Source organism: Paraburkholderia phytofirmans, assembly GCF_046028095.1.
Classification (GTDB): domain Bacteria; phylum Pseudomonadota; class Gammaproteobacteria; order Burkholderiales; family Burkholderiaceae; genus Paraburkholderia; species Paraburkholderia phytofirmans_A.
The window spans coordinates 228814-458203 of record NZ_JAQQDJ010000005.1 but is presented as its reverse complement, the minus strand read 5'-3'; the positions used below and the strand labels follow the sequence as shown (position 1 = coordinate 458203).

The window sequence follows — 229390 nt, the reverse complement described above, 5'->3', positions numbered from 1 at the left end:
GCGCTCACTTTCATCACCGGTTTGCTCACCTTTATTTTCCATTCGACGGCGCAGCAGTTTCCCGTCGCGCTCGTCACCGTGCTTGACGCGGCCGGCCTTGCGCTGTTTGCCGTGGCGGGCGTGGAAAAAGCGCTGCTGTTCGGCATCCGTCCGTTTATCGCGATGTTGATGGGCACCGTCACGGGCGTGGGCGGCGGCGTGATCCGCGATGTGCTGCTGGCTCGCGTGCCGCTCGTGCTGCATGCCGACATCTATGCAACGGCCGCGTTCGCGGGGGCGTTCATCGTGGTGGTGGCGCGTCGTGCCGGCTTGCCGCCTGGCGCGGCAGCGTTGGTAGGCGGTTCGGCGTGCTTCGTCTTGCGCGTGCTCGCCGTGACTTACGGCTGGCATCTGCCGAAGGTGTCGCCGGTTTGAGCGATGCGCGATCAGCGTCGAGCGCAAGCACGCGCTCCTGCGCGGCGCGCTTCGAAGCCGCTTCGCGCTACCGCAACAACCCCGCCGAATGATGCAAAGCCGGGTACACGCCGATGATGAACGCCGCATAGATCGCAGCCATCGTCACGCCGGCAGCGGTGCCCCAGATATCGCGCGATGCGGCGCCCTGGCGGAAATGCACAGGCAGTCCGACGACGAAGTAGCCGATCAGGAAGAAGAGAATCACCGCCCTCACGGGCGAGAGGTCGTGGCCGATAAATTCGAGCAGCGCGGACAAGCTGAATTCAGACATGGACAGACAGGCGAGATGACATGCGGACGATGGCGCGAATCATGGAGTTCGCACGAAGACCTACGTGGATTAAAGTCCATTCAGCGGCCAAGGTACAAGCAAAAGACTGTATAAATTTGTACAGCCTGACATTGCTTGCACAATGCCTACAGGGCAACTTTCATCCATGCTTCACGGCGCTTCACACTGCTTTCACCGCGAAGCGATCAGCGCTTGCGCAAAGGCTCGAGCAGCGACTTCAAACCGTTGTGATCGATCTCGTGCATTAGCGCCAGCAGCCGGCCGATTTCGCCGGGCGGAAAGCCCTGGCTAGCAAACCAGTTTAGATAATGACCGGGCAGGTCCGCAATCACGCGGCCTTTATATTTCCCGTAAGGCATGATGCGCGTGACCAGCAGTTCGAGGTGTTCGGGATTCATGGCAGACAGGTCGGCGCAGGGAAGCCGCAGCGAAATATTTCGCGCGGAAGAAGACAGGGGACGCGTGCTGGAACCGTATTTTAGCGCGCCAAGCAGAGGTCGAGCGGACATGGTAACGTCAGCGCTTTTCGTTCAACCAATCCGTTCAACCAATCAACAGGACAAGTTCAATGGAATACCGCAGACTCGGCGACTCCGATGTGCAGGTTAGCCTGATCGGTCTCGGCACCATGACGTGGGGCGAGCAGAACACGGAACAGGAAGCGCACGCGCAGATCGACTACGCACTCGATCATGGTGTCAATCTGATCGACACCGCTGAAATGTACCCGGTGCCGCCGCGTGCCGAGACGCAAGGTTCGACGGAGCGCTACATCGGCACATGGCTCGCGCAGCATCGCAGCGCGCGCGAGAAAATCGTGCTTGCCACCAAGATTGCCGGCCCGGCGCGTCAACCGCACAACCCGACTCATATTCGTGGCAAAGGCAACCAGTTCGACCGCAAGAATCTGACCGAAGCGCTCGACGACAGCCTGAAGCGCCTGCAAACGGACTACGTCGATCTGTATCAGTTGCACTGGCCGGATCGCAGCACGATGACGTTCGGGCGCCCGGCGTACCCGTGGGTCGACGACGCCTATACGGTACCGATCCAAGAAACGCTGTCGGTGCTCGCTGAATTCGTCAAGGCGGGGAAGGTGCGTCACATCGGCGTGTCGAATGAAACGCCGTGGGGCGTCGCGCAGTTTCTGCGCGCGGCCGAAAAGCTTGGCTTGCCGCGCATCGTCAGCATTCAGAATCCGTACAGCCTCGTGAATCGCACTTACGAGGCGGGGCTGTCCGAATACGCGCATCGTGACAACATCGGCTTGCTGGCTTATTCGCCGCTGGCCTTCGGCTGGCTGACGGGCAAGTATGAAGGCGGCGCGCGTCCGGCCGGCGCCCGCATTTCGCTGTTCGAGCGTTTTCAGCGTTACAGCAAGCCGCAAGCCGTGCAGGCGATTACGCGTTACGTCGAATTGGCGAAGCGTCACGGCTTGTCGCCGGCGCAATTCGCGCTCGCGTTCGTCAATAGCCGGCCGTTCGTGACCAGCAATCTGATCGGCGCGACTTCGCTCGATCAGTTGAAGGAAAACATCGCCAGCGTCGAGGTGAAACTCTCGCCGGAGGTGCTCGCGGAAATCGATAAGCTGCACGAGTTGCAGCCGAATCCGGCGCCTTGATGCGTGAGTGTTGAATGCATGGCTCGAGTGCGGCTCGAGTCATGCGGCAATTCGATTTCCCCGGCTGCGTGGCCGGGCGTTCGCGAGGTGGTGAGGGTTCGCCTCGGCAACTCTTCCGCCTCGAGTATCTGTCAGCGAATTTTCAACTTCCCGCGCACGGCATAAAGCGCGAGCAAACTCGCCACCGCGCAGAACATCAGATAAAAACCCGGCGCGAGCTTATTACCGCTTGCATCGATCAGCCACGTGATCACGAACGGCGCAAAACCGCCGAACACCGTCACGCCGATGTTGTAGCTCACCGCTAATCCGGTCGCACGCGTCTGCGTCGGGAAAATCTCCGACATCAACGCGGGCAGCGCGCCGAAATACGTCGCCTTCAATACGCCGATCCAGATCAGCGCGAGCAGCATCGTCACGAACGAGGGATGCGCGTTCATATACACAAAAGCCGGATACACCGTCACCAGCATCAGCACGGCGGCCGTCGCCATGATGCGGATGCGTCCGAGGCTGTCGGACAGATGACCCGCGAACGGCGTCAGCACCGTGAGCACCACGCCGGTGGCGAGCGTCGCCGCGAAGCCGGTCGACGCGGGCAGGTGCAGTTGCTTGATCGCGTAAGTCGGCATGTACAGGATCATGTAATTGGCCGCCGTCGAAATGATCAGCGAGCCGACCGCCAGCAGCATGCGGACCTTCTGCGTGCCGAACAGATCGCGCAGCGGCGTGCGGGCTTTCGGCTCGGCGTTGAACTCGGCGCCTTCATCCACGTAACGGCGGATGTAGAAACCCACCGGGCCGATCGCGAGGCCGAACAGAAACGGCACGCGCCATCCCCATGATTCGAGTTGCGCGCTCGTGAGCTGGCTCGTCAGCAGCGCGCCGAAACCGGAGGCGAGCAGCGTCGCCATGCCTTGGCTCGCGAACTGCCAGCTACCCATGAAGCCACGGCGCTCGGGCGCATGTTCGACCAGAAACGCAGTGGACGCACCGAACTCTCCGCCCGCCGAAAAACCTTGTACGAGACGCGACAGCATGATGCCAGCCGGCGCCCACAGGCCGATCGCCGCATACGGCGGCATCACGGCGATCGTCAGGGTCCCGATCATCATCAGCGCGATCGAGAGAAGCAGCGACGCCTTGCGTCCGGCGCGGTCCGCGAGTGAACCGAGCACGAGTCCGCCGAGCGGCCGGATCATGTACGAGATGCCGAAGGTGCCGAGCGTGAGCATCAGCGAAATCGCTTCGGTGCGCGCCGGAAAGAACAGCTTCGCGATGGTCACCGCGAAGAAACCGTAGACGACGAGGTCGAACCATTCGAGCGCGTTGCCGATCGACGCCGCGAGAATGATGCGATGGACCTTCGCGGCGGACGGCCGCGCGGCGCTGGCTTGCAGAGTGGACGTGCTCATCGTGGACGTGCCTCGTGACGGATGCGGATAACGGCGTGCTGCGCCCGATTCGTTCGGGCGTCGCTTGGATTGCGTTCAGGCTGCGCTGACGGTTGCCGCGCGCGGCGAGTTCTCGCCGAGATCCCAGAAGAGTCCCGCCATGATCTGCAGACCTTCGCGCACGACCGGTCCGAGCAGATGCTCATTTGGCGCGTGCTGCGAACAGGCCGGATACGAGTGCGGCACCCAGATGGTCGGCAGGCCGAGCGTGTCGGCGAACACTTCGTTGGGCAGCGTGCCGCCCAGATTCGGCAGCACGGCGGTCTTCTTGCCGGTGGTCTGTTCGAGCGAGGCGATGGCCCAGGTGACCCACGGATCGTCCGGGTTCAAACGCGTGGCCGGCGCGCCGCGCTCGACGTCGATCTGCACCTGCGAGAAGCCGTGCGCATCCAGATGCGTGCGCAGATGCCGTTCGAGGTTGTCCCAATCGGTGCCGACCACGAAGCGCAACTGGCAATGCGCGAACGCCGACGACGGAATCGCATTCACCGGGTTCTCCGGATTGCCGGCCTTGAACGCGAGTATTTCGAAGCTGTTCCAGCCGAACACGCGCTCGGGTGCGGTGAGGCCCGGCTCGCCCCAGTTTTCGTCGACGGCCGGATCGCCCGGGCCGCCGCCTACCGTGATATCGGCGAGCGCACGGCGCACCGCCTCGGGAATCGGCGGCGGGCGCAAACCGTCGACGGCGATCACACCGCGCGCATCGACGAGGCTCGCCAACGCGTTCGCCAGCACCGTGGCCGGGTTGCGCAGCAGGCCGCCCCAATTGCCCGAATGATGCGCGCCGTCGCGCAGATTCAACGACAGCTTGAAGTTGACCGACCCGCGCGAGCCGAGGAACACGGTGGGGCGGCGCGCGGCGAGACGCGGACCGTCGGAGGCGATCAGCACGTCGGCGGCCAGTTCTTCACGGTGCGCGCGGCAGATTTCGTCGAGTCCGGGCGAGCCGGTTTCCTCGCCCATCTCGATCAGCAGTTTCGCGTTGAAGCCGAGCTTGCCGTCGCGCGCGGCCAGCACGCTCGCCAATGCCGCGAGGTTGATGCTGTGCTGGCCTTTGTTGTCGGCGGTGCCGCGGCCGAACCAGCGCTCGCCTTCGATGGTCACGGCCCACGGCGTCAGCGGCGCGCGCCACTGGCTGTCGTAGCCGCGCACCACGTCGCCATGGCCGTAGATCAGCACGGTCGGCAGACGGTCGCCCTCGTGGCGCTCCGCGATCAGGAACGGCCCGAAACCATCCACCGGGTTGGCGACGATGCGCGTAGTGAAGCCGAGGCTTTTAACCTCAGGCGTGATTTCGTCCGTCAGATACGACAGCAGCGTGGCTGCGCGATCGTCCTCCTGACTCTCGGTGCGAAAACCGACGCGTCGATTGAGGGTCTCCAGAAAGGCGCCGGATTCGAAATGGTGGGTGGCGTGGTCGATGGCCTGAGTGCGGCTCATGCGTGTCTCCAATGCGGGCGAATGTGGGGGCGGGCAGCGCGTGATCGTCTGTCTGATGACGTTCGGACGCGGCCTGCATGCTTCGAACCGATTCTAGGAGGCCGTTTTTTTTGTCACAATGATCGTCTTTCGAAGCTTGCGTTGCCGAAAAGGCAAAGCTCACCGCGTGCTCAGAAGGCGCTTGCGGATATCGGCGCGCCGGCGCTGACCGTTGAATGGAATGGGACATCACACATGGCACTTTCGCTGCATGGCATCGCGCTGCGCTATTTCGTCGAAGTCGCGCGCACCGGTTCGCTCAGCGACGCGTCCGCGCGGCTGCATGTCGCCGTGTCGGCGATCAGCCGGCAGGTGGCGCGGCTCGAAAGCGATCTCGGCGTCGCGCTATTCGAGCGGCGTCCGCGCGGCATGGCGCTTTCCGAAGCGGGCGAGCGCCTGCTGGCCTACGCGCAGCGCAGCCTGCTGGAGGCGGAGCATGTGATGAAGGAGATCGGCGGCCTTGAGACTTTGCACGGCAGCATGATCAAGGTGACGAGTTCCGAGGGTTTCGCCGCCGACTTCCTGCCCACCGCGATGGCGAGCTTCCGGGTTCAGTATCCGGGCATCGACTTCACGCTCTCGGTCATGTCGCCGGGCGAGGCGACCCGCCAGGTGCGCGACGGCGACGCCGACCTCGCGTTGACCTTCAGCCTCGCGCCGGAGAAGGGCGTGAAAGTCGAGCACACGGAGCGCGCGCCGGTGCTGGCGCTGCTGCGCGCCGATCATCCGCTGGCCGCGCGCGCGAAGGTCTCGCTCGCCGACTTGCAGCGCTATCCGCTCGTGCTGCCCGAGCCCGGCACGACGATTCGTCAGTTGATCGACATTACCTGCGCGCTCGAAGGCGTCCTGCTCGAACCGGAGCTCACCTGCAACAACAGCGGCGCCATGTATCGCTACGCGCAGAAGTCCGGCGCGATCATGTTCACGGGTCTGCTGTCGGTGCGTGACCGTTACGCCGGCGATGGTTTCGTCGTGATGCCGCTGACGCATCCGCAGATGCGCCAGCGCAGCATCCAGGTGCAGACCATGGCGGGGCGCGAACTGCCGCAGTCGGTGAGGGCGTTCCGGGATCATCTGATCGCGGAAATCGCGGGTGCGAAACCGGCGGATGCGACTGCCTCGAAGGCCGCTCGAAAGCGCGGCAGAAGTGGGCGCTGATAAAGGCAACGCATGCGAAATCCATCCGGCATCCAGGCGGCAAGACAATGTTTGCGGTCGGCCATGCACCGCGAGACAACCGGGCGGCACACGTGCGTTAGCGATCCATTCGCTACGAAATGAAAGGCAAATGTCCCAGCCGGATCGCGAATCACGACCTAAACTGTGGTGGACGGGGCGGGCTGAGGGCGCGGACTGCACGGCTGCAATGCTGCAGTGCACGCGCCGATGGAAGTCCTTCTGAGGACACCAATGGTAGGATTCAGCCCGAAAAATGGAGAGCGGCGCGCACTCGAATTCGCGCGCCATCCACAACAGAGCGATAGGACTCAGGACATCGAATGGCGCAACAAAAAACAAACCCAAAACTCGAGCAGGCGCTGACGCGCGGGGATCTGGCCATCCGTCAGGCGAATTCGGCGCGGGCCACCGCATTGCTGCGCGCGTTGGGCAAGATGATCGTGGACGCGTCGGCGACGATCGGCGTGGAAGCCTTCACCCTGATTCCCGACGGCGACAAGATCTACGATCCGGCCGATGGACTGTGGCCGCAGGAACTGCAGGTCTCGCTCGATGGTCCCGTCGAAGAAGCCGATCCGGACGAGGTGCGCACGGTCCGCCTGATCTCCGACGATCCGGGCACGGTGTTCCGGGTCGAGTGGCAGCGCGCCGACGGCAAGATCGGGCGTCAGGACGGCGGCCCGTTCGCCACGGTGGCGTTTATCTCCGACGTGGACATCCCCTGGACGGATGACGAAGACTGAGCGAGCCCGGCTCGCGGCAGGCGCTGATGTTTTGTCGAGCGTGGCGATCAGCGCCTGTGGTCCGTTATGGTTGACGGCTGGAAAACCTACTTCATCATCCGGCGGCGAAACAGGATCGCCGACACGATAAACCCGCCGAGCGCATACGCGGCCAGCACGGCCACATGCAACAGCGCGTTATCGACGGGCCGACCCAGCATGGCCGGCCGCATCAAGTCGACGGCATGCGCCAGCGGCAGCAACTGGGTGGCGCCTCGCGCCACTGCAGGCAACTGCGAGACCGGAAAGAACACGCCGGATAGCAACAGCATCGGCGTCAAGACCAGCGTCTGGTAAAACATGAAGAAGTCGTACGAAGGCGCGAGCGCCGTTACGACCATCGCGATGCTCGCGAACGCGAGCCCGGTCAGCACGATGACCGGCAACGCCAGTAGCATCGACGGAAAATTCGCGTAGCCCAGAGCGCCTGCCACCAGCATGATCGCCGCGCCTGAGAGCACTGATTTGCTGGCTGCCCAGATCACCTCGCCGAGCACGATGTCGCCGAGCGTGAGCGGCGTATGCATGATCGCTTCCCAGGTGCGTTGCACGTGCATGCGCGAGAAGCCCGAATACATCGACTCGAAACTCGCCGACATCATCACGCTCGAAGCCACCGTGCCGGCCGCGAGAAACGCGATATACGACACGCCGTCGACATGGCCGACCATCAGCCCAAGCCCGAAGCCGAGGCCGAACAGATAGATCATCGGATCGGCCAGGTTGCCGAACATCGAGGCGATCGCGAGTTTCTTCCACACCAGATAGTTGCGGCGCCACACGGCGATCCAGTTGCTGGCGTTCGCGGGAAAGGCGGCGAAGGCTTCCTGTTTCGATGGCGTATCGCCCGGGGTTTCGTAAGTGCGTGCGTCCATTGCGTGTCTCGTGCATGCCCCTGCATGGTTTCTGTCAGGGCGTCGTTGTAGTTACAGCGCGTTGCGCGCGATGCCGGTGTCGAACGATGCGCTTTAATCCTGCATCTCGCGGCCCGTGAGCCGCAGGAACACATCCTCCAGATTCGCCGGTCGATGCAGATAGCGCAGATCCGCGCGCTGCTTGAGGCGAGCATGCACCGGCTGCGCGTCGTTGACATAGCAGAACAGCGTCTCGCCGCTGATCTCGGTGCGCTCGACGAGGGGCGCCAGTTCATCGCGCAACGCGACCGGATCGGATCCGAAGATCTCGATCACATCGCAACCGATCTCGGAAGCGATCAACTCGCTCGGCGCGCCTTCGGCGATCTTGCGTCCTTCTTCGATCACGCACAGCCGGTGGCAGAGGCGTTCGGCTTCTTCCATGAAGTGCGTGGTCAGCAAAATGGTCTTGCCGCGCGCGAGCAGCGAGCGCAGCCGCTCCCAGATCAGATGCCGCGCCTGCGGATCGAGGCCGGTGGTCGGTTCGTCCATGATCAGCACATCGGGATCGTTGACGAGCGCGCGCGCCAGCGTGAGGCGCCGCTTCATGCCGCCGGACAACTCACTCACGCGCGCGTCCGCCTTGCTTTCGAGTCGTGCGAACTCGAGCAGCGACGGCACCATGGCGCGGCATTGCGCGGCGCTCAAACCGAAGTAGCGGCCGAACACCAGCAGGTTTTCACGCACCGTGAAGTCGGGATCGAGATTGTCGAACTGCGGCACCACGCCGACGCGCGCCCGCGCCACGCGCGCGCGGCCGGGGATCGGCTCGCCGCACAGACGGATCGTGCCCGCATCCGGCGCCGCGATGCCGAGCAGCATGCGCAAGGTGGTGGTCTTGCCCGCGCCGTTCGGGCCGAGCAGGCCGAAGCATTCGCCGGCGTTGACATGAAACGACAGTCCATCGACGACCGTTTTTTCGCCGTAGCTTTTTTTAACCTGATGAAATTCGATGGCGGCTTCGGGCATGGATCGAACGAGTCTCCGGGGAAAGACGTGAATGACCTGAGTGGTCGGGGAGGCGGCCTATTCTAGGGCATCGGCGGGACGCTGTTGGTTTGCCCCGACAATCCGACGTCGGTTTCTTGCACTGCGGCATCGGCACGCGGAGACCCTGCGGGCGGCTCGCGCACCTGTTTAGGGCGTGGTTAGAGGGCGGTCAGCGCACAGTTAGCGTTTTCCATCCCTTGCAACCTGAATTGCGGCGCACCATGATTAATTGCGAATCGCGCGTCCCGCGCGAAGGGAGAAAAAATCATGGCGAGCTACCAGAAAATCCTGCTGTGCTACGACGGCTCGCGCGAAGGCCGCAAAGCACTGCGTTGCGGCGCCGACCTGGCGTTGGATCTGAAAGCGGAAACGCATTTGCTGTCGGTGGTCGATATGCGTTCGAGCATTGCGCAAAGCGCGGGCCTGCTGACCGATGTGGCCTGTGGCAGTTTCGAAAAGACCGCTCGCGATATTCTGCAGGAAGGCGTGGACTGGCTCACGGAACGAGGCGTGACCGCACAAGGGCATTTCGCATTCGGACATCCGATCGATGAGATCGCCAACCTCGCCAACGAGCTGCATGTCGACCTGGTCGTGGTCGGCCACCGCTGCCGCACGGGCTTGTCACGATGGTGGATGGGCGCGGGCAATACGCCGCTGCTCGACCGTGTTTCGTGCAGCATTCTGGTAGCGTGTTCTTCGGCGCAGGAGCAGCAGCAGGCGGCGGCTTGAGGCGCGTGTCGGTCACTGAGCGGGGCGGTTGACTGGAGGCCGGGTACTCCGGCCTCACCTACCTGGTGGCCTCGACGTCATGACGAAGTCGCTGCACGACTGGCTGAACAATTGGCGCGACCCAAAGATCCGCGCCAAACAAAGCCGACCTGTCGCGATCACTCGTTCAGATTGACCGCGGCCAGCTTCCACGTGAATACACCCTCGCGCTGAAAGATCGCCGAGTAACGCGCGTCGCCTGCGCCATGCTGGTACGTGACGACGAATTCGTTGAAGCCGCGATAGCCCGCCGTGGTTTGTGGCGGCTGCGGGGGCGTGGCGTTGGCATTCCCATTCGCCGCGTTACCGGCGGGGGGCGCAGCAGGTGCAGGCGGAGTCGCGGCGGCGTCCGGCGGATTGTTCGCGGCCGGCGGCGCAGGCGGCCGCTCACCCGGATCGCCGCGCGGCGGCATGCCGTTGAGCAAGGCCGCCACGCCGTCCGGTGTCGCATACGCGTCCACGAGCGGACCGATCAACGCGACGCCGATCATCGCGCCAATGGCGGCCAATGGATTGCCGTTGCTATGCGCGCCAAGCCGGCGTGTCAGCAGGCCGGCGACTTGTTCCTTCAGGCTTTCACGCAACGCAGGGAAGTCGACGTACTGGTTGACCGTTTGCGCGTCGCGCGCATCGGCCGCGCGTTTGAGATTGTTCAGCGCGATGTACGGTGACGCATAAGCAAACCCCAGTGCGGCGATCACCGCGATCACGACTAGCGTGACGATCAGCGGCTTGGTGGCGCCGCCTCTGCTGCCGTGTTGGGTACGTTTCGGAACTGCCATCGAGTGGGACTCTCCATCAGGTGTGATCTAACGTGGACCGCGGCCACGCGAAAACGATCCCACGCAATGCAATCTCTCGCCATCCCGTTCAAGACAGGGTCATCAAGACTCGAACACCGCGCCGTGCACGTTGGCTTCATCGGCGATGCAGCGGTCGATCATGCGGCAAACCGCGTCCATCGTGCCGACCATGATGAGACGCGATGGCCCGTGATAAACCCGCACCGGTGCGCGACGCGCCGGTTCGGCCGTATTCAAACCCGAATTCAACGACACGCGGGCAAACGCCGGCAACGACGACGGCAAGCTCGACGCAGCCGCGGGCGAATCGAACAGCGACGGCGTGCTGAGCGTGGCCGCCTCGATCAGTGAGCAGGGCACCAGCTTGCGAAGGTGACGCAGACGACCGAACTGGCGAAAGGGCAGCAGGCGGGCAAGACGTTCCATGAGACTCTCCAGACGATGCGACGTTGATGCAGCGTTGATGCGACATTGACGCGGCTTTTTATTCTGTCGAACGGGTAAGCGGGTTCAAGCGGGTTCAAGCGGGTTAGAACTCGCCGGGGCGAATCAGCCCCACGGCGATACCCTCCAGCGCGAACTCCGCACTGCCGGTTTCAACGAAGATGTTTTCGTAATCGGGGTTCTCGGCGATCAGTTCGAGCCCGTTCGGCCGGCGCTTCAGGCGCTTGACCGTGACATCGTCGCCCAGCCGGGCAATGATGATCTGGCCGTCTTTCGCTTCGCTGCGCTTTTGCACCGCGAGCAGGTCGCCGTCGAAGATGCCCGCGTCGCGCATGGACAGCCCGCGCACCTTCAGCAGGTAATCCGGCTTGCTCGAGAACAGCGCCGGGTCGCAGGCGTAGTGCTGCGAGATATGTTCCTGGGCGAGGATCGGGCTGCCGGCGGCGACGCGCCCGATCAGTGGCAGCGACAATTGCATGATGCTGGCGTGCGGCAGCGTGAACTGGTGCGGCGAGTCTTCCGGACCGGCCAGCAGGCGAATGCCGCGCGATGCGCCGGCCGCGAGTTCGATCACGCCCTTGCGAGCGAGCGCGCGCAGATGTTCTTCTGCCGAGTTCGCCGAGCTGAAACCCAGTTCGGCGGCGATCTCCGCGCGGGTGGGCGGAAAGCCGGTGCGTTCGATAGCCCTGCGGATCAGATCGAAAACCTGCTGCTGTCGTGCGGTGAGTTTGGTCATGGCGCCACTGTATGTATGAACAGGTGACTGTATTTTTATACAGTATTCGGCGCAATTCAAGCTTTACTTTAAGTTCGGGGTGAAGGGTGGCGTTCCAGCGCCGTCAAGCGATGCTCCAACACCCGTTTTCGCGCCGCAACGCCTTATCCAGCTGTCATTACCACTTTTGAGTATTAAAGAATGAAGAAACATTATTTTTAATGATGAAAGCCCTTCGATAGACTGGCCTCCAGTTGGCGTTCATGTGCACGTGACCGCGACGCAAAAAAGACACCACACGCTGTTTCAGCGGACAACGCGGAGAAAGTTGACATGAATCACCAAGGTACGGGGCTGGCAGGCAGGACGAAGAAACTGATCGCGGCGCTCGCATTGGGCGCGGCCGGCGCGCTCGGCGTGATGGCGCAGGCGCACGCCGCCGACACGACGCTGCTCAACGTGTCCTACGACCCGACGCGCGAGCTGTACCAGGACGTCAATCAGGCGTTCGGCAAGGAGTGGAAGGCGAAGACGGGCGAGACGATCACCTTCAAGCAGTCGCACGGCGGCTCCGGCGCGCAGGCGCGCTCGGTGCTCGACGGTCTGCAGGCCGACGTGGTGACGCTGGCGCTCGCTTACGACATCGACGCACTGGCCAACAAGGGTTTGCTGGACAAGGGCTGGCAGAAGCGTTTGCCGGATAACGCGTCGCCGTACACGTCGACGATCGTGTTTCTGGTGCGCAAGGGCAATCCGAAGCACATCAAGGACTGGGACGATCTGACCAAGCCGGGCGTGTCGATCGTCACGCCGAATCCGAAGACCTCGGGCGGCGCGCGCTGGAACTACCTCGCGGCCTGGGCGTATGCCGAGCATCAACCGGGCGGCAATGATCAGAAGGCCAAGGAATTCGTCGGCAAGCTGTACAAGAATGCCGGCGTGCTGGATTCGGGCGCGCGCGGCGCGACCACCAGCTTCGTGCAACGCGGTATCGGCGACGTGCTGATCGCATGGGAAAACGAAGCGTTCCTGTCGCTGAAGGAATTCGGTCCGGAGAAGTTCGAGATCGTGGTGCCGTCGGTGAGCATTCTGGCTGAGCCGCCGGTCGCGGTGGTGGACAAGGTCGTCGACAAGCACGGCACGCGCAAGGTCGCCGAAGCGTATCTGAACTTCCTGTACAGCGAGCAAGGCCAGGAGATCGCGGCGAAGAACTTCTACCGTCCGCGTTCGAACAAGGTGCCGGCCGAGCTGACCGCCAAGTTTCCGAAGCTGAAGCTCTACACGATCGACGATTCGTTCGGCGGCTGGACCAACGCGCAGAAGACGCACTTTGCCGACGGCGGCGTGTTCGATTCGATCTATCAGCCGCAGTAACACGCCCGCTGCCTGAATCGGCAAAGGCATAGGCAAAACGACGCGGCAGCGCGTCACTCCCGAGCGCGCCCCATGGGGCGCGCTTTTGGCCGCCAGGGCCCGGCGGCCGGCAACACGAGCATCAACCTGAACGAGTAACGAGCATGACGACGTTGACCTTCCGAAAACCGAGCGCGCTGCCCGGTTTTGGCCTGACACTCGGCATCACGGTGGCTTATCTGAGCCTCGTGGTGCTGATTCCGCTTGCGGCGACCTTTCTTAAGACCGCTACGCTCGACTGGAGCCAGTTCGTGCGCGCGGTGAGCTCGCCGCGCGTGCTCGCGTCGTATCGGCTGACCTTCTTTTCCGCGCTCGGCGGCGCGCTGATCAACGCGGTGTTCGGCTTTCTGGTGGCGTGGGTGCTGGTGCGCTATACGTTTCCGTTCAAGCGCATTGTCGATGCCGTGGTCGATCTGCCGTTCGCGCTGCCCACCTCGGTGGCCGGCATTTCGCTCGCGGCCGTGTACGCGGGCAACGGCTGGATCGGGCAGTTTCTCGAACCGCTCGGCCTGAAGATCGCGTTTACGCCGGCGGGCGTGCTGGTCGCGCTGACGTTCATCGGCTTGCCGTTCGTCGTGCGTACGGTGCAGCCGGTGCTCGAAGAGTTCGAACGTGAGCAGGAAGAAGCGGCGGCGTGCCTCGGTGCGTCGCGTTGGCTGACGTTTCGCCGTGTGGTGTTGCCGGCGGTGTTTCCGGCTTTGCTGACGGGCTTCGCGCTGGCGTTCGCGCGCGCGCTCGGCGAATACGGTTCGGTGATTTTCATCGCCGGCAACGTGCCGATGAAGTCGGAAATCACGTCGCTCCTCATCATCACCAAGCTCGAGCAATACGACTACGCGGGCGCGACGGCCATCGCGGTCGTGATGCTGGTCGTGTCGTTCCTGATGCTGTTGTTGATCAATACATTGCAGTGGTTTTTACAGCGCCGCACGAGCCGTGGCGGCGCCGGCCCGGCGCCCGCCGTTGCGAGTGTCGCGGCGATCGGTGTCGGCGGAGGTGCGCAATGAGCCGCGATTCCGTGAAGAACGCAGGTACAGCCGCGACGGTGGCCGTGGCGCCGCGCGCGCCGCTGAACGTTGCGCGCCGGCCCGATCCGGTCACCGAGCCGCCTGTCGTGCGCTGGATTCTGACCGGCGTCGCGCTGCTGTTTCTCGCGCTGTTTCTCGTCGTGCCGCTCGCCGCCGTGTTCTATCAGGCGTTGAACAAAGGGCTTGGCTTCTATCTGGAATCGCTCGCCGATCCGGACGCGCTTTCGGCGATCAAGCTCACCGTGATCACCGCCGCGATCGCGGTGCCGCTGAACCTCGTGTTCGGTCTTGTGGCTTCGTGGTGTATCGCCAAGTTTGAGTTCCGCGGCAAAGCGCTGCTGACCACGCTGATCGATCTGCCGTTCTCGGTGTCGCCGGTGATCTCGGGCTTGATCTATGTGCTGATGTTCGGCGCGCAGGGCTGGTTCGGCCCGTGGCTGCAGGATCACAACGTGCAGATCATTTTCGCGGTGCCGGGCATCGTGATGGCGACGATCTTCGTCACGTTCCCGTTCGTCGCGCGTGAACTGATTCCATTGATGCAGGCACAAGGCAACGACGAAGAAGAAGCCGCGCACGTGCTCGGCGCGTCGGGCTGGCAGATCTTCCGCCGCGTGACGCTGCCCAACGTCAAATGGGGCCTGCTGTACGGCGTGATTCTGTGCAACGCGCGGGCGATGGGCGAGTTCGGCGCGGTGTCGGTGGTGTCGGGCCATATTCGCGGCCAGACCGACACGATGCCGCTGCACGTCGAAATTCTCTACAACGAATACAACTTCTCGGCGGCGTTCGCCGTGGCGTCGGTGCTGGCGCTGCTCGCACTCGTGACGCTCGGCCTGAAGCTGCTCGCCGAGCGCCATATGTCGGCGGAACTGTCGGCCGCGCGCGACGTGCCCGCATACGCTGGTCCCGTCACGCCGCCGGGGGACGCAAAACCCGCAACCCGCGCAACACACACAACGCAAGCATCGCAGCAACACCCGCTCAAGCAAGGAGAGCTGTAATGGGTATCACCGTTCGTAACCTGCAGAAGCGCTTCGGCGATTTCGTCGCGCTCGATAACGTCTCGCTCGACTTTCCGCCGGGTGAACTGGTTGCGCTGCTCGGGCCATCGGGTTGTGGCAAGACGACCTTACTGCGCGTGATCGCGGGACTCGAATACGCCGACGGCGGCCAGGTCGTGCTGCAAGGCCAGGACGTGGCGACGGTCGGCGCGCGCGAGCGGGAAGTGGGCTTCGTGTTCCAGCATTACGCGCTGTTCCGCCATATGACGGTGTTCGAGAACGTGGCGTTCGGCTTGCGCGTGAAGCCGCGCAAGGAGCGTCCTTCGGAAGCGGTGATCCGCGAGAAGGTGCATGAGCTGCTCAAGCTGGTGCAGCTCGACTGGCTCGCGCAACGCTATCCGTCGGAACTGTCGGGCGGCCAGCGGCAACGTATCGCTCTCGCGCGCGCGTTGGCCGTGGAACCGAAAGTGCTGCTGCTCGACGAACCGTTCGGCGCGCTGGATGCGAAGGTGCGCAAGGAACTGCGCAGCTGGTTGCGGCGCCTGCACGACGATCTGCATATCTCGACGATCTTCGTCACGCACGATCAGGAAGAAGCGCTCGAAGTGGCCGACCGTATCGTCGTGCTCAATCGCGGGCACGTGGAGCAGGTGGGCAGTCCGCAGGACGTGTACGACCATCCGCAGACCTCGTTCGTCTACGAGTTTCTCGGCGCGGCGAACCGCCTGCACGGCAACGTCGACGCGAGCGGCTTCGTGGTGGACGGCGCGGCGCTGCCGGTTTCCATCAAGGCCGATTTCAGCGGCCCGGCGTTCGCGTATGTGCGTCCGCACGATCTGCAGTTGTACCCGCAGGCGTCGGGCCATCGCGAAGGCATTGTCGTCGACGTGCGGCGCGTGGTGACGCTGGGCGGCTCGGTGCGGGTCGAACTCGCGGGCCGCGAGGGCAACCTGCTCGAAGCCGAACTCGACCGTGAAGCGTGGCGCGATCTGCAGCTCTCGATCGGTGACGGCGTGACGGCGGTGCCGCGTGCATTGCGCGTGTTTCCCGCGCAGTGAGCGCGGTTAGGCGCGCACCAACAGCAACACGACTCGGCGTTTCGATCGAACTCAAATAACTTAACTCTGGCAAAACCGGAGACATCAAGATGAATTTTCAGCAATTGCGCTTTGTGCGCGAAGCCGTGCGTCAGAACATGAATCTGACCGAGGTGGCGAACGTGCTGTACACGTCGCAGTCGGGCGTATCGAAACAGATCAAGGATCTGGAGGACGAACTCGGCGTCGACATTTTCATTCGACGCGGCAAGCGCCTCACGGGCCTCACCGAGCCGGGCAAGGCGGTGCATCAACTGATCGAGCGGATGCTGCTCGACGCCGAGAATCTGCGCCGCGTGGCGCGCCAGTACGCCGATCAGGATAGCGGCCACCTCGTCGTGGCGACCACCCACACGCAGGCGCGCTATGCGTTGCCGAAGGTGATCCGTCAATTCACCGAGGTGTTCCCGAAAGTGCATCTGGCGCTGCGCCAGGGCAGTCCGCAACAGATCGCGCAGATGATCATCAACGGCGAAGCGGATATCGGCATCTCCACCGAAGCGCTCGACCGTTTCCCGGATATCGTCACGTTCCCGTGCTATTCGTGGCATCACGTGGTGGTCGTGCCGAAGGATCATCCGCTGGTGGGCCGGCCGAATCTGACGCTCGACGAGATCGCCGAATTCCCGATCGTCACTTACGACCAGGATTTCACGGGCCGCTCGCATATCGACCAGGCCTTCGCGAAAGCGGGCGCGTTGCCCGACGTCGTGCTGACCGCGATCGACGCCGACGTGATCAAGACCTACGTCGAACTCGGCATGGGCATCGGCGTGGTCGCGGCGATGGCCTACGACCCGAAGCGCGACACGGAACTGGTCGCGCTCGACACGCAGCATCTGTTCGAGGCGAGCACGACGCGGGTCGGCTTGCGCAAGGGCGCGTTCCTGCGCGCGTACGCTTACCGGTTGATCGAGATGTTCGCGCCGCAATTGAACGAAGCGGATATCGCCGCGCAGTTGCGCGAAGCGGTTTGACGGATGCGCCGGATCGTCGCGGTCCGGCGCAACGCGTGAACGGCGCCGTGCGAATTCATCGCGGCGTTGGGCAGTGCGGACTTCATGCGGTTTGTGGCTGGCCCTGATGCAAACGCCACGCAAACGTGTGGTGCACAGAGCGCCGGCTTCACGCAACCCCGAAACGAACGGACATCCGTTTTTTCACGCATGGCGGCGTGCGGCGCATCGCTTACAATCGCCGCCATGAATACTTCGACTTCTTCTTCCGCTATACCTTCAGACGAAGGCGCCACGCCACTGCTGCCGCGCATCGTCGTCCTGGCGACCGGCGGCACGATTGCCGGCGCGGCCGCGAGCGCCACCAATACCTCGGGTTATCAGGCCGGGGTGATCGGCGTCGAGCAACTGCTGGCCGTAGTGCCGGCCTTGTCCACGGTGGCGCGCATGGAGAGCGAGCAGATTGCCAGCGTCGACAGCAAGGACATGGCGATGCCGCTGTGGACCACGCTCGCGCAACGCATCAACACGCTGCTCGCCGACGATGAGATCGACGGCGTGGTGGTCACGCACGGCACCGACACGCTCGAAGAAACCGCCTATCTGCTGCATCTGACCGTCAAGTCGGACAAGCCGGTCGTGCTGACGGCGGCCATGCGCCCGGCCTCGGCGCTATCCGCCGATGGCCCGCTGAATCTGCTGAACGCCGTGACGGTCGCGGCGCAGGCGAGTTCGCGCGGGCAGGGCGTGCTGGTGGCCTTCAACAACAAGATCCACAGCGCGCGCGACGTGGTCAAGACGAGCACCTATGCGGTCGATGCGTTTCATTCGCCCGAAATCGGCGCGCTCGGCTGGGTGCAGGACGGCCGCGTCGAATTCCAGCGCGACGTGGTGCGTCCGCATACGCTTACTACCGAGTTCGTGATCGGCGCGAAGTGGCCGCATGTGGAGATCGTGGTGAGCTACGCGGGCGTGTCGCGCATTGCCGTGGATGCGCTGGTTGCCGCCGGCGTGCGCGGAATCGTCGTGGCGGGCACGGGCAACGGCTCGATTCACGCCTCGGTGCAGCAGGCGCTCGCCGATGCCGCCTCGCAAGGCGTCGCGGTGGTGCGTGCGTCGCGCGTGGGTTCGGGGCACGTAATGCGCAACGGCGCGGCCGCCGACGATGCACTCGGTTTCGTCAGCGCGGGTTCGCTGAATCCGTACAAGGCGCGCGTGCTGCTGATGCTGGCATTGGCTGCGGGCGCTACCGGGCCGGTGGCGTTGCAGAAGTTATTTGATACGTACTGATCGATTCAGCGCGGACAGGCCGGCTTCAAAGTCAGAACCGTGTCCCGCACATGAAGCTTGAATGACAACGCGGCGCCCTGGTCATCGACCCGAGCGCCGCGTCGTCGTTTCAGCTTGAGGCTTATTGCTTGCGCCGCAACGAGGCGGCGTCGGCAAGCAGTCAGTTCGCCAGATCCGGCGGTAACTTGCCGCCGTTAGCTGCCAATGCCACCATCACCTGTTTGTGCAGCCAGATGTTCATGCTTGCCGAATCATTCGTGTCGCCGGTGTACTTCAGTTCCTTGGCGAGTTCCTTGCGATGATCGAGGCTGCTGTCCACGCCGAGCGCTTTCAACGTGTCGACGATCGACGTGCGCCAGTTCAACGTTTGGCCGCTCTCGCTCACGAACTGGTCCATGACGACAGCGACGTCGACGTCGGCCAGCGGCGCGGGCGCCGGGGTAGCCGCCGGTGCGGCAGCTTGCGCGGCTGCCGGATCAGGTGTCGGCTCGACAGTGGGCGCAGGCTGGTCCGGTTTCGCTTTGCCAAAGAGCTTATGTACGATGTCACCGAAGATGCTCATTCTGAATCCTTTGCAGAGAGGTTACTGGCGCAAGCACATGCCGCTTACGGGTTGAACACTGGTTGGAACACTGGTTAAAAACCGGGCGAATGAAGCAGAGGACACGCGTTGCCATGATCGGCAAGCCGCACTTGAACGCTGACACGCCCGCAACCAGACTCAACGAGTGTAGGAGAAAAGCGCGGACCGATGTGTCAAAAAAGGTCGAGCAAAGGGGACGGAGTTGAAAGCAAATGCAAGCGGACTTGCGGGCCTGCGTAGAAGGGACGCTGCTAAGAGAGGTGCCGGCGAGCGGCGTGCGTGATGCACCCGCTGCGAGAGTTTGGCCGAAAAAGCATAAGCATCGTTAAACATGAAATCCGACAGCCGGACACCCGACGACGACGTCTGACCGACCAAGGCTTCCCCGGCGCCGCCGGGTGCCGCTGCGGACCCCACTTGCCGCTCTCAGCCCAGAGCGGCACGATTTGCCCGTTCCGCCGTGCATGTCGCACGACGAACCGGGCGCCCCACCTGCGACTGCCATGACGTTGCTCACGCAACGATCACGGCAGTCCGTATTGCTTCCTTATGCTGCCTTGGCTTCGCTGCCCGGCGCTTGCGCGACTTCGAAATTCGCCATGATTTCGAGTGCGCGCACCATCGCCGAGTGATCCCACGCCTTGCCACCGTTCGCCGCGCACACGCTGAACAGTTGCTGCGCGCTTGCCGTATGCGGCAGGGCGATGCCGAGCTTGCGTGCACCGTCCAGTGCGAGGTTCAGATCCTTCTGGTGCAGTTCGATGCGGAAGCCCGGATCGAAAGTGCGTTTGGTCATGCGCTCGCCGTGCACTTCGAGAATTCGCGACGAGGCGAAGCCGCCCATCAAAGCCTTGCGCACACGTTCCGGATCGGCGCCCGAGCGCGACGCGAACAGCAGCGCTTCGGCCACGGCTTCGATATTCAGCGCCACGATGATCTGGTTCGCGACCTTGCACGTCTGACCCGCGCCGTTGTCGCCGATCAGCGAGATGTTCTTGCCCATCAGTTCGAACAGCGGCTTGGCCGTGGCGAACGCTTTTTCCGGGCCGCCCACCATGATCGTCAACGTCGCTTCGCGCGCGCCGACTTCGCCGCCGGAGACCGGCGCATCCAGATAATCGACGCCGAGCGCGTTGATCTTCTTCGCGAACGCTTGCGTGTCGAGCGGCGAGATCGAGCTCATGTCGATCACGAGCTTGCCCTTCGAGAGGCCGGCGGCGACGCCGTCGTCGGCGAACAGCACGTTGGCGACATCCGGCGTGTCCGGCACCATGATGATGACGATATCGGCGGCCTGCGCGACGGCGGTCGAATTCGCGACCACGCTCGTCGTTTTGCTCAGATCTTCCGGCACCGGGTACGCGCCATTCACGAACAGCGAGTGACCGCCCTTGATGAGGTTGCGCGCCATGTGCGCGCCCATGATGCCGAGGCCGATAAAACCGATCTTTGCCATGTGTCTAAATCTCCAGTGTTGTTTGGGGTCCCGCGAGGGACTTGCTTCGGGGCGTCGAGCGCCTGATCCCGCCCGGCAATCAGGCGATGCGGCGCTCAGGCGGCGGCGTGCGCCGCGCCGCGCTTTTGCCCGGCCACGCTCTGCACCCAGCCGAGGCCGGCGGTGGTCGTCGTGCGCGGTTTGTATTCGCAGCCGACGTAGCCGTCGTAGCCGAGCGAGTCGAGCAGATCGAACAGGAACGGGTAGTTGATTTCGCCGGTGCCCGGTTCGTTGCGGCCCGGGTTGTCGGCGAGCTGGATGTGCGCGATCTGCGGCAGGTTCTTCTTGATGGTCGCCGCGAGTTCGCCTTCCATCCGTTGCATGTGATAGATGTCGTATTGCAGGAACAGATTGTCGGAACCGACTGCGCGGATCACGTCGAGGCCTTCGCCCGAACGATTCAATGCGAAACCCGGAATGTCATAGGAATTGCACGGCTCGACCAGCAGCTTGATGCCGGCCTTCTTCAGTTCGCCCGCGGCGAAGCGCAGATTGTCGACGATGGTCGAGCGCGCCTTGTCCGCATCCACGCCCGCTGTCGGAATGCCGACGAGGCAGTTCAGTTGCGGCACCTTCAGTGCTTTCGCGTATTCGATCGCGCGGCCCACGCCTTCCTGGAATTCGCTCACGCGATCCGGCAGGCACGCAATGCCGCGTTCGCCGGCTTCCCAGTTGCCCGCAGGCAGGTTGTGCAGCACCAGCTTCAGGCGGTTCTGCTGCAGACGCTCGCTCAATTCAGCGATCTGAAACGGATACGGAAACAGAAATTCGACGGCGTGAAAGCCCGCGTCCGCCGCGGCCGCAAAGCGGTCGAGGAACGGGACTTCGTTGAACAGCATGGTGAGATTCGCTGCAAATTTCGGCATGGTGCGTCTGTCTCTCTGGTCGGTCAGTGGAATGGCTGCGTGAGGCGGTGCGGTGTTGCTGAACCGCGCTCACGTGATGCTCGATTTTTTTAATGCATCAGTCGACTTGCTCAGTCGAGCATGCTGATCGCGGTCGGTGCGTCTTCGCGCTTGGCGGCCAGTTCCTCGAACTCGTTGATCGCGTCGATCTCGGTGCCCATCGAAATGTTGGTCACACGTTCGAGAATCACTTCGACGATCACCGGCACGTTGAACTCGGAGAGCATCGATTGCGCCTTCAACAGCGCGGGCTTCAGTTCTTCGGGCTTGAACACGCGGATCGCCTTGCAACCCAGACCTTCGGCGACGGCGACGTGATCCACGCCGTAGCCGTTCATCTCCGGTGCGTTGATGTTCTCGAAGCCGAGCTGCACGCAGAAGTCCATGTCGAACGCGCGCTGTGCCTGGCGGATCAGGCCGAGGTACGAGTTGTTCACCACCACATGCACGTACGGCAGCTTGAATTGCGCGCCGGCTGCCAGCTCTTCGATCATGAACTGGAAGTCGTAGTCGCCCGAGAGCGCGACGATCGGACGTTGCGGGTCAGCCGCACGCACGCCGAGCGCTGCCGGAATCGTCCAGCCGAGCGGGCCGGCCTGGCCGCAGTTGATCCAGTTGCGCGCCTTGTAGACGTGCAGGAACTGCGCGCCGGCGATCTGCGAGAGACCGATCGTGCTCACGTAGCACGTGTCGCGGCCGAACACCTGGTTCATCTCTTCGTAGACGCGCTGCGGCTTCATCGGCACGTTGTCGAAGTGCGTCTTGCGATGCATCGTGCGCTTGCGTTCCTGGCAGTCGGCGACCCATGCGCTGCGATCCTTCAGCTTGCCCGCGGCTTTCCATTCCTTTGCCACTTCGACAAACAGTTCGAGCGCGGCCTTCGCGTCCGACACGATGCCCAGATCCGGGCCGAATACGCGGCCGATCTGCGTCGGTTCGATGTCGACGTGCACGAACTTGCGGCCCTTGGTGTACACCTCGACGCTGCCCGTGTGACGGTTCGCCCAACGGTTGCCGATGCCGAGCACGAAATCCGAGGCGAGCATCGTCGCGTTGCCGTAGCGGTGCGAGGTTTGCAGGCCGACCATACCGGCCATCAGCGGATGGTCGTCGGGAATCGCGCCCCACGACATCAGCGTCGGAATCACCGGCACGCCGATGGTTTCGGCGAACGTGACGAGCAGGTCTTCAGCGGCTGCGTTCAGCACGCCGCCACCCGAGACGATCAGCGGCTTGTCCGAGTTATTCAGCAAGGTGAGCGCGGCTTCGATCTGTTTGCGCGATGCTTTTGGCTTGTAGACCGGCAGCGGTTCGTACGTGTCGATGTCGAATTCGATTTCGGCGAGCTGCACGTCGATCGGCAGGTCGACCAGCACCGGACCCGGACGGCCCGAGCGCATCAGGTGGAATGCCTGCTGGAACACGCGCGGCACCAGCGCCGGTTCACGCACGGTGACGGCCCACTTGGTGACGGGCTTGGCGATCGATTCGATATCGACGGCCTGGAAATCTTCCTTGTACAGACGCGCGCGCGGCGCCTGGCCCGTGATGGCGAGAATAGGAATGGAGTCGGCCTGAGCCGAGTACAAACCGGTGATCATGTCGGTGCCGGCGGGGCCCGACGTGCCGATACACACGCCGATGTTGCCCGGCTGAGCGCGAGTATAGCCTTCGGCCATATGCGACGCGCCTTCGACGTGGCGCGCCAGCACGTGGCTGATGTTGCCTGCCTTGCGCATGGCCGAGTAGAACGGGTTGATCGCTGCGCCCGGAACGCCGAATGCGGTGTCGATGCCTTCTTTTTCGAGCACCAGCACGGCTGCGTCGACGGCTCTCATCTTGGCCATGAATGTCTCCTGAATGTCTTGGGGATGGGCGAATTAAAAGTGTTGAATGCACTTTAGGCCTGACGGAAAGGTTTGATAAGATCAGTCCGGGTCGCTTATTTCGAAACAAAAAGTATGGAATGACCCGCAGACTGGCATCGGGACCCGCAGAAGGGAGGCAAAAATGGACCGCTTCAAACAGATCGAAACTTTCGTGCGTGTCGCGGATGCGGGCAGCCTGGCGGCGGCCGCGTTGGAAGAGGGCGTGTCGCCGGTGATTCTCGGCCGCCGTATCGACGCGCTGGAAAAGCGGCTCGGCGTGAAGCTCATGTACCGCTCGACGCGACGCCTCGTGGTCAGCGAAGACGGCGCCGCGTTTCTCGAGCGCTGCCGGGGTCTGCTCACCGAATGGGATCAGGCGGAAAACGAACTGAGCGCCGGGCGGCGCGCCGTGAACGGCCATCTGATCGTGTCGGCGCCGGCCGCGTTCGGGCGCAAGCACGTCGCGCCGCTTGCGCCGGTGTTTCTCGCCGACAAGCCGGAATTACAGGTGTCGTTCAATCTGACCGACCGGGTGGTGGATCTGGTGCGCGAGGGTTACGACCTGTCGATCCGCATCGGCGGCTCGGTCGATCCGAACTTCGTGGCGGTCAAGCTGGCGTCGAACCGGCGCGTGGTGTGCGGCACGCCGGAGTATTTTCGCCAGCACGGCAGGCCGAAAACGCTCGAAGACCTGCCACAGCACAACTGTCTCGCGTTCAATCTGCAAGGCGGCCAGAACCGCGGCTGGTATTTCCGCCGCAACGGCAAGCTGGCGACGGTGCGGGTGGGCGGCACGCTCGACTGCAACGACGGTGAATTGCTGCACCGCTGGGTATCCGAAGGTCTCGGGCTCGGCTGGCGCTCCACATGGGAGATTCAGCAGCAACTGGCGCGCGGCGAGCTGGAGACCGTGCTCGACGAGTTCGCTCTGCCCGACTACGACATTCTCGCCGTCTACCCGCAGCAGCGGTATGTGCCGGCCAAGGTTCGGTACTTCATCGATTATCTGAAAGAGGTCTACGCCAGCGAGGATTACTGGAACCGCCCGGCTTACTAGCGGTAGCCGCGCCGGCGGTTCGGTCAGATTTTTTGCGGATTCCGCGCGGCGGCGGGAATAAACTCGGCAAATGGCCGGTTATCCGTTGCATAGAGTGTCCCGACGAGCTACATCGCATAGCCCGCAATGCCCTGGAGGGCCGAGGTGGTCCAGACCGATTCAGAACCTGTCCGCGCGCACGGCGAGTCCGAAGCAGCGAGAAGCCAGCGCTTTCAGCAGATGGCGCTGCCGCACCTCGACGCCGCGTATAACCTTGCGCGCTGGTTGTGCGGTAACGCAAGCGATGCCGACGATGTCGTGCAGGAAGCGTTCATGCGCGCATTCCGCTTCTTCGACACGTTTCGCGGCGATTCGGCGCGGCCGTGGCTGCTGGCGATCGTCCGGCGCACCTGGTACACGGAATGGCGACGACGTTCGTCGTCGCACGAAACGGTGGAGTTCGACGACACCATGGACGACGCCTCGTTCGACGGCTGGAGCGTCGGCGGCACCGATCCGCAGGCGCTCCTGATCCGCGACGAGGACACGAAGCGCGTGCACGAGGCGCTTGCACAGTTGCCGGTCGAATATCGGGAAGTGCTGATGCTGCGGGAGCTGGAGGAAATGGGTTACAAGGAGATCGCGGCGGTGGCCGACGTGCCGATCGGCACGGTTATGTCCCGGCTCGCGCGGGGGCGTCGCAAGCTTGCCGCGTTGCTTATGGAGAAGCAGGGGGGTGGAGCTGCTTCGCACAGATCGTCGGCGTGCGCGGCGTCCGGCCCAGGCAGATCGGCCACGGCGAGCGTGACCCCATTGCGGGCGTCCGCCAACGGCCGGCCACTCAACACGCCAGGCGGCACCGCCGCCGGCAGCGCTCAGGAGACGCCAGATGGACTGTAATGAAGCGCGGCCGCTCCTCGACGCGAACGCCGATCACGAATTGCCCGCGCCGGATGCCCTGCGTGTCCAGCAGCACATCGAGAGCTGCGACGCCTGCCGGCGCGAAAGCGAGAACCTGCGGGCCTTGAGCGGCGCGGTGCGCGCGGCGCCTTATCATCGTGCGCCGCAGTCGCTGCGCGAGCGGATCATCGCCGGATTGCCGTCCGTCGACGAGCCGGTCGCGGCGGCCGAGGCGCCGGTTGCCGACGTCAAGGCGCCGCCGCGCGAACGTGCGCGGCGCGGCTGGCTCGATCGTTTGCTGGACGGTATGCGTGCGCCGCAAGGCGGCTTCGGCTTGCCAACCGGTGCCGGCGGCTCAGGCGGCTCAGGCGGCTCAGGCGGCTCAGGCGGCGGAGCGGTGGGCTCCGGCGGCGTGTTCGGCCGCGGCTGGCTGACAGTGCTGGTGCTCGCGCTGTGCGCGGCGGCGGCGGGCGTGGCGCTGAACCTGCACCGGCCGGCGGATTTCGGACCATTCGCCGACGAGCTGATAGAAAGCCACGTGCGCGCGCAGGTCTCGGGGCGCGACATCGACGTGATTTCGACGGATCGGCATACGGTCAAGCCGTGGTTCAACGGCCGGCTCGACTATTCGCCGCCGGTCGAGGATCTCGCGGCGAACGGCTTCGCGCTGGAGGGCGGCCGCCTCGATTACCTCGCGCATCAGCGGGTGGCCGTGCTGGTGTACCGCTATCAAAAGCACGTGATCGACGTGTACGTCTTTCCGCAGACCGCCTCCAGCGGCCCGGTGCCGGCGACGCTCGGCCGCGAAGGCTATTCGATCGCACACTGGAATGCGGAAGGCATGACCTGGTGGGCGATCTCGGACGCCGCGCCGGATGCGCTGAAGGGGCTGGAAGTGGCGCTGAAGGCGCGTCTGCAAAGCGGCAGCGAGCGCACGGAAACCGGTTCATAGACCGCAAACGGCCGCTGGGCGGCCCTTGCGGCCCGCAGGCCGCCGGGGCGAGTGGGTTTCGCTGCTCAGGCTTCACTGATTGTTTCAGGCCGCCCGGCGCGAGAGGCTGCGTCGGTCCACGTTGCGGCGCCGCCGCCTAAACCCTTGAAAACACACCCGATTCGCGCCTTGCAATAACGGGATATCTTGCAACCCGGCCCTAATCGGGTTACACTCTTTGGCTTCTCACTTGCCACACCGGTTCGACGCCCGGGTGGCTTTAATCCATAAGTCAGCACAAGGAGTGAATATGCGTCATTACGAAATCGTATTTATCGTGCACCCGGATCAAAGCGAGCAGGTGCCCGCAATGATCGAGCGTTACAAGTCCACGATCACCTCGCACGGTGGCCAGATCCACCGTATCGAAGACTGGGGCCGTCGCCAACTGGCCTACATGATCGAGAAACTCGCCAAGGCTCACTACGTCTGCATGAATATCGAATGCGACCAAACCACGCTCGACGAGCTGGAACACGCATTCAAGTTCAACGACGCTGTTCTGCGTCACCTGATCGTCAAGATGAAGAAGGCCGAAACCGGCCCGTCGCCGATGATGAAGGAAGTGCAGCGCGAAGAAGCCAAGAAGTCGGCTGCTACGCAACCGTCCGAAGCGCAGGCTTAAGACACACTATTTAAGCTACCAGATCAAAGCGTCGTTCTCGTCGAAGGCTACATGAACCGGCTGCAACTTACGGCCAGCGTCGTCGAACGCGAACCGGTGCGGTATACCCCCGCCGGCGTTCCGATTGCAGGCTGCACGTTGCACCACCGCACGGAAGTCGTCGAAGCCGGCATTGCCCGGCAAGTCGAACTGACCATGCAGGCGGTAGCCGCAGGCGAGGCGAGCGGTAAGCTCGAAAGTTGTCAGATGGGCGTGGAAACGCTCTTCACAGGCTTTCTGGCAAAAAAGCACCGCAACGCGAGAACTCTGGTATTTCACATCACAGCATTGCAGGACATTGGAAAGGACTGAACATGCCCCGCCCGACTGGTAAGAAATTCGACAAGCGTCGTCAGCAACAAAATCCGCTCTTCAAGCGCAAGAAGTTCTGCCGTTTCACGGCCGCTGGCGTCGATCACATCGACTACAAAGACCTCGAAACGCTGAAGGACTTCATCGGCGAAAACGGCAAGATCACGCCGGCGCGTCTCACGGGTACGAAGTCGCACTATCAACGCCAGCTGGACACGGCAATCAAGCGCGCACGTTTCCTCGCGCTGGTGCCGTACACCGACCAGCACAAGGCCTAACCCGACGACGCGATAAGGAGTCTCCGAATGCAAATTATTCTTCTGGAAAAAGTCGTCAATCTGGGCAACCTGGGCGATATCGTGAAGGTCAAGGACGGTTACGCTCGTAACTTCCTGATCCCGAACAAGCAAGCTCGCCGTGCAACGAAAGAAGCTTTGGCTGAATTCGAAGTGCGTCGCGCAGAACTGGAAAAAGTCGCCGCTGAAAAGCTGGCTGCAGCTACCGCTCAAGGCGAAAAGCTGGGTGGCTCGACCGTTCAGATCAATCAGAAGGCTGGCGTCGACGGCCGTCTGTTCGGTTCGGTGACGAACGCGGACATCGCTGAAGCCCTGGTCAAGCAAGGCTTCGCAGTGGAGAAGGCGCAAGTGCGTCTGCCGGAAGGCCCGCTGAAGCTGGTTGGCGAGCACGCAGTTCAGATCTCGCTGCACACCGACGTCGTGGTCGATGTGACGGTGGCTGTGATCGGCGAACACGTCTAAGCATCAAGTAGTATTTGCCAGGACGTTGCTGGCGAAGGGCAGGGGCCGGGTAACCGGCCCCTGCCTTTTTTGTGCCTGTTTTTTTTGTTTTTCCCGCTCGCCGCGGCCGCCCGCGCGCCCCCGATTTGCCCGATAATCCCTCTCCATGAACGCACCGTCCAAAGATCCCCAACTCGAGTCGCTGAAAGTCCCGCCGCATTCGATCGAGGCCGAGCAATCGGTGCTGGGCGGCCTGCTGCTCGACAATGCCGCGTGGGACCGCATCGCCGATTTCCTGTCGCAGAGCGATTTTTACCGCTACGACCACCGCATCATCTTCGAGCACATCGGCAAGCTGATCGCGGCCACGCGTCCGGCCGACGTGATTACCGTGTACGAAGCGCTCGGCACCTCGGGCAAGGCGGAAGAGGTCGGCGGTCTGGCGTATCTGAACGCGTTGGCGCAGAACACGCCGAGCGCCGCCAATATCCGCCGCTACGCGGAAATCGTGCGCGATCGCGCGGTGTTGCGCCGGCTGGTGTCGGTCGCCGATGAAATTTCAGCCGACGCCTTCAACCCGCAGGGTAAAGAAGTGCGTCAGTTGCTCGACGAGGCAGAGTCGAAGGTGTTTTCGATCGCCGAAGACGGTGCGCGCGGCACGCAAGGCTTCCTCGAAATCGGGCCGCTGCTCACGCAAGTGGTCGAGCGGATCGACACGCTGTATCACACGGCCAATCCGAGCGATGTGACCGGCACGCCGACGGGCTTTGTCGATCTGGACCGCATGACTTCGGGCATGCACGGTGGCGAGTTGATCATCGTCGCTGGCCGTCCGTCGATGGGTAAAACGGCGTTTTCGATGAACATCGGCGAATACGTGGCGGTCGAGTACGGCCTGCCGGTCGCGGTGTTCTCGATGGAAATGCCGGGTTCGCAACTCACCATGCGTATGCTCGGCTCGGTCGGGCGGCTGGATCAGCACCGTATGCGAACCGGGCGTCTGACCGACGAGGATTGGCCAAAGCTCACGCATGCCGTGCAGAAAATGAGCGAGGCGCAGATTTTCATCGACGAAACCGGCGGTCTGAACCCGATGGAATTGCGCTCGCGCGCGCGCCGGTTGTCGCGCCAGTGCGGCAAGCTGGGCCTGATCATCATCGACTATTTGCAGCTGATGAGCGGGTCGTCGTCAGGTGAAAACCGCGCCACCGAAATCTCGGAAATCTCGCGGTCGCTGAAGAGTCTCGCCAAGGAACTCGACGTACCGGTGATCGCCTTGTCGCAGCTCAACCGTGGTCTTGAACAGCGCCCGAACAAGCGGCCGATCATGTCCGACTTGCGCGAATCCGGTGCTATCGAACAGGATGCCGACGTGATCCTGTTCATCTACCGCGACGAAGTGTACAACCCGGACAGTCCGGACAAGGGCACAGCCGAAATTATTATCGGCAAACAGCGCAATGGTCCGATCGGCCCTGTTCGGCTCACGTTCCATGGTCAATTCACGAAGTTCGACAACTTTGCGGGCGCGCAGAATTTCTACAGCGACTAAAAACGCAAATTCGCGCAGAAGTGAAGCGATAACTGGAGCGTCGTTGTAACGACGCTTTCGCGAGTGCGGCCCGGGTCTCGCGACGGTACAATGTGGCGGTTTTATGTCAGCCATAATGTGACCAATTTTCGGGATCCCAATGTTCGGTCGATTCATGCCCACCGAGGGCAAGTTCTTTGAAATTTTTAATGCACACGCAACGTGCATCGTCTCGGCAAGCCGCGAACTCGAGCTGCTGATCGACAACCTGCAGGACGCCGAGACTCATAAGCAGAACGTGCAGAAAGCCGAGAAGGCCGCTGACAAGCTCACGCACGAAACCATCGACCTGCTGCACAAGACGTTCATCACGCCGCTCGACCGCGACGAGATCCACAAGCTGATCACCACGATGGACGACATCCTCGACCTGATGGAAGACGTCGCCACCGCCATTTCGCTTTATGACGTGCAGGCCGTGACCTCCGAGGCGAGCCAATTGGCGCACATCTGCACTGCAACCTCCGAGCGCGTGCAGTTCGCGGTGAGCCTGCTGTCCGACATGAAGCAGGCAAGCCAGATCCTGAAGGCCTGCGAGGACATCGACCGTCTGGAATCGGAAGCCGACCGCGTGCTGCGCTCGGCCATGTCGAAACTGTTCCGCGAAGAAGACAACGTCAAGACCCTGATCAAGCTCAAAGCGATCTACGAATTGCTCGAAACGATCACGGACAAGTGTGAAGATGTAGCGAACATCATCGAAGGCATCGTGCTGGAAAACGCATAATGCAATCGATACAACTCGCAATCTGGGTCGTCGTCGGCCTGGTCGCCGTCGCACTGGTTTTCGACTTCATGAACGGCTTTCACGACGCGGCGAATTCGATCGCCACGGTCGTCTCGACCGGCGTGCTGAAGCCGCAGCAGGCGGTGGCGTTCGCGGCGGCCTTCAACGTCATCGCGTATTTCGTGTTCCACCTGAAAGTGGCCGCGACCGTCGGCAAGGGCACGATCGACCCGAACATCGTCGATCATTACGTGATTTTCGGGGCGCTGGTCGGCGCGATCGGTTGGAACATCATCACCTGGCATTACGGCATTCCGTCGAGCTCCTCGCATGCGCTGATCGGAGGCCTGGTGGGCGCGGCGCTCGCCAAGTCGGGCTGGGGCTCGCTCAACTTCGACGGCCTGATGAAGACGGTGGCCTTCATCTTCATTTCGCCGCTGCTCGGCTTCGTGCTCGGCTCGTTCTTCATGCTGGCGGTGTCGTGGATCTACTTCCGCACGCCGCCGAGCAAGGTCGACCGCCGTTTCCGGCGGCTGCAACTGGTGTCGGCGGGCTTGTACAGCCTCGGTCACGGCGGCAACGACGCGCAGAAAACCATCGGCATTATCTGGATGCTGCTGATCGCGACCGGTTATGCGTCGTCTTTCGCCGATGCGCCGCCGCTGTGGGTGATCGGCGGCTGCTATCTTTCGATGGGCGTCGGCACGCTGTTCGGCGGCTGGCGCATTGTCCGCACCATGGGTCAGAAGATCACCAAGCTCAAGCCGGTCGGCGGTTTTTGCGCGGAGTCGGGCGGGGCGATCACGCTGTTCACTGCCTCGTGGCTCGGCATTCCGGTGTCCACCACGCACACGATTACCGGCGCGATCGTCGGGGTCGGCGCGACGCAGAAGCTGAGCGCGGTGCGTTGGGGCGTGGCCGGCAACATCGTGTGGGCGTGGATTCTGACGATCCCGGCTTCCGCGGCGCTCTCCGGCGCCGCATGGTGGCTCGGCCACCGTTTCCTGTAAGCCGCGCGGCGGCGCTGCCCGCCGCCGCTATCAACCTGTCTGGGTTCGAAGCGCGCCGTCTAGATCAGCGGCGCGCTGGCTCCATCCATCGGGACGATCGCGCCCGTCACATAGCTCGCGCGGCGGCTCGCCAGAAACAGCGCGACGTCGGCAATTTCCTCCGGTTTGGCAAAGCGTCCGAGCGGCACTTTGGCCTGCCCGCGCGCGAGCGCTTCCGCGCTCTCGATGCCTTGCTGCGTGGCTTCCAGCTTGACCGCTTCCTCGATACGCTCGGTCAGCGTCGCGCCGGGATTGATCGCGTTGATGCGGATGCCGTAACGCGCGTAATAGTGGGCGAGGCCGACGGTGGCGAGCATCAGCGCGGCGTTCGCGGCGCCGCCGGCAATATGGATATCGCTCGCGATCTTGCCGCCCATACCGATGATGTTGACGATTGTGCCGGGCTCGCCGCCGTTGCCGGACTTGGCGCGTTCGGCCATGCGGCGCAGTACTTCCTGCTGGGGATAGATGTAGGGGAAGTATTTCGCTTCCATGGTGGCGCGGAACGCTTCGGCGTCGAGCGTTTCCGGGTCGTAGCGGCGCGCGGCGCCGGCGCTGTTGATCAGTATGTCGATCGGGCCGACCGCGGTGCTGACTTCCTCGACGATATCGGCGGCGCTGTGCGGTTCGTGCAGATCGGCGCGGGTTCGATGCACGTGCAGGCCTTCCTGTTTCAACTGCTCGTAAGCGCGCGCGAGATTGGCGGGATCGCGCGACACGATCGCGACTTTCGCGCCCTCGAGCGCGAACGCGCGGGCGCACGCGAACCCGATTCCCTTGCTGCCGCCCGTGATCAACACCACCTTGTCTTTGAGCCCGAGATCCATCGTCGCCACCCGCTGTCGGAAGAATATCGATGACGATAGCAGATCAGCGGGGGCGGTGTCGTGTGTGGGGTCGTGGTGAGGTGGAGGATCGTGATCGACTTTCCCAGCGTCAGAAATTGCCGTTGGCGAAGCGGGCGATCGGGTCGTCGTTGGTTTGCGTGGGCGCGGGCATGCCGCGCGCGCCCGTCGAAGCCCGCATGATCTGCACGCTGCCGTTTTCATCGGCTTGCTGCGCCTGGCGAGCCTGGCGCGCGGCGACGGAAGCGGGCGGCGGCGGGTCGAACGCGTCGGCGGCGGCGTCGATTGGATCGGGCGCACGGGAGGTCGCCATCTGCGGCGCCGTGCGTGAAGTGGCCGCCTGTTGTTGAGCGGGTGCGCCGGCGTTGGTGTCGAAGGCGCTGGCTTGAGCGGCCGGAATCGGCGTCGGCGACACCGCGCCTGCCGCACGCGCCTGCATCTGCGCTGCGCTCAGTCCCGGCGGTGGCGGTTCGAACGGATCGGCTTGCGGCGCGGCCGCGGTCGTTGTCGATTGCGCCTCGATCGTAGACGGCGCTCGCGGCGTCGCCGCTACGCGGGCCGTCGGCTGCGATTGGGGTTGCAGCGCGCCGGCGGCATAAACCGGCGGCGCCTGTGTAGCAGTCTTTGCCGACGTCGGCGCCACGGTTGCAGCCTTACCTGCATACGCTGGCGCACCCGCAGCCGCAGTACCGGTCACACCAGCTCCACCCGCATACGCTGGCGCCGTCTGCGCCCCCGGCGAAACGACGCGTTCAGGCTGCGGCGCCGCCGCCTGATAACTCGGCGTATCGAACGGCGCCGGTGTCGCGGCCGGCCCGGCCACGCGGCGGATCCCGTCGAAACGCTTGGCCCAATAAGGATTGGTCAGATAGTCGAGCCGCACCGTGCCGCCGGTCGACGGCGCGTTGACGAAGCGCAGCTTGCCCACATAAATGCCGACGTGCGAATGCGCGCGCCCCGTCGTATTGAAGAAAATCAGATCGCCCGGCGCGATCCCGTCCGGTTCGATCGATTCGCCGCGCCCGCTCATGTCGGCCGTCGTACGCGGCAGATTCACGGAGGCCGCACGCAAGACGACATAGCGAACTAATCCGCTGCAATCGAAGCCACTATCCGGCGTATTCCCGCCCCAACGGTATGGAATCCCGACGAGACTCATCGCCTGAATCGAGATTTCCTCGCGGCCGATGCTGTGATCGACGAAGTTCGGGAAGCCGGGCGGCGGAGCATGATAAGCGCCGTTCGCCACCACGACCGAGCCTCCCGAGCGCGACGACGTTTTCTGCGGCGCGCCGGCACAGGCGGCGAGCAGAAGAACGATCAGCAGCGAAAAGGCGAGTCGGCGCATGAAGACGAAGAGAGCGGTAAAAGCCCATTTAACGGCGAACGATTTCCGGATGGTAGCCCTTGGGCGCTTCCTCCGGCAAGAATTCTTGACAAATTACTTGAAGTTCATGCGCTAAGTGTTGCCCGACGGGAACGCGCGGCCAAGAAAAAAGCCGCGTCCGGAGTACTCCGGACGCGGCTTCTGCTCAGAGCTAACTAACTGAAACTTAAAGAATTTCCGACGCGTAATCCGCAAGGCGCGAACGCTCGCCACGCGCCAGCGTCACATGCCCGCTGTGCGCCCAACCCTTGAAACGATCGACCACGTACGTCAGGCCCGAACTGCCTTCCGTCAGATAAGGCGTATCGATCTGCGCAATGTTGCCGAGACAAATGATCTTCGTGCCCGGACCCGCGCGCGTGACCAGCGTCTTCATCTGCTTCGGCGTCAGGTTTTGCGCCTCGTCGATGATCAGATACTTGTCCACGAACGTGCGGCCACGCATGAAGTTCATGCTCTTGACCTTCAGGCGTGAGCGGATCAGTTCCTGCGTCGCTGCACGGCCCCATTCGCCGGCTGCGTCGTCGGTTTTCTGCAGGACTTCGAGGTTGTCGTCGAATGCACCCATCCACGGCTGCATTTTTTCCTCTTCCGTGCCCGGCAGGAAGCCGATGTCTTCGCCGACCGGCACCGTTGCGCGCGTCACGATGATCTCGTTGTAGCGCTTGTCGTCCAGCACCTGCGCGAGACCGGCGGCGAGCGCGACCAGCGTCTTGCCGGTGCCGGCCTGACCCAGCAGCGTGACGAAGTCGATCTCCGGATTCATCAACAGGTTCAGCGCGAAGTTCTGCTCGCGGTTGCGCGCCGTGATGCCCCACACGTTGTTCTTGTGGTGGCCGTAGTCGCGCAAGGTCTGCAGCAGCGCCGTCTTGCCGTTCAGCTCGCGCACCAGCGCGTGAAACGCCGGCTCGCCGTTCTGCGGCTCCAGATAGACGAACTCGTTGACCAGCATCGAGGCGCACAGCGGACCCGTGACACGGTAGTAAGTCGTACCGGTCTTGGTGTCCTGCCAGCTTTCCATGCCCTTTGCGTGCTTGGTCCAGAAATCCTGCGGCAGCGCGCGGATGCCGGAATACAGCAGATCGCTGTCTTCGAGCACCTGGTCGTTGAAGTAGTCTTCAGCCGGCAGGCCGAGTGCATGCGCCTTGATGCGCATGTTGATGTCTTTCGACACCAGCACGACCTGGCGATCCGCCCGGTCGCGCTGCAACGCGCGGACCACGCCGAGGATCTGGTTGTCGGCCTTGCCTTCCGGCAGACCTTCCACCGGCTCGATGGCGTTGAGCTTGGTCTGGAAGTACAGACGTCCGGAAGCCTCACGGCTGCCCAGACGGGCTAGCGAAATGCCGTCGGATATATTGCCGGCGTTCGCCACCAGCGCGTCGAGCGTGCGGCTCACCTGGCGAGCGTTGCGCGCGACTTCCGACATGCCCTTCTTGTGGTTGTCGAGTTCCTCCAACGTCATCATCGGCAGATAGACGTCGTGTTCCTCGAAACGGAACAGGCAGCTCGGATCATGCATCAGCACGTTCGTGTCGAGCACGAAAAGCTTCTGCATTTCCACCGGCTCGGTGCCGGCGCCGCGTTTCTTGATGGTGCCGCGCGTGCTCGGCGCGGCAGCCGTGGGCGTGCTCGCCTCAGCCTGCTTCGCGCTCGGCGCGCGGGCGACGACCGGCTGCGCAGCCGGCTCGGCTTGCGGACGGCTGGCCGGAACCGGTTGCAGCAGCGCGGCGGTCTGCTTCGATTTGCGACCACGCGCCGGAGCAGCCTGTTCAGCGGATGCGGACGCAACAGCGGTAGTCGACGATGCCGGCACGGGCCGCAAGGTGGTCGCGGCATTGGCGGCGTGCGCCATCGGCGTGGCGACGTTCGCGCGGCCGTAATCGGCCGACTCTGCGGATTCCCCAACGACCGCCTGTTTCTTCGCGGCGGAGCGCGCCGGGCTGGCGGCTTTGGCCTTGTATTCGTCAGGCGGCAGGAGATTGCCGAGCTTGCTGGGGGGGGTAGGCAAAGGCATGGTTTCCCTCGAATTAATCGGGTCACATATCGTGCGCCGCCTGTCGCATTCTGCCGGTGCCAGTGAGTGCGCACGCAGATTGCGCCCGGAGGCGCGCATTCGGTCTAGAGATGCCGGTTCGCCTGGTCTTCGATCGGCTCCTTAACGGATGCGCGTGGCCGAGTGAACGAACGGCTCACGCGCAATTAAAAAAGCCGCCGCCCCGGCGTACGGGGCAAGCGGCTCGCCTACAGTGCTCGCGTTGCACCTCGCGACTCCGACGGAACCCATGAAACGGGAAGCGGCCGTCAAGTCTGGCGCAGCGGCAAAAATTTGGGGTGTACAGGCACTCATTGCAACCCAATATAACGCGCCTCAAAGCGCTTGTACAGCCTCCAGAATATCGTCGACGTGGCCCGGCACTTTCACGCCACGCCACTCCTGGCGCAGCACGCCTTCCGCGTCGATGAGGAACGTGGAGCGTTCAATTCCCCGTACTTCTTTGCCATACATTTTCTTCATTTTGATGACGTTGAAGAGCGCGCACAGCGATTCTTCAGGATCCGAGATCAGCGGGAAGGGCAATTCGAGCTTTGCCTTGAAGTTGTCATGCGAGCGCAGGCTGTCGCGCGACACGCCGAGGATTTCCGCGCCGGCTTTCTTGAACTTCGGATACAGATCGCGGAACTGCAGACCTTCGGTCGTGCAGCCCGGCGTGTTGTCCTTCGGATAAAAATACAGCACCACCTTCTTGCCCCGCAGCTTGGACAGCGTGATCTCGCCACCGGTAGCGGGGGCGGTGAAGTCGGGGATGGGTTGGTCGACTGCAATGGGCACGAGGTTCTCCGGTTGTGATGGCCTGCGCCGGATGAGTGCGGCGACGGCGGCCTGGCATCGAGACTTGGGGGATGGGGCGGCCGGCGCGCGGCAGGTTCTCGCGCGGCGGTCGGGTCGTCAGGGCCGGCTGCGGGATGACCAGTCAGGGCTGGACAATCAGCTCGCCGGAGCGCCCTGGAATTTCGCCCCATGTAACAGGGTACGATGGCAGCGTGCTGCGGTCTAGCGTCGCGTAGTAATCACCCATCGTCGCGAAGGTGTGGCCTTGCGCGCGCCAGCCTTCCAGAAGCTGCTCGAAGATCGGCGCGAGCTTTTGCCCTTCGAGTTCCGCATGCAGCGTGAACACCTGGTCGTGTGGATTGTTTTCGGTGTGCTTCAACATCCATGCGGCGACGTTGTGCGTTTCGACACCGTCCACGCCGAGCACTTCGTCGAGCGTGGGCAGCGTGGTGGGCATCTGCACATGCGTGAGCGTGCGCCCGCCGACCACCGGCAGATACGGCGAGTGGCCGCGTCCGTCGGACGCGTAGCGCATGCCCCACGCGTCGATCTGTTCGAATGCGTGGCCGTTCATCTGCCAGCCGGCCGCGCCGTGCGTGACCGGCGGCGCGCCGAACACCTCGACGAAGCGGTCGTGGCTTTGCTGCATCTGCGCCGCGGTCCATGCGCGATCTTTCGTGCGCACGTTGTCCTGCCAGTACACGTGATCCCACGTATGAATGCCGCATTCGAAGCCGGCTTCATGGATCGCGCGCATCTCCGCCGAGGCCTTGGCGCCGATGTCCGGACCGGGCAGCAGCACACCGTACATCAGCTGCTTGACGCCGTAGTGTTCGACCACCGAGGTACGTGACACCTTCTTCAGAAAGCCCGGTCGCAGCACGCGCCGCATTGCCCAACCGGTATGGTCGGGCCCGAGGCTGAAGAGGAAAGTGGCGCGCGCCTTGAAACGGTCGAAAATGCGTGCGAGATTCGGCACGCCTTCGCGGGTGCCGCGCAGCGTGTCGACGTCGATCTTCAGGACGATGCGAGCCAAGGATCAGCCCTTATTGCTGTTCGACGAGCGCGCGCGCTTCGCCGACGTGGCCGCGATACGCTTCGAAAATCTTGCGCAGCGCTTCGTCGAAGGTCGACTTCGGCGCCCAGTCGAGTTCCTGCATGGTGTTGTCGATCTTCGGTACGCGGTTCTGCACGTCCTGATAGCCCGCGCCGTAGTACGCGCCCGACGAGGTTTCGACCAGTTGCACCTGCTTGGCCGTGTCCGCGTATTCTGGGAATTCGGCGGCGAGCGTCAGCATCTTGTGCGCGAGTTCACGCACCGAGAAATTGTTGGTCGGGTTGCCGATGTTGTAGATCTTGCCCGTGGCGATGCCGTCTTTATTCTCGATGATCTTCATCAGCGCGCCGATGCCGTCGTCGATATCCGTGAACGCGCGCTTTTGCGCGCCGCCGTCCACCAGGCTGATGTTCTCGCCGCGCACGATATGGCCGAGAAACTGCGTGACCACGCGCGAGCTGCCTTCCTTCGGCGTGTAGATCGAGTCGAGGCCCGGGCCGATCCAGTTGAACGGACGGAACAGCGTGAAGTTCAGGCCTTCCATGCCGTAACCCCAGATCACGCGGTCCATCAACTGCTTGGAGCAGGCGTAGATCCAACGCGGCTTGTTGATCGGGCCGTACGACAATTGCGACTCTTCCGGATCGAACTGCTCGTCCGTACACATGCCGTAGACCTCGGACGTGGACGGAAACACCAGGTGCTTGCCGTACTTGACGGCCGAACGCACGATCGGCAGGTTCGCCTCGAAATCCAGTTCGAACACGCGCAGCGGCTGCTTCACGTAAGTAGCGGGCGTGGCGATCGCGACCAGCGGCAGAATCACATCGCACTTCTTGACGTGATACTCGACCCACTCCTTGTTGATCGTGATGTCGCCTTCGAAGAAGTGCATCCGTTCATGATTGATGAGGTCGCCCAGACGTTCGGTCTGCATGTCCATCCCGAACACTTCCCAATCGGTCGTTTCGAGAATGCGCTTGGACAGGTGATGGCCGATGAAGCCGTTCACACCCAGAATCAGGACTTTTTTCATTGATGATGGGGAGTTTGGATGAGCTGGGCAAATTCGGCCGGAGTGACGACAGCCTCGCTGCCGTCGTGCTGGTGCCGCAATTCGTGGATGGCGATCGCGCGGCCGTCGCCGCATATCGCGAAAACGGCATTATCGCTTACGTGCAGGCCCGGGGGCAAATCCGAGCGAAGCGCGCCGGGCGCGGCGAGGCGCGCGCGCGCGACGATGAAACGCCGCTCGCCGATGTCCGTAAAAGCGCCGGGATACGGCGGCGCGACCGCGCGGATCAGGTTGTAGACCTGCTGCGCCGTTTGCGTCCAGTCGATGCGGCCGTCTTCCGGCTTGCGTCCGCCGTAGTAGCTGCCGTGCGCGATATCGTTCGGCAGGTGCGGCGCCTCGCCCGCCAGCAACGAGGGCAGCACGCGCCACAGCGTCTGTTCGGCGGCCACCGTGACCTTGTCGAACACTTGCGCGGCGGTGTCGTCGGGCAGGATCGGCACCGGCGTTTGCGCGAGGATCGCGCCCGCGTCCGGCCTGGCGGCCATTTCGTGCAGCGTCGCGCCGGCTTCCGTTTCGCCGTGAATCACCGCCCAGTTGGTCGGCACGCGGCCGCGGTATTTCGGCAGCAGCGAGCCGTGCATGTTGTAAGCGCCCCGTGCGGCGAGCGCCAGCACGTCGACCGGCAACATGTGACGGTAGTAGAACGAGAAGATGAAGTCCGGGCGCGCGGCGCTTACGGCCTCGCGCAGTTCGGCGCTCTTCGGATCCGCGGGCGTGATGACCTTGATGCCGTGCTCGGCGGCGACCGAGGCGACGCTGCCGAACCAGATGTTTTCGCTGGGACTGTCTTCGTGCGTGACGACGAGCGCTACGTCCACGCCGCGCGCGAGCAGCACCTGCAGGCAGCGCACGCCGACGTTGTGATACGCGAATACGACGGCGCGTGGCTTCATGGATTCGGGCCCTGATCGAGGAGCGGCGCGGCCTGCACGGCTTGCACGACGGTCTGGCGCGGCGCTTCGGTCACGGTGGTGCCGTCGCGCTGTTCGAGAATGGTCTGCACGAGGTAGCGCGGACGCGCGCGCACCTGCTGATAGATCCGGCCGATATATTCGCCTAGCAGGCCGAGCGCGAAGATGATCACGCCGAGCAGGAAGAAGGTGATAGCGAACAGCGTGAACACACCTTGCACTTCCGCGCCGATGATGAAGCGCCGAATCAGCAGCAGCACGAACAGCGCCGCGGAGCCGAGCGACAGGATCACGCCGATGAACGACAGCCATTGCAGCGGCACGACCGAAAAGCCGGTCACGAGGTCGAAGTTCAGGCGGATCAGCGAGTACAGCGAGTACTTCGATTCACCGGCAAAACGCTCTTCGTGCGCGACTTCGATTTCCACCGGATTCTGCGCGAAGGTGTAGGCGAGCGCCGGAATGAACGTGTTGATTTCGCCGCAGCGATTGATCGTGTCGATGATGTGCCGGCTATACGCGCGCAGCATGCAGCCCTGGTCGGTCATCTTGATGCGGGTGATGCGCTCGCGCAGCCGGTTCATCGCACGCGAAGCCTTGCGGCGCCACAGGCTGTCCTGGCGTTGCAGGCGAATCGTGCCGACGTAGTCGTAGCCTTCGCGCATCTTGTTGACCAGCTTGCCGATTTCTTCCGGCGGATTCTGCAGGTCGGCGTCGAGCGTGATGACGATCTCGCCGCGCGATTGCTCGAAGCCCGCCAGAATCGCCATATGCTGGCCGTAGTTGCCGTTGAGCAGAATCACGCGCGTCGTGTCGGGACGCGCGCGGAACTGTTCGGCGAGCAGGGCGGCGGATTTGTCGCGGCTGCCGTCGTTGATGAAGATCACCTCATAACCGGTGCCGAGCGCGTCGAGCGCCGGATACAGGCGCGCGAACAGCGCGGCCAGACCGGCTTCCTCGTTGTACACCGGGATGATGACCGACACTTCCGGTGCGGCAGCGCGATGTTCCGAATAAATCATTTCCGCTTATTTTCCGTATTGTTCGCAAATTTCATTGACCGCGCGGCACACGCGCTCCACGTCGCCTTCGTTCATCAACGTGAAGAGCGGCAGCGTGACGTTGGTCGCGCCGAACTTCTCCGCATGCGGGAACATGCCTTCCTTGAAGCCGCGCGCGCGATACAGCGAGAACAGGTGGATCGCCGGGTAGTGCACGCCCGAACCGATGCCACGTTCCTTCAACTGACCCATGAAGCCGGCGCGGTCGATCGAGAGTTTCTCGAGCGGCAGCGTGATCTGGAACATGTGCCAGTTGCTGTTTTCATAGTCAGCAAACGGCAGGCCGACCCCGAGTTTTGCCGCCGCGCCGCCTTCGAAACCGGCGAAATACGCGCGCACCAGTTTCCGGCGCTGCGCGAGAAAGCGCTCCAGATGCGGCAGCTGGCCGAGGCCGACGCGCGCGGCGACGTCCGTCAGGTTGTACTTGCCGCCCAGCACGTCGCAATCCATGCCGTCGAAGCCGGTGCGCGTGATGCCTTGCAGGCGGAACTTCTGGGCAAGGATGGCTTCCTCTTCGTTGTTCAGCACCAGCGCGCCGCCTTCGATCGAGGTCAGGTTCTTGTTCGCGTGGAAGCTGAACGAGACCATGTCGCCCAGCTTGCCGATGCGCTCGCCGTTCCACGTCGAGCCGAACGCTTGCGCGGCGTCTTCGATCACGCGCAGCTTGTGGGCGCGGGCGATTGCGTATAGACGGTCCATGTCGACCGGCAGGCCCGACAGATAGACCGGAATCAGCGCCTTGGTGCGCGGCGTGATGGCTTTTTCGAGCAGATCGAGGTCGATATTGCGGGTGACCGGATCGATGTCGGCGAACACCGGCGTTGCGCCGACTTCGTAGATCACGTTGCTGGTGGACACCCACGAGGCCGGCGTCGTGATGACTTCGTCGCCTTCGCCCACGCCGGCGATACGCAGGCCGATTTCCAGCGTCGCCGTGCCGGAATTGAAGGTGCGCACCGGACGCCCGCCGCAGAAGTCGGAAAGCGCCGCTTCGAACTTCTGGTTTTGCGGACCGGTGGTGATCCAGCCGGAGCGCAGCACGTCGGCGACGCCCTGAATCGTTTCCTCATCGATCTCGGGTTTGACAAAGGGCAAAAACGGGACTGTTGACTGGGTCATGAATGCTTCGCTCGATTGAAAGAGGCGCAACCCGCAGGGCGCGCAGGACACCACACACTATGCGCAAACCCGGGGCCGCGGCGAAAAAGGGCGCAACCGCACAGCATACCGTGGTCAACCTTACGGATTCCTTAGCCGGCCGGGCTGTCCGCTTACGGTATCTTTTGCCGTCTGCATCTTTCCAGTCGGCGCTGGCGAGAAACAGTAATAAATTGTGTCCGGGACATCGTTGCCCCGGACCGCGGCGCCTAGCTGCGCGCCAGCACCACCACGCCGACCAGGATGATGCCGATGCCGATCAGCTTCTGTACCGACAGCACTTCGCCGAACAGGTACCACGCCGCGAACGCATTGACGATGTAGCCGAGCGACAGCATCGGATAGGCGATCGACACGTCCACCCGCGACAGCCCGATGACCCACACTGCCACGCTGATCACATAACAGGCCAGGCCGCCGATGATCGGCGGCTGGGTTGCCAGGCGAAAGGCGATGGGCAGGATGTTCGCACGGGTGAATTCGAAGTGTCCAACGGCATTCGTACCGGCTTTGAGCAGCAACTGCGCACCGGCGTTCAACGTGACGCCTGCAAGAATGCAAAAGAGGGAAATCGGGTTCATCGAACGGTCAGATCCTGATATGGGGTCATTGTTGTGCTTTTTCTACCGGCGCCGACGCTGGCGTCGGTGCCGGCGCTTCGGCGGCTGGCGCGCCGGCCGCCGAGGGCGTGGCCGGCGGCTTTTCCACCACCACGCGGCGCGAGTCGCGGGCGATCATCTGCATCGGCAGGCCTTCCTTGAGGAGGCGGTCGTAGGTCTCTGGCGGGATCAGAGCAAGCGCATATCGGTCGGCCTTCCAGCGCTCGACCCAGGCATCGATGGAGGGAATCCATTTCTGCGGCTCGACGGACACGCCGAAGGCCAGTTCGTCAGGATGCTCGACCATGATCATGGTGTGGTCGACATAGAACGGCATCGTGTGGTCGAGCACGCCGACCGAGTAGAACGGCGTATCCGCGGGCAACTTCGCGATCTCGGTCTTGATGGCCGGCGCGAGCGGCGCGCCGGAGCTCAGGCGGCCGAACACGTCGTGACCCGTGCCGGCGATGGTGCCGAGCAGCAGCCACGCCGCGCCGAAGGTGGCGACGGCGCCCAGGCTGCCGGCCCGGCTGCGGCGGTTCAACCACAGCGCGGCGAGCGTCAGCGCGAAGGCGACGGCGAGCGCCGCGAGCACCCACGTGCGGTACTCGGCATACAGTTCGGCCGGATTGCGGGCGCTGCCGAAGCGCGACATGAACAGCGCGGCGAACGCGGCGGCTACGAGAAAAAGTGCATAACCGGCGAGGTGGCGGCGCAATTGATCACGCGTGACGAGCGGCAGATACATGCCGATCAGGAGCGCGATCGGCGGCGCGATCGGCAGCGTGTAGGACAGCAGCTTCGAGTGCGACGCGCTGAAGAACAGGAAGATGAAGACAGTCCACGTCAGCATCAGCGTGACCGGCGCGAAGCCGTTCGGCTGGCGCGGCAGACGCCACGCGTGGCGCACGCTCTGCAGCGTGACCGAAAGCCACGGCAGAAAGCCCACGATCAACACCGGCACGAAGTAATAGAACGGCCCCGGACGGTTCTGCTCAGGCGTCAGATAGCGCTTGAACTGCTGAACGATGAAAAAGAAGTTCAGGAATTCCGGGTTGCGCTGCTGCACCAGCACGAACCACGGCGTGACGATCGCGAAAAACACGATCAGCCCGCCGATCAGATGCAGGCGCTTCCACACGGCCCTGTCGCGCGCGACCACCGTGTACAGCACGAGCACCGCGCCCGGCAGGATCACGCCGACGAGTCCCTTGGACAGCACGGCGAGCGCCATCGAACCCCAGCAGACCCACATCCAGCCGCGCACGCTGCCGGTCGGCAGGTTGGGGCGCTGCGCGAGCATCAGCGCGCACAGCGTCAGCTCCATCCAGAACGACAGGCCCATGTCGAGCGTGTTGAAGTGGCCCATCAGATTCCAGTACGGCGAAGTCGCCAGCACGATCGCCGCGAACACGCCGGTCGCCGTGTTGAACACGCGCGCGCCGGTAAAGCCGATCAGCAGCACGCCGGCAAAGCCCGTCAGCGCCGTGTAGAGCCGCGCCTGCCATTCGCCGATGCCGAACCACGCGAACGTGAGCGCGTTCGCCCAGGTTTGCAGCGGTGGTTTCTCGAAATACTTGTAGCCGTTGTAGCGCGGCGTGATCCAGTCGCCGGTGACGAACATCTCGCGCGCCATTTCGGCGTAGCGGCCTTCGTCGCTAGGCAGCAGATGGCGCCAGCCGAGCGGCACGAACCAGATCACGGCAAGGGCCAGCACCAGCAGCAGAATCGTGGTGCGGTTGAGCGGTAGCCGGGACGGCGTATCGTTCATGAATTTCAACCTTTATGGCGACGCCGCGCAGGCGGCGAAGCGGTGTTGTTCGGAAATGGCGACCGGTCGGCTGTCCGTGAGGCGGCCGGCGGCTTGCCGAGCAGTCGGCCTCGGGGCACACGCGTATCAGACTGTCCGCGCCGCGTTGTGGTTGCCTTGCCTCGCGCCGTCGGCTTCGACGGTGGCGCTGCGGCACCTTCCGTCGACAGATCCTCTCGGCTCGCGCGGGCGTGCTCAGGCTGCCGGTCCAGCAATCAATGGCGCGCAGTGTACGTTATCGGCCGTGACGCGGCCAGGGCGCGCAGTTCAGCCCGGCGGCGCGAACGCTTCAGATACGAACGCGCAGCGGCCTCGCACGCGCATCGCAAACCGCGTGCACGATGCCGCGGCCGCCCCCAGCTTTAGGCCTCGATCAGCAGCGCGGCGGCGACCTTGCGGCCCTCGGCCATCAGAATGTTGTACGTGCGGCAGGCGGCTTTGAAGTCCATCGTCTCGACGCCGATGCGCTTCGCGGTGAGCGCGGCGGTCAGCCGCGGATGCGGAAAGCGCAGCCGTTCGCCGCTGCCGAACACCACCACTTCGGGCGCGGCGTCGATCAGCATGGCGAAGTGCTCGGCGCTCAACTGCTCGAAAGAGGAGACGGGCCAGGCAATGACCGGCGCGTCCGGCAGCACGAGAATGCTGCCCGAGTGGCGCACCAGATTGATTTCGACATAGTCGGCGCCGTAGCCGGTAACGGTGTTGAGGGCGCCGCTCGAATCCTGATGTAGTTTCAAATTGGTTTTCCGAAGTCGTCGTGAGACATCATGCGTGTGGGCGGCCTGACCGATGCAGCCGGGGCAGGGCGATTCGACGCGAATGGGACACGCGCATGAGGCACTAGCGGGACAGAAGCGGCCGAAAAGGCTTGCCGTTGCGGTTGGTGCATTGCGGAAGTCGGCCAAAATCCGCTAAATTATAACTTTTTAGCCGCCTCGCGGCGCCCCTCGCTCATGTGCCGCCATAAGCCGCGCTGAGTTCACGGGTGCGGCCCACCGGCTACCCGCCTGGTTTTGCCCGCTTTCGGCCGCTTTCGTCTGCATTTGTCTGTGTCGTTCTTCTCGCCGCTGTACCGGTGCAATTGACCGCTGGTGCGCCGGCGGAACGCACGCCTGTTCGCCCCCCATCAAGGATGAAGTGCCCGCCGTGAAACCGATTCTCAAATCCAACAAGTTGTTGAATGTCTGCTACGACATTCGCGGGCCCGTCCTCGAACATGCGAAGCGGCTCGAAGAAGAGGGCCACCGCATCATCAAGCTGAACATCGGCAATCTCGCGCCGTTCGGCTTCGACGCGCCGGACGAAATCATTCAGGACATGATCCTGAACCTGCCGGGTTCGTCGGGTTACTCCGATTCCAAAGGTGTGTTCGCCGCGCGCAAGGCGATCATGCATTACACGCAGCAAAAAGGCGTGCACGGCGTCGAGCTGGACGACATCTACATCGGCAACGGCGCCTCCGAATTGATCGTGATGGCGCTGCAAGGCCTGCTGAACGACGGCGACGAAGTGCTGCTGCCCGCGCCCGATTACCCGCTGTGGACCGCCGGCGTGAGCCTGTCGGGCGGCACGCCGGTGCACTATATCTGTGACGAATCGAATAGCTGGATGCCCGACCTCGACGACATTCGCGCGAAAATCACGCCGAACACGCGCGCGCTCGTGGTCATCAACCCGAACAATCCGACCGGCGCGCTGTATTCGGACGAACTGCTGCTCGGCCTGATCGAGATTGCCCGCCAGCACGGCCTCGTGATCTTCGCCGACGAGGTCTACGACAAGATCATCTACGACGGCAAGAAGCACACGTCGATGGCGGCGCTCTCCGAAGACGTGCTGACCGTCACGTTCAACAGCCTGTCGAAAAGCTACCGTTCGTGCGGCTATCGCGCCGGCTGGATGTTCATCTCCGGCCTGACCGCCGGCGAGAACCGCCGTCACGCCAAAGACTACTTCGAAGGGCTCGGCATTCTGGCGTCCATGCGCCTGTGCCCGAACGTGCCCGGCCAGTACGCGATCCAGACCGCGCTCGGCGGCTATCAGAGCATCAACGATTTGATCGTGCCGACCGGGCGCCTGTACAAACAGCGCGAACTCGCGTATGAAATGCTGACGGCCATCCCCGGCGTGAGCTGCGTGAAGCCCGAAGCGGCGCTGTACATGTTCCCGCGTCTGGACCCGAAGATCTATCCGATCCAGGACGACCAGCAGTTCATCCTCGACCTTCTGCTGGAAGAGCGCGTGCTGCTCGTGCAGGGCACCGGCTTCAACTGGCCGAAGCCGGATCACTTCCGCGTCGTGTTCCTGCCGAACGTGGATGATCTCGCGGATTCCATCAACCGGATCGCGCGCTTCCTCGACGGTTACCGCAAGCGTCACTCTGGCTAGCGCACAATAGAGCGTACGACGCGGCTCCCGCCGCGTCGCGCCGTCCGCTGGGCGCCCCCGTTTCCTTTTAATCATCTACTCGAAAACACACGCTGCATGGAACCGATCAAAGTTGGACTGCTGGGCTTCGGCACGGTAGGCAGCGGCACCTTCACGGTACTGCGCCGCAATCAGGAAGAAATCAAACGCCGCGCGGGCCGCGGCATCGAGATCGCGCGCATTGCCGTGCGCAATCCCGCCAAGGCGACCGCGGCGCTCGGCAGTGAAGCCAGCACCGTGGCGCTGACCGATGACTTCAACGCGGTGGTCGACGATCCGTCGATCGATATCGTGGCCGAAATGATCGGCGGCACGGGCGTGGCGCGCGACCTCGTTGTGCGCGCGATCAAGAACCGCAAGCACGTGGTCACGGCCAACAAGGCGCTGCTCGCGGTGCACGGCACGGAGATCTTCGAAGCGGCGCGCGCCAACGGCGTGATGGTGTCGTTCGAGGCGGCGGTGGCGGGCGGCATCCCGATCATCAAGGCGCTGCGCGAGGGGCTGACGGCCAATCGCATCCAGTACATCGCGGGCATCATCAACGGCACCACGAACTACATTCTCTCGGAAATGCGTGACCGCGGGCTCGACTTCGCGACCGCGCTCAAAGCCGCGCAGGAACTGGGTTACGCCGAAGCCGATCCGACCTTCGACATCGAAGGCGTGGACGCCGCGCACAAGGCGACCATCATGAGCGCGATCGCGTTCGGCGTGCCGGTGCAGTTCGACAAGGCTTACGTCGAAGGCATCAGCAAACTCGCGGCGATCGACATCAAATACGCCGAGGAACTCGGCTACCGTATCAAGCTGCTCGGCATCGCGCGCCGTACCGACAAGGGCATCGAATTGCGCGTGCATCCCACGCTGATTCCGGAGAAGCGTCTGCTGGCGAACGTGGAAGGCGCGATGAACGCGGTCGTCGTGCACGGCGACGCGGTCGGCACCACGCTCTATTACGGCAAGGGCGCGGGCGCCGAGCCCACCGCTTCGGCCGTGGTGGCCGATCTGGTCGACGTAACGCGTCTGCACACGGCGGACCCGGAGCATCGCGTGCCGCATCTGGCGTTCCAGCCGGACAGCCTGTCGAGCACCCCGATCCTGCCGATCGACGAAGTCACGAGCGGCTATTACCTGCGCCTGCGAGTGGCGGACGTGACGGGCGTGCTAGCCGACATCACGCGCATTCTGGCCGACACCGGCATTTCGATCGACGCGCTGTTGCAGAAGGAATCGGAGCAGGTCGACGCGAACGGCAAGGGCGAGACCGACATCATCCTGATTACGCACGAAACGGTCGAGAAGAACGTCAACGCCGCGATCAAAACGATCGAGGCGCTGAAGACCGTCGTCTCGCAAGTCACGAAGCTGCGCATGGAAGCGCTGAACTAGGCCGAACTTATGAACTATCTCTCCACGCGCGGCGCCGGAGCCGGCGAGCGCCACACCTTTTCCGACATCCTGCTCGGCGGTCTCGCGAAAGACGGCGGCCTGTATTTGCCGGCCGAGTATCCGCGTGTCAGCGCCGACGAACTGACGCGCTGGCGCACACTGCCGTACGCGGACCTCGCCTTCGAGATCCTGTCGAAATTCAGCGACGACATTCCCGCCGAAGACCTGCGCGCGCTCACGCGCAAGACGTACACGGCGGCCACGTACTGCAACGTGCGCGACGACGAAAGCGCCGCGCAGATCACGCCGCTGAAGACGCTGGGCGTCGAGAACGGCGCGCCGCTGTCGCTGCTGGAACTGTCGAACGGTCCGACGCTCGCGTTCAAGGACATGGCGATGCAGTTGATCGGCAACCTGTTCGAATACGCGCTCGCCAAGCACGGCGAAACGTTGAACATTCTCGGCGCGACCTCGGGCGACACCGGTAGCGCCGCGGAATACGCGATGCGCGGCAAGCAGGGCATCAGCGTGTTCATGCTGTCGCCGCACAAGAAGATGAGCGCGTTCCAGACCGCACAGATGTACAGCCTGCAAGACCCGAACATCTTCAACATCGCAGTTGAAGGCGTATTCGACGACGCGCAGGACATCGTCAAGGCCGTCTCGAACGATCACGCGTTCAAGGCGAAGTACAAGATCGGCACGGTCAACTCGATCAACTGGGCGCGCGTGGTGGCGCAGGTCGTGTACTACTTCAAGGGCTATTTCGCGGCCACGAAGTCGAACGACGAGCGCGTGTCGTTCACGGTGCCGTCGGGCAACTTCGGCAACGTGTGCGCGGGTCACATCGCGCGCATGATGGGCTTGCCGATCGAGAAGCTGGTCGTCGCGACAAACGAAAACGACGTGCTCGACGAGTTCTTCCGCACGGGCATTTACCGCGTGCGCAAGGCGGCCGAGACGTATCACACCAGCAGCCCGAGCATGGATATTTCGAAGGCGTCGAACTTCGAGCGTTTCGTGTTCGATCTGCTCGGCCGCGATCCGGCGCGCGTGCTGCAACTGTTCCGCGACGTCGAAGAGAAGGGCGGCTTCGATCTTGTGGCGAGCGGCGATTTCGCGCGCGTGCGGGAGTTCGGTTTTGTGTCCGGCAGCAGCAGCCATGACAGCCGCGTGGACACGATCCGCGACGTGTTCGAGCGTTACGACACGATGATCGACACGCATACGGCCGACGGTCTGAAGGTGGCGCGCGAACATCTGCAGCCGGGCATTCCGATGATCGTGCTGGAGACGGCGCAACCCATCAAGTTCGGCGAAACGATCCGCGAAGCGCTGTTGCGCGAGCCGGAGCGGCCCGCGGCGTTCTCGGGTCTGGAGGCGCTGCCGCAGCGTTTCGAAGTGCTGCCGGCGGACGTGCAGCGCGTGAAGGACTTCATTGTGGCGAACGCGGGCGCGTAAGCCGCGGCTGTCGTTCAGCGTGAGCGGTTCCGCGGCTCACGCCGACTGTTTGATGCGCCGCACGCTGTCCACGTGCGGCACCCGCTTTGCGAGCGGCACGCGATGTACATGCGTTCGCTGTTTCACATGCTCTGCACAAACAGACGCGCACCATGCGCACCCGCAAAACGACGCTTGCCGCGGAACCTCGCGGCAAGCGCTCTAATCCCCAGCAAAATGCCCGCATAACCGCCGACCCGCCCAGGCTATCTGCTTCGACCGCTACAATATTCTTTTAACCTGCGGCTTCGAGACCTGAGATGTCCACACCCACGCCCCGCGCGCCGATGCTCGCCACCGCCGAAGCCTTGGCGACTCTCCTCAGCGCAGCGAGCCCGATTGCCGGCACCGAGTCGATCCCCACGCTGGAAGCGCTGAACCGCGTGCTCGCGGCCGACGTCACGTCGCCGCTCGACGTCCCGCCGATGAACACCAGTTCAATGGACGGCTACGCGATCCGCACGGCGGATCTGACGGCGCAGGGCAACAACCGTTTGCCGGTCTCGCAGCGCATTCCGGCAGGTCACGCGCCGCAGCCGCTGAAGCCCGGCACGGCGGCGCGCATCTTCACCGGCGCCACGGTGCCGCCCGGCGCGGACGCAATCGTGATGCAGGAGCAAACCGAAGTCGCCGGCGCGGACGTCGCGATCCTGCACAGTCCGCAACCGGGCGAATGGATTACGGCGCAGGGCGCGGATATCCGCAGCGGTTCGGTCATTCTCCCGGCGGGCACGCGGCTCACGCCGCAGGCGCTGGGACTGGCCGCGTCGGTCGGCTGCGCCGAACTCGTGGTGCGGCGGCGCGTCAAGGTGGCCGTGTTCTTCACGGGCGACGAACTCACCATGCCCGGCGAGCCGCTGAAGCCGGGCGCGATCTACAACTCGAACCGTTTCACGCTGCGCGGCCTGCTGGAGAAGCTCGGCTGCGAGGTCACCGACTACGGCATCGTCGCGGACAAGCTCGACGCGACCCGCGCGACGCTGCGCGAAGCCGCCGTGGCGCATGACCTGATCCTGACCTGCGGCGGTGTATCGGTGGGTGAGGAGGATCACGTCAAGCCGGCGGTGGAGGCGGAAGGGCGGCTGGCGATGTGGCAGATCGCGATGAAGCCGGGTAAGCCGCTCGCGTTCGGTGCAGTGCGGCGCGCGGCGCAGCGCGGTGAAACGGCGACGGAGCAGTCGGCTTCGGCTTCAGCCCCAGCAGAAACCTTCTTTATCGGCCTGCCGGGCAATCCCGTGTCCAGCTTTGCCACTTTCCTGCTGTTCGTGCGGCCGTTCATTCTGAGCCTGGCCGGCGTGCAGACGGTCGCGCCGCGCGCGCTGTCGCTGCGGGCGGATTTCACGCAGAGCAAGGCCGACCGCCGCAACGAATTCCTGCGCGCGCGGATCAATCCGGCCGGCGGCCTCGATCTGTTTCCGAATCAGAGTTCGGCCGTGTTGACGTCGACGGTGTGGGGCGACGGCCTGATCGACAATCCGCCGAATCACGCGATCAGCGCCGGCGAGACCGTGCGCTTCATTCCTTTTTCCGAACTGCTGAACTAAGCGAGGCCGGCAACGGCCGGCGGCAACCCGATGAAGATTCAACTCCGATATTTTGCGAGCGTGCGAGAAGCGCTCGACCTGGCCGACGAAACCGTCGAACTGCCCGACGGCATCGCGACCGTCGGCGATGTGCGCGCGTGGTTGCGCGTGCGCGGCGGCATCTGGGCCGACACGCTGGCGGAAGGCCGCGCGCTGCGCATGGCCTGCAACCACGTGATGACCGGCGCCGGCACTCGCGTCACCGAAGGCTGCGAAGTCGCGTTTTTCCCGCCCGTCACCGGCGGCTGAGCCGCCGCGCCACCACGCCCAAGCGCCACAACGCCGCTTAACCGCATAGGAGCCCCAGATGCCCGTTCGCGTCCAGACGGAAGACTTCGACCTCACCGCCGAGGTCGCCGCGTTGCGCGCGCGCAACCCGAAGATCGGCGCGGTGGCCTGCTTCGTCGGCACCGTGCGCGATCTGAACGACGGCAACACGGTCGAGACGATGGAGCTCGAGCACTATCCCGGCATGACGGAGAAGTCGCTGGAGGCGATCATCGTGAGCGCGCGCGAGCGTTGGCCGGGCATCGAGGTGTCGATCGTGCATCGGGTCGGCAAGCTCTATCCGCTCGACCAGATCGTGCTGGTGGCGACCGCGGCCGCGCATCGCGGGGAAGCCTTCGCATCGTGCGAATTCGTGATGGATTATCTGAAGACCCAGGCGCCGTTCTGGAAGAAAGAAAAGACCGAGGCCGGCGAGCGCTGGGTCGACGCCCGCGTCACCGACGACGCGGCGCTCGCCCGTTGGGGCATCGAGTCAGGCAATCGGACGGTGGAATAGGGCGCGGGTTTGGGAGTGGGGATCTTGCGGGTCAGGAAGCGTCTTGGCGCGTCTCACACGCCGATCTGAAACGCTTCAAAGGCAGTGGATGCTCGCTACGGTTCACGCCGTGCCGTCGTATCCGTTCAAAGCGGCCCATCAGCCTGAACCGGCCTGTCTCACTCGTCCCGCGCCCGGCCGACGATTCGCGTCGGAAACGGCTCGCCAGGCGGCCGCGCCGCGTGGGCATCCTCACCGTCGCGCGGACGCCGTTTCGGCGCGACGCGCTCCAACAGCGCCTGCTGTTCCTCCGGGATCTTGTAGTCCCAGCCGAAACGGCTCAATTGCAGACTCTGCGCGATACGCAGCGCCGGTTCCATGAAGCGCACCGCCGCAGCCGGCTGATAACGCGATTCGACCGTATCCAGAAACAGATACAGCCAGCGGCTGAAGTGCTGCGGCTCGATGCCCTCGAGCGGCTGGTGCGCCTGCTGCACGTTGCCGCGATATTGCTTCGCGCCAAGCACGAGGCTGCCCCAGAAGGTGCACATCTTGGGCAGGTGATCGTCCCAGCGACCCGCCAGCGTCGCCTCGAAGACCGGGCCAAGCAGCGTATCGGCACGCACGCGGTCGTAGAAGCCGTAGACGAGGTCGCGGATATTCGCCTCAGTGGGCTCGGCGGCGCGCTCGACCGCCGGCGCGGCAGGGAAAGACGGGTTCATGCGGATTCCAAAAGGTGCAGCGGCTCGTGCGTATTCGTGCGTATCGCCGCATGGCGCCACGCAGCGTCACGAATGGCCTCAAATTGAGGCCGAACGGACGGAAGTAGGATACGAACACCCCGCTTTTCGTAAGAATGCCCCAGGCAGGAAACGTTACCATTACTGCCGAATCACGCACTCCGCCTGTCTGCGCAAAACTGGAAAATATGCGTAGCGCCTGCATCTTAGGGCGAAGCGACGGCCCACGGCAACCCTTGCATCGACGCGGTTATCTCCCGGATCGCGGCTTGCGCTCATTGCAATACCTGCACTCATGAGACTGACCGACTATACGGATTACTCACTACGCGTCCTGCTCTACCTTGCCGTTCGTGGCGAAGGGTTGTCGACGATCCAGGACATTTCGGACGCGTACGGCATTTCCAAGAACCACTTGATGAAGGTCGTGCAGCAGCTCGGCGAACTCGGCTGGGTCGAGACCGTGCGCGGCCGCAACGGCGGCCTGCGGCTCGCCGAGCACACGAATGCGCTGACGGTCGGCGAAATCGTGCGCGCGACGGAAAGCGACTTTGCGCTGGTGGGTTGCTTTCCGGACCAGCACGGCGAGCGCCGAGGCTGCGTCATTACGGCGCAATGCCGTTTGCGAGGCGCGCTCGAGGCGGCGCGCAATGCCTTCCTCACCGAGCTCGACCGCCATACCATTGGCGAGGTGGCGCAGCCGCACGGCCCGCTCGCCGCGCTGCTCGGTTTGAGCAACGTGATTCCAATCACGCCGGTCGCGCACGCTGGCGACGAGTCGGCGTCGGCAGCATGAATGCGCCGGGCATTTCTCGCGCGTCAAATGTTAAATAGTTGTTGCTTGAGGCAAAAAAACGCTTGAAACCTGGATAAAACGCCTCATTTTGGTGGTAATCGAAAATTGGAGGTCTCTTGATGAGAATCGACAAACTCACCACTAAATTCCAGGAAGCACTGGCGGACGCCCAGAGTCTGGCCGTCGGCAACGACAATCAATATATCGAACCGGTTCACGTCCTGTCGGCGCTCGTCGCCCAGCACGACGGCTCGGCGCGCTCGCTGCTCTCGCGTGCCGGCGTGCATGTGCAGGCGCTGCAAACGGCGCTCGGCGACGCCATGACGCGTCTGCCGCAAGTGCAGGGCACGGACGGCAACGTGCAGATCGGCCGCGAGCTGACCGGTCTGCTGAACCAGGCCGACAAGGAAGCACAAAAGCTCAACGACACGTTCATCGCGAGCGAGATGTTCCTGCTCGCGGTCGCGGACGACAAAGGCGAGGCCGGGCGTCTAGCGCGGCAGCACGGCTTGTCGCGCAAGTCGCTGGAAAGCGCGATTGTCGCGGTGCGCGGCGGCGCGCAAGTGCACAGCCAGGACGCCGAAAGCCAGCGTGAAGCGCTGAAGAAATACACCGTGGATCTGACCGAGCGCGCGCGTGCCGGCAAGCTCGATCCGGTGATCGGCCGCGACGACGAAATCCGTCGTTCGATCCAGATCCTGCAACGCCGCACCAAGAACAATCCGGTGCTGATCGGCGAACCCGGCGTGGGCAAGACCGCGATCGTGGAAGGCCTGGCGCAGCGCATCGTCAACGGCGAAGTGCCGGAAACGCTCAAGGGCAAGCGCGTGCTGTCGCTCGATATGGCGGCCTTGCTGGCCGGCGCCAAGTATCGCGGCGAGTTCGAAGAGCGTCTGAAGGCCGTGCTGAGCGACATCGCGAAAGACGAAGGGCAGACCATCGTCTTCATCGACGAAATTCACACCATGGTCGGCGCGGGCAAGGCCGAAGGCGCGATGGACGCGGGCAACATGCTCAAGCCGGCGCTCTCGCGCGGCGAACTGCATTGCGTCGGCGCGACCACGCTCGATGAATATCGCAAGTACATCGAAAAGGATGCCGCGCTCGAGCGGCGCTTCCAGAAGGTGCTGGTCGATGAGCCGACGGTGGAAGCGACCATCGCGATTCTGCGCGGCTTGCAGGAAAAGTACGAACTGCATCACGGCGTGGATATCACCGACCCGGCGATCGTCGCGGCGGCTGAACTGTCGCATCGCTACATCACGGACCGCTTCCTGCCGGACAAAGCCATCGACCTGATCGACGAAGCCGCTTCGAAGATCAAGATGGAAATCGACTCGAAGCCGGAAGAGATGGATCGGCTCGACCGTCGTTTGATCCAGTTGAAGATCGAGCGCGAAGCCGTCAAGAAGGAAAAAGACGAAGCGTCGCAGAAGCGTCTGCAACTCATCGAGGAAGAAATCGAGCGGCTGAATCGCGAATATTCGGACCTCGAAGAAATCTGGACGGCGGAAAAAGCCGCGGTGCAGGGCAGCGCGCAACTGAAGGAAGAGATCGAAAAAACGCGTGCGGAAATCACGCGCCTGCAACGTGAAGGCAAGCTGGAGAAGGTCGCCGAGTTGCAGTACGGCAAGCTGCCGGGTCTCGAAGCGCAGTTGAAGGAAGTGACCAAGGCCGAGGCGAGCGAGCAGAACAATCCGACGCGGCCGCGCCTGTTGCGCACGCAGGTCGGTGCGGAAGAAATCGCTGAAGTCGTGTCGCGTTCCACCGGCATACCGGTCTCGCGCATGATGCAGGGCGAGCGTGAAAAGCTGCTGCAGATCGAAGAGAAACTGCATGCGCGCGTGGTCGGCCAGGACGAGGCGATCAGCGCGGTGGCCGATGCGATCCGCCGTTCGCGCGCCGGTCTGTCGGATCCGAACCGGCCGTATGGTTCGTTTCTGTTCCTCGGCCCGACCGGGGTGGGCAAGACCGAGTTGTGCAAGGCTCTGGCGTCGTTCCTGTTCGATTCGGAAGATCATCTGATCCGGATCGACATGAGCGAATTCATGGAGAAGCACAGCGTCGCGCGTCTGATCGGTGCGCCGCCGGGATACGTCGGCTATGAAGAAGGCGGTTATCTGACGGAAGCCGTGCGTCGCAAGCCGTATAGCGTGATCCTGCTCGACGAAATCGAGAAGGCGCACCCGGACGTGTTCAACGTGCTGCTGCAAGTGCTCGACGACGGCCGCATGACCGATGGGCAGGGCCGTACCGTGGACTTCAAGAACACGGTGATCGTGATGACGTCGAACCTTGGTTCGCAAGTGATCCAGTCGATGGTCGGCGAGCCGCAGGAAGCGGTGAAGGACGCGGTCTGGGAAGAAGTGAAGCTGCACTTCAGGCCCGAGTTCCTGAACCGGATCGACGACGTCGTGGTGTTCCATGCACTCGACCGCTCGAACATCCAGTCGATCGCGCGGATCCAGTTGCAGCGTCTGCACGAGCGCCTCGCCAAGCTCGACATGCAACTGGTGGTGTCGGACTCGGCGCTCGAGCATGTGGGCAAGGTCGGCTACGACCCGCTGTTCGGCGCGCGGCCCTTGAAGCGCGCGATCCAGCAGGAGATCGAGAACCCGGTCGCCAAGCTGATTCTGGCGGGCAAGTTCGGTCCGAAGGATGTGATTCCGGTCGAACTGGAAGACGGCAAACTGGTGTTCGAACGCGTCGTGCATTAAGCGGATCGCGTTCTTCTTCGAAGGCGGGAACGGCGGCTGGCGAGCCGTTCCTGACGACGTTAAAAAACGGCAACGAAGGTGACTTCGTTGCCGTCTTTTTTTTGCTCGCTCGCCGATCATGCAAACGGACGGGCAAGCGCGGCCGCGTCGTTACGCGTTGCCCTTGCCGAACAGTGCCGACAAACCGCCGAGCGCGCCGAGCACGGTGGTGGCGTTCAGCTTGCCCTCAGCCGGCACTTCGCCTTCCGGCGTGGCCGCGTTGACGACGTGCGGCAGAATCTGCGAGAGCAGGCCGGTGACCTGGTCCGGCTGCACGCCGGCTTTCGCCGCGAGGTTGGTCACGGTTTCCGAGCCGAGAACGCTGTGCAGCGCGTCGGCCGCGATCGGCTGATTCTCGCCGTTGCTGACCCACGAGGTCACGACGTCGCCGAGGCCTTTTTCCTTGAAGCGTTCGATCAGGCCGTTCAGGCCGCCCGGCTGGCTATTGACGAATTCGAGTGCGGCCGAAACCAGGGCCTGCTGGCCACCGCCTTCGGGGGATTTGCCAACCAGGGAACCGAGTGTGTCGAGTAGGCTCATGACGGTCTCTCTTGAATGCCGACACGTGCTTGACGGGTCAGCGGGTGAAAACGCCGCGCGGTTGCGCGGCGCCGTGGAAGGATGGCGGGCGGCGGCGCGACGGCGCCGATGGGTGCATTCGCGTGGGCATCACGCGCGTATCCCTTGGGCCGTCGCGCTGCCGGCGCTCAATCCTGTTTCGTACTCCGTTTCATTCTGTCCGGTCCTGGTTTCGTACTGTCAGGCACCGCCCGAGGCCGCCGCAGCCGATGCGGCCTTGCTCTTCTTCGCTTTCTTCTTCGAAGCCTTGCTGTCGGAGGCGCTAGCCGGCGCCGCCGCAGTCGTGGCGGCCGGAGCGGAAGCCGCCGCCGCGTCGGACGCCGCAGCTTTGCTCTTCTTCTTCGACTTCGACGCCTTCGCGCCGGAAGCATCCGCCGGCGCGGCCGGCGTCGTGTTCGCGGCCGTGGTTGGCGCCGCCGTAGGCGCGGTGGCCGCAGCCGCTGCCTTGCTGCTTGCCGTGCTGCTCGGCTTCGCCGCCGGTTTGGCGCCGCTCGGCGGCGTGGACGAGCCGTTGATCGTCAGGCCGGCCGCTTCGAGATTAGTCACCGATTTGGCGCCGATGCCCTTGACGCGCGTGGCGAGATCGTCGGCGTCCTTGAACGGGCCATTCTTGGCGCGTTCGTCGATGATCGCTTTCGCATGCACCGGGCCGATACCCTTGACCGATTCGAGCGCCGCCTGGTCGGCGGAATTCACTTCGACGGCCGCCGCAAATCCGGCCGACAGCGACAAAGCCAAAGCAACGCAAAGCATTAAAAGCTTCTTCAGCATGGCAAGCACTCCATTGTGGGCAAAAAAGTTAGCCGCGAAGGGACGACCCCGTACAAAACCCGGACGACAGCATCCTGTCAGCTTTACTGCGCTTAAGCATAGAACAAATTGCGCGCCCTTATTTGCCGACGCGGACGATTTATACCGATCGATTCATGACAAGTAAATCAGTGTGGACAAGATTTAAACCTTTTGCCTCGTTATTAGGCTGTTATGAGTTTATCGATCAAATCCATGCGCCATAAAAAATGACAACGCAGACAAATGACAGCAAGACGCGCTTGACTTAGAGTGCACTCGAAGTCCTAACCTGAGTTCCGTCATGTCGAATATCTCGAAAGCACTCACCATCGGGCAGGTCGCTGAAACGATCGGCGTCTCGACGCATACGCTGCGCTATTACGAGCAGGCCGGGCTGATTCGCGAGGTCGGCCGCACGCAGGCGGGGCATCGGCTGTATTCGCCGGCCGATCTCGACTGGCTGCGGTTCGTGATGCGGCTGAAGGCGACCGGCATGCCGATCGCCGGCATGCAGGCGTTCGCGGCGCTGCGCGCACAAGGCCAGCCGACCATGAGTGCGCGCCGCGACTTGCTGGTGGCGCATCGGGATGCGGTTTTGGCGCGGATCGCGGAGTTGCAGAGCAACCTCGGCGCGATCGTCGACAAGATCGCGTACTACGAGGCGGCCGGGCGCGCACCCGCGGCGGAGCACTCGACACGACAAATCGACGAAACCCACGCGCATTCACATTCGGAAGAGGACTCACCATGGATCACGCACACAACGACCGCTACACCCGAGGCTGGGAAAAACTGAAGCAGATCGACGGCTCGACCGGCGAACAGGTGATCGCCGCGCTCGCACCGATCGCGCCGGATTTCGGACGTCTGCTGATCGAATTCGGCTTCGGCGATATTTACAGCCGGCCGCAGCTCGATCTGCGCGCGCGTGAGATTGCCACGATCGCGTCGCTGGCCACGCTCGGTTGCGCGCAGCCGCAGTTGAAGGTGCATATCGAGGCGGCGTTGAACGTCGGCTGCACGCGCGAGGAGATCGTCGAGGTGTTCATGCAGATGGCGCTCTACGCGGGCTTTCCGGCGGCGCTGAATGCGTTGTTTGCCGCGCGCGAGATTTTTGAGCGCCGTGATCAGGCGGTGAATGACGTGCAAGCGGCGAGTGCGGCTCGGGTGGTGGAGGAGGGCGCCCCCTGACCGCGAGTTGATATCGCGAGGCACGGCGACGACAAGGGTAGAGCAAGCGGCTGCTTTGCGCGGCCGTTTTTTGTTGAAGTCTTTAACGCAACTAACGGTCTGTTTTGAGCAACCACTGAGAAAGCGCGTCAGTGGTGGGGTACCAACTACGGCTTACCAGCGCAAAGCCGGCAATTTTCCATCCAAGGATCAAACCGAGGCTCACTAGCGCAAAGCCGGCAATTTTCCGACCCAGGATCAAACTGCGGCTTACCAGTGCGAAAGCCGGAATTTTTGCCGCCTGCACACCCCCCATCAAGCCGCCGAATCCACCCGAAGCGCCGCCTCGGCACGCAAATACCGCTTGCTCACCACGCGCCAGTACATCAGCAAGCCAATACCCGCAATCGCCAGACTCGCGGTATTCGCCACCCAGAAACCACGCGCGCCGGTCAGCCATTCGGGCGTGCCACCGGTCACGTCGAAGCCGAGCACATAGCCGCCGCCGAGCCCCACGCCCCACAGCGCCACCGCGTAGATCACGGTCGGCACGACCGCCACCTTGTAGGCGCGCAGCACGAACGCGGTGGTGATCTGCAAGGCATCGAACAGGTGATAGCACACGACGATCAACACCAGCGGCATCGCCGCCGTCACGACCTGCGCATTCGGCGTATAGCCTTCGATGATGTACGGCCGCAGCACCAGCACGATCGCGCCGTAACAGCAGGCGATCGCCATCGCCATCATGATGCCGTGACGCGACAGCGTGCGCGCCGCCGCCGGACGATGCGCGCCGAGCGCCTGCGCGACCAGCGTCGACGAAGCGATGCCGATCGACAGCGGCGTCATGTACAGCACCGCGCCGATATTGCCGGCGATCTGGTGGCCGGCGAGCGTCGTCGTACCGAAGCGCGCAATGAAAAGCGCCATGAATGTGTAGGAGGTGACTTCGATCAGATACGACAGGCCCATCGGAATGCCCAGCCGCAGTTGCGCCGCCTGGCGCCGCCAGACCGGCCAGCAGAACTGCGCGAAGATCGCAAACGGCCTGAAGACGTCGACGCGCGTCAGCAGCAGCATGCCGAGCGCGGCCAGCGCCCAGTTGATCGTGGTGCTGGCGAGCGCGCAACCCGGCCCGCCGAGCGCCGGCACGCCGAATCCGCCGAAGATGAACCATGTATTGAGCGGCACCTTGAGCAGCAGCGCGCCGATCTGCAGGATCATCACGAGCCGCGGTTTGCCGACTGCATTGGTGACCGAACTGTAGACGCGAAAAGCGAGCCCGGCCGGCAAGCCGAAAGCCAGAATCCGCAGGTACGCGACGGTGCGGTCGTGCAGCGCCTCGGGCACGCGCGCAACCTGCAACACGGAGCCCGGGAAGAACAGAATCAGAAAGCCGATCACCGTCAGCGCCAGCGCGAGCCACAAGGCCTGGCGAACTTCCTCGCCGATCTCGACGTAGCGCCGCGCGCCGTAGAGTTGCGCGGTAATCGGTTGCAGCGCGGTCAGGATGCCGGTCAGGCCGATATACACGGAGATATAGATCGACGAGCCGAGGCCGAGCGCGGCCAGATCCACAGCGGAGTAGCGGCCGACCATCGCCGTGTCGATCACGCCGAACGCGATGATCGCCAGTTGGCCGATCAGCACCGGCCAGGCGAGGCCGGCGATTTTCCGTACGTCGGCGAACATGCTCAGTTGGACTTCTTGTGCCAGTTGCGGCGTTTGACGACCGGCGGCTTCGGACGGTCGATGCGCACGTACAGACGGAAGCGTTCGTCGCGGTCGGCCACGCGGCGGCCTTCCCACACCAGCTTCCAGACGAAGTCGGACATCGCGCTCGGTTCGCCGTAGTCCTGCGTATCCTGCCGCAGGATCACGTCGCAGTCCTGGTCGAAGGAGAAGTGCATGTCGCCGAAATAGGCGAAGGTCGCGATCTGCGCATTGCCGAGGCGCACCGGCGAGATGCAGGTGTAGTCGTCCGGCAGATGGGCGGCGATCTGTTCGGCGACATCCTTATAGGTCCGGCTGTAGTTGACGACCGGCAGCCACAGCGTCATGAGTAGTACCCACATCAAGGTCGTGCCGGCGCTCGAGAGCACCACGCTGCGCCAAAGCACTTTCGGATGGCGCGCGAGCCGCCACCGCACCAGCACGAACCAGCAGACCGTCACGGCGACCGCGCACACGAACGACAGGATCTTGAACTGCGGCGCGAAACCCGGCGCGAGACGCGCGAGGTTGCGCGCGAGCGGATGCGGGAAACCGGTCAACCCCGCGATATAGACCAGCCAGACGAAGCTGCCAAGAATCGTGAAGCTCAGGAGCGCGAACCAGTCGATTGCGTTGATCGCGCCGCGCTTGAGCGTGGGCAGCGCGAACGCGGCCAGCACGGCGAGCGGCGGCAGCAGCAGCATGTAAAGCCGGTTCGACTGATGGCTCTGCAGCACGACCAGCACGAACAGCGGTCCGATCACCGAAAGTGGAATCGCCACGTGCGGCGCGCGCCGCAGCCCCGACCAGCTGAACCACGCCCAGAGTGCCAACGGCCACGCCGGCCACGTGAAAAGCGGCAGGTTTTTCAGCGCATAGCCGGCGACCGAGCCGGGCGGCCCGGCGAACGAACTCAAGCTGACGTGCACCCATTGATTGAGGTACCAGACGGCGTCGTCGGGGAAGGCGGCGAGCGCGGCGATCGGCCACGCCACGGACAACACGAGCGCCACCGGCAGACCCGCCAGCAGCAGCCAGCGCGAGCGCGTTTCGCGCACGATCAGGGTCATCGCCAGCGTGCCGAGCAGCAGCGCGCCGACCAGCACCGGGCTGCTGGCCAGCATGACGAGGGCGATGGCGAGACCCCAGATCAACGCGCCCTGAATCGGCTTGTCGATCATCCGCACGAGCCCGTAGACGAGCATCGCGATGCCGAAGAACTGCGCGAGTTGCGGCGTGGTTTCGTGGCCGCGCTCGGCGAGGCCGAAGCAGGCGAGCAGGATCAGCAGCGCGCCGTCGGCGAGTGTGCGGCCGTAGTCGCGCGGTTCCGGCTCGCCGCCGAATGCGTATTTGAACGGCTGGACTTCGGCGCGCCGGCCGAGCAGGTAAGCCGCATACCAGACGAACGCGCAGCCCGCGCAGAACATCAGGCCCGTGAAGACGCGTGAGGCGTTGCTCGCGTCGACCCACGGCGCGAGCAGGCGGATCGCGCTCGCGCCGAACCAGTAGCCGAGCGGGCCGTCTTCGGTGAGGTATTTGCCGACCAGATTCGGCAGCAGCCAGTCGTGCGCGCCGCCGTTCGCCATGGTCCACATGACGCCGAAGCCGGCTGCATCCTCGTTCTTCCACGGATCGCGGCCGAATAGTCCGAACGATGCGTAGACGATACAGATAGTCAGCAGCAGCCAGCGCGGCAACGCACTGGTCGCTGAGGCAGTGAGGCGAACGGCAGGTCTCATGCGGTGTGTGGATATCGGATAAGCGGGGCAGCCGGGACCGGACGGCATGTCCGGCTCGAATGGCCAATTTGGAGCATCCGGCATTGTAGTCGTGCCGTGCGATGCGCGTCACGGCCGGTAACGGCTCGCAACTTGGTTGGGAAAGCTGTAACACGGTTTGGGTGGCGCGCCGTGCTCGTGCGCTTTTCGCCGCCGCCCGCGCTATGGATGATCAGCCAGGCGACAAAAAAGGGCAGCTCGCGCTGCCCTTTTTGCTCCTGCTTCGCTGCCGGCCAGAGCCGGCGACGAGCCAGGTATTACTTCGCTGCTGCCTTGCCGGTAGCGCGCGAGCCGAACTTGTTGCGGAACTTCTCGACGCGGCCTGCCGTGTCCATGATCTTTTGCTGGCCGGTGTAGAACGGATGCGATTCCGACGACACTTCGATCTTGGCGAGCGGGTAGGTCTTGCCTTCGAATTCGGCGGTTTCACGCGTCTGGATGGTCGAGCGCGTTACGAACTTGAAGTCGTTCGACACGTCGATGAACAGAACTTCGCGGTAATCCGGGTGAATGCCTTCTTTCATGATCTTTCCTTTAATCTGGCGGTAGCCAACCCGCGTGCGGCCGTATTTAACCGAACCGCATCTAGGCGCGAGCCACTTGCCTATGGTCGAAAAACGGCGATTATGCCAGAAAATCAGTCGCTTGACGACTTTTGCTGCGGCTTTTTGCTAGCGGCACGCGCCGTTTTCACGGCTGTCCGGCTCGCTCAGCCGCCGTGGTACATGCGGGGCGCCAGCCCTTGCCAGGCGGGCGTTGCGCATCAGGCGGGCGTGAACGTCACACCGACACGCGCCGGATCCTGCCGGTAATACTGCGCGAGCAGCCGGTAAAGCTGCGGATACTCGGCTTCGAACGCCTGCGGCTGGACGAACAGCGCCTCGCTGCAAACGGCAAAAAATTCCGACGGATGATCCGCCGCGTACGGATCGATCAGCGAGTCACGCTCGAAGCGTGCCCAGCGACGCTCCGGCACCGCGTCGACTTTGGCGCAGAAGTGGTCGTAAGCATGGTCGAACACGTCGGCCCAAGCCTGCGAATCGAGCGGCGCGTGCCAGCGGCGCACGAGCGGCGGGTGGCCGTCCGCTTCGCCGTTCAGCATGTCGATCTTGTGCGCGAATTCGTGAATCACGACGTTGTAGGCGTCCGTGCCGTCCGTCATCTGCGCGTCTTCCCACGACAGCACCACCGGCCCGCCTTCCCATGCTTCGCCGCTCGCGTCCTGTTCGACTTCGTGCACCACGCCGTCCTGGTCCTCGACCGTCTTGCGGATCACGAACTCGCCCGGATAGACGATCACGCCGACCCAGCCGCGATACAGATCGAGGCTCAGGTTCAGCACCGGCAAGCAAGCCTGGGCGGCGATCGCCACGGTCATCGCGTCGGTCAGTTCGAGCTCGTGTGCGGTCGAAAATTCTTTTTGCGCGAGGAACAGGCTCGTCAGTTCGCGCAAACGTACGAGGTCCGGCGCAGCGAGGTGCGCGAGGAACGGCAGGCCGTCGAGCGTGGCTTGCCAGAGCGAATCGTCGATCGCGTAGTCGCGTAGCGCGCGCTCGCGTCGGCGTGTGCCGAACCATTGAGTCAGTTTCGAGAGCATGGCCTGAAGCAACCTTTAGTCGATCTGTTTTTGCCACGCGGCAAACAGGCCGCCGCATATCGCCACGCCGATCAGGAAGTAGAAGCCGTCCAGCGAGGCCAGAAAGCTGGCTTGTTGCGCCACCGTGCGGCTGATTTCCACGAGCGCCAGCGAGTGCGCTTCGGTGGGCGAACGGCCGGCGGCGCCAAAGCCTTTCGTCAGCGCGGCGAGCGAGTTCTGGAACACAGGATTGTACGGATTCACGAACTCCGCGAGGCGAGTTTCATGCAGTGCCTGGCGATGTTGCTCGACGATGATCACGGAGGCCGTCGCGAACGACATGGTCAGTTGCCGCACGATGTTTTTCAGCCGGTAGCCGTGGGTGAATTCTTCGATGGCGAAAATTCTGAATGTCAGATTGGCGACCGGCAGCACGATGAATAGCAGCAGCAAGCCGCGCAACAATAACGGCAGCATCAACGTCGCTTCGCCGACGCCGGGCGACATGCGCGTCATCAATGCCGCGGCGAACGCGGCGACCGCGAAGCCGGGCACGATGATCCACTTCTTGCGCGGCAGCAGCTTCGCGTAACGCAAATAAACGAACAGGGCGCTCGCCGAAATCAGCGACGTCACGCCGACCAGCTGCCCGGTGTTTTCGACCGGATAGCCGAGACCGCTCTCGAGAAAGCGCGAGATCAGATAGCTGAACACAGTCGAGATGTAGTAGTAGAACATGTACAGCACGAGCCCGACCTGGAAGACCTTCTCGCGCAACGCATGCAGGCGCACGAGCGGCGCGGGATGATGCCACTGGTGATAGGCGAACCAGCCTAGCGCGACGATCCCGGTGACGGTCAGCAGAATCAGTCCGGGCGACGCGCTGAACAGCTGGAAGCGCACCTGCTGCATCACGATCTGCAGCGCGCCTTGTGCGAACGCGAAGATGATGTATGGCCAGAAATGCGCCGAGCCGCGTTCGTCCGGCAGACGGTTGCCGGAGTCAGGCAGCGCGAGCAAGGCCAGCACGGCGAACAGCACGCCCACGGGCGCCGTGCATGCGAAGAGGGCGCGCCAGTCGAAATGCCCGACCAGCTGGCCGCCGATCAGCGGCGCCAGCGCACTGCTCAGGACGATCAGTATGAGAAACGCGCGGGTGGCCGCGGGCCGCTGCTGCGGCTTGAAACTCATCTGGATCAGGATGCGGCAGGTGCCCATCATCGGGCCGATAAAGTAGCCTTGAAAGCCACGCGCGAACGCCAGTTCGATCGACGATTCGCACAGCGCCGCGGCCACTGCGCCGGCGGCATAGAGCAGCATGCAGCCGGCCACGTAGCGCCGGTAGCCGAAGCGTTCAACCCACCATTGCTGCTGCAGGATGCCCAGCACTGCCGCGACCGCATACGCGCTCGACGCCCACACCAGTTCATCGGGCGACGCGTTGATGCCGCCGGCGATATAGCTGGTGAAAAACGAGAAGATCGAATTGTCGAAATAATCGAGGCCGGTGACGACGGCCAGCACCCATGGGAAAAAATCGCCGCGCAGTTTTTCGACGCTGAACAACGACACGCGGGGCGAAGTGGTGCTCATGAGGATTCGCCCGGCGTGGGTTTGTCCGGCATAGGGTCGCCCCGTTCTTTCGCCTGTTTTGAAGGCGTCGCGTTGCCTGCCTTGGCGCGCGCGTTGCGGCGCTGCTCGAGCAACGCCTCCGCATTCTCGCCGGCGAGGCGCCGCTTCAGGTAGTCGAGATCGGGGGTCAGTTCGGCGCGCAGCTTCTGCGCTTCCTTCAGTTCGCGGCGCACGCTTTCGATGCGCGCGTCGAGTGCTGCGACCTGTTGTTCGATGGCGTCGTGAATCTGCTGCAGCGATTCGGTCGAGTAGCGGTGGCCGCCGTCGACGGGTTCCAGCGGACGCTTGAGCATTTCGGTGACGCTGTGCAGCGAGAAACCGAGCGAGCGCAAACGCAGGATGCGGCCAAAGCGCTTCAGATCGTCCTCGTCGTAAAGCCGGTAGCGGCCTTCGCTGCGCGTGGGCGATACGAGGCCGCGTTCCTCGTAGTACTTCAGCGTGCGCGGTGTGACGCCGAGACGTTCGGCGGCGTCGCGCACCGTCAGCAGAGTGGGTGAGTCCTTGGGCATAGGTGTGTGGCTGACATGACGGACTGATGGCATTGTACTTCAACGTGTACGTTCACGTATGGGTTTAAGCGACGAGCGACTTCTCGTTGGCAGCCGGACGTGGTCTGTGTGCCGTGCGCGGGTGGCAAATCAAAGGACGAAAAAAAGCCGCTCGTTTGCGACGAGCGGCTTTTCTATGCGGTGCGTATGCTGCGGTTGCTGCGGCTATATCAGCCCAACTACTTAGCTGCCGCCGCCACGACGCATCATGTCGAAGAACTCGGAGTTGCTCTTCGTCTGACGGATCTTGTCGAGCAGGAATTCCATCGACTCGACTTCGTCCATGTCGTGAATGAACTTGCGCAGCACCCAGATCTTTTGCAGCACTTCGGGCTTGATCAGCAGTTCTTCGCGGCGCGTGCCGGACTTGTTCAGGTTGATCGACGGATAGACGCGCTTTTCAGCAAGACGGCGCTCCAGGTGCACTTCCATGTTGCCGGTGCCCTTGAACTCTTCGTAGATCACGTCGTCCATGCGGCTGCCGGTTTCGATCAGCGCCGTGCCGATGATGGTCAGCGAACCGCCTTCCTCGATATTGCGCGCCGCGCCGAAAAAGCGCTTCGGACGTTGCAGCGCGTTGGCGTCGACACCACCCGTCAGCACCTTGCCCGAAGCCGGCACGACCGTGTTGTACGCCCGCGCGAGACGCGTGATCGAGTCGAGCAGAATCACCACGTCGTTCTTCATTTCGACGAGGCGCTTGGCCTTCTCGATCACCATTTCGGCGACTTGAACGTGACGCGCGGCCGGTTCGTCGAACGTGGAGGCGATCACTTCGCCCGCCACCGAGCGCTGCATTTCGGTCACTTCTTCCGGGCGTTCGTCGATCAGCAGCACGAACAGCACGACATCCGGATGGTTCTGCTTGATCGCGTGGGCGATGTGCTGAAGCATCACGGTCTTGCCGGACTTCGGCGACGCCACCAGCAAACCGCGCTGGCCTTTGCCGATCGGCGCGATCATGTCGATGATGCGGCCCGTGACGTTTTCCTCGCCACGCATTTCACGTTCGAGCAACAGCACCTTGTTCGGGTGCAGCGGCGTCAGGTTTTCGAACATGATCTTGTGCTTCGAGGCTTCCGGCGGCTGGCCGTTGACCTTGTCCACCTTCACCAGCGCGAAATAACGTTCGCCGTCTTTCGGCGTACGCACTTCGCCTTCGATCGTGTCGCCCGTATGCAGGTTGAAGCGGCGAATTTGCGACGGGCTGATGTAAATATCGTCCGTGCTGGCGAGGTACGAAGTTTCCGGCGAACGCAGGAAGCCGAAGCCGTCCGGCAGCACTTCAAGCGTGCCGTCGCCGAAGATCGTGTCGCCCGTTTTGGCTCGTTTTTTTAGAATGGCGAACATCAATTCCTGCTTGCGCAGGCGGTTCGCACTTTCGATCTCGAGGCCATTGGCCATCTCGATCAATTCGGACACGTGCAGAGTCTTAAGCTCGGATAAATGCATACGGAGAACCCGCAGGAGAAGGTGCGACGAAATGAAATCTGGGAGGAGAGTGAGCGGAACCGCTCAAGGACTTATACGTCTTTTCGACGTTTTGCGGATTCTAGCATAGCACAAGCCAATTTCCGCCGGTGCGACGGCATGGCATCTTTCTTGTTGAGCGTGTTGTCGTCCGACAACACGCTCAACAAGGCGCGCCCGCAGGCCTTAGAAGCCAGGAGTGCGCCGATGCGACCGCTCTTACAGGTTGCCGTCGAGGAACGCGGTGAGTTGCGACTTCGACAGTGCGCCGACTTTCTGTGCGGCGACAGCGCCGTTCTTGAACAGGATCAGCGTGGGGATGCCGCGCACGCCGAACTTGACCGGCGTCGATTGATGTTCGTCGACGTTGATCTTGGCGATTTGCAGGCGATCGGCGTAATCCTTCGCGACTTCGTCGAGGATTGGCGCGATCATCTTGCACGGACCGCACCATTCGGCCCAGAAATCGAGCAGCACGGGTTTATCGGATTTCACGACGTCCTGTTCGAACGATGCGTCGCTAATATGCTTGATTTGTTCGCTCATTGTATGAATACCTCTATCGGTTCGAGGCCCGCCTGAATTGCTCGCCACGATACGTCAAAACCTAAGGAAACTTCCGTTCGCTTTGCCGCAACCGGAGGCTTGCCGACACACGCCGGAAAATATGAAAACCTGTTCCGGAATATGCGGAAGGCTCGCGTTTGCGGGTCAACCGTACGGCAGTTTAGCTTAATTCGCTATGCGTTGCCGGGGCCGATAGTACTCATCAGGGCAGTGGGGCCAATGGCTGCCGACGAAGTGCCACCGTGATTCATCAAACCATGACGCAACGTATCTGGTGGCTTGTCGGCCAAACTCAAGTGGCTTCAACGCGACTCGCCGCGAGTTCGTCTATATGGTGCGGAAGTAGCGATTCGGCGCGTCGTTGGCGCTTTGCTCGTATTAACAGTCGCACGACGGCTCAAGCGGTGATAGAATGTTTCGTGACGGGCCTCCTCGCATGGAGGGATGGTCAACCTGGTCAGGTCGGGAACGAAGCAGCCACAGCCGTTTTCCACCAGTGCCGAGGGTCGGGCTCGTCACCTTCCTCTTTTGATTCTTTCTGTCGGTTCTTGTTGTTCTCCGCGGGTTCTTCCGCAAATGCATTCCATCTCCTGTTTTACCCTGAGCGCGGCAGCATGCAGCCATCTCTGTTGACGTTTCTCGCGCGCTTCATCTATTTTTTTCTATCGGTCCGTTAGTCACTTCCAATGAAGTGACAGCATGCGTTCGCGCGCCGTCGCGAATCGGTTTTGCGTGGCATCGTTACTGATACAATTTCCGGATGACCTATCAAGTTCTCGCACGCAAATGGCGGCCGAAGGATTTCGCTTCGCTCGTCGGACAGGAGCACGTGGTGCGCGCGCTCACGCACGCGCTCGACGGCGGCCGTCTGCACCATGCCTATCTGTTTACCGGCACACGCGGCGTCGGCAAAACCACGCTGTCGCGCATCTTCGCCAAGGCGCTGAATTGCGAAACCGGCGTGACCTCCACGCCGTGCGGCGTGTGCCGCGCGTGCCGTGAGATCGACGAAGGGCGCTTCGTCGATTATGTCGAGATGGACGCGGCGAGTAATCGCGGCGTCGACGAAATGGCGGCGCTGCTGGAGCGCGCAGTTTACGCGCCGGTGGATGCGCGCTTCAAGGTCTATATGATCGACGAAGTGCACATGCTCACCAACCACGCCTTCAACGCCATGCTGAAGACGCTGGAAGAACCGCCCTCGCACGTCAAGTTCATTCTCGCCACGACGGATCCGCAAAAGATTCCGGTCACGGTGCTGTCGCGCTGTCTGCAGTTCAATCTGAAGCAGATGCCGGCCGGCCATATTGTCTCGCATCTCGAACATATTCTCGGCGAGGAGAAGGTGCCGTACGACGCCCAGGCGCTGCGTCTGCTCGCGCGCGCGGCCGACGGCTCGATGCGCGACGCGCTTTCGCTGACCGATCAGGCGATCGCCTATTCGGCCAATCAGGTCAATAAAGAAGCCGTGCGCGGCATGCTCGGCGCGCTCGACCAGAGCTATCTGATTCGTCTGCTCGACGCGCTCGCGGACGGCGACGGCGCCGCGGTGCTATCGGTCGCCGACGAGATGGCGTTGCGCAGCCTGTCGTTTTCGACGGCGCTGCAGGATCTGGCGAGTTTGCTGCATCGGATCGCGTGGGCGCAGTTCGCGCCGTCGTCGGTACTGGACGAGTGGCCCGAGGCGGCCGACCTGCGTCGCTTCGCTGAAGCGCTGAGCGCCGAACAGGTGCAATTGTTCTATCAGATCGCGACGATCGGTCGAAGCGAACTGGGTCTTGCGCCGGACGAATATGCGGGCTTCACCATGACGCTGCTGCGCATGCTGGCGTTCGAACCGGCGCCTACGGGCGGCGGCGGTGGCGCCGTGGGTTCGGCGCGTGCGCCTCGCCAGGCGGGGGCGAACGGAGCGAAACGTGCCGGCGCGCCGGTCGTGGCCGCGCAACAGGGCGCTTCGGGTTTGCCGGCGACGGCAGCCGCGGCGCCTGCATCGGGGAGTTTGCGTGAAGCGAGCATGAACGCTGCCGCAGCCGTTCGTGAACTACAGTCTGGCAATGTTGCCGCGCTGGTTCGTGAACCACAGCCAGGCGAAGCTGCCGCGGTGGGCAAGGGCGGTGCGATTGGCGCATCGGCCCAGCCTGCTCAGCAAGCCAACAGCGCAATTGAAGTGCAGGCCCCTGTTAACAGTATTGAGAGTATTCAAGCTACGCCGCCGGAATCCGCCCAAGGCGTGGCGACGGAGCAATCGCCAGGTGCGGAGCCGACAATCACAACTGAGTCGACGTCGGTTGCTCGCGAGGTGAATCCAACGCCGGTGCTGCCAGTGGACGATGCTGCCGCAGCATCCGCATCGCCTGCCGTCTCAACAGCCGTCGCCTTGGCGCCGTGGGATGACGCGCCCGCCGACTCGGCCGCGAACGAAGCTTCCGTAACGGCTGTCCCCAATGGGTCGGAGGCGAACGAAGCCCCCGCACCCGCGTCCCTCGCTGACTCCGCGCCCGCGCCCGCGTCCGCGTTGAGCGCACCGGCAGCCGCCGCGCTCGCACGCACCGAGCAGGCCGCCGCAGCAGCGCCGTCGCAAGAGTCGCAGGAACCGCCGCCCGCTGCCGATAGCGCACCGCGTCGCGCAGGTGGCGCAAGCGCCGCGCTCGACGTCTTGCGCAGCGCTGGTTTGAAAGTATCGTCGGACCGTGGCCGCGCGACTGCGGCAGCGACCGCGAAGCCCGCTACGCCCGCTGCGCCGAAACCGGCCGCGCCGCGCGTTGTCGTGCCCTTGCCGACGCCGGGCGCACCGCGCCGTGCGCCGCAGCAGGATGCCGCACCGGCAGCACCCGCGGCTCGCGCGTCGGCATCTTCAGCGCCCGCGCAGCGCAACGGCGCCGAGCAGAACGGGGCGTCGGCGCCGCCGTGGGACGACATGCCGCCCGACGAATACATGCCGCTGACGGCCGCGGACGAAGGCTATTACGGCCTGCCGGACGACGGTTACATGCCTGTGTTCGACAGCGGCCCGGATGACGTCCGCGTGAATACCTCTGCAACGTCCACGCCGGCGCCGGTGGTCGATCAACGTCCACTGCCGCCCGCCGTGCCGCTCGATCCGCTGGGTTTCAAGGGTGACTGGCCGGCCTTGGCCGTCGATCTGCCGCTCAAGGGCATTTCGTATCAGCTCGCGTTCAACAGCGAACTGATGGCGCTCGAAGGCAGCACGCTCAAACTGAACGTGCCGGTGCCGCAGTACGCGGAAGCCTCGCAAGTCGCTAAACTGAAAGCCGCGCTCGCCGACAGGCTCGGTCAGGTTGTCGAGGTGCTGGTCGAAGTCGGTCCGGCGCGCCGCACGGCCGCCGCGCACGACGCCGCCTTGCGCGCGCAGCGTCAGCAGGAAGCGGAGCGCGAGATCGGCGCCGATCCGTTCGTGCAGTCGCTGATCCGCGAGTTCGGCGCGAGCATCGTGCCGGGCTCGATTCGCCCGATTACTCCGGACGCCGGCGCGAACGGCGCGCCGCCGGTCCACTGATTCGCCGCGCGACACACCATAGCGCGCCCGTTTTCCGAATTTCACGCTATCAAGAAGGAGCATGTCCATGATGAAAGGCCAACTCGCCGGGCTGATGAAGCAAGCCCAGCAGATGCAGGAAAACATGAAGAAGATGCAGGAGCAACTCGCGCTGATCGAAGTCGAGGGGCAGTCGGGCGCCGGTCTCGTGAAGGTGACGATGACCTGCAAGAACGACGTGCGCCGCGTATCGATCGACCCGAGCTTGCTCGCTGACGACAAGGACATGCTGGAAGACCTCGTCGCCGCCGCGTTCAACGACGCCGTGCGCAAGGCGGAAGCCACCGCCCAGGAAAAGATGGGCGGCATGACTTCGGGTCTGCCGCTGCCGCCGGGCTTCAAACTGCCGTTCTGAACGACACCGCCGCAAGGCTGCGGGTCAGGCGCCGCGCCAGTTGTCGCCGCGGCGTGTACGGAACGCGTGAGTTGCGCACGCAGCACGTGCCGCCAGTGCCGCACTCACTGAGCGCGTGTTCCGGCTTGACCCAACTGGCTGTGGTTCGGCCGAGGCGTGCATCGTGCGCCCTCGAGCCGGCCGTCGCCGGAATGATGGAAACCGATCGAATCAACCGCATCGCCACCCGAATAGCCGGGCACTACCCACTTCGACGCCGATCCGCATGAAACAACCTTCCGCCTTGTCGGCGCTCGTCGAAGCGCTGCGCGCGCTGCCAGGCGTCGGGCCGAAGTCCGCGCAACGCATGGCGTACCACCTGATGCAGCACGATCGCGATGGCGCCGAAAAACTCGGCCGCTCGTTGCTGTTCGCCACTGAGCATCTGCAGCACTGCGAGAAGTGCAATACCTTCACCGAAGCGCAGATCTGCGAGGTCTGCCTCGATGAGGAGCGCGATCCCGCTTTGCTGTGCGTCGTCGAAACGCCTGCCGACCAGATCATGCTCGAGCAGACCATGACCTATCGCGGACTCTACTTCGTGCTGATGGGGCGGCTGAGTCCGCTCGACGGCATTGGTCCGAAGGAGATTCATTTCGACCGGCTGGTCAAACGCGCATCGGATGGCGTGGTCAAGGAAGTCGTGCTGGCCACGAATTTCACCAACGAAGGCGAGGCGACCGCGCATTACCTCGGGCAGACGCTCAAGGCGCGCGGCCTCGCTGTCACACGCCTTGCGCGTGGCGTGCCGGTGGGCGGCGAACTCGAATACGTGGACGCCGGCACGATCGCCCGCGCCATGCTCGACCGTCGTTCGATGTAGCGCAAGGGAACAACTACAACGCGGGGCGATGCGCGTCGGGATCGGAACAGTAAACTGCTTGCATGAGACCAAGGCGCGCTGTGGGTCCGGAGAGGGCGATAAAGCGCTAGCTCAGGATCGACATAAGTGATTTGCATGGGACCAGGGCGCGCTGCGTGGGATCGACATAAGCGCTAAAGCGCTAACTCTGGTCGACAGCTTTGCATGGGGCGGGAGTAAGCGCTAAAGCGCCAACTCCCGCCGACAAAAGGAGACACATGAGCGCCACCCCCGAATCAGGCGCGAGCACCGCGCCGCAAAATAAAACCGGCCCGCTCGCCGGAGTCAAAGTGCTGGAACTCGGCACGCTGATCGCCGGCCCGTTCGCCGCGCGCTTTCTCGGCGAGTTCGGCGCCGACGTCATCAAGATCGAAGATCCCAAGGGCGGCGACCCGCTGCGCAAGTGGCGCAAGCTCTATCCGGAAGTCGGCGGCACGTCGCTCTGGTGGGCCGTGCAGGCGCGCAACAAGAAATCCGTCACGATCAATCTGAAGGCCGAAGAGGGCAAGGAGATCGTGCGGCGCCTCGCGAAAGAAGCGGATATCGTCGTCGAAAATTTCCGGCCGGGTTTGCTGGAGAAACTCGGGCTCGGTTATGACGTGCTGTCGGCGGAAAATCCCGGGCTCGTGATGGTGCGCCTGTCCGGTTACGGCCAGACCGGTCCGTATCGCGACCGGCCTGGATTCGGCGCGATCGCCGAATCCATGGGCGGCTTGCGTCATATCACCGGCTACCCGGATTTGCCGCCGCCGCGCATCGGCATTTCGATCGGCGATTCGATTGCCGCGCTGCACGGCGTGATCGGCGCGCTGATGGCGCTGCATCACAAGCAGGTGAACGGCGGCAAGGGGCAGGTCGTCGACGTCGCGCTGTACGAGGCCGTCTTCAACATGATGGAGAGCGTGGTGCCCGAATACGGCGTGTATGGCATGGTGCGCGAGCGCACCGGCGCGTCGCTGCCGGGTATCGTGCCGTCCAACACGTATCCGTGCCGCGACGGCAGCATCGTGATCGGCGGCAATAGCGATCCGATCTTCAAGCGCCTGATGATCGCGATCGAGCGCGAGGATCTCGCGAACGATCCGGCGCTCGCGCACAACGACGGCCGGGTGCCGCGCACCCAGGAAATCGACGGCGCGATCGCCGCCTGGCTCGCCACGCGTACCATCGACGAAGCGCTCGCCGTGCTGAATGCCGCCGACGTGCCGGTGGGCCGCATCTACAGCGTGGCGGACATGTTCACCGATCCGCAGTTCATGGCGCGCCAGATGATCCAGCGTTTCAAGTGGCAGGACGGCAAGGAAATCACGCTGCCGTCGGTCACGCCGAAGCTCTCGGCCACGCCGGGCGAGACACGCTGGCTGGGTCCGGAACTGGGTGAACATACCGATGAAGTCCTGCAATCGCTAGGTTATGATGCAGACCACATTGCAAGGTTGCACGCGCAACAGATCGTTTGAGTGAGCGGGCCGCGCGGTATGCCTGCCGCGCGTGCTTCACGGATGCCGCGCATGCAAGGTCGCGCAAGCCGTGAGTCGAACGCGGATGCAAACGCGGCGCTCACGAGCGCAGCGGCAGCAAAAAAAGCCGGCAAAAAAGCCGGACAGAAAACCGGACCACGAAAGTTTGGAGACTCGAGACCATGCAACGGAGAAGTTTTCTCGCCGGCACTGCCGCACTCGCGGGCGCCACGCTCGCCGCCACGCCGCTCGCCTTCGCGCAGGGCAAACCTGAAACCAGCAAGGTGGCGATCGCCGTCGGCGGCAAGAACCTGTTCTACTACCTGCCGCTCACCATCGCCGAGCGTCGCAATTACTTCAAGGACGAAGGGCTCGACGTCGAAATCTCCGACTTCGCCGGCGGCTCGCAGGCGTTGAAAGCGGCGGTCGGCGGCAGCGCGGACGTGGTGTCCGGCGCGTTCGAGCATACCTTGCTGCTGCAGGCGCAAAAGCAGATGTTCCGCGAGTTCGTCCTGCAAGGCCGCGCGCCGCAGATCGTGCTCGCGGTCTCGAAGAAGACCATGCCGAACTACAAGTCGATTGCCGATCTCAAGGGCAAGAAAATCGGCGTGACCGCGCCGGGTTCGTCGACTTCGATCATGGCGAGCTTCGTGCTGGCGAAAGCGGGGCTGAGCGCGAAAGACGTCGCGTTTATCGGCGTCGGCGCGGGCGCCGGCGCGATCGCCGCGTTGCAGTCGGGACAGATCGACGCCATCGCCAATCTCGACCCGGTCATGACCAAGCTCGAGCGCACCGGCGAGATTCGCGTGGTGTCCGACACGCGTACGCTCGCCGACACACGCAGCGTCTTCGGTGGCGATATGCCGGCGGGGTGTCTGTACGCATCGCAAACGTTCATCACGAAGAATCCCAACACCACGCAGGCGCTGACCAACGCGATGGTGCGCGCGCTCAAGTGGCTGCAAACGGCGACCGGCAGTGAACTGATCAACACGGTGCCGGAAGGCTACCTGCTGGGCGACCGCGCGGTCTATCTGGACGCGTGGCAGCACGTGAAGGAAGCAATGTCGCCCGATGGCCTGATGCCGGCGGACGGCCCGGCGACGTCGCTGAAGACCTTGCAGGCGTTCGATCCGAACGTGCAGGGCAAGCCGATCGATCTGTCGAAGACGTGGACCAACGACTTCGTCAAGAAAGCGCTGACTACCGTCAAGGCTTGAGTCGAGCACAGGCATTCGGGCTGTGGGGCGACGCAACGCGCGTCGCAACCACTCTATCCCGGCGCCGCGTGCCATGACGTGACCTGATCACACACCAATCCGATCTTTCGAAGCGAGCTGAACGATGACCGTTGCCGCACTGGCGCTCGACAACATCACCTGCACGTTCGCCGCGCGTGACAACCGCGCGCAGCGCTACACGGCGGTGAAGGAAACCACGCTGCGCATCGCGCCGGGCGAGTTCGTCTCGGTGGTCGGCCCGACCGGTTGCGGTAAATCCACGCTGTTGAATGTCGGCGCGGGTTTGCTGGGGCCGTCGTCGGGCACGGTCAGCGTGTTCGGTGAGCCGCTCAAGGGCATCAACCGGCGCGCCGGCTATATGTTCCAGGCCGACGCGCTGATGCCGTGGCGCTCGGCCATCGATAACGTCATGGCCGGCCTCGCGTTTCACGGCGTGCCGCCCGCCGAAGCCCGCATCAAGGCCGACGAGTGGTTGAAGCGCGTCGGCCTCGGCGGCTTCGGCGATCGCTATCCGCATCAGCTGTCGGGCGGCATGCGCAAGCGCGTCGCGATGGCGCAGACGCTGATTCTCGATCCGGACATCATTCTGATGGACGAGCCGTTTTCCGCGCTCGACATCCAGACGCGTCAGTTGATGGAAAACGAGTTGCTCGACCTGTGGGCCGCCAAACGCAAAGCGGTGTTGTTCATCACGCACGATCTCGACGAAGCGATCGCGATGTCGGATCGCGTGGTGGTGCTTTCGGCCGGGCCGGGCACGCACCCGATCGGCGAATTCACGATCGACCTGCCGCGTCCGCGAGACGTTGCCGAAATCCGTTCGCATCCGCGTTTCGTCGAATTGCATGCGCAGATCTGGAGCGTGCTGCGCGACGAAGTACTCAAAGGCTATCAGCAGCAACTCACCGCCGTATAAACGTAAACGCGTCACGTATCGCGTCAATCAATCGTCCAAGGCAAACCGAGTCATGTGGAAGACGTTGCGCCCGAACCGGGCGAATCTGGTGATCTGGCAATGGCTGCTGCTGGTGCTGTGCTTCGTGCTCTGGTACGTGCTGACCAGCCCGACGCTGCTGCCGGCGTTCTATTTCGACGACCCGAACAAAGCCGCGTTCTTCTTCGGCGAGCCGCAGAAAGTGCTGCAGCGGATCTGGGAATGGTTCGTGGGCGGCGAGATCTATCTGCACCTCTGGATCACGCTGGTCGAAACCGTGCTCGCATTCGCGCTCGGCACGGCGCTCGGGCTCGGCGTGGGCTTGTGGCTCGCGCTCTCGCCGCTGGCGAGCGCGCTGTTCGATCCGTACATCAAAGCCGCCAATTCGATGCCGCGCGTGATTCTCGCGCCGATCTTCGGCGTGTGGTTCGGGCTGGGCATCTGGTCGAAGGTGGCGCTCGGTGTCACGCTGGTGTTCTTTATCGTGTTCTTCAACGTCTATCAGGGCGTGAAGGAAGTCAGTCCGGTCGTGCTCGCCAACGCGCGCATGCTCGGCGCGAACGGCAAGCATTTGCTGCGCTTCGTCTACTTGCCTAGCGCGATGAGTTGGGTGTTTTCGAGCTTGCATACGTCGGTGGGACTGGCGTTTGTCGGCTCGGTGGTGGGCGAATATCTCGGCTCGGCGCGTGGCGTCGGCTATCTGATTCTGCAGGCCGAAGGCACCTTCGATATCAATACCGTGTTTGCCGGGATTCTGGTGTTGACCGCGTTCGCGCTGATTCTGGATGCGATCGTCGGCATCGGCGAGCGGCGCTTGATGAAGTGGCAGCCCAAGACGGGCGACACGGAAAAGCTGTAGGGCAGAACGGCGCGCGTTCGATACGCGCGAACCTCGATGCGCAACACGCAACACGCAACGCACATCGCTTAGCGAAAAAGAAACGACGCGCCGGTTGGAAAACCGCGCGTCGTTTCTTTTGGTTGCTACCAGAACGAATCGGTTACGCAAGGACTAAGGCGTCACCACCACCTTCCCGATCACGCGACGCTCCGCCATATCCCGCAACGCGCGCCCAGTGTCCTCGAGCGAATAGCGCGCCGACACATACGGCTTGAGCTTGCCTTCGCCGATCCACCGCGTCATTTGTTGAAACGCCGCGTGATTGTGCTGCGGTTCGCGCTTCGCAAAGTCACCCCAGAACACGCCGACCAGACTCGCGCCTTTGAGCAGCGTCAGGTTGAGCGGCAGCTTCGGAATCTCGCCGTTGGCGAAGCCCACCACCAGATAACGGCCGCGCCAGCCGATGCTGCGAAACGCCGGCTCCGCATACACGCCGCCGACCGGATCGTAGATCACGTCCGGGCCTTTACCGTCGGTGAGCGCCTTGATGCGCTCGCGCAGATCTTCGGTGCTGTAGTTGATGGTCGCATCCGCGCCGTGCTTGACGCAGGTCGCGAGTTTCTCGTCGCTCGACGCGGCCGCGATCACGCGCGCGCCGAGCGCTTTGCCGATTTCGACGGCTGCCAGCCCGACGCCGCCGGCCGCGCCGAGCACCAGCATCGTCTCGCCCGCTTGCAACGCGCCACGATCGACAACGGCGTGATGCGATGTGCCGTAGGCCAGCGTGAAGGCGGCGGCCAGCTCGAAGTCGACATCGTCCGCTAACGGTACGCACGCCGCAGCCGGCGCGAGCGCCTGCTCCGCGAAACCACCCTGACCGGTGAAGGCCACCACGCGTGAGCCGGGCTTAAACTGCGTGACGTCGGCGCCGACCGCGCGCACCACGCCCGCGACTTCCGAGCCGGGCGTGAAGGGCAGCGGCGGTTTGAACTGGTATTTGTTCTCGATGATCAGCACGTCGGGAAAGTTGACGGCGGCGGCTTTCACGTCGATCACGACATGGCCTGGCGGCGCTTCGAGGTCCGGCAGGTTTTCGACGACCAGGCTCTCCGGCGGCCCATATTGTCTACAGCGAATCGCGCGCATCGTGTCTCCATTTCGATCAGGGGTTCGCAAGCATTCTGAGTGTAAAACAATCAGCACGACCGTGCGTTTTTATTGGCTCGTATGTGATCGGCAAGTGCGCGATGCATGTCCGGCCGTCGACTCGCGCCGGCCTTTCACGATCCCGACGCGTGCGCGTTGCATACGTCGTGCGCATGGCCCGCCGTGTCGTTCGCGCGCCTTCTTTCCTCGGTTACAATCGCCGCATGCGAATCCTACTCAGCAACGACGACGGTTATCTGGCGCCCGGCCTTGCTGCGCTTTACGAAGCGCTCAAGCCGATCGCGGACGTCACCGTGATGGCACCCGAACAGAATTGCAGTGGCGCGTCGAATTCCCTGACGCTGTCGCGGCCGCTCTCGGTCCTGCGCTCGGCCAATGGTTTCTACTACGTGAACGGCACGCCCACCGACTCGGTGCACATCGCGTTGACAGGCATGCTCGACCATACGCCGGACCTCGTGGTCTCGGGCATCAACAACGGTCAGAACATGGGCGAAGACACGCTCTATTCGGGCACCGTCGCGGCCGCCACCGAGGGCATCATGTTCGGCGTGCCGGCCATCGCGTTCTCGCTGGTCGACAAGGACTGGGTGCATCTCGACGACGCCGTGCGGGTTGCCGCTGAAATCGTCGCGCACTATCTCGAGCAGCCGTTGCCCGGGCATCCGCTTCTGAACGTCAACATTCCGAATCTGCCGTATGAGCAACTCGGCGACTGGCAGATCACGCGTCTCGGCAAACGGCACCCGTCGCAGCCGGTGATCCGCCAGACCAACCCTCGCGGCGAACCGATCTACTGGATCGGTCCGGCGGGCAGCGCACGCGACGCGAGCGAAGGCACCGACTTTCACGCCGTCGCCAACGGCCACGTGTCGGTCACGCCGTTGCAGCTCGACCTGACCCACACGCAAATGCTGCCCGCAGCGCGCGACTGGGCGCGCGCCGGCGGCGGCGCTTCATGACCAGCGAGCGCGGCAAGCGCTTTCCGCTCGGCCTCGAGGACCTGGTGCGCGAACCGCGCCGGCCCGAAGGACGTCCAGGCGAAATCCGCGCGGCGGCGCTCGCCGCAAGCGCGGCGCTGAACGCGCGTCAGCAGCCCGCGAAGAATGCGCCGCCCGGTTCCGCGGGTAAATCCCAATCCGGGCAGACAAGGGCGCAGCCTGCGGTGCAGATGAAACCGCAAGCCAAACCCTCGGCGACGACGCCGCCGAAGCCGGTGGCCGCGCCTTCCGTTAAAACGCCGGCCAAGCCGGTCGTTCAAAGTTCGACGGCACGCACCGCTCCGCAGTCGGCGGCGTCGGCCAAACCCGCTGCACGATCCAGCGAGCGCAGCGCCGCACCGAACGTCGCTCTGAACGGCGCGATGGCACTGACGTCGGAACGGGTTCGCGAACGCATGGTCGAACGCCTGCGTGCGAACGGCGTGACCGATCAGCGCGTGTTGAACGCGATGTCGGTGGTGCCGCGCCACATGTTCGTCGACCCGGGTCTCGCGGTTCAGGCCTACGAAGACGCGGCGTTGCCGATCGGCCATCACCAGACGATCTCCAAGCCGTCGGTGGTCGCTCGGATGATCGAGCTGGCCGCTGCCGGCCGCGCGCTGAACAACGTGCTCGAAATCGGTACCGGCTGCGGTTACCAGGCGGCCGTGCTGAGCCAGGTCGCGCGCGAGGTTTACTCGATCGAGCGCATCAAGCCGTTGTCCGAACGCGCGAAGACGAACTTGCGTCCGCTGCGCATTCCGAACATTCGCCTGCATTACGGCGATGGGCGCCTGGGGCTGCCGGCGGCGGCGCCGTTCGACGCGATCGTGATCGCCGCGGCGGGGCTCGACGTACCGCAAGCATTACTTGAACAACTCGCGATCGGCGGCCGTCTGGTCGCGCCGGTCGGCTCGCAGGACGGCCAGAACCAGGTGCTGACTCTGGTCGAGCGCCTCGGACCCGCGCAGTGGCGCGAGTCGCGGCTTGATCGCGTTTTCTTTGTACCCTTAAAATCCGGAGTGATTTGACACCGATGAGTATGTTGCGCGCGATGCGAAGAACCAGCCTGAATGTCCCCATGACCGTAACCCAGCGCAGCGTGTGCGTGCTCGCCTTGTCCCTGTTGATGACGGCCTGCGCATCCCGGCTCGATCAGGCGCCGGTCGTCGACCGCTCCGGCGGCGGTGTGCTCACCACGCAAGGTGCGCAGCCGGCGGTGCCGCTCGGACCGCCGCCGCCGGGCTACTATCGCGTGAAGCCGGGCGACACGCTGTATCGGATCGCGTTGGAGAACGGTCAGAACTACCGCGACATTTCGGCGTGGAACAATCTCACCAACCCGAATCAGATCGAAGTCGATCAGTTGCTGCGCGTCGTGCCGCCGGGTGCGAACACCGCGGCGTTGACGCCGGGCGTCTCGACCGCACCGATCGGCAGCGGTGGTGCGGTGCAGAGCGCACCGCTCGGCAGCACGCCGTCGGCGGCCGGGACTGCTGGCGCAGCCGGTGTGGCGGCGCCGCCCATCTACGGTTCGACGACGAACAATGCGTCGCTGACGCCGCCTGCCACCCCTGGCGCGGCCAGTGATTCGAACGCCGGCGCGTCCGGCAACGTGGCCTTCGCGTGGCCGGTGCGCGGACCGCTGCTCGGCACGTTCAACGACTCGACCAACAAGGGCGTCAATATCGGCGGCGCTGCGGGAGATCCGGTGAAAGCGTCGGCGGACGGCCGCGTGGTTTATGCCGGAAATGGGCTGCGTGGTTACGGCAATCTCATTATCATCAAGCATGATGCAACTTATCTCACGGCGTATGCACATAACCGCTCTTTGATGGTAAAAGAGGGGGACGCGGTGACGAAGGGGCAGAAGATCGCCGAGATGGGCAATAGCGATTCCGACCGTGTGATGTTGCATTTCGAAGTTCGCCGGCAGGGTAAACCTGTCGACCCACTGAAGTATTTGCCGCCGCAATAAGCGATACGACCATGCCGAAATCGAAGCGCCGCCCGCCGCAAGCCGAGTCTGAGAAGACCAGCCACGCTATGTCCGCTTCGGTCGACGAAAGCGGCGCTTCGGAAGTGGAAGAGGAGATCGCCGAGGAGCGCGATCTCGACGAACGCCAGGGCGGCGCTGACGAAGCCGGCGAGACCCGTGAAGGCGCGGCTGAAGCCGCGCCGGACGCGGACGATTTCCGCGCGCTGCTGCAAGCCGAGCTGACGGCCGACACGATTCAGCACTACCTGAATCGAATCAGCGTCAAGCCGCTTCTGACCGTCGAGGAAGAGCAGAAGTATTCGCGTCTTGCCAAGGCGGGCGAGTTCGAAGCGCGCCAGGTCATGATCGAGCGCAATCTGCGGCTCGTCGTCAGTATCGCGAAGGGCTATCTGAATCGCGGCGTGCCGCTGCTCGATCTGATCGAGGAAGGCAACCTCGGCCTGATGCACGCCATCGAAAAATTCGATCCGACGCGCGGCTTCAGGTTTTCTACTTACGCCACGTGGTGGATCCGCCAGAGTATCGAGCGCGCCATCATGAACCAGGCGCGCACCGTCCGTTTGCCGGTGCACGTGATTCGCGAGCTCAATCAGGTGCTGCGCGCCAAGCGCCATCTGGAAAAAAATTCGATGAATTCTGGCGAGGCCGCCGAGCGCCGCGACGCCAGCATCGACGACATCGCCTATCTGACTGGCAAGACCACCGACGAAGTCACCGACATCCTCGCGCTGAACGAACACACTGCGTCGCTCGACGCGCCGCTCGATCTCGATCCGGCGAGCAGCCTGCTCGATCTGCTGTCCGACGACCAGAGCCAGTCGCCGGATGCGGAAGTGCAGCACCGCGAACTGGAAACGCTGACACGCGCGTGGCTGGCTCGCCTGTCGGACAAGCATCGTCATGTGATCGAGCGCCGCTTCGGCCTGAATCATATCGAGCCCGCCACGCTCGAAGAGCTGGCCGACGAAATGGGCCTCACGCGCGAGCGTGTGCGCCAGATCCAACAGGAAGCGCTCGTGCGGTTGAAGCGCTTCTTCGCCTCCAACGGTGTTCGGAAGGACGCCGTTCTATAACCTGATGACACCGATTCTTGTTTTCGACATCGAGACGATTCCCGATGTCGCCGGCATTCGCCGCCTCGAAGATTTGCCCGCCGACCTGAGCGACGCCGAAGTCGCCGAGCATGCGTTCGCCGCACGCCGGGAAAAGACCGGCAGCGATTTCCTGCCGCATCATCTGCAACGGATTGCGGCGATTTCCTGCGTGTTCCGCGACAACAACGGCTTCCGGGTGCGCTCGCTCGGCACGCTGGAAGACGGCGAGGCGGCGCTGGTGCAGTCGTTTTATCGCGTGATCGAGAAGTACACGCCGCAGCTCGTGTCGTGGAACGGCGGCGGCTTCGACCTGCCGGTGCTGAACTACCGCGCGCTCGTCAACGGCATTCCCGCCTACAAGTTCTGGGATCTCGGTGAGGACGACCGCGAGTTCAAGTGGAACAACTACATCAGCCGCTATCACGCGCGTCACACGGATCTGATGGACGTGCTCGCCATGTACCAGGCGCGCGCCAACGCGCCGCTCGACGCGCTCGCCAAGATGTGCGGCTTTCCCGGCAAGATGGGCATGGACGGCAGCCAGGTGTGGCACGCGTATCAGGAAGGGCGCATCGAAGAAATTCGCAATTATTGCGAGACCGATGTCGTCAATACGTACTTGCTCTATTGCCGCTTCCAACTGATTCGCGGCGCGTTTTCGCCCGCGGAGTATGCTGACGAGATCAACCTGGTCAAGAACGCGCTGGCGCTGGAAACGGCGCCGCAATGGGCGGAGTATCTGGCGGCGTTCGACCAGTAAGCTGCTTGCGGTCGGGGCGTGACGGGTTTGCCCTGCGGCGGATTGCAGGGCCGCTGCGGCCCTTTCGTTCATGATGCAAGGCGCTCATCTGCGGACTCACGCTGCATCCGGCCTCGACCTGCGTGGGGCCGTTCCCGCCGCGCCGAATGATAGCCAGGCGCGGCGCTTCGTCTACAATCTCGCCTTTCCCCAAGTTTGTCAGGAAGTCGCAGGTGTCCCGAACTGCCCCCCATCGCCGCGCGCCGAAGCGCTCCAAGACGCCTCCGCCCGCGCCGGCACACGTCGTCACCGGCAACGAACCGGTCATCGAAATCGTTTCGCTCGATATGGAAGCGCGCGGCGTCGGCCGCACCGAAACCGAAGACGGCACGTCCGGCAAGGTCATTTTTGTCGAAGGCGCGTTGCCCGGCGAGCGCGTCAGCTATTCGACGCATCGCAGCAAGCCCAAATTCGAGCAGGCCGAAGTGGTCCAGGTGTTTCGCGAAAGCGTGATGCGCACCAAGCCGAAATGCACGTACTTCGATATCTGCGGCGGCTGTTCGATGCAACATCTCGACGTTCGTGCGCAGGTGGCCGTCAAGCAGCGCGTGCTCGAAGACAACCTGCAGCATCTGGCGAAGCTGCGCCCGGAAACGGTGTTCCGGCCGATTCACGGACCTTCCTGGGGTTATCGCTACCGAGCGCGTCTGGCCGTGCGTTTCCTGCCGGAAAAGGGCGGCATGCGCATCGGCTTCCATGAGAAGAAGAGCAGCTACATCGCCGACATGAAAACGTGCGAAGTGCTGCCGCCGCACGTGTCGGCCATGCTGATGCCGTTGCGTTTCATGGTGCGCAAGCTGTCGATCTACGACCGTATGCCGCAGCTCGAACTGGCGGTGGGCTCGTCGGTGACGGCGCTGGTGGTGCGCAATCTCGAGCCCATCACGGCCGCGGACGAGCAGGTGCTGCGTGATTTCGCCGACCAGCACAACGTGCAGTTCTGGTTGCAGCCGGGCGGCCCGGATACGGTCACGCCGTTCTATCCGCTCGACGTGCAGCTCGACTACACGCTGCCGGAATACGACATCCGCATGCCGTTCAAGCCGACCGATTTCACCCAGGTGAATCACGCCATCAACCGCGTGCTGGTGAGCCGCGCGCTGCGCTTGCTGGCGCCGGCGCGCACGGATCGCGTGCTCGATCTGTTCTGCGGGATCGGTAACTTCACGCTGCCGCTCGCGCGGATTTCAAGGGAAGTCGTGGGCATCGAAGGCAGCGAGGTTTTGACCTCGCGCGCGCTGGCCAATGCCGGGCTGAACGGCGTGGCGGGGCATACGTCGTTCGCGTGCCGCAACCTGTTCGAAGTCACCGCCGACGACATGCGCGCGCTCGGCCACTTCGACAAGTTCCTGATCGATCCGCCGCGCGAAGGGGCGCTTGCCGTCGCCAAGGCGCTAGTAGAGATCGCGCAGAGCGGCAATGGACCACTGCCTAAGCGCATCGTCTACGTCTCGTGCGCGCCGGCGACCCTCGCGCGCGATGCCGGTCTGCTCGTGCATGAGGCGGGCTATCGGTTGGTGGGGGCGGGCGTGGTCAATATGTTCCCGCACACGTCGCATGTGGAGTCGATTGCGTTGTTCGAGCGGGATTGAGGCGCGCCGGCGCGCGGCGTCTTGGCGAAGTAAGGCAAGGTAACGCAACGCACAAACAAAAACGCCACGACCGAAGTCGTGGCGTTTTTTCTTCCCGCTGATTCTCAGTACGTGGTGAAGCTTAGAACTGCCACCACGACTTTTCCGTACCCGGCCGTGCATGACCCGTGATGTACGGGCTGTCGGGGAAGGTGCCGGCCAGCACGCGCTTCGTGTCGTCGGCCAGTTGCGGCTGGTTCAGCCTCTCATACGACAGCATCATGATGTGCAGTGCGTCTTCGATAGCCGGTGCGTTCTTGTATTGCGTGAGCGCCAGTTGCGCGCGGTTGATCGCGGCGACATAGGCGCCACGACGGTAGTAGTAATCCGCCGCATGGACTTCGTGCGACGCCAGCGCGTTCACGATATAGCGCATGCGTTGCGCGGCGTCCGGCGCATACTTGCTGTTCGGATACTTGTCCACCACGACCTTGAACGCGTCGTACGACTCGCGCAGCGACTTCGGATCGCGTTCGCTCATGTCCTGGCCGGAGAAGCGGCCGAACAGACCGAGGTCGTCGTTGAAGTGGATCATGCCTTTCAGGTAGTACGCGTAAGCGATGTCCGGATGATCCGGGTGCAGCTGGATGAAGCGGTCGATAGCCTGGTCGGCGGCGGCGTTTTCGTTGTCTTTCCAGTTGCAGTACGCGACGTTGATCTGCGCCTGCTGGGCGAAGTGGCCGAACGGATCGCGACCCTCGAGCATTTCGAAGTACTTGGCGCACTTGCCGAAGTCACCACCGCTCAGGGCGTCGTTCGCCTCCGTATATAATTTGTTGTTGTTCCACGTTGCCGTCTCGTCGGTCTTTTCCGGCAGGCCGTGGCAAGCCGCAACAACGGCGACGGCTGCGGCGCACGCAATGTATCCGGCCACTTTCCGGGCCGCCTTCTTGATGGCCGCCAAATTGATCGCCGCTTTAGTGATGGTGTTCAAGGCTCGCATTTTCCAGTCTAGCTTTACGTCCAGGTGACCCAGACTCAATGACCCGCTCAAATACTCCAGGCGCCGCAACCGGTGCCGGGAATAGCAACAAAGATTATAGCGTAAGCGCTGACCCCTCCGACGCGTTGGGCGTCGATTCCCTCGACGACGATCTCGGCAGCGACGCGCTCGTCGCCGCCGCTCTGCCCAGCCATGTGCCGACCGTGGCGAGCCGCGTGGCGGACGAAACGCCGCGCAGCGTCGTCGTGCCCGACGAGTTGGCCGGCGAGCGCCTCGACAAGGTGCTCGCGCGGGTTTTTCCCGAGTTCTCGCGCAATCGCCTGCAAAGCTGGATCGAGGCCGAGCGCGTGCGGATCGACGGCAAGCCCGCGAAAATCCGCCAGCCGGTGCCGCTCGGCGCGACCATCGAGCTCGTGCCGGATCTGCTGCCCGAACAGCTCGCGTTCACGCCGGAGCCGGTGCCGCTCGAAATCGTCTACGAAGACGACACGCTGGTGGTCATCAACAAGCCGGCCGGCATGGTCGTGCATCCGGCGGCCGGCAACTGGAGCGGCACGGTGCTCAATGGCCTGCTGTACCGCTACGGCGACGCCGCCGCGGGCCTGCCGCGCGCGGGCATCGTGCACCGGCTCGACAAGGAAACCTCCGGCCTGATGGTGGTGGCGCGCACGCTCGAGGCGCAGACCGACCTCGTGCGCCAGTTGCAGGCGCGCACGGTGAAGCGCCGCTATCTCGCGCTGGTATGGGGCAACATGCCCGAAGAAGGCACGATCGACGCGCCGATCGGCCGCGATCCGCGCGAACGCACGCGCATGGCCGTGGTCACGAGCGCGTCGGGCAAGCCCGCGCGCACGCATTTCCGGCGAGTGGATTCGGCGATCTGGCAGCGTCAGCCGGTCACCGCGATTCATTGCGATCTGGAAACCGGGCGCACCCATCAGATTCGCGTGCATTGCGCGCACATCGGTCATCCGCTGCTCGGCGATCCGGTGTATGGGCGCGCGCGCGGCAAGCGTTCGGTCACGCCGCTGCCCGACGGTTTCGCGCGCCAGGCGCTGCATGCATGGCGGCTCGGCCTGATTCATCCGCAGACCGGCCGCACGATGCAATGGCGTGCCGATGCGCCGGCCGACATGGAGGCGCTGTCGGCGGCGCTCGGACTCGGCCGCGACGACGCGGGCGAGTTCGACGAGACGTACTATGAGGAAGACGACTACGACGCGTCGCCCGACGAGGACGCCGATGAAGACGGCGCCCTGGATCACGACGACGCCGACGATGAATCGCACGACCACGCCGATCACAACGATCACGACGAGGACGACCACGCATGACTGTGCCCGAACTGAGCTTTGCCGATGTCGTGCAACCCGCATGGAATGTCTCGCCGCGCGTGCGCGCGCTCGTCACCACGCGTGACGGCGGCGTGAGCGAAGCGCCGTTCGGCCGCTGGCAAAACGGCGTGGATTTGCCCGGCGGCCTGAATCTGGGCATGAAATCCGGCGACGATCTGGCAGCGGTCGCGGCCAACCGTGAGCGTCTATTGAAGCTGGCCGGCGTGAGCGAGGCCGCGTGGCTCGAACAGATTCACGGCGCCGGCATCGTGCGAGCGGAAGACGTGCTCGCGCAAGCGCACGCGAACGGCACACTCACGCGCGCCGATGCCAGCGTCACCGATTGTCCCGGCACCGTGTGCGTTGTGATGGTGGCCGATTGCATGCCGGTGCTGTTCTGCGACGAAGCGGGCCGCGCGGTCGGCGCGGCGCACGCTGGGTGGCGCGGACTGGCGGCGGGCATCGTCGAACAGACAGCAGAGCGCGTCGCCGAACTCGCCGGTGTGGAGGCGGGGGCATTGCACGCTTATCTCGGTCCGTCGATCGGTCCTGACGCCTTCGAAGTCGGCGCAGACGTGCGTGACGCCTTCATGAACGGCGTGGGCAACGCACAACGCGATGCGACGGCCAACGCCTTTGTCGAGCACCCGCACAATCCCGGCAAATATCTCGCCGATCTCCCGGCGCTAGCGCGTTTGCGTCTGCAGCGGCTGGGCGTGACGCGCATTGTCGGCGGCGATCTCTGCACGGTCACGCAACGTGAGCGTTTCTATTCCTATCGCCGCGATCGCGAGACCGGCCGCATGGCCGCGTTGATCTGGCTCGACGATCAGGCGCAGTCGATCGCGGACTAACTCGCGCCGCGCACAATGCGCGGCGATTTTTTCGCGATACTCAACACACCCATGCCCGCATGCATGACGTCGACACGGCGCGACGCCATGCATGCGGGCATGCTTGTCTGAGCATTGTCACGTCTCGCATGACCCTTGCCCGCGAACGCCGTATGAGGGTTTGTTCGGAGATGGCATAGGCGTTTTTGCTGCACTGCCGGAATTCGGCACGCTGGCGTGAATCTGCCGCCAAAACTGTCCGCGCGCGAACGGATAAATGCACATAAGCCTATGCAATTTGGGAGCTTTTTTCGTTCTCGTGTGCGTCGAACCAGGCATGTTCCAAAAGCGCGATCTTCTACACAGGGAAAACGATAATTAAAAAACTATCGCACTGCGGCAAAATCGGGAACAAGCATTGACATGCCTTGCGATGGGGAGCAAGAATGTTCCTCACGGCTCCTCGTACAAGGGACAGGGCGTGACGAGGTCGCGAGCAATTTGCTCTCGTGCGCACGAACCTGCCTCTCAACCCGTCCGCAAGGACTTACCGGTCAAAAGCAGGTATGGCAGCTTCACATCCCTCAGCTTCCCCCAGCACGGACTCCTCGACGGAGCACACGCAGCAGGCCGGTACGAGCGGTGCAACACCGGCCGCAGGCATGCAGCAGTTTGTCGACGCCTGGATGAACGCATGGCGTTCGCTCGGCACATCGCCCGGCGGCAGCGGCATGCCTTTCGCCATGCCGCAGATGCCAATGCCTCAAATGAGCTTGCCGCAAGGTTTCCCTCAGATACCGTCGTTTCCCGGCATGCCGGACTTCAGCAAGCTGGCGGCGGGATCGATGCCTGGCATGCCGTCCTTCGCCGGCCTGAATATTCCGACCGCAGCCATTCCTTCCGAGCGTCTGCAGAAGTTGCAGGCTGATTATTCGCGCGAGGCAATGGAGCTGATCCAGCAAGCCACCACGTCAGCCACTCAGGCGCCCCAACTCAAGGACCGCCGCTTCAGTTCCGACGCATGGAGTTCGGCGCCGGCCTACGCGTTCACCGCGGCGTGGTATCTGTTGAACGCGCGCTATCTGCAGGAAATGGTCGACGCGCTCGACACCGAACCCAAGGTGCGCGAGCGCATCCGTTTCGCTGTTCAGCAATGGACCGCGGCAGCCTCGCCGAGCAACTTCTTCGCCTTGAATCCGGAAGCGCAAAAGACCTTGCTGGAAAGCAAGGGCGAGAGCCTGCGCCAGGGCGTGATGAACCTGCTCGGCGACTTGCAGCGCGGCAAGATCTCGCAGACCGACGAATCGGGCTTCGTGGTCGGTGAAAATCTCGCGAACACCGAAGGCTCGGTCGTGTTCGAAAACGACCTGATGCAGGTGATCCAGTACAAGCCGCGCACGGCGACCGTGCGCGAGCGGCCGCTTCTCATCGTGCCGCCTTGCATCAACAAGTTCTACATTCTCGATCTGCAGCCGGAGAATTCGCTGGTCGCTCACGGGCTCGATTCGGGACACCAGGTGTTCCTGATTTCGTGGCGCAACGCCGATCAATCGATCGCGCATAAAACGTGGGACGACTACATCGCTGAGGGCGTGCTGACCGCTATCGATACGGTCAGCAAGATCAGCGGCCGCGAGCAGATCAATACGCTCGGTTTCTGCGTCGGCGGCACGATGCTCGCCGCGGCGCTGGCGGTGGCCGCGGCGCGCGGCGAACATCCGGCCGCGTCCATGACGCTGCTCACCGCCATGCTCGATTTCTCGGACACGGGCGTGCTCGACGTGTTCGTCGACGAACAGCATGTGCAGATGCGCGAACAGACCATCGGCGGCAAGAACGGTTCGCCGCCGGGGCTGATGCGCGGCATCGAGTTCGCCAACACGTTCTCGTTCCTGCGCCCGAACGATCTGGTGTGGAACTACGTCGTCGACAATTACCTCAAAGGTCGCACGCCGGTGCCGTTCGACCTGCTGTACTGGAACAGCGATTCGACCAGCCTGCCGGGTCCGATGTATGTCTGGTATCTGCGCAATACCTATCTCGAGAATCGTCTGCGCGAGCCGGGTGCGTTGACCACATGCGGCCAGCCGATCGATCTGTCGAAGATCGACGTGCCCACCTTCATCTACGGTTCACGCGAAGACCATATCGTGCCGTGGCAAACGGCGTATGCGTCGGTGCCGCTCCTCAGCGGGCCGTTGAAGTTCGTGCTTGGCGCGTCGGGTCACATCGCGGGTGTGATCAATCCGCCCGCGAAGAAAAAACGCAACTTCTGGATGCTGGAAGGCGACGTCAAGACGCTGCCGGAGAACCCGGAAGAATGGCTCGATCAGGCGACCGAAGTCCCCGGCAGCTGGTGGCCCGAATGGACCACATGGCTCGACCAGTACGGTGGCAAGAAGGTGAAGCCGCGTGCCACGGCAGGCTCGGCTGACTTTCCTGTGATCGAGCCGGCGCCGGGACGTTACGTGCGCCAACGGGAGTAGGTTCGAACGCGCTTCATGGCGCGGTTGTTTGCGGTGTGAATGAGCGTCTGATTGAGTTGGCGCGTGACTAAGAGCAACGAGATTTTTAACTTGACGGGCAGCGGCGCATGCGGCCGACCGCCCGGAGGATATGGAAATGACTGATGTTGTGATCGTATCGGCCGCCCGTACGGCAGTGGGCAAATTCGGTGGGTCGCTGGCGAAGATCGCCGCACCCGACCTCGGCGCCACGGTGATTCGCGCGGTCCTCGAGCGGGCCGGTCTGAAACCGGAGCAGGTGAGCGAGGTGATCCTGGGTCAGGTGCTCACCGCTGGCTCGGGCCAGAATCCGGCGCGTCAGGCTGTGATCAAGGCCGGCTTGCCCACGGCTGTGCCCGGCATGACGATCAACGTGGTGTGCGGCTCCGGCCTGAAGGCCGTGATGCTCGCAGCCAATGCCATCATCGCGGGTGACGCGGATATCGTGGTGGCCGGCGGTCAGGAAAACATGAGCGCGGCGCCGCACGTGCTGCCGGGTTCGCGCGACGGTTTCCGCATGGGCGACGCGAAGCTGGTCGACTCGATGATCGTCGACGGCCTGTGGGACGTCTACAACCAGTACCACATGGGCGTGACGGCTGAGAACGTCGCCAAGGAATACGGCATCACGCGCGAGCAGCAGGACGCGTTCGCGGCGCTGTCGCAGAACAAGGCGGAAGCCGCGCAGAAAGCGGGCCGTTTCGACGACGAAATCGTGCCGGTCGAAATTCCGCAACGCAAGGGCGAGCCGCTGCGTTTCGCCACTGACGAATTCGTGCGCCATGGCGTGACGGCTGAGTCGCTGGCCGGCCTGAAGCCGGCGTTCTCGAAGGAAGGCTCGGTGACGGCGGCTAACGCGTCGGGTCTGAACGACGGCGCGGCGGCGGTGCTGGTGATGTCGGCGAAGAAGGCCGAAGCGCTCGGCCTCAAGCCGCTCGCGCGCATCAAGGCATACGCCACCTCGGGTCTGGATCCGAAGGTGATGGGCATGGGCCCGGTGCCGGCCTCGCGCCGCTGTCTCGAACGTGCTGGCTGGACGCCGGCCGATCTGGACCTGATGGAAATCAACGAAGCGTTTGCCGCGCAGGCGTGCGCCGTGAATCAGCAAATGGGCTGGGACACGTCGAAGATCAACGTGAACGGCGGCGCGATTGCGATCGGCCATCCGATCGGCGCGTCCGGTTGCCGGATTCTCGTCACGCTGCTGCACGAAATGCAGAAGCGCGATGCGAAGAAGGGTCTGGCGTCGCTGTGTATCGGCGGCGGCATGGGTGTGGCGCTGGCGCTCGAGCGCGCCTGAGCAAGGGCGCGTGGCGGGCGCCGCGGGCGTCGGCCATGCGTCGAACGGAACGTTGCCGCGCGCTGTGGCGCGCGGTCAGCGGAGGCCTCGTCAGCCGGTCGCCCGGCGGCAGCGGAGATGAAGCACAGGCGAGGAATGAGGCAGCCACTTGGCGCCTCGAAAACGATAACGGAGTGTAGGTTATGACACAGCGAATTGCGTACGTAACGGGCGGGATGGGTGGCATCGGCACGAGCATTTGCCAGCGGCTGCACAAAGAGGGCTACAAGGTCGTCGCGGGCTGCGGCCCGAACTCGCCGCGCCGCGTGAAGTGGCTCGAAGAGCAGAAGGCCCTGGGCTTCGATTTTGTCGCGTCCGAAGGCAATGTCGGCGATTGGGAGTCGACCAAGAGCGCGTTCGACAAGGTCAAGGCCGAAGTGGGCGAGATCGACATTCTGGTGAACAACGCCGGCATTACGCGCGACGTCGTGTTCCGCAAGATGACGCACGAAGACTGGACGGCGGTGATCGACACCAACCTGACCAGCCTCTTCAACGTCACCAAGCAGGTGATCGACGGCATGGTCGAGCGCGGCTTTGGCCGCATCATCAACATTTCGTCGGTGAACGGCCAGAAGGGCCAGTTCGGCCAGACCAATTACTCGACCGCGAAGGCCGGCATTCACGGCTTCACGATGTCGCTGGCGCAGGAAGTGGCCACCAAGGGCGTGACGGTCAACACCGTGTCGCCGGGCTACATCGGCACGGATATGGTCAAGTCGATCCGCCCCGACGTGCTGGAAAAGATCGTCGCGACGATTCCGGTGCGCCGTCTCGGCCAGCCGGACGAAATCGGCTCGATCGTGGCATGGCTGGCATCGGATGAATCGGGTTTCTCCACGGGCGCTGATTTTTCGCTGAACGGCGGTTTGCATATGGGCTGAGTCAGCGGCGCGCCGCTCACAAGGCAGCGCGCTTCGGCTCAGATGGTTCGGCGGCGTCTCGACTGCGCAAAGGCCCGATTGCGCAGCCGCTGACGCCGTTTCCGCGCTCAACTTGCGCTCAAAGGCGTTACATGACCACTACTACAAAGAAAACAGCCGAACGACTGATCAAGAAATATCCGAATCGTCGGCTCTACGATACCGAGACAAGCACGTACATCACGCTGACGGACGTCAAACAGCTCGTGTTGGATCAGGAGGATTTCAAGGTCATCGATGCGAAGAGCAACGAGGATCTGACGCGCGCCATCCTGTTGCAGATCATTCTCGAAGAGGAGAGCGGCGGCTTGCCGATGTTCTCGTCGTCGATGTTGTCGCAGATCATCCGCTTCTACGGTCATGCGATGCAGGGCATGATGGGCACGTATCTGGAAAAGAACATTCAGGCCTTCATCGACATTCAGGCGAAACTCGCCGACCAGTCGAAGAACCTGTACGAAGGCAAGGCGATGAACCCCGAAGTCTGGTCGCAGTTCATGAACATGCAGGCGCCGATGATGCAGGGCATGATGACCAGCTACATCGAGCAGTCGAAGAACATGTTCGTGCAGATGCAGGAGCAGATGCAGAACCAGGCGAAATCGATGTTCGCCACGTTCCCGTTTACGCCGGGCGGCGCGGTCAATGCCGGCAATCCTGGAAATGCGCCGGCCAATCCGCAAGGCAGCGCGGAGGTTGATCCGGAGGCGGAGAAGAAGTAGGGCGATCAGGCGAGCGGGGCGTTCCGCCGTTGGGGCGTCGTCGGGAAGCGCCCCGGAGTTTTAACGCGTCGCAAGCGCGGCCTTCGCCAGGACTGGGCGGCCGGCTGCGGCCGATCCGTTGCCGGCGCGGTACAATCGCGGGCTGCGTGTGTGGGGCATTTCCTCGGAGAGGGCGCTCTGGCCGCCAACCTCATCCCCATTCCGACCGTCGATCTCATGTTTTACGGATGCCCCGTTTATCCTCAGGAAATGCGCCACTTCCCGGCGCCCATTTCCGCATGAGCCGCCTCTATCTCGCCCCCATGGAAGGTCTCGCGGACTACGTCTTGCGGGACGTGTTGACCGGCATCGGCGGATTCGACAGATGCGTGTCCGAGTTCATTCGCGTGACGGGCTCGGTGCTTCCTACCCGCGTCTACGAGCGGGAAGCCCCCGAGGTGCTCGACGGAGGCCACACGCCGAACGGCACGCCGATGGTTGTCCAACTGCTCGGCAGCGACCCCGAATGGATGGCCCTGAACGCGGCCCACGCGGCCACCTTGTCGCCGCATGGAGTCGATCTGAACTTCGGATGTCCCGCCAAGGTCGTGAATCAGCACGGTGGCGGAGCCATGCTGCTGGCCGACCCTGAACAACTGAACCGGATCGTGTCGGCGGTACGCGCCGCGGTGCCGGCCGGCATCGCCGTGACGGCAAAAATGCGCCTCGGCGTGTCCGACACGTCGCTTGCAATCGACTGCGCCACGGCGCTCGCGGAAGGCGGCGCGGCCTCGCTCGTCGTCCACGCCAGGACGCGCGATCACGGCTACCGGCCGCCCGCCCACTGGGAGTGGATCGCGCGTATCGACGCCGCCGTGGACGTGCCGGTCATCGCGAACGGAGAAGTCTGGACGGTGGCCGACTGGGAGCGCTGCCGCGCGGTCAGCGGTTGTGACGACGTGATGATCGGACGCGGCGCCGTCTCGGACCCTTTTCTGGCGCTGAGAATCCGCGGACTGATGGACCGCTCCCCGTCCGACGGGGACTGGCGGGACGTGCTGGGTCACATCGCCGGTTATCTGCGGAAATTGCAGGCTCGTGTCGCCTCCCGGCACGAGCATGGGCGCGTCAAAAAGTGGCTCAGCTATCTGCAGCGGACCTGGCCGCAGGCCGCCGAATTGCATGCGGCGATCCGCCGGGTGCAGGATTCGCAGGAAATTCTGGAAGTGATCGAGCGTGCTTCGGGCGTCGGTCAATTAACGGCGACACATCGATCCGGGCGCCTTTCACAGCGCGATCCAGCGGACCTCGCGGTCGTTTGAGGGCGAATATTCAAAGACTTACGAGCGGCAGCCTTGGCGAACCGCTACAATTCAAGGTTTAACGTCTTCAAGCGGTCCCCCATGTCTGCCACACCCACGATTGTCCCGACTGCCACGCCGAAGGTCGGATTCGTTAGCCTCGGCTGCCCGAAAGCCCTGGTCGATTCCGAGCAGATCATCACTCAACTGCGCGCCGAAGGTTACGAGATTTCCGGCACGTACGACGGCGCGGACCTCGTGGTCGTCAATACATGCGGCTTCATCGACGAAGCGGTGCAGGAAAGTCTCGACGCGATCGGCGAAGCGCTCAACGAAAATGGCAAGGTGATCGTGACCGGCTGTCTCGGCGCGAAGAAAAGCGCGAGCGGCTCGGGGCTGATCGAAGAAGTGCATCCGAAGGTGCTGGCCGTGACCGGCCCGCACGCACTCGGCGAAGTGATGCAGCACGTGCACACCCATCTGCCGAAGCCGCACGATCCGTTCGTCGACCTGGTGCCGGCCGCCGGCGTGAAGCTCACGCCGCGCCATTACGCGTACCTGAAAATTTCCGAAGGCTGTAACCACCGCTGCACGTTCTGCATCATCCCGTCCATGCGCGGCGACCTCGTGTCGCGCCCCGTCGCGGACGTGATGCTCGAAGCGGAAAACCTTTTCAAGTCGGGCGTGAAGGAACTGCTGGTGATTTCGCAGGACACGAGCGCCTATGGCGTCGACGTCAAATACCGCACCGGTTTCTGGAACGGCAAGCCGATCAAGACGCGCATGACCGATCTGGTCGGCGCGCTCGGCGAACTCGCCGCGCAATATGGCGCGTGGGTGCGTCTGCATTACGTGTATCCGTATCCGAGCGTCGACGAAGTGATTCCCATGATGGCCGAAGGTCCGTTCAAGGGCCACGTGCTGCCTTACCTCGATGTGCCGTTCCAGCACGCGCATCCGGAAGTCTTGAAGCGCATGAAGCGCCCGGCTAACGCCGAGAAGGTGATGGAGCGCGTGAAGAAATGGCGCGAGATGTGCCCGGATCTGACTATCCGCAGCACGTTCATCGCGGGCTTCCCCGGTGAGACCGAAGAGCAGTTCCAGACGCTGCTCGATTTCATCCGCGAGGCGGAACTGGATCGCGTCGGCTGCTTCGCCTATTCGCCGGTCGAAGGCGCGACGGCCAACGAACTCGACGGCGCGTTGCCGGACGAAGTGCGCGAAGAGCGCCGCGCGCGTTTCATGGAAGTCGCCGAAGAAGTGTCGGCGAAACGCATCGCGAAGAAGGTCGGCAAGACGCTGAAGGTGCTGGTCGACGAGATCAACGCTGACGGCGGCATCGGCCGCACCGCGGCTGACGCGCCGGAGATCGACGGCGTCGTGTATATCGCGCCGGCTGTGAAGGCGTCGAAGCGCTACAAGGTCGGCGATTTCGTGTCGGTGAAAATCACCGGCGCCGACGGTCACGATTTGTGGGGCGAGGTGTAATCGATGACGGTCAGCACGACTGCAGCGCCGCAAACGGGGCGTCCCGAGATCCTCGCGCTCGGCGAGGCGATGATCGAATTCAATCAGTCGGCGAAAGACCAGCCGAACTATCTGCAAGGCTTTGGCGGCGATACGTCGAACTTCTGTATCGCGGCCGCGCGGCAAGGCGCGCGAACCGGGTTCGTCTCGGCGGTCGGCGCGGATCATTTCGGGCGTCTGCTGGTCGATCTGTGGGAACGGGAGCAGGTGGACACGTCGCTGGTGCGCGTCGATCCGCAGGCGTCCACCGGTGTGTATTTCGTGTCGCACGGCCCGAACGGCCACGCGTTCGACTATCTGCGCGCCGGCTCGGCCGCGAGCCGCTACGCGCCGCACGATCTGCCGCTCGACGCGATCGCCGCGGCCAAGGTGATCCATCTGTCCGGCATCAGCCTCGCGATCAGCCTGAGCGCCTGCGACGCGGCGCTCGAAGCGATCGCGCATGCGCGCGCCAACGGCGTGCGCGTGAGCTTCGACACCAATCTGCGGCTGAAGCTGTGGCCGCTCGCGCGGGCGCGCGCGGTGATGCTCGAAGCCATCCGTCAGACCGATATCTGCCTGCCGAGCTGGGACGACGTCACCGACCTCACCGGCCTGACCGGTCGTGACGAGATCGTCGATTTCCTGCTGTCGCACGGTCCGAGCGTGGTTGCGCTGAAGCTCGGCAAAGAGGGCTCGTATATCGCGACGCCGAACGAGCGGCGCGTCGTGCCGGGCCACGTCGTCAATGCCGTCGATGCAACCGGTGCGGGCGACTGCTTCGGCGGCGCGTTCATCGCGCGCATAGTCGCGGGTGACGATCCATTTACCGCGGCGCGTTATGCGAACGTCGCCGCGGCGCTGTCCACGCAAGGTTACGGCGCGGTGGCGCCGATTCCTTCGCGCGCGACGGTCGAACAACTTCTGGCGGGCTGAACACACGCGCTACAGAGCGCGGCCCGCCGAGGCAAGATCATCTTGAGAGACTAGAAGAGGAGCGAGCGATGCAACGGGACGTAGTGGTGGTAAGCGGTGTGCGTACGGCAATCGGGGGTTTCGGCGGCAGTCTGAAAGACTTTTCGCCGACCGATCTCGGTGCGCGCGTGGTGCGTGAAGTGCTGGCGCGCGCCAATGTGTCGGGCGACGAAGTCGGTCACGTGGTGTTCGGCAACGTCGTGCATACCGAACCGAAAGACATGTACCTGGCGCGTGTGGCCGCGATCAACGGTGGCGTCGCGCAACATGCGCCGGCGTTGACCGTGAACCGCCTGTGCGGCTCCGGCCTGCAGGCCATCGTTTCAGCCGCGCAAAGCGTGCTGCTCGGCGACGCCGACATCGCGATCGGCGGCGGCGCGGAAAACATGAGCCGCGCGCCTTACTCCATGCCGGCCGCGCGCTTCGGTCAGCGCATGGGCGACGCGCGCCTTGTCGACATGATGGTCGGCGCGCTGAACGACCCGTTCCAGTCGATCCATATGGGCGTGACCGCCGAGAACGTCGCGCGCAAATACGACATCTCTCGCGAAGCACAGGACGCGCTTGCCCTCGAATCGCATCGCCGCGCGGCCAACGCGATCACGAGCGGCTACTTCAAACAACAGATCCTGCCGATCACAATTCCGTCGAAGAAAGGCGACGTCGTGTTCGACACGGACGAACACGCGCGCATGAACGCATCGGCGGAGGATTTCTCCAAGCTGAAGCCGGTGTTCGCGAAAGAAAACGGCACGGTGACGGCGGGCAATGCGTCCGGCATCAACGACGCCGCCGCGGCTGTTGTGCTGATGGAGCGCAGCCTTGCCGAACAGCGCGGCATCAAGCCGCTGGCGCGGCTGGTGTCGTACGCGCATGCCGGCGTCGATCCGGCGTACATGGGCATCGGCCCGGTGCCGGCCACGCGCCGCGCGCTCGAACGCGCCGGGCTGACGGTTGCCGACCTCGACGTGATCGAGGCCAACGAAGCGTTCGCTGCTCAGGCCTGTGCGGTCAGCAAGGAACTGGGCTTCGATCCGGCCAAGGTCAATCCGAACGGCTCGGGCATTTCGCTCGGCCACCCGATCGGCGCGACCGGTGCGCTTATCACCGTCAAGGCGCTGTACGAGTTGCAGCGGATCGGCGGGCGTTATGCGCTGGTCACGATGTGTATCGGCGGCGGGCAAGGCATCGCGGCGATCTTCGAACGGATCTGAAGCGCGGCATGTCGGCAGTAAGCGGTATCGAGCAATGAGGAAGGAAGGGATGCGGGAACTGAAAGCGATGAAGGGTGCGGTGCGCCGGCGCGGTTGGTTGGTGACGAGCGCTGCCGTGTTGCTGTGTGCCGGCGTAGCGGCGATGCTGCCTGCGCAGGCCTGGGCGGAAAGCGACGCGGTGAAGGAGTTGGCGGCGCCCCCGCCGATCCAGTTGCCGCTCAAGCCGAGCCCCGAATTCGCGAAGTTCCCGCGCTACGCCGGCATGCTGGGCTCGCGCCAGATCGTGCTGAAGCTCGGGCCGAAAAGCGACGACCCATCCGGCGTGCACGGCGAGTATCAGTTCACGGACACCGGCGCGGTGATCCTGATCGCGGGCGACCGCGACGGCGATACGCTTGAAGTCGAGGAATCGAACGACGGCACCCATATCACCGGCAACTGGGTCGGCAAGTTCGCGGCGGACGGCTCAGTGGCGGGTGACCGCATGAACGTCGACGATTCCGACCCGCAGCCCTTCGACCTGAAGCCACTGGCGGCAGGGCAGGCGGTCCCGCCGCCCGGCGCACCGGCGACCGCGAGTGCGGCTAATAAGGCTACGGCACAGCCTTCAGCGGGCGCTGCCACTACGCCGGCTGCGAGCGCCGCCGCCACTGGCGGCCACGCCGTGGGCGGCGTCAGCAATCTGCAAACCGGCGAATGAACCCGCAGCCGCGCGGCGCCCAACCGCTCGCACGCTGTGTCGCGAGCGAAACCCCGCCGGCTCGTCTACTCTTGCGGGTGCGGCGCGTGCCCTGAAACTGCGCCCTCCGTTCCCGTCTGCTTCTCACCAGAACTCACCATGACCCAATCCAAACACCAACGCGATCTGCAAACCCGCATCGTGCGTGCCGAGGACCAGCTCACGCCGGGCTTCGAGTCGTTCTCGATGCCGGTCACGCGGGCGTCGACGGTCGTGTTCCCCGATCTCGCCACCATGCGCGCGCTCGACTGGAAAAACGACGCGCAATGGCGCTACGGCCTGCATGCCACGCCGACTTCGCTCGCGCTGGCGCAACGCCTTGCCACCATCGAGGGCGGCAATCACGCGTTGCTGCAGCCGTCGGGGTTGTCGTCGATTTCGAACGTGTATTTCGGCCTCGTCAAAGCGGGCGACGACGTGCTGATTCCAGATAACGTCTATTCGCCGAACCGCGACCACGGCGACTGGCTGGCGCGCGATTTCGGCATCACCGTGCGCTACTACGATCCGATGATCGGCGCGGGCATCGCCGATCTGATCCAGCCGAATACCCGCCTGATCTGGCTCGAGGCGCCTGGCTCGGTGACGATGGAAGTGGCCGACGTGCCCGCCATCACTGCGGCCGCGCGCGCGCGCAACGTCGTCACGGCGATCGACAATACGTGGTCGGCGGGGCTCGGTTTCCGGCCGTTCGATCACGGCGTCGACATCTCGGTGCAGGCGCTCACCAAGTATCAATCGGGCGGCGGCGACGTGCTGATGGGCGCGACGATTACCGTCGATCGCGAACTGCATCTGAAGCTGAAGGCGGCGCGCATGCGCATGGGCATCGGCGTCTCGTCGGACGACTGCTCGCTGATTCTGCGCAGCCTGCCGACCATGCAACTGCGCTTCGAGCAGCATGACCGCGCGGCGCTCGGCCTGGCGAAATGGCTGAAGACGCGGCCGGAAATTTCAGCGGTGTTGCACCCGGCGCTCTCCGACTGTCCGGGGCATGAGTTTTACAAGCGCGACTTCACGGGCGCGGGCGGGCTTTTCTCCGTCGTGTTCGACGGCCGCTACAGCCCGGCGCAAATCGATACGTTCTGCGAGTCGCTCGAACTGTTCTCGCTCGGCTGGAGCTGGGGCGGTGCGCACAGTCTCGTGATGCCGTACGACGTCGCGTCGATGCGAACGGCAGGGCAGTGGCCGCATAGCGGAACCTTGGTGCGGTTCTATATCGGCCTCGAAGCGGAGGCGGATTTGCGTGCGGATATGGAGCAGTCTCTGGCCACGCTGGGTTAAACGTCCGACGACGTTTTTCCGTAGGAAGAGTGAGCCCATCGGGACATGTTCCCGGTGGGCTTTTTTCTTGTCAAGATAGCCAGTAAGCCTAACCATTCGGCCGAATGTTCGGCATTCGGTCTCGACGCTACGATGGTGCGCATCTCAACTTACGGTTGCCGCACTATGGTGAGCTTCGATGAATTTTTTCTTCTGGGCGTTGCTGAATCTCGGCGTGCCGATCATCGGCCCGATCTTCACGCTAGTGCTCGTCGCGCCCGCGCACGGCTGGCGTGTCGCAAAGGCGTTGATCGCCGGCTCGGTCAAAGACGGCCAACTGTTCTGGTGTGCGATCGGGATGTTTGCGTCGGCGGTTTATGAAGCAGTGACGGCGCTCGCGCGCGGAAGTGATGAGGCGCCGATTCCGGCGTACTACGTAGTCGGACTGTGCGTGGGGGCATTCACCTGTTCCAGCCTCGTGATGTCGGGTCTGGTCAATACGCATTACGAACGGACAAAGGCGAAGGCGCCGCCGCGAAACAAACCGTTTGCCGATGGGGCTTTCTCGCGCATTGAGATAGGTATGTCGATCCTCTTCGCATGCGGTGCCGCGTTTATCTTGGCATTCCTACATGTGCATCTGAATTAGCTTTTTTCAGATAGTGCAGCACATATACTTGTCTTCTCAAAGGAGGCACCCGTGAAGAAAATGACAATGTGGCTGACAGTAGAGGAAAACCACGCGCGCTTTCTGAAGTGGTGTGGGATCATCGGTCTCGTCGATTTCGCCAGCATGCTGGCGTTAATCACAGTGGACGTTCTGAAAAAATAACGTCACTGTCGGCGCTGGCCGCCATTGCATTGGCCAGCCCATCCAACCATCATCAGAACAGCCGCAGCAACCCGTCCAACCCGACATGGTTGAACGCCACGCTGGCCGCTTCACGCACCACCGGCTTCGCACGGAACGCAACGGAGAGCCCGGCTTCGGCCATCATCTTCAGATCGTTCGAGCCGTCGCCCATGGCAATAGCGCGGCTCGGTTCAATGCCCAATTGCGCGCACGTTTCACGCAGCGTGCGTGCTTTGACATCGGCATTGACGATCTCGCCGATAACCTTGCCAGTCAGTTTGCCGTCTACAATTTCAAGCGTGTTGGCGCAAGTGAAATCAAGGCCGAGACGTGCCTTCAGTTTCTCGGTGAAGAAGTTGAATCCGCCCGACACGAGCAGCGTTTTCAGCCCGGCCGCCTTCGCGCCAGCCAGCATCCGCTCGGCGCCGGGCGAGAGTTGCAGCCGCTCTTCGTACACACGTTGCAGCGCGCTCGCGTCGAGGCCTTCGAGCAGCGCCACGCGGCGCGTCAGGCTTTCGTTGAAGTCCTTGATTTCGCCGCGCATCGAGGCCTCGGTGATCGCGGCCACTTCCGCTTTCAGGCCGCAGAAGTCCGCAATCTCATCGATACACTCGATCGTGATCAGCGTCGAATCCATGTCCATCGCGACCAGTCCGAAGTCGCGCAACTGGCGGCCGGCTTCGACAAACGCGTAGTCCAGTTGATGGGTGCCGCAATAGACGTCGAGGTCGGCGCGCTGGGCGACGTTGGCGTCGGCAATGCGAATCGCGTTCGCGTCGACGACGCTGGCGTGCGAACCGCGCGCGAGCGCGACGAGCGTTTTGTGATGGTCGGCGGAAAGGGGCGCGGAGCTTTGAATGACGAGGTTCATGGACGACGACGCAGTAACGCGGAAAAGGACGGCGCGCGGCGCGCGCGGAAAATCCCGCTATTGTAACGGTTCGCCGGTGGGCCTTGCCGCTCGCGATCTGCTCGGAGGGGCACAGCATGCGCCGTTGGCAACCGGCAGGGAATGCTACACCGCCCCTCGCGGTGCACCTCGCCTTTGGCAACCAGCAGAGAACACCGCCCCACACCTCGCATCGCACCGTGCAATCCTGCGGCGCCCAGTTCATACTGGCGCATCGAACGACGCCCCGCAGCCGCTGCGTGCGCCGACCGTCGCATCCGCCTCTGCGCGGCGTGCAACGTCCGGCACGTGAACGCACCGGCATCCATGACGAGGCGCACCACTACGGAGACAACGCATGCCCCCGGCGACCGCCAGCCACGCATCCACTCTTGCGCGCGACTTCGATCTGCGCCACCTCGCTCCCGCTTTCCATGCCGATCCCTATCCGGTCTATCACGCATTGCGCGCTTACGAGCCGGTCAAGCGCATGCCGGACGGCTCACTCTTTCTGACACGGTTTCGCGACGTGCAGGCGGTGTATCGCGACGCGAAAACCTTCAGTTCCGACAAGACCGTCGAATTCAAGCCGAAGTACGGCGACTCGCCGCTCTACGCGCATCACACCACGAGTCTCGTCTTCAACGACCCGCCGCGCCACACGCGCGTGCGCAAGCTGATCGCCGGGGCGCTGACGGCGCGCGCCATCGCGGCAATGGAGCCGGGGCTGGTACGCCTCGTCGACGGCTTGCTCGATGCCGCCGCCGAGCGTGGCCGGATCGATCTGATCGGCGAGTTCGCGTCGGCGATTCCGGTCGAGATCATCGGTAATCTGCTGGATGTGCCGCACGCGGAGCGCGAGCCGTTGCGTGACTGGTCGCTCGCGATTCTCGGCGCGCTCGAACCGTCGCTGACCGAAGCGCAGTTCGAACGCGGCAATCGCGCGGTGGACGAATTCGTCGGCTATCTGCGCGATCTGGTCGCACGGCGCCGGCGCGAACCGGGCGACCCGCAGCATGACGTGCTGACGCGTCTGATTCAGGGCGAGGAGGGTGGCGAGCAATTGTCCGAAGCGGAGTTGCTGCAGAACTGCATTTTCATTCTGAACGCCGGCCATGAGACGACCACCAATCTGATCGGCAACGGCCTCGTCACGTTGACGCAATGGCCCGAGCAGCGCGCGGCGTTGCTGCACGAGCCGTCGCTGATCGAATCGGCGGTGGAAGAATGTCTGCGCTTCGAGAGTTCGAACCAGCTCGGCAACCGCATGGCGACCGTCGATACGGAGATCGGCGGCGTCGCGGTGGCGCGCGGCACGCCGGTTACGCTGTGCATCGGCGCGGCCAATCGCGACCCGGAACAGTTCGCGGATCCGGACCGCTTCGACATTCGCCGCGATCCGAACCGGCATCTTGCGTTCGGCTTCGGCATCCATCAGTGCGCCGGCTTGTCGCTTGCGCGGCTCGAGGCGCGCATCGCGATTGGTCGGTTCGTGCAGCGCTTTCCCGGTTATCGCCTCGACGGCGAGCCGACGCGCGGCGGACGCGTCCGCTTTCGCGGCTTTGCCGAGGTGCCACTAGAACTCGGACCGGCGGCCGGCCGCACGGCGTAGCTTTTGCCGTGCTGACGCAAGTCTTACAGCCCGTGCCGGCGCCCGTCGTCCCGCGACGCGCGCCGGCTCTGTCCGCAAAGCCGTGGCACGCTTGCTGCTTCATGTCAGGTCTTAGGCCCAGGGGAGCGCACGATGCCACACATGATCTGGAAAGGCGCAATCAGCTTCGGCCTCGTCCACGTGCCGGTTCAGTTGTATCCGGCGACGCAGTCCGAAAAAGTCGGCTTCAATCTGCTGGATAAGCGCACGATCGATCCGGTCGGCTACAAGCAGATCAACAAGCGCACCGGCAAGGATGTGACGCGCGATAACATCGTGCGCGGCTTCGAGTACGAGAAAGACAAGTACGTCGTGCTCTCCGACGACGAGATCCGCTCGGCGAACCCCGAGTCGACGCAGACAGTGGATATTCTGGCGTTCGTCGACGCCCCGGATATCTCGTTTCTTTACCTCGACACACCGTATTTCCTCACGCCCGACCGCAAGGGCGAAAAGGTCTACGCGCTGCTGCGCGAAGCCATGAAGGCGTCCGGCAAGATCGGCGTGGCGAGCGTGGTGCTGCACAACAAGCAGCATCTGGCGGCGCTGATTCCGGTGGGTCCGGTGTTGGCGTTGAACACGCTGCGCTGGGGTACGGAGGTGCGCGATTTCGACGAATTCAAGCTGCCGGCCGACGGTGTGAAGGCCGCGGGCGTGTCCGCGCGCGAACTCGACATGGCGAAGAAGCTGATCGACGACATGAGCGACAAGTGGGATCCGTCGCAGTATCACGACACCTTCCGCGACGACATCATGGCGCTGGTCGATCGCAAGATTCGCGCGGGCAAGACCGAGGAAATCACCGAAGTCGAAGCGCCGCACGAGTCGCGTCAATCCGCCGACATCCTCGATCTATCCGATCTGCTCAAACGCAGTCTTGGACGCGGCAAGGGCAAACCGGCGGCAGGCGGCCGCAAGCGCGCCGCGGACGACGACAGCGATGAGGCCGACGCGGATGCCGAGGCTGAGGCACCGGCCCGAAAGAAACCGCGCACGACTCGCACAGCGAGTAAGACGACAACGCGCGCCGGCGGCACCAGCGGCCGCGCCAGCACCAAGTCCGCATCCGCGCCGGCCGCCCGCAAACGTCGCGCGGCGGCCTGATCGTCGGCATCGCGCCTGAGCCCCTCCGACGACGTCATCGCCATGAACGACAGACTCGATCTCTACAACCGCAAGCGCCGCTTCGACGACACGCCGGAGCCAGCGGGCACGCGCGCCAAGCGCAAACCAGGCGGCCGGAAAACGACCCGCCAGGCCGTCCACGAGACGCTCTCATACGTGATTCAGGAGCACGACGCACGGCGCTTGCACTACGACTTCCGGCTGGAACTGAACGGCACATTGCTGTCGTGGGCGGTGCCCAAAGGGCCGAGCCTCGATCCATCGGTGAAGAGGCTGGCAGTGCATGTCGAGGATCATCCAGTCGAATACGGTTCGTTCGAAGGGGAAATCCCGCCGGGCAACTACGGCGCGGGCAGCGTAATTGTGTGGGATCGCGGCACGTGGGAACCGGTTGGCGGCGCGGCGGAAGCGGCGCGTTCCTACGCGGCCGGCAAACTCAAGTTCCATTTGCACGGCGAAAAACTGCAAGGCGGCTGGACACTGGTGCGCAGCCATATGCGCGGCAGCGGCGACAAGGAGCAGTGGTTGCTGATCAAGGAACGCGACGACGAAGCGCGCGATGAGAGCGACTACGACATCCTGAAGAAGCGCCCGGGCAGCGTGCTCAGCGGCAGCGCCTCGGTGGACAAAGGAAAAAAAACGACGACAGCGGACACTAAGGCCACACGCAAAACTGCGGCCTCTGATGCGAAGTCCACCGCAAAACGAGTCGGCAAAGGCGGCGCGAAATCCGCTTCATCCACCCGCGCCGATCCCACGCGACCGGACATCGTGGCGACGCGCAACACGCAGTCGCTACGTGAACTCGCGGCGACACCGTCGATCGAGGGCGCGGTGAAAGCCCGCTTGCCCGCGACCTTCAAACCGCAACTGGCGACGCTCGTCGATGCCGCGCCGCCCGGCGTTGAGTGGTCGTACGAAATCAAGTTCGACGGTTACCGCGTGCTGGCCCGAATCGATAGGACGGCCAAGGGAAGCGACGTCCAGGTATTCACCCGCGCCGGCAACGACTGGACCGCGAAGTTCAGCAAACAGGTCAAGGCGTTTGAACAACTCGGGATCGAAAGCGCGTGGCTCGACGGCGAAGCCGTGGTGCTGGACCAGAACGGCGTGCCGAATTTTCAGGCGCTGCAGAACGCCTTCGATGCGAATCGGCCGCAAGACATCATCGTCTACCTGTTCGATATACCGTTCCTGAACGGCTACGACTTGCGCGGCGTGCCGCTCGAACAGCGTCGCGCGATTCTGCGCGCCTTGATGGAAGACGTCGACGACAGCGTGCTGCGCTTCTCGAACAATTTCGACTTCAGCGCGGAAGACCTGCTCAGAAGCGCGTGCGACATGGCGCTGGAGGGCATCATCGGCAAGCGGCGCGACAGCGGCTATCTGTCGGGACGTTCGTCGACGTGGATCAAGTTGAAATGCCGCCGGCGCCAGGAGTTCGTGATCGGCGGCTATTCGGAACCGTCCGGCAGTCGAGCGGCATTCGGCGCGCTGCTGCTCGGCGTCTACGACAGCAAAGGCAAATTGAATTACGCGGGGCGCGTCGGCACCGGCTTCGACGCGGCGTTGCTGCGTTCGGTCAAAAAAGAACTCGATGCGCACGCGACCCAGCGCATGCCGTTTGCGGCCGCGCCGCGCGAGCGCAGTCGCACGCCGGTGCATTGGGTCGAACCGGTGCTCGTAGCCGAATGCAATTTCGCGGAATGGACGGGCGACGGCATCGTGCGTCAGGCGTCGTTCGTGAGTTTGCGCAATGACAAGCCGGCGCGCCAGATTGTCAAGGAAACACCTCGCCAGGGAGCCGACGTGCAACAGCAAAGCGATTCCATCTCCGACGACGCGCCGAAGCAACGTGCGGCGCGGAAAACTTCCGGTAGTACTGTGGCCGCATCCGGAGAAGAGAAAGCTGGCGCGGCAAAATCGAAGGCCAAGGCGAAGACGGCGGACGTGACAGAGGGCGGCGTAGGGAAACCCGGCGCAGAGCCGGACGACGGCGCTAAGGTCGGCGCAACGAAAACCGCAGCAACGAAAACCGCAGCAACGAAAACCACTGCCGGAAAAACCACCGCCACCAAACCCAAAACCGCCAAACCCACACCCGCAAAATCAACCACCGCTGCGCCGCCCGCCGAAGTCGCCGGCGTCCGCATCTCGCATCCCGATCGCGTCATCGACAAAAGCAGCGGCGCGCGCAAGATCGATCTCGTGCAGTACTACGAGTCGGTTGCCGAATGGATGCTGCCGCATCTGAAAGACCGTCCGGTGTCGCTGGTGCGTGCGCCCGAGGACATCGGCGGCGAGCTGTTTTTTCAGAAGCACAGCCAGAAGCTGTCGATTCCCAATGTCACGCAGCATCCGGGCCTCGACCCCGGCCATCCGCCGCTGATCACCGTCGATACCATCAAAGCGCTGGTCGGCGCGGCACAGATGGGCACCGTCGAATTTCACACGTGGAATGCCGTCGCATCGAATATCGAAAAACCGGACCGCGTCGTCTTCGACCTGGATCCCGATGCAGCGCTAGGTTGGGAACGCATGATCGAAGCCGCGCAACTGACGCGTTCGCTGCTTGAGGAACTCGGCCTCAAATCGTTCTGCAAGACGAGCGGCGGCAAGGGCTTTCATGTGGTCGTGCCGCTCGCGAAACAGGCCGGCTGGGACGAGGTAAAAGACTTCTCGCAAGCCGTCGCGCAGCACATGGCGGCAACGCTGCCCAAGTACTTCAGCGCGAAGATGGGCGCGCAGAACCGCAAGCAGAAAATCTTCGTCGACTACCTGCGCAATAACCGCGGCTCCAGCACGGTTGCCGCATTCTCAGCGCGGGCGCGTCCGGGGCTGGGCGTATCGGTGCCGCTTGCATGGGACGAAGTTGCCAGCACCACGGGCGGCGATCAGTGGACCATCGAAAACCTGCATGAGCGCCTCGCCGACCTCAAAAGCGACCCATGGGCCGACTACGCGAAGACGCGCCAGCGCATTACCGCGGCCATGAAAAAACGTCTGGACGATGCGAAGTAGGCGCCTCGACAGATTTTATTCAAACGACAAGGAGCAGATCATGAAGACCTCACCGCAATCATCCGATGGCGACAAGCAGGCGGACCCGCACGGCAAAAAGAATCCTGAATCGTTGCAGGAAGCCGCCGCGCCCTTGCCGCACGAAAACGACCAGAGTCCTGAGTCGCAGCACGAGGAGGATCCGCGCCGTGTCGGCAAGCAGGCGCATAGCGACATTGAACGCGGGCTGCAGGATACCGACCGTCGCGGCGGCGGCGAGTACCAGGAAAAGACGCAGAACGATGCGCACACCGACGTCAACTCCGATGACAAAGGAGCCGGCGGCGCACGCGGCAACAAGCATTGACAATGCGTCGGTTCGAGCGCCGTCGCCGGCGCATCGGTCTCAAACCGGCTCTCTGTCCCAGTAAGGCGGATCGCCGAAATGGGCCGCCAAGAATTCGATGAAGGCGAGCGTCTTCGGCGGCACGAACGAACGGCTCGGATACACGGCCCAGATCGCCACGTTCTCGGCGAGCGGATAGCTGTCCAGCACGCTGACCAGTTCGCCGCTGCGCAAGTAAGGCGCGACGTCCCACGTCGATTTGAGCGCGATGCCGAAACCGGCCAGCAGGGCGTCGCGGATCACTTCACCGTTGTCCGTGACGAGGCGCCCGCTCACGCGCACCGCGAGCGGTCCGGCAGGCGTCACGAAGGCCCAGTCGCGCTGGTCCGACAGAATCATGCACTCGTGTTCCGCGAGGTCCGAAGGATGATGCGGCGTACCGCGCGCGGCAAGGTAAGCGGGCGCCGCGCACAGCACCCGCCGGTTCACCGCGAGGCGCCGCGCCACCAGCGACGAATCCTTCAGCACGCCGACGCGGATCGCCACGTCGATACCCGCATCGACGAGATCGACCAACTGATCGGTGAGCCGCAAATCGACGCTCACGCCCGGATAGCGGCGCAGAAATTCGCTGATCACCGGCGACACGTGCTGCCGTCCGAACGAAGACGGCATCGAGACCCGCAAACGGCCCTGCGGCTCGGCCTGCGCCCGGCCCACCGAAGCGCGCGCGGCGGCGGCCGCATCGAGCAAGGCTTCGGCGCGCGTCATGAAGACTTCACCGTCCTGCGTGAGGCTGATGCGGCGGGTGGTTCGGTGCAGCAGACGCGCGCCGAGCAGCTTTTCCAGTTGCGCGATGCGAGAACTGGCCACCGCCGCGGACAAACCGAATTCGCGCCCGGCCGCCGACACGTTGGCGAGCAGCGCGGCGCGCACGAACAGGGCGACGTCGAGCAGATCGAGCCGCTCCCGTTCGCCGGGCGACGTGCGCTCGGGCGAAATAATAGGCAAGTTCATTCTTCTGAAATTCAAAAAGATGTTTCAGCCATTATGACGGTTTTAAAAGAATAAGAACCGTACTAGGATGACACCCATGAATCGCTGATACGCAACCGGCACCGCAGGCCGGCCGCAAAATTGCGATCTTTTCAATCTGATTCGAACCAACAGGAGCATGTATGAAAGCCGTCGGTCTCTACCGCTATTTGCCGATCGATCAAGCGGAAGCCCTGGTCGATGTCGAGATCCCGAAACCGGAAGCCACCGGTCGCGATCTGCTGGTCAAAGTCGAGGCGATTTCCGTCAATCCGGTCGACGCCAAAGTGCGTGCGCCGAAAGACAAGCTCGAGGAAACGCCGCGTGTGCTCGGCTGGGACGCTGCCGGCACGGTAGCCGCGATCGGGCCGGACGTCACGCTGTTCAAGGTCGGCGATCCGGTGTTCTATGCGGGCAGCATCACACGGCCGGGCGCCAACAGCGAGTTCCATCTGGTCGATGAGCGGATTGTCGGGCGCAAGCCGGCGTCGCTCGATTTCACACACGCGGCCGCGCTGCCGCTGACCGCGATCACCGCCTGGGAAGCGTTGTTCGACCGTCTCGGCGTGTCGCCGCAAGGCGCTGACGAAGGCCGCAGCGTGCTGATTTTCGGCGGCGCGGGCGGGGTCGGCTCGGTCGGCATCCAACTGGCGAAGCAGCTCGCGAAGCTGAAGGTGATCGCAACCGCGTCACGGCCCGAATCGGCGAAATGGGCCACGGAACTGGGCGCGGATCACATCGTCGATCACTTCGGCGACGTGCCCGCGCAATTGAAAAAGCTCGGCATCGACCAGGTCGATTATGTGCTGATGTTCAACGACACCGACAAGAACTTCCCGGCCGCGGCCGAGGTCGTCAAGCCGCAAGGCAGCATCTGCACGATCGTGGAAAACAGCGAGCCGGTGCCGGTCGAACTGCTGAAGGCGAAGAGCGCCGCGTTTCATTGGGAGTTCATGTTCACGCGCTCGATGTTCGGCACGCCGGACATGATCGAGCAGCACAAGCTGTTGACGGAAGTCGCGCGTCTCGTCGATGCGGGCACGCTGTGCACGACCGTCGGCCAGAACCTCGGCGCGATCAACGCCGCTAATCTGCGCCGCGCGCATCAACTGCTCGAAGAAGGGCGCGCGATCGGCAAACTGGTGCTGACGGGTTTCGAGGCGTAAATAGCGTTTCACCTGAAACGGGTTGCAACGGAAAACGGCCGGCATCGCAGCAATGCGCGCCGGCCGTGTTCATTTGCTGCACATCAAACTGTGCTATCCGGTGCGTCGAAATGCAGCAGGGCGGCGCGACGCGCGCTTTCGTCCACCAAGGCGCGACACGCGCAGAAAACGCGTCGCCGCAAGCGGGTTAACACCCGATTCGCAGGCAGCGCGCGCAGCGTCGCTTGGCGTTAGACTGGCAGGGCATCATGCTAAAACAGTTGCGTGTCTCGCGGCCCGGCATCATTGAGCCAGGCGGTGCGCGGGCAGTAGCGCTGAAGCGGGCGCGCAGCGGCACAACAACGAGGTGACAGTATGAGCTTCAGACTCTCCGCCGTTTCAGTTGTCGCTTCTCTCGCCTGCGCGCTCGCGCCCGGCATGCTCGTGCCGGTGGCTCACGCGGCCACGCCGATCACGGTCACGTCCCAGTCCGCCCTCGACGGCCCAATCCGCTACACGGTGCGTGTCACGTCGAAACAGTTCGGCAACTCGCAGGAAACCCGCACGATCCGCTCCGGCGAATCGGACGACTTCACGTGGAAGACGGTGCCGCCGGGCGGCCCGGTTCCCGCGACCGATGCGTGCCCGAACTACGCGTCGCTGCCGACCGACACCAACGGCGCGATGATCCGGCAGACGCAGATCCGTTTCGCGCCAGTGGTCGGCGGCGACGGCACGGCAACTGTGCAATTGAGCTTCCAGGCGCAGACGCCGAAGGGCGTGAAAACCGTTACGAGCGGCGGCAAAACGCTCAAGTGTCCGAACGACGTGAGCGTCAGTCAGATCGTGCGCTTCACGATGCCGGTCAACGGCAGCACGAAAACGCTCACGCTCAGCGACGGCACGGAAGTCGCGATCAGCGCGAAGCGTTGAGTCCGGCGCGTGACGGGAGCACAGCGGCGGACCGCGGCGCGGCTCAGCGCCGTGCCGCGGTCCGCTCCACGAGCCGCGCCGACAGAAACCGGTGCTCGGCGGAAAAGAGCCGCCGGTACGTGAGCAGCACCGCGCCCACGGTCCCCAGCGTCGACGACGCGGCGATCAGGAACATGATCACGATCTGATAACGCACCGCCTGCAACGGCGATTGCCCGGCCAGCACCTGGCCGGTCATCATGCCGGGCAGACTCACCACGCCGACCACGGCCATCTGATTGAGCGTCGGCATCATGCCCGCCCGCACCGCCTGGCGCGCCGGCGCCTGTGCCGCCTCCCAACGCGTCGCGCCGAGTGCGAGCGCCATGTCGACGCGGTCGCGCCGCGCGGTCAATTCCTCGGTCATCCGTTCGATGCCGAGCGACACGCCGGTCAGCGTATTGCCGAGGATCATGCCGAGAATCGGAATCGCATATTGCGGCTCGTACCACGGGTGAATGCGGATCACGACGAACAGCCCGACCGCGGCCACCAGCCACGAACTGACCCAGATCGACAGCACGCTGTCCGCGCGTTGTCCGCGATACGTGCGGTTGCCGCGCTGCGCGCCAGCGAAGCCGGCGATCAGTGTCATCACGATCATCAACGGCAACACCACGTACCAGCGGTCGTAACGGAACACCCAGCCGAGCACGTAACCGATCGCCAGCAACTGCACGATGGTGCGCACGGCGGCCCACGCGAGCTTGCGTTCGAGATCGAGCTTGAGCGCTACCGACACGGCACCGTTGACGACGATCAGCAACGCGGCGATTGCGACATCCCACAGACTCAGGTTTTGCAGTGTCATTGGCCGGACTCCTGGTGATCCTGATGCGCGGGCGGTAGCTCGGACCGTGCGGTTTCGTCGAGTACGCCGGCGCGCATGGTCAGATGCCGCGCGCTCATGCGCGTGGCTTGCGCCGGATCGTGAGACACCCAGACCGACGCATGACGTCCGGGGTCGGCGTCGAACCAGGCGTGCACCAGACCTTCGATCGCATGCGACGACTCCGGGTCGAGCGAGGCAGTCGGCTCGTCGAGCAACAGCACCTCGGGCGCGAGTTGTAGCACGCGAATCAGCGCGGCGATCTGCGCCTCGCCGCCGGACAGTTCACTTGCGCGCTTGTCGAGAAAGTCGTCGCCACGGCCGGCCTGAGCGGCGAGGCTCGCCGCGCGCGCGCGATCGAAATGTACGTCGCGGTACGTGCGCAACTCGAACGGGTAGCGCAGATTGTCTTCGACGCTGCCGTCGAGCAACGCGGGCCGCTGCCGGATATACGCGACGTTGCGCCGGTAGCGCGGAATGGCGGCGCGTTCCACCGGCGCGCCATGCCACATGATGCGTCCCGCATCGAGCGGATCGAGCAGCGCGAGGGCGCGCAGGAACACGCTCTTGCCCGAGCCGGACGGCCCGGTGATCGCGACGCGGTCGCCCGCCTTTAAAGCGAAGGTGGTCGGCTGCAGCAGCGTCTGCCCGCGCACGGCATCGCGCCGGACGATGCCGTCGGCGAGGACTAATGGAACATCGGTCATGTGTGAATTTGTAATGGGGGATGCGTAAGGTCGAAGCGCGCTGCGACGTGTGCGTGCAACCCGCGTGCAACATGATAAAGCGGCAACGGCACGGCGCCGGCCGTCCATGGATCGGGCATGCAACGTGCTGCACGGTGCTCAACGTAGAAAAATTAGCGGAGCCTCTCAATGGCAGTGTCGAGCACGACTGGACGGCGGATCGGAAAAATCATCGCGTGGCTGCTGGCGATTATCGTCATTCTGATTGTCGCGCTGACTATTTTCATTCTGACCTTCGACTGGAACCGGGCAAGGCCCTATATCAACGACAAGGTCACGCAAGCCATCGGCAGGCCGTTCGCCATCAACGGCGATCTGAAGGTCGGCTGGCGGCATCCGGTCGGCGAAACCGGCTGGCGCGGCTGGGTGCCGTGGCCGCGTTTCTCGGCGGCCAATATCACCGTGGGCAATCCGGACTGGACGAAGCAGCCGCACTTCGCCACGCTCGACGAGATCGACTTCCAGGTCAAGGTGCTGCCGCTGCTCGCGCACGACATCGTGATTCCCACGATCAACCTCGTGAATCCTTCGGTCGACCTCGAGCGCGTGCTCGACGGGCGCAACAACTGGACGTTCAAACTGGCGTCGTCGAGCGGGCCTTCGGAATGGAAGCTCGATCTGCACGATATCGCCTTTGCCAAGGGCAACATTGCGTTGTCCGATCAGCAGAAGAAGGTCGATCTGCAGATGGCGATCGACACGCTCGGCCAGCCGATTCCGATCGGCGAAGCAATGAAACAGCAGGAAGCGGCGTCGCGCAGTTCGTCGGCGCAAACCATCGGCAAGTCGGGCGCGAACAAGCTGACGCAGCAGGCGAATGCGCAAGCGGCGTCGGAGGCTGCGGCGGCGTCCGCGGCGGCGGCTTCGGGCGCGTCGTCGACGGATATCAGCGCGTCGGGTACGACGGCGGCCACGGGCGCCTCGGGCGGCCTGGTCGCGGGCGGCTCGAAGGGTGCGAGCGAGGCGGTCGCTGCAGGCGCGAGCGGGGCGGTCGTGGCCTCCGCGCCGGGTTCGGTTTCGAACGCTTCGACCGCGAGCGAAGCGCAAGCCGGCGCGAAGCAGGAGATTCCGCCGTACGCGATCGGCTGGACGGTCAAAGGGACTTACAACAAGACGCCGGTGTCGGGCAGCGGTAAGGTCGGCGGTGTACTCGCGTTGCAGGACGCGAACCGGCCGTTCCCGGTCCAGGCCGATGTAAAGGCCGGCGATCTGCATGTCGGACTCGTCGGTACGATCACCGATCCGGCGCATCTCGCCGCGGTCGATCTGCGCCTCTGGCTGCAAGGCAACAGCATGGCGCGCCTGTATTCGCTGACGGGCGTGACCTTGCCCGACACGCCGCCGTATGCGACCGAAGGGCGGCTCGTCGGCCAGTTCAAGTCCACCGGCAACGTCTTCAAGTATGAAAACTTTACAGGCCGGGTCGGCGGCAGCGATATCAACGGCTCGCTGACCTACACGGCACGTGAACCGCGTCCGCTGCTGCAGGGCGAACTCGTCTCTCATCTGCTGCAGTTTTCCGATCTGGCGCCCGTGATCGGCGCGGATTCGAACGCCAGCAAGGCCAAGCGCGGCGACGCGACGGCGCAGCCGTCCAACAAGGTGCTGCCCGTCGAGGAATTCCGCACCGACCGCTGGAAGGCGATCGACGCCGACGTGAAGTTCACCGGCCGGCGCATCGTCAAGGACGTGAATCTGCCGATCACCGATCTGTACACACACATCGTGATGACCGCCGGCGTGCTTTCGCTGGAACCGTTGAAGTTCGGCGTGGCCGGCGGCACGCTCGCTTCCGACATTCATCTGGACGGCGGCGCGACGCCGCTCAAGGGCCGCTTCGCGACGTCGGCGCGGCATTTGAAGCTCAAGCAGTTGTTCCCGAACTTCAAGACGATGCAGAACGCGCTCGGCGAAATCAACGGCGACGCCGCACTGACCGCGACGGGCAATTCGCCGGCGGCGCTTGCGGCCACATCGAACGGCGAGGTGAAGGCATTGATCACGGACGGCACGGTGAGCCGTCTGCTGATGGAAGCGGCGGGGCTGAACGTGGCGAACGTCGTCTATGAAAAACTGTTCGGCAATCGCGACGTCAAGATCAACTGCGCGGCCGCCGATTTTGTAGCGACTAACGGCGTACTCGAATCGCGCGTCTTCGCGCTCGATACGGACGACGCCGTGATCAATATCGACGGCAACGTGAATCTGCGTGACGAGTCGATGGACCTCGGCGTGCATCCGCATACCAAGGGATTCCGTGTCTTCTCGCTGCGCTCGCCGCTTTACGTGAAAGGCACCTTCAAGGACCCGCACGTGGGCGTGAATGCGGCCGCGCTGGCGTTGCGCGGCGGCGCGGCGGTCGGCCTCGGCTTGATCAATCCGTTCGCGGCGCTGATTCCGTTACTCGCGCCGAGCAACAACAAGCCGTTGCCCTGCACGCAGATGCTCGAACAGATCCGTCAGGCGCCGACAGCGCCGCCGCCGGGCGTGAAGCAGCAGCCCAAGTCGGCGATTTCTCTGGATGGCGCGCCGGTCAACAAGTCTTCGGGCGGAGCTTCGTCGCCGGCTACGGCGGATAAGAAGAAGCCGGCGGTGATGTCGCCCGCCAGCGCGGCTACTTACAAGGGAAGCTGATGCCTTTCATCCTGCCTTCGGATTGGCTGAGCTGGAGTTTTGGCGGCGGCCTGTCCTTGATCCTTTTGTGGCTGATCAGTGTGCCGCCCGGGCGCGGCCACTTCGACGACGTCATGATGAAAGAAGACAAGGCGAGTGCCGCACGCGCGCGCAGACAGATCACCTGAGATGACAAGTCGAATCAAGGAAAGGTGGTGACGCAACGCCGTCCGACGAACTGTGCGAACAGACGGTGTTGCGAATCTGAAGGTCTACCGTAAAGCCAAAGGTCTACCTGAGCGAGCGCGGCGCGGCGTCTCCGGCAGCATCCTGCCGACGCACCCCGCGACGTGCGCCGCCGACGCGTGTCGCGCCGAATTCCGTCAGGATCTTGCCGCGAGCGCGGCTGGCAAACACCAGAAAGCCGAAGCCGTCTGCCTCATACCAGTAGCCGCCGTTCTCAAGACCATCGAGCGGCTGCTCCAGCGCATTCGTAATGGATTCGATACAGCGACGCCGCAATTCCGCGGGTGCCGGATAGGGCGGTTGCGCGCCACGCACACTGCACAGGAGGACATCGAGCCCCGGCAGCACGTGCGCATAAAGGATCGGCTCGTCTTGCGCGCGAGCACGCGCAATCTTGGTGTCGAGCTGACCGAACGGCTTGAAATGCCGTAGTACCGCGAGGAACGACTCATCGCCGTCCACCTTCGCGCGTCTACGCTTTTTCGGGAAGGACATAAAAATTCGCCTGAAAAAGAATTGCAAGAAACGCAGCGTCCTCATGCGACCACTCCCGGCTTCGCGCGCCGCACGTCGATCTTTTATAGCATACGACAAGGTCGGATTCACGGTGATTCGACAACAACGCCGCCCCACCGCCTCCCGCACGAATCATGCCGAACCGCCTCGCCGCGCGCTTTCGCTTCCCATCCCATCTGGTTCCATCATAGACGCACGAAGCGTCGAAAAATCATCTCATACCAATAAAAAAGTCATTTTTATGTGGGCGGGCGCATCTTGCCGATACGTTGAAATATCTCGAATTCACGTCGATAATGGCCCGTCCGGCTGCACTGCGCCGAGCTCGCCGATGCCACACCGCAAAGTCCCGCCGGCGCGGCGTTGCGTCGCTGGTCATGAGCCGCCGCGGCTTGAGCGACCCTTTGCGACCCTTCGGGCGAACATGAAACTATTCACCAAGGGTCTGCTGCTGATTGCAGTGCCGAGCGCGGTCGAGCTGGCGCTTCTTGGCGTCGTCTTCGATACCCAGGAGCAGACAGCGCAGGCCGCCCAGCAGGTCACCAACAGCAAGCAGATTCTCTATCAGTCGTCGGCCATCATCGATCCGCTGCTGCGCCAGGCGGCGCGCGTCCGCACGGGCATGGTCATCGGCGATGCGTCGCTGCTCGACCGCCATACGGTGTGGGTCGATCTCGGCGACCGGCTGTCGAATCTCGAGGGGCTGGTCGCCGGCACGCCGCATCAGGTCGAGCGCGTGCACAAGATGCAGCGGGCGATCGACGCGTATCGCACGCAGACTGTCGCGAGCTCGCAGGCGCTGCGCGAAGGGCGTCGTCCGACTTCGTTTGCGGCGCTGGAGACTGGCACTTTGCCGCAGCAGATCGCCGTGTTTCGCGATGAGCTCGCGGCGTTCGGCGACGAGGCGTCGCGGCTCGACGCCGAGCGCTCGGCCGCGCTCGCGCAGCGGCGTGACCGTCAGCAGTACGCGCTGATCGGCGCTGTGCTGGGCTCGATGCTGATCTGGGCCGCCACCGCGGTGGTCTTTGCGCGCAGCATCGGCCGACGGTTGGAAGTGCTGACCGAGAACGCCGAGCGTTTGGGCAGCGGGCGCACGCTGGCGCCGGCGCTGTCGGGTAAGGACGAAATTGCCGCGCTCGACGCCGTGCTGCATCAGACTGGTGCGCGCCTGCGTCAGGCGGAAGCCGAGCAGGCCATGCTGAAAACGCGGCTCGAAGCGCGCGCGCGGGAACTGGCGGGCGTCAACGAGGAACTGCGTCAGGAGACGCAGGATAATGAAATGTTCATCTACAGCGTGTCGCACGATCTGCGTTCGCCGCTGGTGAATCTGCAAGGTTTCTCGAAGGAACTGCAGGTCTCGTGCGACGAACTGGACAGCGTCGTCGAGGCGGCAAAATTGCCGGAGGCCGAGCATCGACGCATGACGCATATTCTCAACGGCGAAGTGCGCGAGTCCTTGCAGTATTTGCGCACGGCAGTGACGCGGGCCGCCGCGATTATCGACGCGCTGCTGCGCATCTCACGCGCCGGCCGGCTCGAGTACCAGTGGCAGCGCGTGAGCGTCGGGCGCGTGGTGGGCCGGGTGGTCGATGCGCTGCAGGGCGCGATCGGCCAGCATGCCGCCGTGGTGACCGTGCGCGACTTGCCGCCCGCATGGGGCGACCCCGGCGCGATCGAACAGATTTTCAGCAACCTGATCGGCAACGCGCTGAATTATCTCGACCCGGCACGCAACGGGCGGATCGAAGTCGGCGCACTGGAACCCGAACCGGTCGAGCCGGCCGAGGCGGGCGAGCCGCGCGCGGTCCGCATGCGCACGTATTATGTGCGCGACAACGGCCTCGGCATTCCGGCCGCGTATATGTCGAAAGTGTTCCGGGCGTTTCAGCGCCTGCACGGCGACGTCGCGAACGGCGACGGCATCGGTCTCGCGGTAGTGCGCCGCACGGTGGAGCGGCATGGGGGCCGCGTGTGGGTCGAGTCGGCGGAGGGCGCGGGGTCGACGTTTTTCGTGGTGTTGCCGGAACAGCCCGCGCGTCTTTGAGCTTCGGCAGGCAAACAGGGCGGCGGCGCGGATAATCACAAGCGGCGAGCATCAACCAATCGTTGAGCACGGAGAGCATATGAATCACGGGGAAACGGTCAGCATCGTACTGATCGAAGACGACGACGGCCACGCCACGCTCGTCGAGCGCAATCTGCGCCGTGCCGGCATTTCGAACGGTTTCGTGCGTTTTCGCGACGGCCAGCAGGCACTCGATTATTTCTTCGGCCCGGCGCCGTCACCAGCCGACGCCGACGCGAGTTCCGCAGCCGACCCCGCTCACAGCGCTGTACCCGCACGCGAAGATTTGCTGAATTTCGTCGTGCTGCTCGATCTGAAAATGCCGCGGGTGGACGGCTTCGAAGTCTTGCGGCGCCTGAAAGAATCGCCGCAGACGGCCGCCGTGCCGGTGATCGTCCTGACCACGACCGACGACCCACGCGAAATCGCGCGTTGCTACGAACTCGGCTGCAACGTCTACATCACCAAGCCGGTCGAATACGATGCGTTTATCGAAGCCGTGCGCCGCCTCGGGTTTTTCCTGCAGGTGGTCAAGCTGCCTTCCGGGCATCGTCTCGCGGCGCCTTGATGGAAGGTTCGCATGAAGCCGGCCGAAAGCCGCTCATGACAAGATAGACCACTTGTTGACTTTAGCCAGAGAAGACTCCGCATGACCGAAGAAGTGTCCCCGCAGCCCGCCGCCTACGTGCTGGTCGTCGATGACGACGAAGGCATCCTGCGGCTCGCGCGCAAGTCGCTCGAGCGCGCCGGCTGCCGGGTCGCGATCTGCGCCGGCGTCGAAGCGGCCCGTGACCGGCTCGCGGGCGGCGGTCCCGACCTGCTGGTGCTCGACTATCAGCTCAGCGGGCCCGAGACGGGCCTGGACTTCTTCCGCCGTCTGCGCGCGGAAGGCGTGCGGATTCCCGCCATCCTCGTGACCGGCTTTACCGACGAATCGCGTGTCATCGAGGCGCTGCGCGCGGGCGTGTCCGACGTCGTGCCGAAATCCGGCGATTACCTCGATTACCTGCCCGAAGCCGTCGAACGGGTGCTCTCGCAAGTGCGCCTGCAGCGCGCGTCGGACGAAGCCTTGCTGCTGCGCGATCGCGAGCAGCATTACCGCACCTTGTCGGAGGCGCTGCCGCACCTCGTCATGACCTGCAACGCCACGGGCGACTGCGATTTTCTGTCGAAGCAGTGGTACGACTACACGGGCCTTGCTGAAAGCTGTTCGTACGGTCTTGCCTGGCTCGACGCCGTGCATCCTGACGACCGCGAAGAGATTCGCCGAAGCTGGCTCAAAACAGTGTCAGGCAACGCCGGCGATTACCGGCACGAGTTGCGGATTCGCCGTCACGATGACGAATATCGCTGGTTCGAGTTGCGCGTGGTGGCGATGCGCGACGCCGACGGCAACGTCAGCAAATGGTTCGGCAGTTGCACGGACATTCATTCGCAGCGCGAGGCGGCCGAGGAGCGCGAACGGCTGCTGGCGTCGGAGCAGGCCGCCCGCCAGACCGCCGAAGAAGCCAATCGCGCCAAAGACCGCTTTCTGGCCATGCTGTCGCATGAATTGCGCACGCCGCTCACGCCGGTGCTCGCCGGCGCCAGCGTGCTGGAAATGATTCCGGGTCTGCCCGATCAGGCGCGAGCGAGCGTGCGCATGATCCGCCGCAACGTCGAACTCGAAGCGCGGCTGATCGACGACCTGCTCGATCTCACGCGCGTGGCGAACGGCAAGCTGCGGCTGTCGCTGGAAACCGTCGACGTGCACGACGTGATCGACAGCGTGCTCGAACTGTTTCGCAGCGAGATTCAGGTCAAGCAGCAGGACGTGCACGTTCATAAGGACGCGCAGCATCATTATGTGCTGGCCGATCGCGCGCGGCTGCAGCAAATGCTGTGGAACCTGATTCGCAACGCCGCCAAGTTCACGCCGGACGGCGGCCATATTTATGTACGCACACGCGACGAACGCATGCACGTGCAGATCTCGGTCGAAGATACGGGGATCGGCATCGAGCCGGACCAGATCGGCAAACTCTTCAACGCGTTCGAGCAGGGCAACCAGAACATGACGCGGCAGTTTGGCGGCCTCGGCCTCGGACTCGCGATCACGAAGGCGTTGACCGACGTGCATGGCGGAACGGTGACCGCGCAGAGCCCAGGCGCGCATTGCGGCGCGACCTTCGCGATCACCTTGCCGACCGCTGCGGCGCCGGAGGTGACTTCACCGGTCGTGGTGCCTGACGAAGTGCATTCGGCCGGTCTGCTCAACATCCTGCTGATCGAAGATCATGTGGACACCGCCGAGGTCATGGAGCAGCTGATTCGCAGCCTCGGCCATGAAGTCACGACCGTGGGCCGGGTCGACGACGCGTTGGCCGCGACACAATCGCAGACCTTCGATCTGGTCGTCAGCGACGTAGGGTTGCCAGACGGTACCGGTCTCGACTTTATCAAAGCGTTCCGCGAGCACTCGGACGCACCCGCGGTCGCGCTAACCGGCTTCGGCACCGACGAAGACGTGCGCCGCTGCCTGAGCGCCGGCTTCACTTCGCATCTGACCAAGCCGGTCAACTTTAGCCAGCTCGAGACGATGATCGAAGGCGCGGTGACTCTGAAGGAGCAGCGGGACGCGTGAGCGTGTGGTCCATTGGCGTTGACGCCAGGTAAGCAAAAGGCCTGTTGCGACTTTAATCGCAACAGGCCTTTTATTTATGACCAACTCCGGCTGATACGCCGGACTATTTAACGCGGTGAGTTCTTCAACGAATCGCGGATTTCACGCAGCAGCAGAACATCTTCCGGCGTCGGCGGCGGTTCTGCCGGCGCGGCTTCGGCCGGCTTGCGCAAGTTGTTGATGAACTTGACCATCAGGAAAATGATGAACGCGAGAATCAGGAAGTTGATCAGCACGGTAATGAACGAGCCGTAACCGAACACGGCAACGCCCGCCGTTTGCAAGTCTTTATACGACTCGGGGCTGCCCTTGAAGCTGGGCGGAATAGCGCCGAGGCGAACGAATTTATTGGAGAAATCGAGGCCGCCGGTGGCGAGCCCGACAACCGGCATGATCAGGTCTTTAACAATTGAATTGACGATGGTGGAGAACGCGCCGCCGATAATCACACCGACTGCAAGATCCATCACGTTGCCCTTGAGGGCAAATTCCTTGAATTCCTTGACCATGCTCATAGAGGTTCCTCCCAGAAGTCGATGTTCGAATGATACCAACCTGAGAAGGATAGGCTAGTCTTTTGGCCGGCAACGCGCGGTTTGTTTCTTTATTGAGGAAACTGTGACTCGCTATGCCGCGCGTGTTCGATATGCGCGGCAAATGTGACCGGGTCGGTATTGGTGCCGCACAGCAGAACGCCGACGCGCTTGCCTTGCAACTGTTCGCGCAGCGGGCCGAGCAAACCCGCGGTAGCCGCGGCGCAGGCCGGTTCGACAGCGAGCTTCAGTTGTCCGAACAAGGTCAGCATGGCCGCGCGCAACTGGTCGTCGGATACCGTGACGAGCTGATCGATATGACGGCGGCACAATTCGTAGCTGTATTCTTCGGTGTGCGGCGACATGAGCGAGTCGGCAATGCCGTGCATCTGGCGCATCTTGACCGTGTGATTGGCGGCGAAACTCTTGCCCATCACGTCCGCGCCTTCGGGTTCCACGCCATACACATGCACGTTCGGATTCGCGAGCCGCATGGCGGTCGCGACACCCGCAGCGAGGCCGCCGCCGCCGATCGGCACGATCACCGCTTCGAGATCCGGCGTTTGCGTGGCCCATTCGTAGCCGAGCGTGGCTGAACCCAGCACCGTGCGATAGCCGTTGAACGGATGCACGAAATAGCGGCCTTCTTCGGCCTCGATCCGGCGCACCAGTTCGAATGCTTCGGCAATGTCCTGCGCGAACGCGATCTCGGCGCGATATTGCCGGCACAGCGCCACGCGCGCCGGATTGGCCGCGCGAAACAGCACGACCTTGGCGCTGATGCCCAGACGCATGGCCGCATACGCGACCGCCACCGCATGATTGCCGCCCGACACGCAAGTGACGCCCGCGCTGCGCTGCGCTTCGTCGAGTGCGAGCAGGTTGGTGAACGCGCCGCGCGCCTTGAAGCTGCCACCCGCCTGCAACAGCTCGAACTTGAAGTTCACCACCGTGCCTTCCAGCGACGGAAAGTCCACCCGGTCGAACACCGGCGTTCGCGCCACCCACGGCGTCAACGCAAAGTGCTGTGCGGCGATGTCGTCGAGCGTGGGGATCGGCTCGCCGTCGATCGTATGGTCGGTGTGTTGCGGCGTGGCGGTGGACATGGCGTGGGCGTGCTTGGGTCGGTATGGGTAAGACTCTTTCTACATCTGCCAGTTTCAGTGCGCGTGCGCGTCGACCGACATGCTGTGAATGAATTTCTGCAGGAAGCGCTCGCACGCCACCAGTTGATCCAGCTCGACGAATTCGTTGGGCTTGTGCGCCTGCTGAATGTCGCCGGGGCCGCAGACGATGCTCGGAATGCCCGCCAGCGAGAACAGGCCGGCTTCCGTGCCGTAGGCAACCTTGCGCTTGTCCTGGTCGGCGGTCAACGCGCGCACCAGTTGCGTGATGGCAGCTTGTTCAGACGAATCCAGTCCGGGTGCCGCGGCGATCTTGGTGATCTCGATGGCCGCCGATGGATGCTCGCGCAACATTTTTGGCAGCAGCGTTTCACGCGCGTATTGATCGATACGCGCGAAGATCGGTTCGGGATCGAGCGTGGGCAGGTTGCGGAATTCGAACTGGAACTTGCATTCGGCCGGCACGGTATTGATTGCGTTGCCGCCGATGATCGTGCTGGTCTGCGCGGTAGTGAAGGGCACGTCGTACAGTTCGTCGAAAGGACCCTGCTCGCGGAATTGATCGGCCATATCGCGGATGTAGCAGATCAGACGCGCGGCGTATTCGATCGCGTTCAAACCCTTCGGCGTCAGCGACGAATGCGCCGCCTGACCGCGCACGCAGCACTGGTAGGCATTGATGCCTTTGTGCGCCACGATAGGCCGCATGCTGGTCGGTTCGCCGACGATGCAGCCGTCCGGTTTCACGCCGCGCTTCATCAGGTCGGCGATCAGGAGCGGCGCGCCGGCGCAGCCCACTTCCTCGTCGAAGGAGAGTGCAAAGTGAATCGGCTTGGCGAGTTTGGTGCGTTGCATCTCCGGCACGAGCGTCAGCGCCGCGCCGATGAAGCCTTTCATGTCGCAGGTGCCGCGGCCGTACAGCTTGTCGCCGCGAATCTCCGGCTTGAACGGATCGCTGTCCCATTGCTGGCCATCCACGGGCACGACGTCGGTGTGGCCCGACAGCACCACGCCGCCGTTCGTTTCGCCGTTGTGCGCGGGAATCGTCGCGAACAGGTTGGCCCATTTGCCGCTTTCGTCGTGCGTGAGCGTGGCCTCGACGCCGACCGCACGCAATTCGTCGCGCACGGTTTCGATCAGGCCGAGATTCGGATTGCGGCTGACCGTGTCCATCGACACGAGACGGGTGACCCACGGGAGCGAAGCGGGAGAAGACGAGGTGGACTGCGGCGTGGACTGCGCTGTTTCAGCGACATGAGACATGACAAGACTCCGGCATTTGAGTCTTTCGATCATACCCAAAAAAAAGACGCCCGTATGCTGCGGTGCGCGTTTGCGCACCGCAGCATGAACGGAAAAAACGCTGGACGTACCCCGGTTTTCGACGCTGCGCCAGCGCAGCCGCGCATGCCGCGAACTTATCGCGCGGCTGCGCTAGCCGCCGTGCCGCGACTCGGCGTGCCGAGCGCGCGTAAGGTTTCCTTGACCGTCGCGACACGCACCGCCAGATCGGGGCTGCGCGTTTCGATGCGCAGCTTGTCCTGGCCCGCGAGCTTGATGTGCTTGTGTTTCTGCACCATCTCGATGATCCGCATCGCGTCGATCGGCGGGTTGGGGATGAACTGCAAGCCGATCACCGCTTCGCCTGCGTCGATCTTCGAAATGCCCAGCGGCTTCGCCGCCAGCCGCAGACGATGCGTCTCCACCAGCGCCTGCGCCTGCGGCGGCAACTTGCCGAAGCGGTCGATCAGTTCTTCCTGAATGCTGTCGATCGAATCGTTGTGTTCGCAATTAGCCAGCCGTTTGTAGAGCGACAGACGCTCCTGCACATCGCCGCAATAGTCGGCGGGGAGAATCGCCGGCGCGTGCAGGTTGATCTCGGTGGTCGCGGCGAGCGGCGCGGTGAGGTCCGGCTCCTTGCCCTCCTTGAGCGCCTTCACCGCGTCGTTCAGCATGTCGGTGTAGAGCTGGAAGCCGATTTCGTGAATCTCGCCGGATTGTTTATCGCCGAGCACTTCGCCCGTGCCGCGAATCTCGAGGTCGTGCATGGCCAGATAGAAGCCCGAGCCGAGTTCTTCCATCTGCTGGATCGCTTCGAGGCGGCGTTGCGCCTGTTTGGTCAGCCCTTGCGGATCGTGCACCAGCAGATACGAATACGCCTGGTGATGCGAGCGGCCCACACGGCCACGCAACTGATGCAATTGCGCGAGGCCGAACTTGTCGGCGCGATGAATCAGGATCGTATTGGCGCTCGGCACGTCGATGCCGGTTTCGATAATCGTCGTGCACAACAACACGTTGGCGCGTTGCGCGACGAAGTCGCGCATCACGCGTTCGAGTTCGCGTTCATGCATCTGTCCGTGCGCGACCGCGATGCGCGCTTCGGGCACCAACGCTTCGAGCATTTGCCGGCGATTTTCGATCGTCTCGACCTCGTTGTGCAGGAAGTAGACCTGGCCGCCGCGCTTCAACTCGCGCAGCATGGCTTCGCGAATCACGCTGTCTTCCTCGCGGCGCACGAAGGTCTTGATCGCGAGGCGCTTTTGCGGCGCGGTGGCGATCACCGAGAAATCGCGCAGCCCTTCGAGCGCCATGCCGAGCGTACGCGGGATCGGCGTGGCGGTCAGCGTGAGCACGTCCACTTCGGCGCGCAAGGCCTTCAGAGCCTCTTTCTGACGCACGCCGAAACGGTGTTCCTCGTCGATGATTACGAGGCCCAGCCGCTTGAACTGCACATCTGACGAGAGCAGTTTGTGCGTGCCGATCACGATATCGACCGTGCCTTCGTTGATCTGCTGGATCGCCGCGCTCACCTCTTTGGTGGATTTGAAGCGCGACAGTTCGGCGATCCGCACCGGCCAGTCGGAGAAGCGGTCGCTGAAGGTTTGCGTGTGCTGCTCGGCGAGCAGCGTGGTGGGCGAGAGCAGGGCGACCTGTTTGCCGCCCATCACCGCGATGAACGCCGCACGCAGTGCGACTTCCGTTTTGCCGAAGCCGACGTCGCCGCACACGAGGCGATCCATCGGTTTGCCGCTCGTCATGTCGCCGATCACGGCCGCGATCGCCGCGGCCTGGTCCGGCGTTTCCTCGAAACCGAAGCTCTCCGCGAACTTCACGTAATCCTTCGGTTCGAGCGCGAACGCGTGACCTTGGCGCAGCGCGCGGCGAGCATACAGGTTCAGCAACTCGGCGGCGGTATCGCGAATCTGTTGCGCGGCCTTGCGCTTGGCTTTTTCCCACTGGCCGGAGCCGAGCGAGTGCAGCGGCGCGCTTTCCGGATCGGCACCGCTATAGCGCGAGATCACGTGCAGTTGCGCGACGGGCACATAGAGCTTGCTGTCGCCCGCGTATTCGAGGTGCAGGAACTCGGTCTCGCCCTCGCCGAGATCCATGGTGACGAGTCCCATGTAGCGGCCGATGCCATGCTGCGAATGCACGACCGGATCGCCCACCTTGAGCTCGGACAGATCGCGCACCATCGAATCGACGTTGCTCGCCTGTTCCTGGCGGCGGCGCCCCGCGCGACGCGCGAGCGGACCATACAGCTCGGTCTCGGTGATGATCGCGATGCCGTCGACCGGCACGGCGAAACCGTTGGCGAGCGGCGAGACGCCCAATGAAAAGCGCTCGTTGCTCGTGAGCCAGTCCTGGAAGCTGTCGGTCGAGACCGGTCGCAGATGATTGTCGGCGAGCAGTTGCAACAGCGTTTCGCGGCGGCCTGCTGACTCCGTGGCGAACAGCACGCGGTTCGGCGTGGTCTCGAGATACGCGCGCAAGGCCGCGACGGGATCTTCCGCATGACGGTCGATCGCGAGATTCGGCAACGGCGTCGACCAGCCGCCGCCGGCGTTCGCAGGCAGCGAGAGCCGCGCGAAGGGCTTCGCGAGCGTGAAGAAATCCTCGTCCGACAGGAACAGACGCTGCGGCTCCAGAATCGGCCGGTCGCGGTCGTGCGAGAGGAAGTTGTAGCGCTGCTTCGTGTCGTTGGTGAAGCGCCGGATCGCCGCGTCGAGATCGCCGACGAACGCCAGTTGCGCACCTTCGGGCAGATAGTGGAACAGCGTGGCCGTGTCTTCGAAGAACAGCGGCAGATAGTATTCGATCCCCGCCGACGGCACGCCGTTGCCGATGTCCTTGTAGATCGACGCGCGGCTCGGATCGCCCTCGAAGGTCTCGCGCCAGCGGCTGCGGAAGGCGGTGCGGGCGGCTTCGTCGAACGGAAATTCGCGGCCGGGCAGCAGGCGCACGTCTTTCACCGGATAGAGACTGCGCTGCGTGTCCGGGTCGAACGCGCGGATCGAGTCGACCTGATCGTCGAACAGGTCGATCCGGTACGGCAAGGGCGAGCCCATCGGATAGAGATCGAGCAGCGAGCCGCGCACGCAGTATTCGCCCGGACGCACCACCTGACTCACGTGTTCGTAGCCGGCCAGCGTCAACTGGGCCTTGATTCGAGCCTCGTCGAGCCGCTCGCCTTGTGAGAACGAGAACGTGTAGGCCGCAAGGAACGAGGCCGGCGGCATGCGGTACAGCGCCGTGGTGGCGGGCACCAGCAGAATGTCGCAGCGGCCTTCGCCGAGATCGTGCAGCGTGGCGAGCCGTTCCGAGACCAGATCCTGATGCGGCGAAAAGGTATCGTAAGGAAGCGTTTCCCAATCCGGCAGCAGACGCACGCGCGCCTCGGGCGCGAAAAAGCCGATTTCCTGCGCCAGACGCTGCGCATCGACGGCGCTTTCGCACACGACCGCGAGCAGCGGCACCTTCTCGCGATAAGCGAGATGGTAGCGGGCGATCAGCAGCGCGTCGGACGAGCCGTGCGTGCCGTCGAAGGCGAAACGCTGGCCGGCCTTGACGAGCGCGACGGGCGGGGAGTACTGCGATGATGCGGCGATGTCTGGCATAGAAGAGAAAAAGCGGCCTCAGGCTCACACGTGAGCGGCAAGTTTACGCGTGTCGGGGCGTGGATGCGAAGGACCTATTATAAAATCCGTCCTTTACTTTGACTTCGCGGCATCCGCACTCGTGACTTCCCGTCTATTTGCCCTGATTCCGTGCGCTGGCACCGGCAGCCGTTCCGGCGCCGCGATGCCCAAACAATATCGCACTGTCGCCGGCCGCGACATGTTGCATTACTCGCTGGCGGCGTTCGACGCCTGCAGCGAGTTTGCGCAAACCCTTGTCGTGATTGCTCCGGACGACGCTCACTTCGACGGCCGCCGCTTCGGCGGCTTGCGTTTCGCCGTGCGCCGCAGCGGCGGGGGCTCGCGCCAGGCCTCCGTGCTCAACGGCCTGCACGCGCTCGTCGAGTTCGGCGCGCATGACGACGACTGGGTGCTGGTGCACGACGCGGCGCGCCCCGGCATCACGCCCGCGCTGATCCGCACGCTGATCGGCGCGCTGAAGGACGACCCGGTGGGCGGCATCATGGCCTTGCCCGTGGCGGACACGCTGAAGCGGATCGATGCGAATTCGTCCGATGGCCGGATCGCCCGCACCGAGGCGCGCGACGGCTTGTGGCAGGCGCAGACGCCGCAGATGTTCCGCATCGGCATGCTGCGCGAGGCGATCCTGCGCGCGCAGGCCGACGGTCACGACCTGACGGACGAAGCGAGCGCGATCGAGTGGCTGGGTCATGCGCCGAAGCTGGTGCAGGGCAGCTTGCGCAACTTCAAGGTGACGTATCCGGAAGACTTCGATCTGGCCGAGGCGATTCTGAGCCGGCCGGCGGCTGCGTCCTGACTGGACGATTTCAATTTTAATTAGCGGGCTTGAGGACTTGACGCATATGGATTTCAGAATTGGGCAAGGGTATGACGTGCATGCGCTGGTGCCGGGACGTCCGTTGATTATCGGCGGCGTGACGATTCCCTATGAGCGCGGCCTGCTCGGCCATTCGGACGCGGACGTGCTGCTGCATGCTATTACCGACGCCATTTTCGGCGCCGCCGCGATGGGCGATATCGGCCGGCATTTCTCCGATACCGATGCGAAGTTCGCCGGCGCGGACAGCCGCGTGTTGCTGCGTGAGTGTTTCGCGCGCGTGAAAGCGGCGGGTTTTTCCATCGCCAATGTGGATAGCAGCGTGGTGGCGCAGGCGCCGAAGCTCGCGCCGCATATCGAGGGCATGCGCGCCAATATCGCCGCCGATCTCGGACTGCCGGTCGAGCGCGTCAATGTCAAAGCCAAGACCAATGAAAAGCTCGGCTATCTCGGCCGAGGCGAGGGTATTGAAGCTCAGGCTGCGGTTCTGCTGATCAAGAACTGAGCCTGGTTTTACAAGACGCGCACAGCGGCGAGAGTTTCGTCGCGCTGCGCGCATTCAAGCCAGGCGGCTCTGGTTGGAGCACCGCTCAGAGCGTGGCGCCGCCGACCGGGCGGTTGCAAGCGCACAGTTCGTCCGTTTGCAGGCCGTCCAGAATCCGCAGCACTTCTTCCGGATTGCGGCCCACGTTCAGGTTGTTCACCGACACATGCTGGATCGTGTTGTCCGGATCGATGATGAAGGTGGCGCGCAACGCGACACCCGCTTCCTGGTCACGCACGCCGAGCTGGTCGATCAGTTCGCCCTTCACGTCGCCGAAGGCATAGTGATTCAGCTTGTTCAGGTCCTTGTGTTCGCGGCGCCATGCCAGCTTAACGAATTCGTTGTCGACGCTGCCGCCCATCAACACCGCGTCGCGCTCTTCGAAATCCCTGGCCAGCTTGCCGAACTCGACGATCTCCGTCGGACACAAGAACGAGAAATCCTTCGGGTAGAAGTAGATGATCTTCCATTTGCCCGGAAACGACTGCTCCGTGATCTCTTCGAATGCCGACATGCCGTTCTCTTCATGATGGTTGAAGCCCGGCTTCGCGGCAGTGACGGTGAACGCTTCAACTTTATCGCCGACAGTTTTCATGAGAGTGCTCCTTCGTGCGTCGGAAAAACAGCATGGTTAAAGCGACCAACTCGTCGCAACGAACGCGTTACACGTTATCTGCCTCGCCTCTATTGGGTGATTCGGTCGATAGTGGTTGACCCGGCAAAACGCGCACGAAAGGCGGATGATGCCCGTTCCGCTCAGACGCCCTTGGCCAGCGGAAATTCGATGGTGACCTCGAGACCCGGTCCAGGCGTGCGATTGCGCAGGCGCAGCGCGCCGCGGTAACGGCCCACGAGGCGCTGGACGATGGCCATGCCAAGGCCCGTGCCGTTTGCCTGAGTGCGCGCCGAATTCACACGATAGAACGGCCGCGTGACGAGCGCCAACTGGTCTTCCGGAATGCCGGGGCCTTCGTCGACCACCGAGAGCTCGACCCGCGAGTGCGACACCCGCGTTTCCAGAATCACGTGCGGAATGCCGTCGCCGTCGCTCAGGCCATATTTGCGCGCGTTTTCCAGCAGATTGCCGACTACCCGGCGCATGTCGGTTTCGTCGGCCTCGATCACCGCCGACGGCGCGAGCCGCGTGATCAGGCGCATGCTGTCTTCGCTCTGCATGCGCGCGGCCAACTCGCCCGCGATCACGGACAGGTCGACAGGCTCCGGCACGCGCTGCACCGGCCGCGCGTAATCGAGGAACCGGCCGATGATCATGTCCATCTGCTCGATGTCGTCGACCATCGCGTCTTTGGTGGCCTGGTCCGACGGGCTCATTTCGGTTTCGAGCCGCAGCCGCGCGAGCGGAGTGCGCAGGTCGTGCGAGATGCCGGCAAGCATCAGCGCGCGGTCGGCCTCGAGCTGTTCGAGGTCCTGCACCATCTGGTTGAAACTGCGATTGGTTTCCGCGGCCACGCCCATGCCGCGCTCGGGCAGCGGCTCGGGCGACTGGCCTGAGCCGACCTTGCGCGCGGCCATGGCGAGGCGCGCGAACGGACGGTTCACGAGGCTCGTGATGAAGGCCGCGCCGAACAGCGAGAGCGCCAGCGCGAACACGCCCCAGCCGGCCCATTGCAAACCGGTGGCGTTGTCGAGCTGATCGCGGTCGAGCGCGACCCAGTAATCGTCGTCGTCGATCTTGAAGCTGATCCACACGCCGGGGATGTCGTTCACGCTCTGGGCAATCACGGTGTCGTCGCCGAGGCGGCCGCGAATGTCGTGTTCGATCAGCCGGTTCAGCGACTCGTCGGGCTGAAGCTTGTACTTGTCGGTGGTTTCGCGCGGGTACACGCGCACCCCTTCATTGCTTTCCAGATCCTGCAGCAAGGCGCGCCGCAGGTCGGGATCGGAATAGAGGAGTGCGGTGCGCGTGAGCTTGACGATAGCGACGAGCTGCAACGCCACGCGCTGCGCGCGCGGCTCGCGTTCGATCACCCGGAAGCTCTGGAACCACGCGGCGAGACTGACTGCGATCAACAGCGCGATCAACAGAAAGGTCCGCCAGAAAAGGCCGCCGAACGCGAGCGTCAGGAGGCGCCGGTCGATCCGCATGGGCCCTTCTTATCTGAAATCAAAAACTGGAGGTGAGAACAAACTCAGGCTGCACCGTCGGGGATGAACACGTAGCCCAGACCCCAGACGGTCTGGATGAAACGCGGGCTGCCCGGATCGGGTTCGATCAGCTTGCGCAGACGCGAGATCTGCACGTCCAGACTGCGGTCGAACACTTCGTACTCACGGCCGCGTGCGAGCTCCATCAGCTTTTCACGCGACAGCGGCTGGCGCGGATGGCGCGCGAACACCTTGAGCACCGAGAACTCGCCCGTGGTCAGCGGAATTTCCTGGCCGGCCTTGGTGAGCGTGCGGGTGGCGAGATTCAACGCGAACTCGCCGAACTCGAACACCTCGGTGGTTTCGGACGGCGCGCCCGGCAACTCCGACGGCGACTGGCGGCGCAGCACCGCGTGGATGCGCGCGACCAGCTCGCGCGGGTTGAACGGTTTGGGCAGATAGTCGTCGGCGCCCATTTCCAGGCCGACGATCCGGTCGACGTCTTCACCCTTGGCCGTCAGCATGATGATCGGCGTACGGTCGTTGCTGCCGCGCAGGCGGCGGCAGATCGACAGACCGTCTTCGCCCGGCAGCATCAGATCGAGCACCAGCAGATCGAAGCGCTCACGCACCCAGAGCTTGTTCATGGACGGCGCGTTCTCGGCGACATAGACGTTGAAGCCCTGTTCACCGAGGTAGCGGCGCAGCAGGTCGCGCAGGCGCGGATCGTCATCGACGACGAGGATTTTCGAGGGGTTTTTGGTTTCCATGGTCGGCATCTTAGCGCGATTAGAAAGTGGTGCGCGTTTGCATCATTTAACGGGTTACAGTCAGTTACAAAATTTACCCGCACTGTGGCACGACGTAAAGCGGGGGCAGGTAGACTCCTTTACTGAATGCGGCTGTTCGGTGGATACTTCACACGACTAAAACTCTCGCACCCGGCTCGTTACCGGGGTTTGTATACGCATTTGAGGTAGCCGGTTGCCGCGCCACGAAGGGAACAACATGAAGGGAGGGGTTTGGCCGAATGTGCGCCTAAGCGTGATTGCACTGGCGGTAGCCGGTACGCTTGCAGGCTCACTAGGACCAACGCTCGCCCATGCCCAGCCTTCCGCCGACAGAGCTGCGAGCGAGCGCGCGCCCAGGCAGGGCAAGGCCAACCGCCGCGACCCGAACACCGACCGCCCCGCATCAGACGTCATGTTGCGCACCGCAGTTCCCCCCGATCTTGATCAACGTCGTCGCGATGGTCATATGACGCCCGACGAACGGCGTCTGTTGCGGCAGCATATTGAAGACGCTGTCCGCGAGCTCTATAAGAGGTAGCTATTATCGTGCCAGCCCTTGGCACGTGTTTCACGTTTCTGCTCTGCGTGAAAGATTTCGTTGCACTTCCCCCGTCAACTTCCCTGTTCAGCCTGCCGTTGAGTCGTCAGAGCGAAGTGCGCTATACCTCGCTGCACGCGCCAACGCCCCTTCCATGACATCCCGGCAACCTCGATGACCGATGATGAAATTGCACGCACGTGGTAGTTGTGGCCGCAAGTTCGTAGCATCGGCGATTGCCCTCGCGGTGGTGACGTCGGGTGGGCCGGCCGCCGCAGTGCAGCCTCGCGCGACTCGTGTTCCGCACATCAAGCACGCTGCGCCGACCGCCGATGAGCAGGCAGCTCGGGACCGTGAACAGAGCATCCTCGATGCCGACGATGCGCGCTTCTTCCTGACGCGCGTCGGCTTCGCGCCGGATAGCGCCGAGCTCTCGCAATACGTCGGACTCACGCGAGCGCAGGCCGTCGATAAAGTACTCGCGAGCGCCCGAAGCGAGGCAGTCACGCCGCTACCCGACTGGGTGCTCGAACCGATTCCGACTCGCGAGACGAAGAAGGCGTGGACCGACGATCAACGCCGCGAAGAGCAGCGACTGCGCGCGCAGCGTTACGACTTATTACGCGCATGGTGGGTGCCCGAGATGTTGACCACGCCGTCGCCGCTTACCGAGCGCATGACGCTGTTCTGGCATAACCACTTCACCTCGGGCCAGGACAAGGTGCCGTATCCGCAGCAGATGGCGCTGCAGAACATGCTGTTGCGGCGCGACGCGCTCGGCAGCTTCGGCGAGCTATTGCACGACGTCGCGAAAGATCCGGCCATGCTGCAATACCTGGACGGCGCAAGCAATCGCAAGGGCAGGCCCAACGAAAATTTCGCCCGTGAAGTGATGGAGCTGTTCACGCTCGGCGAAGGACACTACACGCAGCGTGACGTGTCGGAAGCCGCGCGCGCGTACACCGGCTGGAGCCTCGATCCGGATACGCAGGCCTACGTGTGGCGCGCCAACCAGCACGACGACGGCGAGAAGACCGTGCTCGGCGAGACCGGGCCGTTCGACGGCGATCAGGTGCTCGATATCCTGCTCGCGCGGCCGGAAACGGCCACCTTCGTGACCACCAGACTCTGGCGCGAGTTCCTCTCGGATACGCCGGACCTTGCGCGCATCGAACCAATCGCGGCGCGCTTTCGCGCGAGCCACTACGATATCAAGGTCGCGTTGCGCGGAGTCTTCCTGAGCGACGCGTTCTGGGACGACGGCAATCGCGGCGTCCTCGTGAAGTCGCCGGCGGAGTTCGTGGTCGGCACGCTGCGCGCGTTCGACATCGGCTACGACAACACTGCACCGTTCGCCTCGCAAATCCGCACGCTCGGCGAGAACCTGTTCTATCCGCCGAACGTCAAAGGATGGCCTGGCGGCACGACGTGGATCAACAGTTCCACGCTGCTCGCCCGCAAGCAATTCGTCGAGCAGCTGTTTCGCGCGACCGAGGCCGCCGGCCCGCGGCGCATGACCAATCCGATGAACGCAAATGTCGCGGCGAGTGGCACGATGCCCGAGATGCAGACGGCTCCCACGCTGCAACGCACGATGACGCGAGCCGCTCAAGGCGGCAAAGGTGGCAAAGGTGGCGTAGGCTTCGACATCGAGACATGGCTCGCGCACTACAACACCGCGCCGACCGCCAGGCCGGGGTTGTCGGCCGAGTTGCAGCTGCAGCATGCGGTCCTGCCGCTCACGCCGGTCGACGCGATCGAAACCGGTTCGACCGCGAGCGCGTATCTGCAGGCATTGCTGATGGACCCAGCGTATCAATTGAAGTGAGGAAGTGAGCCGCTGAAAAAAGCACGCGCCACGCAGCTAAAAAGAAGATGTCCGTCGACGGCGATACGACTCGCGCCGCGGCAATCGAACGAGGTGCAGGATGAAACGACGCAGCTTTCTCTCGATGAGCGCGGCCGCGAGCGCGACACTCTGGCTGCCCCGCGCATTCGGCGCGCCGATGGCGGCGCCGGGCGCGTCTTCGGCGCGCGGCTACGACAACCTGTTGATTCTCGTCGAACTGAAGGGCGGCAATGACGGTTTGAATACCGTGATTCCCTTTGTCGATCCCACGTACTACCAGTTGCGCAAGAACATCGGCATCAAACGCGAGCAGGCCATTCAACTCGACGAGCGCACCGCGCTGCATCCGTCCTTGCAGGCGTTGATGCCGCTGTGGCGTGACCAGCAACTGGCGATCGTGCAAGGCGTGAGCTATGCGCAACCAAACCTGTCACATTTCCGCTCGATCGAGATCTGGGACACCGCGTCGCGTTCCGACCAGTATCTGCGCGAGGGATGGCTGACGCGCGCGTTTGCGCAGACGCCGGTGCCCGCGGGTTTTGCCGCCGACGGTGTGGTGATCGGCAGCGCCGAGATGGGACCGCTCGCGAACGGCGCGCGCGCGATCGCGCTGGTCAATCCGGCGCAGTTCGTCAAGGCTTCACGGCTCGCTACACCCGTGTTGCTGCACGAGCGCAATCCTGAGCTGGCGCATATTCTCGACGTCGAAAACGATATCGTGAAAGCCGCCGACCGGCTGCGTCCCGCGCAAGGGCAGGCGCCGTTGAAGACCGTGTTTCCAGGCGGCGCGTTCGGCAGTTCGATCAGAACGGCGATGCAGGTGCTGGCAGCGGGCGGAGCTCCGAAGGAGCGTTCTTCGGGTAACGCGCCACAAGAGCAGTTAAAGCGAGGCTCCGGAGTCGCGGTGATCCGCCTCACGCTGAACGGTTTCGACACGCATCAGAACCAGCCAGGTCAGCAGGCGGCGCTGCTCAGGCAACTCGCGGAAGGATTGATGTCGATGAAGTCGGCGCTCGTCGAACTCGGCCGCTGGGACGATACGTTGGTGATGACCTATGCCGAGTTTGGCCGGCGTCCGCGTGAGAATCAGAGCAACGGCACCGACCACGGCACCGTGGCGCCGCATTTCGTCATGGGCGCACGCGTGCGCGGCGGCCTCTATGGCGTGCCGCCGGTGCTGGCGCGGCTCGACGGCAATGGCAACTTGCCGGTCGGCGTCGATTTCCGGCAGCTTTATGCCATGGTGCTCGGGCCTTGGTGGGGACTCGACGCGTCGACGATCCTGCAGCAGCGGTTCGAACCGCTGCCGTTGTTACGCGTCTGACGACGTGCTGAACGCGCCTCGCGTAAAGCCGACGCGCCGATAGTTCAGTTCACTTCGCGCGCCACGCGATCCAGAGCTTGCGAATCGGCGTCAACGCGATGCGCTGATGCAGAACGTGATAGCCGTCACGTTCGATTTCATCCAGCAAGGCCAATGCCAATGCCGCTTGCGCGACGAGCGTGCGCTGCGAGCGGCGCTCGCTGGCGGGCACGGCGCCGAGCGCGGTCTGCAGCGCGTCGCGGGCGCGCTTCGTCTCGAAGCGCATCAACTCGGTGAACGCGTCGCTGTATTTTCGATTGATCAGATCCGCGGCGGTTACGTTAAAGCGCTGCATTTCGTCGATGGGAATATAGATGCGGCCGTGGCGCGCGTCATTGCCCGTTTCGACCACGAACTGCGCGAGCAGCAGCGCCTCCCCGAGCGCCGCGGACCAGTTCGACGCCTGCGCGGCATCTTTCGCCGTGGCGCGCGCGACCAGCGAAGCGAACGTGCCGCCGACGCCTTGCACATAGCGCCGCAAATTCGGATAGTCGAGGTAGCGCGCCTGGTCGAGATCCATCTCGAAGCCGGCGAGCAGCGCCTGCAGCGTCGGGTACTCGGCCTTCACATCGGGCAGGTAGGCGGCCAGCGCCTTGGACACTGGATGCGACGGCGTGCCCGAAGCCAGTGCGGCGAGTTCGTTTTGCCACCACGCGAGTTTCGTGCGGCCGATGGCCGGATCGCTGGTCTCCTTGACCGTTTCCTCGAACTCGCGGCGCAGCGCGAACAGCGCGGTCAACAGCGGCTGGCTCGCGGCGGGCGCCTGCCGAAGCGCATAGTAAGTACTCGATCCGGGCGGCGCCGCTTTCTGCTGGCAATATTCGTCGAAATTCACGGGATTGGAAATGTGGGGAGGGGCGGGCGAAGTGGGAGCACGCCGTGCGTGCATCAAGCCAAAAATTGTAGCATCGGCGCCGCCCGGACAGATGCCGGGCAAATGCAGACAAGCGCGAATCAATCGGTTAGAATCTCGCGCTTACGCTTTCGGGCGCGTGTTTTTGGCGCGGCCGACAGCACGCGGGACAACAGGCAGACGCATCGGTCATGCCTGCCTACGCGGGCGGCGAAACAGGTGCGCGCACCTGTTTCAGGCCTGACGCTCCACCAGGCGGTGGCAGGGCTGAGATCGTGGAACCCGCGTAAAATAAGGGCTGTTGCTGGCATTGCGGCGAGTTGTATCGCGTGCGAGACCGTAGCGGTCCTGCCTGCAGTAAAAATTCGCGTGAGTGGCGAAATTGGTAGACGCACCAGGTTTAGGTCCTGACGCCAGAAATGGTGTGCCGGTTCGAGTCCGGCCTCACGCACCAAAGAAATAAGGCCGCGTTCCCAAAAGGAACGTGGCCTTTTCTACATCTGCAGCGCGTACTTTCACAAAGTGGTTTCTTAAGCGCATCCCTTGCACGCCCAGACGCTCCTCGCGCGCAGAGGTTTACCCGCCCTTGACTCTGGATTTTGGATACAGGATATTGGTAGCGCACTTCGGTCCGGGCTTCCGGACTGGTCGATCTCTCATCGCGGGAGCAACTCCATGTCACCGATTGCAGCCCGGCTCGAACGCCTTCCGTTCAGCCGCTTCCACTTCAAGCTGCTCATCATGGGCGGTTTGGGCTTCATGTTCGAAGCCGTCGACGCCGCCATCATCGCGTTTATCCTGCCCGTGGTTCGTACCAGGTGGCATCTGACGAGCTTCGAGACCGGGCTCCTCGGCAGCAGCACCTATGTCGGTTTTCTCGTCGGCGCATTATTCGCCGGCCTACTAGGCGACCGCTTCGGCCGCCGTGTCGTCATGATGTGGGCGCTGACCTTTTTCTGCGTGCTGACGTTTGCCAACGCGTTCGTGAACGACTGGCACACGTTCGCCCTGCTGCGAGCCATCGCCGGCATCGGCATGGGCGCCGAAGGCGCGATCATTGCGCCGTTTCTGGTGGAGTTCGTCAGCAATCGCTATCGGGGCGCCTTCACGGGCGCGCTGGCCGGCTTTTTCTCGTTCGGTTTCGTGGCGGCGGCGCTGATCGGCTATTTCGTAATCCCGCTGAACCCGGAAGGCTGGCGTATCGCGCTGGTGATCGTTTCCGTGCCTGTCGTCGTGCTGCTCTGGTGGCGTCGGTCGCTGCACGAGTCGCCGCGCTGGCTGGAGATTCGCGGCCGTCATGCCGAGGCCGAAGCCGTGGTGTCCGATATCGAGCGGCAGATCGAACGCACAGGCGTAACGTTGCCGCCGGTCGTGCCTGTGGCAGGCACTGCCGCGAGCTATGAACACTCGGGTTCCTTCTTCGGAAACCTGAAGCTGCTGTGGAAGCCGCCTCTCGCCAAAACGACGTTGATGAGCTGGTGTCTATGGCTGTCGGTGACGTTCTGCTCGTACGCTTTCTTCGTCTGGATCCCCGGCCTGCTCGTTCAGCATGGCATGACCATTACGAAGAGCTTCTCCGTCTCGATCCTGATCTACCTCGCGCAGATTCCGGGCTACTACTCGTCGGCCTATTTTTGCGAAAAACTGGGACGCAAGACGACGATCGTCACGTACATGGGACTGGCTTGCGTCGCGGGCATCTGGCTGGCCAATGCGGGCAGCGACACCTCGATCGTGCTTGCGTCGATCTTCATGTCCTTCGCGATGAACGGCGTCAACGCGGGCGAATATGCCTACACCCCTGAAGTGTTCCCGACGCACCTGCGTGCTACGGGCATGGGCACGGCTTCGGCGTTCGGCCGTATCGGCGCGATCTGTTCGCCCATGCTGGTGGGCTACATCTACCCGTTGTGGGGTTTTGCCGGCGTGTTCGGCATGACCACGGTGATCCTGCTGATCGGCGCGCTCGCCGTGATTTTCCTCGGCGTTTCGACGACCGGCAAGACGCTCGAACAGATTTCCGACGAGGAGTACGGCTCGATGCATCCCGACGCGCAAGGCGCCGCGCTTCGAACCGCGAAATAAGGAGTTGTCATGACGAACACAAACCGCGCAAGTATGTTTCAGGCGATGGAGCGTCTGGCCGCGATTCGACAGAAAGGCGGCAACGCCGACATGGTGTGGTCCGAGTTCGAACGCTCCCTCACGGAGGTATTCGGCCAGCGGCTCTTCACCGTGCTCGCCTACGACGAGGCGTCGAGCCGCCTCGGGCGCCTGCACAGCAACCGCCTCGACATCAATCCGGTAGGCGGCCTCAAGCGGGTCACACAAAGCCGCTGGTCGGATCAGGTTCTTCGCCGCGGCGAAATCTTTATCGGCTCGACGCGCGCGGACATCAAGGCCGTGTTTTCCGAGTACGAGGTGTTGTGGTCGATCGGCTGTGAAAGCGTGCTGAACATTCCCGTGCGCAAGAACGGCGTCACGCTGGGCACCATGAATCTGCTTGGCGAAGCCGGGCTGTACGACCATGCCGATATCGGACTGGCGCTGGTGTTCGCACAACTGGCGGTCTCGCCGCTCGAAGATCAGGTTCAAAGGCTGCGCGGGCTCGAGGACCCTGATTTCATGGAACAGGTGTAGGACCGGGGGGGCGGCAGTTACCGCGCTCCGCCAATTTTTCGGACGGGTCTGCCTTCGACCCATGCAATACCTTTATTCACGGAAATGACCCAGCAAGCTCAGCACTCCCGGATGATCCCCGATGTCGTGGTGATCGGTAGCGGAATCGTCGGTCTCGCCTGCGCGTGGTCCGCGTTGCGCGACGGCGCAAGCGTCACCATCGTCGATCGCGACTTCGAAGGCGACCGCACGTCGCACGGAAACGCGGGCGGTATCGCCGTGACGGAGAGCACGCCCATTTCAGTGAACGGCATGTACATGAAGGCGCTGAAGTGGCTGTTCGATCCGCTGGGGCCGCTGGCGCTCGACTGGAAACATGTGCCGAGCGCGTTGCCCTGGTTCATGGAGTTTCAGCGCTCGGGCAACAAGGACCGTTTCCGCGAAATCTCGCTGGCGCTCGCCAGTCTGAACAACCGTGTCTACGACGACATCGTGCCGATGTTCGAGGACATCGGCGCGATGGACAGCTTCTATCGCCGCGGCGCGTTGACGGTCTACGAGACCGACGAAGCCTTCGCCGCGGATCGGCACGAGTGGGAATTCAAGCGTGATCTGGGCGTGCGCTGGCACGCCATGTCGGCCGACGAAGTCCGCGCTTGCGAGCCGTCCCTCGCGCCAGTTTTCCGTCACGGTGTGTTTCTCGACGACTGGTCGCACATCGGTGACCCGAAGCGTCTCGTGACCCAACTGCGTGAGCGTGTGAAGCAGCTCGGCGCCACGTTCGTCGCCGGCACCGTGAAGGCGCTCGATCTTGCCGACGCGCTTGCGCCGGCAGCGCTCACCGAGACCGGCGAACGGGTGAAGGGGCGCCGCCTCGTCGTGGCGACGGGTGCATGGTCCGCCGCGCTGGCGGGATCGATCGGCGACCGCGTCCTGCTGGACAGCGAGCGTGGTTACAACACGACGCTTCCCGCGCACGGCATCAGCCTGTCGCGTGAAGTGATTTTTGCCGAACGCAAATTTGTCGCCACGCCGCTCGATATCGGAATGCGCATTGGCGGCGCGGCGGAGTTCGCCGGCCTCGATGCGCCGCCGAACTACAAGCGAAGTGACGCGCTACTCGCGCTCGGCAAGCGCTTTCTGCCAGGCATCAACGATCAGGGCGCGGTGAAGTGGATGGGACACCGTCCAGCCACGCCGGATTCGTTGCCTGTCATTGGCCGGTCGCGACGCACGCCGTCCGTCATTTATGCGTTCGGCCACGGTCATCTTGGGCTGACGCAATCGGCAACGACAGGTGCGCTGGTTGCCGACCTGCTTGCCAATCGAACACCCGGAATCGGTCTCGAGCCGTACTCGATCAGCCGCTTCCGGAATTAACGGGGCTCCGTGACCTCGATCGACCCGCGGGAGATCCCGCTTCTGATTATCATTTTTTTGGAAAGGTGTAGCCATGCAAGTCAACTGGAAAGGTGTGTTTCCCGCTGTCACCACGAAGCTGAAGGACGACGGTTCCCTCGATCACGACGCGATCAAGGCAGGTCTGAATCGTCTCATCGAGAACGGCGTCGGTGGCGTCGTCATGATGGGCATGGTTGGTGAGAACGCCCAGCTCACGCCGGAAGAGAAGCGCACGGTGATCCGGCTTGCTGTGGAGACCGTGAACGGGCGCGTGCCGGTAATCGCCGGTCTCGCCGAAACCAATACGGCAAGTGCGGTCCAGTACGCGAAAGAAGCGCAGGCGCTCGGCGTTCAAGGCCTGATGGTATTCCCGGGACTGACGTACAAGTCCGACGCGCGCGAAACCGTCGCCTTCTATAAGGCGATCGCGCAAGCGTCGAAGCTGTCGATCCTGCTCTATAACAACCCGCGCGGTTACGGCGTCGACCTCACGCCGGACCTCGTGGCGAAGCTGCTGGAAGAGCCGACGATCGAAGCCATCAAGGAAGAGTCGTATGACACGACGCGCGTCACCGATCTGATCGGCCGGTTCGGCGACCGCCTGGCCGTGGTCTGCGGTGTCGACGATCTGGTGCTCGAGTCGGCGGCGTTGGGCGCGAAATGCTGGGTCTCGGGCATGGCCAACGCGGTGCCGAAGGAATCGGTCGAACTGCTGAATCTGGCGATTGCCGGCGACTATGAATCGGCCCGCAAGCTGTACCGCGTACTGATCGACCTGTTCCATCTGGATACGCACGTGAAGCTCGTGCAGTACATCAAGCTGGCGGAGAACATCACGGCGGGCTACCCGGAAACCGTCAAGGCTCCGCGGCTGAAACTCGAAGGCGAAGAACGCGAGAAAGTCGTTGCGATCGTGGAGAAGACGCTCGCCGACTTGCGCGCGCTGTCGAAGTAACGCACGTGGGCCTGGACCGGGCTACTTTTTGCAGGTCATTCTGGATGGAGCAGGGCTATGAAATCGACGTTCTTTTGCATCGACGGACATACATGTGGCAATCCGGTCCGCGTCGTCGCAGGAGGTGCGCCGCGGCTGGAAGGCGCGAACATGATCGAGCGGCGCGCGCATTTCGAGCGCGAATTCGACTGGATCCGGACCTCGCTCATGTTCGAGCCGCGGGGCCATGAAGTGATGTCGGGCAGTATCCTCTATCCGCCGACCCGTTCCGATTGTGACGTCGCCATTCTGTTTATCGAGGTGAGCGGCTGTCTGCCCATGTGCGGCCACGGCACCATCGGAACGGTCACAACCGCCATCGAACACGGTCTGGTGCGTCCGCGAGAACCGGGGGTGCTGCGTCTGGATACGCCGGCCGGTCTCGTGGTCGCGCGCTACAAGATGGACGGTGACAACGTCGACTCCGTGCAGCTCATCAATGTTCCGTCATTCCTTCACTCGACGGATCTGATGGTCGAGCTCGAGGGTCTCGGCGAAATCCGCTTCGATGTCGCCTACGGCGGAAACTTCTACGCGATCGTCGAGCCGCAGAAAAACTTCGCTGGCCTGCACGCACTCAAGCCTTCGGATATCCAGCGCCTGAGTCCGATCCTGCGCCAGAAAGCGAACGAGAAGTATCAGTTCGTTCACCCCGAGAAAGCCGAGATCCGTGGTCTGAGCCACGTGATGTGGACCGGCGAGCCGACGGTCGAAGGTGCAAGCGCGCGCAATGCGGTGTTCTACGGTGACAAGGCCATCGACCGGTCCCCTTGCGGCACGGGGACTTCCGCACGTATGGCGCAACTGGTCGGCAAAGACAAGCTGAAGATCGGTGAGCGTTTTGTTCACGAAAGCATTATCGGCACGCTCTTCAATGGTGTTCCGGAAGAAGCGACGCGTGTCGGTGAACTCGACGCAATCATTCCGAGCATCGAAGGGTGGGCGCGGGTGACGGGACACAACACGATCTTTGTCGATGACCGTGATCCGCTTGCCAAAGGCTTTTTGCTGAAGTGATCTATCGCGGCCCTCGGGCCGTTCAACAATCCGTTGAGGAATCGAAATGTTGATCCTGAAGAACGCACGTGTCCTGGACGTGAATCACGAAAACGACACGGCCCGCTATTCGATCGTCGTGGACGGGGAGATCATCAAGGAAGTGACCCGCGAGCCGGTGTCGATCAATGGTGCGCAGGTCATCGATGTCGGGGGCAAGACAGTGATGCCCGGCATGATCGACTGCCATGCGCACGTCATTGCTTCGGTGGCGCACCTCGGGAACAACGGGCGTTTGCCGAATACCTTTGCCGTCTTGCGGGCCGTACCGATCCTGAGCGGCATGCTCAACCGGGGCTTCACGACCGTGCGCGACGCCGGCGGCGCCGACTACGCGCTCTCGCGCGCCATCGAGGAAGGCGTGATCGCCGGGCCGCGCTTATTCGTGGCCGGCAAGGCGCTCTCGCAGACGGGAGGCCACGGCGACTTTCGCGAGCGCTTCGACAACTCCGACCCCGACCCTTGCGGCTGCCATCGCAATCTCGGCGCAATTGGACGGATCGTCGACGGTGTGGACGACGTACGCAAGGCCGTGCGGGAAGAGATGCGCGCCGGCGCGCATCACATCAAGATCATGGCGTCGGGTGGCGTTGCGTCGCCGACGGATCCGATCGGCAATCTGCAGTTTTCCGTCGACGAGATCAAGGCCGTCGTCGAGGAAGCCGCGTCGCACCAGACTTATGTGATGGCGCATGCGTACACCGGCAAGGCGATCGCTCGCGCCGTGAAGCTCGGTGTGCGCACGATCGAGCACGGCAACCTGATCGACGACGAAGCGGCGGCCGTCATGGCGGAGTTTGGCGCGTTTGCCGTGCCGACGCTCGTGACCTATGACGCGATGAACAAGGTCGGCGCCAAAGCCGGTGTGGGGGAAAGCGCGCTAGCGAAAAACGAGAACGTCCGCATCCAGGGCCTGAAGGCGCTCGAATTGCTCAAACGCAACGGCGTGAAAATGGGTCTTGGCACCGACCTGCTGGGCGACATGCATCAGTATCAAAGCGATGAACTGACGATCCGCGCAGCCATTCTCGGTGCTTTCGAGACGATCTGTCAGGCCACCGCCGTCGGCGCCGAGATCGTCGGACAGCAGGGCCGTCTGGGCGTCGTATCCGTGGGCGCTTTTGCTGATCTGCTGATCGTCGATGGCGATCCGCTAAAGGACATCAGTGTTCTGACCGGACAAGGCGAGCGCATCGCCGGCGTGATGAAGAACGGCGCGTGGGTACGGCAGACGTTGCAGTGACGCAGCGTCGCTCATTGGATTTTGGATCCGAAAGCCGGAGCCGTGATAGCATGTTCACTGTATCCTGAATCCTCCAATGAACCTGACCATGCCCCCGGTAGCCGCTAAACGTCGAACCAGAGAGGCGTCCGCGACGAGCGAAGCAATCGCGGACGACAGCACGCGAAAAATCGTCCGGCCAACCACGGTCGAACTCGTCACCACGGCGGTTCGGCAGCGAATCCTGAGCGGCGACCTGGCTCCCGGCGAGGTATTACGGCAGGAGGCGCTCGCCGAGGAACTCGGTGTGAGCCGTGTGCCTATCCGCGAGGCCATCACGCGTCTGACGGCCGAGGGGCTGCTGATCAATGTGCCGCACAAGGGCGCCTATGTCGCCGAGTTGTCGATCGACGAGGTGAAGGAGACCTTCGACATCCGGCTGCGTCTTGAACCGTGGCTATTTTCGGAAGCTATCCCGCGCATCACCGAGGCTGAGATGGGCAAGGCTGAGCGGCTCGTCAAGGAAATGGACAAGGCGGACTCGGGTGTGTGGGGGCAACTGAACTGGCGTCTGCACGAAACGCTCTATCTGCCTGCGCAGCGGGACATCACGCTGCAGTTGCTGCGGGTGCTGCATGACCGCTGCGACCGGTATTTTCGTTTCCAGGCGGTACAAGTGCCGATCCGCGAACAGTCGCATGACGAGCACATGGCGTTGGTCGACGCATGCAGGAAACGCGACGCGAAGCTTGGAGCCAAACTGCTGGAGCAGCACGTCAAGACGGCCGCGCATCAGATCATGTCCGTTGTCGAGGCGGTGGTGACGCGCTGAGCGCGCTGGCTTGTGGCTAACCAGGTTCCGTATGACCAGGACGCAGGGGGATATCGCTGCGCGTTTCAGCTTCCTGCGCGTTCACCTTCTGTGGCGTAGATACGCGCGGGTCGAGTAGCATCGCACGCGTCGATCTCCAGTGTTGCGGTGAAAGACTCAATCTGCGCGAACTCGTTTTCGCCGACGCTCACCACCGGCACGTTGAGCGCGTACAGCTCATTGGCGGCAATCACACCAATGGTGAGAATCAGGTCGCGTTCGGCCAGGATGATGCCGCTCGGGCCTGTCCCATTACGCAACGCTTCGGCCAGTACGCTGCTGCTGGAACTCGACCCGCGCGCTCGCGCCATGACGAGTATCCGGCCTTTCAGGCTTTGTCCAAAACCGGAATGGGTCTTGTCGATGATCGTGCCGCTTTCGGCGTCGTAGCCGCCCCAGAAACTCAAGGGAGGCAGCGCGATTGCAAGGCCGCTTGCCTGACCCGGAACGAGTACTTGTCCCGCAAGTACCGTATTGCGCGTAATCATGGTCGTCGCTCTAGCCGGCCAGTTCATCGATGCAAACTCTCCCTTCGAAAGCCGAGCGAACACACTCGGCCATGCTTCCAAACGCGACGGTGACACCGATGTTCGCCGGTGCGTAATGAGCCCATTTCCCTGAGTTGGTCATCACCAGTCCACTGATCTGCTTCATCACCGGAGTGATGTAGGTGCAGGTGTCCACCACGATCTGAACGCCCCGCGAAGCGAGTTGCTGGGCGAGTCCTTCCGCTTCGATCTGCCATAGAACGAAACGGCTCGTATTGACGTAGAAGTCGCATCGGGGCGAGCCATCGTGTTCTTCGAACAGTTTGCCGAGTTTGTGGAACTCATCGACTGAAAAATGCGGGGTTCCCAGACTGATCGCGGCGAGTGGATCGCCAGCACCGCCAGCGTTCCACTTTCGATGGATACCGACGAGATCCGCCTCGCTGACAACGATCGTCCGCTCCGGCTCGCCGCCCTGCAGCGCGTGGCCGAGTGTCGGCGCCTCGGGCGTGATGCCGACCGCGTGAAAGAGCGCCACGGAGCCACTGGACGCGGCTGCCGCGCCCAGCGACTTGAGCTCGTCCTCCGTCGTGTCGAGCGGCAGGCCGGTGATTGCGGCCACCGTTGCGCCGGCGTTGAGGCCAAGCAGAAAACCGATCGCCGCGAAGCAGGCGTCGCGCCGCGGAGAATCACCAAAGCTGGGCGCTTCGAGCACGATGCGGGCGGCACGGTTTTCGGTGACATGCAGTCCGGCGTTGGGCACGCGGCCGGTAATCGCCGCCGCAAGATCGAGAAAATCGCCGTAGCGACTGGTGCGGGCGCCCAACACGGAGTTGGCGAAAACGATCGCATTCGATTCGGCCCATGCGATCTGATCGCCCAGGCGTGGGCGGTGCTTGAGCTGGTACGGCGCGCACGTGAAGGTCGCTTCGCACCCGAGTTCCAGATGCGCTTCCATCAGCCGTTTGGCGGCACTTGCGATGTCCGCTTTGCCGCGATACAACTCCGGATGAATCAGATCGAGCGATCCGACATTGAGCGTGGTCGGAACGGCGACCCGCGTTCCGGACGCGACAAACCGTTCGACGAAATCGAGACTGACGGAGCCGTGATACAGGCAGCCGTCGATGTGCGCGGAGGAAATGTCGACGAGTTCCTGGGCATCCATCACATGTGCCGTGGCGGCGACTATTCGCATCGCAAGTGCTGCACCGTCACCCAATTCACCACTCAGCATTGCCTTGTCACGAACCGATAGTTCAAGCACTGTCGCCTCTTGGTTGTGTCACTCTCGTATCAGCATCGAGGATACCCGAATGGCGTTTATCGCGGTTCGATGTAACAGGGTGCCGCCAGACTAAAAAAACATCAGCCCGCACCCATGCGAGTTTCATCGACGAAGCTCTCCGTTGCATCGTCGAGCTTGCGGCTCTTGCGTCCCGCCGGCCGGTGCACATACAGCACCTTGACATTGGCGTGTACGGTTGGCGGGGCAGGCGGCGTCATTGCATACCGGACTTCGCGCGCGTGGTCGTTCAATTGCAGGTTCGGGTTGAACACCGAGTTGAAGCGCCACAACATCCGCACAAAGTTGGTTTGCCCGCGCATCAGCAGATGTGCTCACCTTTCAGCACGCAGTCGATCGCGCCTTCGGCGTGCCTGAACATATCGGCTGCGGTGAACGCCGCGCTGTGTCCGCCCACGAGCACGAAGCAGTCGGGCCATTGCGCCTTGATCGCTTTCGACAGATTCATGAGATCTCTTCGGCAGAAAGGGCGCGTCCGAAACCTGTCGGTGCGCGCCGGCTTTCCTGCAGAAATCCTTGATACGGTCGGCTACCGCGCCGTGCGTCCTGGCGATGTCAACGCGCGCGGCATCCTGCGAGTCTACGGCCCGTCGCCGCAGTGTGCTTACTGTCGCTACAGGGCGATCGGCGCCTCGAGAAGACAACCGAACTCACGGGCAAAGTCGACAGAGACCCGTGCATGGACGGCGCCCTGCTTATCGAAGAACCGCTGCGTGCCTTCAAGAGTGAACACCCCTTCATGCCAGATGTTCGGATGGATGTAGAGCCCTTGCTTTCCGTCGAAGCGGAAGCACACGAACTTCTCCGGCGTGATGTCGTCGCCGGGCAGTGCCAGCGGAACGTAGAACGGGCGATGGTCCAGCGGAAAGAACAGTTGTCCGCCATCCGGATGGTAGTTCGCGTGCCACAGCAACATCCGTTGCGGTGTGTGGGCGTTGTCGTCGCGAGCGGCATCAGGCTCGGTTGCGTACGCAAGAATGTAGTGACCGCCCACAGCCTCGTTGCTGCCGTAGAGAATGTCGCCGCGCCATTCGCTCACGAACGTGCCTTCGGTGGTGCCGGCCTCATCGCCGGTGCCGGGGTCGATGGGCCGCGAGCCCGTCGCCGGCCACTGCACGATCTCGATCGGGCACTCGCCCGGGTCCGCCACGAGCCGGCCAAATCCGTCAAGCGTTGCCGGAGTCGCGTCGACCACGGGCATCGACACGCGCCGGAGTCCGGCTGGAAGGGCGGGGTTGAGGTAGTCGATCTTTTGGGACATCGGCGCAATTTGAACGAGTCGAAAATCTCGATTGTAGACGTTCGAACAAAGCGTTTGGCTGGCCTTTATGCCCATGAAAGCGGCCCGGCGGTCCGCTCATGCATAACGTGCGAGGAACATGTCTGCGGCCGATTCCGCGACCTGCTTTTGCTCAAGTTCGCCGAGCGGCGCCTGGCCCATCGTCACCTGCGGCCAGAAGGCGAACGCCTTCACCAGCGCCTGCATCTGCAGCGCCGCGAAGAGCGGATCGTCGGTCTTGAGACGGCCGTCGGCGGCGGCCGCGCGGATCCACACGGTCAGGTCTTCCTCGCGTTCGCCCAGGCGAGCAACCATGTCCCGCGCTCGCTCCGGCGAATGGATGCCGGCCGCGATCGCCACTCGAGCGAGCGAAAGGAAAGACTCGTCGTTCAGCAGCCGCAGCTTGCGGCCCAACAGGTCGAGCAATTGCGCGCGCAATGGCTGATCGGCGCGATAGGCGGGCGCATCGCCGCTCTGGCTCGCGTCCCATAGCTGATGGAGAATCGCCGCGAAAAGCGCTTCCTTGCTGGGGAAATGGTTGTAGACCGTACGTTTCGAGACGTTCGCGCGGGCGGCGATACGGTCCATGCTGGTCGCGTCGTAGCCGGCCGCGAGGAATTCCTCGATCGCGGCTTTGACGATGGCGACACGCTTGCGGTCAGTCAGGCGTTGGTGAGTGGTGCTTGGATCCATCGACAGATTTTACACCGGGCAGTTTACTTTTCTCGAAAATAAACTACACTGCCGAGTGTACATTTTTCTTTGGACGGCCTACCTCATGACGTCGCTTCCCGTTCTTGTGAGCCGCGTGCTCGGCGTTACCGCCGCGCGTCGCGGTCGCGCGTTGTCCAGCACCTCGCCGCAGCATGACGGCGAACGCTTTCGCAACGTCAAGCCGCGTCCCACTGAAGGCCTGCGCAAGACGCTCGGCATTGTGTGGAACATCTTGCTCAACAAGCCGAGCGGCACCGTGCCGGCCGAGGCGTTGCCCGTCGATGCGCTCACGCGTGCGCAGCTCGATGCGGCGCCCGACCGCAGCCTCTACCGGCTCGGCCATTCGACGATGCTGCTGAAGCTGCGCGGCCAGTTCTGGCTGACCGATCCGGTGTTCGCCGAACGAGCCTCTCCGTTCCGGCATTTCGGCCCGAAGCGCTTCCATGCGCCGCCGATCGCGCTCGCCGAGTTGCCGCCGTTGCGCGGCGTGATCCTGTCGCACGATCACTACGATCACCTGGACCGCGAGACCGTGCTCGCGCTCGCGGAGACCACCGGCGTGTTTCTGACGCCGCTCGGCGTCGGCGACCGGTTGATCGAATGGGGCATCGACGCGTCGAAGGTTCGCCAGTTCGACTGGTGGCAGGGCACCAAGGTAGACGGTGTGCAATTCACCGCTGCGCCGGCGCAGCACTTTTCCGGCCGCAGCCTGTTCGACGGCAACAGCACGCTATGGGCGTCGTGGGTGATCGTCGACGATGATCTGCGCGTCTTCTTCAGCGGCGACACGGGCTACTTCGATGGCTTCAGGACGATCGGCGAGCGGCTTGGGCCGTTCGACGTCACTTTAGTCGAGACGGGCGCTTACGATGCGCAGTGGCCCTACGTTCACATGCAGCCCGAAGAAACCGTGCAGACGCACATCGATCTGCGCGGCCGTTGGCTCGTGCCGATTCACAACGGCACCTTCGACCTCGCGATGCACCGCTGGCAGGAGCCGTTCGAAAGAGTGATGGCACTGGCCCTCGCGCGCGGTGTCGCGTTGTCGACGCCGCGTATGGGTGAGCGGCTGGATCTGAGCGCGCCGCATCGCGGCGAACGCTGGTGGCGTCACGTCGGCGAAACCGTTGCCGCACCCAAGGCCGCATGGCGCCTGTGTGGTGCGCGCAATGCCGGAGACGCGGAGTCTTCGTGATCTTTGTTGAGCGCCGCCTTTCTTAGGATGCGCTCATCCGCAGTTGTCATTCGCGGACCAACTGGGTTTGTGTCGAACAACGCGCTGCCGCACCGTTCTGAACGCAACCCGAGTTGCGTTCAGAACGGCACCTGCCGACGACACACATCGAGCACCAACTGCCGGAACCAACGATGAACCGGATCATTCTCTAAACGGGGATGCCACATCTGGGAAATGGTAAAGCCGTCAGTCGCCACGGGAAGCTCAAAAGAGTAGACGGACTCGCTCTGCTGCGCATTCACGAAAGATGCAGGCAGGAGCGCGATCAGATCGGACGCTTGCGCAACCGCCAACGCGGCCGGAAAACTCGGCACGACCGCCACGGTCGTTCGTTCCAATCCTGACGAGACGATCACGGCGTCAAGTGCATCAATTATCTCGCGGCCGTGCGGCGCGACTACGTGGCCGAACGCGGCATATTGCGCGATAGTCACGTCCTGTTTCGTTTCCAGCGGATGCCCCTTTCTGACCACGCCCACATAGCGGTCTCGAAACAACGCCCGCACGCGTATTTCAGGTCCCATTTCCTCCAGCACGCCAATCTCGAGATCGGCTGAACCATTTCGCAGATACTCCGCACTCTTTTCCGCTTTCGAGGAGAAGTGCAAACGCACGAGCGGCGCAACTGCGGTCACTTCAGCAATCAGTGGTGCGCCGAAGGCTTCCACGAAAGCTTCATTGGCACGAATCCTCAGGGTTCTGCGCAGCGTCGAAAAATCTGCTGTCGCCGCCGACGGCCCCAGCAACGAACGGGCCTCAAGAACGATGTTTTGTGTTTGCTCTCGAATCGCTTCGGCATGCGGAGTCAGCACCATATCGCGCCCCGCCCGGACCAGCAATGGATCGCCGGTCGCAGCACGAAGGCGAGTCAGCGTGCGGCTCATTGCGGACGCACTGAGATGCAACGATCGAGCGGCACGTGTGACGTTTTTCTCGGTCAGCAACGCATCGAGCGCGAAAAGCAGATTGAGGTCGGGTTCGGGCATCGCTTGATCGCAGTAGGCAAGGTGAGGTAGGGCGTCCGATGCATATATTAGTTGCATTCAGTGCGGCTTCCGCCGTCCCCGATGAACCGCTACATTGGTTTGCGTGAATGACCCAGCAGGATCGCTTTCGATCGAGGATGCCAATGCAAACCACACCTTCACAGAAAACCGTACTCCTGATCGGCGCGTCGCGCGGCCTTGGTCTCGCGATGGTCGAGGAGTTTTTGAAGCGCGGCTACCGAGTCATCGCCACCGGGCGAGCGGCTTCGACAGAAAAGCTTCGGCATCTAGCCAATGCCTCCGCTGGCGCGCTCGAAGTAGAGACTGTGGATATCACGATTCCCGGGCAGGTCGCAGCGCTGCGCGCCCGCCTTGAAGGTCGGCGTATCAATGTGCTTTTCGTGAATGCAGGCGTGAAGAACGACGATCGCGAAACGTTAGCGGACGTCTCGACCGAGGAATTTGTGCGCGTGATGGTAACGAACTCGCTGAGTCCGATGAGGGTCGTCGATGCGTTGCAGGACCTTGTGCCGCCGACTGGAACGATCGGTGTCATGTCGTCGGGGCAGGGCAGCATCACCAATGCCACTAACGGGAACTACGAAGTCTACAGAGGGAGCAAGGCCGCACTGAATATGTTCATGCGCACCTTCGCGGCTCGCAGCGCCGGCTATCCGCGGAGCCTTTTGCTGATGGCGCCCGGCTGGGTCCAGACAGACATGGGCGGTCCCACGGCGCGCTTGACCATCGAAGAAAGCATTCCGAACCTCGTCAATACGATCGAGGCTTATGAAGGGCGCGCCGGCTTGCACTACCTCGACTATCTCGGACGCGCCGTGCCCTGGTGACGGGCCGCTCGCCAACCGCATGGATGGGGCGGCCAGGCGTGTCGACGCGTCGATCAGCACTGCGCGGGCGCGCTAACCGCGTGCCTCAACCCAGTGCCACGACCGCTATCTCGACGAGCAACTCGGGCGCGGCAAGCTTTGCTTGCACCGTTGCGCGCGCCGGTGCGTGACCTTGCGGCACCCACGCATCCCACACTTCGTTCATGCCCGCGAAATCGCGGCCGATGTCGGCCAGCCAGACTTGTGCGGAAACGAGGCGCGTCTTGTCGATGCCGGCCTTCTGCAGATAGCCGTCGATCTTTTCCAGCACCTTCGCGGTCTGGAGTTTCACATCAAGGGTGTGATCGGCTGAAGTCTGGCCGCCGACGAACACGAGGCCGCCCGCTTTGACGACGCGGCTCATACGCTGGTTGGTTTCGATACGAACGATATCGGTCATGACAATCTCTCCATTTGAAGCAAAGTGAACGAAGTCGCCGCGCGCATCGACTGAAGGGCGCGACGGAAAAAATCGGTTAGTGCGCAACGAGATGCGAAGCGCCCGAGCGGGAAGCCGCCGCCGCGCGGCCAAAACGATCGATAGCAAACGCATCGAGCGAAAGCGAAGGCTTGCCGTCCAGCATCAGTTCGGACACGAGCTTGCCGCAACCCGGCCCGAGCTGAAAGCCGCTACCGCAATAGCCGAACGAGTAATACAGATTCGCCGCCGTGCGGCTCGCGGAAATGACCGGCAGTTCATCTTCCGTAAAAGCTTCGACACCGGCCCACGCGCGGTTCACGCCGAGATTACGCAGATGAGGAAACAGATCGGTCACGGTTCGCGCGCTACGCACGAGGCGGGCAAAATCGACTTCGCCGTGACGATTCGCCAGATCGGCAATGCCGATCAGTTTGCCGCCGATCACCACCGTGCCGTTATCGAACTGCTTGAAGGACAGCGGCCGGCCCGTTGCCCCGAGCGTCGCACGACAGAAGGGCGCCACGCGTTGCGTGACCATCAGCATCAAGCCTTCGGGGTGGACCGGCACGCTCTCGCCGACCTGCTTCGCCAACTCGCCGGACCATGCGCCCGCGGTGACGAGCAACTGGCTCGCGCTGAACGTACCGTGCGGCGTGACGGCGAACCATCTCGTGCCGCGCTGCTCGATGCGGCGCACCGGCGTGCCTTCCAGAAAACGTGCGCCAAGCCGCTGCGCGGCGAGCCGAAAGGCCGTGGTGGTTCGATAGGGCAACGCGTAACCGTCGTGCTCGACCCAGATGCCGCCCGTAACGTGCCGCGCGAGCGCCGGTTCGAGTTCGAGCACGGTGTCGCGGTCGATCACCTTCTCGTGCGTGAATCCATGCGATTCGAGCAGCGCGACGCGCTGCCGGCACGCGTTCAGTTCGTCATCGGTTTCGGCGATCTTCAACTGGCCGGAAGCCACGAAGCCGCCGTTCTCACCGAGCAGCTCGCTCATGCCGTGCCAGATTTCCCGCGACATCAGCGCGAGCGGAATCTCGGGCAACGGGCGGCCCAGCGTGCGTACGCCGCCCGCGTTCACGCCTGACGCATGACGCGCTACATAATCGGCTTCGAGCACGATTACCTTTACGCCGCGCCGCGCCAGATGGAACGCGCTGCTCGTTCCGTGCAGCCCGCCGCCGACCACGAGGACATCGGCTTGCTGGATCTCGGTCGCGTCACTCACCGGCGAGTTCTCCGAGCGTGAGCGGCTTGATCGGCGGACGGATGCGGTAGTAGCCGACTTCGGCTGGTGAGACGCGGCGCGCATCGGCAATGACTTCGGTCACCGTGAGACCGCACATGCGTCCCTGACACGGACCCATGCCGCAGCGTCCGAACGACTTCGCCTGATTCGGTCCGACACAGCCGAGCTCGACGAATTTGCGCAGCTCGCCCGCGGTGACTTCCTCGCAACGGCAGACGATGGTCTCGTCGCGCGGAATGCGGTTGATGTCGCGCGGACGATACAGGCTGTCGAGAAACGGCCGGATCCGCATGACGCCCGCGAGCGCGCGACGCTGCGCGACGGCTTCGGCATCACGCGCCTCGGCCGTGAGCGCGCCGAGCTGCGCGGCTGCCGCGAGACCCGCGAGCGTGCCCTGCAAGGCGGCCGCCTGCGCGCCGCCGATGCCCGCGCCGTCGCCCGCGACGAAGATGCCGGGCACATCGAGTTCGCCCCACGCATCGACCTTCGGGGTGAAGCACAGTTGCGCGTCGTCCCAGCGGTGCGCGGCGCGCAGCGCCTGCGTGAATTGCGTGTTCGGCACGACGCCCTGATGCAGCAGGATCACATCGGCTTCGAGACGGTGCGCGGTGCCTTGCGTAGTGAAGTGCAGCGCGGCGGCGCGCTCGACATGATCCGTACCGATGCGCGCTTCAACGCGCAGATCGTCGGCGGCCTCGAAGATCGGCACGTTCGCGTCGCGCAGCGTGCGGATCAGTTGCAAGCCTTTGCTCAGGAACGGCCACGCGCGCAGCGCCGCCAGCATATGACGCTTCGCGCGCCAGCGGTCTTCATGACGCGTGGTATCGACCAGCGCGCGGATCGGCACGCCGGCGCGCACGTATTGCCAGCCGAGCAGATACAGCAGCGGCCCGCAACCCGCGAGTACCGGCGGCGCGGCAGGCACTTCGCCCGCGCTCTTCAACAGGATCTGCGCCGCGCCCGCCGTCAGCACACCGGGCAGCGTCCAGCCGGGAATCGGAAAGGGCCGCTCAAGCGCGCCGCTGGCGAGAATCACGCGTTGCGCTTCGAAGCTGCCGATCTTGCCGTCCTGCAGATAATTGACGCCGCGCTCGCGTGTGACCTGCCACACCGTCGCATGGGTCAGATGCCGTGCGCCCGAGGCGGTGAACGCTTCGGCGATGGCGGCGCCCGCCGCGTAGTCCGGCCCGAGAATCTCCTTGCGGCGCGCGTCGGCGCGGCCGATGGCGCGATAGATCTGGCCGCCCACGGCGTCCTGTTCGTCGATCAGCACGGTCGTGAGGCCCGCGCGCGCCGCGCGCGTCGCCGCGCTCATGCCGGCGGGACCGGCGCCGACCACGACGACGTCGACGGCTTCGGAAGCGAAATCAGCGCTCATGGGTGGTCTCCAGGGAGGCGTTGCTGATGTCGGTCGCGCCGCAGGGCGGCAGATCGCGCGCGCCTTCCTGCGAACGGATGCGCATGCCGGCTTTGACTTCGACCATGCAGGCCTGGCGGCTCGGCATGCCGTCGATCTCGACGAGGCAGTCGAAGCACGCGCCCATCATGCAGAAGGGCGCGCGCGGTGCGCCGGAGACAGGCGTCGCGCGAAAGCGCGAGACGCCCGCCGCAAGCAGGGCCGCCGCGACCGAGCAGCCGCCCGGCACGGACAGCGGCCGGTCGTTGAACCAGATGGCGACGTGCGTGGCAGCCGCGCCTTGTGCGCCCGGCAGCGGCTTGAAAAGCGAATGAGTCGATTGGGTAGTCATGTCGAATTCAATGAGCGGGAGTCAGTTCACCGGCGTGCTCGAAGCGGCGCGCGGAAAAGTGGGGCAGTTCGTCGGGCATCGGCGCGCCCATGATCCACGGCGCGACGCGCAGCGCGTGCGCGGCCGCCAGCGTCACGCCGCTATGGCAGGTGACGACGAACGCGCCGGGGTGCGCCTCGGAGTGGTCGTAGATCGGAAAGCCGTCGGGGCTATAGACACGCAACGCGGCCCACATGCGCACGAGCCGCACATGCTGCAACATCGGGAACGCGCGCACGCCGCGCCGGGCGATGTCGGCCAGCACGTGCGTGGTAGTGAAATCGTTGAAGCCGACTTCTTCCATCGAATCGCCGAACTGCACGCTGCCCTCGTCGGTCTGGCGCACGTTGAGCGTCGGATAGTCGAGAAAGCGCGCGACGCGTTCGCTCACCAGCACCTGCCCGCGATTCGGCGCGACCGGTGCGTCGAGTCCGACGAACGGCGCGAGCGCGCGATTGCCGAGTCCCGCGGCGAGTACGACGCGCGCCGCGCGATACGTCCCACGCTTGCCGTGCACGACGAAGCCCTGCGCTTGCGGCTCGATGCGCTCCGCGCGTTCGTTCGACACGAGCCGCACACCGCGCGCCTGCATGGCGGTATGCAGACCGCGCAGCAGCTTGAGCGGATTCACGTGACCGTCCATCGGCGAATAGCTCGCGCCGATCACCGCCGGGCCGATGTGCGGAATGCGCGCGCGGACTTCGGCGGCGTCGAGCATCTGGTAGGGGTAGTCGCCGAGCTCCGCTTGCAGCGTCGAGAGTCGCTTGTCGCGTTCAGCGAGTTCGTTGTCGTTGAAGCAGAAGTGGAAGCCGCCCGGCTGGCGCAACGCCACGTCCACGCCGGTTTCGTTCAGCAGCGCCTGCGCGAGTCCCGGCCAGCGCGTGGCCGAGCTGCGCGACCAGCGTGCGTAAGGCGACAGGCCATAGCCCTTGCCCTGAATCCACACGAGGCCGAAATTGCCGCGCGACGCGCGCAAGCCGCCGTCGTCCTCGTCGAGCACGGTCACGCGCGCGCCTTCGCGGGCGAGCCCGTAGGCCACGGCCGAACCGACGAGGCCGCCGCCGAGCACCAGCACGTCGGGGCTATCGGTGCTTGTCAATGTCATCGGGTTTCTCCGATCAGAATGCGATCCAGTCCGACCATGCGGTCGAGCAGGATCATCAGAAGGACCGTGCCGACGATCAGCACCGCCGACACCGAAGCGACCAGCGGATCGATCGTCTGCGCGATCTGGTTGTACATGGCGACGGGCAGCGTGGTCGTGCCCGGTGTCGCGACGAAGATGGTCATGGTCAGTTCGTCGAAACTCTGGATGAACGAGAGCACCCAGCCGCCCGCCACGCCGGTGCGGATCATCGGCAGCACCACGCGGCGAAACGCGGTGAAGCGGCTCGCGCCACAGGAGAGAGCGGCGCGCTCGGCATCGCGATCGAGTCCGACGGCCGACGACAGCGCGAGGCGCAACGCATACGGCAGCACGATGATCACGTGCGCGCAGACCAGCGACCAGAACGAGCCCGACAGATGCAGCAGCGACAGAAAGCGCAGGAACGCGATGCCGAGCACGACCGCGGGAATCATCATCGGCGAGAGGAAGAAGCTGGTGAGCGCGGCGCGGCCCGGGAAGCGATAGCGCGCGATCGCCAGCGCGGCGGGCACCGCGAGCAGCACGCCGATGCTTGCCGCCGCGAACGCGAGCCGCACCGACAGCCAGAAGGCCGCGACGATGTCGCCGTTCTCGATGATCGCGCGAAACCAGCGCAGCGACGCGCCATCGAAAGGCATCGAGATGAAGCCCTTGTCGGTGAAGGCCACCAGCATCACCACCGCGAGCGGCGCGAGGATGAAGGTCAGAAAGAACGCGTTGTAGACGAGCCCGAGAATGCCGTTCTGTTTCATGATCGCTGTCTCCCGCTCAATCGAAGATGTGCTGAAAGCGGCGCTCGGCGAGGCGGCTGCAACCCATCACGATCGCCACGTTGGCGATCAGCAGCAGCACGGCGATGCTCGCGCCGAGCGGCCAGTTCAGCGTGCCGAGGAACTCGTCGTAGGCGGCGGTGGCAACCACCTTGAGGCGCCGGCCGCCGATCAGCGCCGGCGTGGCGAACGCCGATGCCGACAAGGCGAACACGATAATCGAGCCCGACAGCACGCCCGGCATGATCTGCGGCAGCACCACGCGGCGGAACACCGCGAACGGCGAGCCGCCGAGCGAGCGGCCGGCCCATTCCACTTGCGGGTCGAGCTTCTGCATGGTCGCCCACACCGACATCACCATGAACGGCACCAGCACGTGCGTGAGCGCGATGATCATGCCGGTCATCGTGAAGACGAGGCGGACGGGCTCGTCGGTGACATGCAGTGCCCGCAGCACGTTGTTCAGCACGCCGTTGTTGCCGAGCAGAATCTGCCAGCCGAGCGTGCGCACCACCACGGAGATGAGCAGCGGGCCGAGCACGACCAGCAGACACAGCGATTGCCACGGACGCTTCATGCGCGCGAGCACGATGGTCTCCGGCACGCCGAGCACGATGGACAGCAGCGTGACGGCGAAAGCTAGCCCGGCGGTGCGCAGAAAGATCGTGCCGTAGTACGGATCGCTGACGACTTCCCAGTAGTTCGCGAGCGTATAGGCGGCGGTGACGCCGGCCGTGTCGCTGAACACGCGGAACGACAGCATCAGCGTGAGCAGCAGCGGCACCAGCAACAAGCCGACGAACAGCAGCAGCGCGGGCCCCGACAGCAGCCACGGCGCGGCGCCGGGACGGGCGTCGTCAAGCGTGGCCATGAGCGCTCTCCGGAGTGTCTTGCGTGAGCACGCGCAGGTCGTCGTCGGTCCATGCGAGGCCGACTTCGTGGCCTTCTTCCGGCGGTGGCGCGCCGTGGTTCGGCTGCGCGACGCGCAGCTTGCCGAGTTCGGTGTCCACTTCGAGCAGCCATTGATTGCCGACGAACACGCGCGTCGCGATGCGACCGCGCAGGCGGGCATCGCCATTGGCCAGATGAACCTTTTCCGGGCGGATATAGACGTTCACCGTGCCGTCGACATGACGGCCTTCATGCGGCACATGCAGCGTCGTGCCGGCGACGGCGACTTCCGCGCAGCGCGGATTGCGGCGCAGCACCTCGCCGGAAAACGCGTTGGTGCGCCCGAGAAACGTCGAGGCGAACGGCGTGGCGGGACGCTCGTACGCGTCGTACGGCGTGCTGAGTTGCGCAATCGCGCCGCGATGCATCACCGCGATGCGGTCGCTCATGGTCATCGCTTCGACCTGATCGTGCGTGACGAGTATCGTCGTGATGCCGAGGCGCTTCTGGATCGCGCGCAGTTCGATATGCATCTCTTCGCGCAGCTTGGCGTCGAGGTTGGACATCGGTTCGTCGAGCAGCAGCAGTTCCGGCTGCATGGCGATGGCGCGCGCAATCGCCACACGCTGACGCTGACCGCCCGACAGTTCCTTCGGATAGCGGTGGCCGAGGCCATTCAGGCGCACTAGGGAGAGCGCTTCGTCGACGCGCTCGTCGCGCTCCTTGCGCCTGACCTTGCGCATCTCCAGCCCGAAGCCGACGTTGCCCGCCACCGTCATGTGCGGAAACAGCGCATAGCTCTGGAACACCACGCCGATGCCGCGCTTCTCGGGACGCTCGTTCGTGATGTCGCGGCCGTCGAGCAGAATGCGGCCCGTGGTCGGCGTGATGAAGCCCGCGACCATTTGCAGCGTGGTGGTCTTGCCGCAGCCGGACGGTCCGAGCAGCGACAGCAGTTCGCCGCGTTCGACGGCAAGATCGAGTTGATCGACCGCCGTGAAATCCCCGTAGCGTTTGGATATACCTTGCAGAGTCAGGAAGGCCATGCGCCTCGCTCCTTCATCAGATCGCGCGTCGCGCGAGGAACCCGCTGGTGCCGCGCCTGGTGCCGCACTTCAGCGTTCGACCGAACGGTTCCAGCGCTCGGTCCACTCGGTGCGATGCTGGTTGATCGTGGTCCAGTCCATGGCAGTCAGCTTCGAGATCTGTTCGGGACCGTAGGGCACGCGGGCGGCAATCTCAGGCGTGAGCTTGACGGTCTTGTTGACCGGACCCAGACCGATGCCTTGCGCCTGCAAGACCTGCACTTCCGGGCTCAACAGGTATTGCACGAACTGTTGCGACAACTGCGGCTGCGCGTTCTCCGCGATCGCGCAGGCCGCCACCTGCAACGCGACCGCGCCTTCCTTCGGGTAAATGAACTTGAGCGGGAAGCCGGTGTTCTGCAAGGCGACGGCGCGGCCGCTGCCATACGGCGCGAGGATCACGTCGCCGGACTGCATCTGGCCGTCCATCTCGCCGGGCGTCGGCGCCCAGGACAGCACGTTCGGCGCGACCTGTCTTGTCATCGCCGTGAAGCCGGGATCGATGTTCTTCTCGCCGCCGCCGGACAGACGCGCGAGCATCACGAGCGTATGCAGACCATAGGTGTTGGTGATCGGCGGCACGCCGAGCTTGCCCTTGATGCGGCTGTCGGTGAGCGCCTTCCACGAGTCGGGCGGCGGCAGGCCGGCTTTCCTGAAGGCCTCCTCGTTGTAGCCGATGCCGGTCGCCACCATGCCGACGCCGATCGCGCTCGGCCCGATCTTCGCGAGCGGGTAGACGTCCTTCATCACGGGCGCGTCGTCGAGCTTCGCGCACAGGTTGAGCTGCATCGCCTGGTACATCGGACCGTCGTCCATCACCGCGACGTTGATCTGCTGATGGCCTTTCTGCGCCTGCAGCTTGGCAAGCGTATCGCTCGAATTGCCGGCGACGTAGACGATCTTGACGTTATGCGCCTTCTCGAACGGCGGGATGATTTTCTGCCGGTAGAGCTGCTCGTTCGAGCCGCCGACGTTGGCGATATAGAGCGTGGTGTCGGCCTGCGCGAGGAGCGGAGCGGCGAGGGCGGATGCGGCCAGAAGCGCCGCGAAGGCGGGGCGGGACGAGGCGGACAGGCGGCGATGCAACGCTCTTTTCATGACGACGATCTCCAGTTCCGGTGTGGGGACGCGGGCTTCGCTGCCCGTCGTTAGAATGCAGTGTCGCGCCGGCTGGTCATGCCGTCCAATACGAATAAAATACCTATCTATGCATGGATGATATGGATTGAAGGGCGTCGTCTAAGGGAGAATACGGATGAATCTCAAGCACATCGAGGCGTTCCGCGCGGTGATGGTGTCGGGGTCGATGACCGCCGCGGCCAAGGCGCTCTTCACGTCGCAGCCGAACGTGAGCCGTCTGATCGCGCAACTCGAGCGCGACACGGGGCTGCAACTCTTTCAGCGCAGCGGCGTGCGGCTGATTCCCACGAGCGACGGCGAGGCGTTCTTTCGCGAAGTCGAGCGCGCGTTTGTGGGCTTGCAGGGTCTGGCGAATGCCGCGGCGCAGATTCGCAACCTCGGCAGCGGCCGTCTGCGCATCGCGGCGATGCCGTCGGCGGGCATGACGCTGGTGCCGCACGCCATCAAGCGGTTTGTCGAGCTGTTTCCGGAGGTCACCGTGTCGCTGCACGTGAATACGTCGGGCACGGTCAATCATTGGACGGCCTCGCAGTTCTGCGATCTGGGCGTGGCGGTGTATGTCAGCGAGGCATCCGATTGCGAAGTCGAACTGCTGGGGGATGTGGCTGCCGTGTGTGTGATGCCGGCGGCGCATCGGCTGGCGAAGAAGCGCAGCATCAAGCCGGAGGATCTGGAAGGCGAGCCGTTCATTTCGCTATGTCACGGCGACGGCACGCGCACCTTGATGGACGAAGTGTTCCTGCGCGCGGGCGTGCAGCGCGTCATGTCGATCGAGGCGCAATACGCCGCGATGTGCTGCGAGATGGTTCGCCACGGCATGGGTGTGACGCTCGCGCATCCAATCGTCGCGCGCGACTTCGCCGGGCCGGAGATCGCGATTCGCCCGTTCCTGCCGGCTACGCGCTTTCAGACCTATCTGCTGTTTCCTCCGCACAGGCCGCGAGAACGGCTGGCGTCGGCGTTCGTTGAGGTCTTGCGAGCGCTGCATGAGGAACTGCTCGCCGAGGTCGTGGCGCCGGCGCGGAGCGCGGCAGGACGCGGGCGGGCGCGGTCGCGGGCCGACGCGCAAGGGGACAGGCTTTGAAGATGCCAGGTGTGCCTTGTCTCGCCTGGCGGTATATCCTCCCTGTACTTATTCCGATCCTCTGAACGTTTTCCGCAACCGGATAATCGCGATACATGACCGAGCAACCGCCCACCATCGAAATTGAAAGCGCGCCGAACCCCACCTACGCCGTGATCCTGATGCACGGTCTCGGCGCCGACGCCAACGACTTCGTGCCGCTCGTGCCCGAACTGCGTCTCGGCAATGCGCCTGGCGTGCGCTTCGTGTTTCCTAATGCGCCGGAGATTGCCGTGACCGCGAACAACGGCTACGTGATGCGCGCGTGGTATGACATCCGCTCGTTTCAGAACATCAATGAGCGGATTGACGAAGCGGGTATCGAATCGTCCTGCGCAACCGTGCGGCAATTAATCGAGGCGCAGAACCGGCGCGGCATTCCGACTTCGAACATCTTTCTCGCGGGGTTTTCGCAAGGCGGGGCGATGACCTACTCGGCAGGGCTGACGCACCCTGAGACGCTCGCCGGCTTGATCGTGATGTCGGGTTATGTGCCGTCGCAAAGCTTTATCGATAGCCGTTTGAGTGCCGCGAACCGTGGCACGCCTATCTTCGCCGCGCATGGCATGTACGACGACGTGTTACCGATCCAGCTAGGAGAGGCCGCGCGCGACTTTGCGATCACGCGAGGTTGCAAGGTCGACTGGAGCGCGTATCCGATGCCGCATTCGGTATGCGCGGAGGAGATTTCAGCGCTGCGCGCCTGGCTCGGCGCGCAGCTCGCGGTGTCTTCCTGAAGGGTCCCGGCCGCGCTCAGGCGTCCGGCGTTTGCGCAGGCGCTTGCGTGCCCGGCAGGTCCGCTTGCGTGGCGCCTTCGAGAAAGCGGCGGGTCGATTCGAACGCCTGCAGCATCGGCTCGGGCCACGGCGTTTGCAGCATCACCGCCTGATGGTTTTCGAACGCCGACGACAGCAGCTTCGCCAGCTCAGGCGAGCGCAGATGACGCAGCAGCACGCTCACCGCGATCGCCGTGGCCTGGCTCGCGCCCGCTGTCTGGAGTTCCGATGCGGTGAGGGCCGCGACCTGTTTGTTGATGTCCACTGCTACTTCCTTGGATGAAATGTGGGAGAGGGATGGCCCGATGGCCGGTGGCGAATTTTGACATGGTTGGCGGCTTGTCGTGAGCGGCCAACCTACGGGGCTGTATGTCGTTGGAAAATCATCAAGCATCTTTGTATATGCGCCATCCACTTATCGTCGGCTCGAAATGGCGATTTACATGGTATTCTCCGCGCCGATTTTCGCCGTATCGTTGATGTAATACTCGCGGATTAATCCGCGCGTAACCGACGCGTGAGCAGATAAATCTCGCAATAGAACACAATAAAAAAAGAGGGATGCGATGAGCGTGATATTGACCGTGCTTGGCGCGGTGGTCGGCATACTGACTGCCTTGTCGAACGATTTCTCGATCGGCCTCGGTGCATTGCTGGGCGCCGTGGCTGGTTTTGCGTTTTCGCGTCTGCGGCAAAAGAAGTCTGCGGATACCGCGGCGGGATCCGCGGCCACAGCGGCCACCACGTATGGCTCGAATCCTCCGGGCGAACTGGCGGCGCGCGTCGAGCGGCTCGAGCGGGAGATCGTTGCGTTGCGCGGCGAGATTCGTCAGTTGCGTGCGGGAGGCGGCGAGGGCGTTGCGGATGCTAATGCTCCGGCCGCTGACGCTGCGGCGTTCGGGCGGTCGACGTCGGACGTCGCGTCGAGTCCTTATGCGTTCCCACCCGCCAATGAGCGGACGGTACGTCCGCAGCCCGAGATGCCGGCGATGCCACTCGCCGCGGCGCGCTCATCGACAGGTGCCGAAGCGACGGCGCCGGCCGCGCCGCGTGCGGCGAGCGCAGACGGCGCAACGGACGCTCGTAGTAAAGCAGACGTACCAGGTATACCGGGCGCCTCTCCAGTCGCCCCGACCGCACAACCTGTTTCCGCGCAAGCGTCTACACCGCAGCCTCCCGTTCCACCTTCACCACTCACGCCACCGCGTGGCCCGGGTCTCGCCGAGCGCCTCTTCAAAGCGGGCCGCGACTGGCTTTTGGGCGGCAACACGGTCGTGCGTGTCGGCATCATCGTGCTGTTTTTCGGCATCGCTTTCCTGCTCAAATACGCCGCCGACAACAGCATGCTGCCGATCGAATTCCGCCTTGCCGGTGTGGCGCTCGCCGCGACTGCCTTGATCGTGCTCGGCTGGCGCATCGGCGAGCGACGCGGCGCGTATGGCCTGGTGCTGCAAGGCGGCGGCGTCGGCGCGCTGTATCTGACCGTCTTCGCGGCCACGCGGCTCTACCACCTGCTACCGGCGGGCGCAGCCTTGCCGCTGATGGTCGCGATCTGCGCGCTCAGTGCATTTCTTGCCGTCCGGCAGAACGCGTCGTCGCTGGCCTTTATGGGCAGCGCCGGCGGTTTTCTCGCGCCGATATTGCTGTCGACGGGCGGCGGCAGTCACGTCATGCTGTTCAGCTACTACGCGCTGCTCAACGCCGGCATCTTCGCGATTGCCTGGTTCAAGGCGTGGCGGCCGCTGAATCTGCTCGGCTTCGTATTCACGTTTTCAATCGGCGCCGCGTGGGGCGCGACGGCCTATCGCCCCGAGTTGCTCGCCAGCACCGAGCCGTTCCTGATTCTGTTTTTCCTGATGTACGTCGGCATCGCGCTGCTCTACGCGGTACGGCGCGAAATCGCCCTCAAGCACTACGTCGACGGCACGCTGGTGTTCGGCACGCCGCTGGTGGCGATCGGCCTGCAAGCCGCGTTGATGAAGAACACTGAGTTCGGCCTGGCGTGGAGCGCGGTGGCGCTCTCCGCGTTTTACCTGGCGATCGCGGGCTGGCTCGCGCGACGCCGTGAGCGCCTCGGCATGATGTTCGAGGCCATGCTCGCGCTGGCGGTGATCTTCGCCACGCTCGCCGTGCCGCTCGCGTTCACCGGACCGACCACGAGCGCGACGTGGGCCATCGAGGGCGCCGCGATCACCTGGCTCGCGGTGCGTCAGCGGCGCCTGAGCGCCTTCGGTTTCGGCCTGCTGCTGCAATTGGCCGCAGCGGGCGCCTACGCGCCCGGCACGATCGCGCCGACTCACGACGCGAGCGTCTGGCCGGTCCTCAACGGCGCTTACATCGCGTCGGTGCTGATCGCGCTCGCGGGCATTTTCACCGGATGGCGTTTGCACGGCCGCAGCGAAGCACGAGAGTGGCACGTGTGGATCCCGCAGATCGGCCTCGTCGCCAGCGTGTGGGGTTTGTTGTGGTGGACATTGGGCGGCCTGTACGAAATCCAGGCATACACGAGCGCTCGTTCAGGCATAGGGCACGCCCGTTTCGATACGGCCGCCGTCGCGCTCTTCGCGGTGCTGACAGCGTGGCTCGCGCACGGCGCGCGCCGCACGCTGCGCTGGCCCCTTGCCGAATTGCCGGCGCTGGCGCTCGTGCCGGTTCTCGCGCTGCTCACCGCGGAGCTCTTCACGTTGGGCATGGCGCCGGTGAGCGGCTACGGCTGGCTGGTCGGCGCGCTCGCCGCAGTCTCGGCGTATGGATTGTTCTGGCGCCAGCAGCGCGACGTCAGCGATATCCTGCTCGCGCCGCTGCATACGCTGATGTTCTGGACAGCCGGCGCGCTTGCCGCGCTCGAAGGCTATTGGGGTTTGCGGGCCTACGTGCCCGAAGGCGCATGGAGCTGGAGCGCGTGGGCGTATGGCTTCGGTGTGCTGCTGCTGTTGCTGGCGGGTGCAGGGCACCGTCTGCGCTGGCCGGTCGCGCGCTTCATGCGGGCGTATCAGGTGTGGGCCGCCGCGCCGCTCGCTGTTCTGCTGTGGGCGTGGAGTATCGCGAGTGTGACGAGCGACGGCAGCGCCGCGCCGATCGTGTGGCTGCCGATCCTCAATCCGCTCGACGTCGCGCAGATTCTCGCGTTCGTCGCCTGTGCGGTGTGGCTGCGCAGACTGCGCGCGTTGGGCGTGCAATGGCATCCGCGCGCCTTCGATTATCTGGTGCTCGCCACGCTGTTCCTTTGGTTCAACGCGCTGCTGTTGCGCACGCTGCATCATCATTTTCACGCGGCGTACGATGTCGGTGCGGTGCTCGCCTCGTTCAGTCTGCAGCAGGTGTTTCTGGTTGGCTGGAGCGCGTTCGCTTTTGCCGGCTTGTGGCTCGCGCGCCGCGACAGTATCGTGCGGCTGTGCGCGATCGCGTCGACGCCGCTCGTGCTGGTGATGTGGATATGGACGTTCTTCGCGAACCTGACGCAGGACGGCGGCACATGGGCGCGTCTGCCGTTGCTCAATCCGCTCGACCTGGTGCAAGCGGTGGTGTTCGCGCTGGCGGCGTTCTGGCTCGTGCGGATTCACTGGCTCGGCGTGCCGATCGGCGAATATCGCATGCCCTTGCAGGTGGCGGCCGGCGCGACCGGATTCGTCTGGCTGAACGCGATGCTGCTGCGTACGCTGCATCATTGGACCGGCGTGCCATACGAGCTCGAGACCATGTCACACTCGATGCTCGTGCAGGCGTCAATATCGGTATTCTGGACGGTGTGCGCGCTGGCCATGATGATCTGGGCGACGCGCCGGGCGAGCCGGATGTTCTGGTTCATCGGCGGCGCGTTGCTGGCGGCGACCGTGGTCAAGCTGTTCCTGTTCGACCTGTCTCACGTGACCGGGATCGAGCGGATCGTTTCGTTTATCGGAATCGGTTTGATGTTGTTGCTGATCGGCTACTTCTCACCGTTACCGCCTAAGGCTCTGGTCGTGGAATCCAAGCAATGAAGCGTGTCTTTACATTGACCGGCTGGTGTTTCGCGATCGCGGCGATGTGGGCGTCCGCGCCCGCCATCGCGGCCGAAGATTTCGCGCAGCATTTCGCGCTGCAACTCGAAGAAGGCGCCGCCTACTACAGCGTGACGCTGCCGGCCGCCGTCTACGCGGCAAGCCAGCGTCACGATCTCGGCGACGTGCGGGTCTTCAACGGCACGGGCGAACCCGTTCCGTATTCGCTCGATGCGCCGCGCGAGCCCCCGCGCACGCCGCCCACGCTGCGTCCGGTGCGCTGGTTTCCGTTGCCGCCCGCGGCCGCCAGCAGTTCCGCCGCGCCGTTCGGCGTGACGATCGCCGCCGACGGTTCGTTGCGCGCGACCGCGGCGCCGCCGTCGCGCGCGCAACACGACACGGACCTGATCGACCTCGGACGCGCGTCGTGTGCAAGCCGCGTGACCGCGTTGCTCGTGCACCTGCGCGACGACAATTATCAGGGGCGCGTCACGGTCGAATCGAGCGACGACTTGCGTCACTGGCAGCCGGCCGGCGACGCGCAACTGCTCAAGGTCAGCTACAACGGCAGCACGCTGAGTCAGGACCGGATCGAACTGGACGGCAATCGCGCGCGTTACCTGCGTTTGCGCTGGCTCGACGGCGCGCCGTATGTCGAGTCGCTGGACATGGAGATTCAGGCGCTTGCCGCCGACGCGGCGCAGCGCGCGGAGCGGGCATGGCGCGAAGGCATCGTCGCGCACGCGGGACCGAAACCCGGCGAGTATTTTTTCAGCACCGGCGGCCCGTATCCGGTCGACCGGTTGCGTCTGAATCTGCCGCAGCCGAACACCGTCGCGCCTGCGGTCGTCTATTCGCGCACAGGGCTCGATACGCCATGGCGCGAAGTGGCCGGCGCGACATTGTTCCGTTTGCATAACGGCGAGGTGGAGCAAAGCAATCCTTCGCTCGAATTGACGCCCGACACGGATCGTCAATGGCGTGTGGTGGTCGACCCGCGCAACGGCGGACTCGGCAGCGGGACATTGACCGTCGCCGCGGGCTGGCGTCCGGCGATGCTGACGTTCGTCGCGCGTGGGACGGCGCCGTTCACCCTGGCGGTGGGTAATGCGACGGCGGTGTCGTCGGCGGTGAGCCGCGACGATCTGTTGATGGGCGCCTCAGCGGTCCCCGCGACGGCGCGCGTGGGTGAAGCGTTGTCAGCCGAGCAGGCCGCGAGGGCGCAGTCCGCGAGGGATCCGGATGCGATGCGCCGCTATTTGCTATGGGCGGCATTGCTGCTGGCCGTGGGCTCGCTTGCAGCGATCGCGTGGCGGCTCGCACGTGGTGCTCGTGTTGCGGCGGGCGGTGCGTCAGGTGGTGTGCCTGGCGCGTCTGCTGGATCTGGCGTAGCGGGTATGTCGGCGGGGACTGGAGTAGCGGGTGCGTCGGCGGAATCCGGCCGAGTGGGCCCGGCGGTTAATGCTTCCACCCAGGCTTCCACCACGCCTTCCACCACGGGCGACACCAACGGAAAGGGCGAAGACAATCGCTGACCTCAGCGCCGCCTACGGCGCGCAGGTCATTCCTCGGGCGCCGTCATCATGCCGATGATCTTGTCGAGCGCGTGGCCGAAAGCGAGCTTTTCCTGCTCGTCCAGACAGTCGAACATGTCGCCGTTCCATTTGCGCGCGATCGGCATGACCTTCCGATACAGCGCGCGGCCTTCGGGCGTCAGCGACACCAGCACGACGCGGCCGTCTTCGGTGCTCGCTTCGCGTTTCACGAGTCCTTGCCTGATCAACGCTTCGGCGGCGCGGCTTGCCTGGCTTTTGTCGAGATTGGCATGCCTTGCCAGCTCCATGATCGAGAACGGCCCGAACGATCCCACCGAGGCAATCACGCGCGCTTCAGGCAATGTCACCCCGAGCTTGCTCTGATAGCGTTCGCTGATGCCGCGTTCGGCGAGTTTGTTGAGGACATGCAGACGGTACGTCAGGAACTGTTCGAGCCCGGCTTTGGCGTCCTTCATGGTCTTCCCGTAGTGTGTGAGCGGTCGCGGCGCTGTGATTGTTGCCGCAACCGTCCTGCCGGTCAACGCGTGCCGTATTTCAGGCGCGTCAACTGTTCGGCTTCGTCCGCCAACAGACGCGCCGCGTCGCGAATCGCGACTTCGAGCGTGATCGGGCCGGGCGCCGGCGAGAAGCAGCCGCTGAAATATTCGGCGAGGCGCGGCAAGGCGGCTGAATCGACTCCGCCGGAGAGGAGCGTGGCCGGCACGCCTGCTGCCTGTGCATGACGGCAGGCGATGAAGGGCGCCTTGCCATGCAGCGTTTGCACATCCGAACGGCCCTCGCCGGTGATCAGCCAATCGGCGCCTTCGAGCGCGGCATCCAGACCGATTTGCCGCGCGACGGTTTCCGCGCCCGGTTCGAATTGCGCACCGAGCATATGCAACGCGAAGCCGAGGCCGCCGGCGGCGCCCGCGCCGGGCAATGCGCGCGCCGTACGGCCGAGCGCCGGTTCGAGCAGATCGGCGAAGCGGGCGAGCGCTGCATCGATCGTGGCAACCTGTTCCGGTTTCACACCCTTTTGCGGACCGAATACCGCGGTTGCGCCGTGTTCGCCGGTAAGCGGATTGTCCACGTCCGACATGCCGACGAACTGCGTGTTCGACAGACGCGCGTCGAGCTGCGACACGTCGACTCGTGCGAGACGCGCGAGTTGTTCCGGCGTGGCGTCGAGCTCATTGTCCTGCGCGTCGAACAGCTTGAGACCGAGGCCGGCCAACAGGCCCGCGCCGCCGTCGTTGGTGCTGCTGCCGCCGAGCGCGACGAAAAAGCGCCGCACGCCGGCGTCCATCAGCGCGCGAATCGCCTCGCCCATGCCGCGTGTGCTGCGCGCCTCGACGGGCACGCCCATTCCCACCGGATCCGTGATGCCGACGACCTCCGCCGTTTCGATGATCGCGCTGCCGTCGACGAGCAGGCCCGTGAGCGCTTCACGCACCGGACCGGCCGCGCCGCGCACACTGAGCGTGCGGCGTTCGCCGCCCCGCGTGAGCATGGCGTCGAGTGTGCCTTCGCCGCCGTCGGCCATCGGACAGATGCGCACCTCCGCGGCGGGACGGGCGCGCTTGATGCCCGCTGCGATCGCTTGCGCGACCTGTTCCGCGCTAAGGGAGCCTTTGAAGGAGTCGGGAGCTATGACGACGACGGGCGAGGACGGCGAATTCGGCATGGTGTCTCTGAGTGGTTGGAATCGTTGCGAGGGCGGGTGAAACGGCGAGATGCGGGCGCAGCCCCAAGCGCGTCCATTAGCTTATCAGCATGGGCGCGCCGACTGAATATGTCGAATGGCATAGCCGGCATCGACGGCGGCAGGGCGCGTATGCGCGGTGGGTGCGGCTGCTTTTTTGTCGGCGCTTGGTGAATCAAGCGAAGTCGCCGGGGAAATTGGTGCAGACAGGCTGAAGCGAAGTCGTGGGGGGAGTTCGTGCAGACAGGCGCAGCGCAGCAGTGGCGCGGCACCCCCGCCGCACTGGAACAGCGCGCAAACGGGCATGAAACAGCGTGGAAAGCGGCCGGAATCCGACCAAAACCTCGACAAAAACGCGCGCATTCATCGAATCCCGGCTAGGCGCGCAAATAGTTTGCTAAAATATTCGGCTCTTTGGACCCAACCGTGCTGCCGGCGGCCTGCAAGCCCGCGGCGCAGGCGCGCAATCGGTGCGAAGCGACCCAAACGCGAGCAGAAAACGCGACGTCGCACGACATCGACAAGCGGCACGGAGAAGATAACTGATTCGCTCGAATAATTTTAGGACGATTGAAGCCATGGCTAACGTTGTTGAAAACCTCGGCAAGCTCGAACGCCGCGTCACGATTTCCCTGCCGAAGGACGCCGTGCAGAAGGAAGTGGACTCGCGTATCCGCCAACTCGCGAAGAACGTCCGCATGCCGGGTTTCCGCCCGGGCAAGGTGCCGCTCAAGATGGTGACGCAACAGTATTCGGGCCAGGTGGAAGCCGAAGTGCTGAGCGACAAGGTCGGCAAGGAATTCTTCGACATCAGCCGCACCGAAAACCTGCGCGTCGCCGGTCAGCCCAGCTTCGCACCCAAGTCCGACGCGACTGAAGGCGACTACGCGTTCGACGCGACGTTCGAGGTGTATCCGGAAGTGAAGCTGGGCGACGTCGCCACGGCTGAAATCGAGCGCACCACGACCACCATCAGCGAAGCGGAAATCGACCGCACGCTGGATATCCTGCGCAAGCAGCGCGTGCACTTCCACGCTCGCGGCGAAGCCGGCGAGCACGGTGACGGCGGCGGCGACACGGCAGCGAAAGAAGGCGATCGCGTGACGGTCGACTTCGTCGGCAAGATCGAGGGTGAAGTGTTCCAGGGCGGCAGCGCTGACGACTTCGCGTTCGTGCTGGGCGAAGGCCGCATGCTGCCGGAATTCGAAAAGGCCGCCACGGGCCTGAAGGTCGGCGAATCGAAGGAATTCGATCTGGCGTTCCCTGAGGACTATCACGGCAAGGATGTCGCCGGCAAGACCGCGCAATTCACGATCACGATGAAGAAGATCGAGTGGCCGCACCTGCCGGAAATCGACGCTGAATTCGCCAAGTCGCTCGGCATCGAAGACGGCGACTTGACCAAGATGCGCGCTGAGATCAAAGACAATCTCGAACGCGAAGCAAAGCGCCGCACGCAAGCCATCGTCAAGAACCAGGTGATGGACGCGTTGCTGAAGATTTCCGAACTTGACGTGCCGAACGCACTGATCGAACAGGATCAGGAGCGCCTCGTCGCGATGGCTCGTCAGGATCTGGAGCAACGTGGCGTGCCGAACGCCAAAGACGCACCGATCCCGGCTGCGATGTTCAAGGAACAGGCTGAGCGCCGCGTAAAGCTGGGCCTCGTGCTGGCCGAGCTGGTCAAGGCCAACGAACTGCAAGCCAAGCCGGAGCAGATTCGTGCCGAAGTGGACGAGTTCGCGAAAAGCTACGAAGACCCGAAGGAAGTCGTCCGCTGGTATTATTCCAACCAGCAACGTCTTGCAGAAATGGAAGCGTACGTCGTTGAAGCCAACGTCGTCGATTTCGTCCTCAGCAAGGCCAAGGTGACGGACAAGGAAGTGAGCTTCGAAGAACTGGCAAGCGCAACGGCGCAAGCGTAAGCGTCGCTGCAACGGCGTGCCGGCTGTCGGAGCGACGGCCCGCACGCCGTTTTTTTGTGCTGTGAATGTGCGTTGCGTTTTGCATGGGTTTCACGCATTGCGCCGCACTGAACGCGCACTTGAATACGGGGTTGTCGGCCACACCTGTCCAGCATCTAATATTTAGAATATTTCAGACAAGGATCCACTGCATGACCTTTCGCGCTCAAATGCTGGACACGTTGACCTCCCAGTCGTCGCGGGATCTCGAAGCGCAGGCGCTCGGACTTGTGCCGATCGTCGTGGAAACGAGCGGCCGGGGCGAGCGTTCGTACGACATCTATTCGCGTCTGCTGAAGGAACGGATCGTGTTCCTGGTTGGTGAAGTGAACGACCAGACGGCCAATCTCGTCGTCGCGCAGATGCTGTTCCTCGAAAGCGAGAACCCCGATAAGGACATCAGTTTCTACATCAACAGCCCGGGCGGTTCGGTTTCGGCGGGCATGGCGATTTATGACACGATGCAGTTCATCAAGCCGGATGTCTCCACGCTGTGCATGGGCCTTGCGGCCAGCATGGGCGCATTCCTGCTGGCGGCCGGCGCGAAGGGCAAGCGTTTTGCGCTGCCGAATTCGCGCGTGATGATTCACCAGCCGCTCGGCGGCGCGCGTGGCCAGGCGTCGGACATCGAAATTCAGGCGCGCGAGATCCTGTATTTGAAGGAACGGCTGAATCATCTGCTCGCTCATCACACCGGCCAGCCGGTCGAGCGTATCGCACGCGACACCGACCGCGACAACTTCATGTCCGGCGACGACGCGCAAGCTTATGGCCTCGTCGACCAGGTGGCACACAAGCGTCCTTGAGATGGTGCGTTTTTGCCCCGACATGGGGCAAAAACGTGGCCGGATCGGTTGTGAAATAATCAAACTTCGTCCGAGTGCCTGCGGCAAACGCCGTCACCTTGGCTCAAGCCCGGCCCCGCCCAAACTGCGAGGCCAGGGCAAACGGCGTATCATGTAATCGAGTGTCCGGAGGCTCAAACATCTATGGCGGACAAGAAAGGTTCTAACAGCGAAAAGCTGTTGTATTGCTCGTTTTGCGGCAAGAGCCAGCATGAAGTGAAAAAACTGATTGCCGGCCCGTCGGTGTTCATCTGCGATGAATGTATCGACCTGTGCAACGAAATCATTCGTGATGAGGCTGCAGGTGCGGGCATCGAGGCGGGCTTGTCGAAGTCCGATCTGCCGAGTCCGCAGGAAATCCGTGAAATCCTCGACCAGTATGTGATCGGTCAGGAACGCGCGAAGAAAATTCTCGCGGTCGCGGTGTACAACCATTACAAGCGCCTCAAGCATCTCGACAAGAAGGATGAAATCGAGCTGTCCAAGAGCAACATCCTGCTGATCGGCCCGACCGGTTCCGGCAAGACACTGCTCGCGCAAACGCTCGCGCGCCTTCTGAACGTCCCGTTCGTGATTGCCGATGCAACCACGCTGACGGAAGCCGGCTATGTCGGTGAAGACGTCGAGAACATCATTCAGAAGCTGCTGCAAAACTGCAATTACGAAGTCGACAAGGCTCAGCGCGGCATTGTCTACATCGACGAAATCGACAAGATCAGCCGCAAGTCCGATAACCCGTCGATCACCCGCGATGTCTCGGGCGAAGGCGTGCAACAGGCTTTGCTGAAGCTGGTCGAGGGTACGATGGCGTCGGTGCCGCCGCAGGGCGGCCGTAAGCACCCGAATCAGGACTTTATCCAGGTCGATACCACGAACATTCTGTTCATCTGCGGTGGCGCGTTCGACGGCCTCGAAAAGGTCATCGTCGATCGTACTGAGAAAACCGGCATCGGCTTTGGCGCGAGCGTAAAGAGCAAGCAGGACCGCGACGCCGGCGAAGTGCTGCGCGAAGTGGAACCGGAAGATCTGATCAAGTTCGGTCTCATTCCCGAACTGATCGGCCGTCTGCCCGTGGTGGCCACACTCGGCAAGCTCGACGAAGTCGCGTTGATGAAAATCCTCGTCGAACCGAAGAATGCGCTGGTGAAGCAGTACCACAAGCTGTTCAACATGGAGCGCGTCGAGCTCGAAATTCGCCCGGCCGCGTTGCAAGCTGTCGCGCGTAAGGCAATTCGTCGCAAGACGGGCGCGCGCGGTCTGCGCTCCATCCTGGAACAGGCGTTGCTTGATGTGATGTACGACCTGCCGCAAATGAAAGGCGTTAGCAAGGTCATCATCGACGACAACGTGATTGACGGCGACGGCAAACCGCTACTGATCTACGAAGACGCGCCCAAAGTGGCGGGTTCGAACTGATCGGCTTTCGGGTTCTGCAAAAAAAGCCGTTCATGGCAACGTGAACGGCTTTTTTCGTTTATCGTGTGGTCAGGCTGGTTGTTTTCACTATGGAGTCACTGAACCTTCGGAGTCACTGAACTTTTCCCACACGCGGAGGCTTGCAATCTTTTCTGCTGGCCTCACCTATCGAACGAACTGATTCCACTCATGGGGAAATGAAATGTCAGGAACCCAACTCCTTCCGCCGGAACGCATTACGCTCCCGCTGCTCCCGCTGCGTGACGTAGTCGTCTTCCCGCACATGGTGATTCCGCTCTTCGTAGGCCGCCCGAAGTCGATCAAGGCTCTCGAAGCAGCGATGGAAGGCGGCAAGCACATCATGCTCGTCGCCCAGAAAACGGCTGCGAAAGATGAGCCGACCGAAAAGGACATGTACGAAGTAGGGTGCGTCGCCAACATCCTGCAAATGCTGAAGCTGCCCGATGGCACCGTGAAGGTACTCGTCGAAGGCTTGCAGCGCGCGAAAACGCTTTCCATCGAAGAACAGGAAACGCAGTTCTCGTGCGAAGTCATGCCGCTCGAACCCGACCACGCCGACAGCGCTGAAACCGAAGCGCTGCGCCGCGCGATCGTGTCGCAGTTCGACCAGTATGTGAAGCTGAACAAGAAGATTCCGCCGGAGATCCTGACGTCGCTGTCGGGTATCGACGAAGCGGGTCGTCTGGCCGACACGATTGCAGCGCATCTGCCGCTCAAGCTCGACCAGAAGCAGCACATTCTCGAAATGTTCCCGGTCATCGAGCGACTCGAGCATCTGCTCGCACAACTCGAAGCCGAGATCGACATCCTGCAGGTCGAAAAGCGCATCCGTGGGCGTGTAAAACGCCAGATGGAAAAGAGCCAGCGCGAGTACTACCTGAATGAACAGGTCAAGGCGATCCAGAAGGAACTCGGCGAAGGCGAAGAAGGTGCGGATCTCGAAGAACTCGAGAAGCGCATCACCGCTGCCCGCATGCCGAAGGAAGCCAAGAAGAAGGCCGACGCCGAGCTGAAGAAGCTCAAGCTGATGTCGCCTATGTCGGCTGAAGCGACCGTCGTGCGCAACTACATCGACACTCTGATCGGCTTGCCGTGGCGCAAGAAGAGCAAGGTCAACAACGACCTCTCGAATGCGGAACGCGTGCTCGACGAAGACCACTTCGGTCTCGAGAAAGTGAAAGAACGTATTCTCGAGTATCTCGCGGTCCAGCAACGTGTCGACAAGGTCAAAGCGCCGATCCTGTGCCTCGTTGGGCCTCCGGGTGTCGGTAAGACGTCGCTGGGTCAGTCGATCGCTCGCGCCACGAACCGCAAGTTCGTGCGTATGGCGCTCGGCGGCGTGCGCGACGAAGCCGAGATTCGCGGTCACCGTCGTACGTACATTGGTTCGATGCCCGGCAAGATTCTGCAAAGCCTGACCAAGGTCGGCGTGCGCAATCCGCTCTTCCTGCTCGACGAAGTCGACAAGATGGGCCAGGATTTCCGCGGCGATCCGTCGTCGGCTCTGCTCGAAGTGCTCGATCCGGAACAGAACCATACGTTCGCCGATCACTACGTCGAAGTCGACTTCGATCTGTCCGACGTGATGTTCGTGGCAACGTCGAACTCGCTGAACATTCCGCCGCCGCTGCTCGACCGGATGGAAGTGATCCGTCTGTCGGGTTACACGGAAGACGAGAAGGTTAGCATCGCGCAACGTTATCTTTTGCCCAAGCAAAAGAAGAACAACGGCCTCAAGGATGGCGAGGTCGATGTGACGGAAACCGCGATCCGCGACATCATTCGTTACTACACGCGTGAAGCGGGCGTGCGTTCGCTCGAGCGTGAAATTTCAAAGATCTGCCGCAAGGTCGTGAAGATGCTTCTGCTGAAGAAGGCGGAAGGCGCGGTGAAGGTCGACGGCAGCAATCTCGATACGTTCCTCGGCGTGCGCAAGTACGACTTCGGTCTGGCCGCGAAGGAAAATCAGGTTGGCCAGGTCACGGGTCTCGCGTGGACGGAAGTGGGCGGCGATCTGCTGACCATCGAAGCCGCGGTGATGCCGGGCAAGGGCAACGTGATCCGCACGGGTTCGCTCGGCGACGTGATGAAGGAATCGGTCGAGGCAGCACGCTCGGTGGTTCGTTCGCGTTCGCGCCGTCTCGGTGTCAAGGACGAAGCGTTCGAGAAGCAGGACATTCACATCCACGTGCCGGAAGGCGCGACACCGAAAGACGGTCCGTCTGCCGGTATCGCGATGACGACCGCGCTGGTGTCGGTGTTGACCGGAATCCCGGTGCGCGCGGATGTCGCGATGACGGGCGAAATCACGTTGCGTGGCGAAGTTCTGCCGATCGGTGGCCTGAAGGAAAAACTGCTGGCGGCGCATCGCGGCGGTATCAAGCTGGTGCTGATCCCGGAAGAAAACGTCAAGGACTTGACGGAGATTCCGGACAACGTGAAGAACGCAATCGAAATCGTGCCGGTCCGCTGGATCGACAAGGTGCTCGAACTGGCGCTCGAACGCGTGCCGGCGGCGTTGCCGGAAGAAGAGCCGAAGCCTGCTGCGCCGGTGGCAGCGGAGCCGGGCAAAGACGCCGCATCAACGGAAGTCGTGAAGCACTAAGGCTGTCACCGACCAAGCTGTTTGCTCGGAGAAACGAAAACCCGCGGTCACGGCCGCGGGTTTTTTATTGCCCGCGCGACTTTCGTCAAGCATCAGTGAGGCGCACTTTCCCACCTATTGAGCAAAGCTGCAGTGCGCTTGCCGACTGGTTGTATGTGCATCGATTAGCGGCAACATTTTGTTATACGAGGCCCCCTCGAAAACCTCGCTTATCAGGCTCAACCCCGCTTGACACAAGGGTTTCGGCCAATTCTAATGATTGCGCCCGGCGTTGCCCGCCGGCCGCGTGATGCCAGGCGTTAATAAAGCGCCGTCACATTGCCATAAACATTCTCGGGGGTTGGGATGAACAAGACGGAATTGATCGATCACGTTGCGCAGCAAGCCGACATTTCGAAGGCAGCGGCAGGCCGTGCACTCGACGCTGTGATCGATGGTGTCAAAGGTACGTTGAAGAAGGGCGGTTCGGTGACGTTGGTCGGTTTCGGCACCTTCGCGGTCGGCAAGCGCACTGCGCGCACCGGGCGCAATCCGCGCACTGGCGCTGCCATCAAAATCAAGGCGGCCAAGGTCCCCAAATTTAGGCCTGGCAAAGCTCTGAAGGATGCGCTAAACTAATGGGCTTGCTGCTTGAGGGACGTCAATCGACGAAGATCGAGCAGCAGATAGAAGCAGGAAAGAAGCACTGAATCGTGAAACGGGTGCTTAGCTCAGTTGGTAGAGCGGCGCCCTTACAAGGCGTAGGTCGGGAGTTCGAGCCTCTCAGCACCCACCAGTTTCAGATTCGTTCAAGTGTTTCAGCGCAGTTGCTGTATTAAGGAGTGGTAGTTCAGTCGGTTAGAATACCGGCCTGTCACGCCGGGGGTCGCGGGTTCGAGTCCCGTCCACTCCGCCAGTATCCTCGAAAGGCGAACTCCGGTTCGCCTTTTTTATTGCCCGCTGTTGTAAGATCGGGCGTTCTGTTTTTGGCACTCCTCACGCATGCTCGATTTTTTCCGCAATCACAAACGCCTGATGATGTTCATGCTCATCCTCGTCATTGTGCCGGGGTTGGGTTTTGTGGGTATTCAGGGCTTTCGCGGCTTCTTTGACGAAAGCGCAAACGTCGCGAGCGTCAACGGTCACAAGATCACGCGCGCTGAATACGACGACGCGACGCGTCAGCAACTCGACCGCGCCCGTCAGATGCTCGGCGCGCAGTTCGATATGAAGTCGTTCGACACGCCGGAACGCCGCGCGCAGATGCTCGACGGTCTGATCGAGCAACGCGTGCTGGCCGATGAGACACAGCGCCTGCATCTCACCGCATCCGACGACGCCGTGCGCCGTGTGCTGATGAACGATCCGGTGATCTCGTCGCTGAAGAATCCTGACGGCACGATCGACGTCGACCGCTATAAGCAGTTGCTCGCCATGCAGGGCATGACGCCCGACCAGTACGACGAACGCGTGCGCTACAGCATCGCCACGCAGCAGTTGCCGGCCAGCATTCAAGGCAGCGCCTTCACGTCGAAAACGCTCGCACAGCATCTGACCGAGCTCGCGGAACAACAGCGCGAAGTGCAGGGCATCGCATTCCACCCGCGTGACTACGCCGCGAAGGTGCAGCCGACCGACGCGCAACTGCAAGCGTATTACGACGCGCATCGCAACGAATTCGCCACGCCCGCTACGGCCACGATCCAGTATCTCGTCATGTCGCCGGCAACGCTCGCCGCTTCCGCGCAGCCGAGCGACGCCGATCTGAAGAAGTACTACGACGACAACATCGCGCACTACCGCACTGACGGTCAGGTGCGTGCGAGCCACATCCTGATCGCGGCGCCGAAAGACGCGAGCGCGGCAGACAAGGCCAAGGCTAAGCAAAAGGCCGAAGAGTTGCTCGCACAGATCAAGGCGCATCCGGATCAGTTCGCGCAGATCGCGCAGCAGAATTCGCAGGACCCGGGTTCGGCGTCGAAGGGCGGCGATCTGGGTTACTTCGGCCGCGGCATGATCGCGGGCGGCCAGGCGTTTGACGACGCTGTGTTCGCGCTGAAGAAAGACGAAGTCAGCGGGATCGTGCAGACCGACTTCGGTTATCACATCGTCAAGGTGACGGACGTGAAGCCGGCGGTCACGAAGCCGTTCGACGAAGTGAAAGATCAGATCTCGAAAGACCTGAAGACGCAGCTGGCCAGCAAGGCATTCACCGACGACTCGGAAGGCTTCACGTCGATCGTCTATGAAAAAGCCAAGAGCCTGCAGCCGGCCGCCGACAAGTACAAGCTGCAAGTGCAGACCGCCACGGTCACGCCGCAGCCGGATCCGAAGCTCGCGCCTGACAGCCCGCTGAACAATGCCAAGTTCCTCGCCGCGGTGTTCGCGAACGACGCCACGACGGCACGCAATAACACGCAAGCCATCGACGTCGGCGGCAACACGTTGATCGCGGCGCGCGTGACCGACTACAAGGCCGCGGCAGTGCCGGCGCTCGACGCCGTCAAAGACGCCGTGCGTCAGAAGGTGATCGCGGTTCAGTCGAATGAAGCGGCTCACAAGGACGGCGCGGCCAAACTGGCCGAGTTCGAAAAGTCGAAGGCGACCACGGGCTTCTCGTCGCCGCTGAAGGTGTCGCGCAACGACGCTCAAGGCGTGCCGCCGGCTGCATTGAGTGCAATCTACAAGGCAGACGCGCAAAAATTGCCGGCTTACGTCGGTGTGGACCTCGGCGACGACGGCTATGCGATCTATCGCGTGAACGCGGTGGTGACGGGTACGACGGTCGATCCGCAACATCTGGCTGCAGCGCAGCAACAGATCGCGCAGGTCACTGCGCAGTCCGAAGCAGAGGCCTACGTGGAAGCGCTGCGCGCGCGCTCGAAGGTGAAGTTCTACGGTTCCCTCGACAGCAGCAACGCCCAGGCGAGCGGCGAGTAAGACCGCCCAAAAGACCGCCCGAACGCAAAAAAGCCCCGCAATTGCGGGGCTTTTTCATTTGACGAGTGCAAGCTCGTCAAACGGTTTGCTGCGACACGCTGCGAGCGTTACAGGCAGCCGCTGATTGCACTCGTGGCGTCGCTGCCGCCAGCACCACCGGCGCGGTAGCCGACCCACGTACCCTTGCCGGAGTACGACGGACGTACGACAGCGGCGGCGCCATTGGGCGGCTGCTGACCCGGAACATACACATCCATGGCTTGATCGTTAGCCAATGTGTCTTGCGAGACCACTTGTTGCTGCGAGCTGTCGGCCCACTTCTGCGCGATGCAGGTAGCGACGGCCTTCGGCGGTTGCTGGCTTTCACCAACGGATTGAACGCCAGCGGGTGGTTGAGCGGCGCAGGCGGAAATTGCCACGGTCAAAGCGATTAACGGTAAATATTTCACGTTATCTCCTCAAAAGTCGCTCAAAATCGAGCCGGTTACGCGGGATTACGAAAGTGTCAGAGAGAACTTACCGATCCGCGTTCCCACAGTTCTGGAAACAAGTTGTTAGCAGGCTTTTCAGTGCGGCGAACTTGTGCGAAGGAGTGGCTTGACTGCGGGCCACACGTTGTTAAGTAGCACTGGCTGTGCCTGCTGGGTGGGGTGAATCTGATCGGCCTGGAACATGTCCGGTTTGTCGGCGATGCCGGCGAGCAGAAACGGCACGAGCGGTACACGCAACTGTTTGGATAGTTCGCCGTACAAGCCGTGGAACTTTTGCGTGTAGTCGGGGCCGTAATTAGGCGGCACGTACATGCCCACCAGCACGACCTTCGCGTGACCTTGCTGAGCCTGCTCGATGATCGTGCGCAGGTTGTCTTCGGTGGTGGAGAGCGGCACGCCGCGCAACGCGTCGTTGGCGCCGAGTTCGACGATCACGACGCTCGGCTTCAGGCGTTGCATGAGCGCGGGCAAGCGGGCTCGTCCGCCGCTCGTGGTGTCGCCGCTAATGCTCGCATTGGCGACGCTATAATCGATTCGCTCGTCGGCGAGGCGCTGGCGCATCAAGGCAACCCAGCCCGTGTCGCGGGGCAGGCCGTATTCGGCGGAGATGCTGTCGCCGAGCACGACGATCACCGGCTTGGCCGGTTCGGGCGCGTTGGCGGCCCGGGCCGCGAGGCTCACCGAGAACAGGGTGGCGGCCACAACGGCGCAGCCGCATGCCGTTGTCAACGCCGTGACGCGAGTCGTCATGGCACGCACTTTCAACCTACGCTTCACCATGCTAAACAAAACTGATCCAGTCATTGAAGTGCGGGGTTTGTGCAAGAAGGTTAAGGATGCAACAGGCGAACTGACGATTCTCGACGACATCGATCTTGCTATCGATGCCGGCAGCAGTGTGGCGATCGTCGGTGCATCCGGGTCGGGCAAGTCTACGCTGCTCGGCTTGCTCGCAGGATTGGACAGCGCGAGTTCGGGCTCGGTTCGGTTGCTCGGCCGCGAACTCGGTGAACTGAACGAAGACGAGCGTGCCGCATTGCGCAGCGGTTCGGTTGGCTTCGTGTTCCAGTCGTTTCAGTTGATGCCGCATTTGACGGCGCTCGAGAATGTTACGCTGCCGCTCGAGTTGCAAGGCGGCATCGGTACGCGCGAGGCCGCAACGCGTGCGCGCGGCTTGCTGGAGCAGGTGGGTCTAGGCAAGCGCACCAGTCACTATCCGAAGCTGCTGTCGGGCGGCGAGCAGCAGCGCGTCGCGCTTGCTCGCGCGTTCGTCACGCACCCGGCAATCCTGTTCGCCGACGAACCGACCGGCAGTCTCGACGCCGCCACTGGTCACGCGGTGATCGATCTGATGTTCGAGATGAACCGCGCGAACGGCGCGACGTTGATTCTCGTCACGCATGACATCGAGCTTGCGCGCCGTTGCGATACGACGGTGACGATCGAGGCGGGACGTCTCGCCTGAACGAACGTCGGGCGTCGCTGCAAAAGCAAAGCGGGCCGCAAGGGCCCGCTTTTTCATGGTGGCTCATCCGGTATCGGGCGGCCGCACCATTCAAATCAAGCGGCGCGAACCACCGCGCCGCACTTCATCACTTCTTCAACGCCGCACGCGCCCGCGCGATCAATGCCGACGTCGAAGAGTCATGCTTCTTCACATCGGCACTCGGCGCCGTCAGATCGGCTTCGACCACCTTGCCGAGAATCTTGCCCAACTCCACGCCCCACTGATCGAAGGAGTTGATGTTCCATACCGTTCCTTGCACCAGCACCTTGTGCTCGTACAACGCGATCAATGCGCCAAGCGAACGTGCGGTGAGCGCATCCACTAGCAGCGTGCTGGTCGGACGGTTGCCCGGAAACACCAGGTGCGGCGCGAGTTCCGGCTTGTCCGCGCCGGCCACTTTCTTTGCTTCTTCGAGCGTGCGGCCGACCATCAGCGCTTCGCTTTGCGCAAAGCAATTGGCGAGCAGCTTCGGATGATGGCTGACGAGCGGATGCTCCGGCGTCAACACGGCGATGAAGTCGATCGGCACGATCGTCGGGCCCTGGTGCAGCATCTGGAAGAAAGCGTGCTGACCGTTCGTGCCCGGTTCGCCCCATGTCACCGCGGCGGTCGGATAGTCGACCATCGCGCCGTCCAGGCGCGCCGACTTGCCGTTGCTCTCCATTTCGAGCTGTTGCAGATACGAAGGCAGGAAATGCAGTGCTTGCGAATACGGCGCGACCAGGTAGCTTTGCGAGCCGAAGAAGTTGCGATACCAGATGCCGATCATGCCGAGCAACACTGGTAGATTCTTCTCGAGCGGCGCGTCGCGGAAATGCTGGTCCATCTCGTTGGCGCCGGCGAGCAGTTCGTCGAACTGCTGCGGTCCGATGGCGATCACGATCGACAGACCGACTGCCGACCACAGCGAATAGCGTCCGCCGACCCAGTCCCACATCTCGAACACGTTCTCTTTCGCGATGCCGAACTTGACCACTTCCGCGGGATTCGCGGACACGCCGACAAAGTGCTTCGCCAGCGCGCTTTCCGGGCAGCCTTTCTCGATGAACCAGTCGCGCAGCGAGCGCGCGTTGGTCATCGTTTCGAGCGTGGTGAATGTCTTGGAGACGATGATCGCGAGCGTCTCTTCGGGATCGATCTGCTGCATCACGTTGTACAGATCGGCGCCGTCCACATTCGACACGAAGTGCGTGGTGATCTCCGGCGTGGCCAGATGATGCAGCGCATGCACGACCATCTTCGGCCCGAGGTCCGAGCCGCCGATGCCGATGTTCACCACATAGCGGATCCGCTTGCCGGTATAGCCTTTCCATTCGCCGCTGCGCACCTGGTCGGCGAACGCGGCCATCTTCTTGCGCTCGGCCTGCACTTGCGCGTAGAACGGCGCCTTCGGATCGGTAGCGCGCAAGGCCGTGTGCAGCACGGCGCGGCCTTCCGTCGGGTTGACGATGTCGCCCGCGAACATGGCGTCGCGGCGCTTCTCGACGCCGGCTTCGCGCGCGACTTGCACGAGCAGTTTCAGCGTCTCTTCGGTGATGCGGTTTTTCGAGAAATCGGCCGCGAGACCGCCGCCCGCGAACGCAAAGCGCTCAGCACGGGTAGGGGCGGGATCGTTCTCGGGGGCGAACCAGTCGCGCATGTGCGCATCGCGAATCTTGTCGTAATGCGTTTGCAGCGAGGACCAGGAGGGGAGCGAGTTCTGGGTCATAGCGTCCGTCTAACCAAGTGGCACGAAGAAAGGCGCGCGCGTGAAGCGCTGCCGAGGATGATGCAACGATGCTGTTAGAGCGATGCCGCGCGGCCCGGTTCGCCATGGGTGGCGGTGAAAATTCGCCGTCACCCGTAGTGGCGCCGACGCGCGGCTCAGTCGGTCAGTATAGCGGCGTTGCGTGACGGACGGCAGCGGTTTGGACGGTCCATCCATAGGTTGGGACGGACAGCTTCAGCACTCCGCTGCAGGGTAGAACAAACGGTTCAGTAAGGTCCGCACCGTCGGCGCCAGTTCGCCTGCCGTCAGACCGGCGGGACCGTGGCCTTGTGCGCTCAGCGTGTCGGCGGCGAGGCCGTGCAGATAGACGCCCGCGAGCGCCGCTTCGTAGCGCGGCAAGTGCTGCGCCAGCAGGGCGCCGATGATGCCGCCCAGCACGTCGCCGGTGCCGCCCGTCGCGAGCGCGGCGTTGCCGGTCGGATTGATCGCGAGGCGCCCGTCCGGGGCCGCGATGAGGGTGCCCGTGCCTTTGAGCACCACCACGGCCGCATAGCGCGCGGCGAGCGAGCGCGCCGCGGTGAGGCGGTCGCGCTGCACGGTGGGCGCGTCGGTGCCGAGCAGGCGTGCGGCTTCGAGCGGGTGCGGCGTGAGGACGCACGGATCGCCTTGCACGCCGCGCGCGGTGACTTCGGCGGCGAGCGCGGGGTCTTTCGAAATCAGGTTCAGCGCGTCCGCGTCGAACAGCTTGGGCACGTCGAGTTGCAGCACGTCGTGCATCACGCGCGTGGCGCGTTCGCGATGGCCCATTCCGCAGCCGACGGCGAGCGCGTCCATCTGGTCGAGCGGCAGATCGTCGATGGCATGCAGCATGAGTTCGGGGTGCGGCGGATCGTAGGGGGGGGCGCCTTCGCCCAGCAACGCGACGTGCACTTTGCCGGCTCCGGTGTACAGCGCCGCGCGTGACGCGAGGATCGGCGCGCCGCACATGCCGGTGTCGCCGCCGACCACGGCGAGGCTGCCGAAGCTGCCCTTGTTGGTGGCGAAATCGCGCGGCGGCAGAAACGCGCCGAAGAGCTCGGGCGCGTTCAGTTGTACGGCCGTGCGACCGCTCGTGTCGACGCCGATCGGCGCGACCGTGACGGCGCCGGCAAGATCGCGCCCTTGCGCGGTGAAGAGGCCGGGTTTCGCGCCGATGAAGGTGACCGTATGGGTGGCATGGACGGCGGCGCCATCGCCATCGCCCACGACCGTGCCGGTATCGCTGTCGAGGCCGCTCGGCACGTCGAGCGCCAGCACGCCGCCTTTGCGCGGCCGCGCTTTGGCCCGCTGCGAAAGCTGCCGGGCCACGGCCGCGAACACGCCTTCGAGCGGACGCGTCAGGCCGATGCCGAACATGCCGTCCACCAGCCACCGGTAGCCGTCCAGCGATGCGGGCGGCGCGCCGGCGATCGCGACGCCGGCCGCGCGGGCCGTGTCGAGCGCCCAGCGCGCGTCGTCCGGTTTCACCTCGACCGGCATGCACAGCTCGACGGCAATGCCGGCCTGGTGCAGTTCCGTCGCGAGAATCAGCGCGTCGCCGCCGTTGTTGCCCGGCCCGGCGATGAGCCACACCTTCTGCCTGGATTTCTCGACCGAGGTATCGCGGGTGATCTGCTCGCGCAGGAAGCTCGCGGCGGATTTCCCGGCGCGCGACATCAGCGTGTGTTTCGGCAAGGCGGCCCCCGCCTGGGATTCGGCAATCCGCAGGTCGGTGAGCGTAAGCAAAGGCAGCGCCCGGTTGTGCGGGCTGATGAGTGTCGGCGGCGTGTGGTCGGCTTCTGTCATGGCGAGGCTTGGCGGTTCGCCCGGTGGCAGGCGAAAAAGCTTGGGGAATCGCTATGGTAGTGCCGATGAGCGCGCGGCGGGCGCCTCGTGCGGCCCGCTCGTGCGCGGGCCGGCGAGATTTACCTGAACCGGTCCGGGCGCAGCGCGGCCAGTGTGTCCACGGGAACGTCCGGCGTGCCGCCCGAAATCAGGTCCGCCACCAGTTTGCCCGAGCCGCAGGCGAGACCCCAGCCGGCCGGGCCGTGGCCCACGTTGACGAAAAGACGCGGATGCAGTGCGTTGCCGATCACCGGCAAGCCGTCCGGCGACAGCAGTTTGACGCCTTCCCACGGCAAAGCCACCGAGATTCGCGCGGCGCCCGGAATCCAGTCGTGCGTGGCCTGGCCGAGCAGCGCGAGGGCTTCTTTCGTCACGGCTTCGCCCAACGGCTTGTCGATCTGGCCGGCGCTTTGCAGGACCGCGCCGCCCGCAATCCGCAAGCGATGGTTCATCCGGCTGATCGCGATCCGCTTCACCGCGTCCACGATGGCGACGTGCGGCGCGCATTCCTCATGCGCGATCGGCGCGACCAGCGTGTGCAGGCGCAGCGGATGCAGCGGCAAGCGCAGGCCGAGCCGGTCGAGCAGCGGCAGGCTGCCATGGCCGGCGGCCACGACCACCGCATCGGCGTGGATCACATCGACTTCGCGCGAACGGGAGGTCGCGCCCGGCTGCGGCGCCAGCTCCACCGAGGCGCGCTGGCCGTCCAGACGGATCGACGAGACTTCGCAGCCCAGCATGAATTGCACGCCGCCTTGCGTATCCAGCGTCTGCTTGATCAGTTTGGCGAAGAGCGGGGCGTTGCCCGTGCGTTCCTGGTCAAACAGCACGCCGCCCGCGAATTCCGGCTCGGTACGCACGGAGTGCTCGAACGCGGCGCATTGTTCAGGGGTCAGCTCGTGGTGCGGCACTTCGAAAAGCTGCAGCAGGCCGCGCGCGGGCCGCAGCTGCTCCCATTCCTGTTCGGAGCGCACCAGATAGAGCAGGCCGCTGGTCTGTTCGAACTCGAGGCCGAAGCGCGCCTCCATGTCCGCCATGGTGTCGCGCGACAGCTCGATCAGCGGTCGCAGCAGTCCATATTGATGGCCGAACGCATTGGGTTCCTGCAACTCGGCGAGCTGTTTGACGAACTGGCGCGCCGATCCGTTGAAGCCGGCCTTGTTGACGACGCCGTTTTTGGCGTTTTGACGGCTGGCCATGAAAGTCGGGCCGAACCAGACGTCGAGCGGGGTCGGCAGGACGGTGCCGCCGTGTCCATAGGTCGCGCCTTGCGCGACCGTGGCGTGGCGCTCGACGACGCATACCCGGTGGCCGGCCGCGCGCAGTTGATAAGCGGTGGCGACGCCCGCAATCCCGCCGCCGATGACGATGACATCCATGTTCTGATTCGATTTGCCGACGGGACGCCGAAGCGGCGCTGGCCCGTTGAGCGTGACATGCGGCGCGCTGCCGGCCTCTCAGGCCGCTCGCGCCGATCTGATGAAAGGGCGAATGATAGCAGTCAAACCGGCGGCGCGGCCACGCGGGCGCACTGCCGCGGCCACGTGGGCGCACTGCCTGAGCGCCGCCGCCGTGCGCGCCGCGGGCGAACCCGAGCCTGGCCGAAACGTGCCCGGAACTCACGCGAAACTCACGCAAAACGCACGCCGAACCCGCCCGTAACTATCTCGAAACCCGCCCGAAGCCGCACCGCCAAGCCCGCTGGAAGCCTGTTCCCGGGGTATAATCCCGGACTTCCTTTGCGCCTCACGTCGCCTTCACGCGCGACTCATCGGCATCACTCATCGGCATCATTAGCGACGCAACGTCAAGTCCATGGCCCACTTCTCGTGTTTCCCCGGCGCTTCGGCCCTTTCCGATTTCCGTCAAACCCGCCTGCTCGAAACGCTTACGCGCATCGATCCGAACATCACCGGCGTGCGCGGGCAATATCTGCACTTCGTCAACGCGCAGACGCCGCTCTCCGCTGAAGACAACGCGAAGATCGAAGCGCTGATGCACTACGGCGATCCGCTCGAAGAAAACAAAGAGCGCGGCACGGCCGAGACTTTTCTCGTGGTGCCGCGTTTCGGCACGGTGTCGCCGTGGGCCAGCAAGGCAACGGATATCGCGCATCTGTGCGGCCTCACGCAGGTGCGCCGCATCGAACGCGGCGTCGAGTACACGGTGACGCTGAAAAGCGGCCTGCTGGGCGGCAAGAAGGCGCTCTCCGACGAAGCCCGCGCGGCCGTCGCGGCAGCCTTGCACGACCGCATGACCGAAAGCGTGTCGAGCTCGCGCGACCACGCGCTGCATCTGTTCGACGAACTGCCGGCCAAGCCGCTGCAAACCGTCGACGTATTGAGCAACGGCCGCGGCGCGCTGGAAACGGCGAACACGGAACTGGGCCTCGCGCTCGCCGACGACGAAATCGACTACCTGGTCGACGCCTTCACGAAGCTCGGCCGCAACCCGACCGATGTCGAACTGATGATGTTCGCGCAAGCCAACAGCGAACACTGCCGCCACAAGATTTTCAACGCGGACTGGACCATCGACGGCGAGAAGCAGGACATCTCGCTTTTCAACATGATCCGCAACACCGAGAAGCTGAATCCGCAGGGCACGATCGTCGCGTATTCGGACAACTCGGCGATCATGGCAGGCGGCATGGCCGAGCGCTGGTTCCCGCGCACGCCGGCCGATCTGGGCGCGAGTGAGCTGCCGGAGCACTACCGCCGCAGCAACGAACTCACGCACACCTTGATGAAGGTGGAAACGCACAATCACCCGACCGCGATCTCGCCGTTCCCGGGCGCCGCGACCGGCGCGGGCGGTGAAATTCGCGACGAAGGCGCAACCGGCCGCGGCGCGCGTCCCAAGGCGGGTCTGGCGGGCTTCACGGTGTCGAACCTGGAACTGCCGGATGGCGTCGAGGCATGGGAAAACGCGCGCGACGCCGCGCAACCGCTCGCGCTCCGCAATCCGGACGACAAGCACGAAGCGTACGGCCGGCCCGACCGCATCGCCTCGCCGCTGCAGATCATGATCGACGGCCCGCTCGGCGGCGCCGCGTTCAACAACGAATTCGGCCGGCCCAATCTGGGCGGCTATTTCCGCGCTTACGAGCAGAACGTCGCGGGCCTCGTGCGCGGCTATCACAAGCCGATCATGATCGCCGGCGGGATCGGCAATATCTCGGACCAGCACACGCATAAGCACGATCTGCCGGAAGGGTCGCTGCTGATCCAGATCGGTGGTCCGGGCATGCGCATCGGCATGGGCGGCGGCGCCGCGAGCTCCATGGCGACGGGCACCAATACCGCTGAACTCGACTTCGACTCGGTCCAGCGTGGCAATCCGGAAATCGAGCGTCGCGCGCAGGAAGTCATCAATGCGTGCTGGCAGCTTGGCGAGAAGAATCCGATTCTGAGCATTCACGACGTGGGCGCGGGCGGTCTGTCGAACGCCTTCCCGGAAGTGGTCGACGGCGCCGGCAAGGGCGCGCGCTTCGATCTGCGCAAGATCCAATTGGAAGAGAGTGGTCTGTCGCCGCGCGAAATCTGGTCGAACGAAGCGCAAGAACGCTACGTGCTGGCCATCGCGCCGGCCGATCTGCCGGCTTTCGCCGCCATGTGCGAGCGCGAGCGCTGCCCGTTCGCGGTGATCGGTACGGCTACCGCCGAGCGTCAGCTCAAGCTGATCGATTCCGAACTGAACGGCGACACCGCGCACCAGCCGGTCGACATGCCGATGGAAGTGCTGCTCGGCAAGGCGCCGCGCATGCATCGCGACGTCAAACGCGTCGAGCGGAAGCTGGAACCGGTGGATGTGACCGGCATCGCGCTGGCGGATGTCGCGACTAGCGTGCTGCGTCATCCCACGGTGGCGAGCAAGTCGTTCCTGATCACGATCGGCGACCGCTCGGTGGGCGGCACGACCGCGCGCGATCAGATGGTCGGCCCGTGGCAAGTGCCGGTGGCCGACGTCGCGATTACCACCATGGACTACGCGGGATTCACCGGCGAAGCCATGACGATGGCCGAGCGCACGCCTTTGGCAGTCATCGACGCGCCGGCGTCGGGCCGCATGGCGGTCGGCGAGGCGGTGACCAACATCGCCGCGGCGCCGATCGCGTCGCTCGACAAGCTCAAGCTGTCGGCAAACTGGATGGCCGCATGCGGCGCAGCGGGCGAAGACGCCGCGCTCTACGACACGGTCAAGGCGATCGGCATGGAGTTGTGCCCGGCGCTCGGCATCAGCATTCCGGTCGGCAAGGATTCGCTGTCCATGCGCACCAAGTGGGAAGACCGCGGCGTCGCGAAAGAAGTCGTCGCGCCGGTCTCGCTGATCATCTCGGCGTTCGCGCCGGTTCAGGACGTGCGCCGCCACCTCACGCCGCAACTGCGCCGCGCCAGCGACGTGGGCGAGTCCGTGCTGATCGCGATCGATCTCGGCCGCGGCAAGCATCGTTTGGGCGGCAGTATCCTCGCGCAGGTCACGCAGCAGGTCGGCGACACGGTGCCGGACGTGGATGATCCCGAAGACCTCAAGCGTTTCTTCGCCGCGATCCAGGCGCTGAACCAGGACGGCAAGCTGCTCGCCTACCATGACCGCTCGGACGGCGGCCTGTGGGCGACGGTGTGCGAAATGGCGTTCGCGGGCCACGTGGGCGTGTCGCTGAACGTCGACATGCTGGTGCTCGATCCGAACCATGAATCCGATTACGGCGACGCCAAAGACTGGGCCAGGCAGACCAGCGGCCGCCGTGAAGACCGTACGATCCGCGCGCTCTTCAATGAAGAACTCGGCGCCGTCGTTCAGGTGCGCGCTTCCGAGCGCGACGCGGTGCTCGCAGCGTTGCGCGAACATGGGCTGTCGGCGTGCTCGCATGTGATCGGCAAGATCAACGAGCGCGACACGATCGAAATCTATCGCGACGCCAAGAAGATTTACGACGCGCCGCGCACGGAACTGCATCGCACGTGGAGCGAAGTGAGCTGGCGTATCGCGCGTCTGCGCGACAACCCCGCTTGCGCCGACGCCGAATACGACGCGCTTTCCGATGCGGCCGATCCCGGCATTTCACCGATCCTCACGTTCGATCCGGCCGAAGACGTCGCCGCGCCGTTCATCGGCAGGAGCGCGCGTCCGCGCGTGGCGATCCTGCGTGAGCAGGGCGTCAATTCGCATCTCGAAACGGCTTATGCATTCGACCGCGCCGGCTTCGACGCGCACGACGTGCACATGAGCGATCTGCTGGCCGGCCGCGCCAATCTGGCGGACTTCGCCGGCGCGGTGGCGTGCGGCGGCTTCTCGTACGGCGACACGCTGGGTGCCGGTGAAGGCTGGGCGAAGGCGATCCGCTTCAACGCGCAACTGGCCGACATGTTCGCTGCGTTCTTCGGCCGCGAAGATACGTTCGCGCTCGGCATCTGCAACGGCTGCCAGATGATGAGCAGCCTCGCTTCGATGATTCCGGGCGCCGAAGCGTGGCCGAAGTTCACGCGCAACAAGTCGGAGAAGTTCGAAGCGCGCTTCTCGCTGGTTGAAGTGCAGGCTTCGCCGTCGCTCTTCTTCAACGGCATGGAAGGCTCGCGCATTCCGGTGGCGATCGCGCACGGCGAAGGCTACGCGGACTTTTCGCAGCAAGGCGATGCGTCGAAGGTCGCGGTGGCGATGCGCTATGTCGATCACCGTGGTCAGGCGACCGAGCAGTATCCGTTCAACCCGAACGGATCGCCGAACGGCATCACGTCGGTGACGACGCCGGACGGCCGCTTCACGGTCCTGATGCCGCATACCGAGCGCGTGCATCGCGCGGTTCAGATGAGCTGGCATCCGGAAGGCTGGGGCGAAGGCGCCACGGACGCAAGCCCGTGGCTGCGCGTGTTCCAGAACGCGCGCCGCTGGTTGGGGTGATGAGGTGAGACGGGCTGGCGCGTAGTGCTACGCGCCAGCTTGCGGGTGCCGCGGCCGCGCGGTTGTGCGAGATCGACGGCGGATGGCGAGCGCATCGGTCCGCCTGCGCGGCAACTCCCAGACTGAACATATCTCGTTCGTATCCGCTCGGGTACGTCAACGCTCATATTCCCCGATTTGTCTATCTTTCGTACCCGATCGGGTACGAAACGTCCCCATTGACGTTTGGAATGCCGATTCGTACCCGCTCGGGTACGAATCCCGCTCTGGACTGTGGTCTCATGGCATAATGTTCCCGAGCGGGTACGAACGTACACAGGGGCGAGTGATGGAGTCCAACGTTTTCATCAGCAACATGACGGAGTTAGGCGATCTCGTGCGGGCGTCCAGGCTTGCGCAGGGGTTGACGCGCGACGACGTCGCTACCGCTACCGGCCTGTCTCCCAAGTTCATCACGCACATCGAGGCAGGTAAGCCAACGGCGCAGATCGGCAAGGTGCTGCATCTCCTCAGCGAACTGGGCATCACCCTGCGCGCCGAGGTTTCCGTCGACATTCCAGCAGACGTCTCCACCAGGGCATCCCATCGCCGCCGGAGTTCCCATGGCCGCTAGAACGCTAGTCGCCTATGCGAATGGCCGGCGCGTGGGCGTCGTGAGCGATGACAGCGGTGTCTGGTCATTTGCCTACGCCCAGGACTGGCTGGCTCGTGAGGACGCGTTTGCGCTTTCACCCGCTTTCCCACTGCTAGCCGAGCCTTTCGTCGACGGCTCCAGCCAGCGGCCGGTGCAATGGTTCTTCGACAACCTGTTGCCTGAAGAGGAAATGCGCAGTGCGCTCGCTCGTGAGGCCAAGGTCGATGCGAGCGACGCGTGGGGTCTGCTCGCCTATTACGGCCGCGAATCGGCTGGCGCCTTGACGCTGCTCGCCGAGGGCGAACAGGAGGCGCCTGGCGGATTGCAGCCGTTGTCGCAAGCGAATCTGGAGGCACGCATTCAGGCGATGCCGCAGCATGCGCTCACCGCCACGGCGCCCAAACGCATGTCCGCGGCGGGCGCCCAACAGAAGCTGTTGCTGACCTTGCGAGGCAACGCGCCGGACTACGAGCTGCTGGAGCCCGTGGGCAGCGAGCCATCCATGCATCTTCTCAAGCCCGACATGCGCAGCACGGGCTATCCGCATTCGGCGATCAACGAGTTTTTCTGCATGCAACTCGCGCGTGCAATGGGTGTGCGCGTACCGCCCACGCATTTTTTGCGCGTGCCTTCGGCCTGTTACGTGATCGATCGCTTCGACCGTGACACGAGCAGTGAGCCGGCACGGTGGCTGCATACCGTCGACGCCATGCAATTGTTGAACTACGACCGCAGCTTCAAATATCAGAACGCGACCGCGCAGGTGCTCAGGGATGCGATCGAGAAAACGAGCACGCGGGCCGTGGCGCGTCTCGATGTTTTCCGGTGGGCGATCTTCAATGTGCTCATCGGCAATGCCGACTCACACCTGAAAAACCTCTCGTTCTTCGTCACCGCTCGCGGTTACAGGCTGGCGCCGTTCTACGATCTGGTGAGCACGGTCGTCTACCACACGCCGACCTATCAGCCGCAGCAGCGGGACCGTTGGCCGCATTGCGACCTGACCATGCCTGTCGGAGAGGCCACTCAGTTCGCGCAGATCAACAGAAAGAACATGCTTGCGTTCGGCGAAGCGCTTCGTCTTTCGCCGAGGGGTTCGGAAAGATTGCTGGATGAGATGCTGGCCATGCTCGACGCCCGCGTGGCGCAAACCCGGCGCAGCGTCGACGAAATCGCGCAGCCGAATGCCGGCGAAGTCCGCCTGCTCGATTCGATCGTCGCGATGCCGCTCGCGGAGATGAGCCGCGCGTTGCATAAGTGATTGCGGGCGATTTCGTCCGACCGGTCAACAGTCAATCCCAATGAAAAAGGCGCTGTTCAGTCATTGACTGAACAGCGCCTTAAGCAGAATCGAACTCGGCTTACTGAATCTTCGCGTTCTTGCGCAAACCTTCCTCGAAAGCCTGCAGCTTTTCCTGCTGGATCTGCTGCACGATCTGCGGGCGCACTTGCTCCAGAGGCGGCGGCGTGATGTTGCGCACGTCGTCGACACGGATGATGTGCCAGCCGAATTGCGTATGCACCGGCGTGTCGGTCATCTGGCCTTTCTGTAGATGCGTGGCCGCGTCCGCGAATTCAGGCACGTAGGCCTTTGGGTCCGACCAGTCCAGGTCGCCGCCGTTCTTGCCCGATCCCGGGTCCTTCGAGAATTGCTTGGCCAGATCCTCGAAGCTTGCGCCGGCCTTGATCTTCGCGATCAGGTCTTTGGCCTGCTGTTCGTTGTCCACGAGGATGTGGTGCAGGTGATATTCCTTGCCGCCCGCGTCCTTGATCAGCGCGTTGTAACGCGCGGTGACTTCGGCGTCGCTCGGCGTGTTGTTCTTCACGAAGTCTTCGATCAGCGCGCGCAACACGACGGTTTGCTGTGCCACGGCGATTTGCGCCTTGATGTCCGGACGATTCGGCAGGCCGCGGCGCAGCGCTTCCTGCATCAGGATCTCGCGATTCACCAGCTCTTCGCGCACGGCGGTCTGCAATTGCGGCGTGTTTTGCTGGCCTTGATGAACCAGTTGGTCGATCAGCGCATCGGCGCGTGCTTTGGGAATCGGCGTGCCGTTCACAACGGCGATGTTCTGTGCGAATGCAGGTGCGGCTGCAAATGCAGCCAGCAATACCCAAAGGCGGGTTTTCTTCAAGGTCATCGAAAATTTTCCTAGCGGGGCAACAAAGCGAATTCTTCGGGCGTATACGCCGTGATGGCAAGGGCGTGAATGCCGCGCTGCATGGCATCGGCCAGCGCATCATACACCATGCGATGCCGCGCCACGCGGGCCTTGCCGGCGAATGCGGCAGCCACGATCGTGACACTGAAATGACCGCCGGCGGAGGCGCCGGCGTGACCGGCGTGCTGTGCGCTGTCGTCGGTGATCTGGATCGAAGCGACCGGCGCGAGAGCGGCGGTGAGGCGCGCTTCGATCAGCGCGGCGCGCTCGGCGGTGGTGGCGTGCATGAATACATCGGCGTCGCTGGTCATGTCATTCTTCCTTCATATACTTCGACAACCACAAACTCTGTCCGACGATAAACACCACCAGGCAACCGGTGGCGCCGAACAGCTTGAAATTGACCCACTGGTCGGTCGTGTAGTTGTACGCGACGAACAGGTTGACCAGCCCGAGCAGCACGAAAAAGATCGCCCAGACGACATTCAGCTTGCCCCAGATCGCGTGCGGCAGCGTGATCTGCTTGCCCATCATCGCTTCGATCAGGTTCTTGTTGAACGCCAGTTGCGAGACGATCAGCGCCACTGAGAACGCCCAGTACAGCACGGTTGGCTTCCATTTGATGAAGGTGTCGTTGTGCAGCACGAGCGTCGCGCCGCCGAACACGGTGACGACGCCGAGGCTCACCCACAGCATCGGATCGACCTTGCGGTGGCGGAAGGCCACCCACGCGATCTGCACCAGCGTGGCGACGATCGCCACTGCCGTCGCCGTGAAAATGCCCCAGATCTTGAAGGCGACGAAGAACAGGATGATCGGGAACAGATCGAACAGGAATTTCATTATCTGGTCGGGGAATCGGAGAAAGAGTCGGAGAATAGGGGCGCGGTGCGAAGCAGGTGAAACGGTTCGCAAGCAGGATGAAGGGTGTCGCGGCCGGCGCGCGCCTGAATGGACGCAGACGCCGGCCGGCAACGCGCCGGACTCTGCGCTGCGTTACTTGGGCTCGAATTGTAACGCAGCTGAATTGATGCAGTACCGCAGGCCGGTCGGCGCGGGTCCGTCTTCGAACACGTGGCCCAGATGCGCGCCGCAGTTCTTGCATTCCACCTCGATGCGCAGCATGCCGTGCGAGCGGTCGGTTTTCTCCTTGATCACTTCGCCGTCGATCGGCTTGAAGTAGCTCGGCCAGCCGCAACCGGCGTCGAACTTGGTGTCCGATTCGAACAGCGGCGTGCCGCAACAGACGCAGTCATAGATGCCGCGGTCCCAGTGATCGTGGTAGCGGCCCGTGAACGGGCGCTCGGTGGCGGCGTGGCGCGTCACCTGATATTCGATGTCGGAGAGCTGCTTGCGCCACTCGGCGTCGTCTTTCTGCACGGCGGGGGCGTCGGTCTTGAGTTCGTCGGGTTTGTTCATGGTCGGTTCCTGTCTCGGGCTTGTTTTGGGGGCGGCTGGACGGTCGGGTGGATTCGGCTCGTTACATCACTGTCACTACGCGCAAACAGAAGTCACTCGGCGCGTCACGACGAGCAGCTCACTTCCAGCGAGCTCGCCCAGTCCGGCGGCAGCCCGGCATACGCTTCGTGCTCGGGCTGTTCGTCGAACGGACGGCGCAGAATGGCCGCCAGTCGTTCCACTTCGGAAAAATCCTTCTCTTTCGCGCGGCGGATCGCCGTTTCCGCCAGATGATTGCGAAGTACGAATTTGGGGTTCACACGGTTCATTGCAATGGCGCGCGCGGCGTCGTCGCGTGTTTCTTCGGACAGCCGCGCGCGGTAGTCGTTCGCCCAGGCGTCGAACGCGGCGCGGTCGAGAAACAGATCGCGCACTGACGCGTCGGCGCTTGCGTCGTGCTTCGACACGCGAGCGAGATTGCGGAAGGTCAGCGTGAAGTCTGCACGATTCGCGTGCATCACTTCGAACAGACGGTTCACCAGCGCGTCGTCGCCGTCGCGTTCGATTTCGAGGCCGAGCTTGGCGTGCATGCGCCGTTCGAGCGCCGGGGCAAAGCGGTCCTTGAAACCGCCGAGCACGCGTTGCGCGTCTTCGATCGCCTTGTCGCCGCGCACGCTTTCCTCGTGCTGTTCGCCCAGCAGCGGCAGCAGCCCTTGCGCGAGGCAGAAGAGGTTCCAGTAGGCGATCTGCGGCTGCATCTTGTACGCGTAACGGCCTTGCGAATCGGAGTGATTGCAGATGTAGCCGGCGTCGAAGCCGTCCATGAAACCGAACGGACCGTAATCGATGGTGAGGCCGAGGATCGACATGTTGTCGGTGTTCATCACGCCGTGGCAGAAGCCGACCGCCTGCCAGTCGACCATCAGATCAGCGGTCGAGATGACCGCTTCGTTGAGCAGCGCGAGATACGGATCGTCGGCTTCGCGGCAATGCGGATAGAAACGCTCGATCACATGATCGGCGAGCGCGCGCAGCGCGTCGGTGCGATCGTTCGAATAGAAGTGCTCGAAGTGGCCGAAGCGCACGAAGCTCGGCGCCACGCGCGTGACCACGGCGGCCGTTTCGACGGTTTCGCGCCGCACCGGCTGATCCGAGCCGATCACGCACAGCGCGCGCGTGGTCGGAATGCCGAGGTGATGCATCGCCTCCGAGCACAGAAACTCGCGGATCGACGAACGCAACACCGCGCGGCCATCGCCCATGCGCGAATAGGGCGTGCGCCCCGCGCCTTTGAGCTGCAGCTCGAAGCGCCGGCCGTTATGTTCGACTTCGCCGAGACCGAGCGCGCGGCCATCGCCGAGCTGGCCGGCCCACACGCCGAACTGGTGCCCGGAATAGACCGACGCATAAGGCAGCGCCTCGGCCGGCCACTCGCGCGTGAGGTTGCCGGAGAACAGTTCGGCAAAGCCCCGATCATTCTCGAGGCCCGGCTCTAAACCGAGCAGCGCGGCGGTTTCGGCGGAGAACCCTACGAGGTATGGCGCATTGAGCGGCGCCGCTGGCAGACGCGTCAGAAACACGCTGCCGAGCCGCGCGAACGCGCTCTCGTGCAACGTGGTGAGCGCATCGGAAAGAGCCGACAAAGGCCCGGATAACCCTGCAATGCTTGGGGAAAACGACATGTTGAGCGCCTCTGGATTAACCGATATTGTAAGTCCGCGCCCGCGGAGCTGCTGGCCGGCCGTACGTCTGTCCCGTACCGATCCTGTCCAGATCGTTTGCCGGCTTTGCGCTTTTCGCCGAAGGCGCGACGAGGCGCGCCCCCCGAGCTGCAAAACCAATTGAAACGATCGAGCCGAGGAGACCACTCTTTATGACGACGCCGCTGCTTGGCCAGATGATGGACGTGCCGCTCACCGTGCCTTCGTTGCTCGCACACGCCGCGCGGCATTTCGGCAGCACCGAAATCGTGTCGCGGCGTATCGAAGGCGACCTGCATCGCTATACCTATCGCGATTGCGAGAAGCGCGCGAAGCAGCTCGCGCAAGCGCTGATCGCACTCGGCGTCGAACCCGGCGAACGGGTCGCGACGCTTGCGTGGAACGGCTATCGCCATCTGGAAGCGTATTACGGCACGACCGGCTTCGGCGCCGTCTGCCATACGATCAATCCGCGCCTCTTTCCCGATCAGATCGCTTACATCATCAACCACGCCGACGACGCCTACGTGCTGTTCGACACCACGTTCGCGCCGCTCGTCGATGTCCTCGCGCCGCAATGCCCGAAGGTGCGCGGCTGGATCGCGCTAGCCGACGAAGCGCATCTGCCCACCATGCAAACGTCCACGCTCAGCTACGAAACGCTTGTCACCGCGCAGGACGGCAACTACGACTGGCCGCCGCTCGACGAACGGCAAGCCTCGTACCTGTGCTACACATCCGGCACGACCGGCAATCCGAAGGGCGCGCTGTATTCGCATCGCTCGACGGTGCTGCATGCGTTCGGCGCTTCACTGCCCGACGCCATGAGTCTCTCCGCGCGCGACTGCGTGCTGCCCGTCGTGCCGATGTTTCATGTGAACGCATGGGGCATTCCGCACGCCGCGCCGCTGACCGGCGCGAAGCTCGTGTTCCCCGGCAAGGATCTCGACGGCAGGTCGCTGTACGAATTGATGGAGAGCGAACGCGTCACGTATTCGGCCGGCGTGCCGACCGTGTGGCTTGGACTGCTCAACTATCTGCGCGAGGCGAAAGTGCGGTTTTCGTCGCTCAATCGCACGGTGATCGGCGGTTCGGCCTGTCCGCCGGCCATGCTGCGCACCTTCGAGGACGACTACGGCGTGCAGGTGATCCACGCGTGGGGCATGACCGAAATGTCGCCGCTCGGCACGCTGTCCAAACTGACGTGGGAACAAAGCCAGCGTCCGCTCGAAGAACAGCGCGCGTTGCTCGAAAAGCAGGGGCACGTGCTCTATGGCGTGGACATGAAAATCGTCGGCGAGGATGGCCGCGAACTGCCTTGGGACGGCGTGGCGTTCGGCGATCTGCATGTGCGCGGACCGTGGGTGATCGACCGCTATTTCCGCAAGGACGATTCGCCGCTCGTGGACGGCTGGTTTCCCACCGGCGACGTCGCCACCATCGACCGCGACAGTTTTCTGCATATCACCGACCGCTCGAAAGACGTGATCAAGTCCGGCGGCGAATGGATCAGTTCGATCGACGTGGAGAACGTGGCGATCGCGCATCCGGCGGTGGCCGAAGCCGCGTGCATTGCGTGCGCGCATCCGAAATGGACTGAGCGGCCGCTGCTGGTGGTCGTCAAACGCCCCGGTTTCGAGGTCACGCGCGAGGAGCTGCTCGCCTTCTACGACGGCAAGGTCGCCAAATGGTGGATTCCCGACGACGTCGCCTTCGTTGACGAATTGCCGCACACGGCGACCGGCAAGCTGCAGAAGCTCAAGCTGCGCGACATTTTCCGCAACCACGTGCTGCCTTCCGCGCTCGAAGACGAAAAGGACTGTCCGCTGACGCCGCTTGCCAGGGGAAACCCCGCCTGGCGATAAATTGAACGAGCGTGCTTTTTTGTGTATTCTGCCTGCTGACCCCGGAAAATCAGACAATCGGTCGGATCGTCGATCCGACTCGATGAACCGGATGGGCGGCATCTGTTGCCGCCCTCACGCATGGATCGCATGGAGGCAGGCAGATGGCAGTGGACTACACAACTCATGACGGCGTGGCCGTCATCACGCTGAACAATCCTCCCGTGAATGGCCTCGGCCTGTCGACGCGAGCGGGTATCGTCGAAGGGATCGAGCGCGCGCAGAACGATCCGGCCATCAAGGCCATCGTGCTGACCGGCGCAGGCAAGGCCTTCTCGGGCGGCGCCGACATCACCGAATTCAATACGCCGAAAGCGAGCCAGGAGCCGACGCTCGCCACCGTCATCAAAACCGTGGAAGGCAGCGCGAAGCCCGTGGTCGCGGCGATTCACAGCGTCGCGATGGGCGGCGGCCTGGAGCTGGCGCTCGGCGCGCATTACCGCATTGCCGCACCCGGCGCGCAGATCGCGCTGCCGGAAGTGAAGCTCGGCATTCTGCCAGGCGCGGGTGGCACGCAGCGTCTGCCGCGCGCCATTGGTCTCGAAGCGGCGCTCAACATGATCGTCTCCGGTGCGCCCGTCATGTCGGAAAAGCTCGTTGATTCCGGCCTGTTCGATGAACTCGCGCAGAGCGATCTGGCCGAAGCAGCGCTGGCGTTCGCCCGCAAGGTCGGCGCGAAGCAAGGCCCGCATCCCAAGGTGCGCGACCGCAAGATCGAGCATCCGAATGCCGCCGGCTTCATCCAGTTCGCGCGCAATACCGTCGCCACGATGGCGAAGAATTTCCCCGCGCCGCTGAAATGCATCGACGCGGTGGAAGCGGGCGTGCAGAAGGGTTTCGACAAAGGTCTCGCCTTCGAACGCGAATGCTTCATGGCGCTCGTGCAGACGCCGGAAAGCCACGCACTGCGTCATGCGTTCTTCGGCGAACGCGCGGCGAGCAAGATTCCCGATGTGCCGTCGGACACGCCGGTGCGCGATATCAGCCAGGTGGCCGTGATCGGCGCGGGCACGATGGGCGGCGGCATCGCGATGAATTTCATCAACGCGGGCGTTCCGGTCACGCTGCTGGAAACGAAACAGGAAGCGCTCGACCGCGGCCTCGCCACGATTCGCAAGAACTACGAAGCGACCGTCAAGAAGGGCAAGCTCAAGCCTGAAGCGCTCGAACAGCGCATGGCGCTGATCACGCCCACGCTTTCCTACGACTACCTGAAAAACGCCGACCTGATCGTCGAAGCGGTGTTCGAAGAACTTGGCGTGAAAGAGCAGGTGTTCAAGCGTCTCGACGAAGTGGCAAAGCAAGGCGCGATTCTCGCCTCGAACACGTCGACGCTCGACGTCGACAAGATCGCGGCTTTCACGAAGCGTCCGCAGGACGTGGTCGGCATGCACTTCTTCAGCCCGGCCAATGTGATGAAGCTGCTCGAAGTAGTGCGCGGCAAGGAGACGGCGAAAGACGTGCTCGCCACCGTCATGAAGCTCGCCAGGAAGATCAAAAAGACCGCCGTGGTCTCGGGCGTGTGCGACGGCTTTATCGGCAACCGGATGATCGAACAGTACATCCGCCAGGCGCTCTTCATGCTCGAAGAAGGCGCGCTGCCCGCGCAGGTCGACAAAGCGATCGAGAAGTTCGGCTTCGCAATGGGTCCGTTCCGCATGAGCGACCTGGCCGGCAATGACATCGGCTGGGCGATCCGCAAGCGCCGTTATCTGGAACAACCCGACCTGCATTACTCGAAGATCGCGGATCGTCTCTGCGAGACGGGGCGCTTCGGCCAGAAGACCGGCGGCGGCTGGTACGACTACAAGGCGGGCGACCGCACCGCGTATCCGTCGAAAGTGGTCGACGACATGATCGTCGCGTTCTCGAAGGAAACCAACACCGAGCGCCGCAAGATCGGCGACGAGGAAATCGTCGAGCGACTCGTGTTCGCTTTGGTCAACGAAGGCGCGAAGATTCTCGAAGAAGGCATTGCGTCGAAGGCGTCGGACATCGACATGGTCTATCTGACCGGCTACGGCTTCCCGCTGTATCGCGGCGGCCCGATGCTGTACGCGGACACGGTCGGCCTCTACAACGTCGAGCGCGCGATTCGCCGCTATGCGGCGCGGCCGAACGGCGATGCGTGGCAATTGGCGCCGAGCATCGCGGAACTGGCGGCGAAGAGCCGTGGGTTCAACGGCTGAACTACAGCGCGAGTGAATTGACTGAGGTGGCGCTGTGCGGCGAATCGCCCGCGCGCCAGCATCGACATCTGGAAGTAGGAGAGCATGCATGACTGACGCCGTAATCGTATCAACCGCCCGTACGGGCCTCGCCAAATCATGGCGTGGCGGTTTCAACATGACGCACGGCGCGACGCTCGGCGGCCACGTGACGCAGGCCGCCGTCGAGCGCGCGAAGCTCGACCCGGCGCGTGTCGAAGACGTGATCATGGGCTGTGCCAATCCGGAAGGCGCGACCGGCATGAACATCGCGCGGCAGATCGCACTGCGCGCCGGTTTGCCGGTCAGCGTGCCGGGCATGACGGTGAACCGTTTCTGTTCATCGGGATTGCAAACTATCGCGCTGGCCGCGCAACGCGTGATCGCCGGTGAAGGCGACGTGTTCGTGGCCGGTGGTGTGGAATCCATCTCGTGCGTGCAGAACGAGATGAACCACCACATGCTGACCGAAGGCTGGCTCAGCCAGAACAAGCCGGAAATCTACTGGTCGATGCTGCAGACCGCGGAGAACGTCGCGAAACGCTATTCGATCTCGAAGGAACGCCAGGACGAATACGGCGCGCGTTCGCAGCAGCGCGCCGCGGCCGCGCTCGAAGCCGGCAAGTTCAAGGAAGAGATCGTCCCGTTGACGGTGCTCGCCGGCGTCGCCGACAAAGCGAGCGGACGTCTCTTCACGAAAGAAGTGACGGTTAGCGGCGACGAAGGCATTCGCGCCGACACCACGCTCGAAGGCGTGTCGAAGATTCGCACCGCGCTGCCGGGCGGTGTCATCACCGCGGGCAATGCGAGCCAGTTCTCGGATGGCGCGTCGGCTTGCGTGGTGATGAACGCGAAGGTCGCCGAGCGCGAGGGCCTGCAACCGCTCGGCATTTTCCGCGGCTTTGCGGTGGCCGGTTGCGAGCCGGACGAGATGGGCATCGGCCCGGTGTTCGCGGTGCCTAAGCTGCTCAAGCAGGCGGGTCTGAAGGTCGAGGACATCGATCTGTGGGAACTGAACGAAGCGTTCGCCGTGCAGGTGCTGTATTGCGCCGACAAGCTCGGTATTCCGCAAGACCGTCTGAACGTGAACGGCGGCGCGATCGCGGTCGGCCATCCGTATGGCGTGTCGGGCGCGCGGCTGACCGGCCATGCGCTGATCGAGGGCAAGCGGCGCGGCGCGAAGCTGGTTGTCGTGACCATGTGCATCGGCGGCGGGCAGGGCGCGGCGGGTTTGTTCGAAGTGGTGTGATCCGGCTCGAACGGTAGCGAACGGCGGGTGCCGTGTGGTTCGGCGCGTGAGAGCGCGTGAATCATGCGGCACCCGTTTCTATTCGCGCGTGGTGCAGGCTAACCCGATGACCCGCATCAAGGCAAAGCCATGCCGGACGACGGCAGGCTCAAGCTGCCCTGATCGATGAATCGCGTCGTGCCCGTCAGTCCACCCGCGAGCTTGCCGCGCAGAATGTACGGAATCTGTCCCGACTGGGTGGCGCCCGCGAAGGCAAAGGCCTGGCGGACCGCGGCGAAAGCGGGCACGGTCAACGGTACATTGACGACCGTTTCGCCGTAGCGCGGCACCGTGCCGACCTGATCGCTCACACCGCTCGCGAACGGCTTGCCGTTCAGTTCGAGATCGAGCGACACGCCGTTGAAGCTGACCGTGGAATCGTTGGGATTCTGCACGCGCAGTTTCACGTTGAAGCGCATTTCGAGGCCCTGGCTGTCGATCGGTTCGATGCCGGCCACGTTCACGCGCACCGGGTCTGCGCCGAACAGGCCGGCGCAACCGTTGAGCGTCAGCGCGACGATGGCGAGGAACGCAGCCAGACGAACGGAACGGCCAGGCAGCAGCGCGCGAAAGAAGGACATGACCTGCACCTCGCAAGAAGCGGCTTCGGTCATGCATTGTACCGGGCCGTGTCGTGCGCGAAGCGGCGTTTCAGACCGCGCGCCGCAGCCGTGTTTTGACGAGACTAGCCAGATGCTGCAGCGCTTCACGAATCGGACCGCGCCCGTCCTTCAGCGCGCGCCACGGTTGCACGACGAACGCAGCAGCATTCGCCTGCGCCGCGCTGATCGACACGACGCCGCGCTGCGGCGTCACGAAACATTCGCCTTCGTGCAACGTGATCGACGTCACCGGCACGGCGTCGCCCAGCCACGCGAGCGAGTGATCGCGGAACTCGAGTTGCAGATCGCCTTCCACTGCCACGATCGAGGTGCGGGCGCGCAAGTCGTGCACCGCCATCTGACCGGCAGTGAGGCGAGCAGCGGTGCCGCGTGCCGGACCAAAGCGGGATTGACAGGCTGACATGGCCGTTTCCTTTAAAGTGTTTCCATGCCATACAGCTTATTGAGTCCGTTCACGTGGCAACAGCCGCAGCCATCGACAATGTGAACCGGTACAGCAACGCGTTTCAATGCGCTGTATCGGTTGGAATCGAACGAATGTGTATCTGTCGCGCCGCGCGAACTGTCCGCACTATCGGTTCATGACTCAATCCATCCTGACCCGGCAGGCGGCGCCTGCGGACCGGCTGCCGGATAGCCAGCCTCTGTATCGGCAATTGGCTGATCAATACCGCCGCGCGATCGGCAGCGGCGTGCTGCGTCCAGGCGACCGCATGCCGTCGATGCGCGCCTTCATGCAGCGCCACGGCGTCAGCCTCGCCACGGCCACCGAGAGCTACCGCGTGCTGGAGCGCGACGCGCTGATCGATGCCCGGCCGCGCGCCGGTTACTTCGTGCGCGTGCCGCCCACCGCGGCGTTGCCGGCCGCGTCCGAGCCCGACCTGGCGACGCTGCCGGGCGCCGCGCAGTTCGTCGGTATTCACTCGGTGATTTCCTCGATCGTGTCGACGTTCCAGCGCTATCCGGACGCGCTGAATCTGGGCGGCGCGACGGCGTCCCCCGATCTTTATCCGACCGACGCATTGCAGAAAGCCGCGCTGCGCGCCTTGCGCAAGCGGCCCACCTTGCTGACCGCCGCCGGACACGATCAGGGCGATCCGGCCTTGCGCGCGATCATTGCGCGCCGCGCGCTCGACGCCGGCATCCAGATCGGCGCTGACGACATCATCATGACTCACGGCGGCATCGAAGCCGTGAACCTCGCATTGCGGGCGGTGACGCAACCGGGCGACACCGTCGCGGTCGAATCGCCGTCTTTTTTCGGGCTGCTGCAGGCGCTCGAAAGCCTTGGCTTGCGCGCGCTCGAAATTCCGGCCAGCCCGACCACCGGCCTCGCCATCGAAGCGCTGGCGTTCGCGCTGCACACGCATCCCGACATCAAGGCCGTGGTCGTGGTGCCGAACCTGCAGAATCCGCTCGGCAGCGTGATGCCCGACACGCACAAGGCGCGGCTCGTCGAACTGTGCGCGAAAGCCGGCATTCCGCTGATCGAAGACGATCCGTATCGCGAGCTGGCCGACACCGCGCAGCCGCCCAAATCGCTGAAGGCGTGGGACACCGACGGCACCGTGATTCACTGCACGTCGTTCAACAAGGTGCTGGCGCCCGGCATGCGGGTCGGCTGGATCAACGGCGGCCGCTGGCATCCGCGCATCGGCATGCTGAAGTTCGCGCAGTCGCGGCACAACGAACAACTGTCGCAAGTCGTGCTCGCCGAATTCCTGGAAACGAACGCCTATGAACGGCACTTGCGGCGTCTGCGTGACCGCTTGCGGCTTCAGCGCGAACGGATGGCCGCGGCGATCGCCACCTCGTTTCCCGACGGCACGCGTTTCACGCCGCCGAGCGGCGGGATGTTTTTCTGGATCGAATTGCCGCGTGACATGTCATCCACGGTGTTCTTCAAGGCCGCACTGGACGACGGCATTCGCGTGATGCCGGGGACGGTGTTTTCGAATGGCGGGCGCTTCGATCATTTCATCCGGCTCAGTTCGCCGAGCACGGATCTCGATCTGGCCGACGAAGCCGTGCGCAGGCTGGGGCGGCTGGCCGCGCGAATGGCGGCTCACTCGAATTGATGCGATGCAGCGCCGATGTATAAGTGCTTGAAGAAGCACGTTACTTTGATCATCGTTGATGAATCGTCTGCCGGCAGCGGCTCGTGGCAAGGCGTCGCGGAAACTGGCAAGGCACTCTGAGTGGCATCTTCCTGGCATTAGCAATCCGGTCATGTGCTGATTGCTGACCGGCTGCTTCTAGCAGATCGTTTCTTGAAGGCAATGCCGATCTGCCCCGCGTTACCACTCGAAGATCACCACGGAGACGATATGCCATTCATTTGTGAAAATGTCGAGTGCCGAGCTGTACTTGCCCGCAAACAGGTCAAACCGAATCGGGACCACAATTCGTTTTATTTCTATTGCCCCGACTGCAACACGCGAAACGAGCTGATCGACGTCGGTGCTGCCGGCGGTCCCCTGGAGCTGATTCAACCCGTGCGGCAAGGACTCCCGCACAAGGTGGTCGCAACAGCGCGGCCTCTCGAGGACGGAAGATACGCGGCGCAGTTGAGTATCCAGAAAGCGCTTGGCATCAAGGGGCCGTTTGCGGCGGAAGAGCGTTGGGACCAGTTGGGCGTTTTCCCCGATCCACAAGACGCCGTCAGCTACGCGAAGACCACCGCGGCGGATTGGCTGGGCGCTGACTTTAGCCACTAACACATGCCGAACGGATCGGCGTCGCGCTCGCGCGCCGATCCTGAAGGTTGGTGTGTGAGCGTCTCGTAGGCTTCTTCTAATTCACTGCCGACGCGGCCTGAACCCGATTCACTTTGTGGCCATCCCGGATCGGACCGCGCCAGCCCAGCCGGTCGTTTTGACCCGACAGACGCGATCGATTCGCAGAGCGCATTGCTCGCGAGCGAGCCTTCATCCGCATCGCCGGCGGCCCATTTCTGCCGGCCCGAACCTCCCGATAAAACTCCACCAGACGCGTAAGTTTGATAGGCTTGCTGTTTGCCTTGGCCGATGGGCAAGCTCGAACAAAACGCTGGAGCTTCCCCACGCGCCCCGCAGCAATTTCATGAACGTACCGACCACACAATCCGCAAACAGCCATGACCGATTCGCCCTCATCTAACGCGAGTACTGCGTCCATGCCAGAGAGCCCGTTCGTCGACCGGCTCGGCGCGCAGCTTCTGTCGGCCGCGGACGGCGCCAGCGAAGTCGTGCTGCCGCTGCGGCACGATCATATGAACACGTGGGACGTCGCCCACGGCGGCGTCACGATGACGCTCGCCGACATCGCGCTTGCCATGGCCGCGCGCAGTCTGGCCGGCGACGGCGTCGGCGTCGTCACGGTCGAGATGAAGGTCAACTTCATGCAGCCGGGCCGCGGCGAATTGCGCGCGAGCGCTCGCGTGCTGCACCGCTCCACCACCATGGCCTATTGCGAAGGCGAGATCCGCGACAGCGAAGGCCACTTCGTCGCCAAGGCGCTCGGCACCTTCAAGTACATGCGGCGCCTCGCCGTCGGGCGCGACATCACGCAACAGCGCTTGCGCAGCGACCCGTCGGCGAAACCCGGTCCTAGCGACGGCTGAGCGCAAGCTTGCGAACCGCGCGCGCATCTGAACCAGACGCGCGCGCGGTTGCTCACTTCGCAAACTCCGTTCAAATCATTCGCCGACTTATTCGCCGATTCATTCGCCGATTCATCGGCAACTCATGGAGACGATCGTCATGCCCCAGATCAACCGTCAACTCGTGCTGGCGTCGCGCCCACAAGGCGCCGTGACGCCCGATAATTTCCGCCTCGTCGAAACACCGCTCGCTCCGCTGGCCGACGGCGAATTGCGCGTGCGCAATCACTACCTGTCACTCGATCCGTACATGCGCGGCCGCATGAACGACAGCAAGTCGTACGCGGCGCCGCAACCGCTGAACGAAGTGATGATCGGCGGCACGGTCGGCGAAGTGGTGGAGTCGAAGAATCCGAAGTTCGCGGTCGGCGACAAGGTCGTCGCGATGTTCGGCTGGCAGGAATACGGCACCTCGAACGGAGCTGGTGTGCAGAAAGTCGACGACACGCATGTGCCCTTGTCGGCCTATCTCGGCCCGGTGGGTATGCCGGGTGTCACAGCGTGGTACGGGCTGAACCGCATCATCGCGCCGAAAGCGGGCGAGACGGTGGTGGTCAGCGCGGCGAGCGGCGCGGTGGGCAGCGTGGTCGGTCAACTGGCGAAGCTGGCCGGCGCGCGCGCGGTCGGCATCGCGGGCGGCGCGGACAAGTGCCGCTATGTAACGGAGACGCTCGGCTTCGACGCCTGCGTCGATTACAAGGCCGGCAATCTCTATCAGGACCTCAAGGCCGTGACGCCGAATGGCGTGGATGGCTACTTCGAGAACGTCGGCGGCGCAGTGCTCGACGCGACGCTCGCGCGCATGAACGCGTTCGGCCGGATCGCGCTGTGCGGGTTTATCGCGGGCTACGACGGCGAGCCGATGCCGCTCAAGCATCCGTCGCTGATGCTCACGCAGCGTCTGCTCGTGCAAGGCTTTATCGTCAGCGAGCATATGGACGTGTGGCCCGAGGCGCTCAAGCAACTCGGCACGCTGGTCGCGCAAAAGAAGCTGGAGTATCGCGAAACCATCGCGCAAGGACTCGAAGCCGCGCCCGAGGCGTTCATCGGCCTGCTCAAAGGCAAGAACTTCGGCAAGCAACTCGTCAAGCTGATCTGATCGCGCCGGCGCTCAAGCGAATCACACAGCACGCCGAGCAAACCAGGGGAGTCAAACGATGTTCGAATTCGCAGGCAAGGTGGCGGTGATCACCGGTGCGGCGAGCGGTTTCGGCCGCGCGTTCGCGCAGAAGGGCGCATCGCTCGGCATGAAGCTCGTGCTCGCCGACGTCAATCCCGACGCGCTCGCGCAAACCGTCGAGGCCTTGCGTGCCGGTGGCGCCGAGGCGATCGGCGTGGCCACGGATGTCGCCAGCGCGGCGCAGGTCGAAGCGCTCGCGCAAGCGGCGCTCGACGCCTACGGCCGCGTGCATCTGCTGTTCAACAATGCGGGCGTGGGCTCGGGCGGCTTCCTGTGGGAAAGCTCGGCGAACGACTGGTCGTGGGTGTTCGGCGTGAACGTGATGGGCGTCGCGCACGGCGTGCGGGTCTTCACGCCGATCATGCTGGCGCAAAACGAGCCGGCGCATATCGTCAACACGGCGTCCGTCGCGGGACTGCTGTCGCCGCCCGCGATGGGCATCTACAACGCGTCGAAGCATGCCGTGGTATCGCTCACCGAAACGCTGTATCACGACCTGCAGTTGGCGCAAGCCGGCCAGGCGGAAGCGGAAGCGGGTGGCCTGGTCGGCTGTTCGCTGCTGTGCCCGGCCTTCGTGCCGACCGGCATCGCCGATGCGGAACGCGCGCGCCCCGCGGACCTGCGCAACGACAGCGGACCGACGCGCTCGCAGATCGCCGCGGGCAAGCAACTGCAGCGTGCCGTGCAATCGGGCAAGCTGAATGCCGGCGATGTCGCCGACATCACCTTCGAAGCGATCGCCGCGCGGCGTTTCTATATCGTCACGCATCCCGGCATCATGGCGACGGTGAAGCTGCGGCACGAGGACATCGAACAGTTGCGCAATCCGACCGACCCCATGTCGCTCAAGCCGGAAGTGAAGAACGCCGGCTAGGCGCGAGTCTCATCGCATCGCCGGCGCGTTGTCGCGCCGGTTTCTTTTTAAACCTTCGGCGCTCATGCGCCATCAGACGTACCATGCCGCTGAATCCGAAGATCGAGCAGGTGCTCGACATGATCGCGCGGGCCAAACGCCCGAAGCTTCACGAAATGACCGCGCAGGACGCGCGGGCTTCGTACGAAAAAAGCGCGCCGATTCTGGAGATCGCGAGCGCGCCGATGTTCGCGCTCGAAGACCTGCGCATCCCGACACGCGACGGCGCGACGATTCGCGTGCGTCTTTATCAGGCGGTCGAGCCGAGCTGGGCCGTGCCCGCGCCGGCGTTGGTGTACTTCCACGGCGGCGGCTTCACGGTGGGCAGCGTCGATACGCACGATGCGCTGTGCCGCATGTTCGCGCGCGACGGTCAGTGCACGGTGTTGTCGGTGGATTACCGGCTCGCGCCGGAGCACAAATTTCCCACCGCCGTCGACGACGCGTTCGACGCCTTGACCTGGTTGCATACGCACGCCGCGGAATTCGGCGTGGATGCGAGCCGGCTCGCGGTGGGCGGCGATAGCGCGGGAGGCACATTGGCCGCGGTCTGCGCGGTTTTCGCACGGGACGCCGGCATCGAGCTCGCCTTGCAATTACTGATCTATCCGGGCACGACCGGCTATCAGCAAACCGATTCGCACTCGCGTCTCGCCGACGGTTTTCTGTTGTCGGGCGACACGATCCAGTGGTTCTTCGAGCAATACGTACGCGATACGGGCGATCGCGACGACTGGCGTTTCGCGCCGCTCGACGGTCAGCGTGGCGCGCCCGATTTCAGCGGCGTTGCGCCGGCGTGGATCGCTACCGCCGAATACGATCCCTTGAGCGACGAAGGCGATGCCTACGCGGAGAAATTGCGTGCCGCGGGGAATGCGGCCACGCTCAGGCGCTATCCGGGCATGATCCACGAATTCTTCAAGATGGGTGGTTATGTACCGGAGGTCGCGGAGGCGCACGCGGATGCCGCCGCGGCATTGCGCGCGGCGTTCGGCGTGGATTGAGCGCGGTTTGTCAGGAAGTTAGCGGCGCAGGTTGGTGGTTAGCGCTGATGTCGAGCGGCAAACGGCAACCGCAAACCGCAAACCGCGGCCCAACGATCATCACTCCATCTCTCGTTCGATATTAAAAGCGAAGCTGCGCTCGAAGTCGCCGGGCCGCACGATACGGTGGGAGCCGTTGTCGTCGCTACGCTCGGCGACGGCCACGCTGATCACTTCGCCGTGCGCGGCCACGCGCAACGCGGTCGTGCCGCGCGTGCCGTACTCCGGCGTTTCGATAAACGCCGCCGACAAGGCCCGTTCCCGTTCGAGCGGAATGCCGGTGGACGGCAACTCGTCGTCGCGCGCGAGGCGCGGATCGCGCATCAGATCGATCAGGCTTTCGAGCGGCGGCATCGCGTCGCGCGTGAGCAGCGTGCCCAGTTCGGCGCGCTTTTTCACCAGCTTCGGCCACGCGGTATCGAGCACCGCGTTCGAGATGCCGTGCGTGCCCGGTGCGAGCAGCGCGGGCGCGAGGTTGCCGCGGTTGCCGCGGTTGCAATACCAGGCGAGTTCACGGCGCGTCCAGTCGCCCACCAGCAGATTGAACCCGTTGTAGATGTCGCCGGTTTGCGCGACGTGTTGCAGGTACGCGAGCGGCGTATCGTGCGGATTTCCCGTTGCATCACGCGTGGCGGCGCTCAGCCAGTCGCTGACGAGCGTGCCGCGGGTCGGCGCGTCGGCGCGCATTTCATGCGGCGCGCGGTAATTGGTCAGCGCGGCGAAGCGGCCGTCGCGCGACATGCCGAGCCACGTGCCGCCGCCTTGAAGATCGCGGCCGGCCAGCACGCCCGGCGCGTCCTGCCACCAGCTGATCGGTTCGGCGGTGCGGCGAAAGAATTCGTCGCGATTCGCGGCGAGCGTGAAGAGCGGGCCGTCGACCGCATCGGGTCGCCAGTCGAAGACGATCAGGCACATCGGGGGGCATCTCCCGGTGGGGGCGCTGCAGATGAAGAGGCCAGTAAAAAGCGGCGCCTGATTGCGCCGCTTCGTACCGCGAGAGAGCTTTAAACTTCGGTCGGCAACCCGTAGGGCAGCGGCAGAAACCGCAGCGCCGGGCCGTCCGCCGCGCCCAGATGCACCGAGCCGTTTTCCAGCGCCGCGAGCTTGATCTCGACCAGCACATCGACGCCGCCGTCCGGCGCCGACGCCGCGTTCACGACCATGCCGCACGGCTGGCCCGGATCGTCCGAATGAAACAGTTCCGCGCCGGCGCGCACCGTGTCGAGTTCGCCCGCCACGTTGGCAAGCGACGTGCGCCGCTTGATCGTGCCGCGATACTGGCTGCGCGCCACGACTTCCTGACCGGGATAGCAGCCTTTGCGGAAATTCACCGCGCCGAGCACGTCGAAATTGACCATTTGCGGCACGAATTGCTCGACCACCGGTTGGGTGATGCGCGGCTCGCCTGCGCGAATGTCGAGCCAGTCCCACACGGCCGGCGAGACGCGTTTAAGCTTTTCGTCGAGCAAGGGCAGCAGCGACTCGACTTGTGCTTTCGGGCCGATCCACAGAAAACGCAGGTGTTCGAGCGCGTCCGGCACGCGAATCAGCGAGCCCGCCGCGCCGTCCACTTTCACGTGCACGCCATCCGGCAGCGCGTCGAACACGCCCGAGAGCGCCTTGCGCACGTCGCCGGCAAGACCGATCACGGCCAGCTCGCCGCTCGCATCCACAAGCTTGGCCTTGGCGCGTAGCACGAACATGGAGAGCCGCTTCTGCACGGCTGCTTGCACGTCTTTCGATGCCAGCAGGCGGATCGTGTCGCCGCTGCGCCACGTCAGGAACGATGCGAGCAGACGCCCCTTGGCCGAGCAGTAGCCGGCCAGGCGCGCGTTGGCGGCGTCGAGGTGCTGGGTGTCGTTGGTCAACTGGCCGTGCAGGAAACTTGCTGCGTCGTCGCCGGTGGCGTCGATCACGCCGAACTGCGTGAGCGGCATGTACGCGCCGTGGTGGATGACGGCGTCGAATTCATCGGCGCAAGGGCGCGGCAGCGTGGGCAGAGCGGCGGACGTGGCGGCAGCGGCCGTGACGGCGTTGCCAGAGGGTGTGCCTGAAGCGGTAGCGAGCGGTATGTTCATGGATTCCGAGAACAGTCAATTCTGACTTTAGCTAAGGCAAACAAGTATTATATGCAGTCCAACCTTGCCACGTTTCGCATGTCCCTTCTGAAGAAATGTTTCGTCGCCGGTGCAATAGTCGTTGTGCTGGCCGCAGCCGCCCTTGCCGGTGGGTATCACTGGGCCAACAGCCCGCTCGATCTGAACCCCGCGCAACTCGATGTCACCGTCAAGCCGCACAGCAGCTTGCGCAGCGTCACGCTGCAGCTCAATCGCGGCGGCGTGCCGGTCGAGCCGGAACTGTTCGTCGTCATGACGCGGCTGCTGGGGCTGCAAAGCGACCTGAAATCGGGCAACTACGAATTCAAGACGGGCGTGACGCCGTATGAGGTGCTGCAGAAAATCGCCCGCGGCGACGTCAACGAATACGTGGCGACCATCATCGAAGGCTGGACCTTCAAGCGCATGCGCGCCGAGCTGGACGCCAATCCGGCGCTCAAGCACGACACGATCGGCATGAGCGACACCGATCTGATGAACGCGATCAACGCGCCGGAAGCATCGATCGGCAATGGCGAAGGGCTGTTTTTCCCGGATACCTATCTGTTCGACAAGAACACCAGCGATCTCGACGTATACCGCCGCGCCTACCGGCTGATGCGCCTGCGTCTGGACGAAGCGTGGACCGCGCGCGCGCCGAACCTGCCGTACAAGACGCCGTACGACGCGCTGACCATGGCGTCGATCATCGAAAAGGAAACCGGCAAGAAATCCGACCGGCCGATGGTCGCGGCGGTGTTCGCGAACCGTCTGCGGGTGGGCATGCCGCTGCAAACCGACCCGACCGTGATCTACGGCATGGGCGACAGCTACGCCGGCCATATCAGGAAAAAAGACCTGCAGGCCGACACTCCCTACAATACCTACACCCGGATGGGCCTGCCGCCAACGCCCATCTCGCTGCCCGGCGTGGCGTCGCTGCAAGCGGCGCTGAATCCGGCGCAAACCACCGCGCTGTACTTCGTGTCGCGCGGCGACGGCAGCAGTATCTTTTCCGACACCCTCGGCGATCACAACAAGGCCGTGGACAAATACATTCGAGGGCAATGATGGCGCGGGGCAAATTCATTACGTTTGAGGGCATCGACGGGGCGGGCAAGACCACCCATCTCAGCTGGTTTCGGGAGCGCCTCGAACAGAAAGTTGCGAGCACCGGCCGCTCGGTCGTGATGACGCGCGAACCGGGCGGCACGCCGCTCGGCGAGCAGATCCGCGAGATCGTGCTGCATCAGAAAATGGACCTCGAAACCGAGGCGCTGCTGATGTTCGCGCTGCGCCGCCAGCACCTGGCCGAAGTAATCGAGCCGGCGCTCGCACGCGGCGACTGGGTGCTGTCGGACCGCTTCACCGACGCGACTTTCGCCTATCAGGGCGGCGGCCGCGGTCTGCCGCGCGACAAGCTGGAAACGCTGGAGCGTTGGGTGCAGGGCGGTTTTCAGCCGGATCTCACGGTGCTGTTCGACCTCGCGCCCGAGATTGCCAACGAACGGCGCAGCGCGGCGCGCGATCCGGATCGCTTCGAGAGCGAGTCGGTGGCGTTTTTCAACCGCACGCGCGCCGAATATCTGCGCCGCGCCGAAGAAGCGCCATACCGGTTCGCTATCATTGACTCCGCGCAGAGCATTGTGCAGATTCAGAGAAAGCTTGAAGAGTTGATTGCAGTTCTCTGATTTTAAAAGAATATAACCTTGTCTTATAACGCTGTGCAGAGTTCGCGTAGTGCCTCATAAAACTCCTGCAACAGATTGATTTAAAAGAGAAACGATGATTTATCCGTGGCAAGCCGATGACTGGAACCGCCTGCAGCAGCTGCGCGGCCACTGGCCGCACGCCCTGTTGCTGCACGGACAGGCCGGCATCGGCAAGCTGCGCTTCGCGCAGCATCTCGCGCAAGGCCTGCTGTGCGAGGCGCAGCAGGCCAACGGCGAGCCGTGCGGCGCGTGCGTGGCCTGCAACTGGTTCACGCAGGGCAATCATCCGGACTACCGGATCGTCGTGCCCGAGGCGCTGGCCGCCGAAGCCGGCCTGAACAGCGCCGCGGACGAAAAAGCCGACAAGGCCGACGCCGACGAAGGCAAGAAGACCCGCGCGCCCAGCAAGGAAATCAAGATCGAGCAGATTCGCGGCTTGCTCGACTTCGTCGGCGTGGGTTCGCATCGCGGCGGCGCGCGCGTGGTGGTGCTGTATCCGGCGGAAGGGCTGAACATCGCCGCGGCCAATGCGCTCCTGAAGACGCTCGAAGAACCGCCGGCGGGCGTCGTGTTTCTGATGGTGTCGGCGCGCATCGACCGCCTGCTGCCCACCATCATCAGCCGCTGCCGCCAATGGCCGATGACCATGCCCGCGCCCGACGTGGCGACGAAATGGCTCGCCGCGCAAGGCGTGGCCGAAGCGCCCGCGCTGCTCGCCGAAGCCGGCGGCGCGCCGCTCACCGCACTGGCGCTCGCCAGCGACGAGAACCGCGCGCTGCGCGACTGGACGCTCAAGCAACTCGCCGCCGGCCCCGCTTGCGATGCTTTCGCGTGCGGCGAGGCGCTGCAGAAGCTGCCCGTGCCGCTGGTGCTAGGCTGGCTGCAACGCTGGATGTACGATTTGCTGGCGCAGCGCACGGCAGGCACGCCGCGTTACTTTCCACAGGCGTCGGCGGCGTTGACGCGTTGCGCGTCGCAGGCCGATGCCAGCGCGTTCGCGCGCTTCATGCGCATCGTGACGCGCCAGCGCGCCGTCGAGAATCATCCGCTGAATGCGCGGCTGGTGTTCGAGGAACTGTTTATCGGCTACCGCGAGTTGTTCGCCTAAGGCTTGTCCGCGAGACAAGCCGGCAGCGGCGGGCGCGCTTTGCAGCGCTTTACCGCGCCAGGCGGCCGGCGCCGGTCCATCTTTCTTCCTGTATTTGCCTTCCCTCTAACGTTCAACGCACCATGAGCCTTTCCTACCGCGATGCCACGCTCGACGATCTGCCCGCGATCGTCGCCATCTACAACTCGACTGTGCCGTCGCGGCAGGTCACGGCCGACCTCGAGCCGGTCAGCGTCGAAAGCCGGCTGGGCTGGTTTCATGCGCATGGTCCGCAAAAGCGACCGCTGTGGGTGGTGGAAGATGCGGACCAGCCTGGCCGCGTGATCGCGTGGCTGAGCTTTTCGGATTTCTACGGTCGTCCCGCGTATCAACGCACCGCCGAAGTCAGCATCTATCTCGACGAAAGCGCGCGCGGCCGCGGCCTCGGCAAGCAATTGCTCGCGGCTTCGCTGGCGGCGGCGCCGGCGCTCGGCATCGACTCCGTGCTCGGCTTTATCTTCGGCCACAATGAGGCGAGCTTGCGCCTGTTCCGCGCCTTCGGTTTCGACACGTGGGGCTCGTTGCCGCGCGTGGCCGTGCTGGACGGTGTGGAGCGCGATCTGGTGATTCTCGGCAAGCGCCTTGACGCCGCCGCAGCCGCCGCCTGATTCACTTCAAGCTTTACCAACGCAGGACATCACCATGTTTGTCGACTCGCACTGCCATATCAACTTCGAAGGACTCGCCGACCGCCTGCCGCAGGTGCTCGAGAATATGCGCAGCCATTCGGTCACGCACGCGCTGTGCGTGTCCGTCGATCTGGAAACGCTGCCGTCGGTGCTGGATATCGCCAGCCGGTACGAGAACGTGTACGCGTCGGTCGGCGTGCATCCGGATCACGAGGACATGCGCGAGCCGAGCGTCGCCGAACTGGTCGAACTGGCCGCGCATCCGAAGGTGGTCGCGATCGGCGAGACGGGGCTCGACTACTATCGCCTGGAAGGCCGCACGATCGCCGACATGGAATGGCAGCGCGAGCGCTTTCGCACGCATATCCGCGCGGCGCATGCCACTGGAAAGCCGCTGATCATCCATACGCGCTCGTCGTCGGAAGACACGCTGCGCATCATGGCCGAGGAGCGCGCGGGCGAGCCGGGCGGCGTGATGCATTGCTTCACGGAGCCGTGGGCCATCGCCGAACAGGCGCTGGCGCAAAATTTTTATATCTCGCTGTCGGGCATCGTCACGTTCAAGAGCGCGACCGACGTGCAGGACGTCGCGCGGCGCGTGCCGCTCGAGCGTTTGCTGATCGAAACCGACTCGCCATACCTCGCGCCCGTGCCGTATCGCGGCAAGTCGAATGAACCTGCGTACGTGAGTTATGTCGGACGGTTCATCGCGCAGCAACGCGAGATGCCGGAAACGGCGCTGGCCGCCGCGACCACGCAGAACTTCTTCCGCCTTTTCAAGATCCCCGCGCCGGCTGGCGCGTGAGACGCAAAGTCGATAAATATCAAAAGGATAGGGACGTTTCCTAAAGTTAAATATGAGAGAAATTTCGATGTCGTTTGCTGAGAATCAAAACACTTCGGCGGCGCGTGGCGCGCTGGCTTCGGCACGGCGTGGCGCCTCGCGCGTCGCGTTCGCGGCCGCGCTGGCTTGTGCCGCGCTGACGTCGTTGCTGGTGTCGCCGGCTCAGGCTGCGCCGATCGATTCGCTGATCAAGTCCGTCAAGTTCGATGATGTCGACGGCGTCAACAAGCTGCTCGCCAAGGGCATGGACCCGAACAGCGTGGACAACCAGGGCATTCCGCTGCTGGTGCTGGCCGCGCGCGAGAAATCGGACAAGGTCGGCGCCGCGCTGGTCGCCAATCCGAAGACCAACATCGAGATTCAGGATAAAGCCGGCGAAAACGCGATGATGATGGCCGCGCTGAACGGCGACCTCGACTTCGTCAACCTGCTGATCGCAAAAGACGCCGAGGTCAACAAGAAGGGCTGGGCGCCGCTGCACTACGCGGCCGCGAACGGGCATGACGACATCGTCAAGGTGCTGCTCGACCATTCGGCCTACGTCGACGCCGGCTCGCCGAACGGCACCACGCCGCTGATGATGGCCGCGCGCGGCGGCCACGTGTCGACGGTGAAGCTGCTGCTCGACAACGGGGCGGATCTGACGGTGAAGAACCAGATCGGCTTGACGGCGCTCGATTTTGCCAAGACTTACAAGGAGCCGGACGTGGTCGAAGGGCTGACCGCGCGCCTGCAGCAGATGCAACAGAAGTGATGTGAGTGGCGGTTGACGGGCATCCTGTGCGCCGGTCACGGGCCGGCGGGCCGGCGGGTCTGCCGGCTGCTCGGGCGTCGGGCACGAACCAGCCCCGTCTGCCGTCCGTGTGACAACGCCAGCGCGTTTTGCCGGCCGGTTGAGCGCCGAAAAGTCAGCGGGTCTGCCAGCCGCTCAGGCGGCGGCCACAGAACAGCCCAATCTGCCGGCCGCCTAAGCCCCACTCGCAGAGCACCACCCGTACTACCGCCAGGCGCAAAAATACCGGCGCAACGGCCGCCGCCCGGCATCGCAGTAAAAAGTGCCTGAAGATAGCGGGGCCGCGCACGCTTGAGCTTCGCAAAACAGTGCAGAATGACGACTTTGGCGCGCCACCTGGGCGTGCCGTTCGGACGCGGCGAAAGACCGCCTGATAAACGACCCTGGAAAGGAACACCATGCTGCGGGCTTTGATTTTCGCCAGCGCGCTTGCCGTACCGCTATCGGCAGCCGCGTTTACGGGAGGCGACCTCAACAAGCTGTGCACCAAGACGGACGTGGCGTCGCGTAGCGCGTGCGCCGCTTATATCGAAGGCGCCGCTGACGGCATCTTCAATACCATCGACGCGATCGGCGGCACGACCGGTCCGCGCGTCGGCCAGTATTTCTGCTTGCCGCAGGACGCGCGCTCGGCGCAATTGACCGACGCGGTGCGCAAATATATTGCCGAAAATCCGAACGTCGCGGGTTACAACGCCAGCACGGCGATCTCGCTGGGACTCGGCAAGGCGTTTCCCTGCAAGAGCGGTAGCTGAATTTGAATTGAATCACGGCTGAAGGCTCGCGCGCCCCGCGGCGGGCGCGTCGGGCATTCCAGCCTGCGGGCGTATTTCGGGTTTCAGCGACCGGAACCCCGCTGGGGGCTGCTTCGAAGTCCCGCCTGAAAACCGGTTTAACCCATGGCCGTCCGTTTGCAGAAGCGGCTGGCCCTGGCGCCTTTCCAGGATCGCGCTGACGAACGATCTAAGATGTCTGTAGGCAGTCGGCGACGACACTCAGTCATGCGGCTCATGCCCGCTACAACAGCGGATGCTTAGTCAGCGGGACCGTCGGGCGGCCCGCGCGTCACGCAACACCGCAGCCACGTTCGAGGCTCGCCGGTTCCTCACCCGTTCCGCGCGGGTTCTGCTCCCACCCAAGCCAGGAGGACAATCCCCTTCATGCCAACTCTCGACGACCTCAGCCGCATGGCCGAAGCGCCGCTGCATACGTGGCTCGGCGCGTTGATCGTCTCGGTCATCGCGATGGTGCTGGCCGTGGGCATCCATCGGATCGGCGCGCGCATCGTGACGCGGCTCGCGCGGCCTTATCCGCTGACGAGCGTCGTGTTGCGCTATATCGACAAGCCGTCGCTGTTCGTGCTCGTGATCCTCGCGCTGGAGGCGGTCTGGTGGGAAGCGCCCGACACGCTGACCTTCATCACGCCGCTGCGCGACGCTGTGGCGATCACGCTGATCGGCGGAATTACGTGGCTGTCGGTGCGCTCGGCGGCGGCGATCGGCGAGGCGATCATCCAGGCCCATCCGCTCGATACCGCCGACAACCTGCAGGCGCGCCGCATTCATACGCAGGCGCGCGTGCTGGCTCGTTCGGTGATGTTCGTGATCGTGATCGTCGGCGTGGGCGGCGCGTTGATGACGTTTCCGAGCGTCCGGCAGATCGGCGCGAGCCTGCTGGCGTCGGCGGGCGTGGCGGGGTTGGTCGCGGGTATCGCGGCGCGGCCGGTGCTCGGCAATCTGATCGCCGGCTTGCAGATCGCGCTGTCGCAGCCGATCCGTCTCGACGACGTCGTCGTGATTCAGGGCGAGTGGGGGCGTATCGAGGAAATCACCGGCACGTATGTGTCGGTGCGTCTGTGGGATCAGCGGCGGCTGATCGTGCCGCTGCAATGGTTCATCGAAAACCCGTTTTCCAACTGGACCCGCAGCAGTTCGCAGATCATCGGCACGGTGTTTCTTTACGTCGATTACCGCATGCCGCTCGCGCCGTTGCGCGAGGAACTCGCGCGCATCGTCGAGGACGCGCCCGAGTGGGACCGGCGCGTGCAGGTGCTGCAGGTCACGGACGGCACCGAGCGCTCCATGCAATTGCGCGCGCTCGTCAGTTCGCTCGACTCCGGCCTGAACTGGGATTTGCGTTGCCGGGTGCGCGAAGGTCTGCTCGACTTCATTCAGCAGCACTATCCGCAGTACTTGCCGCGGGCGCGTGCGGAAGTGTCGGCGGAACTGGAAACGGGTAAGGGCGAACCGCTCGACTGGGTGCCGCGCAGCACGCAGACGCCGGCCGGCAGCACCGCCGCGCATACCGAGGCCGATCCGGTGGCGAGCCGCGCCGGACGGCAGTCGGCGGTGGGCTTGCCGGGACAGGTGAAGGAAAAAGTTTGACGGCTGGACGCGGCATACTTTGAGGTCTCGGCGCCGATAAATGCAACTGATCGGGCACCAAAACGGTCGAACCGTCCACTCACTCACGAATCCAGCGCGGCATCGCGTGCTTCATGGCGGTTCGAGCTCTCGCAGCGCAACCGGGCGCGAGATTTTTCGAACCTCTGCCAAAGCGTCCGGATGCACCGCGCGCACCAAGGAGGACATGCAATATGGGCCGACTGATCGTCGTGTCGAATCGCGTCGCAACGCCGACGGAAACCAAGGGCTCGGCCGGCGGCCTCGCGGTCGGCGTATTCGGCGCGCTGAAGGATGCCGGAGGCGTGTGGTTCGGCTGGAGCGGCGACGTGGTCAGCGAGACCGTCGCCAACGCGGGTCCGACGCTGGAGCAGGACGGCGCGGTGACCTTCGCGACCGTCGGTCTGACGCGCAAGGATTACGACCAGTACTATCGCGGCTTTTCGAACGCGACGCTATGGCCGGTGTTCCACTACCGCAACGACCTCGCGCGCTACGAGCGCGAGGAATACGCGGGCTATAGGCGCGTCAACGCATGGCTCGCGCACAAGCTGATCAAGCTGCTCGAACCCGACGACGTGATCTGGATTCACGACTACCATCTGATCCCGTTCGCCGAGGCGCTGCGCAACGAGGGCATCACGAATCGCATCGGCTTCTTCCTGCACATTCCATTTCCCGCGCCGCAGATCCTGCTCAACATTCCGCCGCATGAAGAGCTGGTGAAGTCGCTGTCGTGCTACGACCTGCTGGGCTTCCAGACCGCCACCGACGAACTCGCGTTCAAGGATTACGTTACGCGCCACGCGCGCGGCACGGTGGGCGCGGACGGCGTGGTCGAAGCATTCGGCCGCAAGCTGCGTACGGGCGTCTACCGCATCGGCGTGTTCCCCGACGAAATCGCCGAGCAGGCAAAGCGTTACGAAAGCCGTCAGCACGTGCTCGATCTGAAGCAGAGCCTGGAAGGGCGCAAGCTGATCATGAGTGTCGACCGGCTCGATTACTCGAAGGGTCTCGTCGAGCGGTTCAGGGCTTTCGAGCATCTGCTGGAGCGCTCGCCGGAATGGCGCGGCAACGTCACGCTGGTGCAGATCGCGCCGCCGACCCGCTCGGACGTCGCCACGTACCAGAAGATTCGCCAGGATCTGGAGTACGAAGCAGGGCGCATCAACGGCCGCTACTCGGGGCTCGACTACACGCCGATCCGTTATCTGAACCAGCAGTACGACCGCTGGAAGCTGATGTCGCTGTTCCGCGAATCGCAGATTGGTTTCGTTACGCCGCTGCACGACGGCATGAATCTGGTCGCGAAGGAATACGTCGCCGCGCAGAATCCCGAGGACCCCGGCGTGCTGGTGCTGTCGATTTTCGCGGGCGCGGCGGCGGAGCTGACCGGCGCGCTGCTGGTCAATCCGCACGATGCGATCGGCATGTGCGAAGCGTTGCAGCGCGCGTTGCAGATGCCGCTCGACGCGCGCCAGCGGCGTCACGAGATCAACATGGCGGCGCTGCGCAAGAACGATCTCGGTGTGTGGCGCGATACCTTCCTGCGCGATCTGCGCAGCGTGCCGGCGCAGAAACCGGGCAAGGGCGGCGGGCATAAGTGATGGGGCGTGTCGACCAGTGCTTGCCCGGCTGCGGGCGCGGCGGCGTGAGAGCGTGTCCAGGCGCGGCAGAGTTACGGAACGCGCGCGCGTGCGCGCTTGAATGTCGGGCCGGCGCATGCTGAGCACTTTAGCCATTGCGGGCTATCGCTCGTTGCGCGAGTTGATCGTGCCGCTCGGCAGGCTGAACGTGATCACAGGTCCAAACGGCAGCGGCAAGTCGAGTGTGTATCGCTCGCTGCGGCTCCTGGCCGAAGCGGCGCGCGGCGGGTTGATTACCTCGCTCGCGCGCGAGGGCGGCTTGCCATCGACGCTATGGGCTGGTCCTGAACGCTTCTCGCGGGCCGTGCTGGCGGGCGAGTTCGAGGTTGAACCGCTGCGCCGCAAGGAGCCGGTCAGCCTGCGGCTCGGTTTTTCCGGCGCTCAATTCGGCTACGCGATCGATCTCGGTTTGCCGCTCGTCAACGGCGCCACGCGCTTTCCGCTCGATCCGACCATCAAGCGCGAATGCATCTGGAGCGGCCCCGTGCTGCGGCCGTCGGCCTTACTGGTCGATCGCCACGGCCCGGCGCTGCGCACGCGCGACGAACGCGGCGAATGGCAAACCATTGCGCAACCCGTCGCCAGCTTCGACAGCATGATGACGGAGTTCTCCGACCCACGCACCGCGCCCGAGATGATCACGGTGCGCGAGCAGATCCGCTCGTGGCGCTTCTACGACCATTTCCGCACCGACGCCGACGCGCCCGCGCGGCTGCCGCAGATCGGCACGCACACGCCCGTGCTCGCGAACGACGGCGCGGATCTCGCCGCGGCCTTGCAAACCATCCGCGAGATCGGCGACCCGGTCGCACTCGACGCCGCCATCGACGATGCCTTTCCCGGTTCGCGCCTCGACGTCGTGACCCAGGACGGCCGCTTCGAAGTGACGATGCAGCAGCACGGCCTGCTGCGGCCGCTGAAAGGCGCGGAGTTGTCGGACGGCACCTTGCGCTATCTGCTGCTGGTCGCAGCCTTGCTCACGCCGCGTCCGCCCGAATTGCTGGTGCTGAACGAGCCGGAGACGAGCCTGCATCCGGATCTGCTGCCGGCGCTCGCGCGCCTGATCGCGCAAGCCGCCGCGCATTCGCAGGTGCTGGTGGTGTCGCACGCGGCGCGGCTGATCGCGGCGCTCGAGCGCGAAGAGGCGAGCCAGTCGATCGTGCTGGAAAAACAGTTCGGCGCGACGCGCATTGCCGATGCTGACGATCGCGATCTGCCGCCGTGGAAATGGCCTGCGCGTTGAGCACAAGAAGCCGGTCACGCGCCGAACCGTATGTAAGCTGAATGTAACAGCACCGAGGAAATGCAAGACCAGGGGCTTTTTGTTGTCCTGTAGTGAATAATGCTTCGATGCCGGTGGTGCACACGGCCGGCTCGGGCCGTTGCATTGATCGGAGGTATCGGCGCTGTCATACTCAGCGCCGCTGACGCGCACCGCCTCGAGGCGCAAGCCGTCAGCTCACGGAGACAAAATATGAAGATTGCGCAGATCGCCCCATTGACCGAATCGGTGCCGCCGAAGCTGTACGGCGGTACGGAGCGCGTCGTGTCGTACATCACCGAAGCGCTGGTCGATCTCGGCCACGACGTGACGCTGTTCGCGAGCGGCGACTCCGTTACGAGCGCCAAGCTCGAAGCCGTCTGGCCGCGCGCGCTGCGTCTCGATCCGGGCATTCGCGACCGCGTGGCGCCCCATATGCTGCTGATGGAACTGGTGCGCCGCCAGGCCGAGAATTTCGACGTTCTGCATTTTCACCTCGACTACTACTCGTTCTCGGTGTTCAAGCGCCAGGACACGCCGTTCGTTACGACCATGCACGGCCGCCTCGATTTGCCCGAGCAGCAGCCGGTGTTCGACACGTTCAACACCGCGCCGGTGATTTCGATTTCGAATTCGCAGCGGCATCCGCTGCCACAGGCCAAGTGGCTGACCACCGTGTATCACGGCTTGCCGGAGCAGCTCTACACACCGCAGCCGGTCGAGCAGAAGTACCTGGCGTTTCTCGGCCGGATCTCGCCGGAAAAACGTGTCGATACCGCGATCCGGATTGCGGGCCGCTGCGGCATGCAGATTCGCATTGCCGCGAAAGTGGATGCCGCCGATCGCGAGTACTTCGAGCGCGACATCCGGCCGCTGCTGGACTTGCCCCACGTCGAGTTCATCGGCGAGATCGCGGATCATCAGAAGGCCGAATTCCTGTCCGGCGCGCACGCGCTGCTGTTTCCGATCGACTGGCCGGAGCCGTTCGGCCTCGTGATGATCGAAGCGATGGCATGCGGCACGCCGGTGATCGCGTTCAACCGCGGCTCGGTGCCGGAGGTGCTGGAAGACGGTGTGACGGGCTATATCGTCGAAGACGAAATCGGCGCGGTGGCGGCGGTCAACCGCCTGCACAAGATGCCGCGCGCGGGTGTGCGGCAGCGTTTTGAAGAGCGCTTCACCTCGCACCGCATGGCGCAGCAGTATGTGGATGCGTATCAGATGGTGATTCGCGCGCAGAAGCGTTCGCGCTTCAAGGTGATCGATACGTCGGGAAGCTAAGCCGAAGCGATTCGGCTCGAGCGGCAGGGTAAAAAGAGCGGCGATGCGTGATACGCATTGCCGCTTTTTGTTGGCGTCCGACTCGTGACGATTGGGGATGCTGCAGCAGGCACCGGGCGATGGTGATGGACCGCGCCCGCGATCGCGGCCCACAAAAGCTCACCGGCGCGGCACATGCCACGTTGCTGACGTTGCAAAGGCAGGCTGCGCAGGATTGCGTCTGATCCGGCACCGCTGCTCACGGAACCGGCGGATCAGACGCACACCCCGCAGACCGGCAACCAGACGGCGTGTCTAGATCTTCAGACGCGTGACCTTGGTGCCTTGCAGCGAGACGTCGGCCATCAGGCCGGCATTAGTCAGCACGAACACTTCGACCGGGGCGGTGGCCGTGGTGGTATCGATCGCGCCGTTGGCGCCCATCTTGATCAGCGCGACGGACGCGTCGCCGCCCGCCGACCAGCCGTCGGCGCTGCGGAATTTGTCCAGTGCGTCTTGCGTCATGAACAGGAAGATGATCGCCTTTGATTGCGCGCCAGCCTGCAGGCCGAACGAACCGGAAATCGTGCTGTAGTAACCGACCGTGCCGCCGCCTACGCGTAGCGAGCCTTCGCCATACTGTCCACCGACGACGAAGCCCACCTGCAGCACCGACGGGAATACGAGAACGCCACGCGCCTTCGAGACCAGTTCGCGCGAACCCTTCACGGTAGTGTAGAGCCGCGACATTGTGCCCTCGACGCTAGCGTCGATCGACTGGCGTTTGGCTGAATCGGTAGCGGGTGTATCCGGGTTGCCTTTATTGGTCGTACAACCGGCGAGTGCAAGGCCTCCGAAAGCGAGCGCAGCGGTAGTCTTCAGCATGAAGTTTCGTCTTTGCATCGTTTTTCTCCGTCATTGTTCCGGGGCGCAACCTCATCTGAGTAGCCAGGTTGCTTTTGAGTTATATCACACGCAAGCACAAAAGGCGCACTTCCTCGTCAGGCGAAAAGCCTTGTGCAGCGGGGGTTTCGGGCAAATCGTAAGGTGTCGTGCTGTAATTTTGACCGACGTCGCAGCACGCCGTAACGCTACACGCGGCGCGTGTTTGAGTGGGTTTGGACGAATCGCATAGCGTTTTGCGGCGGCCAAAGAAAGCATGGCGGCGATCGCCTCAATCATTCTTTTTTACCGATTTTGCGCCGCGCGAACCGGTGCTGAAATCGAATTGAAAGTGTTGTCGTAACGCCGCAGTTCCGCCCGCTGTTGGCTCGCTTTTCGGTCCTTTTTCGGTCCGTAAATCAGCCCCGCTAATCGGCCCGTTGATCGGCCGTTGATCGGCACGGCGATTCGGCCGTTTCGATCCCGGCGCGTGTTCAACCGTGGTTCGCCGGACTCTTGACCGCCGGCGGACGCCGCAGCGCGCGGCGCACCATGCCGATCAGCACGCCGAGCAGAAACAGCGCCACGGCCGGCACGATCCAGTAGCCGACGAACGCGTGCCAGAGATAAGCCATCAGAGTGGAGCGGCGCACGCTGTATTCATTGCGCGCGTCCTGTTGGCGCGGCGCGTTGGCGGCGAGCACGTCGGCCGGACAGCCCGCGGCTTGCGCTTCGTCGGGCTTGCCATGGCAGCGCGCGGGGGCACCGGCGGCGCGCTGCGCGTCGGTGAAATTCCATGTAGTCAGCGCACGGTCGAGGTCGACGGCGTTGTACGCCATTTCCTCCCGGATTTCGCTCACCGCCACGATCGCCACGGGCACCGCCCAGAAAATGATGACGACCAGCCACCGCCTCAACCAGCGGTTTTTATGCTTCGATACCATCCTTGCCTCCGATGGATGCTCTGCAGCACCAACGACAAGATGGCGGCCCGTCTAATGTTGTATGGGGGTGGGCCGTCTCCGCAGCCATCATAGAAGAAAAATGGCGGGTTCGGGCGGATGGGCTGCGCAGGAAGGGGCGGGGGACGCGCAGAGCGAGCGCGGGACACCGGCACCGCAGTGTTCGAGTTGAACGCGCGCAGGCGCCGCGCTTGTCGCGCGGCGCCGATTCGTCGTGTTTAATTAGCCGGCGCGGACGACAGGCAGCTCTTCATGAACGCCTTGCGGTCATCGCCCTTCTTGCCGGTGGCTTGCGTGTTGCACGCCTTCATCTTGTCCTGCTGGCTCATTGGCGCAGCGGCAGCCGGCTTTGCGGACAGGCAGGTCTTCATGAACGCCTTGCGGTCGTCGCCCTTCTTGTCGCCGGCCTGCTTGTTACAGTCGGCCATTTTGGTTTGCTGGCTGTTCTGTGCGAACACCGGCGAAGAAACGAGGACAGCACCCAGAACCAGCGTAGCGATAGCGGATTGGATTTTCATGTGACACTCCATCGGTGGTGAAAACGTTTTTGGTCGTTCATGCGCGCGGGCGTCAACGGTATCCAGGACCCTCGGCACGTCCATTATGGCAAATGCTGTCTGCCAGAACGGCTAAAAGCGCAATCCGGTTGACAGGCGTCGACGCTGGTTTTCCCCTACGCGACGGGGACTGAGGGCGGATTGGAGTATGAATGCGAATGGCGCGGCTATGGAATTATGTTATGCATTCCAGATTAAATTCATGAGGCGAATTCAAACGAATTAGCACTAAACAATTCCATCGGATCGGTGAAAAATTCAAGCATGTTTTGCGCATTGCTGCACGTGCAATTGAATTGTAATTCGGCAGGAAATTCCGCTACCCAACATATGGGTAATATTGACCAGAAGGCATGCCGCTGGTTGCGCAACTGATCCGCTCTCACACCGGCCGAGGAGGCTCGTTATGCACTATCTGTTGATGTACGACCTGGTGTCCGACTATCTCGAACGGCGCGCGGCGTATCGCGATGCGCATCTGAAGCTGGCGTGGGCGGCCGCCGGGCGCGGCGAGTTGTTGCTGGCCGGCGCGCTGGCCGAGCCCACGGACACCGCCATATTGCTCTTTCAAGGCGACTCTGCCGCTGCCGCCGAAGCCTTTGCCAAGGCCGATCCATATGTACTCGCCGGTCTCGTGACACGCTGGCGCGTACGCGAATGGACGACGGTGGTGGGCGAGAGAGCGGCGAAACCCGTGCGCTGAACGCCGGTCTGTCGGTCGTATCGGCAAAGCGGCGAGTGACGAAATCCGTCGTCCGACTGGTGGGCCTGCGCCGATCACACCGCGCGATTTCCTTTGCGTTGATGCACTGTACATAGATTGCTCAACGCTGCTTCCGGCTCTTCAGTCGATCGGCTAAAGCCGAGCCAAAATGCATTGAAATCCCGTGCCGGTCGAACAACGGATTCATAAACGTTATTCGCCGCGATGCCTGCGTGTTGTGCGATGCAATAGCGCCATTTTTCTACTGGAAGCAACGCGACTTTTATGACGGCATTGCGAGGAATGACGCAGCAAAAAGGACAAGATTGTTTCCATCCGTAACACTTGTCTCATTCATATTCACGCAAACCCTGGGGATGGTATGCTTCGTGCACAAATTCTCCCATGCACGAGTGAGACCACGTTTTGTGCTTCGCAATAGGGACGAACCGCACTAAGTCGGGGCGGTATTGACCAGACAACAAAACGTACAAAACATATTTGTGCAACCGAGGCCTGCACACGGGTCGTGAAAGTTGAATCCGTGGCAGTCCAAAGCCGCGGCCTGGCCAGGCTGCGTGGAGAAAATCCAATGTTTTTCGATGAGCTAAGCAATGACGAATGGGCGCTGCTGGCAGCGCTTGTTTCAGATGAGCCGGCCGTCCGTCTAAACCGACGCGGCCGGCCCCGCGCCGAACCGCGCATCGTGGCGAATGCCGTCCTGTGGATTCTGACAACCGGTGAACCCTGGTCGAAACTGCCAGGGCGTTATCCGTCGGGTCCGACTTGCCGGCGCCGTTTTGAAGAATGGCAATTGAACGGCACGCTTCTCGAGATGGTTCGGCTGTTATCGCAAACCGGGCGCACCTTTGCGTACGTCCCCCAGCCGGCGCCGCCAGTCGCGGCCAAACCCGCGGCACCGGTAGCGCAAACTCCCAGCGTGCGCGACGAGCATCTGCGTGGCGTGTCCTGGAGAAGCCCCGAGTCATGGCAAGCGCCAGGCGGCGTGTCGAGCAGCCTGGGCAGCTGGCGTTCGGCTGATCCGATTGCCGACATCACGCGTCAGTTGTCCGGCGTGACGCATGTGCCGCCGGTGTCTCGTGCGCCCGCCGCACCCGTCGCAGCGCCCGCACGGCACGTCGTACGGGCCGGCCTGCCGCGTCCGGACGAAGCGCGCGCGGTCGGTGCCGCCATGCACGGTTTGAACTCCGCCATCGCGTCGGCGCGCGGACCATCCGCACCCGACGATCGGCGCAGCCCGCTGTCGATGAGCCTCGCGCCACGCGGCACGGAAATCGCCGACCGGCGCGGCTACATGATTTACGTCGCGGCGGAGCAGGTGCCGAACGCCATGTATCGGGCGTGGGCGGAAATCATGAAGGACGGCAAACGCGTCGAGCGTTCCGGCCTCGTCGGCCCGCGCTTTGCGCAAGCCGAAGCGGCGGAGCAATACGCGCTCGACTGGGCGCGGCAATGGATCGACCGCGAATGCCTCACGTTGGCGGCGGCAGAGCAATCCGCGGCTGCGGCTCAAGCGCCGGCTCATGTTTCAGCGAACCCGGCGAGCGTCGCAGCACGTCCGTTGCCCGCCTTGCGCCATGTGCCCGAGCCGGTCGCGGCCAATCACGGCGCGCCGTTGCATGGACCGCTCAATGCGTTCCGTGGTCCGTTGCGCCGTTATCCCGGCGAACCGGCCGCTGCCACCGCAGCGACCGAGAGCAGTGCATCAGATCGTTATCCGTCGTACACAGAACTCATTTCCCACGCGGGGTGAGCGCGGCGGCTAGCACGGCAGTTCCCCGCGGCCGGTAGGAGCAACCGCCGCAGGTTCCCGCTTCATTCGTTGTGACTTCGTTGTGATTCACTGGTGTTGTCAGAAGGACGCCGTTTGCCGACGCCCCTCGTTCACGCGCGTTACTGACGTCCGTAGGTATCGTCGAAGCGCACGATATCGTCTTCGCCGAGATACGAACCGGACTGGACCTCGATCATTTCGAGCGGCATCTTGCCCGGATTCTCGAGGCGGTGGGTGACACCCAGCGGAATATAAGCCGATTCGTTTTCGGAGATGATAAAGCGCTCTTCACCACGCGTGACGAGCGCCGTACCGCGCACGACGATCCAATGTTCGGCGCGGTGATGGTGCATTTGCAGCGAGAGCCGCGCACCCGGTTTCACCACGATCCGTTTGACCTGGAAACGCTCGCCGGTGTCGACGGAATCGTAGTTGCCCCACGGGCGATGCACCTTGCGATGGCTGGCCGCTTCCAGCCCGCCGTCGTTGCGAATCCGGCCCACGATCTTCTTGACGTCCTGCACGCGCGACTTGTCGGCGACCAGAATGGCGTCGGCCGTTTCCACCACCACGAGATCTTGCGTGCCCACGCAGGCAATCAGGCGTCCTTCCGAATGCGCGAAGGTCGAGGCCGCGCCTTCGAACATCACGCGTCCGCGCCCGACGTTCTGATCGGCGTCCTTGTCGGAGATATCCCAGATCGCGTCCCACGAACCCACGTCGGACCAGCCTGCCTGCAACGGCACGACCACGCCCGAGGCCGCGCTTTGATCGTTGCCGAGCTGTTCCATCACCGCATAGTCGATCGAATTCGACGGCGAGGCGCTGAACGCGTCGCGTTGCAGACGGAAGAAGTCGCCGTCCGCCTTGCCGCCCGCGAAGGCCGCATCGCAGGCTTCGTAAATGGCCGGCTGGAAATAGCGGATCGCTTTCAGCCAGGTCGATGCGCGCATGATGAAGATGCCGCTATTCCACCAGTACTCCTTCGATTCGATGTAACGCTGCGCCAGCTCCAGATGCGGCTTCTCGACAAAGCGATCGAGCTTGTGCGCGCCGACCTTGCCGATCACTTCCGCGTCGGCCTCTTGCGTGTGATTAGTCGTGCCAAGCGCCGCGCCGATGCGAATGTAGCCGTAGCCCGTTTCCGCGCGCGTCGGCACGATGCCCATCGTGACGATATGGCCGGCCGCCGCGTGCTGCACGCCGGCGGCCACGGCCGCGTGAAATCCGTCGATGTCGGTGACCGCGTGATCGGCGGGCATCACGACCATGATGCCGTCTTCGTCCTGCGCGGCGACCGAGAGGGCGGCCACCGTGAGCGCCGGCGCCGTGTCGCGGCCAACGGGTTCGAG

206 protein-coding genes, 3 tRNA genes, 1 other RNA gene and 1 pseudogene (2 of these 211 running past the window's edge) are annotated in these 229390 nt (G+C 63.6%); 123 read left to right on the top strand and 88 right to left on the bottom strand.

What is annotated here, in order from left to right:
• On the top strand, positions 1-414 hold the 3' portion of the coding sequence (locus PQR54_RS17880; RefSeq protein WP_408247886.1) for a trimeric intracellular cation channel family protein. The gene continues 237 nt to the left of window position 1, outside the view; only the last 414 of its 651 coding nucleotides appear in the window; its start codon lies beyond the left edge, outside the window; the stop codon is at positions 412-414.
• A 67-nt stretch (positions 415-481) separates the two neighbouring features.
• Here PQR54_RS17880 and PQR54_RS17875 read toward each other — a convergent pair whose 3' ends face one another.
• Positions 482-727 carry a hypothetical protein gene (locus PQR54_RS17875; RefSeq protein ID WP_408247884.1) on the bottom strand — a complete coding sequence of 82 codons (246 nt, stop codon included), beginning with the start codon at positions 725-727 and terminating at the stop codon, positions 482-484.
• A 206-nt stretch (positions 728-933) separates the two neighbouring features.
• The gene (locus PQR54_RS17870) at positions 934-1146 is read right to left on the bottom strand and encodes a DUF3820 family protein (RefSeq protein WP_012432778.1); all 213 of its coding nucleotides are present in this window, start codon (positions 1144-1146) and stop codon (positions 934-936) included.
• Positions 1147-1316: 170 nt separating this feature from the next.
• Between PQR54_RS17870 and PQR54_RS17865 the strand changes: the two genes are divergently transcribed.
• The gene (locus PQR54_RS17865; RefSeq protein ID WP_408247882.1) at positions 1317-2369 is read left to right on the top strand and encodes an NADP(H)-dependent aldo-keto reductase; all 1053 of its coding nucleotides are present in this window, start codon (positions 1317-1319) and stop codon (positions 2367-2369) included.
• A 131-nt stretch (positions 2370-2500) separates the two neighbouring features.
• Here PQR54_RS17865 and PQR54_RS17860 read toward each other — a convergent pair whose 3' ends face one another.
• The gene (locus tag PQR54_RS17860; RefSeq protein WP_408247879.1) at positions 2501-3784 is read right to left on the bottom strand and encodes an MFS transporter; all 1284 of its coding nucleotides are present in this window, start codon (positions 3782-3784) and stop codon (positions 2501-2503) included.
• 75 nt (positions 3785-3859) lie between these two features.
• A complete protein-coding gene (locus PQR54_RS17855) occupies positions 3860-5263 on the bottom strand; it encodes a M20 family metallopeptidase (RefSeq protein ID WP_408247877.1) in 1404 nt (467 codons plus the stop codon).
• Between the two features lie 234 nt (positions 5264-5497).
• Here PQR54_RS17855 and PQR54_RS17850 point away from each other — a divergent pair, with 234 nt between their 5' ends.
• A complete protein-coding gene (locus PQR54_RS17850; RefSeq protein WP_408247875.1) occupies positions 5498-6460 on the top strand; it encodes a LysR family transcriptional regulator in 963 nt (320 codons plus the stop codon).
• A 341-nt stretch (positions 6461-6801) separates the two neighbouring features.
• On the top strand, positions 6802-7224 hold the full coding sequence (locus PQR54_RS17845; protein WP_012432783.1) for a hypothetical protein: 423 nt from the start codon (positions 6802-6804) through the stop codon (positions 7222-7224).
• 86 nt (positions 7225-7310) lie between these two features.
• Here the strand turns inward: PQR54_RS17845 and PQR54_RS17840 are convergent, their stop codons facing one another.
• Together PQR54_RS17840 and nodI are read right to left on the bottom strand one after the other, a co-directional pair.
• Positions 7311-8138 carry an ABC transporter permease gene (locus PQR54_RS17840; RefSeq protein WP_408247871.1) on the bottom strand — a complete coding sequence of 276 codons (828 nt, stop codon included), beginning with the start codon at positions 8136-8138 and terminating at the stop codon, positions 7311-7313.
• Between the two features lie 93 nt (positions 8139-8231).
• Positions 8232-9146: a nodulation factor ABC transporter ATP-binding protein NodI gene (nodI, locus tag PQR54_RS17835; protein WP_408247869.1), complete on the bottom strand. Its 915-nt coding sequence runs from the start codon at positions 9144-9146 to the stop codon at positions 8232-8234.
• Between the two features lie 288 nt (positions 9147-9434).
• On the opposite strand from nodI, the gene PQR54_RS17830 reads away from it, so the two are divergent.
• Positions 9435-9899, top strand: coding sequence for a universal stress protein (locus PQR54_RS17830; protein ID WP_012432786.1), 465 nt, complete (start codon positions 9435-9437; stop codon positions 9897-9899).
• A gap of 158 nt (positions 9900-10057) precedes the next feature.
• Here PQR54_RS17830 and PQR54_RS17825 read toward each other — a convergent pair whose 3' ends face one another.
• From PQR54_RS17825 to lexA, 3 genes are all read right to left on the bottom strand, one after another.
• Positions 10058-10720, bottom strand: a complete 663-nt coding sequence (locus tag PQR54_RS17825; RefSeq protein WP_408247867.1) for a DUF2939 domain-containing protein — start codon at positions 10718-10720, stop codon at positions 10058-10060.
• 102 nt (positions 10721-10822) lie between these two features.
• Entirely contained in the window at positions 10823-11167 is a 345-nt protein-coding gene (locus PQR54_RS17820) for a hypothetical protein (RefSeq protein WP_408247865.1), read from the bottom strand.
• Between the two features lie 103 nt (positions 11168-11270).
• On the bottom strand, positions 11271-11921 hold the full coding sequence (lexA, locus tag PQR54_RS17815; protein ID WP_012432789.1) for a transcriptional repressor LexA: 651 nt from the start codon (positions 11919-11921) through the stop codon (positions 11271-11273).
• Between the two features lie 312 nt (positions 11922-12233).
• On the opposite strand from lexA, the gene PQR54_RS17810 reads away from it, so the two are divergent.
• From PQR54_RS17810 to PQR54_RS17785, 6 genes are all read left to right on the top strand, one after another.
• Positions 12234-13274: a sulfate ABC transporter substrate-binding protein gene (locus tag PQR54_RS17810; protein WP_408247863.1), complete on the top strand. Its 1041-nt coding sequence runs from the start codon at positions 12234-12236 to the stop codon at positions 13272-13274.
• Positions 13275-13417: 143 nt separating this feature from the next.
• Entirely contained in the window at positions 13418-14320 is a 903-nt protein-coding gene (cysT, locus tag PQR54_RS17805) for a sulfate ABC transporter permease subunit CysT (RefSeq protein WP_408247861.1), read from the top strand.
• Positions 14317-15345: a sulfate ABC transporter permease subunit CysW gene (gene cysW, locus PQR54_RS17800; protein WP_408247859.1), complete on the top strand. Its 1029-nt coding sequence runs from the start codon at positions 14317-14319 to the stop codon at positions 15343-15345. The genes cysT and cysW overlap by 4 nt, the downstream gene beginning before the upstream one ends.
• The gene (locus tag PQR54_RS17795; RefSeq protein WP_012432793.1) at positions 15345-16403 is read left to right on the top strand and encodes a sulfate/molybdate ABC transporter ATP-binding protein; all 1059 of its coding nucleotides are present in this window, start codon (positions 15345-15347) and stop codon (positions 16401-16403) included. Before cysW ends, PQR54_RS17795 begins: the two co-directional genes overlap by 1 nt.
• 89 nt (positions 16404-16492) lie before the next feature.
• Positions 16493-17419 carry a CysB family HTH-type transcriptional regulator gene (locus PQR54_RS17790; protein ID WP_106283582.1) on the top strand — a complete coding sequence of 309 codons (927 nt, stop codon included), beginning with the start codon at positions 16493-16495 and terminating at the stop codon, positions 17417-17419.
• 225 nt (positions 17420-17644) lie between these two features.
• The gene (locus PQR54_RS17785) at positions 17645-18688 is read left to right on the top strand and encodes an asparaginase (RefSeq protein WP_408247857.1); all 1044 of its coding nucleotides are present in this window, start codon (positions 17645-17647) and stop codon (positions 18686-18688) included.
• 160 nt (positions 18689-18848) lie between these two features.
• Here the strand turns inward: PQR54_RS17785 and PQR54_RS17780 are convergent, their stop codons facing one another.
• The 4 genes from PQR54_RS17780 to gcl form a co-directional block, all read right to left on the bottom strand.
• Positions 18849-19250 (bottom strand): DUF3597 domain-containing protein, encoded by a 402-nt coding sequence (locus tag PQR54_RS17780; protein ID WP_408247855.1) that lies wholly within the window; start codon positions 19248-19250, stop codon positions 18849-18851.
• A 568-nt stretch (positions 19251-19818) separates the two neighbouring features.
• On the bottom strand, positions 19819-20727 hold the full coding sequence (locus PQR54_RS17775; RefSeq protein WP_408247853.1) for a 2-hydroxy-3-oxopropionate reductase: 909 nt from the start codon (positions 20725-20727) through the stop codon (positions 19819-19821).
• 95 nt (positions 20728-20822) lie between these two features.
• The gene (gene hyi, locus PQR54_RS17770; RefSeq protein WP_408247851.1) at positions 20823-21632 is read right to left on the bottom strand and encodes a hydroxypyruvate isomerase; all 810 of its coding nucleotides are present in this window, start codon (positions 21630-21632) and stop codon (positions 20823-20825) included.
• 110 nt (positions 21633-21742) lie between these two features.
• Positions 21743-23518, bottom strand: a complete 1776-nt coding sequence (gene gcl, locus PQR54_RS17765; protein ID WP_408247849.1) for a glyoxylate carboligase — start codon at positions 23516-23518, stop codon at positions 21743-21745.
• Positions 23519-23681: 163 nt separating this feature from the next.
• Here gcl and PQR54_RS17760 point away from each other — a divergent pair, with 163 nt between their 5' ends.
• From PQR54_RS17760 to PQR54_RS17715, 10 genes are all read left to right on the top strand, one after another.
• A complete protein-coding gene (locus tag PQR54_RS17760) occupies positions 23682-24596 on the top strand; it encodes a LysR family transcriptional regulator (RefSeq protein ID WP_408247846.1) in 915 nt (304 codons plus the stop codon).
• A gap of 144 nt (positions 24597-24740) precedes the next feature.
• Positions 24741-25475 carry an RNA polymerase sigma factor gene (locus tag PQR54_RS17755; protein ID WP_408247844.1) on the top strand — a complete coding sequence of 245 codons (735 nt, stop codon included), beginning with the start codon at positions 24741-24743 and terminating at the stop codon, positions 25473-25475.
• Entirely contained in the window at positions 25465-26427 is a 963-nt protein-coding gene (locus PQR54_RS17750) for an anti-sigma factor family protein (protein WP_408247841.1), read from the top strand. The genes PQR54_RS17755 and PQR54_RS17750 overlap by 11 nt, the downstream gene beginning before the upstream one ends.
• 289 nt (positions 26428-26716) lie before the next feature.
• Positions 26717-27091, top strand: a complete 375-nt coding sequence (gene rpsF / locus PQR54_RS17745; RefSeq protein WP_006048823.1) for a 30S ribosomal protein S6 — start codon at positions 26717-26719, stop codon at positions 27089-27091.
• A 51-nt stretch (positions 27092-27142) separates the two neighbouring features.
• The gene (priB, locus tag PQR54_RS17740) at positions 27143-27442 is read left to right on the top strand and encodes a primosomal replication protein N (RefSeq protein WP_007182110.1); all 300 of its coding nucleotides are present in this window, start codon (positions 27143-27145) and stop codon (positions 27440-27442) included.
• A gap of 2 nt (positions 27443-27444) precedes the next feature.
• Positions 27445-27720 (top strand): 30S ribosomal protein S18, encoded by a 276-nt coding sequence (gene rpsR, locus PQR54_RS17735; RefSeq protein ID WP_007182109.1) that lies wholly within the window; start codon positions 27445-27447, stop codon positions 27718-27720.
• A gap of 27 nt (positions 27721-27747) precedes the next feature.
• Positions 27748-28200 carry a 50S ribosomal protein L9 gene (gene rplI, locus PQR54_RS17730; RefSeq protein ID WP_408247837.1) on the top strand — a complete coding sequence of 151 codons (453 nt, stop codon included), beginning with the start codon at positions 27748-27750 and terminating at the stop codon, positions 28198-28200.
• Between the two features lie 145 nt (positions 28201-28345).
• Positions 28346-29731, top strand: a complete 1386-nt coding sequence (locus PQR54_RS17725; protein ID WP_074763850.1) for a replicative DNA helicase — start codon at positions 28346-28348, stop codon at positions 29729-29731.
• Positions 29732-29870: 139 nt separating this feature from the next.
• On the top strand, positions 29871-30497 hold the full coding sequence (locus PQR54_RS17720) for a DUF47 domain-containing protein (RefSeq protein WP_012432805.1): 627 nt from the start codon (positions 29871-29873) through the stop codon (positions 30495-30497).
• Positions 30497-31507, top strand: a complete 1011-nt coding sequence (locus PQR54_RS17715) for an inorganic phosphate transporter (RefSeq protein ID WP_408247835.1) — start codon at positions 30497-30499, stop codon at positions 31505-31507. The genes PQR54_RS17720 and PQR54_RS17715 overlap by 1 nt, the downstream gene beginning before the upstream one ends.
• Positions 31508-31566: 59 nt before the next feature.
• Here PQR54_RS17715 and PQR54_RS17710 read toward each other — a convergent pair whose 3' ends face one another.
• The 12 genes from PQR54_RS17710 to PQR54_RS17655 form a co-directional block, all read right to left on the bottom strand.
• Complete coding sequence (locus PQR54_RS17710; RefSeq protein WP_408247833.1) at positions 31567-32373, bottom strand: SDR family oxidoreductase; 807 nt, start codon at positions 32371-32373, stop codon at positions 31567-31569.
• Between the two features lie 109 nt (positions 32374-32482).
• The gene (locus PQR54_RS17705; RefSeq protein WP_408247831.1) at positions 32483-33739 is read right to left on the bottom strand and encodes an NlpC/P60 family protein; all 1257 of its coding nucleotides are present in this window, start codon (positions 33737-33739) and stop codon (positions 32483-32485) included.
• 205 nt (positions 33740-33944) lie between these two features.
• Positions 33945-35795: a PhoH family protein gene (locus tag PQR54_RS17700; RefSeq protein WP_408247829.1), complete on the bottom strand. Its 1851-nt coding sequence runs from the start codon at positions 35793-35795 to the stop codon at positions 33945-33947.
• A 354-nt stretch (positions 35796-36149) separates the two neighbouring features.
• Positions 36150-36611 (bottom strand): peroxiredoxin, encoded by a 462-nt coding sequence (locus PQR54_RS17695; protein ID WP_116116823.1) that lies wholly within the window; start codon positions 36609-36611, stop codon positions 36150-36152.
• Between the two features lie 142 nt (positions 36612-36753).
• Complete coding sequence (locus PQR54_RS17690; protein WP_408247826.1) at positions 36754-37647, bottom strand: polysaccharide deacetylase family protein; 894 nt, start codon at positions 37645-37647, stop codon at positions 36754-36756.
• Between the two features lie 10 nt (positions 37648-37657).
• Positions 37658-38704, bottom strand: coding sequence for a bifunctional UDP-4-keto-pentose/UDP-xylose synthase (locus PQR54_RS17685; protein ID WP_408247824.1), 1047 nt, complete (start codon positions 38702-38704; stop codon positions 37658-37660).
• The gene (locus tag PQR54_RS17680; protein WP_408247822.1) at positions 38701-39636 is read right to left on the bottom strand and encodes a formyltransferase; all 936 of its coding nucleotides are present in this window, start codon (positions 39634-39636) and stop codon (positions 38701-38703) included. The genes PQR54_RS17685 and PQR54_RS17680 overlap by 4 nt, the downstream gene beginning before the upstream one ends.
• Positions 39633-40676 (bottom strand): glycosyltransferase, encoded by a 1044-nt coding sequence (locus tag PQR54_RS17675; RefSeq protein ID WP_132374799.1) that lies wholly within the window; start codon positions 40674-40676, stop codon positions 39633-39635. The genes PQR54_RS17680 and PQR54_RS17675 overlap by 4 nt, the downstream gene beginning before the upstream one ends.
• A 6-nt stretch (positions 40677-40682) precedes the next feature.
• Positions 40683-41834 (bottom strand): DegT/DnrJ/EryC1/StrS family aminotransferase, encoded by a 1152-nt coding sequence (locus PQR54_RS17670; protein WP_408247820.1) that lies wholly within the window; start codon positions 41832-41834, stop codon positions 40683-40685.
• Between the two features lie 248 nt (positions 41835-42082).
• The gene (locus tag PQR54_RS17665) at positions 42083-42454 is read right to left on the bottom strand and encodes a DMT family transporter (protein ID WP_106283566.1); all 372 of its coding nucleotides are present in this window, start codon (positions 42452-42454) and stop codon (positions 42083-42085) included.
• 25 nt (positions 42455-42479) lie between these two features.
• Positions 42480-44243: a glycosyltransferase family 39 protein gene (locus PQR54_RS17660; RefSeq protein ID WP_408247818.1), complete on the bottom strand. Its 1764-nt coding sequence runs from the start codon at positions 44241-44243 to the stop codon at positions 42480-42482.
• Positions 44244-44644: 401 nt separating this feature from the next.
• On the bottom strand, positions 44645-45019 hold the full coding sequence (locus PQR54_RS17655; protein ID WP_012432818.1) for an Mth938-like domain-containing protein: 375 nt from the start codon (positions 45017-45019) through the stop codon (positions 44645-44647).
• A gap of 400 nt (positions 45020-45419) precedes the next feature.
• Here PQR54_RS17655 and PQR54_RS17650 point away from each other — a divergent pair, with 400 nt between their 5' ends.
• The 6 genes from PQR54_RS17650 to moaE all read left to right on the top strand — a co-directional run bounded on the left by PQR54_RS17650 (position 45420) and on the right by moaE (position 51965).
• The gene (locus PQR54_RS17650; RefSeq protein WP_408247816.1) at positions 45420-46670 is read left to right on the top strand and encodes a pyridoxal phosphate-dependent aminotransferase; all 1251 of its coding nucleotides are present in this window, start codon (positions 45420-45422) and stop codon (positions 46668-46670) included.
• 96 nt (positions 46671-46766) lie between these two features.
• A complete protein-coding gene (locus PQR54_RS17645; protein ID WP_408247814.1) occupies positions 46767-48098 on the top strand; it encodes a homoserine dehydrogenase in 1332 nt (443 codons plus the stop codon).
• 9 nt (positions 48099-48107) lie between these two features.
• Positions 48108-49559 carry a threonine synthase gene (thrC, locus tag PQR54_RS17640; protein WP_408247811.1) on the top strand — a complete coding sequence of 484 codons (1452 nt, stop codon included), beginning with the start codon at positions 48108-48110 and terminating at the stop codon, positions 49557-49559.
• Between the two features lie 326 nt (positions 49560-49885).
• A complete protein-coding gene (locus tag PQR54_RS17635) occupies positions 49886-51142 on the top strand; it encodes a molybdopterin molybdotransferase MoeA (RefSeq protein ID WP_408248078.1) in 1257 nt (418 codons plus the stop codon).
• A gap of 30 nt (positions 51143-51172) precedes the next feature.
• Positions 51173-51430 (top strand): molybdopterin converting factor subunit 1, encoded by a 258-nt coding sequence (moaD, locus tag PQR54_RS17630; protein ID WP_134456219.1) that lies wholly within the window; start codon positions 51173-51175, stop codon positions 51428-51430.
• 58 nt (positions 51431-51488) lie between these two features.
• Entirely contained in the window at positions 51489-51965 is a 477-nt protein-coding gene (gene moaE, locus PQR54_RS17625) for a molybdopterin synthase catalytic subunit MoaE (protein ID WP_408247809.1), read from the top strand.
• A 158-nt stretch (positions 51966-52123) separates the two neighbouring features.
• Here the strand turns inward: moaE and PQR54_RS17620 are convergent, their stop codons facing one another.
• On the bottom strand, positions 52124-52666 hold the full coding sequence (locus PQR54_RS17620) for a group III truncated hemoglobin (protein WP_408247807.1): 543 nt from the start codon (positions 52664-52666) through the stop codon (positions 52124-52126).
• Positions 52667-52979: 313 nt separating this feature from the next.
• Here PQR54_RS17620 and PQR54_RS17615 point away from each other — a divergent pair, with 313 nt between their 5' ends.
• Together PQR54_RS17615 and clpB are read left to right on the top strand one after the other, a co-directional pair.
• On the top strand, positions 52980-53480 hold the full coding sequence (locus PQR54_RS17615) for an Rrf2 family transcriptional regulator (RefSeq protein WP_408247805.1): 501 nt from the start codon (positions 52980-52982) through the stop codon (positions 53478-53480).
• A 119-nt stretch (positions 53481-53599) separates the two neighbouring features.
• Entirely contained in the window at positions 53600-56197 is a 2598-nt protein-coding gene (clpB, locus tag PQR54_RS17610; RefSeq protein WP_408247804.1) for an ATP-dependent chaperone ClpB, read from the top strand.
• A gap of 150 nt (positions 56198-56347) precedes the next feature.
• Here the strand turns inward: clpB and PQR54_RS17605 are convergent.
• Together PQR54_RS17605 and PQR54_RS17600 are read right to left on the bottom strand one after the other, a co-directional pair.
• Positions 56348-56806 (bottom strand): annotated as a pseudogene (locus tag PQR54_RS17605) (YidB family protein); the annotation flags it as partial.
• A gap of 189 nt (positions 56807-56995) precedes the next feature.
• The gene (locus PQR54_RS17600) at positions 56996-57586 is read right to left on the bottom strand and encodes a ComEA family DNA-binding protein (RefSeq protein WP_408247802.1); all 591 of its coding nucleotides are present in this window, start codon (positions 57584-57586) and stop codon (positions 56996-56998) included.
• A 322-nt stretch (positions 57587-57908) separates the two neighbouring features.
• On the opposite strand from PQR54_RS17600, the gene PQR54_RS17595 reads away from it, so the two are divergent.
• The gene (locus PQR54_RS17595; RefSeq protein ID WP_408247799.1) at positions 57909-58403 is read left to right on the top strand and encodes a MerR family transcriptional regulator; all 495 of its coding nucleotides are present in this window, start codon (positions 57909-57911) and stop codon (positions 58401-58403) included.
• The gene (locus PQR54_RS17590; protein WP_408247797.1) at positions 58355-58798 is read left to right on the top strand and encodes a carboxymuconolactone decarboxylase family protein; all 444 of its coding nucleotides are present in this window, start codon (positions 58355-58357) and stop codon (positions 58796-58798) included. Before PQR54_RS17595 ends, PQR54_RS17590 begins: the two co-directional genes overlap by 49 nt.
• Positions 58799-59092: 294 nt before the next feature.
• On the opposite strand, the gene PQR54_RS17585 is transcribed toward PQR54_RS17590, so the two are convergent.
• The 8 genes from PQR54_RS17585 to trxA all read right to left on the bottom strand — a co-directional run bounded on the left by PQR54_RS17585 (position 59093) and on the right by trxA (position 68043).
• Positions 59093-60472, bottom strand: coding sequence for an MATE family efflux transporter (locus PQR54_RS17585; protein ID WP_408247794.1), 1380 nt, complete (start codon positions 60470-60472; stop codon positions 59093-59095).
• A 2-nt stretch (positions 60473-60474) separates the two neighbouring features.
• Positions 60475-62232 (bottom strand): ArnT family glycosyltransferase, encoded by a 1758-nt coding sequence (locus PQR54_RS17580; RefSeq protein ID WP_408247792.1) that lies wholly within the window; start codon positions 62230-62232, stop codon positions 60475-60477.
• Positions 62233-62528: 296 nt separating this feature from the next.
• The gene (locus PQR54_RS17575) at positions 62529-62795 is read right to left on the bottom strand and encodes a type B 50S ribosomal protein L31 (RefSeq protein WP_106307683.1); all 267 of its coding nucleotides are present in this window, start codon (positions 62793-62795) and stop codon (positions 62529-62531) included.
• A 239-nt stretch (positions 62796-63034) separates the two neighbouring features.
• Positions 63035-63868 (bottom strand): M90 family metallopeptidase, encoded by an 834-nt coding sequence (locus tag PQR54_RS17570; protein ID WP_408247790.1) that lies wholly within the window; start codon positions 63866-63868, stop codon positions 63035-63037.
• A gap of 15 nt (positions 63869-63883) precedes the next feature.
• Entirely contained in the window at positions 63884-65440 is a 1557-nt protein-coding gene (locus PQR54_RS17565) for an MFS transporter (protein ID WP_408247788.1), read from the bottom strand.
• Complete coding sequence (locus tag PQR54_RS17560) at positions 65437-65988, bottom strand: MerR family transcriptional regulator (protein WP_408247787.1); 552 nt, start codon at positions 65986-65988, stop codon at positions 65437-65439. Before PQR54_RS17560 ends, PQR54_RS17565 begins: the two co-directional genes overlap by 4 nt.
• Before the next feature lie 222 nt (positions 65989-66210).
• Entirely contained in the window at positions 66211-67479 is a 1269-nt protein-coding gene (gene rho, locus PQR54_RS17555; RefSeq protein ID WP_006048863.1) for a transcription termination factor Rho, read from the bottom strand.
• A gap of 237 nt (positions 67480-67716) precedes the next feature.
• Entirely contained in the window at positions 67717-68043 is a 327-nt protein-coding gene (gene trxA, locus PQR54_RS17550) for a thioredoxin TrxA (RefSeq protein WP_006048864.1), read from the bottom strand.
• 442 nt (positions 68044-68485) lie between these two features.
• Between trxA and ffs the strand changes: the two genes are divergently transcribed.
• The 8 genes from ffs (at position 68486) to PQR54_RS17510 (ending at position 77370) form a co-directional block, all read left to right on the top strand.
• Positions 68486-68584, top strand: an RNA gene (gene ffs / locus PQR54_RS17545) — signal recognition particle sRNA small type.
• Positions 68585-68824: 240 nt separating this feature from the next.
• The gene (gene dnaX, locus PQR54_RS17540) at positions 68825-71581 is read left to right on the top strand and encodes a DNA polymerase III subunit gamma/tau (protein WP_408247785.1); all 2757 of its coding nucleotides are present in this window, start codon (positions 68825-68827) and stop codon (positions 71579-71581) included.
• 67 nt (positions 71582-71648) lie between these two features.
• Complete coding sequence (locus PQR54_RS17535) at positions 71649-71975, top strand: YbaB/EbfC family nucleoid-associated protein (RefSeq protein ID WP_007182071.1); 327 nt, start codon at positions 71649-71651, stop codon at positions 71973-71975.
• 265 nt (positions 71976-72240) lie between these two features.
• Complete coding sequence (recR, locus tag PQR54_RS17530; protein ID WP_408247783.1) at positions 72241-72837, top strand: recombination mediator RecR; 597 nt, start codon at positions 72241-72243, stop codon at positions 72835-72837.
• Positions 72838-73094: 257 nt separating this feature from the next.
• Positions 73095-74336 (top strand): CaiB/BaiF CoA transferase family protein, encoded by a 1242-nt coding sequence (locus PQR54_RS17525; RefSeq protein ID WP_408247780.1) that lies wholly within the window; start codon positions 73095-73097, stop codon positions 74334-74336.
• Between the two features lie 182 nt (positions 74337-74518).
• Positions 74519-75556 (top strand): ABC transporter substrate-binding protein, encoded by a 1038-nt coding sequence (locus PQR54_RS17520; protein WP_106308040.1) that lies wholly within the window; start codon positions 74519-74521, stop codon positions 75554-75556.
• Between the two features lie 124 nt (positions 75557-75680).
• Positions 75681-76493: an ABC transporter ATP-binding protein gene (locus PQR54_RS17515; protein ID WP_106307665.1), complete on the top strand. Its 813-nt coding sequence runs from the start codon at positions 75681-75683 to the stop codon at positions 76491-76493.
• A gap of 52 nt (positions 76494-76545) precedes the next feature.
• Positions 76546-77370 (top strand): ABC transporter permease, encoded by an 825-nt coding sequence (locus tag PQR54_RS17510; protein WP_408247778.1) that lies wholly within the window; start codon positions 76546-76548, stop codon positions 77368-77370.
• Between the two features lie 153 nt (positions 77371-77523).
• Here PQR54_RS17510 and PQR54_RS17505 read toward each other — a convergent pair whose 3' ends face one another.
• A complete protein-coding gene (locus tag PQR54_RS17505; RefSeq protein ID WP_408247775.1) occupies positions 77524-78498 on the bottom strand; it encodes an NADPH:quinone oxidoreductase family protein in 975 nt (324 codons plus the stop codon).
• 224 nt (positions 78499-78722) lie between these two features.
• Between PQR54_RS17505 and surE the strand changes: the two genes are divergently transcribed.
• The 6 genes from surE (at position 78723) to rlmD (ending at position 84983) form a co-directional block, all read left to right on the top strand.
• The gene (surE, locus tag PQR54_RS17500; protein ID WP_408247773.1) at positions 78723-79481 is read left to right on the top strand and encodes a 5'/3'-nucleotidase SurE; all 759 of its coding nucleotides are present in this window, start codon (positions 78723-78725) and stop codon (positions 79479-79481) included.
• Positions 79478-80530, top strand: a complete 1053-nt coding sequence (locus tag PQR54_RS17495; protein WP_408247771.1) for a protein-L-isoaspartate(D-aspartate) O-methyltransferase — start codon at positions 79478-79480, stop codon at positions 80528-80530. Before surE ends, PQR54_RS17495 begins: the two co-directional genes overlap by 4 nt.
• 5 nt (positions 80531-80535) lie before the next feature.
• A complete protein-coding gene (locus PQR54_RS17490) occupies positions 80536-81477 on the top strand; it encodes a peptidoglycan DD-metalloendopeptidase family protein (RefSeq protein ID WP_408247768.1) in 942 nt (313 codons plus the stop codon).
• Between the two features lie 11 nt (positions 81478-81488).
• Entirely contained in the window at positions 81489-82571 is a 1083-nt protein-coding gene (rpoS, locus tag PQR54_RS17485; protein ID WP_408247766.1) for an RNA polymerase sigma factor RpoS, read from the top strand.
• A 4-nt stretch (positions 82572-82575) separates the two neighbouring features.
• Positions 82576-83352: a 3'-5' exonuclease gene (locus tag PQR54_RS17480; RefSeq protein ID WP_408183239.1), complete on the top strand. Its 777-nt coding sequence runs from the start codon at positions 82576-82578 to the stop codon at positions 83350-83352.
• Positions 83353-83564: 212 nt separating this feature from the next.
• Positions 83565-84983, top strand: a complete 1419-nt coding sequence (rlmD, locus tag PQR54_RS17475; protein WP_408247764.1) for a 23S rRNA (uracil(1939)-C(5))-methyltransferase RlmD — start codon at positions 83565-83567, stop codon at positions 84981-84983.
• 121 nt (positions 84984-85104) lie between these two features.
• On the opposite strand, the gene PQR54_RS17470 is transcribed toward rlmD, so the two are convergent.
• A complete protein-coding gene (locus tag PQR54_RS17470) occupies positions 85105-85965 on the bottom strand; it encodes an outer membrane protein assembly factor BamD (protein WP_408247762.1) in 861 nt (286 codons plus the stop codon).
• 38 nt (positions 85966-86003) lie between these two features.
• Between PQR54_RS17470 and PQR54_RS17465 the strand changes: the two genes are divergently transcribed.
• From PQR54_RS17465 to PQR54_RS17400, 14 genes are all read left to right on the top strand, one after another.
• The gene (locus PQR54_RS17465; RefSeq protein ID WP_408247760.1) at positions 86004-87299 is read left to right on the top strand and encodes an RluA family pseudouridine synthase; all 1296 of its coding nucleotides are present in this window, start codon (positions 86004-86006) and stop codon (positions 87297-87299) included.
• Positions 87296-88153, top strand: a complete 858-nt coding sequence (pgeF, locus tag PQR54_RS17460; RefSeq protein WP_408247758.1) for a peptidoglycan editing factor PgeF — start codon at positions 87296-87298, stop codon at positions 88151-88153. Before PQR54_RS17465 ends, pgeF begins: the two co-directional genes overlap by 4 nt.
• Before the next feature lie 641 nt (positions 88154-88794).
• Positions 88795-90618 (top strand): class I poly(R)-hydroxyalkanoic acid synthase, encoded by a 1824-nt coding sequence (phaC, locus tag PQR54_RS17455; RefSeq protein ID WP_408247756.1) that lies wholly within the window; start codon positions 88795-88797, stop codon positions 90616-90618.
• Between the two features lie 136 nt (positions 90619-90754).
• Positions 90755-91936, top strand: coding sequence for an acetyl-CoA C-acetyltransferase (locus tag PQR54_RS17450; protein WP_408247754.1), 1182 nt, complete (start codon positions 90755-90757; stop codon positions 91934-91936).
• A 182-nt stretch (positions 91937-92118) separates the two neighbouring features.
• Positions 92119-92859, top strand: coding sequence for a 3-ketoacyl-ACP reductase (locus PQR54_RS17445; protein ID WP_012432856.1), 741 nt, complete (start codon positions 92119-92121; stop codon positions 92857-92859).
• Positions 92860-92990: 131 nt separating this feature from the next.
• Positions 92991-93620: a polyhydroxyalkanoate synthesis repressor PhaR gene (gene phaR, locus PQR54_RS17440; RefSeq protein WP_408247752.1), complete on the top strand. Its 630-nt coding sequence runs from the start codon at positions 92991-92993 to the stop codon at positions 93618-93620.
• Positions 93621-93898: 278 nt separating this feature from the next.
• Positions 93899-94921 (top strand): tRNA dihydrouridine synthase, encoded by a 1023-nt coding sequence (locus tag PQR54_RS17435; protein WP_408247750.1) that lies wholly within the window; start codon positions 93899-93901, stop codon positions 94919-94921.
• Positions 94922-95002: 81 nt separating this feature from the next.
• Entirely contained in the window at positions 95003-96388 is a 1386-nt protein-coding gene (rimO, locus tag PQR54_RS17430; protein WP_408247748.1) for a 30S ribosomal protein S12 methylthiotransferase RimO, read from the top strand.
• 3 nt (positions 96389-96391) lie between these two features.
• Positions 96392-97342 (top strand): sugar kinase, encoded by a 951-nt coding sequence (locus PQR54_RS17425; protein WP_408247747.1) that lies wholly within the window; start codon positions 96392-96394, stop codon positions 97340-97342.
• A gap of 68 nt (positions 97343-97410) precedes the next feature.
• On the top strand, positions 97411-98595 hold the full coding sequence (gene bktB, locus PQR54_RS17420; RefSeq protein WP_116141158.1) for a beta-ketothiolase BktB: 1185 nt from the start codon (positions 97411-97413) through the stop codon (positions 98593-98595).
• Positions 98596-98644: 49 nt separating this feature from the next.
• Positions 98645-99295 (top strand): hypothetical protein, encoded by a 651-nt coding sequence (locus tag PQR54_RS17415; RefSeq protein ID WP_408247744.1) that lies wholly within the window; start codon positions 98645-98647, stop codon positions 99293-99295.
• A 138-nt stretch (positions 99296-99433) separates the two neighbouring features.
• Entirely contained in the window at positions 99434-100618 is a 1185-nt protein-coding gene (locus PQR54_RS17410; RefSeq protein ID WP_408247741.1) for a cystathionine beta-lyase, read from the top strand.
• A 178-nt stretch (positions 100619-100796) separates the two neighbouring features.
• The gene (locus tag PQR54_RS17405; protein ID WP_408247739.1) at positions 100797-101246 is read left to right on the top strand and encodes a hypothetical protein; all 450 of its coding nucleotides are present in this window, start codon (positions 100797-100799) and stop codon (positions 101244-101246) included.
• A gap of 51 nt (positions 101247-101297) precedes the next feature.
• Positions 101298-101429 carry a hypothetical protein gene (locus PQR54_RS17400; protein WP_408247737.1) on the top strand — a complete coding sequence of 44 codons (132 nt, stop codon included), beginning with the start codon at positions 101298-101300 and terminating at the stop codon, positions 101427-101429.
• 52 nt (positions 101430-101481) lie between these two features.
• Here the strand turns inward: PQR54_RS17400 and serB are convergent, their stop codons facing one another.
• Positions 101482-102321 (bottom strand): phosphoserine phosphatase SerB, encoded by an 840-nt coding sequence (gene serB, locus PQR54_RS17395; protein WP_408247735.1) that lies wholly within the window; start codon positions 102319-102321, stop codon positions 101482-101484.
• Positions 102322-102697: 376 nt separating this feature from the next.
• Between serB and PQR54_RS17390 the strand changes: the two genes are divergently transcribed.
• The 4 genes from PQR54_RS17390 (at position 102698) to PQR54_RS17375 (ending at position 108482) form a co-directional block, all read left to right on the top strand.
• Complete coding sequence (locus tag PQR54_RS17390; protein ID WP_408247733.1) at positions 102698-103951, top strand: cytochrome P450; 1254 nt, start codon at positions 102698-102700, stop codon at positions 103949-103951.
• 132 nt (positions 103952-104083) lie between these two features.
• Positions 104084-105094 (top strand): non-homologous end joining protein Ku, encoded by a 1011-nt coding sequence (ku, locus tag PQR54_RS17385; RefSeq protein WP_408247732.1) that lies wholly within the window; start codon positions 104084-104086, stop codon positions 105092-105094.
• Between the two features lie 42 nt (positions 105095-105136).
• Positions 105137-108136 carry a DNA ligase D gene (gene ligD / locus PQR54_RS17380; protein WP_408247730.1) on the top strand — a complete coding sequence of 1000 codons (3000 nt, stop codon included), beginning with the start codon at positions 105137-105139 and terminating at the stop codon, positions 108134-108136.
• A gap of 40 nt (positions 108137-108176) precedes the next feature.
• Complete coding sequence (locus PQR54_RS17375; RefSeq protein WP_408247728.1) at positions 108177-108482, top strand: hypothetical protein; 306 nt, start codon at positions 108177-108179, stop codon at positions 108480-108482.
• Positions 108483-108521: 39 nt separating this feature from the next.
• Here PQR54_RS17375 and PQR54_RS17370 read toward each other — a convergent pair whose 3' ends face one another.
• Entirely contained in the window at positions 108522-109478 is a 957-nt protein-coding gene (locus PQR54_RS17370; RefSeq protein WP_408247726.1) for a LysR family transcriptional regulator, read from the bottom strand.
• Between the two features lie 161 nt (positions 109479-109639).
• On the opposite strand from PQR54_RS17370, the gene PQR54_RS17365 reads away from it, so the two are divergent.
• Both PQR54_RS17365 and PQR54_RS17360 read left to right on the top strand, forming a co-directional pair.
• Positions 109640-110662, top strand: coding sequence for a zinc-binding alcohol dehydrogenase family protein (locus tag PQR54_RS17365; RefSeq protein ID WP_408247724.1), 1023 nt, complete (start codon positions 109640-109642; stop codon positions 110660-110662).
• Positions 110663-111016: 354 nt separating this feature from the next.
• Complete coding sequence (locus tag PQR54_RS17360) at positions 111017-111574, top strand: DUF6013 family protein (protein ID WP_408206330.1); 558 nt, start codon at positions 111017-111019, stop codon at positions 111572-111574.
• A gap of 43 nt (positions 111575-111617) precedes the next feature.
• Here PQR54_RS17360 and PQR54_RS17355 read toward each other — a convergent pair whose 3' ends face one another.
• Together PQR54_RS17355 and PQR54_RS17350 are read right to left on the bottom strand one after the other, a co-directional pair.
• Positions 111618-112424 carry an ABC transporter permease gene (locus PQR54_RS17355; RefSeq protein ID WP_408247722.1) on the bottom strand — a complete coding sequence of 269 codons (807 nt, stop codon included), beginning with the start codon at positions 112422-112424 and terminating at the stop codon, positions 111618-111620.
• Positions 112421-113149: an ABC transporter ATP-binding protein gene (locus PQR54_RS17350; protein WP_408247720.1), complete on the bottom strand. Its 729-nt coding sequence runs from the start codon at positions 113147-113149 to the stop codon at positions 112421-112423. Before PQR54_RS17350 ends, PQR54_RS17355 begins: the two co-directional genes overlap by 4 nt.
• A gap of 168 nt (positions 113150-113317) precedes the next feature.
• On the opposite strand from PQR54_RS17350, the gene PQR54_RS17345 reads away from it, so the two are divergent.
• Both PQR54_RS17345 and PQR54_RS17340 read left to right on the top strand, forming a co-directional pair.
• Complete coding sequence (locus tag PQR54_RS17345) at positions 113318-115822, top strand: AsmA family protein (RefSeq protein ID WP_408247718.1); 2505 nt, start codon at positions 113318-113320, stop codon at positions 115820-115822.
• Entirely contained in the window at positions 115822-115989 is a 168-nt protein-coding gene (locus PQR54_RS17340; protein WP_408247716.1) for a hypothetical protein, read from the top strand. The genes PQR54_RS17345 and PQR54_RS17340 overlap by 1 nt, the downstream gene beginning before the upstream one ends.
• A gap of 103 nt (positions 115990-116092) precedes the next feature.
• Here the strand turns inward: PQR54_RS17340 and PQR54_RS17335 are convergent, their stop codons facing one another.
• Complete coding sequence (locus tag PQR54_RS17335; RefSeq protein ID WP_408247714.1) at positions 116093-116587, bottom strand: hypothetical protein; 495 nt, start codon at positions 116585-116587, stop codon at positions 116093-116095.
• 400 nt (positions 116588-116987) lie between these two features.
• Between PQR54_RS17335 and PQR54_RS17330 the strand changes: the two genes are divergently transcribed.
• From PQR54_RS17330 to PQR54_RS17320, 3 genes are all read left to right on the top strand, one after another.
• Complete coding sequence (locus PQR54_RS17330) at positions 116988-118607, top strand: sensor histidine kinase (protein ID WP_408247712.1); 1620 nt, start codon at positions 116988-116990, stop codon at positions 118605-118607.
• Between the two features lie 79 nt (positions 118608-118686).
• Positions 118687-119196: a response regulator gene (locus PQR54_RS17325; RefSeq protein ID WP_408247710.1), complete on the top strand. Its 510-nt coding sequence runs from the start codon at positions 118687-118689 to the stop codon at positions 119194-119196.
• 81 nt (positions 119197-119277) lie between these two features.
• Positions 119278-121251: a hybrid sensor histidine kinase/response regulator gene (locus tag PQR54_RS17320; protein WP_408247708.1), complete on the top strand. Its 1974-nt coding sequence runs from the start codon at positions 119278-119280 to the stop codon at positions 121249-121251.
• 107 nt (positions 121252-121358) lie between these two features.
• Here the strand turns inward: PQR54_RS17320 and mscL are convergent, their stop codons facing one another.
• The 4 genes from mscL to mfd form a co-directional block, all read right to left on the bottom strand.
• A complete protein-coding gene (gene mscL, locus PQR54_RS17315) occupies positions 121359-121805 on the bottom strand; it encodes a large conductance mechanosensitive channel protein MscL (protein WP_310812031.1) in 447 nt (148 codons plus the stop codon).
• Positions 121806-121894: 89 nt separating this feature from the next.
• Positions 121895-122929, bottom strand: coding sequence for a threonine/serine dehydratase family protein (locus tag PQR54_RS17310; RefSeq protein ID WP_408247705.1), 1035 nt, complete (start codon positions 122927-122929; stop codon positions 121895-121897).
• Between the two features lie 54 nt (positions 122930-122983).
• Positions 122984-124210 (bottom strand): acetylornithine deacetylase, encoded by a 1227-nt coding sequence (argE, locus tag PQR54_RS17305; protein WP_408247703.1) that lies wholly within the window; start codon positions 124208-124210, stop codon positions 122984-122986.
• Positions 124211-124365: 155 nt separating this feature from the next.
• Positions 124366-127848 (bottom strand): transcription-repair coupling factor, encoded by a 3483-nt coding sequence (gene mfd, locus PQR54_RS17300; RefSeq protein ID WP_408247702.1) that lies wholly within the window; start codon positions 127846-127848, stop codon positions 124366-124368.
• Between the two features lie 121 nt (positions 127849-127969).
• On the opposite strand from mfd, the gene ispD reads away from it, so the two are divergent.
• Positions 127970-128686 (top strand): 2-C-methyl-D-erythritol 4-phosphate cytidylyltransferase, encoded by a 717-nt coding sequence (ispD, locus tag PQR54_RS17295; RefSeq protein WP_408247701.1) that lies wholly within the window; start codon positions 127970-127972, stop codon positions 128684-128686.
• A 46-nt stretch (positions 128687-128732) separates the two neighbouring features.
• Positions 128733-129212: a 2-C-methyl-D-erythritol 2,4-cyclodiphosphate synthase gene (ispF, locus tag PQR54_RS17290; RefSeq protein ID WP_012432887.1), complete on the top strand. Its 480-nt coding sequence runs from the start codon at positions 128733-128735 to the stop codon at positions 129210-129212.
• 85 nt (positions 129213-129297) lie between these two features.
• Here ispF and PQR54_RS17285 read toward each other — a convergent pair whose 3' ends face one another.
• The 3 genes from PQR54_RS17285 to ompR all read right to left on the bottom strand — a co-directional run bounded on the left by PQR54_RS17285 (position 129298) and on the right by ompR (position 132136).
• Positions 129298-129846: a peroxiredoxin gene (locus PQR54_RS17285; protein ID WP_408247700.1), complete on the bottom strand. Its 549-nt coding sequence runs from the start codon at positions 129844-129846 to the stop codon at positions 129298-129300.
• 161 nt (positions 129847-130007) lie between these two features.
• The gene (locus PQR54_RS17280) at positions 130008-131357 is read right to left on the bottom strand and encodes an ATP-binding protein (protein WP_007182020.1); all 1350 of its coding nucleotides are present in this window, start codon (positions 131355-131357) and stop codon (positions 130008-130010) included.
• Positions 131358-131401: 44 nt separating this feature from the next.
• Positions 131402-132136 carry an osmolarity response regulator transcription factor OmpR gene (gene ompR / locus PQR54_RS17275; RefSeq protein WP_006048917.1) on the bottom strand — a complete coding sequence of 245 codons (735 nt, stop codon included), beginning with the start codon at positions 132134-132136 and terminating at the stop codon, positions 131402-131404.
• A 229-nt stretch (positions 132137-132365) separates the two neighbouring features.
• On the opposite strand from ompR, the gene PQR54_RS17270 reads away from it, so the two are divergent.
• From PQR54_RS17270 to PQR54_RS17260, 3 genes are all read left to right on the top strand, one after another.
• A complete protein-coding gene (locus PQR54_RS17270; RefSeq protein ID WP_408247699.1) occupies positions 132366-132686 on the top strand; it encodes a hypothetical protein in 321 nt (106 codons plus the stop codon).
• Positions 132687-132867: 181 nt separating this feature from the next.
• Positions 132868-134514 carry a DUF1800 domain-containing protein gene (locus PQR54_RS17265; RefSeq protein ID WP_408247698.1) on the top strand — a complete coding sequence of 549 codons (1647 nt, stop codon included), beginning with the start codon at positions 132868-132870 and terminating at the stop codon, positions 134512-134514.
• Between the two features lie 100 nt (positions 134515-134614).
• On the top strand, positions 134615-135859 hold the full coding sequence (locus PQR54_RS17260; RefSeq protein ID WP_408247697.1) for a DUF1501 domain-containing protein: 1245 nt from the start codon (positions 134615-134617) through the stop codon (positions 135857-135859).
• A gap of 49 nt (positions 135860-135908) precedes the next feature.
• Here the strand turns inward: PQR54_RS17260 and PQR54_RS17255 are convergent, their stop codons facing one another.
• A complete protein-coding gene (locus PQR54_RS17255) occupies positions 135909-136733 on the bottom strand; it encodes a squalene/phytoene synthase family protein (protein WP_408247694.1) in 825 nt (274 codons plus the stop codon).
• A gap of 385 nt (positions 136734-137118) precedes the next feature.
• Between PQR54_RS17255 and PQR54_RS17250 the strand changes: the two genes are divergently transcribed.
• The 8 genes from PQR54_RS17250 to PQR54_RS17215 all read left to right on the top strand — a co-directional run bounded on the left by PQR54_RS17250 (position 137119) and on the right by PQR54_RS17215 (position 144875).
• Positions 137119-137205 (top strand) — tRNA-Leu (locus PQR54_RS17250).
• Between the two features lie 221 nt (positions 137206-137426).
• Positions 137427-138836 carry an MFS transporter gene (locus PQR54_RS17245; protein ID WP_408247692.1) on the top strand — a complete coding sequence of 470 codons (1410 nt, stop codon included), beginning with the start codon at positions 137427-137429 and terminating at the stop codon, positions 138834-138836.
• A gap of 9 nt (positions 138837-138845) precedes the next feature.
• Complete coding sequence (locus tag PQR54_RS17240) at positions 138846-139391, top strand: GAF domain-containing protein (protein ID WP_408247689.1); 546 nt, start codon at positions 138846-138848, stop codon at positions 139389-139391.
• 84 nt (positions 139392-139475) lie between these two features.
• Complete coding sequence (locus PQR54_RS17235) at positions 139476-140750, top strand: NAD(P)/FAD-dependent oxidoreductase (RefSeq protein ID WP_408247687.1); 1275 nt, start codon at positions 139476-139478, stop codon at positions 140748-140750.
• A 73-nt stretch (positions 140751-140823) separates the two neighbouring features.
• Positions 140824-141726 (top strand): dihydrodipicolinate synthase family protein, encoded by a 903-nt coding sequence (locus tag PQR54_RS17230; RefSeq protein WP_408247685.1) that lies wholly within the window; start codon positions 140824-140826, stop codon positions 141724-141726.
• Between the two features lie 57 nt (positions 141727-141783).
• A complete protein-coding gene (locus PQR54_RS17225) occupies positions 141784-142782 on the top strand; it encodes a 4-hydroxyproline epimerase (RefSeq protein ID WP_408247683.1) in 999 nt (332 codons plus the stop codon).
• A 46-nt stretch (positions 142783-142828) separates the two neighbouring features.
• Positions 142829-144064 carry a metal-dependent hydrolase family protein gene (locus PQR54_RS17220; protein ID WP_408247680.1) on the top strand — a complete coding sequence of 412 codons (1236 nt, stop codon included), beginning with the start codon at positions 142829-142831 and terminating at the stop codon, positions 144062-144064.
• A 76-nt stretch (positions 144065-144140) separates the two neighbouring features.
• Positions 144141-144875 carry a GntR family transcriptional regulator gene (locus tag PQR54_RS17215; protein ID WP_408247678.1) on the top strand — a complete coding sequence of 245 codons (735 nt, stop codon included), beginning with the start codon at positions 144141-144143 and terminating at the stop codon, positions 144873-144875.
• Between the two features lie 65 nt (positions 144876-144940).
• Here the strand turns inward: PQR54_RS17215 and PQR54_RS17210 are convergent, their stop codons facing one another.
• The 6 genes from PQR54_RS17210 to PQR54_RS17185 all read right to left on the bottom strand — a co-directional run bounded on the left by PQR54_RS17210 (position 144941) and on the right by PQR54_RS17185 (position 148680).
• On the bottom strand, positions 144941-145402 hold the full coding sequence (locus tag PQR54_RS17210) for an aconitase X swivel domain-containing protein (RefSeq protein WP_408247676.1): 462 nt from the start codon (positions 145400-145402) through the stop codon (positions 144941-144943).
• 10 nt (positions 145403-145412) lie between these two features.
• Positions 145413-146669 (bottom strand): aconitase X, encoded by a 1257-nt coding sequence (locus PQR54_RS17205; protein ID WP_408247674.1) that lies wholly within the window; start codon positions 146667-146669, stop codon positions 145413-145415.
• A gap of 101 nt (positions 146670-146770) precedes the next feature.
• Complete coding sequence (locus PQR54_RS17200; RefSeq protein WP_408247672.1) at positions 146771-147010, bottom strand: hypothetical protein; 240 nt, start codon at positions 147008-147010, stop codon at positions 146771-146773.
• On the bottom strand, positions 147010-147156 hold the full coding sequence (locus PQR54_RS17195) for a hypothetical protein (RefSeq protein ID WP_408247670.1): 147 nt from the start codon (positions 147154-147156) through the stop codon (positions 147010-147012). The genes PQR54_RS17200 and PQR54_RS17195 overlap by 1 nt, the downstream gene beginning before the upstream one ends.
• Before the next feature lie 165 nt (positions 147157-147321).
• Positions 147322-147969, bottom strand: a complete 648-nt coding sequence (locus PQR54_RS17190; protein WP_408247668.1) for an ureidoglycolate lyase — start codon at positions 147967-147969, stop codon at positions 147322-147324.
• A 96-nt stretch (positions 147970-148065) separates the two neighbouring features.
• On the bottom strand, positions 148066-148680 hold the full coding sequence (locus PQR54_RS17185) for a TetR/AcrR family transcriptional regulator (RefSeq protein WP_408247666.1): 615 nt from the start codon (positions 148678-148680) through the stop codon (positions 148066-148068).
• 85 nt (positions 148681-148765) lie between these two features.
• Here PQR54_RS17185 and PQR54_RS17180 point away from each other — a divergent pair, with 85 nt between their 5' ends.
• Positions 148766-149896, top strand: coding sequence for an MBL fold metallo-hydrolase (locus PQR54_RS17180; protein WP_408247664.1), 1131 nt, complete (start codon positions 148766-148768; stop codon positions 149894-149896).
• Between the two features lie 119 nt (positions 149897-150015).
• Here PQR54_RS17180 and PQR54_RS17175 read toward each other — a convergent pair whose 3' ends face one another.
• Entirely contained in the window at positions 150016-150924 is a 909-nt protein-coding gene (locus PQR54_RS17175) for a LysR family transcriptional regulator (RefSeq protein WP_408247662.1), read from the bottom strand.
• Positions 150925-151067: 143 nt separating this feature from the next.
• On the opposite strand from PQR54_RS17175, the gene PQR54_RS17170 reads away from it, so the two are divergent.
• A complete protein-coding gene (locus tag PQR54_RS17170) occupies positions 151068-151772 on the top strand; it encodes an SDR family NAD(P)-dependent oxidoreductase (RefSeq protein ID WP_408248076.1) in 705 nt (234 codons plus the stop codon).
• A gap of 85 nt (positions 151773-151857) precedes the next feature.
• Here PQR54_RS17170 and PQR54_RS17165 read toward each other — a convergent pair whose 3' ends face one another.
• The 9 genes from PQR54_RS17165 to PQR54_RS17125 form a co-directional block, all read right to left on the bottom strand.
• Positions 151858-152211, bottom strand: coding sequence for a RidA family protein (locus PQR54_RS17165; RefSeq protein ID WP_408247660.1), 354 nt, complete (start codon positions 152209-152211; stop codon positions 151858-151860).
• 76 nt (positions 152212-152287) lie between these two features.
• Positions 152288-153460: an NAD(P)/FAD-dependent oxidoreductase gene (locus PQR54_RS17160; RefSeq protein WP_408247658.1), complete on the bottom strand. Its 1173-nt coding sequence runs from the start codon at positions 153458-153460 to the stop codon at positions 152288-152290.
• Positions 153453-154859 (bottom strand): FAD-dependent oxidoreductase, encoded by a 1407-nt coding sequence (locus tag PQR54_RS17155; RefSeq protein WP_408247656.1) that lies wholly within the window; start codon positions 154857-154859, stop codon positions 153453-153455. The genes PQR54_RS17160 and PQR54_RS17155 overlap by 8 nt, the downstream gene beginning before the upstream one ends.
• Positions 154849-155229: a (2Fe-2S)-binding protein gene (locus PQR54_RS17150; protein WP_408247654.1), complete on the bottom strand. Its 381-nt coding sequence runs from the start codon at positions 155227-155229 to the stop codon at positions 154849-154851. Before PQR54_RS17150 ends, PQR54_RS17155 begins: the two co-directional genes overlap by 11 nt.
• Positions 155230-155236: 7 nt before the next feature.
• On the bottom strand, positions 155237-156373 hold the full coding sequence (locus tag PQR54_RS17145; RefSeq protein WP_408247652.1) for an NAD(P)/FAD-dependent oxidoreductase: 1137 nt from the start codon (positions 156371-156373) through the stop codon (positions 155237-155239).
• Entirely contained in the window at positions 156370-157167 is a 798-nt protein-coding gene (locus tag PQR54_RS17140) for an ABC transporter permease (protein WP_106307496.1), read from the bottom strand. Before PQR54_RS17140 ends, PQR54_RS17145 begins: the two co-directional genes overlap by 4 nt.
• A gap of 16 nt (positions 157168-157183) precedes the next feature.
• Positions 157184-158056, bottom strand: a complete 873-nt coding sequence (locus PQR54_RS17135) for an ABC transporter permease (RefSeq protein ID WP_408247650.1) — start codon at positions 158054-158056, stop codon at positions 157184-157186.
• On the bottom strand, positions 158043-159122 hold the full coding sequence (locus PQR54_RS17130) for an ABC transporter ATP-binding protein (RefSeq protein WP_408247648.1): 1080 nt from the start codon (positions 159120-159122) through the stop codon (positions 158043-158045). Before PQR54_RS17130 ends, PQR54_RS17135 begins: the two co-directional genes overlap by 14 nt.
• A 69-nt stretch (positions 159123-159191) precedes the next feature.
• Entirely contained in the window at positions 159192-160259 is a 1068-nt protein-coding gene (locus tag PQR54_RS17125; protein WP_408247646.1) for an ABC transporter substrate-binding protein, read from the bottom strand.
• Positions 160260-160416: 157 nt separating this feature from the next.
• Here PQR54_RS17125 and PQR54_RS17120 point away from each other — a divergent pair, with 157 nt between their 5' ends.
• Both PQR54_RS17120 and PQR54_RS17115 read left to right on the top strand, forming a co-directional pair.
• Positions 160417-161385, top strand: a complete 969-nt coding sequence (locus PQR54_RS17120; protein WP_408247644.1) for a LysR substrate-binding domain-containing protein — start codon at positions 160417-160419, stop codon at positions 161383-161385.
• Positions 161386-161480: 95 nt separating this feature from the next.
• Positions 161481-162161 (top strand): alpha/beta hydrolase, encoded by a 681-nt coding sequence (locus PQR54_RS17115; RefSeq protein ID WP_408247641.1) that lies wholly within the window; start codon positions 161481-161483, stop codon positions 162159-162161.
• Positions 162162-162177: 16 nt separating this feature from the next.
• Here the strand turns inward: PQR54_RS17115 and PQR54_RS17110 are convergent, their stop codons facing one another.
• On the bottom strand, positions 162178-162465 hold the full coding sequence (locus tag PQR54_RS17110; RefSeq protein WP_012432910.1) for a hypothetical protein: 288 nt from the start codon (positions 162463-162465) through the stop codon (positions 162178-162180).
• A 301-nt stretch (positions 162466-162766) separates the two neighbouring features.
• Between PQR54_RS17110 and PQR54_RS17105 the strand changes: the two genes are divergently transcribed.
• Together PQR54_RS17105 and PQR54_RS17100 are read left to right on the top strand one after the other, a co-directional pair.
• Positions 162767-166180: a DUF2339 domain-containing protein gene (locus PQR54_RS17105; protein ID WP_408247639.1), complete on the top strand. Its 3414-nt coding sequence runs from the start codon at positions 162767-162769 to the stop codon at positions 166178-166180.
• Positions 166177-167715, top strand: a complete 1539-nt coding sequence (locus PQR54_RS17100; RefSeq protein ID WP_408247637.1) for a DUF3999 domain-containing protein — start codon at positions 166177-166179, stop codon at positions 167713-167715. Before PQR54_RS17105 ends, PQR54_RS17100 begins: the two co-directional genes overlap by 4 nt.
• Before the next feature lie 26 nt (positions 167716-167741).
• On the opposite strand, the gene PQR54_RS17095 is transcribed toward PQR54_RS17100, so the two are convergent.
• Together PQR54_RS17095 and PQR54_RS17090 are read right to left on the bottom strand one after the other, a co-directional pair.
• Positions 167742-168191: a MarR family winged helix-turn-helix transcriptional regulator gene (locus tag PQR54_RS17095; protein WP_408247635.1), complete on the bottom strand. Its 450-nt coding sequence runs from the start codon at positions 168189-168191 to the stop codon at positions 167742-167744.
• Between the two features lie 62 nt (positions 168192-168253).
• Positions 168254-169399: a glycerate kinase gene (locus tag PQR54_RS17090; protein WP_408247633.1), complete on the bottom strand. Its 1146-nt coding sequence runs from the start codon at positions 169397-169399 to the stop codon at positions 168254-168256.
• Positions 169400-169995: 596 nt separating this feature from the next.
• Between PQR54_RS17090 and tig the strand changes: the two genes are divergently transcribed.
• The 8 genes from tig (at position 169996) to PQR54_RS17050 (ending at position 179187) form a co-directional block, all read left to right on the top strand.
• On the top strand, positions 169996-171342 hold the full coding sequence (tig, locus tag PQR54_RS17085) for a trigger factor (protein WP_106307466.1): 1347 nt from the start codon (positions 169996-169998) through the stop codon (positions 171340-171342).
• A gap of 191 nt (positions 171343-171533) precedes the next feature.
• Positions 171534-172187: an ATP-dependent Clp endopeptidase proteolytic subunit ClpP gene (gene clpP / locus PQR54_RS17080; RefSeq protein WP_007182010.1), complete on the top strand. Its 654-nt coding sequence runs from the start codon at positions 171534-171536 to the stop codon at positions 172185-172187.
• 183 nt (positions 172188-172370) lie between these two features.
• Positions 172371-173642 carry an ATP-dependent Clp protease ATP-binding subunit ClpX gene (clpX, locus tag PQR54_RS17075; RefSeq protein WP_007182009.1) on the top strand — a complete coding sequence of 424 codons (1272 nt, stop codon included), beginning with the start codon at positions 172371-172373 and terminating at the stop codon, positions 173640-173642.
• 202 nt (positions 173643-173844) lie between these two features.
• Entirely contained in the window at positions 173845-176268 is a 2424-nt protein-coding gene (gene lon / locus PQR54_RS17070) for an endopeptidase La (RefSeq protein ID WP_408247631.1), read from the top strand.
• 345 nt (positions 176269-176613) lie between these two features.
• Positions 176614-176886: an HU family DNA-binding protein gene (locus PQR54_RS17065; RefSeq protein ID WP_012432917.1), complete on the top strand. Its 273-nt coding sequence runs from the start codon at positions 176614-176616 to the stop codon at positions 176884-176886.
• Positions 176887-176967: 81 nt separating this feature from the next.
• Positions 176968-177043: transfer RNA gene (locus tag PQR54_RS17060), tRNA-Val, on the top strand.
• Positions 177044-177086: 43 nt separating this feature from the next.
• A tRNA-Asp gene (locus PQR54_RS17055) sits at positions 177087-177163 on the top strand.
• A gap of 86 nt (positions 177164-177249) precedes the next feature.
• Positions 177250-179187 carry a SurA N-terminal domain-containing protein gene (locus PQR54_RS17050; RefSeq protein WP_408247629.1) on the top strand — a complete coding sequence of 646 codons (1938 nt, stop codon included), beginning with the start codon at positions 177250-177252 and terminating at the stop codon, positions 179185-179187.
• Between the two features lie 107 nt (positions 179188-179294).
• On the opposite strand, the gene PQR54_RS17045 is transcribed toward PQR54_RS17050, so the two are convergent.
• Together PQR54_RS17045 and PQR54_RS17040 are read right to left on the bottom strand one after the other, a co-directional pair.
• Positions 179295-179636 (bottom strand): hypothetical protein, encoded by a 342-nt coding sequence (locus tag PQR54_RS17045; RefSeq protein ID WP_408247627.1) that lies wholly within the window; start codon positions 179634-179636, stop codon positions 179295-179297.
• A gap of 117 nt (positions 179637-179753) precedes the next feature.
• Entirely contained in the window at positions 179754-180428 is a 675-nt protein-coding gene (locus PQR54_RS17040) for an arylesterase (RefSeq protein WP_408247625.1), read from the bottom strand.
• A 28-nt stretch (positions 180429-180456) separates the two neighbouring features.
• Between PQR54_RS17040 and PQR54_RS17035 the strand changes: the two genes are divergently transcribed.
• The gene (locus tag PQR54_RS17035) at positions 180457-181143 is read left to right on the top strand and encodes an ABC transporter ATP-binding protein (RefSeq protein ID WP_106307454.1); all 687 of its coding nucleotides are present in this window, start codon (positions 180457-180459) and stop codon (positions 181141-181143) included.
• Positions 181144-181270: 127 nt separating this feature from the next.
• Here the strand turns inward: PQR54_RS17035 and pgi are convergent, their stop codons facing one another.
• From pgi to PQR54_RS17020, 3 genes are all read right to left on the bottom strand, one after another.
• Entirely contained in the window at positions 181271-182893 is a 1623-nt protein-coding gene (pgi, locus tag PQR54_RS17030; RefSeq protein WP_408247622.1) for a glucose-6-phosphate isomerase, read from the bottom strand.
• A gap of 234 nt (positions 182894-183127) precedes the next feature.
• Positions 183128-184717: an NAD(P)H-hydrate dehydratase gene (locus PQR54_RS17025; protein ID WP_408247620.1), complete on the bottom strand. Its 1590-nt coding sequence runs from the start codon at positions 184715-184717 to the stop codon at positions 183128-183130.
• Between the two features lie 119 nt (positions 184718-184836).
• A complete protein-coding gene (locus tag PQR54_RS17020) occupies positions 184837-186135 on the bottom strand; it encodes an FAD-dependent oxidoreductase (RefSeq protein WP_408247618.1) in 1299 nt (432 codons plus the stop codon).
• Between the two features lie 436 nt (positions 186136-186571).
• Here PQR54_RS17020 and purL point away from each other — a divergent pair, with 436 nt between their 5' ends.
• The 3 genes from purL (at position 186572) to PQR54_RS17005 (ending at position 192552) form a co-directional block, all read left to right on the top strand.
• The gene (purL, locus tag PQR54_RS17015) at positions 186572-190657 is read left to right on the top strand and encodes a phosphoribosylformylglycinamidine synthase (RefSeq protein ID WP_408247616.1); all 4086 of its coding nucleotides are present in this window, start codon (positions 186572-186574) and stop codon (positions 190655-190657) included.
• A gap of 328 nt (positions 190658-190985) precedes the next feature.
• Positions 190986-191270: a helix-turn-helix domain-containing protein gene (locus PQR54_RS17010; protein ID WP_408247614.1), complete on the top strand. Its 285-nt coding sequence runs from the start codon at positions 190986-190988 to the stop codon at positions 191268-191270.
• Complete coding sequence (locus tag PQR54_RS17005) at positions 191260-192552, top strand: HipA domain-containing protein (RefSeq protein ID WP_408247612.1); 1293 nt, start codon at positions 191260-191262, stop codon at positions 192550-192552. Before PQR54_RS17010 ends, PQR54_RS17005 begins: the two co-directional genes overlap by 11 nt.
• A gap of 100 nt (positions 192553-192652) precedes the next feature.
• Here the strand turns inward: PQR54_RS17005 and PQR54_RS17000 are convergent, their stop codons facing one another.
• The 5 genes from PQR54_RS17000 to PQR54_RS16980 all read right to left on the bottom strand — a co-directional run bounded on the left by PQR54_RS17000 (position 192653) and on the right by PQR54_RS16980 (position 196533).
• Positions 192653-193432 carry a peptidylprolyl isomerase gene (locus PQR54_RS17000; protein ID WP_012432928.1) on the bottom strand — a complete coding sequence of 260 codons (780 nt, stop codon included), beginning with the start codon at positions 193430-193432 and terminating at the stop codon, positions 192653-192655.
• 11 nt (positions 193433-193443) lie between these two features.
• A complete protein-coding gene (locus PQR54_RS16995) occupies positions 193444-193764 on the bottom strand; it encodes a BolA family protein (protein ID WP_408247610.1) in 321 nt (106 codons plus the stop codon).
• Between the two features lies 1 nt (position 193765).
• Positions 193766-194296: a septation protein A gene (locus tag PQR54_RS16990; protein WP_091794362.1), complete on the bottom strand. Its 531-nt coding sequence runs from the start codon at positions 194294-194296 to the stop codon at positions 193766-193768.
• Positions 194297-194449: 153 nt separating this feature from the next.
• Positions 194450-194872: a peptide-methionine (R)-S-oxide reductase MsrB gene (msrB, locus tag PQR54_RS16985; protein ID WP_012432931.1), complete on the bottom strand. Its 423-nt coding sequence runs from the start codon at positions 194870-194872 to the stop codon at positions 194450-194452.
• A 104-nt stretch (positions 194873-194976) separates the two neighbouring features.
• Positions 194977-196533, bottom strand: a complete 1557-nt coding sequence (locus PQR54_RS16980; RefSeq protein WP_408247608.1) for a protein adenylyltransferase SelO — start codon at positions 196531-196533, stop codon at positions 194977-194979.
• 191 nt (positions 196534-196724) lie between these two features.
• Between PQR54_RS16980 and PQR54_RS16975 the strand changes: the two genes are divergently transcribed.
• The 3 genes from PQR54_RS16975 to PQR54_RS16965 all read left to right on the top strand — a co-directional run bounded on the left by PQR54_RS16975 (position 196725) and on the right by PQR54_RS16965 (position 201911).
• Positions 196725-198416, top strand: coding sequence for a 3-(methylthio)propionyl-CoA ligase (locus tag PQR54_RS16975; protein ID WP_408247606.1), 1692 nt, complete (start codon positions 196725-196727; stop codon positions 198414-198416).
• A 143-nt stretch (positions 198417-198559) separates the two neighbouring features.
• Positions 198560-200644, top strand: coding sequence for a 3-hydroxyacyl-CoA dehydrogenase NAD-binding domain-containing protein (locus tag PQR54_RS16970; protein WP_408247604.1), 2085 nt, complete (start codon positions 198560-198562; stop codon positions 200642-200644).
• An 88-nt stretch (positions 200645-200732) separates the two neighbouring features.
• On the top strand, positions 200733-201911 hold the full coding sequence (locus tag PQR54_RS16965; RefSeq protein ID WP_408247602.1) for an acetyl-CoA C-acyltransferase: 1179 nt from the start codon (positions 200733-200735) through the stop codon (positions 201909-201911).
• A gap of 116 nt (positions 201912-202027) precedes the next feature.
• On the opposite strand, the gene PQR54_RS16960 is transcribed toward PQR54_RS16965, so the two are convergent.
• A complete protein-coding gene (locus PQR54_RS16960; protein WP_408247600.1) occupies positions 202028-202531 on the bottom strand; it encodes an LEA/WHy family protein in 504 nt (167 codons plus the stop codon).
• Positions 202532-202601: 70 nt separating this feature from the next.
• On the bottom strand, positions 202602-202976 hold the full coding sequence (locus PQR54_RS16955; RefSeq protein WP_408247598.1) for a cupin domain-containing protein: 375 nt from the start codon (positions 202974-202976) through the stop codon (positions 202602-202604).
• Positions 202977-203154: 178 nt separating this feature from the next.
• Here PQR54_RS16955 and PQR54_RS16950 point away from each other — a divergent pair, with 178 nt between their 5' ends.
• From PQR54_RS16950 to PQR54_RS16925, 6 genes are all read left to right on the top strand, one after another.
• Positions 203155-204651 (top strand): aminotransferase-like domain-containing protein, encoded by a 1497-nt coding sequence (locus PQR54_RS16950; protein ID WP_408247596.1) that lies wholly within the window; start codon positions 203155-203157, stop codon positions 204649-204651.
• 249 nt (positions 204652-204900) lie between these two features.
• The gene (locus tag PQR54_RS16945) at positions 204901-205290 is read left to right on the top strand and encodes a hypothetical protein (RefSeq protein WP_012432939.1); all 390 of its coding nucleotides are present in this window, start codon (positions 204901-204903) and stop codon (positions 205288-205290) included.
• A 398-nt stretch (positions 205291-205688) separates the two neighbouring features.
• On the top strand, positions 205689-206174 hold the full coding sequence (locus PQR54_RS16940) for a PaaI family thioesterase (protein WP_012432940.1): 486 nt from the start codon (positions 205689-205691) through the stop codon (positions 206172-206174).
• Between the two features lie 139 nt (positions 206175-206313).
• The gene (locus PQR54_RS16935) at positions 206314-207312 is read left to right on the top strand and encodes an NADP-dependent oxidoreductase (RefSeq protein WP_408247594.1); all 999 of its coding nucleotides are present in this window, start codon (positions 206314-206316) and stop codon (positions 207310-207312) included.
• A 58-nt stretch (positions 207313-207370) separates the two neighbouring features.
• Complete coding sequence (locus tag PQR54_RS16930) at positions 207371-208267, top strand: SDR family oxidoreductase (protein ID WP_408247592.1); 897 nt, start codon at positions 207371-207373, stop codon at positions 208265-208267.
• Positions 208268-208350: 83 nt separating this feature from the next.
• On the top strand, positions 208351-209310 hold the full coding sequence (locus PQR54_RS16925; protein WP_408247590.1) for an alpha/beta hydrolase: 960 nt from the start codon (positions 208351-208353) through the stop codon (positions 209308-209310).
• A 99-nt stretch (positions 209311-209409) separates the two neighbouring features.
• Here the strand turns inward: PQR54_RS16925 and PQR54_RS16920 are convergent, their stop codons facing one another.
• Positions 209410-210264: an NRDE family protein gene (locus PQR54_RS16920; protein WP_408247588.1), complete on the bottom strand. Its 855-nt coding sequence runs from the start codon at positions 210262-210264 to the stop codon at positions 209410-209412.
• A gap of 89 nt (positions 210265-210353) precedes the next feature.
• Positions 210354-211427 (bottom strand): CAF17-like 4Fe-4S cluster assembly/insertion protein YgfZ, encoded by a 1074-nt coding sequence (gene ygfZ, locus PQR54_RS16915; RefSeq protein ID WP_408247586.1) that lies wholly within the window; start codon positions 211425-211427, stop codon positions 210354-210356.
• Between the two features lie 78 nt (positions 211428-211505).
• Here ygfZ and mltG point away from each other — a divergent pair, with 78 nt between their 5' ends.
• The 11 genes from mltG to PQR54_RS16860 all read left to right on the top strand — a co-directional run bounded on the left by mltG (position 211506) and on the right by PQR54_RS16860 (position 223160).
• Entirely contained in the window at positions 211506-212516 is a 1011-nt protein-coding gene (gene mltG, locus PQR54_RS16910; protein ID WP_408248073.1) for an endolytic transglycosylase MltG, read from the top strand.
• Entirely contained in the window at positions 212516-213136 is a 621-nt protein-coding gene (gene tmk, locus PQR54_RS16905; RefSeq protein WP_408248071.1) for a dTMP kinase, read from the top strand. Before mltG ends, tmk begins: the two co-directional genes overlap by 1 nt.
• Before the next feature lie 94 nt (positions 213137-213230).
• Complete coding sequence (locus tag PQR54_RS16900) at positions 213231-214265, top strand: DNA polymerase III subunit delta' (protein ID WP_408247584.1); 1035 nt, start codon at positions 213231-213233, stop codon at positions 214263-214265.
• 122 nt (positions 214266-214387) lie between these two features.
• Complete coding sequence (locus PQR54_RS16895; protein WP_408247582.1) at positions 214388-214912, top strand: GNAT family N-acetyltransferase; 525 nt, start codon at positions 214388-214390, stop codon at positions 214910-214912.
• 34 nt (positions 214913-214946) lie between these two features.
• Positions 214947-215738, top strand: a complete 792-nt coding sequence (locus tag PQR54_RS16890; protein WP_408247580.1) for a TatD family hydrolase — start codon at positions 214947-214949, stop codon at positions 215736-215738.
• 67 nt (positions 215739-215805) lie between these two features.
• A complete protein-coding gene (locus PQR54_RS16885; RefSeq protein ID WP_408247578.1) occupies positions 215806-216531 on the top strand; it encodes an ankyrin repeat domain-containing protein in 726 nt (241 codons plus the stop codon).
• A 437-nt stretch (positions 216532-216968) separates the two neighbouring features.
• Entirely contained in the window at positions 216969-217325 is a 357-nt protein-coding gene (locus tag PQR54_RS16880; RefSeq protein ID WP_012432952.1) for a Rap1a/Tai family immunity protein, read from the top strand.
• Between the two features lie 405 nt (positions 217326-217730).
• Positions 217731-218954, top strand: coding sequence for a mechanosensitive ion channel family protein (locus PQR54_RS16875; protein WP_408247576.1), 1224 nt, complete (start codon positions 217731-217733; stop codon positions 218952-218954).
• A 212-nt stretch (positions 218955-219166) separates the two neighbouring features.
• A complete protein-coding gene (otsA, locus tag PQR54_RS16870) occupies positions 219167-220579 on the top strand; it encodes an alpha,alpha-trehalose-phosphate synthase (UDP-forming) (protein WP_408247574.1) in 1413 nt (470 codons plus the stop codon).
• Positions 220580-220694: 115 nt separating this feature from the next.
• Positions 220695-221861, top strand: a complete 1167-nt coding sequence (locus tag PQR54_RS16865; RefSeq protein WP_408247572.1) for an AAA family ATPase — start codon at positions 220695-220697, stop codon at positions 221859-221861.
• A gap of 231 nt (positions 221862-222092) precedes the next feature.
• Positions 222093-223160, top strand: a complete 1068-nt coding sequence (locus tag PQR54_RS16860; protein WP_408247570.1) for a glycosyltransferase family 4 protein — start codon at positions 222093-222095, stop codon at positions 223158-223160.
• Between the two features lie 294 nt (positions 223161-223454).
• Here PQR54_RS16860 and PQR54_RS16855 read toward each other — a convergent pair whose 3' ends face one another.
• From PQR54_RS16855 to PQR54_RS16845, 3 genes are all read right to left on the bottom strand, one after another.
• Positions 223455-224042: a BPSL1445 family SYLF domain-containing lipoprotein gene (locus PQR54_RS16855; RefSeq protein ID WP_408247568.1), complete on the bottom strand. Its 588-nt coding sequence runs from the start codon at positions 224040-224042 to the stop codon at positions 223455-223457.
• Positions 224043-224515: 473 nt separating this feature from the next.
• Complete coding sequence (locus PQR54_RS16850; RefSeq protein WP_408247566.1) at positions 224516-224965, bottom strand: hypothetical protein; 450 nt, start codon at positions 224963-224965, stop codon at positions 224516-224518.
• Between the two features lie 236 nt (positions 224966-225201).
• Complete coding sequence (locus PQR54_RS16845; RefSeq protein ID WP_408247564.1) at positions 225202-225501, bottom strand: PsiF family protein; 300 nt, start codon at positions 225499-225501, stop codon at positions 225202-225204.
• Between the two features lie 445 nt (positions 225502-225946).
• On the opposite strand from PQR54_RS16845, the gene PQR54_RS16840 reads away from it, so the two are divergent.
• A complete protein-coding gene (locus tag PQR54_RS16840; protein WP_408247562.1) occupies positions 225947-226243 on the top strand; it encodes a YciI-like protein in 297 nt (98 codons plus the stop codon).
• Between the two features lie 592 nt (positions 226244-226835).
• On the top strand, positions 226836-228017 hold the full coding sequence (locus PQR54_RS16835) for a DUF6566 family protein (RefSeq protein WP_408247560.1): 1182 nt from the start codon (positions 226836-226838) through the stop codon (positions 228015-228017).
• A gap of 140 nt (positions 228018-228157) precedes the next feature.
• Here PQR54_RS16835 and PQR54_RS16830 read toward each other — a convergent pair whose 3' ends face one another.
• Positions 228158-229390 carry the 3' portion of a mannose-1-phosphate guanylyltransferase/mannose-6-phosphate isomerase gene (locus PQR54_RS16830; RefSeq protein ID WP_408247558.1) on the bottom strand. The gene runs 321 nt beyond the window's last position, so only the last 1233 of its 1554 coding nucleotides appear in the window; its start codon lies off the right edge, out of view; its stop codon occupies positions 228158-228160.

What these genes read in the sequence shown, in the direction of transcription:
- PQR54_RS17875 (WP_408247884.1), bottom strand. Translation starts at nt 727, where the DNA reads ATGTCTGAATTCAGCTTGTCCGCGCTGCTCGAATTTATCGGCCACGAC.
- PQR54_RS17870 (WP_012432778.1), bottom strand. Translation starts at nt 1,146, where the DNA reads ATGAATCCCGAACACCTCGAACTGCTGGTCACGCGCATCATGCCTTAC.
- PQR54_RS17865 (WP_408247882.1), top strand. Translation starts at nt 1,317, where the DNA reads ATGGAATACCGCAGACTCGGCGACTCCGATGTGCAGGTTAGCCTGATC.
- PQR54_RS17860 (WP_408247879.1), bottom strand. Translation starts at nt 3,784, where the DNA reads ATGAGCACGTCCACTCTGCAAGCCAGCGCCGCGCGGCCGTCCGCCGCG.
- PQR54_RS17855 (WP_408247877.1), bottom strand. Translation starts at nt 5,263, where the DNA reads ATGAGCCGCACTCAGGCCATCGACCACGCCACCCACCATTTCGAATCC.
- PQR54_RS17850 (WP_408247875.1), top strand. Translation starts at nt 5,498, where the DNA reads ATGGCACTTTCGCTGCATGGCATCGCGCTGCGCTATTTCGTCGAAGTC.
- PQR54_RS17845 (WP_012432783.1), top strand. Translation starts at nt 6,802, where the DNA reads ATGGCGCAACAAAAAACAAACCCAAAACTCGAGCAGGCGCTGACGCGC.
- PQR54_RS17840 (WP_408247871.1), bottom strand. Translation starts at nt 8,138, where the DNA reads ATGGACGCACGCACTTACGAAACCCCGGGCGATACGCCATCGAAACAG.
- nodI (WP_408247869.1), bottom strand. Translation starts at nt 9,146, where the DNA reads ATGCCCGAAGCCGCCATCGAATTTCATCAGGTTAAAAAAAGCTACGGC.
- PQR54_RS17830 (WP_012432786.1), top strand. Translation starts at nt 9,435, where the DNA reads ATGGCGAGCTACCAGAAAATCCTGCTGTGCTACGACGGCTCGCGCGAA.
- PQR54_RS17825 (WP_408247867.1), bottom strand. Translation starts at nt 10,720, where the DNA reads ATGGCAGTTCCGAAACGTACCCAACACGGCAGCAGAGGCGGCGCCACC.
- PQR54_RS17820 (WP_408247865.1), bottom strand. Translation starts at nt 11,167, where the DNA reads ATGGAACGTCTTGCCCGCCTGCTGCCCTTTCGCCAGTTCGGTCGTCTG.
- lexA (WP_012432789.1), bottom strand. Translation starts at nt 11,921, where the DNA reads ATGACCAAACTCACCGCACGACAGCAGCAGGTTTTCGATCTGATCCGC.
- PQR54_RS17810 (WP_408247863.1), top strand. Translation starts at nt 12,234, where the DNA reads ATGAATCACCAAGGTACGGGGCTGGCAGGCAGGACGAAGAAACTGATC.
- cysT (WP_408247861.1), top strand. Translation starts at nt 13,418, where the DNA reads ATGACGACGTTGACCTTCCGAAAACCGAGCGCGCTGCCCGGTTTTGGC.
- cysW (WP_408247859.1), top strand. Translation starts at nt 14,317, where the DNA reads ATGAGCCGCGATTCCGTGAAGAACGCAGGTACAGCCGCGACGGTGGCC.
- PQR54_RS17795 (WP_012432793.1), top strand. Translation starts at nt 15,345, where the DNA reads ATGGGTATCACCGTTCGTAACCTGCAGAAGCGCTTCGGCGATTTCGTC.
- PQR54_RS17790 (WP_106283582.1), top strand. Translation starts at nt 16,493, where the DNA reads ATGAATTTTCAGCAATTGCGCTTTGTGCGCGAAGCCGTGCGTCAGAAC.
- PQR54_RS17785 (WP_408247857.1), top strand. Translation starts at nt 17,645, where the DNA reads ATGAATACTTCGACTTCTTCTTCCGCTATACCTTCAGACGAAGGCGCC.
- PQR54_RS17780 (WP_408247855.1), bottom strand. Translation starts at nt 19,250, where the DNA reads ATGAGCATCTTCGGTGACATCGTACATAAGCTCTTTGGCAAAGCGAAA.
- PQR54_RS17775 (WP_408247853.1), bottom strand. Translation starts at nt 20,727, where the DNA reads ATGGCAAAGATCGGTTTTATCGGCCTCGGCATCATGGGCGCGCACATG.
- hyi (WP_408247851.1), bottom strand. Translation starts at nt 21,632, where the DNA reads ATGCCGAAATTTGCAGCGAATCTCACCATGCTGTTCAACGAAGTCCCG.
- gcl (WP_408247849.1), bottom strand. Translation starts at nt 23,518, where the DNA reads ATGGCCAAGATGAGAGCCGTCGACGCAGCCGTGCTGGTGCTCGAAAAA.
- PQR54_RS17760 (WP_408247846.1), top strand. Translation starts at nt 23,682, where the DNA reads ATGGACCGCTTCAAACAGATCGAAACTTTCGTGCGTGTCGCGGATGCG.
- PQR54_RS17750 (WP_408247841.1), top strand. Translation starts at nt 25,465, where the DNA reads ATGGACTGTAATGAAGCGCGGCCGCTCCTCGACGCGAACGCCGATCAC.
- rpsF (WP_006048823.1), top strand. Translation starts at nt 26,717, where the DNA reads ATGCGTCATTACGAAATCGTATTTATCGTGCACCCGGATCAAAGCGAG.
- priB (WP_007182110.1), top strand. Translation starts at nt 27,143, where the DNA reads ATGAACCGGCTGCAACTTACGGCCAGCGTCGTCGAACGCGAACCGGTG.
- rpsR (WP_007182109.1), top strand. Translation starts at nt 27,445, where the DNA reads ATGCCCCGCCCGACTGGTAAGAAATTCGACAAGCGTCGTCAGCAACAA.
- rplI (WP_408247837.1), top strand. Translation starts at nt 27,748, where the DNA reads ATGCAAATTATTCTTCTGGAAAAAGTCGTCAATCTGGGCAACCTGGGC.
- PQR54_RS17725 (WP_074763850.1), top strand. Translation starts at nt 28,346, where the DNA reads ATGAACGCACCGTCCAAAGATCCCCAACTCGAGTCGCTGAAAGTCCCG.
- PQR54_RS17720 (WP_012432805.1), top strand. Translation starts at nt 29,871, where the DNA reads ATGTTCGGTCGATTCATGCCCACCGAGGGCAAGTTCTTTGAAATTTTT.
- PQR54_RS17715 (WP_408247835.1), top strand. Translation starts at nt 30,497, where the DNA reads ATGCAATCGATACAACTCGCAATCTGGGTCGTCGTCGGCCTGGTCGCC.
- PQR54_RS17710 (WP_408247833.1), bottom strand. Translation starts at nt 32,373, where the DNA reads ATGGATCTCGGGCTCAAAGACAAGGTGGTGTTGATCACGGGCGGCAGC.
- PQR54_RS17705 (WP_408247831.1), bottom strand. Translation starts at nt 33,739, where the DNA reads ATGCGCCGACTCGCCTTTTCGCTGCTGATCGTTCTTCTGCTCGCCGCC.
- PQR54_RS17700 (WP_408247829.1), bottom strand. Translation starts at nt 35,795, where the DNA reads ATGCCTTTGCCTACCCCCCCCAGCAAGCTCGGCAATCTCCTGCCGCCT.
- PQR54_RS17685 (WP_408247824.1), bottom strand. Translation starts at nt 38,704, where the DNA reads ATGAAAAAAGTCCTGATTCTGGGTGTGAACGGCTTCATCGGCCATCAC.
- PQR54_RS17680 (WP_408247822.1), bottom strand. Translation starts at nt 39,636, where the DNA reads ATGAAGCCACGCGCCGTCGTATTCGCGTATCACAACGTCGGCGTGCGC.
- PQR54_RS17675 (WP_132374799.1), bottom strand. Translation starts at nt 40,676, where the DNA reads ATGATTTATTCGGAACATCGCGCTGCCGCACCGGAAGTGTCGGTCATC.
- PQR54_RS17670 (WP_408247820.1), bottom strand. Translation starts at nt 41,834, where the DNA reads ATGACCCAGTCAACAGTCCCGTTTTTGCCCTTTGTCAAACCCGAGATC.
- PQR54_RS17665 (WP_106283566.1), bottom strand. Translation starts at nt 42,454, where the DNA reads ATGAACCCGATTTCCCTCTTTTGCATTCTTGCAGGCGTCACGTTGAAC.
- PQR54_RS17660 (WP_408247818.1), bottom strand. Translation starts at nt 44,243, where the DNA reads ATGAACGATACGCCGTCCCGGCTACCGCTCAACCGCACCACGATTCTG.
- PQR54_RS17645 (WP_408247814.1), top strand. Translation starts at nt 46,767, where the DNA reads ATGGAACCGATCAAAGTTGGACTGCTGGGCTTCGGCACGGTAGGCAGC.
- thrC (WP_408247811.1), top strand. Translation starts at nt 48,108, where the DNA reads ATGAACTATCTCTCCACGCGCGGCGCCGGAGCCGGCGAGCGCCACACC.
- PQR54_RS17635 (WP_408248078.1), top strand. Translation starts at nt 49,886, where the DNA reads ATGCTCGCCACCGCCGAAGCCTTGGCGACTCTCCTCAGCGCAGCGAGC.
- moaD (WP_134456219.1), top strand. Translation starts at nt 51,173, where the DNA reads ATGAAGATTCAACTCCGATATTTTGCGAGCGTGCGAGAAGCGCTCGAC.
- moaE (WP_408247809.1), top strand. Translation starts at nt 51,489, where the DNA reads ATGCCCGTTCGCGTCCAGACGGAAGACTTCGACCTCACCGCCGAGGTC.
- PQR54_RS17620 (WP_408247807.1), bottom strand. Translation starts at nt 52,666, where the DNA reads ATGAACCCGTCTTTCCCTGCCGCGCCGGCGGTCGAGCGCGCCGCCGAG.
- PQR54_RS17615 (WP_408247805.1), top strand. Translation starts at nt 52,980, where the DNA reads ATGAGACTGACCGACTATACGGATTACTCACTACGCGTCCTGCTCTAC.
- clpB (WP_408247804.1), top strand. Translation starts at nt 53,600, where the DNA reads ATGAGAATCGACAAACTCACCACTAAATTCCAGGAAGCACTGGCGGAC.
- PQR54_RS17600 (WP_408247802.1), bottom strand. Translation starts at nt 57,586, where the DNA reads ATGCTGAAGAAGCTTTTAATGCTTTGCGTTGCTTTGGCTTTGTCGCTG.
- PQR54_RS17595 (WP_408247799.1), top strand. Translation starts at nt 57,909, where the DNA reads ATGTCGAATATCTCGAAAGCACTCACCATCGGGCAGGTCGCTGAAACG.
- PQR54_RS17590 (WP_408247797.1), top strand. Translation starts at nt 58,355, where the DNA reads ATGGATCACGCACACAACGACCGCTACACCCGAGGCTGGGAAAAACTG.
- PQR54_RS17585 (WP_408247794.1), bottom strand. Translation starts at nt 60,472, where the DNA reads ATGTTCGCCGACGTACGGAAAATCGCCGGCCTCGCCTGGCCGGTGCTG.
- PQR54_RS17580 (WP_408247792.1), bottom strand. Translation starts at nt 62,232, where the DNA reads ATGAGACCTGCCGTTCGCCTCACTGCCTCAGCGACCAGTGCGTTGCCG.
- PQR54_RS17575 (WP_106307683.1), bottom strand. Translation starts at nt 62,795, where the DNA reads ATGAAAGAAGGCATTCACCCGGATTACCGCGAAGTTCTGTTCATCGAC.
- PQR54_RS17570 (WP_408247790.1), bottom strand. Translation starts at nt 63,868, where the DNA reads ATGCTCTCGAAACTGACTCAATGGTTCGGCACACGCCGACGCGAGCGC.
- PQR54_RS17565 (WP_408247788.1), bottom strand. Translation starts at nt 65,440, where the DNA reads ATGAGCACCACTTCGCCCCGCGTGTCGTTGTTCAGCGTCGAAAAACTG.
- PQR54_RS17560 (WP_408247787.1), bottom strand. Translation starts at nt 65,988, where the DNA reads ATGCCCAAGGACTCACCCACTCTGCTGACGGTGCGCGACGCCGCCGAA.
- rho (WP_006048863.1), bottom strand. Translation starts at nt 67,479, where the DNA reads ATGCATTTATCCGAGCTTAAGACTCTGCACGTGTCCGAATTGATCGAG.
- trxA (WP_006048864.1), bottom strand. Translation starts at nt 68,043, where the DNA reads ATGAGCGAACAAATCAAGCATATTAGCGACGCATCGTTCGAACAGGAC.
- dnaX (WP_408247785.1), top strand. Translation starts at nt 68,825, where the DNA reads ATGACCTATCAAGTTCTCGCACGCAAATGGCGGCCGAAGGATTTCGCT.
- PQR54_RS17535 (WP_007182071.1), top strand. Translation starts at nt 71,649, where the DNA reads ATGATGAAAGGCCAACTCGCCGGGCTGATGAAGCAAGCCCAGCAGATG.
- recR (WP_408247783.1), top strand. Translation starts at nt 72,241, where the DNA reads ATGAAACAACCTTCCGCCTTGTCGGCGCTCGTCGAAGCGCTGCGCGCG.
- PQR54_RS17525 (WP_408247780.1), top strand. Translation starts at nt 73,095, where the DNA reads ATGAGCGCCACCCCCGAATCAGGCGCGAGCACCGCGCCGCAAAATAAA.
- PQR54_RS17520 (WP_106308040.1), top strand. Translation starts at nt 74,519, where the DNA reads ATGCAACGGAGAAGTTTTCTCGCCGGCACTGCCGCACTCGCGGGCGCC.
- PQR54_RS17515 (WP_106307665.1), top strand. Translation starts at nt 75,681, where the DNA reads ATGACCGTTGCCGCACTGGCGCTCGACAACATCACCTGCACGTTCGCC.
- PQR54_RS17510 (WP_408247778.1), top strand. Translation starts at nt 76,546, where the DNA reads ATGTGGAAGACGTTGCGCCCGAACCGGGCGAATCTGGTGATCTGGCAA.
- PQR54_RS17505 (WP_408247775.1), bottom strand. Translation starts at nt 78,498, where the DNA reads ATGCGCGCGATTCGCTGTAGACAATATGGGCCGCCGGAGAGCCTGGTC.
- surE (WP_408247773.1), top strand. Translation starts at nt 78,723, where the DNA reads ATGCGAATCCTACTCAGCAACGACGACGGTTATCTGGCGCCCGGCCTT.
- PQR54_RS17495 (WP_408247771.1), top strand. Translation starts at nt 79,478, where the DNA reads ATGACCAGCGAGCGCGGCAAGCGCTTTCCGCTCGGCCTCGAGGACCTG.
- PQR54_RS17490 (WP_408247768.1), top strand. Translation starts at nt 80,536, where the DNA reads ATGAGTATGTTGCGCGCGATGCGAAGAACCAGCCTGAATGTCCCCATG.
- rpoS (WP_408247766.1), top strand. Translation starts at nt 81,489, where the DNA reads ATGCCGAAATCGAAGCGCCGCCCGCCGCAAGCCGAGTCTGAGAAGACC.
- PQR54_RS17480 (WP_408183239.1), top strand. Translation starts at nt 82,576, where the DNA reads ATGACACCGATTCTTGTTTTCGACATCGAGACGATTCCCGATGTCGCC.
- PQR54_RS17470 (WP_408247762.1), bottom strand. Translation starts at nt 85,965, where the DNA reads ATGCGAGCCTTGAACACCATCACTAAAGCGGCGATCAATTTGGCGGCC.
- PQR54_RS17465 (WP_408247760.1), top strand. Translation starts at nt 86,004, where the DNA reads ATGACCCGCTCAAATACTCCAGGCGCCGCAACCGGTGCCGGGAATAGC.
- pgeF (WP_408247758.1), top strand. Translation starts at nt 87,296, where the DNA reads ATGACTGTGCCCGAACTGAGCTTTGCCGATGTCGTGCAACCCGCATGG.
- phaC (WP_408247756.1), top strand. Translation starts at nt 88,795, where the DNA reads ATGCAGCAGTTTGTCGACGCCTGGATGAACGCATGGCGTTCGCTCGGC.
- PQR54_RS17450 (WP_408247754.1), top strand. Translation starts at nt 90,755, where the DNA reads ATGACTGATGTTGTGATCGTATCGGCCGCCCGTACGGCAGTGGGCAAA.
- PQR54_RS17445 (WP_012432856.1), top strand. Translation starts at nt 92,119, where the DNA reads ATGACACAGCGAATTGCGTACGTAACGGGCGGGATGGGTGGCATCGGC.
- phaR (WP_408247752.1), top strand. Translation starts at nt 92,991, where the DNA reads ATGACCACTACTACAAAGAAAACAGCCGAACGACTGATCAAGAAATAT.
- PQR54_RS17435 (WP_408247750.1), top strand. Translation starts at nt 93,899, where the DNA reads ATGAGCCGCCTCTATCTCGCCCCCATGGAAGGTCTCGCGGACTACGTC.
- rimO (WP_408247748.1), top strand. Translation starts at nt 95,003, where the DNA reads ATGTCTGCCACACCCACGATTGTCCCGACTGCCACGCCGAAGGTCGGA.
- PQR54_RS17425 (WP_408247747.1), top strand. Translation starts at nt 96,392, where the DNA reads ATGACGGTCAGCACGACTGCAGCGCCGCAAACGGGGCGTCCCGAGATC.
- bktB (WP_116141158.1), top strand. Translation starts at nt 97,411, where the DNA reads ATGCAACGGGACGTAGTGGTGGTAAGCGGTGTGCGTACGGCAATCGGG.
- PQR54_RS17415 (WP_408247744.1), top strand. Translation starts at nt 98,645, where the DNA reads ATGCGGGAACTGAAAGCGATGAAGGGTGCGGTGCGCCGGCGCGGTTGG.
- PQR54_RS17410 (WP_408247741.1), top strand. Translation starts at nt 99,434, where the DNA reads ATGACCCAATCCAAACACCAACGCGATCTGCAAACCCGCATCGTGCGT.
- PQR54_RS17405 (WP_408247739.1), top strand. Translation starts at nt 100,797, where the DNA reads ATGAATTTTTTCTTCTGGGCGTTGCTGAATCTCGGCGTGCCGATCATC.
- serB (WP_408247735.1), bottom strand. Translation starts at nt 102,321, where the DNA reads ATGAACCTCGTCATTCAAAGCTCCGCGCCCCTTTCCGCCGACCATCAC.
- PQR54_RS17390 (WP_408247733.1), top strand. Translation starts at nt 102,698, where the DNA reads ATGCCCCCGGCGACCGCCAGCCACGCATCCACTCTTGCGCGCGACTTC.
- ku (WP_408247732.1), top strand. Translation starts at nt 104,084, where the DNA reads ATGCCACACATGATCTGGAAAGGCGCAATCAGCTTCGGCCTCGTCCAC.
- ligD (WP_408247730.1), top strand. Translation starts at nt 105,137, where the DNA reads ATGAACGACAGACTCGATCTCTACAACCGCAAGCGCCGCTTCGACGAC.
- PQR54_RS17375 (WP_408247728.1), top strand. Translation starts at nt 108,177, where the DNA reads ATGAAGACCTCACCGCAATCATCCGATGGCGACAAGCAGGCGGACCCG.
- PQR54_RS17370 (WP_408247726.1), bottom strand. Translation starts at nt 109,478, where the DNA reads ATGAACTTGCCTATTATTTCGCCCGAGCGCACGTCGCCCGGCGAACGG.
- PQR54_RS17365 (WP_408247724.1), top strand. Translation starts at nt 109,640, where the DNA reads ATGAAAGCCGTCGGTCTCTACCGCTATTTGCCGATCGATCAAGCGGAA.
- PQR54_RS17360 (WP_408206330.1), top strand. Translation starts at nt 111,017, where the DNA reads ATGAGCTTCAGACTCTCCGCCGTTTCAGTTGTCGCTTCTCTCGCCTGC.
- PQR54_RS17355 (WP_408247722.1), bottom strand. Translation starts at nt 112,424, where the DNA reads ATGACACTGCAAAACCTGAGTCTGTGGGATGTCGCAATCGCCGCGTTG.
- PQR54_RS17350 (WP_408247720.1), bottom strand. Translation starts at nt 113,149, where the DNA reads ATGACCGATGTTCCATTAGTCCTCGCCGACGGCATCGTCCGGCGCGAT.
- PQR54_RS17345 (WP_408247718.1), top strand. Translation starts at nt 113,318, where the DNA reads ATGGCAGTGTCGAGCACGACTGGACGGCGGATCGGAAAAATCATCGCG.
- PQR54_RS17340 (WP_408247716.1), top strand. Translation starts at nt 115,822, where the DNA reads ATGCCTTTCATCCTGCCTTCGGATTGGCTGAGCTGGAGTTTTGGCGGC.
- PQR54_RS17335 (WP_408247714.1), bottom strand. Translation starts at nt 116,587, where the DNA reads ATGAGGACGCTGCGTTTCTTGCAATTCTTTTTCAGGCGAATTTTTATG.
- PQR54_RS17330 (WP_408247712.1), top strand. Translation starts at nt 116,988, where the DNA reads ATGAAACTATTCACCAAGGGTCTGCTGCTGATTGCAGTGCCGAGCGCG.
- PQR54_RS17325 (WP_408247710.1), top strand. Translation starts at nt 118,687, where the DNA reads ATGAATCACGGGGAAACGGTCAGCATCGTACTGATCGAAGACGACGAC.
- PQR54_RS17320 (WP_408247708.1), top strand. Translation starts at nt 119,278, where the DNA reads ATGACCGAAGAAGTGTCCCCGCAGCCCGCCGCCTACGTGCTGGTCGTC.
- mscL (WP_310812031.1), bottom strand. Translation starts at nt 121,805, where the DNA reads ATGAGCATGGTCAAGGAATTCAAGGAATTTGCCCTCAAGGGCAACGTG.
- PQR54_RS17310 (WP_408247705.1), bottom strand. Translation starts at nt 122,929, where the DNA reads ATGTCCACCGCCACGCCGCAACACACCGACCATACGATCGACGGCGAG.
- argE (WP_408247703.1), bottom strand. Translation starts at nt 124,210, where the DNA reads ATGTCTCATGTCGCTGAAACAGCGCAGTCCACGCCGCAGTCCACCTCG.
- mfd (WP_408247702.1), bottom strand. Translation starts at nt 127,848, where the DNA reads ATGCCAGACATCGCCGCATCATCGCAGTACTCCCCGCCCGTCGCGCTC.
- ispF (WP_012432887.1), top strand. Translation starts at nt 128,733, where the DNA reads ATGGATTTCAGAATTGGGCAAGGGTATGACGTGCATGCGCTGGTGCCG.
- PQR54_RS17285 (WP_408247700.1), bottom strand. Translation starts at nt 129,846, where the DNA reads ATGAAAACTGTCGGCGATAAAGTTGAAGCGTTCACCGTCACTGCCGCG.
- PQR54_RS17280 (WP_007182020.1), bottom strand. Translation starts at nt 131,357, where the DNA reads ATGCGGATCGACCGGCGCCTCCTGACGCTCGCGTTCGGCGGCCTTTTC.
- ompR (WP_006048917.1), bottom strand. Translation starts at nt 132,136, where the DNA reads ATGCCGACCATGGAAACCAAAAACCCCTCGAAAATCCTCGTCGTCGAT.
- PQR54_RS17270 (WP_408247699.1), top strand. Translation starts at nt 132,366, where the DNA reads ATGAAGGGAGGGGTTTGGCCGAATGTGCGCCTAAGCGTGATTGCACTG.
- PQR54_RS17265 (WP_408247698.1), top strand. Translation starts at nt 132,868, where the DNA reads ATGATGAAATTGCACGCACGTGGTAGTTGTGGCCGCAAGTTCGTAGCA.
- PQR54_RS17260 (WP_408247697.1), top strand. Translation starts at nt 134,615, where the DNA reads ATGAAACGACGCAGCTTTCTCTCGATGAGCGCGGCCGCGAGCGCGACA.
- PQR54_RS17245 (WP_408247692.1), top strand. Translation starts at nt 137,427, where the DNA reads ATGTCACCGATTGCAGCCCGGCTCGAACGCCTTCCGTTCAGCCGCTTC.
- PQR54_RS17240 (WP_408247689.1), top strand. Translation starts at nt 138,846, where the DNA reads ATGACGAACACAAACCGCGCAAGTATGTTTCAGGCGATGGAGCGTCTG.
- PQR54_RS17235 (WP_408247687.1), top strand. Translation starts at nt 139,476, where the DNA reads ATGACCCAGCAAGCTCAGCACTCCCGGATGATCCCCGATGTCGTGGTG.
- PQR54_RS17230 (WP_408247685.1), top strand. Translation starts at nt 140,824, where the DNA reads ATGCAAGTCAACTGGAAAGGTGTGTTTCCCGCTGTCACCACGAAGCTG.
- PQR54_RS17225 (WP_408247683.1), top strand. Translation starts at nt 141,784, where the DNA reads ATGAAATCGACGTTCTTTTGCATCGACGGACATACATGTGGCAATCCG.
- PQR54_RS17220 (WP_408247680.1), top strand. Translation starts at nt 142,829, where the DNA reads ATGTTGATCCTGAAGAACGCACGTGTCCTGGACGTGAATCACGAAAAC.
- PQR54_RS17215 (WP_408247678.1), top strand. Translation starts at nt 144,141, where the DNA reads ATGAACCTGACCATGCCCCCGGTAGCCGCTAAACGTCGAACCAGAGAG.
- PQR54_RS17210 (WP_408247676.1), bottom strand. Translation starts at nt 145,402, where the DNA reads ATGATTACGCGCAATACGGTACTTGCGGGACAAGTACTCGTTCCGGGT.
- PQR54_RS17200 (WP_408247672.1), bottom strand. Translation starts at nt 147,010, where the DNA reads ATGCGCGGGCAAACCAACTTTGTGCGGATGTTGTGGCGCTTCAACTCG.
- PQR54_RS17195 (WP_408247670.1), bottom strand. Translation starts at nt 147,156, where the DNA reads ATGAATCTGTCGAAAGCGATCAAGGCGCAATGGCCCGACTGCTTCGTG.
- PQR54_RS17190 (WP_408247668.1), bottom strand. Translation starts at nt 147,969, where the DNA reads ATGTCCCAAAAGATCGACTACCTCAACCCCGCCCTTCCAGCCGGACTC.
- PQR54_RS17185 (WP_408247666.1), bottom strand. Translation starts at nt 148,680, where the DNA reads ATGGATCCAAGCACCACTCACCAACGCCTGACTGACCGCAAGCGTGTC.
- PQR54_RS17180 (WP_408247664.1), top strand. Translation starts at nt 148,766, where the DNA reads ATGACGTCGCTTCCCGTTCTTGTGAGCCGCGTGCTCGGCGTTACCGCC.
- PQR54_RS17175 (WP_408247662.1), bottom strand. Translation starts at nt 150,924, where the DNA reads ATGCCCGAACCCGACCTCAATCTGCTTTTCGCGCTCGATGCGTTGCTG.
- PQR54_RS17170 (WP_408248076.1), top strand. Translation starts at nt 151,068, where the DNA reads ATGCAAACCACACCTTCACAGAAAACCGTACTCCTGATCGGCGCGTCG.
- PQR54_RS17165 (WP_408247660.1), bottom strand. Translation starts at nt 152,211, where the DNA reads ATGACCGATATCGTTCGTATCGAAACCAACCAGCGTATGAGCCGCGTC.
- PQR54_RS17155 (WP_408247656.1), bottom strand. Translation starts at nt 154,859, where the DNA reads ATGAGCGCTGATTTCGCTTCCGAAGCCGTCGACGTCGTCGTGGTCGGC.
- PQR54_RS17150 (WP_408247654.1), bottom strand. Translation starts at nt 155,229, where the DNA reads ATGACTACCCAATCGACTCATTCGCTTTTCAAGCCGCTGCCGGGCGCA.
- PQR54_RS17145 (WP_408247652.1), bottom strand. Translation starts at nt 156,373, where the DNA reads ATGACATTGACAAGCACCGATAGCCCCGACGTGCTGGTGCTCGGCGGC.
- PQR54_RS17140 (WP_106307496.1), bottom strand. Translation starts at nt 157,167, where the DNA reads ATGAAACAGAACGGCATTCTCGGGCTCGTCTACAACGCGTTCTTTCTG.
- PQR54_RS17135 (WP_408247650.1), bottom strand. Translation starts at nt 158,056, where the DNA reads ATGGCCACGCTTGACGACGCCCGTCCCGGCGCCGCGCCGTGGCTGCTG.
- PQR54_RS17130 (WP_408247648.1), bottom strand. Translation starts at nt 159,122, where the DNA reads ATGGCCTTCCTGACTCTGCAAGGTATATCCAAACGCTACGGGGATTTC.
- PQR54_RS17125 (WP_408247646.1), bottom strand. Translation starts at nt 160,259, where the DNA reads ATGAAAAGAGCGTTGCATCGCCGCCTGTCCGCCTCGTCCCGCCCCGCC.
- PQR54_RS17120 (WP_408247644.1), top strand. Translation starts at nt 160,417, where the DNA reads ATGAATCTCAAGCACATCGAGGCGTTCCGCGCGGTGATGGTGTCGGGG.
- PQR54_RS17115 (WP_408247641.1), top strand. Translation starts at nt 161,481, where the DNA reads ATGACCGAGCAACCGCCCACCATCGAAATTGAAAGCGCGCCGAACCCC.
- PQR54_RS17105 (WP_408247639.1), top strand. Translation starts at nt 162,767, where the DNA reads ATGAGCGTGATATTGACCGTGCTTGGCGCGGTGGTCGGCATACTGACT.
- PQR54_RS17100 (WP_408247637.1), top strand. Translation starts at nt 166,177, where the DNA reads ATGAAGCGTGTCTTTACATTGACCGGCTGGTGTTTCGCGATCGCGGCG.
- PQR54_RS17095 (WP_408247635.1), bottom strand. Translation starts at nt 168,191, where the DNA reads ATGAAGGACGCCAAAGCCGGGCTCGAACAGTTCCTGACGTACCGTCTG.
- PQR54_RS17090 (WP_408247633.1), bottom strand. Translation starts at nt 169,399, where the DNA reads ATGCCGAATTCGCCGTCCTCGCCCGTCGTCGTCATAGCTCCCGACTCC.
- tig (WP_106307466.1), top strand. Translation starts at nt 169,996, where the DNA reads ATGGCTAACGTTGTTGAAAACCTCGGCAAGCTCGAACGCCGCGTCACG.
- clpP (WP_007182010.1), top strand. Translation starts at nt 171,534, where the DNA reads ATGACCTTTCGCGCTCAAATGCTGGACACGTTGACCTCCCAGTCGTCG.
- clpX (WP_007182009.1), top strand. Translation starts at nt 172,371, where the DNA reads ATGGCGGACAAGAAAGGTTCTAACAGCGAAAAGCTGTTGTATTGCTCG.
- lon (WP_408247631.1), top strand. Translation starts at nt 173,845, where the DNA reads ATGTCAGGAACCCAACTCCTTCCGCCGGAACGCATTACGCTCCCGCTG.
- PQR54_RS17065 (WP_012432917.1), top strand. Translation starts at nt 176,614, where the DNA reads ATGAACAAGACGGAATTGATCGATCACGTTGCGCAGCAAGCCGACATT.
- PQR54_RS17050 (WP_408247629.1), top strand. Translation starts at nt 177,250, where the DNA reads ATGCTCGATTTTTTCCGCAATCACAAACGCCTGATGATGTTCATGCTC.
- PQR54_RS17040 (WP_408247625.1), bottom strand. Translation starts at nt 180,428, where the DNA reads ATGACGACTCGCGTCACGGCGTTGACAACGGCATGCGGCTGCGCCGTT.
- PQR54_RS17035 (WP_106307454.1), top strand. Translation starts at nt 180,457, where the DNA reads ATGCTAAACAAAACTGATCCAGTCATTGAAGTGCGGGGTTTGTGCAAG.
- pgi (WP_408247622.1), bottom strand. Translation starts at nt 182,893, where the DNA reads ATGACCCAGAACTCGCTCCCCTCCTGGTCCTCGCTGCAAACGCATTAC.
- PQR54_RS17025 (WP_408247620.1), bottom strand. Translation starts at nt 184,717, where the DNA reads ATGACAGAAGCCGACCACACGCCGCCGACACTCATCAGCCCGCACAAC.
- PQR54_RS17020 (WP_408247618.1), bottom strand. Translation starts at nt 186,135, where the DNA reads ATGGATGTCATCGTCATCGGCGGCGGGATTGCGGGCGTCGCCACCGCT.
- purL (WP_408247616.1), top strand. Translation starts at nt 186,572, where the DNA reads ATGGCCCACTTCTCGTGTTTCCCCGGCGCTTCGGCCCTTTCCGATTTC.
- PQR54_RS17010 (WP_408247614.1), top strand. Translation starts at nt 190,986, where the DNA reads ATGGAGTCCAACGTTTTCATCAGCAACATGACGGAGTTAGGCGATCTC.
- PQR54_RS17005 (WP_408247612.1), top strand. Translation starts at nt 191,260, where the DNA reads ATGGCCGCTAGAACGCTAGTCGCCTATGCGAATGGCCGGCGCGTGGGC.
- PQR54_RS17000 (WP_012432928.1), bottom strand. Translation starts at nt 193,432, where the DNA reads ATGACCTTGAAGAAAACCCGCCTTTGGGTATTGCTGGCTGCATTTGCA.
- PQR54_RS16995 (WP_408247610.1), bottom strand. Translation starts at nt 193,764, where the DNA reads ATGACCAGCGACGCCGATGTATTCATGCACGCCACCACCGCCGAGCGC.
- PQR54_RS16990 (WP_091794362.1), bottom strand. Translation starts at nt 194,296, where the DNA reads ATGAAATTCCTGTTCGATCTGTTCCCGATCATCCTGTTCTTCGTCGCC.
- msrB (WP_012432931.1), bottom strand. Translation starts at nt 194,872, where the DNA reads ATGAACAAACCCGACGAACTCAAGACCGACGCCCCCGCCGTGCAGAAA.
- PQR54_RS16980 (WP_408247608.1), bottom strand. Translation starts at nt 196,533, where the DNA reads ATGTCGTTTTCCCCAAGCATTGCAGGGTTATCCGGGCCTTTGTCGGCT.
- PQR54_RS16975 (WP_408247606.1), top strand. Translation starts at nt 196,725, where the DNA reads ATGACGACGCCGCTGCTTGGCCAGATGATGGACGTGCCGCTCACCGTG.
- PQR54_RS16970 (WP_408247604.1), top strand. Translation starts at nt 198,560, where the DNA reads ATGGCAGTGGACTACACAACTCATGACGGCGTGGCCGTCATCACGCTG.
- PQR54_RS16965 (WP_408247602.1), top strand. Translation starts at nt 200,733, where the DNA reads ATGACTGACGCCGTAATCGTATCAACCGCCCGTACGGGCCTCGCCAAA.
- PQR54_RS16960 (WP_408247600.1), bottom strand. Translation starts at nt 202,531, where the DNA reads ATGTCCTTCTTTCGCGCGCTGCTGCCTGGCCGTTCCGTTCGTCTGGCT.
- PQR54_RS16955 (WP_408247598.1), bottom strand. Translation starts at nt 202,976, where the DNA reads ATGTCAGCCTGTCAATCCCGCTTTGGTCCGGCACGCGGCACCGCTGCT.
- PQR54_RS16950 (WP_408247596.1), top strand. Translation starts at nt 203,155, where the DNA reads ATGACTCAATCCATCCTGACCCGGCAGGCGGCGCCTGCGGACCGGCTG.
- PQR54_RS16945 (WP_012432939.1), top strand. Translation starts at nt 204,901, where the DNA reads ATGCCATTCATTTGTGAAAATGTCGAGTGCCGAGCTGTACTTGCCCGC.
- PQR54_RS16940 (WP_012432940.1), top strand. Translation starts at nt 205,689, where the DNA reads ATGACCGATTCGCCCTCATCTAACGCGAGTACTGCGTCCATGCCAGAG.
- PQR54_RS16935 (WP_408247594.1), top strand. Translation starts at nt 206,314, where the DNA reads ATGCCCCAGATCAACCGTCAACTCGTGCTGGCGTCGCGCCCACAAGGC.
- PQR54_RS16930 (WP_408247592.1), top strand. Translation starts at nt 207,371, where the DNA reads ATGTTCGAATTCGCAGGCAAGGTGGCGGTGATCACCGGTGCGGCGAGC.
- PQR54_RS16925 (WP_408247590.1), top strand. Translation starts at nt 208,351, where the DNA reads ATGCCGCTGAATCCGAAGATCGAGCAGGTGCTCGACATGATCGCGCGG.
- PQR54_RS16920 (WP_408247588.1), bottom strand. Translation starts at nt 210,264, where the DNA reads ATGTGCCTGATCGTCTTCGACTGGCGACCCGATGCGGTCGACGGCCCG.
- ygfZ (WP_408247586.1), bottom strand. Translation starts at nt 211,427, where the DNA reads ATGAACATACCGCTCGCTACCGCTTCAGGCACACCCTCTGGCAACGCC.
- mltG (WP_408248073.1), top strand. Translation starts at nt 211,506, where the DNA reads ATGTCCCTTCTGAAGAAATGTTTCGTCGCCGGTGCAATAGTCGTTGTG.
- tmk (WP_408248071.1), top strand. Translation starts at nt 212,516, where the DNA reads ATGGCGCGGGGCAAATTCATTACGTTTGAGGGCATCGACGGGGCGGGC.
- PQR54_RS16900 (WP_408247584.1), top strand. Translation starts at nt 213,231, where the DNA reads ATGATTTATCCGTGGCAAGCCGATGACTGGAACCGCCTGCAGCAGCTG.
- PQR54_RS16895 (WP_408247582.1), top strand. Translation starts at nt 214,388, where the DNA reads ATGAGCCTTTCCTACCGCGATGCCACGCTCGACGATCTGCCCGCGATC.
- PQR54_RS16890 (WP_408247580.1), top strand. Translation starts at nt 214,947, where the DNA reads ATGTTTGTCGACTCGCACTGCCATATCAACTTCGAAGGACTCGCCGAC.
- PQR54_RS16885 (WP_408247578.1), top strand. Translation starts at nt 215,806, where the DNA reads ATGTCGTTTGCTGAGAATCAAAACACTTCGGCGGCGCGTGGCGCGCTG.
- PQR54_RS16880 (WP_012432952.1), top strand. Translation starts at nt 216,969, where the DNA reads ATGCTGCGGGCTTTGATTTTCGCCAGCGCGCTTGCCGTACCGCTATCG.
- PQR54_RS16875 (WP_408247576.1), top strand. Translation starts at nt 217,731, where the DNA reads ATGCCAACTCTCGACGACCTCAGCCGCATGGCCGAAGCGCCGCTGCAT.
- otsA (WP_408247574.1), top strand. Translation starts at nt 219,167, where the DNA reads ATGGGCCGACTGATCGTCGTGTCGAATCGCGTCGCAACGCCGACGGAA.
- PQR54_RS16865 (WP_408247572.1), top strand. Translation starts at nt 220,695, where the DNA reads ATGCTGAGCACTTTAGCCATTGCGGGCTATCGCTCGTTGCGCGAGTTG.
- PQR54_RS16860 (WP_408247570.1), top strand. Translation starts at nt 222,093, where the DNA reads ATGAAGATTGCGCAGATCGCCCCATTGACCGAATCGGTGCCGCCGAAG.
- PQR54_RS16855 (WP_408247568.1), bottom strand. Translation starts at nt 224,042, where the DNA reads ATGCAAAGACGAAACTTCATGCTGAAGACTACCGCTGCGCTCGCTTTC.
- PQR54_RS16850 (WP_408247566.1), bottom strand. Translation starts at nt 224,965, where the DNA reads ATGGTATCGAAGCATAAAAACCGCTGGTTGAGGCGGTGGCTGGTCGTC.
- PQR54_RS16845 (WP_408247564.1), bottom strand. Translation starts at nt 225,501, where the DNA reads ATGAAAATCCAATCCGCTATCGCTACGCTGGTTCTGGGTGCTGTCCTC.
- PQR54_RS16840 (WP_408247562.1), top strand. Translation starts at nt 225,947, where the DNA reads ATGCACTATCTGTTGATGTACGACCTGGTGTCCGACTATCTCGAACGG.
- PQR54_RS16835 (WP_408247560.1), top strand. Translation starts at nt 226,836, where the DNA reads ATGTTTTTCGATGAGCTAAGCAATGACGAATGGGCGCTGCTGGCAGCG.